Raw genomic sequence first — 229,483 nt, 5'->3', positions numbered from 1 at the left:
ACGCGGCTGATCTGCAGCCCGGTCGAAAAGCCTTCGAGGTAGCGCTTCTGTTCGTCAGTAAAGTCGATGGAGAGCGTTTCAATTTTCATGCGGGACGAAGCTCCTGCGGGCCACAGCGTGGCTTCAACGGGGATAAGGATCGCGGACCGCACAGGCTCAGGTCAGCGCGTCGCGCCGGCTTGAATTCTGGAAGCGATCCGATCAGCCTCGTTGCTGCGGAAATCCATCTGAACTGGCCGGCGGGCATCAGCGAACGCCGGTTGACTAGAGACATTCAAGTCTCGTGCCAGACCGTCATCGACGGAAAAACGTCAAGAAATCAGGGGATTGAGGTCGAGATCGGGCCGAACCCGGCCGTTCGGTGCCAGCGTTTATGCACCGCACGCTCAATAATTAGACGGTGGGAACGTCAATGGCAGCTATCGGTGCGAGGGCCCTTGCGACGAAGGAACCCAGCCTGGACTCGTGGCCTTTCGGATTTGTCGCCTCGCCAAGAGGAAAGCTGGCAAGCCAGCTTTCCTTGACCTCATCATGAGGTGCAACAGTGAGCGCGGGCCTACGCCGTTAGACCGCCTCGAACGCCGCCAGATCAGCGGCTCCGTCGTCCAGCACTTGCGTCTGCCGCAGCATGTCCTCGATGCCATCTATCGCGCGCCCCACATCGACCGTCGACGTGTCGATCCGCAACTCGACCGTCTCCGGCGCCTGATAGTCGTTGGCGATACCGGTGAAGCCCGGCAGGTCGCCGGCGCGGGCCTTGGCGTAATGCCCCTTGGGATCGCGCTGCTCGCAGATCTCCGCCGGAGTCGCGACATAGATCTCGCGAAATGCAGTATCGACCGCGCTGCGGGCCTCGGCGCGGTCGCCGCGCGAGGGTGAGACTGCCGCGACGATGGCGATATGACCGTTGCGGGCGAGATGGCCGGCCATCTCCGCCAGCCGCCGGACATTCTCGCTGCGATCGGCGGCGGAGAAGCCGAGGTCGCGATTGAGTCCGGCGCGCAGCGTGTCGCCGTCGAGCAGGATCGGCGAACCGCCTTTGGCGAACAGACGGTGCTCCAGCGCCCGCGCCAGCGTCGACTTGCCCGATCCCGGCAATCCCGTAAACCACACCACCGCGCCTTGATGGCGATAGCGCGCCGAACGTTCCTCAGGCTGTAGTGCCGACTGCACCGGCACGATGTCCGATGACACGACGCGTTGGGCAGCATCGATGGACAGCACGAGACCGCCACCGGCGATCCGGCCGCCGACCTCGATCACGAGACGTCCGGTGCGCGGATTGTCGACATAGCGATCGGCGGCGACCGGTTGCGACAGTGCGATCTCGATTTCACCGACGTGATTGCGGGCGATCTGCTTGGTTTCGACACTGGCCAGTTCGCCGGGATCGATCGCCTTCTCGATCGCGACTACACGGCCGCGCACTTCGCGCACGCCGAGCCGCACCAGGATCGACGATCCCGCTGTCAGCGGCTGATCGTGCAGCCAGAAGATCCGCGCCCGCAGTCGTCGTGTATCCGATGGCACCGCGCCAGCATGCGCGATCACGTCGCCGCGCTCGACGAACAGTTCGCGGTCGAGCGTGATACCGACGGATCGCCCTGCCCCGTGCTCGCCTTCCAGCGGCGTCGCCGACCAGCGCTCCACGCTCTTGATCTTCGCCCGCTTGCCGGCGGGCATGATCACCACGTCGTCGCCGACAGCCAGATGACCGGCCTCGATACGCCCGGCCACGATGCGCCGGTCGTCGAACTTGTAGATCGCCTGTACCGGTAGCCGCAGCGGCAATTCATCAAGCGCGAGTGCCGGCTTCAACGCATCGAGCGCCCCCACGACGGTCGGCCCGCGATACCAGCCGATACGGTCGGTATGGGTGGCCACGCCATCGCCATCCCGCGCCGAAATCGGAATCACCGCGGCGGGCGTGACGCCGAGTTCGATGAGATGCGCCGAAATTTCGTCGCTAATTGCCTGAAAGCGCAGAGCGCTGAAATCGACGCGGTCCATCTTGTTGACGACGACGGCAACTTGCTTCACGCCCAGCAGATGCAACAGATAGGCATGGCGCCGGGTCTGATCGCGAACGCCTTCCAGCGCATCGACAATCAGCACGGCACCATCGGCCTGCGATGCACCGGTGATCATGTTACGCAGAAACTCGGCGTGGCCGGGCGCGTCGATCAGAATGACGTCGCGCAATTTGGTGCGGAAGCGGATCTGCGTGGTATCGATGGTGATGCCCTGGTCACGCTCGGTCTGCAGCGCATCGAGCAGGAACGACCATTCGAACGGCATGCCACGCCGGGCGCTAACCGCCTTCAGCATCTCCAGCTTGCCATCCGGCAAGCCGCCGGTCTCATGCAGCAGGCGACCGACCAGCGTCGACTTGCCATGATCCACGTGGCCGACGATGACGATGCGCAGTTGCGGGCGCGTGGTGCCGTTGGGCATTCCGAGCGAGGTCGGATTGACGGGTTTGGTCATGGCATCACCTCTACAGATAGCCGGCGACGCGCAGTCGCTCGAAGGCGTCTTCGGTCTCGTGATCGAGTGCGCGGCCGGCGCGCTCGGGAATCGTGGTGCCATCGAGCTCGACCAGGATTTCGGCAATCGTGCTGGCGGTGGATGCGACGGGATTGGTGATGTCGGCATCGCCCAGCGAGCGATAGCGCTTGCCGTCCTTGGCCAGATACAGCGGGATGATCGGGATGTTTTCGCGCGCCGTGTAGGCCCAGATGTCGGCTTCGGTCCAATGCAGGATCGGATGAATGCGCAGATGCGCACCGGGCGGCGGCGATGCGTTGAACTGGTCCCAGAATTCCGGTGGCTGGTCGCGCACGTCCCATCCGCCCTCAACGCCACGCGGCGAGAACACGCGCTCCTTGGCACGGGTCGCCTCTTCGTCCCGCCGAATGCCGGCGATCAATCCGTCGAAACCATGCTTCGCCAGCGCAAGTTTGAGACCTTCGGTCTTGCGCGCTGCGGAGCGTGCCGCTGGCGGCAGTGTCGGATCGACACTATCGATCGACGGGCAATATTCCACGGTGAGGTCGAGTCCCCACTCCTTCGAATAGTGATCGCGGAAGGCGTACATCTCCGGAAACTTCTTGCCGGTATCGACATGCAGCGCGGGGAACGGTACGTGACCGAAGAACGCCTTGCGCGCCAGCCAGATCATCACATTGGAGTCCTTGCCGAGCGACCACAGCAAGGCCAGCTTCTTCAGCCGGGCGAAGCCCTCGCGCAGGATGTAGATGCTCTGCGCTTCCAGTTGATCGAGGTGGTCCATCGATACCACGTCCGATCGGACGCGTTCGAGATTGGTCGACGTCATACGCCTTCTCCAGGTCCTCAAAACCGCCGTGAGATTCGCCGTTGCTCACGAAGCGGATACGCTCGGAGAAAGTGCATCTCTGGAACTCGATTTATGGGGTCAAAAAATCTAAACTGCGCTTCTCAAATAGAAAGAATATTTTTCTATTAATAGGCGACAAACAACTGATATATAGAATCTTATTCCAGTCAAGCTGGATGTGTGAGGAGTTTGAGATGTTGTCGCCCGGAGCCGTCGCAAGTGCTGTCCAATACGATCAAGCGCTGCAATCAGCCTCGCCTGCCGAGGTGATTGCTGCGGCGCTTGATGTCGCGGGCCGCGATGGACTCGCGCTGGTATCGTCGTTTGGCACGGAGTCCGCGGCGTTGCTGAAGGTGATGGCCGATGTCGATCCCGCCATCCCCGTGCTGTTTCTCGACACCGGCTGGATGTTCGAGGAGACACTCGCCTATCGCGACCAATTGATCCTGACGCTGGGCCTGCGCGACGTGCGAACGATCCGCCCCGCAGCGGAAGCGCTTGCCGCTCACGACAGCGATGGGGATTTGTGGTCGTCCGATCCCGACACCTGCTGCCGGATCCGGAAGGTCGAGCCGCTGGCGCAGGCACTGACGCCGTTCAGCGCGTGGATCAACGGCCGCAAGCGATTTCAGGGCGCATCGCGCGCCGTCATTCCCGTCGTCGAGGACGATGGTTCAAAATTGAAATTCAATCCATTCGCCAATGTCACGCCGGACGAGATCGGGCTGATCTATGCGTCGGCGAAGCTGCCGCCGCATCCGCTCGTGGCCTCAGGCTTTGCGTCGGTCGGCTGCATGCCCTGCACGTCCCGCACCGCGCCTGGCGAGGACCCCCGCGCCGGCCGCTGGCGCGGCCGCGCCAAAACGGAATGCGGCATCCACACATCGGCGAACTGACGCCGCCGCTACGACTTCATATGCGCGATCTCGAACGCAGCGAGATGGGCAGCGATGTTGCTCGGATCGAATGGCGGTCCAGCGAAGGCGCCAACCGCATCGGGCACATCAGTCAGAGCGCTCCCGGTGATACCGAGCGCGGCATCGTAGAGGTCGGGGCGGAACACACCCTGTGCGATCTTCAGCGCCTCGGGGCTGATCGCGGCCTGTCCCCAGCGCACCATCTGGGCATAGAGCCAGGCGGCCTGAACCGGATCGGGACGCCCGGCTCCTTCGCGGCCGACCAGCAGATAGCGCCCGCTCTCGCGCATGGTGCCATCCGGTGAAATCTTCAGCCGGCCATCCAGCGTCCGCAGCAGCACCTCCGGCGAGACGCCGATATGTTGGGGCTTGGCGAGAATTGCCGCAGTCTCGTTGCGGTTCTCCGGCGCCTCGATGAAGGCAGCCGCGCTCACATGCGCCCGCGTGAGTGCCGCCACGGTGTCCGGGTTCTTCTCCGCCCAGTTCTGCCTCATCGCCAGCACCTTCTCGGCAGCGCGCAGCAGGATGTCGGAGACGAAATGCAGAATATGGCCGACGCCGAGATCGACCGCGACAGAATTCCAGGGCGCGCCGACACAGAACGCATCGACGTGACCGTTGGCGAGACTGTCGACCATGTAAGGCGGCGGCAGCACCACGAGACGGACGTCCTCATCGGGATCGACGCCGCCAGCCGCCATCCAGAAACGGAGCTGGTAATTATGCGTCGAGAACGGAAACGTCATGCCGAAGGTCAAGGGATCGGCGCCGGCACGGGCACGGGCGACGACCACGCGGCGCAGCGCCTGCGCGGTGGCCATCGGATCGGTCGGGTCACCGTCGAGTTCCGACATCAGCGCTGCATGCAGCGCCGGCGAGACGGTGATGGCATTGCCGTTGATGCCCAGATTAAACGACGCCACGATCGGCACTTTCACGTGCCCGAGCCCGAGGCTGGACGCGATGGCAACGGGCGCCAGCAGATGCGCCGCTTCGAACAGGCCGATATTCAGCTTATCGCGGACATTCGACCACGACACTTCCCGGACCAATTCGACATTCAGCCCCTCGGCTTTCGTGAACCCCTTGTCGACCGCGACAATCAGGGCGGCGGCGTCGGCCAGCGGAATGAAGCCGATGCGAAGCGGGTGGTCGATCATTTCAGCAACTCCGCTGCGGTGATGATCGACTGCGCGATCTCGCCGATTTTCTTCTTTTCACGCATCGCCGTGGATCGCAGCAATACGTAAGCCTCTTCTTCATTGAGGCCCTTGAGCTTCATCACGATGCCCTTGGCGCGGTCGATGATCTTGCGCTCCTCCAGCGCCGACTTGGTGCGCTCGAGCTCGTCCTGCAGTTTGGAGAAGGCGTTGAAACGGGAGATGCAGAGATCGAGGATCGGCTTGATCCGCTCCTTCTTCAGCCCGTCCACGATGTAAGAGGATACCCCCGCCTCGACCGACGCCCGTGCCGACTCGGCGTCGCTCTGGTCGACGAACATGGCGACTGGCCGGCGCACCGCGCGGGACACCTGGAACATTTGTTCCAGCACGTCGCGGCTGGGGTTTTCGAGGTCGATGACGATGACGTCAGGGTCCAGGGCGTAGATCCGGGCCAGCAGGTTATGCATCTCCCGGATATGCTGGACGTCCACATAGCCAGCCTCCCGCAGCCCTTCCTCCAGGATCGCGGCCCGGATCGGGCTTTCGTCGACAATGACAATTTTGGGCGACTGGTCGGCAGGCATCGGGCACTCACATGGATGCAGCATACCCATAGCACGCCCGCGCACGGCTTAAAGCCTTGTAATTATGGGCAAATGGGACTACCTGCTGCCTCTCAATCAGGCAGATCGAACATGCAACAGGCCGCCGCGCCGAAAATCTCCTTTGTCTCGCTGGGATGCCCGAAGGCCCTGGTGGATTCCGAGCGCATCATCACGCGCCTGCGGGCCGAAGGTTATGAACTCGCCCGCAAGCACGACGGCGCCGACATCGTCATCGTCAACACCTGCGGCTTCCTCGACAGCGCCAAGGCGGAGTCGCTGGGCGCCATCGGCGAAGCCATGGCGCAGAACGGCAAGGTCATCGTCACCGGCTGCATGGGCGCCGAGCCCGAGCAGATCGAGGCCGCCTATCCCAACCTGCTGTCGATCACCGGCCCGCAGCAATATGAGAGCGTGCTCGACGCCGTGCACCGCGCGCTGCCGCCGGTGCACAATCCCCATATCGATCTCGTCCCGCCGCAGGGCATCAAGCTGACGCCGCGGCACTACGCCTATCTGAAAATTTCCGAAGGCTGCAACAACCGCTGCACCTTCTGCATCATCCCGAAGCTGCGTGGCGATCTGGTCTCGCGTCCGGCCAACGAAGTGCTGTTAGAGGCTGAGAAGCTGGTGAAGGCCGGCGTCAAGGAATTGCTCGTCGTGTCCCAGGACACCTCGGCTTACGGCGTCGATATCAAATATGCCAGCAGCCCGTGGGAAGACCGCGAGGTCCGCGCCAAGTTCTATGATCTCGCCAAAGAGCTCGGCGAACTCGGCGCCTGGGTGCGGCTGCAATATGTTTACCCGTATCCGCATGTCGACGAAGTCATCGGGTTGATGAATGCCGGCAGCAATGTGCTGCCCTATCTCGACATTCCGTTCCAGCACGCGGCCCCGGAAGTATTGAAGGCGATGAAGCGCCCGGCCGCGCAGGACAAGACGCTCGCCCGCATCAAGAAGTGGCGCGAGGAATGTCCCGATCTGACATTGCGCTCGACCTTCATTGTCGGCTTCCCCGGCGAGACCGAAAGCGATTTCCAGTATCTCTTGGACTGGCTCGAAGAAGCGCAGATCGACCGCGTCGGCGCGTTCAAATACGAGTCCGTGGCAGGCGCGACCTCCAATGCCATCGCCAATGCAGTGCCCGAAGAGATCAAGCAGCAGCGCTGGAACGCGCTGATGGAGCGCCAGCAGAAGATCTCCGCGCGCCGCTTGAAGCGCAAGGTCGGCACCCGGCAGCAGATCATCATCGACGAGGTCGGCCCGACTGTATCAAAGGGCCGCTCGAAGGCGGACGCGCCTGACATCGACGGATCGGTCTATATCACCGCACGCCGGCCGCTGAAGGTCGGCGAGATCGTCACGGCGAAGATCGAACGCGCGGATGCGTATGATCTGCACGGGACGGTGGCTGGATTCTGAGAGAAGCGTAACTAAAACGCCGTCATGCCCGGGCTTGTCCCGGGCATCCACGCCTGTCTTTTCTCGCGGCCAAAACGTGAATGGCCGGGACATCTAGCGAAGCCACGCTTCGCGCTTTGCCCGGCCATGACGAACATTAGCAATGAGACTATGGCAGAGCCACCCGCCTCACACCTTCAAAATCACTGCACCCGTGGTCTTGCGTGCTTCCAGATCCACATGCGCCTTGGCCGCATCCTTCAGCGCATAGGCGTGATTGATCGGCACATGCAGCTTGCCGTCGATCACAGCGGAGAACAGCGTGTCGGCGCCTTCCAGCAATTCCGAGCGCTTGGCGACATAGTCGTTCAGCTTCGGGCGCGTCGCGAACAGCGAGCCGTGATTGTTGAGCTCGGCGATCGCGAATGGCGGCACCGGGCCTGACGCGTTGCCGAACGATACCCACATGCCACGCGGCTTCAGGCATGACAGCGACCCCGGATAGGTGGTCTTGCCCACACCGTCATAGACCACATCGCAGAGTTCGTTACGGCTGATCTGCTTCACGCGATCGACGAAGTTCTCTTCGTTGTAATAGATGACGTGATCGCAGCCATTGGCTAGCGCCAACTCGCCCTTCTCTTTCGAGCCGACGGTGCCGATCACATGCGCACCCATGGCCTTCGCCCACTGGCAGGCGAGCAGACCGATGCCGCCCGCTGCGGCATGGATCAGCACGCGGTGATGGGGCTCGACCTTGAAGGTCTTGTGCAGCAGATACCAGACCGTGAGCCCCTTGAGCATCAGCACGGCACCCTGCTCGTGAGTGATGCGATCGGGCAGCTTCACCAGCCGATCAGCGGCAAACACGCGCTCGGTCGCATAACTGCCGAGGGCCGAATAATAGGCGACGCGGTCGCCGGGATGAAAGCCGGTGACGCCTGGACCGACCTCGATCACTTCGCCGGAGGCTTCATTGCCGGCAATGAACGGCAGCTGCGGCGCCTTGTAGAGGCCGCTGCGGAAGTACGTATCGATAAAATTGACACCAATGGCATGCTGGCGGATGCGCACCTCGCCCGCGGCCGGTGCCGGGACCTGCACGTCTTCATAAGTGAGCACTTCGGGTCCACCGATCTCATGGACGCGGACGGCTTTAGTCATCGTTCAATCTCCCTGAATGACTTTGGTCTCAAGCGATAACCAACACCCGCGTGATGTCAACCTGTGCCCGGCTGGGCCCGCTTTCTGCGGTTGCGCTTCGCCAGCACGTTGAAGAACTCGACCGCCGCCGAGAACAGGATGGCGAAATAGATGTAGCCGCGCGGAATATGGAATTTGAATCCATCCGCCATCAGCGAGACGCCGATCAACACCAGGAAGGCCAGCGCCAGCATCTTGGTGGTCGGATATTGCGCCACGAAGCGTGCCACGGGTCCGGACGATACATACATCACCGCACAGGCGATGATGACGGCGGCAACCATGATCTCGATGTCCTGCGCCATGCCGATCGCGGTGATGATGGAGTCGAGCGAGAACACAAGATCGACGACGATAACCTGCAGGATCACCCAGGCAAAGGCGTTCGGCGCCGGCTTCTCATCGCCATGCCCTTCCCGCGCCTCGACCTCGGCATGAATCTCGTGCGTTGCCTTGGCGATCAGGAACAGACCGCCTCCGATCAGGATCAGATCACGCCAGGAGAATGCGAGGCCTCTCACCGTGATGACGGGTTCGGTCAGGCCGATCAGCCAGACGAGAACGCTCAGCAGGATGATGCGGAACACGAGCGCCAGCGCGAGACCGATCTGGCGTGCGCGGGTTGCCTGCGGCTCCGGTAGCCGCGACACCAGCACCGACAGGAAAATCACATTGTCGATACCAAGTACGATTTCGAGCGCGGTCAGCGTCAGGAGCGCGGCCCAGGCTTCAGGGCTGGAAAACAGTTCAATCATGATTTGGAGGGCCTCATGAGGCGGATGACAGCGTCACCGCAGACAATGTAAAAAGCGATCGCGCAGAGCGCGACCGTAATAGGCAAAGCAACAACGAAGTTCTGTATCAGCGTGATGACGGCCAGCACAGCCCATATCGCCATCAGCGACAGGTTCAACCGGCGCAGACGCGTCACGCGAACGGGATGCAGCACATGCACAGGCACAAAGGTCAGGACAATCAGCGCCAGCATCGCAAGGCTCGCCATGACGGGTGATGGTTGCAGCAGGAACAGATAGAACGCCGCCCCATTCCACAGTGCCGGAAAACCGCGAAAGTGGTTGTCGTCGGTCTTCATGCGCTTGTCAGCAAAATATAATGCGCTGGTGATGACGATCCCGGCACCGAGCAACACCGCTGTCCACGGCACCAACAGACCGGAGGCAGCGATCGCATAGGCCGGCACGAACACGTAAGTGAGGAAGTCGACCACGAAATCGAGCGCATCGCCCGACCAATCCGGCAACACGCGGCCGACGTCGAAGTGTCGGGCGATCGGGCCATCGAGCCCGTCAATGATCAGCGCCAAACCGAGCCAGCCGAACATCACAGCCCATTCGCCGCGCACGGCGCTCATCATGGCAATGAGTGCCACGCCGGCACCGAGCGCAGTGAAGATGTGAACCGAGAACGCCGCCGCGCGCGCGGATCGTGACGACGACGGGAATTGGTCCGGACTCGAAGCGGTCATATGCCGGGAATTGCTAGCAGGAATCCGACCGATTTGCACAGGCGCCGATGCGGCACTCGGCCGCCCGACACTGCGGGAACGATTCCGCGGCGCGTAACGGCTTGAAAATACCGGGCCAAAGGCCGATGGTCCGTCCATGACCGAGACCTCTGTTTCCACCTCCACCTATGATGTCGCCGTTGTCGGCGGCGGTCCTGCCGGCCTTGCTGCCGCCCTCGCGCTGGCCGAGACCGGCGCCCGTACCGCCCTCGTCGCCCGCCGCGTCCCCTACGGCGACAACCGCACCACCGCGCTCCTGGGCGGCTCCGTCGCGTTTCTGGAAAGCCTCGATGTCTGGCGCCGCTGCGCCGACAAGGCCGCCGCGCTGACGACCATGCGGTTGGTGGACGACACGGGCCGGCTGATCCGTGCGCCCGAAGTCAAATTCGTCTGCAGCGAGATCGGCCTTGAGACCTTCGGCTATAATATCGAGAACCGCGAATTGATGATCGCGCTCGAAGCGCGCGCCGCGGAATTGCCCAATCTCATTCGCATCGATGACGAGGCCGATACGGTCACGCCGGACGAGATGCAGGTTCAGGTCCGCACGCGGCAAGGCCAGGTCCTGGTGGCGCGGCTGATCGTCGGCGCCGATGGCCGCCAGTCCCTGTGCCGCGAGGCCGCGGGCATTTCAGTCAAGCGACGCGCGCTTGAGCAGACCGCGCTGACCTTCAACATCGCGCATAGCCGGCCGCACAAGAACATGTCGACGGAGTTTCACACCCCCGCCGGTCCCTGCGTGTTCGTACCCCTGCCCGGCAATCGCTCCAGCGTCGTCTGGGTCAACAAGCCCCGGGATGCCGAGCGCCTGATGGTATTGAGCGATGAGGCATTGTCGGACGCCGCCGAGAAACAATCGCATTCGATCCTCGGCCGGGTTCAGGTCGAGCCCGGCAGGCATGTGTTTCCATTGGCCATCGAGCAGCCCACACAGCTCGCGAAGAACCGCATCGTACTGGTCGGCGAAGCCGCCCATGTGGTGCCACCAATCGGTGCGCAGGGTCTGAATCTTGGCCTGCGCGATGCCGGCGATATCGCTGACGTCGTTCGCCATGCTGGCATGAATGGCGCGGATATCGGGGCAACGCCAGTGCTGGCGCGTTTCGAGAAGATCAGGCGGAGCGATATCTCCTCGCGTACCTTCGCTATCGATATGGCCAATCGCTCGCTGCTGAGCGATCTCCTACCGATGCAGGTGATCCGCGCGGCCGGCATGCATGCGATGGGCGCCATCGGCCCGCTCCGTCGGCTCGCGATGCGCGAGGGCCTGTCGCCATCGTGGCGGAAGACGACATATAGCAATTGACGGTTGGGAACAGGAGCTGACGACGGAGCATCTCAGCATCCGCCGCGCCATGGCACCCTGCTCGTCGCTATAGCATGTGGTCAACGCTGATCCAATCTCGCCATCTGGCGCAAAGCCGACTCGCACGAAGGCGTGCACATCGGTCGCAGCCGTGCTGCGGAAGCGCCAAGCCAGACGATTGACCAAGTACATTTGGCAGCAACCCGTCATGGCGCGAGCATGAACAATGTGCCCTTAAAACACGCGCGAATTGCTCGTCGCTAAGGCTACCCCCTCACCGGTTTAGATTTGCTAAAATCCGCAATAGATAATGCTGCGTTCCCACAGCGGCGTCAGCCTCTTAACGTTTCCGGCAAGACGAACATCGGTGCAGTTGTTCGAGAACTGGAGACGTATCGTGATGCTCGATGTGAACAAGGTGCGCGGCGGCAATGGATTGGATCCGATCCGGGCCGAGGTCGATGAGATTCTGGTGACCGTCGCTGACATGGCGCAGGAAGCGACTCAGAAGTTCTTTGACGCGTTTCATAAAAATCCAGATCCAGCGGCGCTGGCGACTTGGTTGGAAACTCGCGCATGGCGCGAGATTGACTACGTTTTTCTTCTGAACGAGCAGATCCGTCGTTACGGATTGGGGTTCGAACGTCGTCACATCACGCTGCTTGCCAAGCAGTCGTTTCAGGAGGCCGAGCACTACGAGGCTGTCGGTCGTGCGGTTGAATCGTTGGGGGGCACGGTACCCACATCGGTCCCGTCCGCGGCGGTCGCATGGAGCAATCACCTCTGGCAATGCATGGACCGCCATCACCTGGCGGGAATTGCCGCGTGGTATGCCTCGGAGACGTCAGCATCGGGAAGCTTCGAGCCCACCTTCGTTGGTGCGGAACGCCACGGCTATACCGAGGTGGTCAAGATCTACAAACAGATCGAGATCGACGAAAAATTCCATACCAGTCTCGGTCGTCAAATTCTGTCGACCTACGCAAAGACGGATGAGGATCGCGACGAAATCCTGAGCGCGATGCGCGGAATGCGCGATATTGCCTGGAAGTCATTCACGCCCGAGGTGGTTGCAGCGTCCATGGCCGCCCGGTCCAGGGCATCAGCATCTGCGACGCTTTGATGCCCGCGGACGCGCCAATGATGGTGACGCTCGCGGATGAACGATCCGGCAGCGCGCAGCCATTTCGGTTGCACGTGCTGAGCATCGATCGGGAGAGTGAAGGGACGCTCCTGGTCCGGTTGGGGGCCGTGGACCAGGCGCTGTTGCCGCACTGGACACCGGGCGCACATATAGACCTGATATTGCCTAATGGTCTGATGCGGCAATACTCGCTTTGTGGATGTCGCGACGACCGCCAAAGCTGGACAATCGTGGTCCAAAAAGAGCCTGTGGGGCGTGGCGGATCGGCCTATGTACACGAGCATCTCGTTGCGGGCGATGAACTCGTCGTTGCTGGCCCTCGCAACAATTTTCCACTTGTCGAAAGCGACGCCTATCTGTTCATCGCGGGCGGCATCGGCATCACGCCGATCTTGCCGATGATCGCCGAGGTCTCGCGGAAATGCCGGCGCTGGACGCTTGTCTACGGTGGTCGCTCATTGCGGTCGATGGCATTGCTGAACGCAATCGCGACTTATGAAGATGGCGAAATTCATCTTATTCCATTTGACGAATTGGGCCCCATCGACCTGGCAAAATTTTTGGGCCGGCCAGAGCCCGGAACGAAGGTCTATTGCTGCGGACCCGGCCAGCTGATCGATGCGGTTGAAAGCTTCTGTGCTAGTTGGCCGCCTGCAGCGCTACATCGTGAGCGTTTTGCGCCGAAGTACCTGGAAGCGTGCGCCGACAGCGGTGCATTCGAAGTGGAATTGGCGCGTTCCGGTCGGGTGGTGTGCGTATCTCCCGACCAGAGCCTGCTCGGCGCACTGGAAGATGCCGGCTATTGCATCACGAACTCCTGCCGGGCTGGCATATGCGGAACATGCCTGTTGACCGTTCTCGACGGGACGCCCGAACACCGCGATGACCTGCTCGACGACGCGCAGCGCGAAGCGGGCAAGATGATTCTTCCATGCGTCTCACGTTCGAAGACCCTGCGTCTGGTACTCGAACTGTAACACGCGTCTCTATCCACCGACTGCCAATCAACAGGAGACAGGTCAAATGAATGCCTTCGTCCGCGCAGCCCTGGCCGCCAGTCTTTTATTCGGATCCTCGCTATCTGCGCTCGCAGCGGACATCTTGATTGGCGTCAATTTGCCATTGACGGGGGCGTTTGCGGCGTCCGGCACCTATGTGATGAACGGCGCAAAAATTGCGGTTGAGGAAATCAATGCATCTGGCGGCGTGTTGGGAATGCCGCTCAAGCTGATCATCGAAGATAATAAGAGCAACCCGACAGAAGCGGCCGGTGTCGCTGAAAAGCTGATTACGCGTGACAAGGTGCCCGTAATGCTGGGAGCATGGGGGTCCAGCTTGACGCTTGCCGCCATGCCCGTGATCATGGACTACAAGGTGCCTATGCTGGTGGAAACGTCGGGCGCCAATAAGATTACGGAAAGTGGCAATCCGTATATTTTCAGGATTTCGGCGCCCGCCGCGCTGGAAGCGCGCGGTTTCCAGAAACATCTCGATCATTTCAAGATCAAGAAGGCTGATTTCTTGATCATCAACAACGATTGGGGACGCAGCACGGCAGCGGACTTCACCAAGATGTTCAAGGAGAACGGAATCCAGGTCGGCTTGACCGAACTGATGGATCAGACAGCACAGGATCTGAGTGCGCAACTCTCGAAGATCAAAAGTTCCGATGCGGAAACCCTGATCGTCACAACAGCGGTCGATCAATTGACACTCGTCCTGAAGCAGATCAAGGCGCTTAATCTGGATCGGCAGGTAATCACCACCGGCGGCTCCCAAAATCCAGACCAGTTAATCGCCCAGGCAGGTGTCGCCGCGAATAACTCGACGCATCTGCTGTTCTTCACGCCCTGGGTTCCCGATGCGACGGCATTTCCGGAACGATCGAAGACGTTCATCGACGCTTGGGCGCGCAAGGGGTTTCCGCCTGCAGGCCTGACCGAAAGCTTCCGCGGCTATGACGGCATCAACGTCATTGCAGCCGCAATTCGCAAGTCCGGCGTGGCCGAGCCTGCCGCCATCCGCGACGCGATGTGGGCAATCGACGTGCCCGCTCTCAACGGCCCCGTCCGTTTTGCCAAATCCGGGCCAGCCGGCAGTGAGAGCGGCCAGAGCAATCCGGCGATCTACTTTGTCAAGATCGTCGATGGTAAGGTGGTGATGGCGCCTTGAACCGGGACTGGGTGGGCATCTGGTCCTGCCCCGCCTGGGCAACGTTAGAAAAGCTAAACCACAATCTGGAACTATGATAAGGAGATTCAAGGCCGAGGTCGGCGTCGAGATTGTCCATGGAACGTCTGCCGCCGATTCGCTCCCTGATTGTTTTCGAAGCGGTCGGTCGCCTCCTGAGCATGAAAGCCGCCGCCACCGAGCTGGCCGTTTCTCCCGGTGCGATCAGTCAACAGATCAAGCTGTTGGAGGGCGCGCTGGGGTTGCGGTTGATTTCCCGCAAGGCGACGGGACTGAAGCTCACCGACTTCGGACGGTCTTATCACGTCGCTATCTCCAGCGGGCTGCACGGCCTGCGGAGCGCGCATGGTGATGCACTGGCCGCGCACCGTTCGAGCGGTCTGGTGGTGAGCGCGCTACCCTTGTTCGCAAGCAAGTGGTTGACGCCACGGTTGTTCGAACTGCAGCAGATGCGCTCGCAGATCAGCATCCATCTGGAAGTCGCAATCACGGAGTCGGCCGTCGACGCGGGGCACGTGGACTTCCGGATTTCCTATCTTGATAAGGTCCGGCACTTCGATAACGCCGTTCCCCTGTTCACTGACAGTCTTGTCCCGGTCTGTAGCCCGTCATTGTTGCAATCGGGTCTGCGACTGGAACATCCAGCGGATTTGCTGGCTTACCGTTTGCTGAGCATCGACTGGAAGCCTATTTTCGAGCCGCCACCGACTTGGCAAGGGTGGTTCGGTCAAGCTGGTGTGAGTTGCGGACAACTCGATGACGCGTTCGTTTTTTCGCTATCCAGCCTGGCAATCGAAGCGGCTATCGACGGACGGGGCATCGCGCTGGCGCAGCAGTCGATGATTTTGGAAGACGTGAAGGCTGGCCGCCTCGTCACGCCATTTCATCACCGACTGACATTGCCATCGCCTTACGCATTGGCCTGGCAGAATGCCGTCTTCGATAGGCCGGGAGCCCGTGACTTTCACCGCTGGCTGGTCGGGCTCGCGCGTCAAGTGAAATAGGGATTGGCGCAAAGCACACAGACGGGCTGCGCTAACATCAACCAGTTTCAGCTCAAGGAAACGCGATCTGGCCGGTCTTCAGGAAATACATCACCGACGTCAGCGTCAGCACGGACACGAACGTGCCGAGCAGCACCGCGACAGAAGCCGGTTCGATCCAGCTATCGTACTGCCGCGCGATCACGAACACGTTCAGCGCCGGCGGCAAGGAAGCGAGCAGCACGGCCGTCGCGGCCCATACCGGCGGGAACGGCCCGAGCAGCAACATCAGGCCGAACACGATTAGCGGATGGATGAGCAGCTTGATGAAGATCAGGCCAGGCACCTCCCACGGCACGCGCCCCAGCGGCCGCAAGGCAACCGTCACACCGAGCGCGAATAGTGCAACGGGCGCAGCAGAATTCTGCAGGAACAGCAACATGCCGTCGACCGCGACCGGCATCTGGATGTGAAACGCCGCGACGAAGGCGCCGAGATAGGCTGCGACGATCAGCGGATGCAGCACGATGTGCTTGACGACGATGCCGATGGTCGGCAGCAGCGGGCGCTTGTCGCCTGAGGTCAGTGCCATCATCAGCGGCGCGATCGAGAACAGGAAGATGCTGTCGAAACAGAACACTAGTGCGGTTGGCACGGCCGCTTTCGGCCCGAGCACCGCCAGCGCGAGCCCCGGTCCCATATAGCCGATATTGCCGTAGCCGCCGGCGAGCCCGGCCATCCCGGCCTCGCGCATGGTCAGCCGGCCCAGGAATTTACCGGTGCCGACCGACAGGAAGAACGCCGTCGCGGTCGCCAACGTCGTCCCGATCACGAAGGGCAGATTGTTGAGTTCCTCGAACGGCGTCTTCGCCATGATCCGGAAGAACAGCGCCGGCAGCGATACATAAAGGAGGAAGAAATTCATCCAGGCGAGGCCCGTTTCGGGCAGGTTCTTCACCTTGCCGCAGGCGAAGCCGATGAAGATCAGCCCGAAATACGGCAGTGCAAGATTGAGGACGTCCATCATGTCGAGCGTGTTTTTCTTGGTTCTTGGCCCGGCGGGCGGGATAGCGGGGAGCGGCTTCCGGCTGTCTTAATTCCGTCGTTTGCCTCTAGCATCGGCCACAATCCTGGTCTATTCGACCAGAATGATTAAAGCGCGGACCGCCAAATTCCAGATTGGACAGATCGTCCGCCACCGGATCTTTTCGTTCCGGGGGGTGGTGTTCGACATCGATCCGGAATTCAACAACACCGAAGAATGGTGGCTGTCGATCCCCGAAGACGTCCGTCCGAACAAGGACCAGCCATTTTACCACCTGCTGGCCGAGAATTCTGAGTCGGAATACGTCGCTTATGTCTCCGAGCAGAACCTGCTTCCCGATGAATCCGGCGAGCCGATCCGGCACTCCCAGGTCGCCGAGATCTTCATCAAGGACAAGTCCGGCAGCTACCGGCCACGCAATCCGTCGCTGAATTAGCCCGCTTAACGTTTCACGCCTCTCCCTCGTCCGTTATTGCGAGGAGCACTTGCGACGAAGCAATCCAGCTTTTGGCTTGCTGAATTGCTTCGCTGCGCTCGCAATGACGTGGATGGGTCAACACCTCAACCCAACAAAAAAGGCGCTCATTTCTGAGCGCCTTTTCGTTTGTCTGTTGAACCAGCTTACTTCGCGGCCGGATTGGCCGGGGCCGCCGGTGCTGCACCAGCTGCCGGCTGCTGGGCTTCGAGCTTGGCGCGGGCTTCCGCTGCGCGCTTCTGCAGCTCTTCCTGCAGCTTCTTCTGGGTTTCTTCGAACACCTTCGGATCGGTCGGCGGACCGTCATAGGCCTTGGCGAATTCGGCCAGCGGCAGCGGCAGCGTCAGCGGTGCGCCGTTGGAGTTGATCGCCTGCACGATCAGGTTCTGGCCCTTCTTCAGATTGGCCAGGAGCTCCGGAGTGACTTCGTAATCCGACATACAGCCATTGGCGAAGCAGATCACATAGGGGCTCTGCGCCGGGGCATTGCTGTCCACGATCACGCGGGTGCCGTGCACGAGCTGCATGCCGAGCGGCAGCGTCACGCGCAGGATCTTCTTCGGTTCGCCTTCCGGCTCGATGATGACGGCGGCGATGACGGGCTGGCCCGACTCGATGCGGCCGTCCTTGCCGGTGAAGCAGACCTGCTTCGCGTTGGCGTCCTGGCCCTTGAGGCAGAACTTGGTCCAGGGCGCGTAGATCAGCTGAACCTGCTGATCGGCCGGCGGCGCGCCTGCGGCCGGCGCCTGGGCGGCGGGAGCAGCCGGAGCAGCAGCCTTCGGTGCAGCTTTCGGCGCGGCCTTGGGCGCAGGCGCAGCAGCCTTCGGCGCCGCGGCCGGCGGCGCAGCAGGCGCAGGAGCCTGCGCATACGCAACCGGAGCGATCATCGTGGCGGTCAAGGCCGTCGCCGCCAGAAGCGCGAAGCCCCGCCCGCGCGGCAGAACCGACGCAGCCAAGAGACGGAAATTCATTTCGGAAAACCCTTTCTGAACGGAGGCGCTCATATCCCGGAGGCGGCGCTGACAGTCACCCGTTGGCGGGTGTCTCGGTGCCAATTAAGGCCGTTACGTGACAGGCCGCGCCGTCCTCGTCAATTGTCCGCTTTCAATACAGCGGCCGACGAAAAGATCAATGGCGCCAGCCCTATTTGATGCATGGCACAGGTTCGGGGTGGGCAGCCATGGTAAAGTTCCTCTGTGAAATCAACCGAATCAAATCGCACAGATGCACAGGGTCTCTCGACCCTGTCTAAGGTGATCGCGGCGCTGGCCTGCTGGGCAGCTCTAGCCGCCCCAGTGGCCGATTCCGCACAGGCCGATCCCAGCCACGCGATCGCCATGCACGGCGCCCCGGCCCTGCCACCCGAGTTCAGGCAGATGCCCTATGCCAATCCCGACGCGCCGAAAGGCGGCCGCATGGTGCAGGGCGTTCTCGGCACCTTCGACAGCCTCAATCCCTTCATCGTCCGGGGCATCGCGGTGCCGCAGATGCGCGGCTATGTCATCGAAAGCCTGATGGCCCGCGGCCAGGATGAGGCCTTCACGCTTTACGGCCTGCTCGCCGAGAGCGTCGAGACTGATGACGCGAGAAGCTTCGTCACTTTCCGGATCAATCCCCAGGCCAGATTCTCCGATGGCAAGCCCGTCCTAGCTGCAGACGTGCTGTTCTCCTGGCAATTGCTGCGCGACAAGGGCCGGCCCAATCACCGGCAGTATTATTCCAAAGTGGCCAAGGCCGAAGCGCTGGATGAGCGCACGGTGCGCTTCGACTTCGGCGGCCAGGCGGATCGCGAATTGCCGCTGATCCTCGGCCTGATGCCGGTGCTGCCGAAACACGCCGTCAATCCCGACACGTTCGAGGAAACCTCGATGGCGCCGCCGCTGGGCTCCGGGCCCTATACGGTGACGGGTGTGAAGCCCGGTGCGGCGGTGACCCTCACCCAAAATCCCGCCTATTGGGGCCGCGATCTGCCGATCAATCGCGGGCTGTGGAATTTCGACGAGATCCGCCTCGATTACTATCGCGAGGCCAATACCCATTTCGAAGCCTTCAAGCGCGGCCTCTACGACTTCCGCGTCGAGAACGAACCGCTGCGCTGGCACGACGGCTACACATTCCCTGCCGCCTCGTCCGGCGAGGTGATCCGCGACAGCATCAAGACCGGCCTGCCGAAGCCGTCGGAATTTCTGGTGTTCAACACGCGGCGGCCAATGTTCGCGGATATTCGCGTACGTCAGGCGCTGACGCTGCTGTTCGATTTCGAATGGATCAACCGCACCTATTTCTTCGGCCTCTATGCCCGCTCGGCCGGCTTCTTCGCGGGCTCGGATCTCTCCGCCTATATGCGCGCCGCGGATGATCGCGAACGGACACTGCTGCAGCCCTACGCCTCAAATATAGCCGCCAACATTCTCGATGGCAGCTACCGCCTGCCGGTCAGCGATGGCTCGGGCCGTGACCGTCCCGCGCTGCGCACTGCGCTGGCACTGCTGAAGGATGCGGGCTACGTGCTCGATAACAACGTGCTGCGGCGGCAATCGGACAAAGCGCCCCTCGCCTTCGAGATCCTCGTCACCACCCGCGATCAGGAACGCATCGCGCTGGCCTATGCACGCGATCTCAAGCGCGCCGGCATCATTGCCAATATCCGCTCCATCGATGCCGTGCAGTTCGACCAGCGCCGCATCAATTTCGAATTCGACATGATCCAGAACCGCTGGGACCAGTCGCTGTCGCCGGGCAACGAGCAGTCGTTCTACTGGGGCTCGGAAGCCGCCGACAATCCCGGCACCCGCAACTATATGGGCGCGAAGAATCCCGCGGTCGACGCCATGATCTCCGCCATGCTGGAGGCCCGCGACCACGGTCCCTTCGTCGATGCCGTCCGCGCCATGGACCGCGCGCTGATCGCCGGTTTCTACGCTATCCCGCTCTACTATGTCGGCGAGCAATGGATTGCGCGATGGAATCGGATAGAACGACCTTCGACCATCGCTCTCTCAGGCTATTTGCCGGAGACCTGGTGGGCCAGAACGCTGCCAGCTTCGCCGCCGAACCGGAAGTGACACCGTGACATCACCCACGCCGAATGCCTCGCCCACCCTCGACGGTCTGTTTCGCCGCATCCTCAGCCGGCAGCCGCAGGCGCTGGCGCTGGTCGATCCCGCCGACAAGATGCGCGTCACCGCAACGGAACCGCAACGGCTGACCTTTGCGGATGCCGACCGCGCGATCTCGGCGCTGACGGCGCATTTCATGGAGGCCGGCCTCCCCGCCAATTCGGTCATCGCCGTCCAATTGCCGAACACCGTCGAATTCGTGCTAACCGTGCTGGCTGCGCATCGCGCCGGCCTCGTCGTCGCGCTGCTTCCACAGCTCTGGCGCCAGGCCGACCTGACCATGGCCCTGAATCGCTGCAGCGCGCGGGCGCTGGTGACGTCGAGCAAGATCGATGGCGTCAGCCATGCCGACCTGATCATGAACGCTGCGGCTGAAGCCTTCTCGATCCGCTATGTCGGCGGCTTCGGCAGCGACCTGCCGGAAGGCATGACCCCGCTCGACGCCGTGCTATCCGGCGAGTTCGTGGAGCCCGCACCCGTCGCGCAGGATGCCCGCCGCGCGGCTATCGTCTCCTTCGATGTCACGTCCGATGGCTTCCGCGCGGTGCCGCGCACCCATCTCAACCTGATCTCCGGCGGCCTTGCTGTGTTCCTGGAAAGCGGGATGCCACAGGGCGCCACGATCATGTCGGCGATGGTGCCATCGTCTTTCGCCAGCATCGCCTCGTCGCTGGTGACCTGGCTGCTGTCTGGCGGCGTGCTCGCTTTGCATCATCCGTTCGACAATGCGGTGCTGGAACGTAGCATCGCTGCCAATGCCTGCGACGTGCTGGTGGCGCCCGCGCCGCTGGCGCAGCGCCTCGCCGAAGGCGGATTGCTGGATCGTTCGCCCGTGCTGCGCTACGTGCTCGGCCTCTGGCGCGCGCCTGAACAGGTCGCGGCTTCGCCTGCATGGCCGGGCTCGCAGGCATCGTTCACCGACGTCTATCTGTTCGGCGAAGCCGGTCTGTTCGGCGCCATTCGCGGCGACGACGGCTTGCCCGTCGCCATTATGCCCGGCCCGCACGGCGCGCCGCGCGCCCAGCAAGGCTCCTCCATTGCCGGCGATATCACGCTGACGCCCAGGGGCACGCTGGGCCTCCGCGGCCCGATGGTACCGGTGCTGGCCTATACGGCCCAGGCCGACGCCAGCAACGCGCTGATCCCCGCCCAGCCGCTCGATTATGTCGATACCGGCTATATGGCCCGGCTCGACCGCGCGACGGGCGCGATCAACATCACTGCGCCACCCTCGGGCATCATGGCCGTCGGCGGCTATCGCTTCCTGGCGCAGGACCTCAACGAATGGGCCAAGCGGCTCGGCGAGAACGCGATGCTGACCGCGCTGCCCGATCGGCTCAGCGGCTACCGCCTCGCCGGCCGCGCCAGCAATAACGGCCGCGCCCGCGACGCTCTGACGGAACTCGGCCTCAATCCGCTGATGGTCGAAGCCTTCCGCGACCGCGCCGCGACCGACTGAGTCAGCAAACGCGGTCCTGAAAATGCGAGCGATCTCATTGACTCTGCATTAAGGACGTCGGGCTAGCCTGCCGCGATCAGTTTCGCGTCAGAGGTAGCAGTCAAGCATGTCCGACCAGGCCACGATCGTCGCCGTCTCCAACCAGCAGCCGGCCGCGTTTGCGACAGCCCTGGCGGAGAGCAACATCTTCCCGGTGGTCGATGCGACATGGGCCGAGGCGCTGGATGCGGTGGCCCGGGTACAGCCGGCCGCCGTCGTGGTGTCGGCTTCCGCTGACGACATGCCGACCTTCCAGGCGTTGGCGAAGCGCCTCGGCGCCAAGCAGCCTTATGTGCCGCTGATCGCGATCGATCCCGCCACGGACTTGCCGGGCCATGCGATCCCGCTCACGCAGACCGACGGCAATTTCGACCGGCTCAGCGCGCGGCTACGCAACGCGCTGCGTGTGCGCACGCTGCACGCCACGGTCATGCGACGCCTGACCGCCGAAAACCTGCATCGCATGTCCCTGCAGTCGGACCCGCTGGACGATGCGACGGTGATGCTGGTCGGCCGCGGCGGTGGTTATGCCGCGCTGTCGGTTGCGCTCGGCGAACGCGTCGGCGTGGTCGGCGCGCTCAGCATCGAGGCTGCCGCCAAGCATCTCAATGCGCGCGACCTCGACGGCATCGTCATCGGCGAAGGCTTCAGCACACGCGTCGTTGACGCGTTTCTCACTGTCCTCACCGAGGACGCACGCTTCCGCAATCTGCCCGTTGTCGTCACCGTGCCCGGCCTGACGCCGAGCTACGATCTTGCCAATCTCGAAATGGTCGCCGGAGACGCCGACACCGTCGCGGCCACGGCGCTGCCGCTGCTGCGCCAACACGCCTTCGAGGCGCGTCTCGGCCGCACCTTGAAATCGATCGAATCCGACGGGCTGCTCGATCCTGCCACCGGCCTGCTGACGACAGCAGCCTTCGAACGCGATATCGCAACCGCCGTCTATCACACGCAAACCCGCGGCGGCGGATTGTCGATGGCCCGGTTCTCATTCGACAATATCCCGTTGCGCGCGCAGCGCGATGCTGCACGGATCATCAGCCGGCTGATGCGGCGGATGGACTTCGGCACGCTGCAGAGTGACGGCTCCATCGTGGTCGCCTTCGCCGAAACCGACCAGCGCAACGCCCATATGATCGCCAGGCGCCTCTCCAGCGTGATGAAGCACACCATGCACGGACCCAAGCGCGATGCGCGCAACGATCCCCACGTCACGGTGATCACGATGGAGCCAACGGATACCGCGAAGTCGCTGCTGGCGCGCCTGCATGGCGAGGACGCGCAGCGCGCAGCGTCATAAGTTCCAGAAATAAAATCAGGAACGAAGTATCGAACGTCGCATTGTAGGTGCATCTGCAATGGAGACAACGATAATGAAAAAGCTTGCACTGATCACCGCTTCCCTCGCCCTTCTCGCCACGCCGGTTCTGGCGCAGTCGACAGTCACGACGGGCGCTGCACCCGCCGAGGCAAAATTCTCGACCGTTTCCAAGGAGGAGATGTTCTCGTCCAAGCTCAAGGGCCTGAACATCACCAACCAGAAGGATGAGACGATCGGCGAGATCAGCGATCTCGCAATCAAGAACAATCAGGTCGACGCGCTGATCCTGTCGGTCGGCGGCTTCCTGGGCATGGGCGAACACTACGTCGCAGTCTCGCCGGCTTCGGTGAAGGTGAGCCTGAACAAGGACAACAAGTGGGTGGCGTCGATGAACACCACCAAGGAGGCCCTGAAGGCCGCTCCGGAATTCAAGTATCCGAAGTAAGCGTCGCTTAGTTCAACGAACGGCCGTCGGCAGCAATGCCGTCGGCTGTCTTGTTTTGCGGCATGCTCTGTCCTCATCCTGAGGAGCCGCACTTTGGCGGTGTCTCGAAGGATGCGTGTTCGGCGCTGACTTCGCAGCCATCCTTCGAGACGCAGCGCCATCGGCGCTGCTCCTCAGGATGAGGACGGAGCGAAAGCGCCTACGCCGCCTTCTTGCTCTCCGCGAGCCCCGCCAGCGCGCGCAGGATTTCTGTTGCGCCTTCGAGACGTTCTTCCGGTGTTCCCCAATCCTGCAGGAACACCACCTTCATGTCCGGGCGCACCTTCGCGGCCTGGCCATACTGCTTGATGAAGAATACCAGCCTGTCCGGCTGCGCGAACGAGTTGTCGCGGAACGAGATGACAACGCCCTTCGGACCGGCATCGACCTTCTCGACATTGGCGCGGCGGCAATACGCCTTGATGGCCGCGATCTTGAACAGATAGCGCACCTCATCCGGCAGCACGCCGAAACGGTCGCGCAGTTCGGCCGCGAAGGCTGCAATCTCATCGTCGGTTTCGAGATCGGCCAGCCGGCGATACAGCGACAGGCGGACCGCAAGATCGGCGACGAAATCGTCGGGGATCATCACCGGCATGCCGAGCGTTATAGTCGGCGACCACCTGTCGGCGATCGGCTCGGAGATACCTGACTTGAGCGCGAGGATCGCCTCTTCCAGCATCGACTGGTAGAGCTCGAAGCCGACTTCCTTGATATGGCCGGACTGTTCTTCGCCCAGGAGATTGCCGGCGCCGCGGATATCCAGATCGTGCGAGGCGAGCTGGAAGCCGGCGCCGAGGTTCTCCAGCGACTGCAGCACCTTCAAACGGCGTTCCGCCTGCCCGGTGATCTTGTGCGTCGACGGCAGCGTGAACAGCGCATAGGCGCGCAGCTTGGAGCGGCCGACACGGCCACGGAGCTGATAGAGCTGCGCGAGACCAAACATGTCGGCGCGGTGGATGATCAGCGTGTTGGCGTTCGGAATATCGAGACCCGACTCTACGATCGTCGTGGACAGCAGGATATCGTATTTGCCGTCATAGAACGCCGACATGATGTCCTCGATGACCGTCGGTGCCATCTGGCCATGGGCCACGGCGACCTTCATCTCCGGCACATGCTTGTCGAGGAAGTCCTTCACCTCGGCGAGGTCGTCGATCCGCGGCACCACATAGAATGCCTGCCCGCCGCGATAGCGCTCACGCAGCAGCGCCTCGCGGATCATCAAGGGATCATGCGGCGCCACGAAAGTGCGCACGGCGAGACGATCGACCGGTGCCGAAGCGATGATCGACAGATCGCGCACGCCGGTGAGTGCGAGTTGCAGCGTGCGCGGGATCGGCGTCGCGGACAGCGTCAGCACATGGACATTGGCGCGGAGCTGCTTCAGCCGCTCCTTATGCGTCACGCCAAAGTGCTGCTCCTCGTCGACCACGACGAGACCGAGGTCCTTGAACTTGATCGACTTGCCGAGCAGCGCATGCGTGCCGACGACGATGTCGATAGAGCCGTCCGCAAGGCCCTTCTTGGTCGCCGTCAGTTCTTTCGGCGCTACCAGCCGCGAGGCCTGCGCGACATTCACCGGAAAGCCCTTGAAGCGCTCGGTGAAGTTCTTCGCGTGCTGGCGCGCCAGGAGCGTGGTCGGCACCACGACGGCGACCTGCTTGCCTTCCATGGCGACGGCAAAGGTGGCGCGCATGGCCACTTCCGTTTTGCCGAAGCCGACATCGCCGCAGATCAGGCGATCCATCGGCTTGCCATGTTCGAGATCATGCAGCGCGGCGTTGATCGCGGTCTGCTGGTCCTCGGTTTCCTCATAGGGGAAGCGCGCGCAGAATTCGTCATACTGCTCGCGCGGGACGACGATCCGCTCGGTCTCACGCAGATGCCGCTCGGCGGCGATCTTGATGAGTTCGCCGGCAATTTCCTGGATGCGGTTCTTGAGCTTGGCCTTGCGCGCCTGCCAGCCGGAGCCGCCGAGCTTGTCGAGCTCGACATTGGCCGCGTCGGAGCCATAGCGCGACAGCAGCTCGATATTCTCGACGGGGAGAAACAGCTTGGTCTCGTTGGCATAGCGCAATTCGAGGCAATCATGCGGTGCGCCGCCGACCTGCAGCGTCTGCAGCCCGACGAAACGGCCGATACCGTGCTCCACGTGAACGACGATGTCGCCGGCGGCAAGGCTCGTCACTTCCGAGATGAAGTTGTCGAGCTTGCGACTCGCCTTGCGCGGCCGCACTAGACGGTCGCCGAGGATGTCCTGTTCGCTGATGACGGCGATCTGGTCGGTCTCGAAACCGGATTCCATGCCGACCACAGCCAGCATGGTCTCATTGCGCGGCGTCGCCTGCACCGCGCGCCAGGAATTCACCATCTGCTGGTTGAGCAGCTTGTGGTCCTTCAGCATGCTGGCCATGCGGTCGCGCGAGCCTTCGCTCCACAGCGCGACAACGACCTTCTTGCGCTCCGCCTGCAGCGCCTGGATATGGGCGACCACACGCTCGAACACGTTCACATTGGCGTCGGCCCGCTCCGGCGCGAAATTGCGGCCTGCCCGTGCGCCCGCGTCGACCACGCCCGGCGTGCCGTCCGGCACGGCAAACGGCGACAACCGCGCCATTGCGAGATCTTCCAGCCGCTTGTGCCATTCGCTGTCGGTCAGATAGAGCCGGTCCGGCGGCAGCGGCTTGTAGATCGCGCCGCCGCCGGGGATGCCCATGGCTTCGCGGCGCGCCTCGTAATAATCGCCGATCTGCTTGAAGCGTTCGGTCGCTGCATCTTCGCCCTGCGGCTCGATGGCAACCGGCGTGCCCGGCAGATAATCGAACAGCGTGTCCATCCGGTCCTGGAACAGCGGCAGCCAGTGCTCCATGCCGGGATGACGGCGGCCTTCGCTGACCGCTTCATAGAGCTGGTCGTCGCGTTCCGGCGCGCCGAACTGCGCGACATAGCCCATGCGGAAGCGGCGGATGGTTTCGGTGATGAGCTGGAATTCAGACACCGGCACCAGATCCAGCGCGCGCATATCCATCAGCGTGCGTTGCGTCTCGGCATCGAAGGCCCGGATCGATTCCAGACTGTCGCCGAAGAAGTCGAACCGCACGGGCTGGTCGAGGCCCGCCGGAAACAGATCGAGGATGCCGCCGCGCACGGCATATTCGCCGGGCTCCCGCACCGTACCGGAGCGGGTGTAGCCGTTGTGTTCGAGCCAGGCGACGATGGAGTCCATCGGCACCACATGGCCGGGCGCGACCGACAGCGCCTGCGCCGCCACGATCTCGCGGGCCGGCACGCGCTGGACCACGGCGTTGACCGTGGTCAGCACGATCATCGGCTTGTCGCTTCCGGTGAGGCGCGACAGCCGCGCCAGCGTGGTCATGCGATGCGCGAGAATGCCGCCATGGGGCGAGACGCGGTCGTAAGGCTGGCAGTCCCAGGCCGGGAATTGCAGCACCGGCAAATCCGGCGCGAAGAATTCCAGCGCGCGCGCGAGCTGCTGCATCCGCGGCCCGTCACGGCAGATCACGGTGAGGCTCACCGCCGGCGGCTTCGGCTTGGCCGCAACGGCGCGTGCCAGATCGGCAACGATCAGGCCTTCAGCACCCTCGGCGACATTGGCAAAGGTCAGCGCACGGCCGGGCGCAAGCTGCGCGGCCGGCGAGGCAACGGGGGATTTCATAGAGGCTTGTCCAGATTCCGGAACAGCTTGATGCGCTCGAACAGCGGCGTGCGGTACTGCTCGTCCAGTTGGGTATCGCCGACGAAGGCCGGATAAAGCTCGGGGTCTTCGAGGCCGATCAGGTCTTCGAGCTGCTTGAGTTCGAGGTCCGCCAGAATGCCGATCTCGGCATCCGCAAAGCGGCCCAGAATGAGATCCATCTCGCGCGTGCCGCGGTGCCAACAGCGGAACAGCAGCCGCTTGCGGCGGTCATCCAGGCCGTTGCTCGATCGTGTCGTTCCCGTCATCTGTCCATCCCGCCCAAAGCCCGCAAACGCAGAAAGCCCGGACGTGCCGGGCAGGCTCATATAGCCTCCGCTTCCGCCCCTGTCAGCACCTCATAACGCATTGCTTTCGCCTTGAAATGCATCCAAGTCTCGCAAATACCGTAGCTCTCTCGCCGTGCTGGCCACCTGAGTCGTCCTGATGCGCCCTGAAGTGCTCAATCCCCTGTTCGTCCCGGTCACCAGCATGTCGGGCATCGGGCCGAAGCAGGACAAGCTGCTGCGCTTCCTGCTGGACCGCGCCGAGACGCCGCGCATCGTCGATCTCTTGCTGCATCTCCCCGTCAGCGTGATCGACCGCCGCGACAGGCCGAAGATCAACGAGGCCGAGATCGGCGCCATGGTGACCCTCGAAGTCATTGTCGATCGCCATCGCGAACCGCCGCCCGGCCGCTCCCGCGCGCCGCATCTGGTCTATGCCCACGACGACACCGGCACGGTGATCCTGACCTATTTCCGGACGTATCCGGGCCAGATCGAAAAGCTGCTGCCGGTTGGCGAGAAACGTTATGTGTCCGGCACGACGCAGCTGTTCGACGGCATGCTGCAGATCACCCATCCCGACCGCGTGGTCGACGAGGAGGGCTTCGCCAAACTCACGGGCATCGACGCGGTCTATCCGCTGACGCAGGGCCTCGCCATCACCTCGCTGCGCAAGGCCATCGCGCAGGCGCTGACCAAACTGCCGGCGCTGCCGGAATGGATCAGCCCGGAAGTGATCCGGCGCTGCAAGTTCCCGTCACTGGCGGAGGCGTTGCAGCGTGTCCATGTGCCGGTCGAGATCACGGATGTCCTGCCGCAAGGCCCGTTCTGGTCGCGTCTCGCTTTCGATGAACTGCTCGCCGGCCAACTCGCGCTGGCGCTGGTGCGCGCGCAACTCCGTCGTCCTGCCGGCGATCGCAATGCTGGCGATGGCCACATCCGCCGCAAGATCATCGACGCCCTGCCCTATGCGCTGACGCAATCGCAGCAGCAGGCGACCGCGGCCATTGCCGATGATCTCACCAAGCCGCTGCGCATGCTGCGGCTGCTGCAAGGCGATGTCGGCTCGGGCAAGACGGTGGTGGCGCTGCTTGCCGCTGCAGCCGCCGCCGAGGTCGGCAAGCAGACAGCCTTGATGGCGCCGACGGAAATTCTCGCGCGCCAGCACATCAAGACCATCACGCCGCTGGCCGAACGCGCAGGCCTGCGCGTCGCCATCCTCACCGGCCGCGAGAAAGGCCGCGAACGCAAGGATATCCTGGCGCGGCTTGCCGCCGGCGAGATCGACTTCATCGTCGGCACGCATGCGCTCATTCAGGACGATGTGGAATTCAAGGCGCTCGCACTGGCTGTCGTCGACGAGCAGCACCGCTTCGGCGTTCGCGAACGTCTCACGCTGACCAACAAGGGCAGCGCGGTCGATGTGTTGGTGCTGTCGGCGACGCCGATCCCGCGCACGCTGGTGCTGACTTACTTTGGCGACATGGACATCTCAGAACTTCGCGAAAAGCCTGCGGGCCGCCAGCCGATCGAGACCCGCACTATGTCGGCGAGCCGGCTGCAGGAAGTCATCGACGGCATCGGCCGCGCGGTGGACAACGGCAAGCTGATCTACTGGATCGTGCCGCTGGTCGAAGAGTCCGAGATGGACGGCCCGAAACTCACCAATGCGGAAGAGCGCTTCGAGAGCCTGCAGCAGCGGTTCGGCGACAAGGTTGGCATCGTACATGGCCGGATGAAGGGGGCGGAGAAGGATGCGGCGATGGCACGCTTCGCTGCCGGCGAGACCCAGATACTGGTCGCCACGACCGTCGTCGAAGTCGGCGTCGACGTGCCCGCCGCTACCATCATGGTAATCGAGAATGCCGAGCGTTTCGGCCTCGCGCAACTCCATCAGCTCCGCGGCCGTATCGGGCGCGGCTCGGAGGCATCGACATGTCTCCTGCTCTATCGCGAACCGCTTGGCGAGATCGCCACCAAGCGCCTCAAGGTCATCAAGGATTCGACCGACGGATTCCGGATCGCCGAGGAAGACCTCAAGCTGCGCGGCGAAGGTGATGTGCTCGGCACACGGCAATCAGGCATGCCCGGCTTCCGCATCGCGCGGTCCGAAGTCCATGCACAGCTCATCACGCAAGCCCGCGACGAGGCGCTGCGGATTCTGCAGGACAATCCGAAACTCACGGGCGAGCGCGGCGAAGCGCTGCGCTGCCTGCTGTATCTGTACGAGCGCGACGAGGCCATCCCGCTGATCGGTGCGGGATAGCCGCGCTTTCTTGTCATTCCGGGGCGCAACGGACCGCGAAGCGGGCCGGCGCGAACCCGGAATCCCGGAGTGTTTAGCTCTACGGAGACTCCAACGTTGAGATTCCGGGCCCGGTCCCGTCGCCTGCGGCGCCGATCCCGCTCCGGAATGACGAGTTTGTGGCGAAGAAACACCTTCAAATATTTTTTCCTATCTCCCGTTGACAAGATCCCTATATGGATTATATTCTCCAACGTCCTGCCCCACCGAGAGGGGCGATCGCGATCGTCACGTTCGCGGGGTGGGATGCGGTGGACGCCGGAGATGCGGCGTCACGCGGTTCACGGGTAACGTCTGTCTTCGGGCAGGACGGATCTGCGCCAGCACTGCCACTGGCAAGGAGACGGCCGACCTTCGGATGGAAAGACCCCTGGACAGTGTGACGGACGACCAAGTCAAAACGCGTTCGGCCCAGTCGCTTGAGGCTCCCTTCCCATCGCCTTGGGACTTTAATTCGCGATCGGAGCGTTCGTCGAGGCAAAGTGCAAGCAACCGAAAAAACACCGCAGGCGGAACGTCGGGCATTTGCCTGACGCCTCCGAAAGTCCTGATGCACTCCAGATTGCGGAAGACCGCATCGCATCAGGCCCAAGGGTGCATCGGGCACCCGGCGTTCCGCACGCCCTCTCAAGGGAGGGTAGGAATGCAAGCGACGACGGCGCCCCCGCGCCGCAAACAACGGAGGCGATGACGCATGTCTGAAGAACAGTGGCTGTTTGACATTCGAAGAAGCTGAGACGCGCAGGCGGCCGCGATATCCCTCCCCCAAGCAGCGAAGCTGCGCAGTGGGGAGGGTCGGCCGATAGGCCGGGGTGGGGTCTCTCCCCATGCGAGGACAGCGTTCGTGGCACCACCCCACCCGTCTCGACCGCTCCGCGGTCGATCCACCCTCCCCACTGCGCGGCTTCGCCGCTTGAGGGAGGGAAAGAAAGCTCTACGACCTAATCCACCTGTGCTGGCTGCTTCGCTGGCGGAGCATTCGCGATACCCGCCGCCGTTGCCATCTGCGCCAATGCTGCGATCTTCTTCTGCGAATCGGAGCCCGGCTGGACGACGCCCGCTGACATGATCAGCGTGGCGGCATCCTCGGCGGACATGTCGATGTCGATGATCTTGCTCTTCGGCACATAGAAGAAGAATCCTGTCGTCGGATTCGGCGCGCAAGGCAGGAACACCGAGATGTGCTCCTCCTGCCCCGGCAGGCTCTTCGCGACTTCGGTGCTTGGCGGCTGCGAGATCAGCACGATCGACCACATGCCCGGCGACGGGAATTCGACGAGGCCGACTTTACGGAAACTCGATCCCGAACCCGAGAACAATGTCTCGAACACCTGCTTCAGCCCGCGATAGATCGCGCGCACCACCGGCATGCGACCAAGCAGGTTCTCGCCGAGATCGACCAGGGAGCGGCCGATCAGGTTGGCGGTGAGGAAACCCAGCAGGGTCAGCGCCACGAAAGCGACGATCAGGCCGGAGCCCGGAATACCGTAAGGCAGATACTGTTCGGGCCGATAGGCCTCCGGTACCAGCGGCCGCACGATCGCATCGACCCAGGTGACGAACCACCAGGTCAGGTAAAAGGTAATCGCGACCGGACCCGCGACGATCAGGCCGGTGAGGAAATAGTTGCGAATCCGGGCCATGAAGCCGCGCGGCGCCTCGGGCGGCGGGTCGCCAACGGGCGGGGTCAACGGCAAATCGGGGCGTTCCATCAGCGTTTCAAATCCATCTGGCGCGGCGCGCGAAACCGCGCCGTCAGTCCTTATGGGTATCCTAGCAGGATTTCGCCAGTGCGGGGGAAGCCACTTGGCGGCGCCAGGCGGCCAAACCGGCCGCCTGCGACAATCTTGCCGCCTCGCCGGCCTATTCCACCGTGACCGACTTCGCCAGATTACGCGGCTGGTCGACGTCAGTGCCCATCACCACGGCGGTGTGATAGGCGAGCAACTGCACCGGCACGGCGTAGACCAGCGGCGTGAAGGCTGCGTCCATATCCGGCATCACGATGGTCACCATGGAGTCCACGGTGGCCTCCTCGGCGCCCTTGGCGTCGGTCATCAGAATGATGTTGCCACCGCGCGCTGCGACCTCCTGCATGTTCGACACGGTCTTGTCGAACACCCGGTCATAAGGCGCGATAACGACCACCGGCATGGTCTCGTCGATCAGCGCGATCGGGCCGTGTTTGAGTTCGCCGGCCGCATAGCCCTCGGCGTGGATGTAGGAGATTTCCTTCAGCTTCAGCGCGCCCTCCAGCGCCAGCGGATAGCTGGTGCCGCGGCCGAGATAAAGCACGTCCTTCGACTTGGCGATGTCGCGCGCCAGCTTCTCGATCGCAGCTTCGTGCGTCAGCGCGTCGGTCATCAGACGGGGGACCTTGACGAGACCGTGAACCAGTTTGGCTTCGTCGGCGTCGGACAGCTCGCCGCGGGCCTTGCCGGCTGCGATCGCAAGCGTCGCCAGCGCCATCAACTGGCAGGTGAAAGCCTTGGTAGAAGCCACGCCGATTTCCGGACCAGCCAGCGTCGGCATCACGGTCTCGCTCTCGCGCGCGATCGTCGAGGTCGTGACATTGACGACAGCGAGCGTGTGCATGCCCTGCTCTTTGGCGTAACGCAGTGCTGCCAGCGTATCGGCCGTCTCGCCGGACTGTGAGATGAAGATCGCCAGATCGCCCTTGCGTACCGGGGCTTCGCGATAGCGGAATTCAGATGCCACATCGACTTCGACCGGAACGCGCGCAAAGCGTTCGAACCAGTATTTAGCGATAAAACCCGCATAGCTCGCAGTGCCGCAGGCGGTGATCGAAATGCGCTGGATGTCCTTGAAGTCGAACGGCAGCATCATCGGCAGCGCAACGCGCTCGTTCGCCAGATCGACATAACGCGCCAGCGTGTGACCGACGACTTCCGGCTGCTCGTGAATTTCCTTGGCCATGAAGTGGCGATAGTTGGCCTTATCGACCATGAAGGCCGACGCTCCGGATTTCAGCACGTCGCGCTTCACGACCTTGCCGGATTCATCGTGGATCTCGCAGCCCTTGCGGGTCAGCACCACCCAGTCGCCGTCTTCGAGATAGCTGATGTCGTCGGTGAACGGCGCCAGCGCAATTGCGTCGGAGCCAAGATACATCTCGCCGTCACCATAGCCGACTGCAAGCGGCGAGCCCTTGCGGGCGCCGATCATCAGGTTGTCGTGATCCTTGAACACGAAAGCCAATGCGAACGCGCCCTTGAGCCTTGGCAGCGCCTGCTTCACGGCATCGACCGGCGATGCACCCTTCTGCAGATAGGAACTGACGAGATGCGCGACGACTTCGGTGTCGGTCTCGCTCGCGAACTTGGCGCCGCCCTTTTCGAGCTCGAGGCGCAATTCGCGGAAATTCTCGATGATGCCGTTATGCACGACCGCGACGCCTTCAGCGGCGTGCGGATGCGCGTTGGCTTCGGTCGGCTTGCCATGGGTCGCCCAGCGCGTGTGACCGATGCCGATATGACCTGCCAGCGGCGACTTGCCGAGCTTGGCTTCGAGATTCTTCAGCTTGCCTTCGGCGCGGCGGCGATCGATATGCGCGCCTTCCAGCGTGGCAACGCCAGCGGAATCGTAGCCGCGATATTCGAGGCGCTTCAGCGAGTCCACGATCTGGTCAGCAACCGGACCGCGTCCCAAAATTCCGACGATGCCGCACATGCGGTGTATCTCTCCAAGTGGTATCAAATTGCCCAGAAATACTGGAACTCTCTTAGCGAGAATCGCAAATCGACTGTTACTCAATAATTATTGCCGATTGAGACAAGTTACCGCGGTTGTAGGGGCATTTTGCGCGACGCGTTTAACAAACCATCAACGTGTTTGCGGAAGCATCTACGCCTGACCGGAGTAGACGTCCATGTGGGAGGAGCGAGACCCCAGAGCCCCCCGATCGATCGCCGGATCACGGCTGCGACATGTCGAGATGTCGCAGAGCAAACTGGCGCATTGGCCGCCGCCGCAGCGTGATATTGCGGTGAAACCGCATGTCGCTGAGCCCCATACGCCGCAGGAAGAAATTGTCGCCAAGCGCCCGATACGCCGTGGTTGGCACCTGAAGACCCCAGTGACCTGACGTCATCGCGAACACCGCGCGCTCACTTCGGCTTCTTGTTCGCCACGTTCTTGTCGCGGAAGCGCTTGCCCCAGCCTTCCTTCATCGACACTTCGTTGCGCTCTACCGCAAGCGCATCGTCCGGCACGTCGCGGGTGATCACTGAGCCCGAACCGATGTAAGCGCCGGCACCGATCTTCACCGGTGCGACCAGCGACGAATTCGAACCGACAAAGGCACCGGCACCGATGATCGTCTTGCTCTTGTTGAAGCCATCGTAATTGCAGGTGATGGTGCCCGCGCCAATATTGGCGCCGGCGCCGATATGCGTATCGCCGACATAGGTCAGGTGGTTGACCTTCACGCCCGCTTCCAGAATGGCCGCCTTGGCTTCAACGAAGTTGCCAATGCGCGCGCCCTCGCCGACCGACGTTCCCGGCCGGATGCGTGCGTAAGGACCGATCGAGGCCTTCTTGCCGATCGCCGCCTGCACGATGTGCGAGAAGGCGTGAATGACAGCGCCGTCAGCGATACTGACGCCGGGCCCGATCACCACATACTGCTCGATGGTGACGTCGTTGCCGAACATCGTATCGGCCGCGAGATGCACGGTCTCCGGCGCGACGATGGTCACGCCCGCGTCGAGCGCGGCCTTGCGCAGCCTTGCCTGCATGATCGCTTCGGCTTCCGCGAGCTGCGCCTTGGTGTTGATGCCACGGACTTCATCCTCACTGGTCTCGATCACACTCGCCCGCAAGCCCATGCTGCGCACGATCTCCACGGCATCGGTGAGATAGTATTCGCCCTTGCTGTTGGACGTGCCGATCTGCTCGATGATTGTGAGCGCGGTCTTGCCGGCGAATGCCATCACGCCGGCATTGCAGAGATCCACCTCGCGTTCGGTCGGTGTGGCATCCGCATGTTCACGGATCGCGACGAGCTGATCGCCTTCGACCAGGAGCCGGCCATAACCGGTCGGATCGGCCGCACGAAAGCCGAGCACGGTCAGCGCAGCACCTGCCTTCAAGGGCGCACGCAAACGCTCGAACGTCTCGGCTGAAATCAGCGGCGTGTCGCCGAAGGCGATCAGCAGATCGTCCGCGCCTTTTGCAATGGCGTCCTTTGCCGCCAGCACGGCATGGGCAGTGCCAAGACGCTCGTGCTGAACGAATGTTGCGGCATCGGGCCGCACCCGCCTGGCCTCATCCGCCACGTCCTGACGATCGGGACCGACAACGACGGCCAGTGCAGAGCCTGCGCCATGAGGCGACGCCGCGAGCACATGGCCCAGCAGCGACTGGCTGGCGACCTGATGCAGCACTTTCGGCGTCGAGGACCGCATCCGCGTTCCCTCGCCGGCCGCGAGCACGATGGTGAGGCTGGTTCTGCCCGTCATCCGAATCCCCGTTGTGGCGGCGCTCATGCGCCGCGGCCGTCTTAAATGGTTTTGGGCCAATCTGGAAACCGGTTTGGCGCGCCGTGTGGCCCGACAACCTCAGGTTCCCGCCGGTTTCCTGATAATGTTGAACTGTGATTCGCAGGGGCGATGGGGCGACGCAGACGTCGAATGGCGGATAAGCACGACAAGTGGGCCGATACTCTCTCAGCCGAGCATAGCGGTTGGCTGACCGGATTTCTGGCTGAGGAAGACAAGGTCGACCGCCGCATGATGTGGCGGCTGGGCTCCTGGGGCGTTGCCGCCGTGGGTGCGGTGGTGGTTGCCATTCTGGCCAGCCAGTCGCAGGTCCAGTTGCGCCGCGATCAGGTCGCCACATCCGATACCTTCGCGCGGCAGGCCCAGCAGATCCAGCTCGTCACCAAAGAGACCCAGGCCGAGGCCCGGCGCCTGACGCTGGCCATCGAGACGCTGAACAGCGATCGCGACCGGCTCTATGCCCGCGTCACCTCGGTCGAACAGGGACTGGATTCAGTCACCGGTTCGATCAAGCGCCAGACCATTCCAACGCCGGCAGCCGCCACAACCACGCCAGCACCGCAGCCATCTGCCACCGCATCCGTCGTTGCCCCGCCGGCAGCCACCGAGCCAAAGCCGGTGGCAGAGCTTCCGAGCATTCCGTCGACGCCGGTCATCGGTCCCGTGGCTGTCATCGCGCCGCCTGCCGAAACGACAGCCGCCAAACCGGCGCAAGCAGCGGCTTCATCGACAATCAATCCACCAGCCTCTGCGCCGCTCGTTGCATGGAAATCGATGACGGCACCGCCCGACGCTGCGGCCGCCAAATTGAGCGAACCGGCGCCGACCATCGAAGCTCCTCCGGCCGCTCCGGAGACAACGGCATCGGTCCAACCGGCCGCGCCCGAGCCCGCCCCCGTAGCCGTCGAAGCCGTGGCGACGCCGGTCGCGCGCACGGAGTTCGGCGTTGATATCGGCGGCGCCAATTCGGTGGACGGCCTGCGCGCGATCTGGCGCGGCATGTCCAAGTCACGCGCGCTGAACGGACTGCGCCCAATCATGATGGTGAAGGAACGCCCGACCGGACTCGGCATGCAACTGCGCCTTGTCGCCGGTCCACTCAGCGATGCTGCAGCCGCCGCGAAGATCTGCGCCGCGCTGACCGAAAGCAGCCGGCTCTGCGAGACGTCGATCTTCGATGGTCAGCGCCTTGCTATGAAGGCCGAGACGGCGCCCGCGGAAGCTGCGCCTGCACCAGCCAGACCGGCGCCACGCAGGCGCGCCGCGCCGAAGCCACAGGAGCGCACCGAACAAGCGCCGCCGCCCAAACCCGTTGAAGAAGTTGCGCCGCCCAAGCCGCAATCGTCGCTGACCTCGTTCCTGGGGCTGCGTTAAGGATCAAAAGATCAGATTTTCAATCTCTTGGCGTGCGCGGCTAAAGTGTTATCTAGGTCCGACCTCTCACCGCGACCGCATGCCGGGTTGTTCCGCACCGCGTTTTGAACCATGGTTTCCGCATGAAAAAAGATCCGTTCAAGCTCACCGCCCGTCAGGTGCAATGGCTTCTCATCGTCGGCTTCCTGTCCGTCGGCTACGCCATCTATCTGCGCTATCTCGCCATCGAATTGTCGACGACGGCGCTCGCCTGCGACGCCGGCCTGCAGAGCACCCTGTGCAAGAGCCGGCTGGTGATGACCTATCTGTTCAAGAATTCGGTGTTCGGCATCGCCGCGATCGTCATTGCGACGCTGAATCTGCTGCGGCCATCGATCGTGCTCATCACTGTCGCACTGATCGCAGCCGGTTTCGGGATCGTGCTCTATAACGTCGCCCTGTCGGGCATCGCGATCGGCCTGCTTATTCTGGGCTTTGCGCGGCCCGCGCCCGCCACAGCGTGATGCCGAACAGCAGATAGATCGCGCAGGTCCACAGCGACTGCCAGTTATCCGGCCCTTCGTTGAAGCCGATATACACGGCCGACAGTACGAGCACTCCGGCAAACACCGACTCGGCGATCGGCCGTACGCCTTCCTGCGGACGGTTGACGGCCATCAGTCCCGCAAACGGCACCACCGCCATGGTTAGCGCGGCGAACGGAAAGTCGCGGTAACGCGGATCGAACACGAAACCGAGTGCGGTCTCGGCGCCGATCAGCGCCGCCACAGCCAGGGTCAGTCCGAGCAGCACCGTCGACACCGAGCGGGTCAGGAACCGGCTCGGTCCGACCAGTTGGAGAAAAGTCGGCAGCGAGCGGCCGGACATCGTCGCATAGGCGCACAGCAGCGGCGACGCGACACCGGCGGCCAGCAGCGCGCTCCACTGGATCCAGCGGCCGACGCCATAGCTTTCATAGATCAGCTTGTCTGCAGCAACGCCCAGCAGGATGCCGGCCACCGTGGCCGATACGGCAACGGTCACCCAGGCCGACAGACGCGGCGACCATGGCCGTCGACGAAGCGTCAACATGCCCGTCACGAAAACCAGGAAGCTCAGGCCCATGCCGAGCCCCATCTGCAGCTTCCACGACGGATAATTGGTAATCGGAACGCCCGGTGGATACTTCAATTCGCGCGGCTGATCGTAGATCAGGCCCCAATAGCCGCCGACTGTACCTTCAAGGTCGCGCTTCCACGGCTGGTCATAGGCTTCGATCAGATTGACACGGAATCCCTCGCGCTTGGCCAGATCGAGGATTTCGGACACGACCCGTGCCTGGTTGGTGCGCGACGGCAACGCGCCATCGCGCATCCGCCCGGCGCTCGGCCAACCTGTTTCGCCGATCAGGATTTCCTTGGATGGAAACGCCACGGCGAGACGCTTGCGGATCGAGTCCACATGGGCGGCGGCGCTCTTCGCGCGAATTGGGAAGTCCTCCCAATAGGGCAGGATGTGGATCGTGACGAAATCCACCGCGTCATAGATCTCGCGATTCTTCAGCCAGAACTCCCAGACATCGGCATAGGTCACGGGGATCTTGCCGACCTGCGCCTTCACCGAGCGGATATTGCCGACGAGATCGGCCGCCGTCATCTCGCCGCGCAACAGCACCTCGTTGCCGACGACCACGCTGGTGATCACATTCGGAAAGCGCTTGGTGAGGTCCACGACGCCGGCGATCTGCGCCAGGTTCTTGAGCCGGTTGCTCCCGAGCCACACGCCCTGAATGACCTTCAGTCCGACCTTGCCGGCCAGTTCCGGCACCTGATCAAGGCCGTTATCGATGGAATAGGTCCGCACGCATTTGGTGATCCCGGCCAGTTGCGCCATGTCGGCGGCAATCTGGCTCGCCGGAATAACGGCGGTCGAGTTCAACGGCGTCTGCTCACCACGGAACGGCGCATAGGAGACGCATTCCAATTTGGCGGCGGGATCGATCGGCGCGCGCACCAGCGTGACCGGCGTGGCGAGCCACCACCAAACCGCTGCGATCGTACCAAGGGAAAGGATGAGAAGCGCCAGCGGCGTGCGGGTGGAAATTGGTTCCGTCCTCCAAAGTCGTCCGTCGATTAGCCGGTCGTCGCCAATCTGCCAAGTGCATCATGCCGGCAATCACGGACTTGTCGGCCCGACCCGCCACGAAAATCAGACAAACTTCCGGCGTTGCTGGACAAAATCAAAAATGTCCGTCATGGGATTCAGCCGTGGTCGCCGCCGTATTGGGGGCCCAATTGAACGGCATCTGGCGAGGGCGTCAGAACTGCCTGGCAGCCAACTTATCGGGGACTTTATGCGTCGACTGGTGTTCGGGTTCCAATCTGCGGTTCTGCGTTGTCTCGCCGTTCCAGGCCTTGCTCTGCTGCTGGGTGTTGGCTGCGCGTTGGCCCAGAGCGGCCCAGTTCGCGCACAGGATCAGAAGCCTGCGGCAAATGCGCCCGTGACGCCTGCCGACGTTGCCCGTGAGAGCCAGAAGAAATCCGACGAATTCGTCGAGGCGACCCAGGCGATCAATGGTCCTGCCGGCAATCCCGAATGCGTCTGGCTTGGCCGCCGCGTCGTGGTGCTGATGTGGCGCGACGATCTCGACACCGCGTTCCGTCACCTCGATCTCTACGACCGATTCGGCTGTCCCGGCGGTCATGTGCAGGCAACGTTCCGCTGCCTGGTCAAATTCGGCCCGCTGATCGATCCGAAAATTGCGGACAGTCTCAACAGCCGCGTCCACGGCTGCTGGATCAATCCGAACGCGCAGCCGCAGCCTGCCGCGCTGAGCCAGCCGGCAACGCCTGCGCCTGCCGGTGGCGGCGCAGCGCCGGCGGCCGCTCCGCAGCCGGACGCCAAACCGCCTGCTGAAACGCCGAAGTAATGTGGCGCGCTCTGTTCAGGCGGCATTCAGCTGGCGGCGCCTAATCGCATTTGAATAATGGTGCCGCCCTCAAAAGGCCACGGCAGCGTATGAGTTGTTAATTCGTGTGGCGGATATAGTCTCCGTTACCGTTGTACTGGTCGGACCTCGGGGACGGGTCCGCTTCCCGGCCACGCTCGCCCCGTTATGGTTCAGTTGCGATGCGCGCTGTCGTCGCCGTTTTATTGTTCGTGACCGCCGTTCATGCCGCCCTATGGGGCGTATTGCGCGAGAAGCAGGAAGCTCCCGATTTCAAGGGCATGATTCCCAGCCTCTCCTATGCGCCGTTCGAGGGTACAGCGCATCCCGACGTGGACAACATTCCGACCGTCGAGAAGATTCGCGCCGACCTCAAGAAGCTGTCGACCATCACCCGTGCCATCCGTCTGTATTCGTCGACCGGCGGCGTGGAAATGGTACCCGCCATCGCCAACGAGTTCGGCCTCAAGGTCACCGTCGGCGCCTGGATCGACAAGAACGCGGATCGCAACGAGCGTGAAATTGCCTCCGCCGTTGAGCTTGCGAAGAAGAACCCGAATGTCATCGGTATCGTCGTCGGCAACGAAACGCTGTATCGCGATGAACTCAAGCTCGAGGACCTCGTCGAATATATCCGCCGGGTAAAGCGCCAGGTCACGGTTCCCGTCACGACCGGTGAAATCTGGAACATCTGGCGCGACAATCCGCAGCTCGCCTCGTCGGTGGACTTCATCGCCGCGCACATCCTGCCCTATTGGGAAAACTTCACCGACACCCAGGCCGTCGACCAGGCCGTTCATCTCTACGGCGTGCTGCGCGAGACCTTTCCCGGCAAGCGTATCGTGATCGCCGAATTCGGCTGGCCGAGCGAAGGCTACAATCTGCGCAGGGCCGTGCCCGGCTCTTTCAAGCAGGCCGTCGTGCTGCGCAACTTCGTGACCCGCGCTGAAGCGATCGGCATGGACTACAACATCGTCGAAGCCATCGATCAGCCCTGGAAATTCTTCGAAGGCGGCGTCGGCCCCTATTGGGGCGTTCTCAACGCCTCGCGGGAACCGAAATTCCCATGGACCGGTCCGGTCGTGGATCCGGACCACTGGAAGAACGCCAGTATTGCGCTTCTGGTTGGCATCCTGCTGTCGCTGCCGATCCTGCAGATCGTTGGCGCGACAGCGATGCAGGCTCTCGTGCTCTCGGCCGCAGCCAATGCCGTTGGCGCCTGGGCGGCAACCATCTTCGCTTATCAGCAGACCCACTATTTCGTCTGGGGATCGGCCTTCGCCCTCACACTCGGCTGCATCCTGCTGATCCCGCTGCTCCTCATCGCACTGGCGCGCATTGAGGAGATTGCGGCCATCGCCTTCGGCCGGAAGCCATTGCGGCTGCTGACAGCCGAACGCAGCGAAAAGCTGCGTGCCGCTGCAGACGCCGAGCAGAACTACCCGAAGGTCTCGATCCACATTCCGGCCTATCGCGAACAGCCCGACATGCTGAAGCTGACATTGGATGCGGTTGCCCGGCTCGACTATCCGAATTTCGAATGCGTGGTGATCATCAACAACACGCCGGATCCGGCCTATTGGCAGCCGATCCAGGATCATTGCCGCATGCTCGGCGAGCGGTTCATCTTCATCAATGCGGAGAAGGTCGAAGGCTTCAAGGCCGGCGCGCTGCGCATCGCCATGGACCGCACCGCGGCGGATGCCGAGGTGATCGGCATCATCGACGCCGACTATGTGGTGGAGCCGAACTGGCTGAAGGATCTCGTCCCAGCCTTCAACGATCCGCGCGTCGGCCTCGTGCAGGCGCCGCAGGACCACCGCGACGGCGACCGTTCATTGATGCACTACATCATGAACGGCGAATATGCCGGGTTCTTCGACATCGGCATGGTCCAGCGCAACGAGGCCAATGCGATCATCGTCCATGGCACCATGTGCCTCATTCGTCGCTCCGCGATGGACATGGCGGGCGGCTGGGCCGGCGACACCATCTGCGAGGACTCGGATCTCGGCCTCGCCATCATGCAGCATGGCTGGCTGACGCATTACACGAAGGAACGTTACGGCTACGGCGTGCTGCCGGACACCTATGAGGCGTTCAAGAAACAGCGTCATCGCTGGGCCTATGGCGGCTTCCAGATCATCAAGAAGCACTGGCGCCGTTTCATGCCCGGCGCGAGCCGCATGACCCAGGACCAGAAGCGCGAATTCGGCATGGGCTGGCTAAACTGGCTCGGCGCCGAAAGCCTCGGCGTCGTGGTGGCGATCCTCAACATCATCTGGGTGCCGATCATCGCCTTCGCCGATATCGCCATCCCCGACAAGATCCTGACGCTGCCGATCATCGCGTCATTCGTGGTGTCGCTGGCGCACTTCATCGTCTTGTACCGGCTGCGCGTGAAGATCGGCCTGTGGCAGATGCTGGGCGCGATGATCGCCGCCATGTCGGTGCAGTGGACCGTGTCGCGCGCCGTCGCCGATGGCCTGATCAAGGATCACCTGCCCTTCACCGTGACCTCCAAGGGCGGCAAGTCGACCATGTCGATCGAATTCCAGGCGTTCTGGGAAGCGGTGATCGGTGTGCTTCTGTTGATCAGCTGCGGCGTGCTGGTGTTTTCCAACAACTCCAAGCAGGTCACCGAGATCTACATCTTCGCTGGCGTGCTGGTGCTGCAGAGCCTGCCGTTCCTGTCGGCGGTGATGATTGCCATCCTGGAGAATTCACGCGCCAATGACTTCCAGTGGTGGCGCAACACGACGGTCCGCACGGCCGAGCTGATCGGCCTTCGCCCGGTGGCGATGCCGCCGATCGACGTGTCCCGTCCCGAGGCCCAGCGCGAAGCAAGCTGAACCGCGCCAATGGGGCGCGGTTCATGTCCATAACATCAAGCCCTGCCCTTGACCCCGGCGGACCCGCCTTTTACACAGCCGGTCACGCGATACGCTGCATTGCGGGCGCCATCGCGGCCGTGGCTGATCGGCCTCACCGCGCCCCGCAAGGGTCGGTTTCCTCCGTTTAGCTTCGTCAATACGGCACTTTAGGGCGGGTAGCTCAGTGGTAGAGCATTCGACTTTTAATCGACTGGTCGAGGGTTCGATCCCCTCCCCGCCCACCATCACCGCGATGAGCCACGCCGGAACTTCCGGTTTTCACACCATCCTCAGCCTCTGAACACCGGACAATCGAACATGCGGATTACCCTCGTCGGCTCCAAACACTTCGGCGTCACGACCCTCGATATGCTGAAGACCCACAACGTCGAGATCGCGTCCGTGGTGGTTGCAGATGCCGAGGACCGTCTCGCCGCAGCCGCCAAGGCTGTCGGCATCCCGGTAACAGTCCAGGCCAATCCGAAGCTCGTCGTGGCCTCCGAGATCGCCGAGGGCACCGAGCTGATCATTACGGCGCACAGCCACGCCCGCATCGGCAAGGATGCGCTCGCCGCAGCCAGCCTTGGCGGCATTGGCTACCATCCGTCACTGTTGCCCCGTCACCGTGGCATCGCTGCCGTGGAATGGACCATCAAGGAAGGCGATCCGATCGCCGGCGGCACCATCTATCACCTTGCCGATGTCATGGACGGTGGCGCCATCGCCGCGCAGGAATGGTGCTTCGTGAAAAAAGGCGAAACCGCTCGCGAACTTTGGGAGCGCGCGTTGGCGCCGCTGGGCCTCAAGCTGCTCGGCGAGGTCGTGGACTTCGCGACTGTCCACAAGCGTTTGCCCGCAACCTACCAGGACGAGCAATTCGCGACCAATGCGCCAAAACTGGCCTAGAAGCCTCCAAAACTGGTTAAAAAGGCGCCGGAACCCGCCCGAATCAACCAAATCTGTCAATAAAGGGAACCAATTTGCCCGTCGCGGCTTGCATCCCGTGAGTTGTTTTGGGTCTATGCGGCAACGCAGCAAATTTTGGACACATTACCCCCCAATAAGGTGGCCATCACAACATCGAGGATTTGATTCAATGCGTTTTGACCGCATCCGTTCCGCCTTGTCCGTTTCGCTGATTGCCAGCGCAGCGTTGATTTCGGCTCCTTCGTTCGCAGCCGACAATGCCTATGACGGGCTCTGGAATGTGACCATCGTTACCAAGACCGGCAGCTGCGAGCCGACGGCTCGCTATCCGTTGACCGTCACCGAAGGCCGCATCACTGCGCCCGGCGCCGACGTCAACGGCAAGGTTGGCCGCGAAGGCACCGTACGCGTATCGATCGGACCTGCTTTCGCCAACGGCCAGCTGTCCGGCAACACCGGATCGGGCAAGTGGAACGGCGCCTCGGGCGGCGTCCCCTGCAGCGGTCGGTGGGAAGCTTCGCGTCAGTAATCCCCAACCAGGAATGCTCCTCATGATGCCTACCTCGACCTCTCCGCGTTCGCTCGTTCGGACGGCGGTGCTCTGCGCCACGCTCGGTCTGACGTCTGCGTCGGCATATGCCCAGTCAGCGCCGTTCGCCGGTATGGCCGGAGTATGGTCGGGTAACGGGACGATCTCGCTCGAGGACGGCTCCAAGGAGCGCATTCGCTGCAAGGCGACCTATGCCGTGAGCGGCGACGGCGCGGGACTGAACCAGTCCCTGCTCTGCGCCAGCGACAGCTACAAGTTCGAACTGAAGAGCGACGTGAAGTCCAGAGGCGGCGAGCTGTCTGGCAGCTGGGCTGAGACGACCCGCGGCGTGACAGGGTCGCTTGAGGGTCGGGCAACCGCCGGCAAGTTCAATGTTGACGTTTCATCGCCAGCCTTCAGCGCGAAGCTGATCCTGACGACGACCGGTAACAAGCAGCAGGTCTCGATCACCTCCGAAGGCCAGTTCAGGGGCGCCAGCATTTCGCTCAGCCGCAGCTGATCGTTCCGCACGTTTGGAATTAGAACCCCGGTTGTTTCAAACAGCCGGGGTTTTGTTTTGCCTGTATGTCCTCTGACTGAGAGCGTCCGCACGATCTCTCGCAACGCAGCCCCACCGGATTCGTCCGTTGCAAAGCCGGGCGATGTCGCCGATAGAGCCTGTCCGTAAAGCTACACCGCTGCGTGAATCGTTGCAGCGCAAGAAACTGGTTCTCAGGGATTATGGATCGCCCCCCGTCGAAGGCCCGCGCCGCGCTGTGGATGTCCGGCTGGCTGCTTCTGATGCTGTTCGTCGCCATCGGCGGTCGCGAGACGCTGCGCGAACTCAATGTCTTCCAGGTGATGGAGATCCGCTCCGTCTTCGGCTTCGTCATGCTGTTGCCGATCCTGTATTTCAACGGCGGCTTTCGCGCCATGAAGACCACACGGCCGCTGGCGCATGTGTCGCGCAACCTCGTGCATTACGGCGCGCAGCTCGGCTGGTTCTACGCACTCACGCTCATTCCCCTGAGCCAGCTCGTCTCCATCGAGTTCACCATGCCGATCTGGATCGCGATCATGGCGGCGTTCTTTCTCGGCGAGCGCATGACGCTCTGGAAGATCGTCGCCATCGTGCTCGGCCTGATCGGCGTGATCGTCATCGTTCGCCCGACCACGGGCGTCGTCAATCCCGGCCAGCTGATCGCGCTGGCCGCCGCGTTTGGCTTCGGCATATCGATCACATTGATCAAGTCACTGACGCGCACGGACAGCGCGCTGAAGATCATCTTCTGGATGATCGTGGTGCAGTCGGTGGCCGGCGTTTTCCCCGCGCTATACTCCTGGCAGTGGCCATCGGCCTATGTCTGGGGCTGGCTTTTCGTGGTCGCCTTCTGCGGCACGTTTTCCCACTTCTGCATGGCGCGCGCGATGCTCTATGCCGATGCGACGGTGGTCGTGCCGATGGACTTTCTGCGCGTACCACTCAGTGCCACCATCGGATGGTTACTATACTCTGAACGGCTCGACATGTTCACACTGCTCGGCGCAGCTCTCATTCTCGCCGGCAACACGCTGAACCTGCTCAGTACCGATCGACCGCCGGTGCGTGCGGCGGCCTGACGCATCGGGTTCCCCTTTTTCGATTTTATTCTCCGAGTGCGTGTCTCGACATTTTGGCGCACGCCCGCAATTGGTACTTTTCCCAATGTGTCTAGGGTCGAATGACCGGATTCGTGGGGGAGATCGTATCGTGCGCCATTTCGCTTTTGCCCTGTCTGCGCTGTCCATCCTGTTCAGCGCGGATGCAGCGCTTGCCGACAAGCGCGTCGCTTTCGTCGTTGGCAATGGCAGCTACAAGAATGTCGATCCGTTGCCGAACCCGCCGATCGACGCGAAGGCCATGGCCAGCGCGCTACGCAATGTCGGCTTCGACGTCATCGAAGGATCGAACCTGACGCGCGACGGCATGACCGACAAGCTGCTCGACTTCGGCCGCAAGGCGCAGGGCGCCGATGTCGCGGTGTTCTTCTATGCCGGCCACGGTATCTCGGTGAACAACATCAACTACCTTTTGCCGATCGATGCCAATCTGAAGTCGGAGATGGACGTCAAGCTCGGCGCAGCGATCAATGTCGAGACCACCCTCGACCAGACCATGGGCGATGCCAAGGTGAAGCTGGTATTCCTCGATGCCTGCCGCGACAATCCGTTTGCCGCCAAGATCCGCTCCAGCGGATCTGCCACGCGCAGCGTCGCGGTGTCGTCCGGTCTTGCGGAGATGAAATCCGGCGAAGGCACGCTGATCGCATTCGCCACCAGCCCCGGCCAGACCGCCCTCGACGGCAAGAGCGGAAGCAACAGCCCGTTCACCCGCGCACTGCTCAACAACATCACCACGCCCGGCGCCGAGATCCAGCAGGCGATGACGAAAGTGCGCGCACAGGTGCAGGACGAAACCAACAAAGGCCAGCTGCCTTGGGGCCACACCAATCTGATCGGCGCAGTCTATCTCAATCCAGACGTTCAGGCGCAGGTCGCCGTTGCCGCGGCCAGCCCCACCGCCACCATGCCCGCGGCTGCCACCGCCGGCTCCGATGTCGAGCTCGAGTTCTGGCGCTCGATCAAGGACTCGAACCGGCCGGAGGAACTGAACGCCTACATCTCGATGTACCCGAACGGCCAGTTCAAGCCGCTCGCCCTCGCCCGTATCGCCGCGCTACAGGAAGCCGCCACCGCGCCGCGTACCGCTGCGCCGGGCGTCGACAAGGCCGTGTTTACCGAGGAAGCCAACCAGCTCACCGAGGACAAGATCGGTCTCGACAAGATGAAGCGGCGCGACGTGCAGCGCCGCCTCAATGGCCTTGGCTTCGACACCCAGGCGACCGGCAGCTTCGATGCCGGGACCCGTGGCGTGATCACGCGGTGGCAGGCGGCACGCGGTTACCCGACGTCGGGCTATCTCAACAAGGTCCAGCATGCCGCACTGCTCACCGAGGTCGTCGCGCTGAAGGAGGAACCGGCACCCGCACCGAAGCCGGTGCGCCGCCAGGTACAACAGCAGACCTATGAGGAAGCGCCCGTGGTCCGGCGCCAAGCTGCGCCCGCCCCGGCCCCGGCCATCGATCCCGCCGGTCCCGGCCGGTTCATCGGCGGCGTCGTCGGTGGCTTCCTGAACCGCTAAGCCAGCTACCTGGAGCGGCAGCTTACTTGCCTGCCGCCTTGCGCAGCGCGTCGTTCATGCGGTCCTGCCAGCCCGGTCCGTCCTGCTGGAAATATTCCAGCACATCCTGATCGATCCGCAGCGACACCAGTTCGCGCACGCCGGGAACGGCTGCCTTGGCGACCGGTGCCTCGACCGGTTTGGTGGTCGTCTTCTTGAACGCCGCCTCCGCCTCGGTGCGGGCATCCTGGAGCGTGCGCGGGCGTCGCGGGGGCTGTGCCATCTCGGTCAGATTCCTTCAAACGTTGCCGTCGAGAGATAGCGCCCGCTGAGCGGCTGCACAATCGCTTCCGCGGTGTCGCCAAAGATGCGTCCGCACAAGGGCGCGATATGGCGGCTACTCGCCTCTGCTGCACGACCGGCAATGTCAGCAAATTTTACAAATGTCATTCATCGTAACAGGCGCGTTCTCCGTGACGCACGTGGCATTGCACAAAGGTGACCGCGCTGCGGCACAAACATGCGCTGACTTAAAAAACTTCAAAGCAACGCATTTGTGTTGCGACACGGTCAAACAAATCGGATTAGGATCGTGTCATGTCCGATGAGACGACGAAGGAGGTCACGATGTCAGCATCAGCTGAAGTCCGTACGACCAAAACGTCCCATCCCGCGCCGCGTGGCAGCGATCTTCCGACCTGCCCCGTTTGTGCCGACTCGATGATTGCTGCCGAGGCGTCGGCCTTTCTCACCGATGACGTCGTCAGCTATCTCTGGACCTGCGATACATGCGGCTATGGTTTTGTGACCAAGCATGCCTTTCGCCGGACGGTCTGCAACTAGCGCTGTTCGCGCGGACCCGCGTGAACCGATCTTGGATTGCTCCGCGATCCGAGGAAGCCACCGATTGTGACTATCACATTCACCGTGCCTCTGCTTGCCCGCCGAGGGCTGCTTTCCACGCGGATGGCACAACCAAAACGCCCAGTAAGGCGAACGCAGCCAGTTTCGCCCATGCGTCGTTGACGCTCCAACAAAAGCAGCCGCTCGCGCCGAAGTTAGCCAGCATATCGTCACGACCGGCGTCTACGTCGGCGCAGCATCGGCACGCGTCAAGGTCAGCAATCTGCGCAACGATTTCTGCACCGTCACGCGTACACCAAGTAACGACCACGCCGCAGTCACACCTTCGCCATTTCTGATGTTCCCAAGCCGTGCTAACCAGCTGTCGGGTCTACAGCGGAGAAGCCGTCTCTCGGGTCGAGGGGATACCCGCACTGGAGTCGGTCATGACCGGTCAAATTCCCTTCTTCGTGCCTAAGCGCACGATCGCTGCAAGTGAGGTCGCGGGCATCGCGGGCTTGCTTTTTGTTACAAAGGATTTCCTCATTTCGGCTGGAGCAGCGCTCGAGACAGCGCGCCACGGCGAGCTGAGCTATATGGACAATCACAAGTATCTTGAGGCCTTGAGGCAGACGAATGCGGGCGCTTGTCTCGTCTCCCCGCGCTTCAGCGCATCCGTTCCAAAGGAGACCTACTCTTTTGTGACACCTCAGCCATATTTGATTTACTCGAGAATCCTCGCCTTGCTCTATCCAGGGGCGGCTATCCCGGGGTCACTTTTCGAGACCGTCGGCATTTCTCCGAACGCCACGATTCATGCTTCGGCCATCATCGATTGCGGGGTTACCATCGATCCCGGCGCAGTGATCGGTCCCCGGGCCAAGATCGGTGAACGCACTTATATCGGGTCAAACGTCGTGATCGGTCCAGACGTCACCATCGGGAGCCATAGCTCGGTCGGCGCCGGCGCTATCATTGCGCACGCAACCGTCGGCAATCACGTCATTGTCCATCCAGGCGTATCGATCGGGCAGGACGGCTTCGGATTCGTGCCCGACAAAGGCGGACATATAAAAATTCTCCAGGTCGGAGGCGTCATTATTGAGGACTGCGTCGAAATAGGCGCAAACACGGCCATCGATCGCGGGTCGACCCGCAACACGTTTATCGGCGAAGGCACGAAGCTCGATAACCTCGTACAAGTCGCCCACAACGTGACGATTGGCAGGCACTGCCTTATCGCCGCACAAGTCGGAATTGCCGGGTCCGCAACTCTCGGGAGTTTTGTTGCAATAGGCGGCCAGACTGGAATTGCTCCTCATCTGACGATCGGCGACGGCGCACAGATAGCCGGTGCAAGCGGCGTCACGCGCGACGTGCCCGCAGGAGAGCGGTGGGCAGGATTCCCGGCCCGGCCCAGCCGCAGGTTTTTCCGGCAATACAAGGCCATGGAAATGCTTGCGGCCGGTGACCGCGAGACAAACGATTGATGAACCTGCAAACCACCGGACCTGGCTGCCGGCCGAGGCACGGATGATCGACTGGCCGGTGAAGTCGGAACCGGTGAAGGCGACCTAGTTGACCTCCGGTTACCGCGGCGGAATGTCGCCGCGTGCCCAGCCCTCGCGCGTATGCGCCCGAAACTCTTCGAACGTTCCGGCCTCGATGGCTGCGCGGATGCCCTGCATCAGGCTCTGGTAATAGGCGATGTTGATTTCCGACAGCAGCATCGCGCCGAGGGTCTCACCTGATCGCACCAGATGATGCAGATAGGCGCGCGAATAGTCTCGCGCGGCCGGCCAGGTGCTCTCTTCGTCCAGCGGCCGCGGATCGTCCTGATGCCGCGCATTGCGCATATTGATCTGGCCGTGGCGTGTGAAGGCCATGCCGTGGCGGCCGTTACGGGTCGGCATCACGCAGTCGAACATGTCGACGCCGCGCGCCACTGCTTCCAGCATATCATCCGGCGTGCCGACGCCCATCAGATAGCGCGGCCGATCCGAGGGGAGGATCGGAACCACTTCCTCGATCATCGCCAGCATCACCGCCTGCGGTTCGCCCACGGCAAGACCGCCGATCGCATAGCCATGAAAGCCGATATCGATCAGCCGCTGCGCGCTGGCGCGGCGCAGTTCCGGCACATCTCCGCCCTGTGCGATGCCGAACAGCATATAGCCTTCAGGCGCCGTCTCGAAGGCGCGCTTGCAGCGTTCGGCCCAGCGCAGCGACAGCTGCATGGCGCGGTCGATGTCGGCGTGTTCGGCGGGCAGCCGCACGCATTCGTCGAGCTGCATCGCGATGTCCGAATTCAGCAGCCGCTGGATCTCGATGGCCCGTTCCGGGGTCAGTTCGAACTTCGCACCGTCGATATGTGAGCGGAACGTGACGCCCTGCTCCGTCACCTTGCGGAGCTGCGCCAGCGACATCACCTGGAAACCGCCGGAGTCGGTCAGCATCGGACCGTTCCAGGTGGTGAATTTCTGCAGGCCACCGAACGACGCGACGCGTTCTGCGCCGGGGCGCAGCATCAAATGGTAGGTATTGCCCAGCACGATATCTGCACCGGCATCGCGCACGTCGCGCCAGTGCAGGCTCTTCATCGCACCGAGCGTGCCGACCGGCATGAAGGCCGGTGTGCGCACCACACCATGCGGCGTTGTCAGCTGGCCCCTGCGTGCCGTGCCGTCAGTGCGCAGCAGTTCAAAATGATTGGCGACGGTCATTGATTGCGTGTGTCCCGAAACACCAGACTGGCGTCGCCGTATGAATAGAAACGATAGCCGGTCGCAATGGCATGGGCATAGGCCTGCTTCATCGTATCCATGCCGGCAAAGGCAGAGACCAGCATGAACAGCGTCGAACGCGGCAGATGGAAATTCGTGAGCATGATATCGACGGCGCGGAAACGATAGCCGGGCGTGATGAAGATCGCAGTCTCGTCGGCGAATGGATGAATAACGCCGTCCTCGGACGTCGCGCTTTCCAGCAGACGCATTGAGGTCGTGCCAACGGCAACCACGCGTCCGCCGGCCGCATGCGCTGCGTTCAACGCATCCGCCGTTGCGCGCGAGATCGTACCCCACTCGGAATGCATCTTGTGCTCGGCGGTGTCGTCGACCTTCACCGGCAGGAACGTCCCTGCTCCGACATGCAGCGTGATGCGATGCAGGCCGACGCCCCGCGCCTTCAGAGCGGCTTCCAGTGCCGGCGTGAAATGCAGTCCCGCCGTCGGTGCGGCGACGGCGCCGTCATTGGCGGCGAACATGGTTTGATAATCGGCCGTGTCACGCTCGTCCGGAGCGCGTTTTCCGGCGATGTAAGGCGGCAGCGGCGGCGCGCCGAGTTCGGCAATCGCCTGATCCAGCGCCGGGCCGTGAAACGAGAAAGAGAAGATGATTTCGCCGGCATCGCCCTTGTGCTCGACTTGCGCGTCGAGATGACCGAGCAGGCAGACACGGCCTTCATTGCCGAAGCGCACCGTGTCGCCTTCGGTCAGCTTCTTGGCGGGCCGCACCAGCGCCTGCCAGCGCGAACCGTCGAGCCGCTTGATCAGCGTGGCGTCAATCTTCGGTTCGGTGTCACGGCCGATGCGGCGGCCGCTGAGCTGCGCCGAGATCACCCTGGTGTCGTTGACGACTAGCTGATCGCCGGGCTTCAGCCAGGTCGGCAGATCCGATACGACATGATCCTGCACGCCGATACCCGGCTGAACGACAAGCAACCGCGCAGCATCCCGCGGGCTGGCGGGCCGCAACGCGATGTTCTCAGGCGGAAGTTCGAAGTCGAAGATATCGGTACGCATGGGCTATAGTTATTCCCACTCCGTCATGGCCGGGCTTGTCCCGGCCATCCACGTCTTGGTGTTGATGCCTATAAAACGTGGATGCCCGGGACAACTAGCGAAGTTCGCTTCGCGCTGCCCGGGCATGACGAACGTGAGGGAGGAGCTTAACTTAGGCAGCCGCGTCGGCGGCCATATGTGCCTTGACGATCTTGTCCGGGTTCTGCACCGGCTCGCCGCGCTTGATCTTGTCGACGTTCTCCATGCCTTCGGTGACCTTGCCCCAGACAGTGTACTGCTTGTTGAGGAACGACGCGTCGTCGAAGCAGATGAAGAACTGGCTGTCGCCGGAATCCGGGCTGGCCGCGCGGGCCATCGACAGCGTGCCACGCACATGCGGCTCGTTATTGAATTCGGCCTTCAGCTTCTTGCCCGAACCGCCGGTGCCGGTGCCCTGCGGACAGCCGGTCTGCGCCATGAAGCCGTCAATGACACGGTGGAAGACGATACCGTCGTAGAAGCCTTCGCGCACGAGCTCCTTGATACGGGCGACATGGCCCGGTGCCAGATCCGGGCGCATCTCGATGGTGACGGGACCCTGGGTGGTTTCAAGGATCAAAGTATTCTCGGTAACAGCCATGCTCGTCTCTCTACTGGTTTGGGTTGGTTTCGGCGGTCGTCAAACCGCACTCGGAAGGGGCGTCCAGCGACCGCGTCGCCCAGGCCCCCGGTAAATGGCATCGGCGTGCAATGTTGCAATGTCTCCATCACAGCCGTTCGGTAAGCGACGCTGTCGGCCTCGGAGGCATCCGGCGTCTCGAAGGTAATTCGCGGCCTTCCGAGAAGTTCACCGGATCGTTTGAAGCTGAACAGCACCGTGATCTCCATGCCCGGATGGCCGCGCGGCAAGGCAGGCGGATGCCAGCACGCTTTCAGCCTTCCGAACATGCCCTCCAGCGTGCTCACGGCTTCAGACTGAGCCGATGCCGGATGCGCCTGAAGAACGCCAGACAGTAATAATGCCGCAAGCAGAGCAATGCCCCTGCATCGCGGCATCATGATGCTCACTTGATGTCAGAAGCGACCTGAACCTTGACCATCTTGTCAGGGTCGGTCACGGCACCACTGGCCGAGCCGGGAGGCGCCTTCTTGAGCTTGTCGACGACGTCCATGCCGGCGACGACGTCGCCAACCACGGTGTATTTGCCGTTCAGGGATGAGCCTTCAGCGAACATGATGAAGAACTGCGAATTGGCCGAATCCGGATCGCCGGCACGTGCCATGCCAACAACGCCGCGCTTGTACGGCACCTGCGAGAATTCGGCCTTCAGGTTCGGATACTTCGATCCGCCGGTACCGTTGAAGTTCTTGCCATCACCGGTCTGCGCCATGAAGCCGTCCATCACGCGGTGGAACGGTACGTTGTTGTAGTAGCCTTCGCGGGCGAGCAGCTTGATGCGCTCGGCGTGCTGCGGGGCGATATCGGTGCGCAGCTTGATGATGATCCGGCCTTTGGTCGTGTCGATCACGACCGAATTGGCCTTGTCGAGGCCAGCCGGAAGCGCTGCCGGAGCCTGCGCGAAAGCGGGAGCCGCGAACATCAGCGCGGCAGCAAGTGCGACTATACGGATCATGGAAACTCCGGATCAGAGAAAGCCGGTCAGCCGGCGTTTGATTAAGCGGCGAATTTGGACTTGAGGCTCTTGGCAACCGCGTCCGGGACGAAAGCCGAAACGTCGCCGCCCATGGCGGCGATTTGCCGGACCAGTGTGGCGGTGATCGGGCGGACACTCACCGAGGCCGGAAGAAATACCGTCTGCACATCCGGCGCCATGGTCTCGTTCATGCCGACGATCTGCATCTCGTAATCCAGATCGGTGCCGTCGCGCAGCCCGCGGATCATGATGGTCGCACCGATCTGCTGCGCCAGTGTGGTGGTGAGATTGTCATAGGTCGTGCAGTCGAATTCGCAGCCGGCGGCTGAGGCCAGCGGTCCGAACACCTGTTTCACCATCTCCAGCCGCTCGTCCGTCGAGAACAGCGGCTTCTTGCCAGGGTGGACGCCGATCGCGACCACGAGCTTGTCGCACAGGCCAACGGCATGGCGGACCACATCGAGATGGCCATTGGTGACGGGATCGAATGAACCGGGATAAAGCGCGATACGGGGCATTCCCCCTCCTACCCCGCCCCCGTTCGAGCCGCAAGCCGACTTGGTTCCGCCCGCTGGGGCCGAATGGCCGATGTTTATTTTCGGACAGGGCTCGAACCGGATGCCGGGTCAGCGCGTCTACTGGGTACGCAGCAACGATATTGAAAACATTGGGCTTTCGAGCCTCATGTGTCGTCATGCGCGTACGGACGAAACACAAACCGGGCCGGATGAAACCACTTTGCCTGGACACGACAACTTCCTGAAACCGGGCCTGATTAATCAGGCAAGCACAGGAAGCGACAAACAAACCGGGCCAAAACGGCCCGAATGACAGGGGACCGTCATGATCAAGACTCTCTCAGCAGTTGCCGTCGCAGCTTTCATCGCAGCCGCCCTCACCGTTCTGCCGGGCTTTGCCCCGAAGGTCGAGGCGTCGGTGCCGGTGGCCCTCGCCAAGGCCGACCGCCTGGACATCCACACGGTAGGTCGCAACTGCTCCGAGCAGGCCTGGCCGAACTTCGAGGCCTCCTGCCTGCGTAACGCAGCCAGCAAGACGATCACTGTCCGCGAAGTCCGCCTCGTGACCACCGAGCGTCGCTAAGCGGCAAAGGATACCGCACCCCGGTCAGAACCGGGGTGTACTGATACTTAATCCGGGCCATCGAACTACACTCCCCCAACGCGCGCGATGCATAGTTCAGTGAAATTCTCGCGACAGCTACTTCAACTAATTTCATAGCAATTCGCGACGCAACGTCGCAGACTGCCGGTCAAGCGCAATTGTCAAGCGCGAGTCCCGTGAGGGCTGCCAGTGACCGCCATCCCAGCCGCATCGCCAGGACACTCTGGCGGACTTCCTCTCACGGCAACGATCGGCGCGCTCGGCGTCGTCTATGGCGATATCGGCACCAGCCCCCTTTACGCATTGAAGGAAGCCGTGAAGGCAGCGGCCCATGGCGGGCCTCTCACGTCCGAAGCAACGCTCGGCGTAGTGTCGCTGATCCTCTGGGCGTTGATCCTCATTATCTCCCTGAAATACGCACTTCTAATTCTGCGCGCCGACAATCGCGGCGAAGGCGGTATCGTCGCCCTGCTGGCACTGCTCCACGCGCGTAACGCAGAACCGGGTACATGGCGCATACATCTGCTGGTCGTCGGCCTCGTTGGTGCCGCCCTGCTCTATGGCGATGGCGCCATCACGCCGGCGATCTCGGTACTATCAGCCATTGAAGGCCTCAAGGTCGATGCACCGTCGCTGGCGCCGGCCGTGGTGCCGCTCACCGTCATCATTCTGATCGGGCTGTTTCTGATGCAGAGCAAGGGCACCGGTTTCATCGGCGGCATCTTCGGGCCAGTGATGCTGGGCTGGTTTGCCGTGCTGGCGCTGCTCGGCATCCATGGCATCGTGCAATCGCCCGGCGTGCTCGCTGCCGTCAGTCCGCTCTATGCCTTCGAATTCCTGATCCACCAGGACTTCCACATCAGCTTTGCCATTCTCGGCGCCGCCTTCCTAGCCGTGACCGGCGGCGAAGCGATGTATGCCGATATGGGCCATTTCGGCCGGATGCCGATCCGGCTCGCCTGGTTTGCCATAGCCCTGCCTGCGCTGGTGCTGAACTATTTCGGCCAGGCGGGACTGCTGATCGCCGACCCCACTGCCATCAACAACCCGTTCTATCAACTGGCGCCGGACTGGCTGCACTACCCGCTGGTGGCTTTTGCCACCGTCGCGACGGTGATCGCCTCGCAAGCTATCATCTCCGGTGTGTTCTCGCTGACGCAGCAATCGATCCAGCTCGGCTTCCTGCCGCGGATGCAGATCCGGCACACCACCAGCCACGCCATGGGCCAGATCTATGTGCCGCTGGTGAACTGGCTGCTGGCCGCGGCGACGCTGGCCGCCGTGCTCAGCTTCGGCACGTCGGACGCGCTGGCAGGCGCCTATGGCATCGCCGTATCGCTGCTGATGGCGATCACCACGCTGCTTGCGGCATTGGTCGCGCTGCAATGGGGCTATCCGCCGCTTCTCGTCGTGTCGGTGAACGGCTTTTTCTTCATCATCGATTGCATCTTCTTCGCCGCCAATTCCACGAAGCTGTTCGAAGGCGGCTGGTTTCCGCTATTCTTGGCGGCGGCTGTGGCGTTCCTGATGCTGACATGGCGCAGCGGTGTCAAACTCGTCGAAAGCGCCCGCGCCAAACTGCGTCAGCCCGAAGAAGACCTGATCGAGACGGCCGTCAGTCGCTGCCATGCGCGCCTCAATGGCACTGCGGTGTTCCTGGCATCCATGCCGAACGGTGTGCCGCTCGCACTGACGCAATTCGTCAAGCACAACCACGTCCTACATGAGCGCGTCATTCTGGTGACTGTGCTGATCTCCGAAGTGCCGCGCGTCCCGGATGCCGATCGCGCCGAGATTATCGAAGTCATCGAAGGGATCACGCGCGTCATCCTGCATTACGGCTTCATGCAGTATCCAACGATTTCGGACGGGCTCGGTCTGGCCTCCGAACAGGGCAAGCTGCCCGGCATCGACCTCGCCGAGATCACCTATTACATCGGCCGGGAGACCATCATTCCCAGCGACAAGGTCGCCGGGATGGCGGTGTGGCGCGAAACCGTATTCGCGTTCCTCCAGCGCAACGCCGAGCGCTCCGCGGCGTTCTTCGGCGTGCCGACCAAGCAGGTCGTCGAATTCGGCACCGAGATCGAGATTTAAGCCTCGCGCGACTTAAGCCTCGGCCGGCCGCGACTGCTCGCAGCAGGCTTGGCCGAACGTCGAGGCCTCCCTGCCTGCGCTCTAGCGATCCACGCCCGCAAGGCGCGGAGCCTCTGCGAAACACGCGATGAGCATTTCGGTAAGAACCCGCACCTTCCGTGCGGGTTGCTGACTTGGCGGGCGGATGACATAGACACCTGCCGGTGGCGGCGGATGGCGGGTCATGACCGGAACAAGCGCGCCGGAGGCGACATCGTCATGGGTGATGCCATCGGGCAGCCAGGCGATGCCGAGTCCTGCCAATGCTGCGGCACGGAGAGCCGTGCCGTTGTCGGCTTTGAAGCGCCCTTGCGGACGCACCGTGATTGTCTTGTCGCCGTCCATGAATTGCCAGGCTTCCGTACCCTGCATGAGAGCCTGATGCGCAACGAGTTCGTCCGGCGTCTCAGGGGAACCATGCGCTTCGATATAGTCTGGGCTGGCGACCAGTTTTCCATAGATAGGCCCGACGTGTCGCGCGATCAGGTTGGAGTCCGGAAGATAGCCAACCCGGATCGCGCAATCGAAACCTTCGGCGATGAGATCAACGAAGCGATCACTGTAGACGCTATGGATGTGGAGCTGCGGGTGCCGTCGCGCCATGTCCGCAAGCACGGGAGCTAAGTGCGTTGGGCCGAAAGTAAGCGGCACGGCAATGCGCAAGCGGCCGCAAAGCTCGCCATCAGGCAGGAGCAACTCCCTGGCCGCGTCGATCTCGGCGCAAGCTCGCGCTGCATGGTCGCGAAACGCGACTCCCGCTTCGGTGAGCGCAGCGCCGCGCGTGGTTCGTGCGAGAAGCTGCACGCCAAGTTCCGCTTCAATGCGAGCAAGCTGCCGACTGACGATCGACTTGGAGACGCTGAGCCGACGCGCAGCGGGCGAAACGCCCCCGGCATCGGCAACTTCCACGAATGTCCTGAGCGCTTCGATATCCAATTCGGCGTTCCCCATTCCGCAACACAGCTTGCCACGGAAGGGCACTACCTCATCAAGCCCAAGAACGGCAATACCCCGTCGAGACAGCGCCGCCGTTGGCGCATGTCCCATCAAGAAGACCAATCTCACTCACAACGGCACCAAAGGATATATTCATGACCTTTCGTAATGGCCTTGCGTCGCTCCTTCGTCCCGAAGACTCGGTCCTCATTCTGATCGACCACCAGCCCTACCAGCTCGCCAACGTGAACAGCCATGAACCGCAGATGGTGATCAACAACACGGCGGGCCTGGCGAAGGCCGCCAAGGCGTTCGGCGTTCCCACCATCCTGACCTCGGTGCTCGCCGAGCGTGGCGGTCTCTTATTCCCTCAGATCACCGACGTGTTCCCCGGCCAGGAGGTGATCGACCGGACCTTCATCAACACCTGGGAAGACCCGAAGGCGGTGGACGCCGTCAAGGCAACGGGCCGCAAGCAATTGATCATCGCGGGCCTGTGGACTGAGATCTGCGTCGCGATGCCGACGATCCAGGCCCTTGGCGAGGGCTGGGACGTAACGGTCGTCACCGATGCCTCGGGCGCCGTTTCGGTCGAGGCCCATCAGGTCGCCATCCAGCGCATGATCGCGGCCGGCGCCAACATGATGACCTGGCTGGCGGTGGCCGCCGAATGGCAGCGCGACTGGGCCCGGAGCGACAGCGCCGCCAAGTTGACGGAAGTGATCGTGCAGCATGCCGGCGGTAGCGGCATTGCCTTCCTGTGGGAGCAGCAGCTGCTCAACACGCCGGTGCCGAAGACCGCGGGCTGATGTAAGCTGGGGATGACGAGACGCCTGGATTTTGCCAAGCCTCGTCATTCCCGTTCGACCGGGTATCCGGAAGAGCGCCTTATTCAGCCGGCTCGTAGGATGATTGATCGCAGGCGCATAGGGCCGAAAAGCCCCTGTCGACCGAGCAAGCGCGAGGTGTTGGGTTCTCGCTTCGCTCAACCCATCCCGCACATCGCATACATAAAAGAAAAACCCGCGGTTGACCGCGGGTTTTTTATCAACGTGCCAGCCGCTGCGGAGAGCCTCAGCCCTCCGCCACCGGCGCACCGTTGCCGTTCTCGCCCTCTTCGCCCTCGCCCGCCTCGCCGATATGCTCGACCGACACGACGTGCTCGTCGTCAGCCGTGTTGAACACGATGACGCCCTGGGTCGAACGGCCGGCGATGCGGATACCTTCCACCGGGCAACGGATCAACTGTCCCTTGTCGGTGACCAGCATGATCTGGTCGCTGTCCTCGACCGGGAACGACGCGATCAGTTTGCCATTACGGTTGTTGACCGACATCGCGACGATACCCTTGCCGCCGCGTCCGGTGGTGCGGTACTCGAACGACGAGGTCCGCTTGCCGTAGCCATTCTCGCTGATGGTCAGTACGAACTGCTCGGACGCCGACATCTCGACATAGCGCTGCTCGCCGAGTTCGATGGCTCCCGTCGCCTCTTCGGTCTCCACGGCAGCCGCCGCTTCGTCCGCGACATCGGCACGCTCCTCGGCGCCGCCGCGACGCACCGCATTGGCACGGCGCAGATAGGCCGCGCGCTCATCCGAATTCGCCTCGAGGTGGCGCAGGATGGTGAGCGAGATGAGCTTGTCGCCGTCCGCCAGAGAGATACCGCGAACGCCCATGGAGCTGCGGCCCTGGAACACACGGACGTCAGTCACCGGGAAACGGATGCACTGGCCGCCGGCAGCGGTCAGCAGCACGTCATCATGTTCGGTGGCGATCTGCACATCGACGATCGCTTCGCCCTCATCGAGCTTCATCGCGATGATGCCGGATCGCCTGACATCGACGAAGTCAGAGAGCTTGTTGCGGCGGACGTTGCCGCCGGTGGTCGCGAACATCACGTCGAGATCGTTCCACGTCGCCTCGTCCTCAGGCAGCGGCATGATCGTGGTGATGCGTTCGCCCTGCTCCAGCGGCAGGATGTTGATCATCGCCTTGCCGCGGCCGTTTGGCGGCGCGATCGGCAGACGCCAGACCTTTTCCTTGTAGACCTGGCCACGCGACGAGAAGAACAGCACCGGCGTATGGGTCGAGGCCACGAACAGACGCGAGACGAAATCCTCGTCGCGCGTCGCCATGCCGGAGCGGCCCTTGCCGCCGCGGCGCTGCGCCCGATAGGTCGAAAGCGGCACGCGCTTGACGTAGCCATGATGCGACACCGTCACCACCATGTCTTCACGCTGGATCAGGTCCTCGTCTTCGACCTCGCCTTCCTGTTCCATGATGACGGTCTTGCGCGGCGTCGCGAATTCCGCCTTCACCGCGCCGAGCTCGTCCTTGATGATGCCCTGAACGCGCGCGCGCGAACGCAGGATCTCCAGATAGTCCGCAATCTCGACGGCGAGCTTGTCCAGCTCGTCGGAGATTTCTTCGCGGCCCAGAGCTGTCAAGCGAGCCAGTCGCAGATCGAGAATGGCCTTGGCCTGTTCGAAGGACAGCCGCGCGGTACCGTCTTCCTCGAGGCGATGGCGCGGATCGTCGATCAGCATCATCATCGTCGCCACGTCCTGCGCGGGCCAATGACGCTCCATCAGGATGTCACGTGCGGTGGCCGGATCCGGCGAGGTCCGGATCACACGAATGACCTCGTCGATATTCGCCACTGCAATGGCCAGGCCGACGAGGATATGCGCGCGATCGCGCGCCTTGTTGAGCAGGAACTTGGTACGGCGCGTGACGACCTGTTCGCGGAACGCAACGAAGATCGTCAGCAGATCCTTCAGGTTCATCAGCAACGGCCGGCCGGTGTCGAGCGCCACCATGTTGGCGCCGAAATTGGTCTGCAGCGGCGTGAATTTGTAGAGCTGGTTCAGCACCACCTCCGGCACCGCGTCCCGCTTCAATTCGACGACGACGCGAAAACCGTCACGGTCGGATTCGTCTCTGAGATCGGAGATGCCTTCGATCTTCTTGTCGCGCACCAGTTCGGCGATGCGCTCGACCATGGTGGCCTTGTTCACCTGGTACGGGATTTCAGAGACGATGATCGCTTCGCGGTCCTTGCGCGTCGGCTCGATCGAGACCTTGCCGCGCATCACGATGGAACCGCGGCCGGTGTGATAGGCCGTACGAATCCCGGCGCGGCCGAGAATGATGCCACCGGTCGGGAAATCCGGACCCGGGATGATCTTGTTCAGATCGTCAATGGTGAGTGACGGATCATCGATCAGCGCGACGCAGGCGTCGATGACTTCGCCGAGATTGTGCGGCGGGATGTTGGTGGCCATGCCGACGGCAATGCCGCCGCCGCCATTCACCAGCAGATTGGGAAACTTCGCCGGCAGCACACGCGGCTCACGGAACGAGCCGTCGTAGTTGTCCTGATAGTCGACCGTATCCTTGTCGAGATCGTCCAGCAGCGACTGCGCGATCTTGGTCAGGCGCGATTCCGTGTATCGCATCGCGGCGGCCTGATCGCCATCGACCGAACCGAAATTGCCCTGACCGTCGATCAGCGGCACGCGCATCGAAAAGTCCTGCGCCATGCGGACCATGGCGTCATAGACCGACTGGTCGCCGTGCGGATGATACTTACCGATGACGTCGCCGACGGTTCGCGCCGACTTGCGATATGGCTTGTTCCATTCGAAGCCGTTCTCGTACATCGCGTAGAGAATGCGCCGATGCACAGGCTTCAAGCCGTCGCGCGCATCCGGCAGCGCACGCGCCACGATCACGCTCATGGCGTAATCGAGATACGAACGCTTCATCTCATCGAGGATGGATACGGGACGAATATCCGAGGGGGCCGGTGGCTCCCCAGGCTTCTGGTCTTCAGTGTCGGACAAGGATGATTTCCGGTCAGGTTTTGCTGGGAATCATATAGCGCATCGCGCGGCTTCAAGCCACCCCGTAGACAACGCCCGCGGCTCTATTTTCCTGCTGATTTTTCAAATGCTTACGGGAGCTGCACAGGGCTTGTGAAGTGGCCCCGAATAAGCCAGCCCGAACCCGCCGAATCTTGCGAAAACCATGCGGCCGTCTTGCAGCAATCTAGCGCCCGAACACCACGGTGTGCATGACCCGGCCCGGCACAAGGGTGAACACGCCGGCGATCACCAGGGCGCCGGCGAAGATCGAAATCATGGTGATGGCATGCGCCCTGACGCGGTGCCGGCGTGCGGCGACCACTCCGACCACCAGCATCACCGGCGCGATGATCGACAGCAGGTGGATCGGGCTCCAGTCTCGCCAGAGCCGGTAGCTATGGCCATGGATCCCAAACGAGCTGATCGCAACGGTGGCGAGCAGGATCACCCAGATCCAGCCGAGCGTCTTGTGCGGTAGCGTGCCCTTGGGCGCGATCAATTGAACGACACCGAGCAGGAATGCGACCATGGCCGCAAAAGCATGCAGCGGGATTGGAGCGGCGGCATCAAGCAGCGGCTGCAGCGACATGGTGGCCCTCGTGTTCAGGAGGCAGCATCAGCTCACCATCGCAGAAATCTTTCCATTGTAAAGATCATATTGCCGCCTCGTTGCCACAGCTAACCGCACCCTCAAAAAGCAAAACGCGCTGCAAGCAATCAGCTCACAGCGCGCGATGCAGAAGTTCAGGACGTCCTGACAGCAGATCAGAAGGGTTATATGTGGTTATGGACGTGATGCGTGAGGCGGTCGAGGAGCGCGCCGGTGACCGAGGCTGGATTCCGGGATATCTCCAGGTCGCGCCTGGCGGACGGCTGCACCTTGTTTCGTGCGCGCCTCACGGGCTGATCGTGGCTGAATGGTTGGTTTCGGACGCAAGGCTCTCCGAGACAGGGGACCGCGCTAGTCGAGGCGACCCAAAGTATCCATGCCTCGCTCCGGGCGGACCGGGGCTCGACCACGCAATGATTCAAATCGTGAGCGAGCGTCAGATGCTGCCACCAGGCCCCCGTGCGAAATGTTGAGATCCATCAAGTTCATAGTTGCCAGCTAATCCAGTGGTTTGGCTGTTATCGCCTTGGTCACCCAGGGCGGCCTCATTGATATGCTCTCCCAGGACTCGCGTGATGACCTTATCGAAATTGAGCGGGTCGGCACCGTTGACTTGTATCAAGGACCATCCGTCCCGGCGCAAGCACTCGCCGATCTCCCTTGAGATATTGGCCTGCTTCAAGCCCCTGTCCACGCCGAGTTCGAACAGGAGGACTTCGATGAGCGGCTGGTGCGCATGCCGATCCGTAAGACGGCGGCGCAACGTTTCCTGCGGCGCATCGAGCTGGACAAGCAGGTCCGGTCGCGGCAGGAACGCTAGGCAGTCACGAACCACGTCAATGCTTGGAGTTCGCGCCAGCAAAACCAGCGCACACAATGCCTGGATCAGGCCTTCTTCAAAAATGAAGTAACCTTCCGATTCCTGCGCTTTACGCCAAGATTCGCACAGTAGAGCGATGTCGACCTTCATGCGCCATGACCACGTGCGGCTTCGTAGCGGGATTGATGCTAGAAGCCGCGCCGCGACACCGTCCTTCGGCAGGGTCGATAGCAAGACAGGACCGGAGGTGGCAATCTTTCTGCCAATACGCCCAATGCCATGGCGCGTCTCCGGGCCGTCATCCTGGGCCGACGCATATTCAATCAGGCGATAACCGTTCACTGTCTTCAGGTTGATGCCTTCTTGCGCCAGCCCCCGGCAGAGGCCGCGAAGAAGTGTGGTCTTGCCTGCACCAGGCGGCCCAAATAACTCGATGATCATGGTGGAATGCCCAGCGCCTCGGAACAAGCTGTCATTTACCTGCAGGTCAGAGCTTAGCCGGATTACAAACCACACCAACGTTCATTTGAATGACTGTTCGGATCCGCGGACTGCCGCCCGTCGACTAGTCGGATCACGCCTGCCGCTCCGTTCCGGCATCGTGCGAATGCATGAAGACGTCGTCCCGACATCGAGGTTAGCGTCGGCGGACTCGAGGGACATATCCTTATGCTCAACGGAGACACGTTCAGCTATCGCGCGAGCCACCAGTCGGTTGATGTCGTTGCCGACTACGTCAGCACCTTCGAGGTGGGCCATTGCGCGGCATTGTGGCGGGACGTCGAACAGCCCTTGCTCGAAAGCATTCTGCGCCGGCTCGGAGGGCCACAGCGAACAAGCCTCGACTTCGCCTGCGGAACCGGACGCATTGCGAAGGTCGCCGCTCGGTTGTTCGGCTCGGTTGTCGGGGTCGATGTGTCAGAAGCGATGCTTTCGGCAGCTTCGGTGCCAGACAACGTGACGCTGCTATGCGTCGACGTCACCAAGGTTCCTCTCGAACAGACATTTGACGTTGCCACCGCATTTCGGTTCTTCTTGAATGCAGAAGACACGCTTAGGCGCGACGCATTGCGGGCGATCTATCGGCATCTTCGCAACGACGGCGTATTGGTGTGCAATATCCAGCTCAATGCAACGTCACCCATCGGGTCGTTCAGTCGTGTCCTGAACTGGGCATATCCGAGCAGACCTCGACACACCCTGACTTTGTATCAATTTTCAAGCCTGCTGTCGGATGAGGGATTTGAGGTCGTGGAGAGCACGTATTACGGCTATCTCCCGCGACCGGGCCGGTTGTTTCCACATCTCTGCGAGGCGCTGATCGAGCCATTCGAAAAGGCGTGCCGGAGGCTCAAGGTGCCGGGATTATTGGCGGAGAGTTTTATTGTCGCGGCGCGAAAGCGGGAACGCCTGTTTCCTCAGGTGCAGGACCCTCGGCGAATCGTGCAGGCACCAACAACCTCTTGAGGTTCGGGAGCATGATCATCGAGTTCTTTGGCCCGGCAGCCGCAGGAAAGACCACCTTCGCCCACGCGCTGTGCAAGCGGCTCAACGAGCGCGGCCATCATGCGAATGTTGTGCTCAGCTAGCCCAAGGGTCCGGCAGCCCGCTCTCCCTATCCAAGAGAAGCCCAAACCTCTCGCCGCCCTCCATTACAACGGGCTTTACGCGAAATCGGCTGGCAATGCGTTGATTTATCAAACGAAAGCCCCCCTTGTTTACACAAGCGGGCCCCACGGCATCTGATTCGAGTCTCGTCGGCAATCCGGAAGCTGAAAAACGCTAAGTCATTGAAGAAGCGACGAAAGCGTTTTTTAGTTTACACACAGCTCCAACCAACAGTCACTCTGGTAATGCGGAGCAATTTTTGTAAAGGAGTGAAGATATCTCGCCTTAACAAGGCCTTCGTGAGCCGACATCGGCTTCGCGAGGGCATTTTGTAAACTAACGGGTAAAAATGAGCCCGAAATTGCCCGTATGTTTACAACCGCGGGCTTTGGCGGTCGCGGACTGAGCACGGAGTGGCAGGTATATTCAGCTCAATTGAGCCGGCCTCACTAGATGGCAAGCCCCGATGGGGAATATTCTTCTCATCGCTATATTAAACACCGAGAAGAATCTTTCAAATTGCCGGTTTTGGAGGGTTTTCTTTCAATTACTGAGTGACAACCAGCCCGGGGTGGTCACTATGAAGACGGCTTTCCGGGAAGCTTCATTCAAACATGGAGCTAAAGCATGACTGCCGAGATGGCCCGGAAATTTTGGGCTCAACACCTCGCGGAGATTCAGCGGTTCGCCGTCACGAATGACCGCGCGGGGTACGACCAGTTGCTTCAGCGCTTCTTGCTGAAGCAACGCTAAGCGTAAGGTAGCGGGTGCGACGGCGCCCGCTACTACTTTCATGTCGCGACAGGGTTGTGCCCGACTGATAGAACATCCCCAACTAGGGGTGACATGGCAAAAATCAGCAAGCTTGAGGCGAGCGGACGACAACTCGACGCCGCGATTCGCATGTTCTTTGCGAACGAAGATATTTTGGCGGTGCATACGGTGTCACGGGCGGCTTTTCGTGTGCTGTACGACATCACGTCCGAGGGTGATGCCAAGGTCGCGCTCAAAGCCTACCTCGATAAGCGCGGTGAAGTCGAATTCAACAAAGTCACGAATTTTCTAAAGCACGCCGATAGAGACCCGGACGCCGAGATAGACGACGGCTTCGACGTCTACACGGAAGCCGCCATCGGTATGGCGGCGGGCTTGTACTATCAGCACGCCAAGAAGCTCACAGTTGAGATGAGGGCTTTCAATATCTGGGCACGGATGATGAGGCCGAAGTTTTTCGACATCACTCCTGAACTTGCTAAGGCTGCCGACGAATGGCGGGCCGAGAGCAAAATAGACCCCGATAAAATCGAGGGCCAAAAAGCAGCCAGAGATTTCGGCGCCTTACTCGTGAATTGGATGAAAACCCGGAAGGAGTGACCGCCCCCATCGCCAGGGCTCTGCTAGCCAAGCCCGGGCCTGGCGCCTTCGTCCCCCGCCTCTGTCCGGCCTAGCCTAGACACGGGGCTGTAAAAATCAGACCCGATATTGCTCAAGGTCATTTCCGAGAGCAGCGGCCCATGCCGGTTTACTTCCCGTCCCCGACCAGGTGTTGGCACCCTTCTGGTACTTAACCCTGCTGGCGGCCCTTAAAACCGTTTTGCCGTTATGGCTGACAGTCTGTCGGCCTCGGCCTTAAGCTCGTCCTCACTTCCGCTTTGATGCCGACCGGGATTTGGAAATCGGTCGGTCACCCTTTGCTTTCTTCTGCCCAAATCCGCGGGGCAGCCGGAAGCCAGCACCAAAGGTCTGATCTTCGCCTAAAAACGTGACCCCGTACGTTTGGACAAGCGCAAATTGGACAGCCTCAATTGTAGCAAGTGTTGCCCTGGGTTTGTTGGCTTCCAACGCCGCGAGGGAACGCACGCTGACGTCCGCCGCTGCCGCCAGGTCATTCTGGGTGATGTCCAGCGTCTGTCTGGCCGCCTTCAAAAGCTTGGGATGAGCGTACATCCCGGTACTTTCGAAGTAGGCATTCGCTTGTCAACAATTACAGATTATGTGCATCAGTTTGCCGGTTACATGTATTTAATTGCATCGAATCCCTTGCCGTGGCTACTGTCGCTTCCGGCACTTCCGCCTGACAAAGGATTCGTCGATGTCGATGTTTATCTTGCAAGGGTCCAAGGGGGGCGCGGGGCGCACCGTGTCCAGTGTCGTCCTAGCGACAGGTCTCGCCGCCATCGGCCTTCGACCGCTGCATCTGCAGGTGACAATGTCAGGAATTCAGCCGGTCATCGCATTCGCTAAGGGTGTCCCGTTCTCGACTGCGGCCCTTGCGGAGCACGCCGCGACGACGGAGGCGATCCGGCATACGATAGCAGCGCATCCGGAATGTTCGACGGTCGTCATCGATATGGTCAAAAGGACTATTTGGGATACGGTCTTCGACATCCCAACATCCGTGGTGCTGTTTCCCATGAGGCCCGCGGCTGTCGAGGTCGAAGTGGCGGTTCGAGACTACCGAGACCTTCAGACGCATCAGGGATCGGCCTCCGATCCACACTTCCGCCTTCATCGCCGAGCTGCGCGCCCGCCGTATAACGTGCGACGTCCAATTGCTTCCCTTGACCGTGGCTGGCTTCTACCGGTCGCTTGGCCCGAGGACATGGATGATCATGCTGTCGCGGCCAAAGTGGAGCGGTTTGATGGTTCCATGCGAGCTGGCCTGCCCGGTCCGTCAATTTTGAAGCGAGGGATCCCCGATATTTCGAGAGAGCACCTCGACGATCTCATAAACACATCACGGTACGTTTGCAGCCGAACTGTCGAGGCAACGGCAGTAGCCGTTGCACGATCGGTTTCAGAACTTCGCATCTGATCACCGATCGCCGCACCTGGACCAGTTCGTCTTGCATTATTTCTGGAAAAGATATGTTCGAAATTGGAAACGGACGTCCTGCAGACCTTCTCGCGCTGGCGTCGGAGGTCGATCGCCTTCAGCGGCTGGCAACAGACCTGATGCTTTTCACTGATGGGCACCTTAACATCGGCGACCATGCTCCCGTTCTCGACAACTGGATGCGGACTTCTCGCAGTGCAGCCTGCCTCACCGGAACGGTTTGGGATCACCCTACACTGCCTGGCGCCGGACGGCCGATCGTCACGAGCGATCTTTGCCTGCTGGTGGAGGATATGGGGGTGGCTCGCACGATGTCACGCTGGTACCGACTGGGGCGTCCCTATGGCAGTAAGCATTCCTCCTGAACTTCAGCGTGCGGAGATATGCGCTCGCCACTGAGCTCTTTGGCTCCGAGAGTATCGATGGGGCGAAACCCAAACCGCGAATTTTCAGCCCACGGCTCCTGGTCGTCCACTGACCTGAGCCCCTGAACTTCCGCCAAAAATGGTTAGAATCCGTCACCTGAAGGGAGACGGAGATGAAGCAGTCGAGGTTCACGGAAGAGCGGATCATCGCGATCCTGCGGGAGCACGAGGCAGGCTCGACGACCGGGGACGTTTGTCGCAAGCACGGGATCAGCAGCGCGACGTTCTACAAATGGAAGGCGAAGTATGGCGGGCTCGATGTGTCCGAGGCCCGCCGCCTGAAGGTTCTGACCGATGAGAATGCCAAGCTAAAGAAGCTGCTGGCCGAAGCGATGCTCGACAACGCCATGTTGAAGGATCTCAATTCAAAAAAATGGTGACGCCCGTCGCGAAGCGACAAGCTGTGGCTTACCTTTGTTCAAGTTTTGAGGTCAGCCAGCGGCGGGCGTGTGCGGTCATCGGAACGGATCGAACCTCGGTACGCTATCGCAGCGTACGGCCCGACGATGTCGTCATTCGCGCGAGGTTGCGCGAACTGGCCAATATCAGACGGCGGTTCGGCTACCGTCGCCTGCTCCTGCTGTTGCGCATCGATGGCGTTTCGATCGATCACAAGAAGCTGCGGCGTCTGTACGCCGAGGAGCGGCTTCAGGTTCGACGGCGTGGTGGTCGCAAGAAAGCGCTGGGAACAAGGGCTCCGATGACATTGCCCCACGGCCCCAACCATCGCTGGTCGCTCGACTTTGTCAGCGACACGCTGACCGACAGCCGGCGCTTCCGCATGCTGGCCGTGGTGGACGACTTTACCCGCGAGTGCATCGCATTGGTTGCCGATACGTCGCTCTCGGGCACAAGGGTCGGCCGAGAGCTCGATGCGGTGATCGCCCGGCGTGGTCCCCCGCTAACGATCGTCAGCGATAACGGTACCGAATTTACCAGCATGGCCATCTTGCGATGGTCACAGCAGACCAGCATCGAATGGCACTACATCGCACCAGCCAAGCCTCAGCAGAACGCATTCGTAGAAAGCTTCAATGGGCGCCTGCGCGACGAACTCCTGAACGAGACGTTGTTCTCGTCCCTCAACCATGCCCGCGAAGTCCTTGCTGAATGGCAGGACGACTACAACACCATCCGCCCTCACAGCGCGATCGGCAATCTTCCACCGGCTGCCTACGCCAAGCTCCACGCGTCCGACATGCAACGGGACGGACCGCATGAGCTGATATGGGGCTCCGCGCCCCGTCCCGTTGCATCACCGAGCCACACAGGCTCAAATGATCAAAGGATTCTTCCCGTCGCTGGATGAAGCTTGGGGCTCAGGTCACCACCTGGGTGAGCATGACGCAATTCATCCCGGCGGGACGGACGCGTGAAGATGCCGCCCTTGAAATGACTCTTCGGACTTTCGCTGGGATCGGACTGCAAGCTGCGCTTCCGGAGATCTGCCTCTACCAAATGGGAGAGGTTCGCGTTGGAGGCCAAAGCCCACTCGATCTCTCTCATGTGCGGCCCATCGCGCGCGGAATGGGAGCACAGCATCTTGGCGGTTCCGCAGAAGCGGTACTCGATCATGTTCCAGACGATGATAGGTCCCGTTGTTCTGGGAGCGATCTAGCGCTTACGATAGCCGCCTATTGCCGCACAGATGCCGTCAACGGACATGATCAGACACACGCAATAACGGACCGGGATAGTGACGCCGCCTATTCCGGTGACTTCGCATTACGGCGGCGCGCGGTCTGGCTTCCGCGGACCTCACGAATGAGCAGGCGCGTTTCCCGAAGGATCTTCGGAAGCGCTGCTACGAAGGCGATGAGGAAGGCGAAGAAATATGCCCAAGGGTCGAAATTCAGCATCGGAGGCATCTGCAATACCACGCGGAGAAGAGATAGGGTCGCGGTCTGCTTTCGCAGTTTGCCGCAGCTCGGCCGGAAAAACCGGTCCCTTTGTCTCTGAAGTACCGGCCTTTGCCAGTACCCGTATTGAAAGCATCGCTACCGATAGGCCTTCAACACTAACGCCTCGACGCGTGGAGGACTCACTTATGATCTGCGAGTCTTGCGCACTGAAGTTAGCAAGCGCTGACGATTTTGCAAGCGCACGATCACGACCGCTCACTTGTGCAAAATGGTCAGGATAGTCACTCCCGTCTGCACTAGGAACTTCCAGTTCCGGCTCGTGAAACGGTAGATGCGCAGCTTCCAATTGGTTTTCCGTAACATCAAGCAAGCCTCGTTCGTTGCGAGAAACGACATCTCGCGCGGTTGACAGGGTGCCTGGGGAGAGCGAAGACTTTCGCTGTGTGGAGGGAGAGTCCAGATGCTCTCCGCCAGGCTATATCGGGCGGCGTTTGTCAGAACGTCGCCCGATATTTTTTATAGTGTGCCGCGGTGGTCCGACACGCCGATCCCAGGATTATACCCGGAAAAGTATCGCAGGCTCCATGTGGGCAATTCGGCCCCCGTTATTCACACCTACCTAAATCAATGACTTAGGCTGTGAATTAGCGTGGATAACCTCAGGCTCGCAGATTTTGGCCTGTGAACAACGGTCCGCGCGCCAGATCTTTGGTGTCCACTCGTAGTTCTCCCGTGGCCCGAAACGACATCGCGCACCCATGCTGGCGTTTTTGTTAGTTAGGAAGGAGCGGAGCTAAGCAAATCACTTTCCGCCAATGACTTAGGCTTACAGCTGAAAGGAATTCTCGCAACGGAATCATTTTCTGTCGCCCCGTAAGAGCCTCGCTTGGGCAATCCAGCGCGCGCCGTGATTTTTTTGGTGATGTGACAACATTCTGATTCAACACACTGAATTGAAAAGTGACAGTGCCGTTGCAAATTCGCTTAGGCGAAAAAAGAAATCCATAATTCATTTACGAAACATGCTTCCAAACCCCTGTTTTCAGGCAGCTATTTATCGCTATGCGGATAAGTGATTAGAGCCGCGCGGTTTTTTCTGTGCGTTGAGTCAGGGGTAACCCGAGCCCGTGGACTCGCAGCTGTGACATGGCGCCGTTGCTTTTTCAGAATCGCGGGAGGTTAAGCCACAACGCGAATTGACGGAGAACGAGTCGGCCTCTGCCGCGTCGCTGTGACGGAGATTCCACATGCCTTACGCGCTTTTTGAAGACGTTACGAAGCTCAGCCAGGAATTCCCGACCGAGGAGGATGCTTGGAAGCACGCCGACGATGCCAGGCTTGTGGATCTGGTCGACGATGTGTCCGGATGTTGTACTGGTGGGGCCAAATCTCGCCATGAAGATCTGAGGCAACGAAAATTCTCATGCCGCCCTTGTATCTGACGCAGTACGCGTGTGGAACGTTGGGGCTCCTTGAACTCATTCACCGAGCGTCGGTTTGCCCTGTTTGCGGGTTATGCCCGCACCTCTCTCGCCTCGTGGCTTTTTAGAACCCGCCCTTTTGTCCTTCTCAGCGGCCTTTCGAGCCTTGCTGGATTCTTTGACCGTTTTCGTATCCAAGCCGCGCAAGGTTAGGTCGATCCCCACGACCGCCAGATCCTCGACATTGGGGTATTGGCTCGAAATCACGGACCAATGCTGTCGAAGTGCTATGAGCAGGGCCTCGAAACTCTCGGCCTTGCCGCCGCTAGGTAGATCCCAGCGTTTCCTTGTACCAATGTAAACGAGGAGAAAAATCCCCCTGCTGGACCTGGTATCGCGCAAATAGTCACCGCCGAGTTGCACCTCCATGCGCTCGAATAGATGCGGACCCGTCCAATTGTCAGCGACCTTAAGCTCGACAGGCACTGGGGCGTCGAACGTCGCGCCTCGAAACCGCAGATCGGGGCGCTTGGCGTCAGCCAACTCTTCCTCGGGAGGGATGCTATACCGGCCGCCGGCTTTGCCACGCAGCCAGCCCCCGATAAACCTGCGAAATTCAGTCTCTTGATCGGTGCTCTGCAGGATCGAAGCGATGCTCTCGTCCCCGTGCTCGAGATCGTGTCTGAGATCCTCGAGCCTCTCGACCCCAAAATACCAAAGTTCCCGGTGATTAGCCGGTGTCGCCACCCTAGCGTCGTTGAACTCCTTGACCTGGCTTGGCTTCCAGGGAGCGAAATCGGCATCGAGGGTCGCTTTAGTCTTGGCATGAAAGCCCATCCAAGGTCGAGATCTCGTTGCAGGATGCGCTTGCTCCATCTCGATCAGTGCGAGATAGGCCTCCTTGCCCGGGGTCTCGCGGATGAAGCCGAAGAGTGCGTTGCGAGCGTCCTGTGCATCGTCACGGAGCCCTGGCGAATACACGCCCTTCCCCGCACGGTTGATGTCATCTTCCTCGCAAATGTACTTCGCCATAAGCAAGTACAGCGTCTTCATGTGCTCGACGGTGCGATAGGCGAGCCGTGCGCGGCCCTCAGATTGCCGCCCCCCCAGCAACGATACGACGAAGCGCAGAGCAAGGTTGGTCTGCTCAACGTGATCCTTCAGCGCCGCAAGACGGGCAGCAAGCGCCGGGATTGCCGCGTCTGGGTCAACGCCGACCCAAGTAGCGTACCAGATCGGGTTGAAAACTGGATCATATTTCGTACTCGTCTTTCGGGCTGCGATCTTGCTCAGCTCCATGTCGGATACCGAGGAGCCCTGAACGATTGACAGTAGGTACCGGAGGTTCCGCGAACTGACCCGTTTGCCCCTGAGCGCGGGCAACAGAGCTGTGGCAATTTGATCGCGTGCCCACTCGCCATGCCACGCCATATTATAGAGGACGTAATGGCTTTCGCTCTCGCTGGTCTCATTCGCCAGCTCGTGCCAAATCTCCTTCATCAGGACCGCGCCGACCTGCTCCGGAAATTCTGCATAGAGTTCGGGCAGCCAGGTCGGAAACCCGTTCATCTCCGCAATCGCGTACCGCGTCGCCTTCTCAGCATCGGCGGAGCTCAGGCGCTGAAGCCATTCATGCTCCTCGCGCGCCTCGATCGCGAGACCGGTCAGCCCGAAGATCACCGCGGAAGACGTCTGATTGGTCGACGCGCCCATCGATTGGGTCCAAGGCTGATATTCGCGCCAGAACCGCACCGCAGCGTCGCGAAACGCGCTGGCTACCGGCTCGCCATATGTCTCGATCAGCGATCGCCAATTGCCCTCGGTCCAGTGGTTGCTGTTGTCGTTAGCCGACGATCGCATCCGCTCATGCAGGTAATGCTGATCGCGGGTGTAGATGCCCGGCTTGCCCGGATTGCGGATCTGATTGACACGCTCGGTCAAGAGCGTCTTGTCTCGTTCAAGCTGCTTCTCTCGCGCTGCCGATATCCGTGCGTCCCGTCGTTTCCACTGCGCCTCCTGCCTACGATATTTCGCCAGCTCACCGGCGGGAGGATGCAATAGCAACTCCAACTTTCCGCGAAGGAGCTCTTCCTTGGCGACGAGATGTTTCAGCCGCTCACGCCACTCTCGAGGACGCCCGCCGACGACAAACAGGCGAAATGCAAGCGTGAGCGCGACGAGCCGATCGTCAGGCAGCGGCCGGTTGGCGATGTCGTCCGCGACGATATCGAAGCTCGTCGGATCGAATGCCCAGTAGCTGCCGAAGATCGACACATGCCAATAGTCGACGAGGCGCTCATTATTCTCGCGCTCCCGCCACGCGCGCTCCTGCGCAACGGAATGCCAAAACACGGCATAGTTAAGGTCCAGCCACCCCCGCACCAGGTCCGGAAGTTCCTTTCGGATCTCCTCAAAATCGTGGCGTCCATAATCGTTCGCGATCGGGAGCAGCAATAGCACCGTCAGGGTCGCCGGCGACAACGTCGCAGGATCACGAGCTTCGATCAGGCGCATCGCTACGCGCGCCGCAGTCGAGGCCACCCAACCGTATTGCTGGGATATCTCGCAATGTCGACGCTCGATCACCGGCTCGCGTTGGAGCAGGCCGACCAGCCCCTCCATAAGCGGCGCGAGCAGTGTAAGCGGCAGCTCGTTGACGTAGCGCGCGAGAGGGTCGTTCAGCGGGTCGACCTGATGCGGGTCCTTAGTTGCCGAGCCTTCAAGGGCCGCTAAGAGCCAGGCGATCGCCTCCATTGTATGAGGCAGCTCGGCCAGCAGTGCGCCGAGCCAGTCGCGGGACAGCGACGGTCCCTCCTCAACGAAGCACCGGCGCACTTCCGCGGCGTCGGTCGGTGTGCCCACGGTGAGAACCGCCCGGATAGCCGCGATGCGGGTATATTTGGCGCGCGAGGTGAGTGCGAAGTGCTTGGCCTTGTCGGCAAGCGCCTCGATGGCGCCCTGAAAGACCATGCGGAGCAGGAACCAGGTGATATCGTGTGCTTCCGCATATTGGTCGAGAAGCGCACCGATATCGTGGGCGAGGTCAGGGTTGGCGAAGCGCTGCACCGCCTCGTACTCCGTGACACTACGGCCATGCGCAGGCAGGGCAAGCTGTTCACACGTTTGGCGCAGGATACGGCGCCTCGTCTCGAGTGGCAGCTTACTGGGATCGCCGCCCTCGAACAGGACTTCCGGCGCCAAGTCTACGACCTTATCGAGAATCCTACGATCAAGCACTGCGAGCCAAGGCAGCACCGGCCGCAACGTCGGCACTATCACCTCGATGCCGTATTGCTTGCGGAAGAACAGGCCCTCGATTTTCTCGCGCGATCCTTCGTCAACAAGCAGTGTATGAAGCCACTCGGCCGTCAGGTACTCACGGACAGAACGGTGATGGAACCGCACCGTCCCGTAGATTCCGGGATCAAAGATAGGCCGGCTGAGCAACGTCGTGCAGTCCTGATCGTTCCAGTTCGTAAGGACGTCCTTGATCGGAAGGCCCTTCGCATTCTGATGCCCGTCGGGAACGCGGATCGCGGATTCCTGGCATAGGGTTGTCGCCGCCGCGACCAGTCGGGCACCTTCGCGAACTCTGTTTACTGAGATGGGCCGCGCATCAGCGCGGTCTTGGTCGCGCTCCTCCAATCGCTTGACGATGCTACTCGTCATTAGATCGAGCCGTGAGCCAATCCGCTGGTGATCGTTCCAGAATTCGATCATCTCGGAGAGATCGAGGGGCCGCGTGGTAAACGACCATGCCTCTGCACGATCGACAGCCTTTCTGAAGGCCTTTAGATCCGTGACGCCTTTGGCGTCGGCGAAAGTGTCGATCTGGATTCCGTGCAGATCTGCCAGCGTTACGATCCGGAACGGCCCCTTTTTGCTGGACCCTTTGCTGTTCCGCTCCGGGGTAATGACATATTCCTCTTGGAATTCTGGCTGGTCTTCCGTAGCCGTGGCCGGCGCATCCCAGCGTAAATTGTTCCTGCACAGCAGGAGGTCTGTCGTCGGGCGCCACGCCTCCGTGCGGCCCGTGACAACGATGTGCGCGCGCGGTAAAACGCGCTCGATTCTCTTACCGATCTTGCGGATGGCACGCTCGAAATCTTTCGGATCGCGCAAACGCGCCTCGTCAACGGAATCGAGAAACAACCAACCGGGCTCGCCTGACACGATCCACGCTTCGAATTCCTCAAGACCACCTTCTTCGAAGCTGTTCCCGAAATCCTCGACGACGTGCTCGATCCGCAGGAAGAAAGCCGGCTTGCCGTCCCGCCGCTGGCGCCGGCACACGTGGCGTATTTCCTCGGTCTTGCCTGACCCTGCCTCCGCTAAGATGATGACCCGTGGCTCGGCCAGAAGATCGGCCCAGCGGGTCGGTATATCGCGCCCCCAAAGGCGCACCATCTTCGCCTCGTCGCCCTCATCATCGGAGATGGCGAGGTCGCGAAAGGTGCGATCTAGGTCAATGAAATTGTCGAGATCTCCAGACATCGCCTGATTGTATCGTCGTTGCTGCGGTCAGTCGCTCAATAGCTCACCCGTAAATTGCGCGATACCTTTATCATCGGAAAGGTCTCCTCTCCCGGGCTCCTCCATGACGCGCACAATCTCCCTCGGCAGTCTCTGGACTGGTGGAGAGCCACAGTCGGGCCAATCTCGCTTGACGGAGGATTCGCGAGGCACGCTATTTCGTGCCTACGCTACCGGTTCAATCTCCCAGAATTACTGGAAGTGATCGCGCAGTTCGAAAGCACGGGCAATCCGGTTGGGCGAACTTATTAGCGGTGGCGATTCAACTACAATCCATTCAATATCTATCAACCGGCCTCCAGCGCCGTCGGCCTCTTTCAGACCACCGATCCAGCCTATTCCGAAGTTGCGAGATATTGCATCCGTGGGAAAGCAGTCGCAGAGCCGCCGCAGCCCGACGGACGGCGACGGCGGCACGAAACAATGCCTGACAATTAAGGCAGCCACTGGTAGCTGTTCGGGAGGCCCGGGCCGCAGAAAGAGCCATAGTCGAGACCAAGTAGTGGAGTCTTAGGCTAAAGACTCCTTGCCTACGTCCTAAGGTTGCGGAATCCTGCACCAGAGCTGGGGAGCTTTGGGGATGGTCAAGGATTTCATCGCTTTAGATGTCGAAACCGCAAACGCTGACTTTGCGAGCATATGCGCGATAGGCTTGGTACACTTCAAAGACGGAGACGTGTTCAAACGGCTCACGATACTTGTGGACCCGCAAGATGATTTTGACCCACTGAATGTCGGAATCCACGGTATCAGTGCGGCTGACGTGGCGGGCAAGCCGACTATGGCCGAGGTATTCCCGATCATCAGCGCCGCGCTTCAAGATGTGATCGTCGTTCATCACAGTCACTTCGACAAAACCGCCCTCGCCCGCGCAGCCGCAAAATACGGCTCTGGAGGCCTGCCCTGCATTTGGCTCGACACCCTGCGTGTTGCGCGACGCGCGTGGCCCCAGTTCGACGACGGTGGAGGCTACGGGCTGGCGAGGTTGGCGGGGGAGTTTGCGATAAATTTCACACATCACGATGCGGCGGATGACGCTATGGCGGCCGGCATGCTGATGCTGCATGCGATCAACGACACTGGCTTTCAGTTGGAGAATTGGCTCGATCGCGTCGAATTGACCCTTTCTGGAGAAGTGCCAGGGCGATATGCGCGAGACGGAGATCCATCAGGGCCTCTCGCTGGCGAGACGGTTTGCTTTACCGGAAGGCTGGTCGTGCCGAGAAATGCCGCCGCGAAGGCGGCCAGTGCGGTCGGTTGCAATGTCTCGGATGGCGTCAATAAGAATACGACAATTCTGGTTGTGGGGGATCAGGATCTGAAACGTACCAAGGGACAAGAGAAGAGCACAAAACACCGCAAAGCCGAGGACCTCATCGCCAAGGGCTCATCCATCAGGATTGTCGGCGAAAGCGACTTCATGGACATGGTTGGCCTCGAGCCCCCCGACTGAAGAAGACGATGGGGCGCCTCCGCCGACGCCCGCACCTTATCTGACAATCTCAATGAACCCGGAAGCCGCACGGATCGAAATGCTAGTTGAATCCGTCAGGCACCTAAAGCGAATGGGGGAATACGAGAAGGCCCTCGTTATCCTGCATACTGAGATGGACAAGCAGGAGTTCGAAATTTCAAAATGGGGCGACGCTGCACCTTGGTATTACGAGCACGCCGCAATCATTTTTCGGAAGATCGGGCAGCCCGAGCGCGAAATTGAGGTTCTTGAGAGATATGCGGCGCTGCCGAAATCTAGCCCAACGATCGGCGACTATCTGACAGAAAGACTGAAAAAGGCCAGGACGCGCGCCGCCAAGTGATAGGCCTTGCCCTCGACCGTCAGTGGCGGTTGGGCCCCGCAGCCCAAGCAACTTCCGGAAACCCCATTTCTGTTGCTCAGGCGGCCATGCCGTCGATGCCCTCTGGCGAGGTCAGAAGAACGATTGGGCAGCCCTCCTCGACCCGCATGACTGGGCGCCCACACGATCTTTGGCGTTCAGGATGAGGAGATCGGCTGAGGGACCGTCGCCTTGGCTGTTGCAGCTCCCTTTCGCTGCCGTGACAGGAAAAGAAGGGCGAGAAGCGCGGCGATGCTGAGCCCGGATGAAACGATCAAAACGCCCCCACCCATGATGCCGATCAATACGCCGAAGCCGAGTGGCGCCATCGCCTGACAAATTCGGGACGGCGCGCCCAAAAGACCGAGACGATATCCGTAATTCTCAGACCCGAAGACCGATAGGGGAAGAGTGCCGCGCGCGATTGTCAGGATGCCGTTGCCTGCTCCATGCAGCAGCGCAAATGCCGCGGCCGCGCCTCCCCCGAACAAGGCGATGACGCCCGCGCCGATCGGATGCGTGAGGCACGCCAGGCTCGTTGAGAACAGGGGATGGTAGCGGTTCAACAGCCCTGCCTCGACGATGCGTGCCGCCACTTGGGCTGGGCCGATCATCATGCCCGCGAAGACGGCCTGGGCAGGTGTTGAACCGAAACTCTCCACGATCCGCGGAAGATGAGCCGCCATCGCCGACGTTACGGTCCATGCTGCAGCGAACGCGAAAGAGAGCAGCACCATCATCCTGTCCATCGGGATGTGCGGCTTTGCAACGGGGCCTGCGCTTCGGACGACAATCTCCGTCTTCGGAAGGAAGAACAGGTTAAGGGACAATCCGATGACGATATGTGCCGCCGCCCACGCATAGCATGTGCCGCGCCAACCGATCGTATCGACGCCCAGTGAACTCAGTGGCCATCCGATCGTGCTGGCGAAGCCCGCCAGAAGCGTGATGCCGGTGATCGGACGCCTTGCCTGATCGCCAAATATTCGACCGAGCGCACCGAATGCCGCGTCGTATAGACCCAGCCCCATGCCGATGCCGAGCAAAAGCCAAGCAAGACTCAGCATCCACAACGAAGACGTCAGCCCAAGCAGAGCAAGGCCCCCGGCGAACAGTAGGTTCGATGCACACAGAACCTGACGGCCGCCAACGCGGTCTATCTGACGGCCGACGCGCGGACCAAGCAGTCCGGAGATCACCAATGACGCCGAGAATGCGGCGAAGAACCAATTGGTCGAAATGCCGAGGTCTCGCGAAATCGGATCCGCGAGTATTGCCGGAAGATAGTAGCTGGACGCCCATGCCAGCGTCTGCGTCGTTCCGAGAGCGAGAATGATGGGAAGTTGACGCTGTGTCATGCCTGCCTGCGCATTCAGATAGCGGCTTGATTTGAAGTTTTAGCCTGCGACCACATTAGGGCGAGCGGGCCGAGCACGATGCTTGCGGCTAGGACCCCGAAGGCAGGAAGCCAAGCGGGAGCTGCAAACGGTCCACCGAAGGCGTCGAGTGTCGCGCCGACGCACCAGGCTCCGAGAGCGCTGAAGCCGAATCCGACCGTCGAATGGACGGCCATTGTTGCACCACGGTTCTCGGGATTGGCCGACATCGCCATGCCAGCAGTCAGCGCGCCAGAGTCGGCGGGGACGGTGATCGCATAGAGCAAAATCAGCGGCAGCAGTAGCCAGGGAGAACCGTCCGCGCAAATACCTATCAGGAGCGCAACTGCGGCCGATGCGAACATGATGGTCGTTAGGGCGCGACAGCGACCGATGCGCAAGGCGACTTCGTTGCCCAAGATGCTGGACGGCATCGCCAATATCGAGAATGCGAAGCTGATGGCGATCGGGGTGAGCAGCGTATCGCCTCCCCCCTTTGCCGCAACGAACGTCCAGAAAGCAACGAGCCACGTCCTGATGCCATAAAGCTCGAAGCAATGGGCGCCGTAGCCAAGTATGAAACCCATGGCAGACCTGTTCCGGAAGACGGGTCCGAAATTCAGTAAACGTCCTTTGCTGGGCGTGGGAGCCATCGGCTTCAGGAGCAGACAGACAAACATCATCGCCAACGGACCGGCCGCCGTAACGTAAAACGCCGCTCGCCAGCCGAAGCTTTCAGCCACCAACTGCGAGACCAGAAAGGAAAGCCCAACGCCGAGCGAGAAGCTCGACGTGTAGAACGTCACAGCGCGGGACGAGTCGCCCGGATCCAGTCTGTCGGTCAGTGCTTTGAGGCCCGGCATGTAGGCACCCGCAAAGCCGATGCCTGCCAACGCCCAAAGCGCGGCACCCGACCACAGTCCCTCCGCGAACAATCCGAACATCAGCGTCGCGAAGGCACTTAATGCCGAACCGGCAATCAGAACGATGCGCGCATCGATCCTGTCCGTCAGCGTAGCCAGGAACGGCACCGCGAGCATGTAGCCCGCGGCATAGCTGCCCGCCAACAATCCGGCGTTCGCCCCCGTCAATCGCCACTCGGGAATCAAGAACTGCGCAAGGATGGAAGGCACCACGACGTGCGGCAGCAAACTTCCGAGCTGCCCCAGGCACATTGCGATGATGGCGGGACGCCCGCGCAAGTTTCCGAGACGGATCACTCCCTGCGATCCACAAACAATGGGCGCGTCCCGCGCGGCAGGCCGTGAACGCGCCCGATAACGATCATGAACATCCGCACCCCGATTTGCCGTCCTGCTTCGCCACGGCATCGGCGACGCAGCAAGCATTGTCTACTGTCGGTGCGGGCCCGCCGCAACACGTGGTGACGTCTGCCGACGAACGTGAACACACGCCGGTTTCCGGAAGGACCAGTTCGACCCGTCCAGCGGCGTCATGGTCCCCCGCGATCTGCGCCGCGATCGAACGCACCTGTTCGTAGCCTGTAATCATCAGAAACGTCGGCGCGCGTCCGTAGCTTTTGATGCCGGCAAAATAGAACCCAGGTTCGTCTTGCGCCAACTCACGTGCGCCATGAGGACGAACGGTGCCACAGCTATGTTCGTTCGGATCGATCAGTGGCGCCAGGGCGATCGGACATTCGATGGCGGGGTCGAGTTGGATGCGCAACTCGCGGACAAAAGCCAAGTCGGGACGGAAGCCTGTGGCCACGATGAGCTCATCGGCGATAATCTTGCGTCCGCAGCACGCCGATCCGGCTGCGATCCGGAGACGCCCGTTTTCCGACGTCAGGTGGGTCGTCTGGAAGGCTGGCTCGACCTTGATGTCACCTGCCGCGACCAAAGCCGCAAACGCGGCTCCCAACTCTCCACGGGCTGCAAGCTTATCGTTGGCGCCGCCACCAAAAGCCTTGGCGGGGTCGGTACCACGCAAGAGCCAGATAACCTCTGTGCCTGGCTCCTGGGCTTTCAGACACGCGAGGTCCGTCAGGGTGCCGATCGCGGAATGGCCCGCCCCGAGAACAGCAACCGTCTTGCCAGCATATCGGGGGCGGTCCGCTCCGAGCACGTCGGGCATCGCATACGCGATCTTGCCGGCGGCCTCCTTCTCGCCGATGGCAGTGAGACCGTTGGCACCCGCCGGGTTCGGTGAGGCCCACGTTCCGGAAGCGTCGATCACGGCATCGGCCCGGGCGACCCGCTCTCCCAGCCCTTCCGGATATCCGGAGTTCTGATAGTGGATTTCAAAAGGTGCGGACTCGCGGCCCTTGGTCTTGAGCCTGTCGAAGCCTTGGCGGCTGATATCGGTGACTTTGCTCGATGTCAGAATGTGAGACTTCAAGGGCGTCTTCGTCGCCAAGGGCTCAAGGTACCGCTCAACCAGTTCGGATCCCGTCGGATACTGATCGGAAGCCGGCGAATTCCACCCGGTTGCCTCAAGCAGACGTCCTGCAGCGCGATCGACGTTGTACTCCCACGGCGAGAACAATTGCACGTGGCCCCATTGCCGGATCGCATGACCCACCTCCACGCCTGCTTCGAACACGATAGGCGTCATGCCTCGTTCCAGTACGTGAGCGGCAGCGGCAAGCCCTACCGGACCTGCTCCGATGACCGCGACAGTCTTTGGTTCAGTCATTCATTCCTCCCATAATACCAGAATTATCGAATTAAAGGTCTTTGATAGATCAAGCGGCGTCTTTTGCGTCCTTGCATTCGACGGCGTCGGCGCAGCACTCGGCAACGAGAAAATCCACCAAGCCGCGCATCACGTCGTAGTTTGCATGACAAACGAGCGTCGTCGCCTCCCGGACCTGGGTGATCAGCCCGGCAGCCACCAGCGTCTTGATGTGATGCGACAGCGTCGAAGGTGCTACCTTCAGCTTGTCTTGAAGGCGACCAACCGGCAAACCGACCTCGCCCGCTCTGACCAGAGTACGATAGATCTTCAGCCTGGTTGGATTGCCAAGGGCTTCAAGGCGGGCCGCTGCATCGTCTATTTTCATTTCAATAGGCTGCGCCTTTCCCGAGCCGTCGTCAACTATTATTCTAGAATTATAGAAATATCGTGAGCGCCTCCACTTCCCAGCGACGTCCCAGGGTAGCCCTGCTCTTCGAGCTAGAAAGCCACTACCCGCCGCCTCCTTCGTTTCAATGCCCACGTCATGATTAAAAACATCGCCTCGCTTCACGAATAACTGAGGCGGGTTGACAGGCCGCCTATACTTCCATAAATCTCGATATATGAAAACACTTGAAGCGATCGAAGCGTTAGGCGCCCTGGCGCAGGAAACACGGCTCGAGGCATTTCGTCTCTTGGTGAAGAACGAGCCAGATGGCGTTGCCGCAGGGGAACTGGCCCGAGACATCGGTGTTCCGCAGAATACGATGTCGACACACCTGGCGATCCTCACGCGCGCCGGTCTCGTCACCGGCGAGCGCCACAGTCGTTCGATCATCTACCGCGCCAATCTCGCGACCTTCCAGGCTTTGACCCTGTTCATGATTCAGGACTGCTGCGGCGGCAGTCCTGAGCTCTGTGCTCCGCTCCTCGAAAGCCTGACGCCTTGCTGCCCGCCCAAGTCCAAAAAGAGGAAGGAGACATCCCGTGTCTGACCGGATTTACAACGTATTGTTTCTCTGCACCGGCAACTCCGCCCGCTCGATCCTGGCCGAGTCGATCCTGCGCAAGGACGGCGACGGCCGCTTCCGTTCTTTCTCGGCCGGCAGCGCACCGAAAGGTCAGGTTAATCCGTTCGCACTTCGTGTGCTGGAAAGTCTCGACTACCCGACCGACGGTATGCGGTCGAAAAGCTGGACTGAATTTGCGGCGCCCGACGCGCCAGTAATGGATTTCGTTTTCACAGTCTGTGACAGCGCCGCTGGCGAGTCCTGTCCGATCTGGCCCGGGCAACCGATGACGGCCCATTGGGGCATCGAGGACCCCTCAGACGTAGAGGGGCCTGACCTTACGAAGCACACAGCATTCCTCACCGCCTTTCGGTACCTGAAAAACCGGATTGCAGCCTTCACGGCCCTCCCTATCGACAGCATCGACCAACTCTCTCTAGGGACGAAGCTCCGTGAGATTGGACGCAGTGATGGCGCTACCTCCAACCGTCCGGATGTGGCCTGATCGATGAGCATATTCGAACGCTACCTGACCCTTTGGGTCGCGCTTTGCATCCTGGTCGGCGTTGGGCTGGGCCACGTGATGCCTGGTGCGTTTGGCACCATCGCAGGCGCTGAAGTCGCGAAGGTCAATCTGCCTGTCGCCGTCCTGATCTGGTTGATGATCATCCCAATGCTGCTGAAGATCGATTTCGGCGCCCTGGGCAAGATCACCGAACACATGCGCGGGGTCGGTATCACGCTCTTTATCAATTGGGCGGTCAAACCGTTCTCGATGGCGTTACTGGGAACGTTCTTTATCGGCCACGTCTTCGCGCCATTGCTGCCCAACGATCAGGTTTCATCCTACATCGCCGGTCTCATCTTGCTCGCCGCAGCCCCCTGCACCGCTATGGTGTTCGTATGGTCCAATCTCGTCGGCGGCGAACCTCATTACACGCTCGGCCAGGTCGCCCTCAACGATGTGCTCATGATTTTCCTTTTCGCGCCTCTCGTTGGCCTACTTCTCGGCGTGGCGTCAATCACCGTCCCATGGGCCACGCTGTTGTTATCCGTCGCCCTCTACATCATCGTGCCAGTCATCATCGCACAGGTCTGGCGACGTGCACTTCTGGGGGCCGGACTTCCAACCTTTGAACGGACCCTGAATCGCCTGCAGCCGCTATCGCTCGTTGCCCTGCTCGCGACGCTGGTGCTGTTGTTCGGCTTCCAGGGTGAGCAAATCATCGCGCAGCCGACGGTAATTGCTATTCTTGCGGTGCCGATCCTCGTTCAGGTCTACTTCAATGCCGGTCTTGCCTACTGGCTCAGCCGCCGTTTCGGCGTGGCTTGGTGCGTGGCGGCCCCGGCAGCACTGATCGGTGCCAGCAACTTCTTCGAGTTGGCGGTGGCAGCAGCGATCAGCCTTTTCGGCCTGAATTCCGGAGCCGCGCTGGCGACGGTTGTCGGCGTGCTCGTCGAGGTCCCGGTCATGCTTTCCGTCGTCAAGATCGTTCAGGCGTCCCGAGGCTGGTATGAATCCGGCTCGCATCAACCAACTCCGAAAAGCGTGGAGATCCAGTCGTGACTGTCGTCATCTATCACAACCCCGACTGCGGCACGTCCCGCAATACGTTGGCTATGATCCGCCAGAGCGGTGAAGGCCCCGAGGTGATCGAGTATCTCAAGACACCACCGTCGCGAGATCGGCTGAAGGAATTGGTCGAAGCAATGGGCATCCCCGTCCGATCTCTGCTGCGCGAGAAAGGAACGCCATACGGCGAACTCGCCCTGGCCGATCCGAAATGGACCGATGACGAACTGATCGATTTCATGCTGGCCCATCCTATCCTGATCAACCGGCCCATCGTGGTGACCGACAAGGGTGTGAAGCTTTGCCGCCCGTCGGAGGCCGTTCTCGATATTCTGCCGAACCCGCACATCGGCCGCTTCGTCAAGGAAGACGGCGAGATTATCGATGCTGGCTGATCTTCCGAATATCGACCCAGCGGCTTTACGGCTTCTGGACGCGACGCTTCTGCAGCGGGGCCCGGCCATCGAGCATCGGCCGCGCATCCTGCTGCTCTACGGCTCGCTGCGCGAGCGGTCGTTCAGCCGGTTTGCGATCGAGGAAACAGCCCGCTTGCTGAACGCTTTCGGCGCGGAGCCTCGCATCTTCAACCCCACGGGCCTGCCGCTTCCAGACGATGCGCCGGCGACCCATCCGAAGGTCGAGGAATTGCGTGAACTCTCCGCCTGGTCAGAAGGTCAGGTGTGGTGCAGTCCGGAACGCCACGGCGCCATGACCGGCATCATGAAGGCGCAGATCGATTGGATCCCACTGGCACTTGGTGCCATTCGTCCGACGCAGGGCAAGTCGCTGGCGGTCATGCAGGTCAGCGGCGGCTCGCAGTCGTTCAACGCAGTCAATCAGCTTCGCGTGCTCGGCCGATGGATGCGAATGATCACGGTTCCGAACCAATCATCGGTCGCGAAAGCATATGAGCAGTTCGATGACGCCGGACGGATGAAACCATCGCCCTACTATGATCGCATCGTCGATGTTGCAGAAGAACTGGTAAAGTTTACTCTACTTACACGCAATGTTTCCAGCTACCTGACCGACCGTTACAGTGAGCGGAAGGAGACAGCGGAAAAGTTGTCCGCACGCCTGGACCTCTCGAAGGCCACGTAACTTCAACACCGTTTAAGACTATTCGATTAGTGCGCTTATTGTTCGATTGACGCGCAACGGGACCTCATCTGCGAAAGGAGGCGAATCTCCTTCTCCCTCGATGCACTAAGCCCGAATCAATCGTTATCCCTTGACCGACGGCAGTCTAATAATTCGTAGATGCTTACCTCTGCTGCGAAGCCTTTGGGCTTCACCACGTCCACATGGCGGAAGAGGTAGAAAGCCTCCGTTCGCTGTTTAATCTCACTGCTGACGAGAACAGATGTCCCATAGTTCTTGTTGAGGGCCTCAAGACGAGCAGCCAGATTCACGGTGGCGCCGAGCGCCGTATAACTCATTCGGTCGGGCGATCCGATATTTCCGACAACGGCCTCCCCCACATGCAAGCCAAAGCGAGTGCGGTAGGCTGGCCATCCCTCGCGTTCAAATTCTGCGTTCAGCCTCGCATTCGCTTCGATGCAGGCGAGCACCGCTGCGCACGCGTCCTGGACATGATTGTCATCCTGCACAGGCGCATTCCAGATGCCCATCACGGCATCGCCGATGAATTTATCGACAATGCCATTGTGCGCCATGATGGCCTCCGACATTGCTGCGAAGTAGCGCGAGGTGAAGGTCATGACATCGGTCGGGTCTCTGTCCTCGGTCATTCCCGTGAAATTCTCCACGTCGGTAAATAGAACGGTTACCTCTCGCCGCGCTCCGCCCAACGTCATGGCGCTTCCAGTTTCGACAAGATGCTGGACGAGGAGTTTGGGGACAAAGTGCGAGAATGTCTGGACAAGCGTGCGCATCGTGAAGACCGAACGGCTCAATTCGTCAATTTCGCGAATGGGCGAATGCCATTTCGCCGTGTCGGTGAACTGAAAACGTTGGATGGCATCTGTCTCGCGCGCGAGCGCCCGCAACGATCGCGACAGCATGGAGCCCAGCCCAAACGCGATCGGAAGCACCGCCAGCACCAGACCGACAGCAGCAAGAAACAAGGCGCGTCGCTCCGACTCGATCTTGGCGTAGAACTCGTCGATGGGAGCAAACAGCCCCAACCGCAGGTTTGCGGACCCGGACATCTCGATTGGACGGAACGCCGCCGCATATGTTCGTCCATCGCTGTCGTGAAAGAACTGCTGCGCTACCCCGGTTCGCTTCCATGCTTCGATGGCAGACGAGACGCCTTCCTTGTCAAGATCCCCAAGACGCGGCAGCTCGCTCAACCGTCCGCCTCCCGTATGAGACATGAATTGTGACATATCGGGATGGACCAGCACGCGGCCGGCATCGTCGAACAGGAATGCCAGCCCGGACTTGCCGAGCTGCTGTTTGCGCAGCATGGTCTCGGCTTCGCTCAGCAGGATATCGCCCGCGACCACGCCCTTGAAGCCTTCCGCTATAGGCATCCGCACCGTGTAGCCGATCTCGCCCGTAGCGAAGAACAAATACGGCTCCGTCAGCAGGCTGGGATTCGGACCGAATGCGTCATTGAACCACGGACGATTGCGCGGATCGTAATCGATCGGTCCCGGGCGCTGACCGACAGGGACCAACGCGTCGGAAAGAAAAGTGATGGTGGATGTCAGGCCATCGTTTCCGCTCTTCGCGATGATAAGAAGCCGGAAGGTGGCATCGTGCGGCGCAGCCAGTCGGTCCCTTGCCGCCTCACCTCCCCGATCAATGAAGTCCATCTCTAGGAAGGTTCCGTTGTCGTAACCCATATAGAGATTGTAGAGCTGCTTATTGTTGCGCAGCATCGACGCGAGCACGATGTGTAATCGCGGATTGTCCTGAATGGCAGCGGACTGCACCGAGGTCAGCCCCTGCAGGATATCGAGACTGTCCCGTACCGTCTTAAGCTGGCCATTGACACGGTCGGCCGCAAGTTCGGCGACACTGTCCATGAATGAGCTCGCCGCAGACCGCGTGATCAATGTGACGCGGCTGAAGGCGAGATAGACCAGCGCCAGACCGACGAACAACACAATTCCGACGAACAGCACGATGATAGACGTCCGAAATCCGACACGAAAGCGCGTCGGATTGGCTGCTGACATCGTGGCCTCCCGACCTGTGCGCTTGATACGTGGTTGATTAGAGCGGATTGGCGTCAATTGTGATCGCGGTCATCGGAAGACGCTGCGCGGCAACAGACTAAGCGCCGTTGCGAAAGCGCCAGTAAGGCATGCTCCCATGATCTCACCTTCTAAGGAAAAATCGCCTTCCAATCCCGTTTCATATCCACGACCTGCCACCCTTTCGCGGTGGCCTCGTCCAGCGCCTTGTCCAGCTTTCCGATCTTCGATTGCCGGTCGTAGGCGTACTCGCGCTCGGCATCGGTATGTCGCACCAATCCCATGAATCGCGCGCCTGCGCCTGCCGCTGTCCATTGCAGCATCTGCAGATCGCCATCGGAATTGCCGAATGCGAAGATCGGACGGCGGCCGATTATCATGTTGATGCCGACGGGTTTCCCCGGTCCATCGTCGATGAACTGCACCTTCGCCGTCTTCAGCAGCGATGGCTTACCCGTGACGTCGAGCTGATATTTCGTGACGCCGGTTGAGCCGACTACCTGCTCGGGCGGAATGCCGTAAGCCTTTTCGGCCCATACCCGCATGAACTCGACGCCGCCGCCCGACACGATGAACGTCTTGAAGCCATTGGCGCGAAGGTAGGCCAGAAGTTCGACCATCGGCTGATAGATCAGCTCGTTATACGGCCGGTTGAAACGCGGATGTTTTGCAGACGCAAGCCAATCGGCAACGGACGTTGCGAAGTCATCGGTGGTCATGCCGCTATGTGCCGTAGCCACCAGCGTAAGCAGGCCTTTCTTGCCCTGCTCCGCCAGTGCCTTCCTGTCGCCGGAGAGGAACGCCTTGAACGGCTGCTGCTGCTTCCATTCGGGGTGCTGCGCCGCCATGGCCTTGACGCGGTCGAGGGCAAAGGCGGCCTGGAAATAAATCGGCTGCTCACACCACAGCGTGCCGTCATTGTCGAACACGGCGATGCGCTCGGTAGGCGTCACGAAATCCGCGCCGCCTGGGGTGGTCACACGCGCTACAAAATCAACGATGGAATTTTTTATTCCACCGTTGTTCCAGGATGGCAACGCATCTGACTGGGCATACGCTGACGATGCGCAGATCCAGAATACGGCAGATGAAATGAGGTGAATGATACGACGCATCGCTGACCTTCAAATGCTATACGTGGATTATTTTGAGGCTTCGTTCTTGAGCAGAACGTCGATGGCCTCGATGATCTTCAACTGTGGATGAGCACGACAGTAGAGGATGAGATAGTGTTCGCCGGATTTCGCCCGCGTAATGTGAGCGAAATGCTTCTTGGCAAGGCCATTGTACCAGCCGCTATACCATGCGGCGAGCGTGTCCGCGTCTTCCTGATAGGTATTGATGAGTTGGGCGCATGTCAGCGCCTGGACATCAATGAAGCCGTTGCCGTCCTGATAGCTGGTCAGCGGGACTTGCGCATAGGCCGGGCTGGACATCACGATCAGCGCACCAAGGATAAGCGCCTTGCACGGAAATTTCTTGTTGTTCATGGATTGCCTCCCAATCTCCAAGGGCGGCGTTTATTCGCCGCCCTCTCTTCCTGTTTCGACAAAGCGCTCAAGCTAGTTCCCGCCCCGGACCTTTGCGGCAGCCGCCATCACGCGCTTCATCATCGCATTGACATCGACATCGATCGGGGACTGCCGCTGCGGGAAGTCCTTGAACGTTGCAAGGTGCTGTTCGACCAGGGCCGCAATCGGCAGAACGGTCCAGAGCTTGTTCACCGCGTAATTTGGATAGTTCGGCGCCTGCATGTGCTGCTCGAATGGGTCCGATCGAAGATTGACCGGCTGCGGCACCGTGGGTGCGGCCGAATGCCCGGCGAACCAGTCGTCCTTGGTCTCGAAGTGGACCTTCCAGTTCTTGTAACGGATGGCGTAGAGACTGGTCTCTCCGTAGTAGACGAACTGGTCGCGCGCCGACTCCTTGGCTTCCCCGGTCAGATAAGGCAGTTGGTTGAAACCATCGAGATGAACCTTGAAGGTCTTTTCCCCAGCCGCGTAGCCCGCTTTACACTTCGCAACCACATCCGGTTCACCTGCTGCGGCGAGGACCGTCGGGAGCACGTCTTCATGCGACGTGATGCCGTTGAAGACCCGGCCAGGCTGGATCTTGCCGGGCCATCGGATCAGGAACGGAACTCTAAAGCCACCTTCCCAGCCGAGTCCCTTTTCACCCCGGAACGGCGATGTGCCACCGTCCGGCCAGGTGAACTTCTCAGCGCCATTGTCGGTCGTGAAAATCACCAGCGTGTTGTCGGCGATGCCGAGATCATCGAGCTTTTTCAGCAGACCGCCGACGACGTAATCAAGCTCCTGCATGCCGTCCGAATACAGCCCGAGCCCGGTCTTGCCGTCCCATCGCTTGGAGAGACGTGTCCAGACATGCATGCGCGTCGTATTGTGCCAGAGAAAAAACGGCTTCCCTGCCTTGCTGGCGCGATCCATGAAGTCCGTCGAACGCCCAAGCAGGTCATCTTCGACAGTCGTCATGCGCTCTCGTGTCAGAGGTCCGGTATCCTTGATGGTCTGCTTGCCGACCCGGCCAAAGCGCCGGTCCTCGGTCGGATCGTCCCGGTCGGTGGCCTTGCATTCGAGAACGCCGCGGGGACCGAACGTCTCCTTGAATTTCTCGTTTCCCTTCGGATAGTCGTCCTGCTCAGGCTCCTCCTCCGCGTTGAGATGATAGAGGTTGCCATAGAACTCATCGAAGCCATGCACAGTCGGCAGATGTTCGTTGCGGTCGCCAAGGTGGTTCTTGCCGGTCTGGCACGTCATGTAGCCCAAGGGTTTGAGCAGATCGGCGATGGTAGGATCTTCAGCCTGTAGTCCCTGCTTGGCGCCCGGCATGCCAACAGTGGTCATGCCGGTGCGCATGGGAATCTGCCCGGTGATGAATGCCGCGCGTCCGGCCGTGCAACTCGCCTGACCGTAATGATCTGTATGCAGCGCGCCTTCTGAGGCGATGCGATCGATGTTGGGGGTCGCCCCGCCCATCATTCCGCGGTTATAGGCCCCCACATCGAACCACCCGATATCATCTGCCAGGATCAGCAGGATGTTCGGTCGACGTGCCGAACTGGCGATTGGGGCCGCTTTCTGCGCCTGAGCCAGTGCGGCAGATGTAAGCGTTACAGCCGCGACAATCGCTGAACTACCCAGCAACAGGTTTCTGCGGTTGAGCGCGTGATCTTCCGTGTCTCGCGATAAGGCTTCGTTGGGCTGTTCCGTTCGGACGTCGCTGGCCATTCAAGTCTCCATCTTTCAAAGAAAACGTACGTCTGCTGCTAGTTTCGGATGATGCATCTAAAGCCGACGTGACTTGCCGAGGTATCGATCGGCTCGGCGTGCCGCGCTGCGGGACGATAACGGCGGCAGTAATTCGGCGCGCAAAGGTGCGATCCGCCCTTCAGCACCTTGCGTGGAATACGGATGTCCGGCTGGTGCGGGTCGTAGCTGGCGTCCTCATGTCCGCCGCGCGGGTTTCGCGGAATGCAGCAGGTCTTCGGCGCATCGGCTTCATGCCTGGGCGTGTACCAGTCGCTGGTCCACTCCCACACATTGCCGATCATGTCGTGCAGGCCGAAGCCGTTCGGCGGAAACGCCTTCACCGGAGATGTGCGTTCGTAGCCATCATCAGCGCGGTTCTGCGTTGGAAAATCGCCTTGCCACGTGTTGGCAAGATGTTGCCCGGCGGGTGTGAACTCGTCGCCCCATGCAAATTCAGCGTGGTCGAGGCCGCCGCGTGCGGCAAACTCCCATTCCGCTTCGGTCGGCAACTCCTTCCCGGCCCATGCCGCATAGGCCATCGCGTCCGCAAATGAGACATGGACAACGGGATGGTTGTCCAGGACATTGATGTTGCTTCCGGAACCATACGGATGACGCCAGTCTGCGCCTTTGAGGAAGCACCACCATTGGCTCCAGTCGCGCAGATCGACTGCGCCGCGCGGCGGCATGAAGGTCAACGACCCGGCATACAGCATGTGCGGCAGCGCGCCGGGATAATCCTTGGAATCGGGAACGATCTCCGCCGTCGTGACATAGCCAGTCGCTTTCACAAAAGCCTTGAACTGACGATTCGTGACAGGCGTTGCATCTATCGAGAACGCGCTCACGCTGACCCTATGAGCGGGCGCCTCTTCCGGATAATGGCGGTTCGATCCCATCAAGAACGTGCCGCCGGAAATCCTCACCATGTCGCGGCTGCGTACGCCATCGACAACAGACCCGTCAGCAGTCTCGTCCAATAACGATGCTACATCCATGGCATTCCCACCGACTTGCTTGCGGCATTAACGCGGGCAAACGTCCCAAAATCCCTGTTGCCTGCTCGCGTCGGTGTAGTACCAGCAGTAGCCCGGCGCCGGCGGAGCCCCGGCCCACGCGACCGCAGTTGCCGCGGTGACAAAACCCAGCGCAGCGCCCGCAGCAATCGCACCGCCCGGTGCCCAACGATACCAGGTCGGGCGCACCCACGCCCCCGGCCGTACCACGCCGGGCCGAACGACCGCACCGCGACGCACCACGGTCCTGCTTGCCACGCCGCCGCGCGGCCCGACGACTGTTGTGCGTCGCGCGGCAGCGCCGCGTCGCACAACGACAATGGGAACGATTGCGCTCTCCCTATCGTGTCGCAGCACGGTGGTCGATGTCGGGACGACCCCTATCGCCGACCCATCAGAGATATTTATGGCAAGCGCGGACATAACGACCGTCACGGCGAGTAGAAGGCGACCGGCACGGCTTCTTTTGGTAGATGCAAGTGATACGCAGTTCATTGGCACCCCTTATGTGTACTGGCGCGAGCCATCAGGCAGGCGCATCTGCGTCAGCGTTTCTTCCCTATTAACAACATGATGCGAGATGCCGGAGCAGCTCCTCCTCGATTATGTGCTGGTGAGTGTAGAGAAGCTCTGCAATTTTGTGATGTCCACTTTGTGCCAAACTCAACTTCTGCAGGACGCAGGCTTAAGATATTTTGTCGCAGGCCCTACAAACTGTCCGATCAATATCGATAAAATTTCGCGATCACGACGCTCTTTTGCAACAGTCGATAGCCGGATCACGCCCGCAGATGAATTGTCGTGACGAACAAATTTTTCCGCGTATGTTGATTTCGTCTCGATTTGTAGTTCGCTTGTCGGTGGGGTTCTGCGATGCGCGCTCGGTTTTTTGCTGCTGCCATTTCCTCGGTGGTGTCGTTCTCATACTTGTCGCCAGTGATGGCAGCCGAAGGCGGCGTCGGTGTTTTTCTGCTGGGGTCGCATGCCACCGGCGCGGGCATAACGCCGCCACCCGGCGTCTTCTTCCAGAATGATTTCTATTATTACGATGGGAAGCTCGGCGGCGGCCGCACTTTGCCGACGGGCGGTCTCCTCGTTGCAAATGTTTCAGCTCAAAGCTGGATCGAATTGCCGACGACCCTCTGGGTCACGCCGGCCAAAATTCTCGGCGGCGATCTTGCCTTCTCGCTGACGGTGCCCGTTGGCGAACCGCGCGTGAATGCAAGTCTCCTCGTGAACTCTCCACGATTCGGTCCGATTGGCTTGAATGTCACGGACTCGCAGGCCAATCTGAGCGACTTCTTCCTGCAGTCCTTCGTTGGATGGCACGCTGGGAATTTCCACTGGCAGCTCGGTGTCGGCGGCGTCATCCCGTCCGGGACCTATGTCGCCGGGCAGCTATCAAATGCGTCACTTAACAGACCTGCATTGGATGTGTTCGGCACGCTCACCTGGCTCGATCCGGCCATCGGTTGGGATTTGTCTGCGGCGATGGGCGTGACATTCAACCAGACCAATACGGCCACGGATTACAAGAGTGGCGATGAATTTCATCTCGAATGGGCCGCAACGAAATACATCACCAAAGAATTTACGCTCGGCCTAGTTGGTTACTACTACCAACAGCTCACCGCTGACTCCGGCACGGGAGCCCGTCTAGGCGGCTACGAAGGGCGGGTCGTGGCGCTGGGGGGATCGATCGGCTACACATTCGAAATCGGAAAGCTGCCGGTCTCGACGCGGCTCAAGGTCTACCGCGAGTTCGACGCAGTCAATCGCATGGAAGGTACGGCCGGATATTTCACGGTGTCGGTTCCTGTCGCGATCGATACGAACGCCATGACTCTTGCTCAGGGACGTACCATCAAGGCCAAGTTCTAAGGCCGTCGAAAGCTGGGCACCCGCTGGAGGCCCTTCAGGTGATTTCCGAACGGAATGGGGGGTCGATGGGCATAACGGTCAAGACGCTGCAGCTTACAAACTTTGAAGAGCTCTCCTCGACGGTCAAGGGAGCCAGCAGTGAGGTGATCCAGCTCGATCCGGGTCGTGTCAGCGGCTTCATTTCAAATCTCTCGATCGACGGCCTGCCGGTCAATGTCGGCTCGTTCTCGGTCGGCGTGAGAACACGGGGAGTCCTCAGTCCGGATCGGACCACGATCGGAATGCTGACATCGACAGATGGGCGTGTCGTACACTGGTCCCGCGACATGGCCGTGGGCGACGTCTTGGTCACTCCTCCGGGCGTCGAATATGGAGGACGATACTTTGGAGGAGCGTCCATCCTGACCATATCGCTGTCCGACAGCGACATACGCTCCTTTTTCACGCAAGAGCCTCGCATTTGCGATCTAGAATCCTGGAAGAAGATCCACCTGCGCGGCGTCCCGGACTCAAGTTTCGTTCCGCGTCTTCTGGACATCTTGCGACAGGCGATGGCCATGCATTCGATTCTGACGGACGACGCTATCGCGTTTTGGCGCCGCGCGATTATCGAGATGATGACACTTCCTGTCGTCCAGAACGTTCCGGCGGAAGCGCTTGGTCCTCTGGCGTCGGCGCTCAAAATCGTGCGTGAGGTGGAAGACTATGTCGATCGAAACAGCCTAAAGCCAATCCATATTTCGGAAGTCTGTAATAGGCTGAAGGTTTCTAGACGGAGTCTCCACAGAGCGTTCCATGAAACATTCGGCATGGGACCCGTCACTTTTTTACGGCGCAAGAGATTGTGTTCGGTACATACCGCTTTGCTGGAAGCAGACTCACGCATGGCGACAATTGCCGATGTTGCCATGCAGTACGGCTTCATAAATCTTGGACGCTTCGCGGGCGACTACCGCGACCTATTCGGAGAATATCCGTCACATACGCTTAGTGGAGGTTTGCGGAAGACAAGATCGATCCGGTATCCCGACCCATCTCATGTCAATATGGTCCGCCGCGCGACCGCCTAAGCGATACCGTGAAAGGCTAGAAAGGAAGCCTTTAGCCACCCACATCACCTAGTTTCGGGATGTAGCGAAGCTCGTTCTGCGTCACACGTAGCGACGCCTTGGCGCGGCGCCTTGCTGTCGAAGCCTCAACTACCACTGCTCGACGAGCCGGTGGCCTCGCTCGATGAGCATCCGAAATGGACCGATGACGAGCTGATCGAGTTCATGCTGGCCTATCCCATCCTGATCAACCGGCCGATCGTGGTGACCGACAAGGGCGTGAAGCTCTGCCGTCCATCGGAGGCTGTTCTCAATATAAAGCCGAACCCGCATATCGGCCGTTTCGTTAAGGAAGACCGTGAGGTTATCGATGCTGGATGATCTGCCGAACATCGACCCCGATGCCTTCCTTCTTCCGGATGCGACCGTCCTGCAGCATGGCCCACTCCTCGGTCACCGGCCCCGTATCCTGTTGCTTTACGGTTCGTTGCGCGAGCGGTCGTTCAGCCGGTTTGCGATCGAGGAAGCAGCCCGCCTGCTGAACGCTTTCGGCGCGGAGACACGCATTTTCAATCCCACAGGCCTGCCCCTTCCGGACGACGCGCCGGCGACGCATCCGAAGGTCGAGGAATTGCGTGAACTGTGCGCCTGGTCGGAAGGTCAGGTGTGGTGCAGTCCGGAACGCCACGGCGCCATGACCGCGTCATGAAGGCCCAAATCGACTGGATTCCGCTCTCCATTGGCGCGGTTCGTCCGACGCAGGGCAAGACGCTGGCAGTGATGCAGGTCAGCGGCGGTTCGCAATCGTTTAATGCCGTCAATCAGCTCCGCGTCCTTGGGCGTTGGATGCGGATGGTCACCATCCCTAATCAAAGTTCGGTTGCGAAAGCCTACGACCAATTCGACGACAATGGCCGGATGGAGCCGTCTCCGTATTACGATCGCATCGTGGATGTCGCCGAGGAGTTAGTGAAGTTCACACTGCTCACTCGGGACATCTCGGCGCATCTAACAGACCGCTACAGCGAAAGGAAGGAAGCCGCGATTGACTTAGCAAACCGGCTCAAACTGGAACAAGCCCTCTAAGATTGGGCAAGATCCGGAAGTCCCTTCTCGATCGGATCCGAAATGACGCCACCCGCCCCTGATATCGGTTGGCCGCCTTCGAACATCAACGAGAAGCTGACAGCGAGGCAGCCCCGTTCGGCCAAAATTGCTCGTTATTAGCCATCGTTGGCTCCTTTGCGGTGACCGATGTGGTGAATGCGCTGGCAATGCCCGCGCCGATCAGCGTTCGGCGAAGCGCCTCAGCGCTCGATCAACGAAGTCGTTAAACCAGGACTTCGGCAATTCCTAATATTTCTCGCCCGCGATCCAAGCTGGCGACGTTCGCCTTCCATTTTGAAGCCACTGGCGGTTTGCCTCCACATACGGAAGACGAACACGTAAGAGTTGACCTTTACCCGTTCGCCGCAGCACGACCGGTATCGCGTCCTGCCCCCAGACGTAGTTCAAACTCAGCTTGTCCATGTTCGTTCACAGCCCCTTTGTGTTGAACATAAACCAAATTCTCAGTCTTCATATCGCTCCTCAGTACTTCGAAGAAGCGCGTCCGCCTCTCGAAGCTCCAAGGATAGGATATTCATGTCAGGTTGGATCGAGAAAGCCTTTGACTGGTCGTACCAACGCCACTGAAACCGTAGAGTCTTTCCTCCCTCGCTCCTTTCCCAAACATGTAATTGAGAAGGCTTTCCATCTCCACGCTCAAGCAACCCATGACGCTCTGCTTCCGCAGAGGCAGTTGAAGCCGAACAGTCCCTAGCGGCATGTTTCATCGCCTCTGCGATCGCTCCAAATGCGCTCTCTAATTCCGTGAACATCGCCCCTCCTTTAACCCCCTGTGCAATGTGGGCACTCGGGATCGGCGTCTATCGAAAAATCCCTGCCGTTGCTCTATGCTTCCTGATTCTGGGGGGTCAATGTATCTCAAGAATATAAAGCTCAACAGCTTTCGCTCTTTCGACCAAGGAGAGATCGAACTCCAAAAAGACTTGACGGTCTTCGTGGGTGAAAACAATGGAGGCAAAAGCAACGCGATCGACGCAGTTCGCCTGCTTACAACGCCTCTCGGTGGACGACGTGAAATTTATTGCGAGTCCACAGACATTCGCTTTCAGAGCGCGACCACCTACTTCGGGTTGGAGGGGTGCTACGCAGAGCTTTCAACGGGGCAGCAAGGGCGCTTCATTTCGGCCGCCACAGACGCCTCGTTGACCCAGGCGCGTTTCGGCCTGCGTTTCGATGGCGCTCGATCGGGCGTCAAGCCGGTGCTCTGGGCCGGCAAGGAGGGAAACTCGGCCGAACCAGGCTGCCATGAGATGGTCCGGCATGTTTACCTGCCGCCGCTCCGTGACGCGAAGCGCTCTCTGGCGTCCGGCAATCCTACGCGGATCATGGCGCTCCTAAATCACTTCCTTGAGGGGACGACGCCCGCACAGCTCGCGAAAGAACTCGGGCGCACCCACTCGCATGATGTCCTCGTCAAAGTAGACGGTGCAGTCGAGAAGGGTCTATCAGCCCTGACGTCGGGGGTTCGCCGACAAACAGCTTCTCTTGGATTCGCTACAGACGAAGCCTTGGTGGATATTGCCCGCGACCTGAGATTCAAGCTCGCCGACCACGGCGTCGACCCCGAAGACCTCAGGTATTCCGGACACGGATACGCAAATCTTCTGTTCATGGCGATCATCGCTGTAGAGCTTGAGAAGGTCCGATCAGCCGACCTCACGTTATTCCTCGTCGAGGAGCCAGAGGCGCATCTTCATCCGCAGCTTCAGGCGGCCGTCCTCGCTTTCTTGAGAGACCAGGCCGAGCAATCGCGCAAAGACGCGCCCGCCGATCACGCTCCATCTGGTGAACTCCAGGTCATCGTCGCGACACATTCCCCGAACCTTTCGGCGTGGGTCAACAGTGACCGACTGGTCGTGTTCAAGTCCGTCGTGGCGAGCACCGAGCAGGCGCCTGCTGGCGAACCAACCATCGAGCCGACCGTCGCCGACGCGGCGGTCATCGGAAGTGGGCTGAGCACCGACCGCACCGATGCCGAAGTGACGGGCACCGATGCGCTTACCGCCACCATGACGGCGGCGGCGCTTCGCAGGTCCACCCGCTGCATTCCCCTATCGTTGATGCCGCTTGATGCGCTGGAGCGCCGCAAGGTCGATCGCTACCTCGATGTCACCAAGGCGGCGCTTCTCTTCGGCGGACGAGTTTTGCTGGTCGAAGGAATCGCAGAAGCCCTTCTCCTCCCCGCCATCGCAAAACATCACACGCTGAAGGAGTATCCCGATCAACTCCGTCTGTTCAGATCAACTGTGTTTGTCCCCATCGATGGCGTCGATTTCAGCCCGTACGCGACGCTGCTGCTGACGTCGGTCAATGGGGCTCGCATAGCGGACCGCGTCGTCATCTTGACGGACGGAGACAAAGGTACGGGCGACAGCGACGATGACGATGACGATGACGAGGAGCTGCCGAGCGACACCGCGGAGGAGGTCCTCGCTGGCCCCGCTTCGGAGCAAGACACGGCCGTGGTGTCCGTCGGAGATGACGCGGCGGACGCCGAGGAGCGGCCTATTCCGGGCGAGATGCGCAAGGCTGCATTGATGAGCCTGGCGAGCTCGCTCGGCGCGAGCGAGCATCTTGCGGCGGTCACGAGCATCTACTCGCTGGAGACCGAACTGCTGGAGGCGGGCAATTCCGCCATCCTTCGCAAGGCGTACCTGACGCTTCACCCAAGATCGAAAAAGAAGTGGGACAACGCGGTTGCGCTCAGCGGTGATGAACGCGCTAAGAAAATCCACCAGATATTCAAGAAGACCCGCAAGGGCGATTTCGCTCAGATTCTCGCTCGTCTGATCGAGGATGGCGACGCATTCGTAGTCCCAGCCTACATCGCGAAGGCCATTGAGGAGGTCGTCGTCCATTGACCGCCTCCTCGTATGCGCCGACCCGAGAGCAGCAGAATGTTATCGACCACGTCGGCACGGCGTTCGTAACGGCCTGCCCTGGCGCGGGTAAGACCAGGACGATGGTCGAGCGCGCCCGTCAGTTGTTGGTTCATCCCGACGATCGACGCGGCGTCGCGTTCCTGTCGTTCACAAACGCGGCGGTCGATGAGCTGGAGGCACGCCTCCGCGCCTTCGGCGTGCTCCCGGCGCCGTTGTTTCCGAGTTTCATCGGAACGTTCGATCGATTTCTGTGGCAGTTTTTGATCGCTCCGTTCGGCATTCCCGATTGCGATCAGTTGCCGAAGCTTGTCCCCGACAAGAGCAATTGGGAGGTGCGGCCGCCCTACAACGGCGCGCAAGCACTCCGACTGCGTTGCTTTGACCGAGCGACGGGCAAGGTTATCCCCGCGCTCGCGAAGGACGAGGGTTTCGACGTCGACAAGCGCCAGATCACAGCGCATGAGACCAGCGCACTCTCCACGATCAGACGTGCGCGAAGCCAGGGCCAAATCGACTTCGAAGATGTCCGCGTCTGTGTCCGCGAAAGGCTGTCTGACGTGGCCTTCGCCAAGCGGGTCGGCGCCGCGCTCGCTGCCCGATTTCGGGAGATCATTGTCGACGAAGCCCAGGACTGTAACCCTGCCGATCTCGCGATTGTCGATTGGCTGCGGGAATCCGGGATCAAGGTGAAGGTCATCTGCGACCCCCACCAGTCGATCTACGAATTCCGGGGCGGCGTGACCGACGAACTTCAACGATTCGCCGCGACGTTCGACGCAACAGATCGCTTGCCGATGAGCGGCAATTTCAGATCCAGCCCGGCAATATGTGCGGCGATTGTGACGCTTCGACCGCCGTCGTCGCGCTCGGATCCGGACAAACCGTTGGGTCCGCATCGCGCCGACACGACGCCGGTCCATATCTTGTCGTACGGCGGAAGCGCAATCTCCGCGACCATCGGCTCATCCTTCCGAGGTCTCGTCGAGGGACTGAGCATCCCCTTACATCTCGCGCCGGTTCTGGCGTCCACGCGGGCCAGTGCTTCAAAAGCCATCGGTCAGCCGACAACCGAGCCGACCGCCCACATGACGCTCCTTCTGGCGGAAGCGGCCATGAACTATCATTTCGCGTTTGCCGTTGGAAATCGTCGCGACGCGCTCGTCAACCTGCACCGCATCGTCCTGCTGGTTCAAGGCCGCATCAGTGCGTTGGGAGGCTACCATGGCTACTTGTTGAGCGAAGGTCTTGAGGACGGCCGATGGCGTCCAGAGATCATCGCGCTCGCCAATGGCCTCCGCTTCGACCAAGCCGAGACCGTTGATCAATGGCTGGCCAGAGCGCGCAGCCTTCTCGTCGCCGGTCTCGTCGTAAACTCCACGATCAACCAGCGCCTCAAAGGGCACGCAGATCTGACGACGGCGCTCGCACGCGCCCCGACAAGTTCTTCGCCGGCCCGTACGATCCACTCCGTAAAGGGGCAAGAATTTCCCGGAGTGTGCGTTGTGATGACGACGAAGACCGCTGGCGCGATCATCGGCCTCCTCGAAGGCCAAACCTCAACGGGCGCTGACGAAGAGGCCCGCAAGATCTACGTTGGAGCCTCGCGAGCGGAACGCCTGCTCGCGATTGCTGTCCCGAAAAGCCGGGCCGCACGGCTCCAAACACTTCTCGCCAATGGTGGGTGTGAGGTCCGTCTCCATCAAATCTGATAGGCTCGGTGGAGTTACCGACCTCGGGCATCCCGGCGACGGGGCGCAGTTGAAAGTGGAGACGCGGATTGCCCGATTGGCGCCGCCAGCATTGGGCTTGCTCGGCTCGTGCCCAGTTGGAATTTCTGCGCAGCATCGACGAGTTCGAGTGTCCCCGATCGACCGAACGAAATTTCTAGACGTCGCTTACTCAGATCGAAAGTGAACGTCACGCCGTCTCTGTCGTACGTCGCTCGTTTGGTCCGATCGTCGTCGTGGAGCTCACCACCTTGGCTTTCCTGGATGTCTTCAAGCTTTTCAACCAGTGCGTCGAACGTGTCGTCCATCCGCTCGAACTCTATCACCAAGCGGTCGAACTCGATGCCGAATATTTTGTCGATCGCGGCGCGATGCGCGTCCCAGCCATCGCGCAGCTCCAGTCGACGCCGGATGATATACTCTGCGGGGTCGTCAGGGTTCTGGCCCGTCTCGATCGAATAACGGAAGGCTGCCGTATCCAGGTCACCGCCGCCGTCATCTTCGGCCTTCTGGACGTCCTTCCGCCGTGCGTTGGGCGCCTTGCGCGCAGACTGGTAGAGCTCCTGTAACTCTTCCGCGACGCGCTCGCTAAGCAGACGCTGGCACCACGATTCCGCTGAGTCGCTTACTTCGGTCGGCACGGTGTGCTTTTTGGTTCGCGTAAACCCAGGGAGCCGACGGATCTCTCCCGTTTCCGTGCCTTCCAGAAACTCGCTGTTGTTGCGCAGCGAGATGCCTGCCAATGCCGCGGCGGCCGGCACGGTGGGCGGTTTCGGAATGTGGCGACTCTGGAAGCTGTTGCTTCCCGAGAGAATCGCTTGAGGCGTTTGAGTACCTCGCGCCAGCATCTGGCGCGTGACGAACCCGGAAACTTCCTTTTGAAGATAATCGCGCAATCCGCGTCCGAGAAATAATTCTGTCGTCCGGGCCCGAAGAGGCGCATCGCCGCTGAATTTTAATGCTTCGCAGAGAACTAAGGGGACGATCTGTCTTCCAATCGCCAGACTTAAACTCGATACCGCCGCACATTGTCGCTTCTGCCTCTATCAATAGGCGGAATACTCTCGTTCAACTGAGCAGACGACAGCTTCCCGTGCACTCGAGCATTGTAGAGCCAAGTGGCAAACTTCTCGCGATACCTGTGACGCTCATCCTTGAGCGATTTAACCTCTTGCTCGAGACTTTCGATCACTCCCCGCATTAACGCGAACTCAGGCGAAACCTCGCTTCCTAACGCTGTGCGCTTCGACTTCGACTTCGACCTGAGCCTACTCTTTGCCTGTCGAAACGCTGCGGCGATCGCGTCTTGCTTATGCAGTCCTTGCCGTGAGAACGAACGCCCAATCAGAATATCAACCCGGCGCAACAAAAAATCCCAACTCAACTCATCTTTCCAAGTAATCAACACACCTACAATCCTGTCGATCTCACTATCCGAGAGCCTTGGTTTAGCCAACGTAGTCACCATCTAGCCGTTGTGTGATTCTGCGCCTGAGTTCGACCCGTTCGATGCACTCTAATCTACCGACACTTTCGCTCTCTCGCGCAAGGTCATTGCAATCTCGCTGTCGCGATTCGCGCCTGGAAGGCTTATGACTGCACCATCCCGCACCGCCTCGTCTCGATGAACAGACAAGATGCGGTGTAGCCGATCGAACTTCCTCTGATGCACTGCAAACCAGCGGTCCGCCTGTGATACGGGACCATCCATCGCCCGCTTAGCATCCTCCAATTGGCGGCCGGTAGTCTCAAGCTGCTTCCGGATGTTCTCCATCTGAGCGGGATCACCCTTGATGAGCACACTCTCCGAACAATCGAAGCAATCCCCGTGTGCCCCACAGGGTTGCAGAGTGTAATCATGCACACAAATGCCATAGTCCGTAGTGTGGGCGGCTCCTATCTGGGCATTCAGGAACTGCTCGCGAGAGACAGGTGGGTTCACGCCGACCTCATCATCGACTTCGAACATCGGTCCATAAGCCTGCCCGCCTTCGATGGCTAGCCGGATCTGCGACAACCTCTCGTCCGGGGTGACGTGGTCATATGCTTTGTTCTGCGAAATCTCGCGACCACTCCACTTGGCGATGTCAAGTTCACTCAGGCCGCGCAACTGTGCGACCGTATTAATCCAGTGACGAAATGACTTGGTCGTTATCTGAATCTCATCGCCGTTGCGCTCACGGAACTGCCATCTCGTAAACACACTGGGCTTTCGCCCCTCGAGGCCAGAAAGCCAGCGCTCGAACGTCTGCACAGTCGCTTTCTCAATAAGACAAGAAAACGTTGGCTTCTGTGTGCTTGGCTCGTTACGACGATATATTGCGAGGGACCCAGAATAGGTTTGCCCGTCCTTGCCATTTAGAAACGGATATCCAGACGGCATGGACGTCAGCAGATTCTCAGCGAGAGACGGAAGAAAAACACACTTGTTGATTTCATCAAATTCAATGCCACGGCGACGAACGATGACAGGGAGTTGCTTCAGGTCGGCTCCGACGAAAATCAACTGAAGTTCCTTCAACGAGAGCCATTTTCCGCGGGACCGTTCTAACTCTGGAGGTAGCCACACCTTAATCGGCGACTTTTCGTACCATTTTGCAACCACTCGCGCGCCCGCCGACAGATTACGCAGTCGAGCAATCGCCTCGCGAGCCACGGGTACCATCTGGGTAGGCACCCACTTTACCTGCGGGTCATTCCTCTTTCCTGGTTTGAAACGGATGCCATAAGGCTCGCCTGCGGAATACCGCTTCGGCACCTCACAATCGACGCCCAACTCCAATACTTCATGAGCTCTGACCGGAACGCACACGCAGATCGCCGCTATCGCTGAGTAGAATTGGTCCGCGAATGTATCGGCGTTGCGAAAGATATGACCTAATGCATGAAATGCCTCTGGAGTCGGCAATATCTTATCGCGCCGCTCCTTTGCTTCTCTCCCGAGCGCATCACGATGATCCTCGGGCTTCTTGATGCCATGCTTCCAATAGAACGGGGCATTGAGGAACTCACGTCTTACGCAGAAATCGTGAATCTGCTGAACGTATACTGCGAGTTGATAGTACCGCGCACGACCTACTTTACCTTCAGTGACCGCCAAGGCCGAATTTAAGACCTGTGCGCTGAGGTTCTCAATCTCAGGCCTTAGTCCCAAGGAGCAAAATCCTGCCTCTATCAGTCTCAAGCTGACCAGACGCTTCTTCGTACTTTCGAAGCCTACCGGTGACGCGGAATGCTGATAGCGAATGTAGGCCTTAGCAAATTCTTTATAGCCTACTTCCATCGGCTCGACGTCTGCAGTATGCCGATTTCCGATCCTCGAGCCAGCATTGTGGAATGAGAGCGCATGCTTGACCGGATTCTGCCCTTTTATAACGAAATCATTGTGCACCATCCATAAATCATCTTGCCAGCGCTCACTGGCGACAAGTGCAGAGAGTCTGTCGCGCGCCAGCACGATGAAGTCGGCGACGCGCTGAGCCGGCCGCATCGCCCCTGAAATGAATACTACATGCGAACTCATTCCTGCGGCTCCTCAAGAATTCCACGTGCAACGATACAATACTGGACGACCTGCGCCGCCGCTAAGATAGTTCGGTCGCGAATTGCAAAGATCCTCGGTGAATAATCTTCTTCGACCATGCGCTGTCGATCCGCAATGAGTGAGTTCATGAATTCCTCATGAGGCCCATCGACCCAAGGCTGGAACCTGCGGCACGTGTAACAAGCGTAAGGCACCGACAGCTCGCACGGTCCAGACTGACCGCACGTGCCGAGGGCCACATTGTCTTGGAGAGTCCGGTCATAGATACGGCTCGAACGGTTGTCGCCGCCGCGAGCTTCATTCTCGCCATTCACCAAGGTGCCGGAGAAGGCTTGGGCTACCGGGGCCATTTCCATGGCCAGGGCGCGATCAAGGCGGACGACAATCTTTGGTCCCGCTTCAAAATACGGAGCCACACTCTGAACGTTCGAGTGATCGAGCAATTCGGCCACGGTGTACTTATCCTTGCCGTCATCGACCGCACGTTGTCCGATGGTTGACCGAAATCGCCGCGAATTTGTTTTCAAACGAGATATCCGTCCAACAACGCTGTCCATGATATAGCTTATCCGCTCGACTGACGTGTGGTGATCAACGCTATCCCTCTCTCGTCTGCTAGCAAAAAACAGCGGCCAGCTTTCACGCTCCAAATCCAGACCGCTGTACACCATGTTATTATGTTCAATCACCTCCTCGAGCAACTGCCCGATCGCCTTGCTACAATGTCTTACCTTGAACGACTCTCGAATCTCCTCCCCCATTTGTTTCGCTCGAGGAATTCTCAGCGCGTAGTTCTTTCCATCGTCACTAGTAACAACGATCAAATCTGACGCCTTAAGAGCAGCAATTTGACATGGTCTTGACCCGTAAGCGATCAACAACCAGCCAACAGCATATTGGTACAGAGTGATCTTTCCACGCTCATAATTCTCATTCAAAGACGACTGAATGTGGAGCAGCTCGACGTCATCAAATGCACCGGTATGAGGATCTCTCGTTCGAATTTCCGTTCCGCTAACATTCCGACGAAGTCGCGCATCATCGAGATACTCTTTTGCCTGATGCGACGTGATGCTGAGACCCATCTCATGCAGATCGACAAACATGCGTCGTACATATCCGAGCTTCCATTCAGTCTGCTCGCAAAGCGTGGCGCGGTAGTTGAGAACATCCTCGAGCGATACCTCTGAGCAAATGGCCGCTTTTCCGTGCAATTGGGACAAATACAGATTCAGAAAATGGGAGAACATGTTCACCGTGTAGCCGAACGAACTCCTCTCCGCGACACGAAGCATGCCAAACTTTACGCAGTGCTTCATCCGCGGGCCAAGATTTGTAAAGCGATCGAAGCGAAGCGTTCTAGGTTGATACACCATCGACCACAGTACCCACTGGTCAGCCTGCGGGCTAAACTGAACATTATCCCTAGATCGCGCCGAAACCGGCAATGTCAGCGCTTCAGCGTGGGCGCGATTGTTAAGAGAACGGTCCATTGTGACTCCTAAACGGTAAGATAAGCTTCGACTGCATTTCGTTAAGCGTCTCGTTCGCTCGACGTATGGTGGTTCGCCTCAGATAAATCCTTGCGGTTTCTTCCGATCGCCACCCCATCAAATACATGCGGAATTTTATTTCCATCTCTGGATCGACGTTCTTTTGCGTGGCCAGCACGGAAAACTCATCATTCCAAGTATGCCGCAAGAGATGCGGAGCAAGCTCAATCGGGAGCCCAGGAACACGCGTACGGAGTGCCTCCATGATTTTATTAACATTCGACAGAGACATCGGAGCCCCATCGCGGTGATTAACGATCAGGAATGGATGCCGCGACGATCCAACCATCACATTCCGATCTTCCAACACCAACTTGAACACAAGTTCGGCCAACTCCGGCCTAACGCTAAGTTTTCTCGGTAGTGTCTTTGTCGCGGGTTTATATGCCCTCGGATCGTCTGGATCGTCGGGCCGACGATGTAATTCTATCGTGGAGGAAGCATTTATTGCACAATCGCCAACTTTAATGCCGAGGAGTTCTCCTCGCCTCATTCCTAGTTCGAGTAGCAACCGAACAATCAGGTAGTTTCGATACTGCACCTCGGGACGAAACGGATTATCAGGATGGTTAGGCACGATGACCTGCCGCAGCCGCTCAGAATCTTCGCTGCTCAGCCCTTGCGGCGGATTCAAGTTGCTCTTGGAATGCCTGCTGGCTCCTCGCTTATGCCCCCTCAGCAGCGAGAGGCATAGATCCCGGCTTTCAGCGTATCGATCTCGCCGCACCGGCCACGCCGCCAACGACAACAACACTTCAGCGCTTATGAATTCAACAAATGAGATGATAGTCGATAGCCGTTTACCTTTCTCGCCCGATCGCACGAATCTTTTGGACTGACGCCCCTTTGTTAGGTCCGAGACACTCTGGCCTAATGGTATCTGAGCAGCTACCGAGGAAACCGGGCGGCCACACGCGTCCACGAGATCAATAAGTTCCTGCAAGGTGAAAAAGCGCCCTTCACGGATTCGCTCCACAACACCGATACGACGCGCGTCGCCCCAAACATACAGGTGTGCAAGGAACCTTAGCTCGTTCGAAAGTGTGTTGGGTTGAAGTCCCGAAGCGCGTCGAGACGCAATGATCCAGTACGACGGATCTTCAAGCGGCAGCCCGTCGGCGAGGCTCACGAGGAACGGCATGTTCTCGCCGGATCGAAATTTCGACCATCTCACCGCATATGGATTTGCACTCATAGATGACATTGCCCCGCGCGTCAGCCGACGTGCGCGAGCATGCCGTCAGCCCATTCGCCGGTCAATTCACCTCACCGAACCCGCATGACACACAACACGCTTCGTGTTCAGGATCGAACTACACGTCCGGCGCAGAGCTACTACTGCAAGAGCCGTTCACCAATCCTTGGGCGATCATAACTAGTAAGGACTCAAACTCCTCACACCAAAAACACAGAAGGACTCGATCCTATAGCTGTACGGCTGGTACACACCGTATAAGACGGGCGCTTGTCGAAAAGCACCGTTGAGAATCCACATCGCCTGCTTCCATCTGACGCAGGACACCATCACTTTGCAAATCCGTCGGCGCTGCGGCAGGCCGCCATCTTTCTCTATTCGATGGAAACTCGAGTATTCATCAACGATGCAGAAACCCGACTGGCCGATGAATCGTTGCGAACAACTCTGCATACCTTTTGATCAAGCACCGCAGTCCGAGAACGAGACTTTGATCCCCGCAATCAGAGTCACGATCGCACTCGCGACACATAATCACCGCGCGCATCGCCTTCACATCGTTGAAACTACCGCAGACAATTGAGGTGAGCCTTACGGTCCTATCTACTTGGCCCGCTAACGTCTCACGAGCGTTCACAAATCGAGCCCGGCTCTCACTGCCTGCGCGCACCAGCAGGTTTGACCGTCGGGTCCTCGTGGACCAGCCACCGAAACATCGCCAACTTCGGCCTCGTTAGCCCACGCCCAGAATTGAAAACGCAACGAGGTCGATTGAATCCCTACGTCGCAACACCGTAGCGCCAATACAGCACTGTAGTCTGAACACCCCAGACGCAATCAACTTCGCTACGAGTTCTAACGCGCCAATGCAGTCGCCGCTCCAGAACACGGCGAACACGTGATCTAAACTGACCTTCGAGTATTGAGCCAGCGGCATCGAGTAACGATCGGGCCTGCTTGCTTGCTATTTGGGGAGCCGCTGCGCAGGCCCGCTCTCCATCAAGGCCTGCGATCTCCACACCCGGTTGAAGTTTACGAACGACATACTCCACCCTAACTGCGGAAACGCACCGCAGCTCTGATCAAATTTGTAAAGGTGCTTTCACTGGCTTTTCAACGACTTCAAAGCGGAAAATTTACATTCCTAGCTTCGCTATACCCTAGAACGGGATGTCGTCATCCATGTCGCTGCCGCGGCCACCACCGCCGGCCGGTGCGGCCACGCGGCGCTGCGGCGGAGCGCTCGACTGGCCGCCGCCGAAGCTGTCGCCCATGTCATCGCCGCCGTAACCGCCGCCACCACCCGCGCCACCGCCCTTGCCGTCAAGCATGGTCAGCGTCGAGTTGAAGCCCTGCAGCACGATCTCGGTGGAGTATTTCTCGACACCCTGCGGATCAGTCCATTTGCGGGTCTGCAGCGCGCCTTCGATATAAACCTTGGCGCCCTTCTTCAGATACTGCTCGGCGACCTTGGCGAGACCTTCGCTGAAGATCACGACACGATGCCACTCGGTCTTTTCCTTGCGCTCGCCGGTGCCCTTGTCGCGCCAGGTATCCGAGGTCGCGACGGTCAGGTTGACGACCGGGTTGCCGTTCTGCATCCGGCGGACTTCTGGATCCTTGCCGAGATTGCCGACCAAAATCACCTTGTTGACGGTACCCGCCATGCCACTCTCCTACTCTCGAATCTGAATTGCTGATTGGGCGCCGGCGCAGGCCCTGGCCCGCGCGCAAACGCCGCTGATGATGGGACCCTATACGGTCCGCGCTCCCGCGCAGGCCCCCGCGACCGGGTTATCCACGATCTCTTATATGATCGTCCTCCCATATAGCATGTTCCATTTTTGTTCTCAAGGACACCCCTTGGCGAATTGTTGGGCGACGACGAAGTGCCGAGTCGTCGCTGTCGCGTCTGAGTCGAGCAATAGTGGAACCCGAAGGGAACCGCGCCCGGTCAAAATTCATATACCTTTCATTAACTTAGAAACGGCCAAACATCGAAGACGAGTGTGCTATTTGGGTGACGGACTTTTTGGCAGACTTGCGTATATTTCGATCACTGAATTGCATTTGGCGCTTGCGCCGGGACACGAGGCTTCGCCGACGCGAAGCAATTTTGGGGAGAATTCACATGAAGAAGTTTCTTTTGGGCACCGTTGCTCTGATCGCTCTGGGCGCTTCGGTTCCGGCAATGGCCGCTGACCTGGCCGCTCGTCCCTACACCAAGGCTCCGGCCTATGTTCCCGCCCCGATCTACAACTGGACCGGTTTCTACATCGGCGGTCACGTCGGCGGCGCGTTCAACGGTTCGAACGGCTTCGGCGGCACCTCCGACAATTCGGACGGCCGTTTCCTCGGCGGCGTGCAGATCGGTTACGACTACCAGTTCGCTCCGAACTGGGTGTTCGGCATCGAAGGTCAGTACAGCTGGGTTGGTTCGAACAACACCAACGTCGCTTTCGTTCCGGCTGGCGTCACCTACAACCTGAACCAGAAGGGCCTCGCCTCGGTCACCGGTCGCATCGGTTACACCTGGGGTCCGGCACTGCTCTACGTGAAGGGCGGCTACGCTTACTCCGACTACAGCGAATCGCTGGTCACGACCGTTGGCGCCGTTCCGGTGGCTTTCGCAGCTGGCACCAAGCATGACGGTTACACCGTCGGCGCCGGCCTCGAATACCTGTTCACCCAGAACTGGTCGGGCAAGGTTGAGTACCAGTACTACGACTTCGGCAAGACCACCTTCGCTGCTCCGTCGCCGGTTGGCATCATCGGCCTGTCGTCCCGCAACGACGAGCACACCGTCAAGGCTGGCCTGAACTACCGCTTCAACTGGGGTGGCCCGGTCGTCGCGAAGTACTGAGCTTCGCGCCTGATTTCAGGCTCTTGATTACGGAAAGGCCGGCGGAAACGCCGGCCTTTTCGTTTGGCTGGAAGCCCGGATTCCGGAGAGATTAAGAGCTAACCCATCGCCTTCGGTTGAATACTACCCACGACTGTAGCGCGCGAATTTTCACGCAACTATTGCGTTTGTTTTTCTCCGTTGCAAGGAAGGCACAGCCTGATTGCCTGAATCGCGCTAGGGTTGAAACACTCACAAGGGGAGCATGCCATGAAGAAAATTCTGCTCGCATCCGCCGCCCTCGCTGTTCTCGGCTCGGCAACGTCCGCTTCTGCGGCCGATCTCGCAGCACGGCCCTATACCAAGGCGCCTCCGATGATCGCCGTCGTCTATGACTGGACCGGTTTCTATATCGGCGGCAACGGCGGTTGGGGAACGAGCCGCAAATGCTGGGACACGACCCAGGTTCTCGGTGCCGCACTGGCCTTCAGCGAGGGATGCCATGACGCAAGCGGCGGCACGGCTGGCGGTCAGATCGGCTATCGCTGGCAGAGCACCGCTTGGGTGTTCGGTCTGGAAGCACAGGGCAACTGGGCAGACTTCAAGGGCTCGAATGTCAGCCAGCTCGTACTCGGTACGACCGGCAACCGGTCCAAGATCGAAGCCTTCGGCCTGTTCACTGGCCAGATCGGTTACGCCTGGAACAACACCCTTCTTTACGTGAAGGGCGGCGCTGCCGTGACGAGCGACAAGTATCAGGGCTACACCGTGGGAACCAATGTCGTATTCGATAACGCTAAGGAAACCCGCTGGGGCGGTACGGTTGGCGTTGGCCTGGAATATGGCTTCACGCCAAACTGGTCCTTCGCGGTCGAATACGACCATCTGTTCATGGAGACCAGCAGCAACAGCTTCACCGCTGTGACACTTCCTGTGACCTCGCGCATCGATCGCATCAGCCAGGACGTCGACGTCGTCACCGCCCGCATCAACTACAAGTGGGGCGGCCCTGTCATCGCCAAGTACTGAGACGAGTACTGAGAACTGCGACCGCCTTCCCTCATTCCGACAAACTTAGCCCGGCCTCGCGCCGGGCTTTTTGCTGGCGCCTCGCTCAGACCTGACGCGCTTCCGATTGGCAGTCCATTGGCATGAGCCCGATACCGGAAGACCTTTCCTGCGCAGGCCGTTCGATTTGCAGCCTTGCCTCGCAACCCCTCCGCCAACAAACCGTTGATCGTTGCTGTGGAGCACTGGAAATCCGTCCTCGTTCTTCCTATGTTCCGATGACAATCAATCGGCGTTGATCCCGGCCCGGCCGGCGGTGCGCGCCCGGATGAGCGCGCCTCGCGCGCTGGGGAATTGCCTGTTATGGACGAGATCATCAAGGCGAAGCGGCAGCAGGCCGCCGCGAACATGCGCAGCATCACCATCCGCGGCGCCCGCGAGCACAATCTCAAGAATGTCGACCTGACGATCCCGCGCGACAAGCTGGTGGTGTTCACCGGCCTGTCCGGCTCCGGCAAGTCGTCCCTCGCCTTCGATACGATCTATGCCGAAGGCCAGCGCCGCTACGTGGAGTCGCTGTCGGCTTACGCCCGGCAATTCCTCGAGATGATGCAGAAGCCGGATGTCGACCAGATCGACGGCCTGTCGCCGGCCATCTCCATCGAGCAGAAGACCACCTCGAAGAACCCACGCTCGACCGTCGGCACCGTCACCGAGATCTACGATTACATGCGCTTGCTGTGGGCGCGCGTCGGCATTCCCTATTCGCCGGCGACCGGCCTGCCGATCGAAAGCCAGACCGTGTCGATGATGGTCGACCGCGTGCTGGCGCTGCCGGAAGGCACGCGGTTGTATCTGCTGGCGCCGGTGGTGCGCGGCCGCAAGGGCGAGTATCGCAAGGAACTGGCCGAATATCTCAAGAAGGGTTTTCAGCGCGTCAAGATCGACGGCACCTTCCATGAACTCGCCGAAGCGCCCGTACTCGACAAGAAGTTTCCGCATGACATCGACGTCGTCGTCGATCGCATCGTTGTCAGGCCGGATATCGGCCAGCGCCTCGCGGAAAGTTTCGAGACCGCACTGAAGCTCGCCGAAGGTCTTGCGGTCATCGAATATGCCGACGCGCCTGCCGCTCCCGCGGACGACAAGAAATCCGACAAGAAGGTCGCGAAGATTCACGACAAGACAGGTGCCGAGCGCATCCTGTTTTCCGAGAAGTTCGCCTGCCCGGTCTCCGGCTTCACTATCCCCGAGATCGAACCGCGCCTGTTCTCTTTCAACAACCCCTATGGCGCCTGTCCGAAATGCGGTGGCCTCGGTGTCGAGCAGACCATCGATGCTGATCTGGTCATTCCCGACAAGGAGCTGACACTGCGCAAGGGCGCCATCGCGCCCTGGGCTAAGTCGTCGTCTCCCTATTACGTGCAGACGCTGACGGCACTCGGCAAGTTCTACAAGTTCACGCTCGACACCAAATGGAAGGACCTGCCGAAGAAGACGCAGAACGCCATCCTGCACGGCTCCGGCGATGACGAGATCAAGTTCTCCTATGAAGACGGCGTGCGCTCCTACGACACCAAAAAGCCGTTCGAGGGCGTCGTCACCAATATCGACCGCCGCTTCCGCGAGACCGAAAGCGAATGGGCGCGCGAAGAACTCGGCAAGTATTTTTCCGACGTGCCCTGCGATGCCTGCGAGGGTTATCGGCTGAAGCCCGAAGCGCTCAGTGTGAAGATCGGCGGCAAGCATATCGGCAACATCTCGGAAATGTCGGTGCGCAAGGCCGGCGACTGGTTTGAGACCGTGCCGGATCTGCTCAACAAGCAGCAGAACGAGATCGCCGTCCGCATCCTCAAGGAGATCCGCGAGCGCCTCTCCTTCCTGCTCGATGTCGGTCTCAACTATCTCACGCTGGCGCGCTCATCCGGCACGCTGTCGGGCGGCGAGAGCCAGCGTATTCGCCTGGCGTCCCAGATCGGCTCGGGCCTGACCGGCGTGCTCTATGTGCTCGACGAGCCCTCGATCGGTCTGCATCAGCGCGACAATGCGCGGCTGCTCGACACGCTGCGGCGGCTGCGCGATCTCGGCAATACCGTGATCGTGGTCGAGCATGACGAGGACGCGGTGATCGCCGCCGATTACGTGGTCGATGTCGGCCCCGGCGCCGGCACCCATGGCGGCAATATCGTCGCCCAGGGCACGCCCCAGGAGGTGATGAAGAATCCGAAGTCGCTGACCGGCAAATATCTCACCGGCGAAATGTCGGTGCCGGTGCCGGAGCGTCGTCCGCCGAACCATCGCCGCACCATCAAGGTCATCAATGCGCGCGGCAACAATCTGAAGAACGTCTCGGCGGAAGTGCCGCTCGGCTTGTTCACCGCCATCACCGGTGTCTCCGGCGGCGGCAAGTCGACGCTCTTGATCGACACGCTCTACAAGGCCATCGCGCGCAAACTCAATGGCGCCAGCGAAGGCGCCGCGCCGCATGACCGCATCGAGGGTCTGGAACATATCGACAAGATCATCGATATCGACCAGTCGCCGATCGGCCGCACCCCGCGCTCCAATCCCGCGACCTATACCGGTGCCTTCACGCCGATCCGCGAATGGTTCGCCGGCTTGCCAGAATCCAAGGCGCGCGGCTATGAGCCGGGCCGGTTCTCGTTCAACGTCAAGGGCGGCCGCTGCGAGGCCTGCCAGGGCGACGGCGTCATCAAGATCGAGATGCACTTCCTGCCCGACGTCTATGTCACCTGCGACACCTGCAAGGGCAAGCGCTACAATCGCGAAACGCTTGAAGTCCTGTTCAAGGGCAAGTCGATTGCCGACGTGCTCGACATGACGGTGGAAGAAGCCGCCGACTTCTTCAAGGCAGTGCCACGCGTGCGCGAGACTTTTAAAACCCTGCACCGCGTTGGATTGGATTACATCCATGTCGGCCAGCAGGCGACGACGCTATCCGGCGGCGAAGCGCAGCGCGTGAAGCTCGCCAAGGAGCTGAGCAAGCGCGCGACCGGTCGCACACTTTACATTCTCGACGAGCCGACTACGGGACTCCACTTCCACGACGTCGCCAAACTGCTGGAAGTGCTGCATGAGCTGGTGGCGCAGGGCAACACGGTGGTGGTGATCGAGCACAATCTCGAAGTCATCAAGACCGCCGACTGGGTCATCGACCTCGGCCCCGAAGGCGGCGACGGCGGCGGCGAGATTGTCGCCTGGGGCCCGCCGGAAGATATCGTCAAGGCACCGCGCAGCTATACGGGGAAGTTTTTGAAACCGGTGCTGGAGAAGGCGGGGAAGCCGAAGAAGCGGAAGCAGGCGAGCGAGGCGGCGGAGTAGAAGAGTGCGTTTACGCGCGTCCGCAGGACGTGAATGGCCGGGACACGCCCGGCCATGACGTAATGTAAGTCATCTGCTTTAAAGTGTAGAGCATTCCATCATGGATGCCTCAGACCGGCTCGATGCTGCACTGAAGAGGATTGGTGTCCGGGTTGAGGCTGTACGTAAAGTATGTATTGCCGGGATAGATGCCGAGCCTGTGGTCCGGCATATCCATGGGGACTAGAAGACCATCGTCCTTCAACTGCCATCTAACAGCTGATGCCCGATACCTGGCTTGAACGGGGAGCCCAGACGGCAATGCTCCTCCGCCCCTGACCCAAGACAACCATGACCACGCGGCCCAATCGCCGAACCATGTTTTGAGATAGCCGTTCTTCTGATTGGGGTCCCAATCATGTAACTGCCATTGGGTCGCCTGGGATTTGTCCTGTACGAGCGGCATGCCGCCTCCGGACGGCCATTGCGAGCCACCATAAAAATGGACGAAGCCAGAGCCACCCGACCAACTGGCCTTAATGAGAACGGCGTCATCAACGATAGGGCTTGGACTCAATGTCGGTGCCACGGTCGCGCTGGCGAATGATCCGGGCAAGGCTAGACCTGCTGGAATGTCGTCCATACTGTACTCCCCAAATTGCTGGATGGAAACGAGCCGTCCGAGACCGTTTCACAATCACAACTACAAGGCGAGTCTTTGTTGATGATCAAAGACGCACTGTGCTCAAACGCAGCAAGCGTAGGTCGCGCGAACGAGTAGATTTTTTTGCGTTTCAATCACACTTTCACAAGATGTGGCTACGCGTGACAGACGCTTCGCGAATACAAACATGAACGCACAAGAAATGAGGATCGATTGGCATTCACCGCAGATCAGTCATTTCCAGGACCCTAATGTATCATTGCAATAGAGGTAGCGCTGCTCCTCACCTCAGCCCCGTCCCGTGACACCTCTGGCACTTCACCACCTTCTCGCCCTTCTTCAGCAGGCCCTTGCCTTCGCAATTCTTGCACTTCTGCTTCTTCTTGGTGTTGGGGCCTTTCTGGTTCGGTCTATCGTCTGCCATGAGGGCCTCCTGCGGGTGATATGAAACGGCAATGACGGACTTAGCACGCTTGCGTGCGGCTCGTGCATCGTTTCGCCGCGCGGATGCGGGTTGAAAACCGGGTCTGATGGGATCATCCTTGCGACGGGTCGCATATCGGCCACGACTCAGACGAGAACCAGCCCGTGACCGCCACTGCCAAACATCCAGCCGAGACCGAGACCCCGGCCACCTCCCCGCCTGCCAGCCATGCCCTATAAGCTCGCCATCTTCGATTTCGACGGGACCCTGTCCGACAGCTTTTCGTGGTTCCTCAGCGTCATCAATTCCGTCGCCGACAAGCACAAGTTTCAGCGCGTCGAACGCGACCGCACCGACGAGTTGCGGAGCGTCGGCGCCGGTGAGCTGATCCGGCTGCTCGGTGTCGCCAAATGGCGGATCCCGTTGATTGCGCGCGACATGCGCAAGCGCAAGGCGCAGCAGATCGACCGCATTTCGCTGTTCCCCGGCGTCGACCGCATGTTCTGTGAATTGAAGGCGCGTGGCATGACGATTGCGATCGTCAGCTCCGACAGCGAGGACAATGTCCGACACGTGCTCGGCGATCTCGATCAGCACGTCGCCTATTTCGCCTGCGGCGCCGGCCTGTTCGGCAAGACGGCGAAATTCCAGCGCATCCTTGAGCTCACCGGCATCTCTGTCGATGACACGATCAGCATCGGCGACGAGATCCGCGATATCGACGCTGCACGCGAGGCCGGAATCGATTTCGGTGCGGTGACGTGGGGCTATACCAGCGGAGCGGCCCTGAAAGCGCGCACGCCGAATTATGTGTTTTCCCGGATCGACGAAGTCATCGCGACGCTGGCTGTGCCAGGACGCTAACGGCCGGCCACAGACAGACGAAACCCGCCGGCCTCACGACAAGACCGGCGGGCCTGATCGCTTGTTGTCACTGCCCGTGCTGGGCCATTTCCCCATCGCTCAAATCCCAGTCTTGCCACAACTGCAGTGCTGCCAGCAGCACCACGAGACCGCCGAGGCAGGTATGGATGAATCTGAGCATGCCGTCGCCGGAATAACCAAAGAAAAGTGGCGAGGCGATCAGCCACAGACCGAGAATGATCGCGGCCACCTCCTCCCAGCGTTGCAGCGCGACATACTCAAGCTGTGCAAGGCCAAATACCAGGACGCCAACCGCCACCGTGTTAATGATTATGGCGCTGGGGGTCCCCCCGGTATATTGATGACCGTTCTGCGTAGGAAACCAGGGCGAGAGCGCAATCAGAACGCCAAGCGCCATGCCAAACCAGTCTTCCCACGTGCGATGCGTACCGAGAAACCGAGAGTCTGACATCGTGACCTCCTCCAAAAGAGGCATACGTCAGCGGCCGTTGGCATGACACTCCAACTGTCAAACGACCGATCCGGCCGCTTCGGGGCGTATGTCTACAATTGACGTAGGAACCCGCTTTGCCTTTGCAAGGCCACGCCAAAGCCATTTTTCACAGCGCGCAGAACGGCAAAGAGCCCCGCGCGACGACACGGATTTCCCCTATCAGATGAAGCATGCGGCGGCTGCATTGCACCCGTTTAGAAATGACTGTTACCTTCTCCCGGACACCTGTGGATGGAATGAGAATGAGCAACGCGGTTTATAACAATACTTCGCTTCACCGTTTCGAACTTGCCGTCGACGGCCATATCGCTTTTTCCGAATATACCCGGACGTCCGATACCATCACCTTCGTCCACACCGTCGTGCCGCAGGAATTGGGCGGCAGAGGTATCGGCTCACAGCTTGCCCGCGGCGCGCTCGATGCCGTCCGCGCACAGGGATTGAAGGTCGTGGCGCAGTGCCCCTTCATCGCGGCATATATCGCGAAGCATGCGGACTATCAGGATTTGCTGAAAGACGCGGCATGACCGGCGTTCGCGACAACAAGGCGCTCAATCGCTTCGAGCTGGATGTCGGCGACTCCGTCGCCTTTGCGAATTATCGCCGTGCCGGCGATCGCGTCATCATCACGCATACCGAGACGCCGCCTGCCCTGCGCGGCCGCGGCATCGCGTCAGAACTGGTCAAGGGCGCGCTCGGATTGATCCGTGCGGATGGGCTGAAGGTCGTGGCGGGTTGTTCGTTCGTGGTGGATTATCTGCGCCAGCATCCGGACTATGCGGACCTGGTCGGCTAGCCACACACACGTCTTTCCGGGGCGCGAGCGCGACTTGGCGATCGCGAACCCGGAATCTGGAAATGTTTTGAGTTCTCATTGCATCGGGATTCCGGGTCTGCGCTTTAGTCGGCTCTGCCGACTTGCGCGCATCCCGGAATGACAAGTGTGTGGCAAAACCTCAAACGACCTTGATCGACATGTCCGGCAAGCCCTGGATCTTGCAAAGCAGCACGTCGCCTTTCACGACCGGGCCAACATTCTCCGGTGTGCCGGAATAGATGATGTCGCCGGCCTTCAGCTCGAAGGCGTCCGAGAGTTTCGATATCTGCTCGGCGACACTCCAGATCATCTTGTCGAGGTCGGAGGTCTGTTTCACGGTGCCATTGACCGCGAGCGAGATCGGACCCTTCGTCATGTGTCCGGTCTTGGCGACCGGATGGATCGGGCCGATGACTGCGGCGTGGTCAAAACTCTTGCCGATCTCCCATGGCTTCTTCTCGTCGCCCATGGCGCGCTGCAGATCGCGGCGCGTCATGTCGAGTCCGACAGCATAGCCATAGACATGGTCGAGCGCCTTATCGACGGGGATATTGGTGCCGCCGGATTTCAGCGCGGCGACGAGTTCGACCTCGTAATGATAGTTCTTGGTGAGCGACGGATACGGGTGATCGGCGACCTCGCCGATCTTGACGTTCTGGATCGCATCGGTCGGCTTCTGGAAGAAGAACGGCGGCTCGCGCGTCGGGTCCGATCCCATCTCGCGGGAATGCGCCGCGTAGTTGCGACCGATACAATAGATGCGGCGCACCGGAAACACGTCGGTCTCACCGACGATGGGGATCGTCACCGTCGCGACCGAGAATATGCCCTTGGGACCGGCCTGCGCCTGCGCGGCCTCGCCCGCCAATGCGCTGCCAGCCAGGGCAACGGCACCGGTGGTCAGAATCGTTCTGCGGTTGATGGGGTCCATGGCGTTTCTCCTCGTATGTTTTGTTGTTTTCTGGTCTTGTATTTATGCGTGCTGGTATACCACAGCAAAAAGGCCCGCGCGAGCGCGGGCCTTCAGCTCCGTCACAAACGGAAAGCTTAGTGCTTGATGTCGGCCGGCAGCTTGCCGCCATTGGCAGCGAGCTTGGTCATCATCTGCTTGTGCAGCCAGATGTTCATGCTGGCGGAATCGCTGGTGTCGCCGGTGTAACCGAGCTCCTTGGCGAGATCCTTGCGAGCCGACAGGCTGGAGTCGATGTCGAGCGCCTTCATCAGGTCGACGATCGAGGTCTTCCATTCCAGCTTTTCGCCCTTGGCCGCCACGGCCTTGTCGAGGATCGCGGCAACGTCAACACTGTCCATCGGCGCGGCGCCTGCGGGAGCCGAACCGCCGGCGGCCGGCGCGGCATCAGGGGATGCTGCACTGGCGCTGGTGCCGAAAATCGCGCCCATGATCTTTCCGAAAATGCTCATATGTCGCTCCCAATAGCTTTCGTGACAGATTGAAGAATTCGTGCCGTGTTTGGTTCCGGCAGCACCAGCCGGTTCATACTTGTATCCGCCCACCACTCGCTTGCCAATGCGACGCGATGGACTGCGGGGAAGAGTCGTTCCAAGCCAACTGCCCAAACCAACCGTCCAAGCCAGTTGGCAAAGTCATCGACAGACAGTTTGACGTCGGTAGCAAGGTCCGACTGAATTGAGGCGAAAGCCCGGCCGCTGCATTGCAGCGCTGTGAATGTCGGACGACATTTTCACCGAAGCGTGAGCCACGGCGTCAGGTGCTGACCACGCCGCAGGGCTGGCAGCTCATCATCGTCAATGGCGCAGCGACGAGTAATGTGGACCCGATAGTCTGATCTCGCCCAATGATGCCTCTCGCAGAATTGCGCGAGAGGCCGTCATGCTGTTCTGATATCACTGCGCAAGCCTTGTTTTGGCCGCGGTTCACCGGAAGGCTTATCGCGCAATATCGTCGCGACATTATTCACGATCGAATGAGAGCCTTGAGACCATGCGCGCCCTGCTTTGTACGTTTCTGCTTGGTACAGTCCTGATCTCGCCGCTAGCGCCGGCCCTTGCTGCGCCTTCCTGCGGCACCGGGAGTTTCGATGGCTGGCTCGCCGCCTTCAAGACGGAAGCCGTCGGCAAGGGCATTTCGCAGAAGACCGTCGATGCGGCACTGACCGGCGTCACCCTCGACAACAGCGTGCTATCGCGCGACCGCGGCCAGCAGGTCTTCAAGCAAAGCTTCGAGGAATTTTCCGGGCGCATGGTGCCACCAAGGCTGCGTCGCGGCAGCGACATGCTGAAGCGTTACGGCTCGGTGCTCGGGCGCATTGAACAGCAATATGGCGTGCCCGGTCCGGTGCTGGTGGCGATCTGGGGATTGGAGACCGACTATGGCGTGAACGTCGGCAAATTCCCTACCATCCGCGCCATCGCGTCGCTCGCATATGATTGTCGACGCGCCGAGATGTTTCGCGGTGAATTGCTCGATGCCCTGCGCATTGTCGACCGCGGCGACCTCGCGCCTGCCGAGATGCATGGCGCTTGGGCTGGCGAAATCGGCCAGACGCAATTCATGCCATCGTCCTACCTGAAATTCGCGGTCGACTTCGACGGCAATGGCCATCGCGACCTGCTGCGCAGCGCGCCCGACGTGCTGGCCTCAACGGCAAACTATCTCGCCAGTTATGGCTGGAAGCGCGATCAGGATTTTGCGCCGGGGACTGCGAACTTCGCGGTCATTCAGCAGTGGAACAAGAGCGAGGTCTATTCGAAGACCATCGCCACTTTCGCCAGCCAGCTTGCCAAAGAGCCGTAGGCCTGCAGGCAATGATGGAAGGGCCGTCCGCTCCTCAGCAAGCGGCCCCTCCCGTGATCTCTTACTTCGTCATGCCGACATGCATGGCCTTGGTCAGATGGACCGCACACGCGCGCATCTTGTTGTCGAGCAACGCGGTCTGCGCATCCGTCATTTCCTTGAACGCAACCCACTTCGCATCGCCGTCCGGCATCGCTTCGACGGCGGTTTCGGTTTTCAGCAGGTTGCTGCCGCTGCAGCCTTCCATACGCGCAGCCGAAGCCGGCACCGTAGCGAACACAACAGCAGCCATGGCGGCCGCTCCCAGTAATCTTGTGATCATCTTGTTTGTCCTTCGCAACAGAACCGACGCCATTGCCGGATTCTGTAGAAGGAATTGATACGTCCCGCTGCGATCCAGGAAATAACAGCCGCAGTGAATTGAATGTGAGCCGGTTGTGATCGCCACCAAGAACACTCAACTTTTTGGCGCTTCAGACATCACGAGCAACAAACTTACACAAATGTAATTCGCGCGCGTTTACTGACGTCGCAGCATCGGCCTTTTGATGTGCCTCCGGAGGCCAACAGCAACCGCGTTTCGCGCAGGACCTCGAGTTGCATATGTATTTGCCTTCACGCATGCAGTTTAGAGAAAAGTCGCCCCGCAAGCCTCGCGTAAGGATGACTTTATGTTCATTCTTAACACTCGCATGCGAATCACGCATAGCGACGCCAGGCAGGAACTTACGAGGAACCGCCGAGCACGCTGGCTGATTGAGGTCAGAAAGGCTCTATCGCGCCGGTTCAGCCTCTGGTATCCGGCTGAGCTTTGGAACACCTCCAAACGCATGATTTAACTAACTAATTAACAGCTATAATCATCGCTAAAGGTGCCTCAATACGCACTGTGCCCGCAAAATCACCTCCCAGCGCCAAGAGGTTAATCATTCCTTGCGCGAGCTATGCAATCCCTGACTAGCTGCATCGCAACATCTCGACTGCTGCACTGCGATATTGTCACCTATATTCACTTCAACAGCGAAGCACCTCGCAAGAGATGAATCGCTTAACGAAGGAGAACTCAAATGCTGCTTTCATTCATCCGCATGATCCAGGCGTTCCGCGACTATCAGCGCAACGTTGCCGAACTCTCCCAGCTCAGCGATCGCGAGCTTTCCGACATCGGTCTCGACCGTTCGGACATTCCGCGTGTTGCTTCTGGCGCCTATAACGGCTGATCCGTCAGGACGTTCTATCTGTCCTGCCTGACGTTTCACGGATTGCGCCCGCCTCGCGCGGGCGCAATCGTGGTTCCCTGAAGACACCGTCTTCGGAGCCAGACGCCTTCGAACCAAAGCGTCTTCAAAGCTTTGGCTAACCGGCCGAATTTCCGCGAAGCGAATTCCACTTCGCGCCGAAACGCGCTACATGCGGGGCCATGACAACAGCCCCAAACCCAGACGACCGCGTCCATGTGATCGGCGCGGGCCTCGCCGGCTCGGAAGCCGCCTGGCAGGTCGCCAATGCCGGCATTCCCGTGATCTTGCACGAGATGCGGCCGCACCAGATGACCGACGCCCATCGTACCGATGGCCTCGCCGAGCTGGTCTGCTCCAATTCCTTCCGTTCTGACGATGCACTCAACAACGCTGTCGGGCTGCTGCATGCCGAAATGCGCAAGCTGGGCTCGCTGATCATGCGCTGCGCTGATGCCAACCAGGTGCCCGCCGGTGGCGCGCTGGCCGTCGACCGCGACGGCTTCTCCGATGCCGTGACCAAGGCGCTGAACGATCACCCGCTCATCACCATCGACCGCGCCGAAGTCGCCGGCCTGCCGCCTTCCGACTGGCACAACGTCATCGTCGCGACGGGGCCTCTGACCTCGGCGGCGCTCGCGGACGGCATTTGTGGGCTGACCGACGAGAACGCGCTGGCCTTCTTCGATGCCATCGCACCGATCGTGCACAAAGACTCCATCGACATGGAGATCGCCTGGTTCCAGTCGCGCTACGACAAGGTCGGGCCCGGCGGCACCGGCGCCGACTACATCAACTGCCCGATGACCCATGAGCAATATGATGCCTTCATCGATGCGCTGCTGGCGGGCGAAAAGACCGACTTCAAGGAATGGGAAACCAACACGCCCTATTTTGACGGCTGCCTGCCTATCGAAGTGATGGCCGAGCGCGGCCGCGAGACGCTGCGTCACGGCCCGATGAAGCCTGTGGGCCTTACCAACCCACGCGCCCCCCTCGTGAAGCCCTATGCCATCGTGCAGCTGCGCCAGGACAACAAGCTCGGCACGCTCTACAACATCGTCGGCTTCCAGACGAAGCTGAAATACGGCCCGCAGCAGCAGGCGCTGCGCATGATCCCCGGCCTGCAGAATGCCGAATTCGCACGGCTTGGCGGCCTCCATCGCAACACCTTCCTGAATTCGCCAAAGCTGCTCGACGAGCAACTCCGCCTGAAGGCGCAACCGCGCCTGCGTTTCGCCGGCCAGATGACCGGCTGCGAAGGCTATGTGGAGTCCGCCAGCGTCGGCCTGATCGCCGGCCTCTATGCCGCGGCCGATGCCAAGCGCCAGTCGCTGGCGCCCCCGCCCGTGACGACGGCGCTGGGCTCTTTGCTCGGCCATATTACCGGTGGCCATATCGAAACCGTCGACGCAGGTCCGCGCTCTTTCCAGCCGATGAACATCAATTTCGGCCTGTTCCCGCCGCTGGCTCAGGCGCCTACAAAGAAGCCCGACGGCTCGCGGCTGCGCGGCAATGAGAAGACCGTTGCCAAGAAGCAGGCGATGAGCGTGCGGGCGCTGGCCGACATGGATGACTGGATTGCCGCCAGCCTGCCCGTTGCAGCCGCGGCATGACGCCGGCGATTTGAATTTCAGGATTGTTCGATGAGTTTGCCGCCACAGGACGCCGCTGCGCTGTCCAAGACCTGGACCGAAGGCGTGTTGCTGAAACGCGACGTGTTCTCGACCGTCGAGCGCGGCCGCTATCGCACGTCATCGGGCGAAGTCGATGCGGTGCTGCGGCGGCTCGACCAGGTGCCGTGGTGGTCATATCTGCTGGCGCTGCATCTGTTCACGCGGGAACGTCGCGCACTGACGCTGGCGCGCGATCTGCGCGTCGGGCCTGAATTGCTCTGGGCCGGCGACCGCGCGCTGGTGCGCGGCTTCATCGACGGCGTCGCACTGCATCTCGCCAAGCCGCATCACGATGCGCGCTATTTCAAATCCGCGAAGCTGGCGCTGCGCAAGCTGCATCGCATGGGCGTGTGCCATAACGATCTCGCCAAGGAACAGAACTGGCTGCGCGGCAGCGATGGCCTCGCCTACGTCACCGACTTCCAGCTCGCGGTCTGTTTCAAGTCTCGCAGCCAGCTGTTTCGTATCGCCGCCTATGAAGATCTGCGTCACCTCCTGAAGCACAAGCGCACTTACGCGCCAGAACTGCTGACGCCGAAGGAAAAGGCGATCCTGTCGAAGAAGTCGCTGCCGGCGCGGATCTGGCTGATGACCGGCAAGAAGGTCTATCGCGCCATCACACGCGGCATCTTCAACTTCACCGACCGCGAGGGCGGCGGCAAGCGTCTGGTCAACGACGCGCCCCCTCTGCTCGAGATCATCAAACAGAACCCGGCGGTGCGCGACGCGTCGATCGTCGCCTTTGCCGACCGGCGCACCGGCGTCGGCCTCTATGCATTCGTGGAAGCCGATGATGTCGCGCTGGAAGCGAAGCTGCAGGGTGAACTGGCTGCCGCAAAGGGGGCAAAGCCGCCTGAGCATCTGCAGGTCGTCGCAGCCCTGCCCCGCGACGCCTCCGGCCGCATTCGTACCGAAGTGCTGCAGCTCGTCGCCATGAACCAGGTCGATCTGCTGGAGCCGCTGATGACCAGCGACGCCGATCGCGCGTTCCTGAAGGGCATTCTGGAGTCGCGGAAGAACCTGCGCGACCGTTTCAATTTCGAGACGACAGACCAGAAGCTGACGTCACACTGAGCGCGAGGCGCGCCACAGCGTCCAGAGGGTCCGCAAGCGCGATCTGAGGTGGAGTTCGAACGGATCGTGATCCGCTCGGGCCATTTGCGCCAGATCGTGCATCACCAGCGCCATGGGCAGGAACGCTGTACGCGCAGCCGGCGACACATCGGCGAGCATTCCCTGCGCCGTCGCGAGTTGCTCCTGTGCGCCTGATATCAGCCGATCCAGCGTTGCACGGATGCCTGGCGTCATCTTGCCGGCAAACATCTGATCGGCGCTGCTGCCGTTCTGCAGAAGCATGTCCTGGGGAACGAACAATTGCCGCCGCATCGTGTCATAGGGGAGACGCGCAATGATCCGCGCGACGCCTTGGGCAAGCCCGGCATGCTCGGCGACATGTGCGCTGGCCTCCGAATCGTCGCCGAGAATCTTTGCCGATGAGAACAACAGTGTCCCGAGCGTATCGCGAAAGTGGCTCTCCAGCAGCGCGAGATCCGGCATCGGATCGTTGTAGAGATCGAAGATGTGCACATCGATCAGCTTGGACAGCCTGTCGACGGAAAGATCATGCGCGCGGATCGCTAGCAATAATTCGGCAGCAACGGGGTTCTGTTCGACATCGCCATGACCTGCGCCGGCCAGCATGTCGGTCCACCATTGCAACCGGATCTCGCCAGGCAACGGTTGTTTCACGAGCTCGCGGACGCGGGTAATTTCCGTATTGAACGCATAGAGCGCCAGCAGCGAACGGCGCTTGTCGGCAGGCACGAACAAGGTCGCCGCGTAGCGGTCGAAGTCGTGGCTGCGCACCAACTCCGCGCAGAAAGCCGCGGAGCTCTGATCAGCACCACTCATGGCACCGCGATCAGCGCGGCGGCAACGCGGCGGCGCTCGCCCATCATCACGTTATAGGTGCGGATCGCCGGCCCGGTCTGCATCGCGTCGATCACTACATGCAGATTGCGCAAGGCGTTGCGAAGATCGTTCGGGACGATCCAGACCTCGTTGCCGGTGCCGATGATCAGCGTGTCGATGCCTGCCGCGCCTTCGAACACGCGCCGCAGCGAATGGCGGTCGATGTCACTGGCCTTGGTTACCGACCACGCCCAGACCGCATCGGGCAGGCACAGCAGCGAGCCCTGATGCGACATGGTGTCGAAGTGGAAGCCACCCTTGCCGTAGGCTTCGATGGCGGCCGAGCGCGGAAGGTGCGGCGCTTCGGGATCGACCGGCATCTCAGGGCTTCGGCTTCGCGGCCGGCTTGTCGGCGTCTTCGCGGTGTTCGCCGACGCCGAGATAGATCAGCAGCGGCGCGGCGATGAAGATCGAGGTGTAGGTGCCGACCAGCACGACGCCGAAGATCATGACGGCGGTGAAGGAGTGGATCGCCTGGCCGCCAAACGCGTAGAGCGCCAGCAGCGCCAGCGTCACGGTGACGTGGGTGATGATCGAACGCGACAGCGTCGAATTGATCGACTCGTTCAGCAGCTCCGGCATCGGCATCTTCTTGTAGCGACGCAGAATCTCGCGAATACGATCGTAGATGACCACGGTGTCATTCAGCGAATAACCGAGAATGGTCAGCAGCGCCGCAATACTGGTGAGATCGAAGTCGACCTGCGTGATCGACATGAAGCCGATGGTCAGCACGATATCGTGGACGTTGGCGATCATGGCGCCCAAGGCGAACTGCCATTCGAAGCGGAACCAGAGATAGATCAGGATGCCCATGATCGCGACGATCAGGCCGAGCATGCCGTAAGCCAGCAATTCGCCGGAGACGCGCGGACCCACCACTTCGACGCGGCGATATTCGACGCTGTCACCGAGGGCTGCACGAACCTTCTGAACGGCGGCCTGCTGCGCGGCATCGCCACCCGGCTGTTCGGCCAGACGGATCAGCACGTCGGCCGCACCGCCGAACTGCTGCAGCTGCACGTCGCCGAGTTGCAGGGCGGCGAGCGTCGAGCGCATCGCGCTGATATCGGCCGTACCGGATTTGGCCTGGACTTCGAGCAGCGTGCCACCCTTGAAGTCGATGCCGAAATTCAGTCCGTGCGTGAAGAACAGCACGATAGCGAGGATCGACAGCAGCGCCGAGATCGGGAACGAGATGCGGCGGAAGCGCGTGAAATCGAACTTCGTATCGTCGGGGACGATGCGGAGCGACGGCAACAGATCGAAGATCGCCACGATCGACAGAATGACGATCAGCGCGCCCAGACCTGCCAGAACCATTTGTGTCGTTGTCAAAATCTGCTCCGTAAACTCAAATCGGCACGCTGGTCGGCCGCTTCCACCTGACCCAGCCGGCGACGATCAGACGGGTCACGGTGAAGGCCGTGAAAACCGTTGTGATGATGCCAATGCCAAAGGTCACGGCGAAGCCGCGGACCGGTCCGGTGCCGATGTAAAACAGCACCGCAGCGGCGATGAAGGTCGTGATGTTGGAATCCAGAATGGTCGCCAGCGCGCGCTTGAAGCCGGCATCGATCGCCGAAATGGCGGTGCGGCCGGCGCGCAATTCCTCGCGGATGCGCTCATAGATCAGCACGTTGGAGTCCACGGCGATGCCGACTGTCAGCACGATGCCGGCGATACCGGGCAGCGTCAGCGTGGCGTTGAGCAGCGACAGGATGCCGAAGATCATCAGCACGTTGATGGTCACCGCGATGTTGGCGAACAGGCCGAACAGGCGGTAGGTCAGCAGCATGAAGACGATGACGAGGATCGAGCCGACATAGGCCGCAAGCTCGCCCTTGGCGATCGAGTCGGCGCCGAGGCCGGGGCCAACGGTACGCTCCTCGATAATGCTGAGCGGCGCAGGCAGCGCGCCGGCACGCAGCAGGATCGCGAGATCATTGGCGCCCTGCACCGTGAAGCTACCGGAGATCTGGCCGGAGCCGCCTGTGATTGGCTCACGAATGACCGGGGCAGACACCACTTCGTTATCGAGCACGATAGCGAAGGGCAGATTGACGTTCTTCACCGTGGCATCGGCGAACTTGCGGGCGCCAGACGTGTTGAAACGGAACGAGACGATCGGCTCGTTGGTGCGCTGATCGAAGCCCGGCTGCGCATCGGTCAGGTCAGCGCCCGAGACCAGCACTTCCTTCTTCACGAGATACGGCGTCTTCGGAGACTGCGAGCTCATCAAGAGTTCGGAGTCCGGCGGCACCCTGCCTTGTGCCTGCTCGGCCGGGAGCGAGGTGTCGACCATGCGGAAGTCGAGCTTCGCGGTCTTGCCCAGCAATTCCTTGAGGCGGGTCGGGTCCTGTAGGCCCGGCACCTGCACCAGGATGCGATCGAGGCCCTGACGCTGGATCAGCGGTTCGACGGTGCCGAGTTCGTTGACGCGGCGCTCGACGATCTGGATCGACTGCTCGACCGACTGGCGGATGCGGTCATTGATCGCTGCCGGCGGCACCGAAAGACGGATCAGGCCGTTGCCTGCGTCCGAGACTTCCAGGCTGCGCTGGCCGCTCTGGCCCATGAGGCCGCCGAGCGGCTGCGACAGTTCGCGCAGCTTGCTGAGCGCGGTCTGATACTCGGTATCCTTGGTGATGCGGACTTCGACATTGTCGCCACGAACGCCAAGGCCGGTATAGACGATCTTGGCATCACGCAGCGTGCGGCGGACGTCGTCGCGCACCTGATCGAGCTTGTCCTTCTTGACCGAATTGGCATCGACTTCGAGCAGGATGTGCGACCCGCCCTGCAAGTCTAGGCCCAGCACCAGATGGCGCTGCGCCCATTTCGGCCAGGTTTTCACGGTGGCTTCGGGGAAGAAATTCGGAACCGCGCACAGGCAGACCACGAGCGCCGTCAGAATGACCGCCAGCGCCTTCCACCGCGTGAAATACAACATCGAGATGATCCGTCAGATTCTTGAAATGGCGACGCGCAAACGCATCAACTCGCGGCCGCGTCGTCCTTGGCATCAGCCTTGTCCGCCTTCTCCTTGGCGGGCTCACCCTTGGTGCGCACGCCCGAGATCATCGTGCGGAGCTGACGTACGCGAACGCCTTCGGCGAGTTCGAATTCGACCTGCTCGTCGTCGACCACCTTGGTGACCTTGCCGACCAAACCGCCCGAGGTGACGATGGTGTCGCCGCGGCGGATGTTCTTCACCATCTCGGCGTGGTCCTTCACCTTCTTCTGCTGCGGACGCAGAATCAGGAAATACATGATCACGAAGATCAGCGCGAAAGGCAGCAGCGACATCAGCATGCTGTTGGTGTCGCCGCCGGCTGCAGCCTGGGCAAACGCAGGGGTAATGAACATCGGAAGTCCTCGTGAACGCTGGGGAATAACCGGCGACGCGTCGGCGTTCGGCCGGTTTGGGTAAATTCGCGCGGACTATAGCGGCCGGCGTCCCAATTGCAACGCCGGTAAACCCTCTGATTTGTCTGCGATTTGTACCGCTTGCGGATGTGTTCCGGGCTCGATATGGGTGCGCGCCGAGGAAAGTCAAAAATGTCAAAAAAGCCCAATAAAACAAGCCGCCGCCCAGCCAAAAAGGCTCCCGCGACCCGCACGTCCAAGACCGTCCGCACGACCGCGGCAAAACGTCCGCGACCAGCCGCCGCCCCCAAGATCGATGAGCGGATCGCGCTCGCCCTCGAAGCAATTGCCGCGGGTATGGCTGCCACGGCGCCGAAGCGCTCCAATGCCGATTCTCTGGCCAGCGCCGAGGCCTTCATCTGGCATCCCGACGGCCGCCTGGCTCCCGTACCGAAGGTCAGCCGGGTCGATATTGGCCTGCTGCAGGGCATCAATCAGCAGGTCGACACCCTGATCGAGAACACCCGGCGTTTCGCCAACGGCCTGCCGGCCAACAACGCGCTGCTCTGGGGCGCGCGCGGCATGGGCAAGTCATCACTCGTCAAGGCCGCGCATGCCTCGGTCAATGCCAGCAAGTCCGTCGCCGGCCGCCTCAAGCTGGTCGAGATCCATCGCGAGGACATCGAGAGCCTGCCGGCGCTGATGGAACAGATCCGCGCCTCGGATTTCTATTTCATCGTGTTCTGCGATGATCTGTCTTTCGACGGCAACGATGCGTCCTACAAGTCGCTTAAGGCTGTACTCGAAGGCGGCATCGAAGGCCGGCCGGACAACGTGATCCTCTATGCGACCTCGAACCGCCGCCATCTTCTGGCGCGCGAGATGATCGAGAACGAACGCTCGACCGCGATCAATCCCGGCGAAGCCGTCGAGGAGAAAGTGTCGCTGTCGGATCGTTTCGGCCTCTGGCTCGGCTTCCACAAATGCAGCCAGGACGAATATCTCGACATGGTGCGCGGCTATTGCAGCCACTACGGCATCAAGACCGACGCCGCCGAGCTGGAACGCGACGCGCTGGAATGGTCGACCACCCGCGGCTCGCGATCAGGTCGCGTGGCTTGGCAGTTCGTGCAGGAGCTCGCCGGCCGTCTCGGCGTGAAGCTGACCACAAAGTAAAGGCGAATGCCGCCCCGTCATGACAACGGGGCGGCATTCGACTCGCTCTAGGCGAGGCTTCGCAACTCACGTGCCGCCGCGACCATATTCACGAGCGCAGGCCGCACCTCCTCCCATTTGCGGGTCTTCAGCCCGCAATCGGGATTGATCCAGAGCTGGGAGTCCGCCAGCCGCTGCCGTGCAAGCTTGAGCAGATCGACCATATCGCGCGTTTCAGGCACCCGCGGCGAGTGGATGTCGTAAACGCCCGGACCTATCTCGTTCGGGTACTTGTAGGTCCTGAATGCATCGAGCAGTTCCATCTTCGACCGTGACGTTTCGATGGAGATCACGTCGGCGTCCATGGCACCGATCGCGTCGATGATGTCGTTGAACTCCGAATAGCACATGTGCGTATGGATCTGTGTGTCATCCCGCACGCCTGACGAACAGATGCGGAAGCTCTCCACGGCCCAATCGAGATAGGACTTCCATTCCGATTTGCGCAGCGGAAGCCCTTCGCGGAGTGCCGCTTCGTCGATCTGGATCATACCGGCCCCCGCCTTTTCAAGATCGGCCACCTCATCGCGTATCGCGAGCGCGATCTGGCGACACGCAACTTCGCGGGGAATGTCGTCACGCACGAATGACCAGTTCAGAATCGTGACGGGCCCTGTCAGCATCGCCTTCATCGGCCGCTCGGTGAGCGACTGCGAGTACTGCCACCATTCGACGGTCATGGGATGCGGCCGGGACACGTCGCCGAACAGCACCGGTGGCCGCACGCAGCGGGAGCCATAGGACTGGACCCAGCCGTATTTGGTGAAGGCGAAGCCGGCGAGCTGTTCGCCAAAATACTGCACCATGTCGTTGCGCTCGAACTCGCCATGCACCAGCACGTCGAGACCGATGTTCTCCTGCCAGCGCACTGCCCTCGCCGTCTGGTTCTGCAGGAACGTCTTGTAGGCGGCATCGCTGAGCGTGCCCCTGACATGGGCCCCGCGAGCGTTTCTCACTTCCGCGGTCTGCGGAAACGAGCCGATGGTCGTGGTCGGAAATGCCGGCAGCTTGAAGCGCCGATGCTGCTCGCTCGCGCGCGTGGCAAAATCGCTGCTGCGACGACGCATAGTCGCATCAACAGAAGCGACGCGTTTGGTGACAGCAAGATCGTGGATCTTCGACGATGCGACCCGCGCGGCTGCCGCCGCATCCGACGCAGCGAGCTTTGCGGCGACATCCGCGCGACTACCAGCCAAGGCGGATCCGAGCGCCGCCAGTTCCTCCATTTTCTGGACTGAAAAGGCCAGCCAGCTTTTGACGTCCGGATCGAGCTCGGTCTCAAGGCCGAGATCGATCGGCACATGCAGCAGTGAGCAGGACGGCGCCAGCTCGACGCGATCCCGCCCCAGCAGATCGACCATGGGTTCCAACCCATCGAGGAGACTGGACAGATCGGACCGCCATATATTACGTCCATCGATCACGCCGAGCGAGAGGACCATGTCTTTGGGCGCCTTCGCAGCGACTTCATCGAACTGATCCTGCGCGCGGACCAGATCGAGATGAAGCCCGGCGACAGGGAGCGACAGGGCCAGATCGAGGTTGTCGCCAAGTTCGCCAAAGTAGGTGTTCAGCATGATCCTGAGCTGCGGGACCGCTTCGGCAAAAGCCGCATAAGTCTTTTGCAGCGCCTCCCGGGCCGGCGCGTCGAGATCGAGCACCAGACACGGCTCATCCAGTTGCACCCATTCGGCGCCTCTGTCGGCCAATTCCCCGAGCACCTCGACATAGACGGGCAGCAATCGATCGAGCAGCATCACCAGATCGAATGACGCATCCGCGCTCTTGGCCAGCTTCAGATAGGTTACAGGCCCGACCAGCACTGGTCGTGTCTGATAGCCGAGCGATCTCGCCTCCTCGTACTCCTTGATCGGTTTGCGCGACGCGAGACTGAACGTCTGATCCTGCGCCAGTTCAGGCACCATGAAGTGGTAGTTGGTATCAAACCATTTGGTCATCTCCTGTGCTGGTACGCCTTGCGACTTATCATGCGCATGAGAGCCGTGAGTGCAGGCCTCGTCATGCGCATCGCCTTGTGATCCACGCGCCATGGCAAAATAGGTCGCGAAGGAAACGTCTCCTCCCTTCCAGCCATAGACTTTGGGGATGGCGCCGACCATGACGCTGGTATCGAGCACCTGATCGTAGAAGGAGAAGTCGTTCGACGGCATGACCGTGATCCCGAGCGACTTCTGACGCGCCCAGTTTGCGGCACGCAACCCGACGCCGACATCGATCAGCGCATTCTCGTCGACTGCACCGGACCAATAGCTTTCCAGCGCCATCTTGAGCTCACGCCGCGGACCGATCCGTGGCGTTCCCAACGTAGCAACAGGAAGCAAGGACGTAGATTTGGCAGAAGACTTGGAAGAAGAAGACTTTGACACAGTAGACATGGCTTAACCCCAATGATTGGGGGCAAAAGGCCAAAGTGACACGTCTGGATTCCACGACGGCAGTCGCGGAATCGCAACCGCACCACCGGGACACCCCGCCCGAGGACGTTTATGTTGTCGAGGCAGGTCTCCTGGCTCGCGGGTCAATGCTGCTGTCCGGCCTTCCCAAAACCTTTGCAGGTCTCAGTGACTTTAATGGACAGCGGCTCACCGCTTACAGTTGCGGGGGCAGCTCCGGCCTTGGCTTAACGCCTCACCGGCTTCCCTCTTAGCTTCGGGCAAACCTTCCCGAAGAACCACGACATGTCCACATATGGGCAACATCGCGCGGCAGTCAACCGAGCTTGCGCGCGCAAGCTGCCCACTCGCAGCAGCGCGTTGAAGACTCCGGAGCTGGAGTGGGCCGTAGCCCCGAGATCAAACGCATCAAGCCCGGCACGAGGCCGGGCTTGCTTAAATGCGAACTACACTTCGTGGATTGCGCTTACGCCCCGTTGAGGAACTGCAGCGGATCGACCGGCGACGAGCCCTTGCGGATCTCGAAGTGAAGCTGCGGCGAAGTAACCTCACCGGACTGGCCGGACTTGCCGATCACCTGACCGCGCTTAATGGTCTCGCCACGCTTCACCATCAGCTCACTCGCATGGGCATATGCGGTGACGTAGCCGTTGGAGTGACGAACGAGGACCAGATTGCCGTAACCCTTCAGCTCGTTGCCGGAATAGGCAACGACGCCATCTTCGGCAGCCTTGATCGGCGTGCCTTCCGGCACGGCGACGTTGATGCCGTCGTTGGACTTACCATTGGTCTTGGCGCCATAGCCTGTGACCACGCGGCCGCGCACCGGCCAACGGAACGTCGGCAAAGCGCCGGTTGCGTCAGCGGCTTTAGTCGGCGATTCCGGCGCGGTTTCTTCAGGCGTCGTCGTGGCACTTGCCAGACGGGCCTTCTGTGCGGGCTCGGCAGAAGCAACACGGGCCACGGCAGCGGACGTGACCGCGCCAACCGGAGCGGCCGTCACGGCTGCGACGGGCGCAGCAAGCGGCGCGGCCGCGGGAGCCGCAGAAGCCGTACGCGCGCCCGGTATCGTAATCTTGGAGCCGAGCTTCAACTGGGCAGTCGGCGCCAGACCATTGGCGCGTGCGAGTTCGGCCACCGGCACGTTGTTCCGGCGCGAGATGCTCATCAGCGTATCGCCGCGATTGACAAAATGCGTGGTCGACGCGCCGACAGCAGGTTTGTTCGGAGCAGCGGCAACGGCCGGAGTTGCCGCAGCGCCCTGGCGCGGAATGATCAGCGACTGGCCGGGCGACAGCGCGCGGGGACCCTTGTAGCCATTGGCCTGCAGGATCGCAGCCGACGAGACGTTGTAGCGTTTCGCCAGACCATCGAGCGTATCGCTGGTGCCGACGATGATCGAGGTGCCGCCATCACGGGCAAGGCCGTTGGTCGCTGCAACCGAGCGCGGTGCCGTGGAGCCGGTGGTTTCGATCGGCGCACGTGCGGGCGGCGGCGTATACATACCGTTGCCGCCCCCGCTGACGGGAGCAGCCGATGCAACCGGACGGGCTGTCGGATAGGACTGCGGCGCCGAGATCGGCGGCGGCAAAGGCTGGGATTGATACTGCGGCTGCGGATTATAGGCCGGACGCTGATACTGCGGCAGTTCCTGGCGCTCGACCGGCGCACGTGGTGCCCGCTGCGGCACAGAGCCGGTGGTTTCGCCCTGCCAGCCAAAGCCACGGGACTGCCCCGAGTCAAAACTTGGATTCTGAGATAGGCGTGTCTGCATGTCGGCGCTGCAGCCCGCAAAACCGATAGACATCAGCGCCAGCACCGCGACCTGCGGAGCGCGACGCGAGTAAAGCAACTCGACAACGCTGGACATTGGTTACTCACTCATACGCAACAAACAACTGAATTGAGTAAACACCGTCTCCGTTACCAAGCCTTTAACCTTGCGACCAACACGTGACAGTCGTTCACGAACTTTTTTCAGAGTTCGCGCGCGATGCCCGGCAGCGCTGGCACAAAACGCACGTCCACCAGCTCCTTTCGCTCCAATCCATCCCCGGTTTTGCGGATCCGGACTAGGGTCTGGACGCCATTGTGAGGACCAACCGGCGCAATCAGAATACCGTCCTCCTCAAGTCGGTCGGTCAGCGCCGCGGGCACCTCCTCCACAGCGGCGGTCACGACGATCCGGTCAAACGATCCCAAATTGGCAGCCGGATTGAGGCCATCGCCGAGCATGACCTCGATATTGTGGAGGCCAAGTGCCTCCAACCGGGTCCGGGCGGCATCGGCCAGCGTGCGATAGCGCTCAATGCTGAGCACGTCGCGGACGAGCTTTGACAGGATCGCGGCCTGGTAGCCCGATCCCGTGCCGACCTCGAGCACACGGTGACCAGCATTCAATTGCAGCTGTTCGGTCATATAGGCTACCACGAAGGGCTGGCTGATGGTCTGACCGCAGGCAATGGCCAAGGCCGTATCCCGCCAGGCATGGGCGCGATCGTTCGGCTCGACGAAGCGATCACGCGGAATATCCTCCATTGCGCGCAGCACCAGCCGATCGCTGATCCCACGGCGCCGCAGACCAAGCTGAAAGGTCATCTGTTCAGGCGGCTGTCCGACGGTAATCATGGAAATGCCTCACGCAGCACAGGTTAGAAACACTCTCGATCTAGCAAAGATAGATTGATGTATTTCTGCGATCGGAACCGGGATAGCCTAACGACAACTTTTATTGTTCCGCGCGCGGAACCAGCAACATACCAGCCTGTTATGGGCGGGGCGCTGAAATCCTGATCTTGCTCTATCTGGTACCGAACACGCGACATGCGTCTTTGGGTCACGAAAATGGCAATGCGTCGAGATTGCGTTCAACCCGGGAATTTGCGATTTTGTTCAGAGGATTGGGGCAAGGAAACCGGCCATGACTGCAACGAACCCGCCGGGCGGCTCCGTCTTCCTGGTCGAAGACGAGGTCATGATCCGCATGATGGTCGCCGATATGCTCGAGGAACTCGGCTACAGCGTGGCCGCCGAAGCCGGTGACATCAACGAAGCGATCAAGCTGGCTGGTACTGCCAAGTTCGACATCGCGATCCTCGACGTCAACGTCAACGGCAAAGTGATTTCGCCGGTCGCCGAGGTGATTGCATCGCGCAACCGCCCGTTCATCTTCGCGACTGGCTACGGCGCGCAAGGCCTGCCGGAAGAATTTCGTGACCGCCCCACGCTGCAGAAGCCGTTCCAGATGGAAACGCTGGCGCAGGTGCTGTCCACGACGCTCAAGGGGGTCGCGGTCTAAGCGAGCCCCTCGCTTCTCGAAACCTCAGCCCAGCGCTTTGGTCAGCGCTTCGGAGAATACATCATCCGTGCGATCGAGACGCAGCGGCGTGACCGAGACATAGCGCGCAGCAAGGGCGGCAAGATCGGTGCCCTCCAGCGGGGCTTCCGCGGCGACGATGCGCTCGAAACCGATCCAGAAATACGGATTGTTGCGGCCATCGCGCCGCTCATCGACGCGCAAAAAGCCCTGATTGCGCTTGCCCTGCCGGGTGACAACGACACCTTTCACGTCGTCGGCCGCGCAGGCCGGGAAGTTGACGTTGATGACGGTGTTCTTCGGCACGCTCGCCTTGATGACCTTGCGCAGCACGTCCGGCCCATATTTCAACGCGGTCTCCCATTGCGGGTTGTGACGCGTTTCCATCGAGAATTCCTGGCTCAACGCCACCGACGGAATGCCGAGAATGGTGCCCTCGAGCGCACCTGCGATGGTACCGGAATAGACCACGTCCTCGGCGACGTTGCGGCCCTTGTTGACGCCGGACAATACGAGATCTGGCTGCTTGTCTTTCAGGATATGGCGCGCGCCCATGATGACGCAGTCGGTCGGCGTGCCGCGCACGGCATAGTGCCGCGGGCCGACTTCGCGCAGCCGCAACGGATCGTTCAGCGACAATGAATGCGACACACCAGACTGATCGAGCTCGGGCGCCACCACCCAGACATCATCCGACAATTCCTTGGCAATCTGCTCGATGATCTTCAGGCCGGGGGCGTGAATGCCGTCGTCATTGGTGCAGAGAATGCGCATTCGTGAGGTGCCTTTTCGATCGGGAGGGCCGCTGGCCGGCTCCGGTTTTGCCAGCATGTGCCCGCTTTTGCCACCCCCATTTTGGGCGCTACTCGTGCGCTGCTGAGGCTGTCTCGAAGGCGATTTTTCCCGCAAGCCGGAACATTTCGGCGTCGCCGCGATTTCTTATCTAGGTAGGTGAGTGCCAGTTGCGTCTGAAGCATGCGCGCTCGACCCGGATGGCCTTGGTCGCAGCGCCCCACAGGGCGACGGAGATGGCGAAACAGCTCGAACGGGTGTTGATCATCGGATTGCCGGCGATCGCGGTTGTCGCCCTGACGGGGTGGCTGCTGCTTCCCAGATTGGCCGAGACCAAGCCCGATCTCGCCCTCAATACGGCGGTGATGGCAACAATGCCTGACGAGCTGAGTGAGGAGGACTTTGCCAAACCCACTCCTTCACAACTCGTCAGCGTCCCCGACGCCGCGGAGCTCAACCGTCTCAGCCTTTCCCGCCAATCGTTTCGCCGCGGTGGCCTCGGTTCCAGGGCGCTGATGACCTTCACCGTGCGCAACGCCAACGACTATCCGGTCAAGGACCTCGAAATCGCTTGCGCCTTCCGCAGCAGGGATGGGCGTTATGTGACGGAGCGTCGCCGCGTCATCGCGGAGACCGTCAGCACGAAAAGCCGCAAGGCGTTTCCGATGACGCATATGGGCTTTGTCAACATAAAAGCCGAGAAAGCCAAATGTGCGCTGGTGACGGCCAGCCGCGCGTGAGCGGCTGGCGCGCGACGACGCCTAGCCGGCCTGGACGACTTTAAGCCCGCCCATATAAGGCTGCAGCACATCCGGCACGGCAATCGAGCCATCTTCCTGCTGATAGTTTTCCATCACGGCGATCAGCGCGCGACCGACGGCGGTGCCCGAACCATTCAGAGTGTGCACGAAGCGCGGTTTGCCATCCGGCCCGCGCGAGCGCGCATCCATGCGACGCGCTTGGAAATCGCCGCAGACCGAACAGGACGAAATCTCGCGGTAAGCACCGCCGTCGCCCTGGCCCGGCATCCAGACCTCGATGTCGTAGGTCTTCTGCGCAGCAAAACCCATGTCGCCAGTACACAGCGTCATCACGCGGTAATGCAGGCCAAGCCGGCGCAGCACTTCCTCGGCGCAGGACAGCATGCGCTCATGCTCGTTCTTGCTTTCCTCAGGCGTGGTGATCGAAACCAATTCGACCTTGGTAAACTGGTGCTGGCGGATCATGCCACGCGTATCGCGGCCGGCAGCACCAGCCTCGGCGCGGAAGCACGGCGTCAGCGCCGTCATACGCAGCGGCAGCTCTTTTTCGTCAAGGATGGATTCACGGACGAGATTCGTCAGCGGGACTTCGGCGGTCGGGATCAGCCAGTAACCCTGCCCTTCACTACCGATCGCACCGGCAGCGAACTGATCATCGCGAAACTTCGGAAGCTGCGCAGTGCCAAACATCGCATCGTCGCGAACCAAGAGCGGTGGGTTCACTTCCGTGTAGCCATGCTCATTCGTATGCAGATCGAGCATGAACTGCCCGATGGCACGCTCCAGCCGTGCAAGGCCTTTCTTGAGCACGACGAAGCGTGCGCCCGAGAGTTTGGCCGCGGCCTCGAAATCCATGAAGCCCATGGCTTCGCCGATATCGTAATGAGCTTTCGGCGTGAACGCGTAGTTGCGCCTGGCGCCGAAGTGATGACGCTCAACATTGCCGTGTTCGTCGACACCCTCAGGCACTTCGTCGAGTGGCAGATTCGGGATTTCGGCAAGCGCGACGCTGAGCTTATCCTGGGCGTCCTTCACCGCGGCTTCCATCGCCGGCATCGTCGTCTTGAGTTCGGTGACCTCAGCCATCAGCGCATTGGCGCGCACCTCGTCCTTGGTCTTCTTGGCCTCGCCGATTTCCTTCGAGGCTGCATTGCGCCGGGCTTGCGCCTGCTCGGACGCAAGGATCGCGGTCCGGCGCGCTTCATCGATCGCCAGCAGCGATACCGACAGCGGCGCCAGTCCCCGCCGCTTCAGCGCAGCGTCGAAAGCTTCGGGATTGTCGCGGATCGATTTAATGTCGTGCATGAAGGGATTCCTGAGCGAAAGCGGCTCTGAGTACCCCGAATAGCTGACATTTGGAACATGAAATGGGCCAGCGGCCCGTTAATGCATGCGCTGGAGAGCCGCCAATATACCGATGCCAACCGCGACGATGCCGCCAAGACGTAACGTCATCTGCAGTGAAGATTTCTCGATAGCAGCCTGCAAATCATTCCGTGTGGCAAGCAATCTAGACTCTAGATCCAACTTCACTCCAAGCAGGTCAGATTTCGTCACTAGCTCGGTCATGATGAAATCCCGTGCCGCTTCAGCATGTGCCTCGGCCTGCTTATCCGCGATCCCCGCTTCGCGGAGACGCTTCGAATAGCCGAGTGTATCAAATGCAAAGGCCACAATCACCTCCCCAGCACAAGACAAGACACAACCCAAAGTAGATTGCTAAGGTTGTGATTGCAAGGAGGCGACGCCCCTACTCCGCCGGCGTCACGTCCGTGCCGGTCCCCGCCGCAGCCTTGGCAGCAGCGGCCTTGGCGGCATTCTTCTCGACCATGCTGACCGCGATAATCGAACCTTCGTAGAGAATCAGCAGCGGGATCGCGAGGGAGGCCTGGCTGATCACATCGGGCGGCGTCAGCACGGCCGCGATAACGAAAGCGATGACGATGAAGTAGCGGCGCTTTTCGCGTAGCTGCTTCGACGTGAGGATGCCGATGCGGCCAAGCAGTGTCAGGATGACGGGGAGCTGGAAGGCGATTCCGAAGGCGAAGATCAGCGACATCATCAGTGAGAGATATTCGCCTACCTTGGGCAGCAGCGCGATCTGCGCGGTATCGGAGCTTCCGGTCTGCTGCATGCCCAGCGAGAACCGGATCAGCATCGGCAGCACGAGGAAATAGACCAGCAGCGAGCCCAGCGCGAAGAAGAACGGCGTCGCGATCAGGTAAGGCAGAAACGCGCCCTTCTCGTGCTTGTAGAGGCCGGGCGCCACGAACATGTAGATCTGCGCGGCAATTACCGGAAACGAGATGAAGCCGGCGCCAAACATCGCCAACTTGAGTTGGGTCAGAAAGTACTCCAGCAACGCGGTGTAGATGAACTTCGAATTCTCTGGGCCGGCGACCCAGACGAACGGCCAGACCAGGACGTTATAGATCTGCTTGGCGAAGAAGAAGCAGAAGATGAAGGCCACGGCAAATGCGAGCAGTGCCTTGATCAGCCGCGACCGCAGCTCGATCAGGTGATCCATCAAGGGAGCCTTGGAGGCTTCGATATCTTCGGCACTCATGACGCTTTGGCGTCCTTCAGAACGTCGGGACTGGCCGCGTCGGGCGCTGTTGCGCCATCATTGGCGGCAGCGGGAGTCTCGACCGGCGACGGCTGCACTTCCCGGGTAATGGCCAGTGGTTCGTTCACTGCAGCAGTTTCCTGCGCATGCGTCTCGGCCTCAACGAAGGTCTCGGGTGTAGGCGGCTCGGGCGTGGTGGGCACGGCCGGAGGCGTGTCGAGATTGTCAGCCTTGTCGATGGCCATGGCGTCACTGACGTCCTTGGTCAGCGAGGTCATGATGTTGTTGGTGGTGAAGCCGGAAGCGACATCCTTCACGTCGTCGAAGGCCTTTTTGACGTCGGCCATTTCGGCTTCGCGCATCGCCTCGTTGAACTGGCCCTGGAATTCCGAGGCCATCTTGCGGGCCTTGCCCATCCACTGCCCGACCATGCGCAGCACGCCGGGCAGTTCTTTCGGGCCGATGGCAATCAGCGCGACGACCGCGATGACGACCAGTTCACTCCACCCGATATCGAACATGAAAAAATCCGCTCACGCGGGGCTGGATGTGCCCGCGTCTCCTTCAATGGCCGCCGCGATCCCCAAGGACAATCCCTTCGGAACCTCAGACAACCTTGCTGCCGACGTCCGTACGGTTGGCGGTCGGCGCCGGCGGGGTCTGGTCGATGGTGCGGACCGGCTCGGTCGGCTTGTCTGCCGGCTTGTCGTCGTCCGCCATGCCCTTCTTGAAGGCCTTGATACCCTGCGCAACGTCGCCCATCAGGTCGGAAATCTTGCCGCGCCCGAACAACAGCAGGACCACTCCGATCACGACGATCCAGTGCCAAATGCTGAGTGAACCCATCCTGCTAACCCTCCAAACACGCGGCCAGTCGCCCGGCCTGATCTGACCGGAACGTAGGCTGCGGGGGTGTCAAAAACAAGGACTTAACCCTCGTGGAATCGCGGATGTCGCGGCGCAATGCCGCGAGCGTTAATGCCGCGATCAGTGCTTGCGGTCGTCGTCCCGGTCGGTTGCGTCCGGCTCAGCGTCATCCGGCTCATCTTCGTCCTGATCGTCCTCGTCGAGCTCGTCGTCTTCCGCGTCGTCGGAATCGTCTTCATCGTCGTCGAGTTCGGCCGTTTCGGGCTCAGCGGTCTCGTCTTCATCCGACTCGGGCTCTGCGACTTCAGCCGCTTCGGCCTCGCCTTGCTCGGGCTCGATCACGTCGAGATTACGCGCTTCAAGTTCCGCGACCTCGGCCGCTTCGCTCTCTGGCTCCACAACATCTGCCGTTTCAGTGAATTCGGCCTTGGCCTCGGCAAATGCCTGGGCCTCACCAGCGTATCCGACAGTCCCGGCTTCGGGCTCCTTGAGCTGCAGTTCGGGGAATTCCGGATCGGGTGCCGACAGCGCCAGTTCCAGTTCGCCGCCCTCCAGCGGATCCTCGTCCTCGCGGAGCGTCGGATCGTCGGACGGATTGGGCACGCTGAAGCCGGACGGCAGCCGCGAATCCAGCAGACCCGTGCCCTTTAGTTCCTCAAGACCCGGCAGATCGCCGAGTGCCTCAAGACTGAACTGCGACAGGAAGCTCTCGGTGGTACCGAAGGTCAGCGGACGGCCCGGCGTCTTGCGACGGCCGCGCGGCTTGATCCAGCCGGTTTCCAACAGCACGTCGAGCGTGCCCTTGGAGGTGATGACGCCGCGAATATCTTCGATTTCGGCGCGGGTCACCGGCTGGTGATAGGCAACGATGGCGAGCACTTCGATCGCCGCACGCGACAGCTTGCGGGTTTCGGTGGTCTCGCGGGTCATCAGCCAGGACAGGTCACCGGCGGTGCGGAACGTCCATTTGTTGGCGACACGGACCAGATTGACGCCACGCATGGCGTAATCGGCCTGCAACTGCGCCAGTGCCGCCTTGATATCGACGCCATCCGGCATGCGCTTGGCCAGCGCGGATTGGTCGAGCGGCTCGGTGGATGCGAACAACAGCGCTTCGAGCAGGCGCAATTCTTCTGGGCGCGCCTCCGACTGGACCTCGGTCTGTCCCTCGGACTGCACGATCTGATCCTCGACATCGTCGATGCGTTTCTCGGCGAGGCTTGCCATGTCTGGATCTCCTTCTTCCACTTACTCGGCCGGAACTTCCGGCTCCACCTGCACAGGCTGGGCGATGTGCTTGCGGAAATACAAAGGCGCGAATGCTTCTTTCTGGCTGAGGTCGAGCGTGCCCTCACGGACCAGCTCAAGCGCAGCTGCAAAACTCGAGGCCATCACCGTCGCGCGCTGCGCGGGGTCGGCGACGTAAGCAAGCAGATATTCGTCGAGGCGGCTCCAGTCCTCTGCCATGCCGACCAACCGTTCCAGCGAGGCGCGCGCTTCGCTCAGCGACCAGACGGTGCGCTTGGCGAGATGGACGCGCGTCAGCACGCGTGCCTGGCGCTGTGTCGCATAGGCCGACAGCAGATCGTAAAGCGTCGCCGTGAAGCGCGGATGCTTCACCTCTGCGATCGACTCGGGAACGCCGCGCGGAAAGATGTCGCGGTTGAGCTGCGGCCGGGTCATCAGCCTGTTCGAGGCTTCGCGGATGGCTTCGAGGCGGCGCAGCCGGTTGGCCAGCGCGGTCGCCATATCCTCGGCGCTCGGGCCTTCGCCCGGCACCGTCGTATCCGGCAGCAGCAGGCGCGACTTCAGGAATGCCAGCCACGCCGCCATCACCAGATAGTCGGCAGCGAGTTCCAGACGGATCTTCCGCGCGGCTTCAATGAACAGCAGATACTGGTCGGCCAGCGCGAGGATCGAAATCTTGTGCAGGTCGACCTTCTGTTGCCGCGCAAGCGCGAGCAGCAGATCGAGCGGGCCTTCGTAACCTTCGACGTCGACGACCAGCGACGGCTCGTCGTCGGGTACGACCTCGGCCGGCAATCCGGTTTCAAACGACAAAATCTCAGCGCTCATGCACTTGCTCCTGCTCGAGCGATCAACGCGTCCAGTTCCGCGCGGCCAGCGGCGCGGTCGAACGGCTGCGGCTGACCGCGGGCGGCGACCGCCGCCTTGGCGCGCTCAAGCGCCTTCCCAGCCAGAACCGGGGTCTCGCTGACGACGTCGCGCATCTCGTCCAGCTTGCCGTTGCAATGCAGGACCATGTCGCACCCGGCGCTGACGATCGCCCGCGTGCGTTCCGCGATCGATCCCGCCAAAGCATTCATGGACACGTCATCACTCATCAACAAACCCTGGAACCCGATACTGCCGCGAATCACCTGTTCGATGATTGTCGCAGAAGTCGTGGCCGGTTGGATGGCGTCTAGCGCGCTAAACACAACATGTGCAGTCATCGCCATCGGCAGATCAGCCAGCGGACGAAATGCTTCGAAATCAGAAGCTTCGAGCTCACTTCTAGCGTTATCCACGATCGGTAATTTGAAATGGGTATCGGCGGTCGCCCGACCATGGCCGGGAATGTGTTTGAGCACCGGTAGAATGCCACCTTGCGACAGACCTTCGGTCACGGCGCGCGCAATAATCGCGACCTTGCCGGGCTCGGTGCCATAGGCGCGATTGCCGATCACGGCATCAGCGCCTTCCACGGGGACGTCAGCCAGCGGCAGGCAGTCCACGGTGATGCCGAGGTCCACAAGGTCACTCGCAATAAGCCGTGAGCTGAGCCAGGCCGCCCTGAGACCTGCTTCCGGCTCGGCATCGTAGAGAGCGCTGAACACGGCACCGGGCGGATAGACCGGCCAATGCGGCGGTCCCAGACGCTGCACACGCCCGCCTTCTTGGTCGATCAGGACCGGCGCATCGAGATCACCGGTCGCGCCGCGTAAATCTTCTACAATTCGAGCGACTTGGGCGGGATTATCGACATTGCGCTTGAAGAGAATGAAGCCCCACGGCCGTTCCGCGCGCAGAAATGCGCGCTCTTCAGCGGTTAGCTCCAGCCCAGATACACCGGTGATGAATGCGCGTGTGCTCATGGGGCCGATTAGCCCCCATCAACGCCCAGGGTCAAGGAAACGGCCGTTAATTCCTTTGGACGACGCACTGTCCGCCGGCAGATTTCAGGTTCCCGCAGACCTGCGAGGCTTCTTCCTGCGAGCCGAACGGTCCGACCATGGCCCGATAATAGGTCCCCTTGTCGCCAAGGTCGGCCTTCTTGATCAACGGCGCACGCGATCCCAGCACCGAGGGGAACTTGGTCTGCAGGGCACGGAACGACGCCTGCGCATCGCCCTCTGACCGCTGGGACGATACCTGGACCACATAGCCGCCGCTGGAGGCGACTGGGGCCGCCTGCTGGGTCGGGTTGGTCGAAGCCATACGTGAGGGCGCCGGAGGAGCGGCTGCAGCCGGAGGCGTGGCCTGCGGCGACAGCGACATCGGGGCATTGGCCGATGCGTTGGCATTGGCATTGGTCGCGCGCGGTGCCGCAGCGGGCGCGGCTGCAGGAACCGCGGCCGGAGCGGCGATGCGGGCCGGCGCCTGACGCGCGGCCGGTGTGGCCCCGGCGTCGGACTGGTCACCCTTGACGGCAAAAGTACGGATCTTGCGAGGCTCATCGCCCTGCATCGCGCCATTGCCCACCATCGGCTTGTTGGATGGCGAGACGCTGGCTGTCGATGGCGGGTTGGCGTTCTGGTTCAGCGGCGGGAATACCACGCGCGGACCCGCCTTGGTGGCGTCCTGCACGTTGACGGGCTGCTCTTCGCGCGACACCAGCCGCTCGGGGGCTGTGCCGCCGAGACGATCCTGGATCGGCTTGCCGTCGGCCGCGGCTGTCGCCGACGGCGGGACGATCTTGTTCGGACCGGGCTCGGCCTTGATCACCGGCGGTTCGCCGGTGCGCGCCGATCCCATAAATGTACGATAGGCGAAGGCAGCACCGGTACCCACTACGGCCAGCGCCAGCACGATGGCGACGGTCGCCATGCCACCGCGGCGCTTCGGCGCCTCTTCCTGCTCGGCATAGCCGTCCTGATAGGCGTAGGGATCGTCCTGATACTGATCGTCGTGCGGATGCTGGGCGTTTGCACCATCGGCGTGGCCATACAACGCATCGTCGTAACGATTGGGGTCATGCGGCGCATGAGGCTGGTCGTACTGGCCCTGATAGTCCTGCGCCTGATGATCCGTATGCGCGGCAAATGCCGGCGCCTGATGATAATCGGCCTCCGGCTGCAGATGCTGCGGCTCCTGATGCTGAGCGCCGTAACGCTGCACCGGATGAAGATTCTCGAACTCCTGCTGCTGCGGCTCATGGGCTGCCGCGCGCTGCATCCACGGCGGCGGGCCGGGCTGCGCGGGTTCTTCCTCATATTCCGGCTCGTCCTGATAGGCCGGTTCAGCCTGGCGCGGCGCGGGCGCCGGGCGGCTGTTGCTCGCGAACGGGTCGGTTTGCCCGATCAGCCGCGCGAGTTCGGCGAGCGGATCGCCCTCGCCCTTCGTCCGCGATTGAGCGTCGCGGCCGTAATCGTCATCCGCTGGGAAAGGTCGGTTCTGGTATCGATTAGCCATTGTGATGTCGCATCCCCTTCGGGAAAGCCGCCAACCCGCTTTTCAAACGAAACAGCTGCTATCAAGAACCACCCACAGATCCCCATGTGAGCGGCCGTCCCCTGTCTACCGCATCTCGTCCGGTGCGGTGACGCCGAGAACGGCGAGGCCCGAAGCCAAGACTGAGACGACGCTCTGGACGAGTGCCAATCGCGCTTTAGTAAGTTCTGCATCATTAGTGATAATGAAGCGTAAATGAGGCATATCGCGTCCGCGCGTCCAGAGCGCATGAAATTCGCTGGCGAGATCATACAGATAGAAAGCGATGCGGTGCGGCTCGTGCGCCGTGGCCGCAGATTCTATCATCCGTGGGTACAATGCTAACTGCCGCATCAGGCCCAGCTCGGCGATATCGTCGAGCCGCTCCATCACCGCGTCTTTTAGATAGGCAATGCGCGCCTCGGTTTCCAGAGGCAGGTCGGCCAGCATCTCCCGCGCATTGCGGAAGATCGAATGGCCGCGGGCATGCCCGTACTGGACATAGAAAACCGGATTGTCCTTGGACTGCTCGATCACCTTGGCGAGGTCAAAATCCAGCACCGCGTCGTTCTTCCGGAACAGCATCATGAAGCGCACGGCGTCGGAGCCGACCTCGTCGACCACTTCGCGCAGGGTGACGAAATCGCCGGAGCGCTTCGACATCTTCACCGGCTCGCCATTGCGCAACAGCTTCACAAGCTGCACGATCTTGACGTCGAGTTCGGCCTTCCCTGCCGTTACCGCCTTGATCGCCGCCTGCACACGCTTGATGTAGCCGCCGTGATCGGCGCCCCAGACGTCGACCATGTTGAGGAAGCCGCGGTCGAACTTGGTCTTGTGATAGGCGATATCGGACGCAAAATACGTGTAGCCGCCGTCCGACTTCAGAAGCGGGCGATCGACGTCGTCACCATAGGCGGTGGCGCGGAACAGGGTCTGCTCGCGGTCTTCGTAGTCGTCGATCGGTTTCCCCTTCGGCGGCGGCAGCCGGCCGATATAGACGTCACCCTTGCCGCGCAGGAATTCGATCGTTGCGCCGACCATGTCGGTACCGCCATCGATCAGCGAACGCTCGGAGAAGAACACTTCGTGGGAGATGTTCAGTGCGGCGAGATCGCCCTTGATCATCTCCATCATCATGGAAATGGCCTTGGCGCGCGTGATCGGCAGCCACTTGTCCTCGGGCATCTGGTTCAGCGCAGCGCCGTACTCAGCCACGAGCGCCTGCCCCACCGGCACCAGATAGTCGCCGGGATACAAGCCTTCCGGAATATCGCCGATGGCTTCGCCGAGCGCCTCGCGGTAACGCAAATGCGCGGAGCGCGCGAGTACGTCGACCTGCGCACCGGCGTCGTTGATGTAGTATTCGCGGGTAACGTCATAACCGGCGCAATCGAGCAGACTCGCCAGCGCATCGCCGAATACGGCGCCGCGGCAATGGCCAACATGCATCGGTCCCGTCGGATTGGCCGACACGTATTCGACATTGACCTTCTCACCGGCTCCGACGGCACTCCGGCCATACGAGGCACCGTCGCGCAGCACCGCGCGCAGCGCATCGGCCCAGGCCGACGACTTCAGCGTGAGATTGATGAAGCCGGGTCCGGCGACATCCACCGACGTCACCAGATCGTCATCGCGCAGCTTCGCAGCGATAGCGTCAGCCAGATCACGCGGCTTGGCTTTCGCCTCTTTCGCCAGCACCATCGCGGCATTGCTCGCCATGTCGCCATGGGATGCATCCTTGGTCGGCTCGACGACGACGCGCGACAGATCGATGCCTGCGGGCAGCACGCCTTCACTGACGAGAGCGTTGCAGATCGCATGAACACGCGCGAGCACGTTGGCGAACAGATGCGGGGTCGGAGTGGATGTGGCCATGATCGTACAGGAACCGGAACTTGCGCCGGGACTGTTGCCGGCTGGATTGCATCAAGGATGGATAGCGGTTTCGTATGCGTTCCGCTGCACTTGTTTGATTTCAAACAGATACAGACTTCTGAAAATCGCAGATTTCGCAGCCCCAAAAGGCACTTACGGGGATCGCCTAACGCAATTCGGGGGTCGAGTCAAAGAGCCGGATATGCTCGGTGATGGCAAAACGATCGGTCATCCCGGCAATGAAATTGCCGATCCGGCGCGCCTGTTCGCCCTCCGATTCCGGCTCAGCGCCTTCAGGGGGCAGCCATTCAGGCGGCAGATCCTCGGGCGCGCGCTGATAGCGTGCGAACAGGTCGGTAACCAGACATTCCGCCTCGACCATCACCCGCATGACACGCTCATGGCGATACATGTGCTGCCAGAGGAAGGCCTTGATCCCGGCCTCGGCTTCTGCCGCGTCGGCACGAAACGCGACAAGCTTGCGCCCGCAGCGGCGAATGTCCTCAGCGGATTGCGGCAACACCGCGCCTAGCCGTTGCTCAGTCTCACCGACGACCGCACCGATCAGATAGGAAATCAGCTCGCGCACCAGTTCGGCACCGCGCCGGCTCTCGTCGAGACCGGGATAGCGCGTGTCGATCTTGGCGATCATGTCTTGCGTGAGCGGCATCGCCTTGAGGTCATCGACGGTGAACAGCCCGGCGCGCAATCCATCGTCGATGTCGTGAGCGTCATAGGCGATATCATCTGCAATCGCCGCAACCTGAGCTTCCAGCGAAGCGAAGCTCGACAGCTCCAGATCAAAGGTGCGGTCATATTCGGTGATCCCGAACGGCACGCCATGGGTGGCATAACGTCCCACAGGGGCGCCTAACGCGTCCGTTAGCGGCCCGTTGTGCTTAACGATGCCTTCGAGGGTTTCCCAGGTCAGATTGAGGCCATCGAACTCGGGATACCGATGCTCCAGCGACGTGACGAGGCGCAGGGTCTGGGCGTTGTGATCGAAGCCGCCATGGGCCTCGAGACAGGCGTCCAGCGCCCGCTCGCCGGCATGGCCGAACGGTGGATGGCCGATGTCATGGGCCAGCGCCAAGGTCTCGGTCAGGTCCTCGTCGAGGCCCAGTTGCCGGGCCACGGCGCGGGCGATCTGCGCCACTTCCAACGTGTGGGTGAGACGGGTGCGGTAATGATCGCCCTCGTGGAACACAAAGACCTGGGTCTTGTGCTTGAGGCGCCGAAACGCGGTCGAATGGATGACCCGGTCGCAATCCCGGCGAAACGCGCTGCGGGTCCGGCTCGGAGCCTCGGAAAACAGCCGTCCGCGGCTGCGATCGGGGTCGCAGGCATAGGGTGCGCGGGGAGCAGCCATTCCGACCGACACGGCGTGTTTATCCTTGATCCAATTGATTCCTGAGCCTGCCGCACTTAACTATGGGGAGCGGCAGATTCAAATGGTTCGAATCTTGCCCGGAGAGCCAGATATGACCGACACTGCAGTCACCGAGGCCCCGCTCACCGTCAGCGCGCGTGCTGCGCGCCGGATCGGCGAGATCCTCAAGACCGAAGGCACCGGCGCCATGCTCCGCGTGTCGGTCGAAGGCGGCGGCTGCTCCGGCTTCCAGTACAAGTTCGACGTCGAGCGCGCTAAGGCGGACGACGACATCCTGATCGAACGTGACAGCGCCGTGGTGCTGGTCGACCCCTCCTCAGCACCGTTCCTGGCCGGCTCCGAACTCGACTTCGTCGATGACCTGATCGGCGCCTCGTTCCGCGTCGTCAATCCGAACGCGACGGCGTCCTGCGGCTGCGGGACCAGCTTCTCGATCTGACCTCTATTCGGCTCTTTTAGATCGGTCTATTTCTCGGCGAACAGCGCCCGCGCATTGCCGTGCGCGATCTGTTTAGCGACCGCCGGCGGCAGTTGCGCCAGCCATGCGCGATAGCCATCCATAATGTCGCCATAGCTCGCCCAGCGTTCCGGCACCCAGGTGTCGGAGCCCAGCAGGAAGCGATCGGGGTAGCGCTCGAACAGCACGCGCCATTGCGGCGTCAGTTTGCCTGATCCGTCCACGATGCCGCTGCGGTAAGACAATTCACCCCACAGTTTCGGGTATTTTATCAGCATCGCTGCGACACGGTCCGGCGCGAGGCTGAAGCCGGTATGTGCCCAGATAATCTGCGCACGCGGATTGTGCCGCATCAGAATCTCGACCGCTTCGTCGTCGGCATGGGCGTGCAAATAGAGATTGTTGGCGACGGCAAAGTCGACGGTCTTCTTGACCATCTCGGTATCGGCCGCCTTGCCGGTCAGATGGAATTCGCCGACACCGCGATAGTAGCCGCGCTTGAACTCCTCCTGCACGAGATCGAAGATTACGGGATCGTTGAACCAGCTGCCGATATCGGCGCGCACGCGATACGGCCGGATGAACGGCACGACCTGCAGATCGCCTGCCTTGCCACTGGCCTTACCGTCCATCAGCACATGGGTGCCGGTGTTCGGGCGGCTGGTGGCGAGAATCCCGGTGACGCGGTTCTTCCTGAAAACCTCCAGCACTTCGTCGGGCTGGTAATACGGCTTCGGCTCCCAGTTGTAATGCATATGGGCGTCGAAGATTTCGATCCGATCGTCGGCACGGACCGGCGCGACAACGAAAGCGGCCAGCAAAGCGGCCGCAGTGAGTGTTCTCACCGGCATCGAAGACACCCTATTCCGCAGCCACGACGCGCGGACGATCGTCGTGGTCTTCTTCCTCGAGCTGCGGCTGCAGCTTGCGCTTCAGCTTGCGGTCGATGCGGTCGAGATAGATGTAGATGACCGGCGTGATGAACAGCGTCAGCAATTGCGAGACACACAGACCGCCGACCACCGCTACGCCAAGTGGCTGACGCAATTCGGCGCCGGCACCGGCACCGAGCGCGATCGGCAGCGTGCCGAAGATGGCCGCGAAAGTGGTCATCATGATCGGGCGGAAACGCAGCAGCGCGGCTTCGCGGATCGCATGTTCGGCCGAGAGGCCGACGCGACGACGCTCGAGTGCGAAGTCGACCATCATGATGGCGTTCTTCTTGACGATGCCGACCAGCATGACGATGCCGATCATGGCGATGACCGACATCTCCATCTTGAACAGCATCAAGGTCAGGATCGCGCCGATGCCCGCCGACGGGAGGCCGGAGATGATCGTGATCGGATGGATGAAGCTCTCATAGAGGATGCCGAGGATCACGAAGGCCGCGAACACGGCGGCGAGGATCAGTACGCCCTGCCCGCGCAACGAATCCTGGAACACCTGCGCCGTGCCAGAGAAGCCCGTGGCGATGGTCACCGGCAGTTTGGAATCCGCCTCGATTTGCGTGATCTGGTCGACCGCATAACCCAGCGAATAGCCGGGCACCAGATTGAACGAGATCGTCACAGCCGGCTGCTGACCCTGATGGTTGATCTGCAGCGGCCCAACCGTCGGTACCAGACGCGCGACCGCACTCAGCGGAATGGTCTGGTTGTTCGATGTCTTCATATAGAGCTTGGAGAGATCGCTCGGATCGATCCGGAACTGCGGCTGTGCTTCCAGAATGATCTGATAGTCGTTGGTCGGCATATAGATGGTGCCGACCTGACGCGAGCCGAACGCATTATAGAGCTGGTTACGAACCTGATCGACGGTGACGCCGTAGACCGCCGCCTTTTCGCGGTCGATATCGACCGTCATTTGCGGGTTCTTGATGTATAGGTCGGTGGTCACGTCGAGCAGGCCCGGCACCTTGGCGATGCGGTCGCGCATCTCCGGCGATACGCGATACAGCGTGTCGGTGTCGCTGCCCTGAAGCACGTATTGATACTGGCTCTTCGACGGTCGGCCGCCGATGTTCAGATTCTGGATGCTCTGGAAGAAGGCCTGCAAGCCAGGAACGGCCAACGACTTCTGGCGCAGCCGCGTCATCACCACCTGCGCGGGATCACGATCCTGGCGCGGTTTCAGCGCAACGAACAGACGACCGTAATTCGCCGTCGCATTCGGACCGCCGGAGCCCACGGTGCTGTTGATGTATTCGACGGCAGGATCGGATTTCAGCAGATCAGCAAGCGCCTGCTGCCGCGCACTCATCGCTTCGAAGGACGTATCGGTTGCGGCTTCGGTCGTACCGGTCAGGAACCCGGTATCCTCCTGCGGGAAGAAGCCCTTTGGTACGATGTTGTAGAGATAGACGGTGCCGCCGAGGGTCGCGAGTGTCACCACCAGCATGATGCCCTTGTGTGCCAGTACGCGATCGAGCGCCCATTCGTAACCGCGCAGCCAGGCCGCAAATATGCGCTCGAAACCGCGCAGGATGAAATTTTCCTTGTGCTCGGGATTGTGCGCCTTGAGCACGCGCGCGCAGAGCATAGGCGTCAGCGTCAGCGACACGAAACCGGAGACGATGATCGCCACCGCGATCGTCACCGCGAATTCACGGAACACGCGGCCGACAATGCCGCCCATCAGCAGCACGGGAATGAACACCGCGATCAGCGAGAAGGTGATCGAGACGATGGTGAAACCGATTTCGCGCGCGCCCTTCAGGGCCGCATCGAACGGCTTCATGCCGAGTTCGATGTGCCGGACGATATTCTCCAGCATGACGATGGCGTCGTCGACAACGAAGCCGACGGACAGTGTCAACGCCAGCAGCGTCATGTTGTTGATGGAGTAGTCCAGCATGTACATCGCGGCGCATGTGCCGAAGATCGAGATCGGCACCGCCAGTGCGGGGATCAAGGTCGCGGAGGCTGAGCGCAGGAACAGGAAGATCACGAAGATCACCAGCACAACGGCGATCAGCAATGTCTCCTCGACGTCGGCGACGGCTTCGCGGACCGAGATCGAGCGGTCCATCATCATATTGACTTCGACCGATGGCGGCAATTGCGCGCGCAGCGACGGCAACTTGGCGCGGACGCCGTCGACCACAGCGACCGTGTTGGCGTCGGGTTGCTTCTGGATCGCCAGCACGATGGCGCGCTCACCATTCAACCATGTCGCGACCTTGTCGTTTTCGACGGCGTCATAGATCTTGGCGACTTCGTTCAGCTTGACCGGCGAGCCGTTGCGCCAGGCAACAACGACCTGGCCGTAGTCGGCGGCCTTGGACATCTGTCCGGATGCCTGCAGCGAGATATCCTGCTTCGGTCCGTTCAGAGTTCCGACCGGCGTCGAGGAGTTCGCGCGTGACACCGCCGTACGGATATCTTCAAGCGACAATCCACGAGCCGCCGCAGCTTCAGGATCGGCCTGGACGCGAATGGCGAATTTCTGCGTGCCATAGATCAGCACCTGCGCCACGCCGGGAATCTGCGACAGCGCCTGCCCGATGGTGATATCGCCAAATTCATTGACGGCCGAGAGCGGCAGCGTCGATGAACTCAGCGCAATGAACAGCACCGGGAAATCGCCGGGGTTCACCTTGCGGAAACTCGGCGGGATCGTCATTTCGATCGGCAACCGGCGCTGTGCGATCGTCAGCGCAGTCTGCACGTCCAGCGCCGCCGCATCGATATTGCGGTTGAGATCGAACTGAATGATGATCTGGGTCGTTCCCTGCGACGAGCTCGACGACATCGAAGAGATACCAGCGATGGTCGAGAGCTGACGCTCGATGATGCCGGCGACCGAGGCCGCCATCGTGTCGGCGCTGGCGCCTGGCAGGGTCGCCGTCACCGCGATGGTAGGAAAGTCCACTTTCGGAAGCGCCGACACCGGCAGCAGCCGGAAACCGAAAATGCCAAACGCGATGATCGTCGCCGTGATGAGCGTGGTCATCACAGGGCGACGGATGCAGAGCTCCGAGAGGGTCATGTTTTATGCCCCGGCCTTGCGAGCCCGGGCTTCGACCCGTGTGCCTTGTGTCAGCAAGAGCTGGCCGTCGACGACGACGTCCTCATCCCCTTTTAAACCCGACGAGATCACCGAAATCCCCTGGAAGGTCCGATCGACTTCGACAGGCTGAACACGGGCGACGCCGTCCTTCACCATGAAGACGAAGTTCCCGGTCTGGCTGCGCTGCACGGCCACGGTGGGCACAACTACGCCGTCCTCGGTGCGCACGATCAACTTGGTCTGTACCAGAATGCCCGGCCACAGGGTTTCGTTCGGATTGCTCATGATGCCGCGCACAGTGACCATGCCGGTGGTGGAATCCACAGTGTTTTCCACCATCGCCACCTTGCCGGTTTCAGAACGGCCGCTGTTCGGGATGGTCGCAATGACCGAGGTCGATCCCGCCGCCATCGCTTCGCGCAGATCGCCAAGCACACGCTGCGGAATGGCGAAGGAGACATAGACCGGAGCCATCTGATTAATGGTGGCGAGCGGCGCCGTATCGGCCGGGCGCACGAAATTGCCGACCTTCACATTGGCTGCACTGATCCGGCCGGAGAACGGCGCGCGAATGATGGTGTAGCTCTTCTGGACCTTGAGATTATCGAGCGCCGACTGATCGGCCCGGATGGTTCCGGCCAGGATGTCGGATTGGGTCTTGGCATTATCGACGCTCACCTGGGTGGTCGCGCCCTTCCCGATCAGATCGGTAAAGCGCCGCACGTCGCGTTCCGCACCGGCCAGTTGGGCCTGATCGCGGGCCAGCGTGCCTTCGGCCTGCTCGATCTGGGCATCAATCTGCCGCGAATCGAGGGTGAACAGCAGATCGCCTTCCTTGACCTTGGCGCCGTCTTCAAAATGCACCGAGGTGATGGTGGTTTCCACCCGCGACTTGAGCGCGACACTCGAAATCGGCGTTACTGTACCGATCGAATCGACATCGACCGGAACCGGTTTGCGTTCCGCCTTGGCAATCTCGACCGCAACGATCCGTGCGCGCTGCGGGGCCTGTGCATTAGTGTTGCCACCGGTCCACGAGGAGCGCGTCGTGTAGGCCGCAACCGCGGCAGCGCCGACGAGAACGAGTAGAGCGATCGATGTGCGTTTCTTCATATGGTCCATGTCACCTGGTACAGAAGATCGGGTCGCCCCCGTTTCCCGCCCATGGCAGCTTTAAAGACAGCGTCTGTGCGCTTTAGGCTTAAAGCTTATCATGTTGGCGGGGATGATGGTATGCCACGTTGACGTATTTTTGCCATTGTTGTTACCGGAATCCCATCAGATGAGAATTGCCACCTGGAATGTGAATTCTGTCCGCCAGCGGCTGGACCATCTGGTGACGTGGCTGCGCGACTGTTCCCCGGACATCGTCTGCCTGCAGGAGATCAAATGCCTCGATGAGGCGTTTCCGCGCGAGCCCATCGAGGCGCTCGGCTACAATGTCGTCACCCACGGCCAGAAGACGTTCAACGGCGTCGCCCTGCTCTCGAAATATCCGCTGGAGGAAGCCACGCCCCGGCTGGCGGGCGACGACGAGGATCTTCATGCCCGCTTCATCGAAGGCGTGGTGTCGCTGAAATCCGGGGTGGTCCGGGTGGCCTGCCTGTATCTGCCGAACGGCAATCCAGTCGACACCGAGAAGTATCCCTACAAGCTGAAATGGATGTCCCGGCTACAGGAGTTCACCCGACTACGGCTGAAGACCGAGGAGCCGTTGATTCTCGCCGGCGACTTCAACGTCATCCCGGCGGCAGCAGACGCCTATAATCCGGCGGCCTGGATCAACGACGCGCTGTTCAAGCCGGAGACCCGCGCGAGCTTCCAGACCCTGCTCGGCTTGGGCATGACCGACGCCCTGCGCGCCGTCACCGATGAGCCCGGCCAGTACACGTTCTGGGACTATCAGGCCGGCGCCTGGCAGAAGAACTGGGGCATCCGCATCGATCATCTGCTGCTGTCACCACAGGCCAGCGACAAGCTCATCGATGTCGGCATCGACAAGTATGTGCGCGCCTGGGAGAAGCCGAGCGATCACGTGCCGGTGTGGGTCGACCTGGATCTGGAGGCGGCGTAAAGGCCCGTCGCCAAGCGCTCCCCAAACACAAACCGTCATCGCCCGGCTTGACCGGGCGATCCAGCAAACGCCCGGGGCAATGTTCCGAGGCGGCGCCTGACGCGAGCACTCGTTGATAATAATGAAGGCTGGCGATTACTGGGTCACCCGGTCAAGCCGGGTGACGACAGTCGAGTGTGAGGTAATCGCGCTCGGAAACGGTCGCTTAGTCCGGGACAACCTCAGTCCCGTTTGCCGGACACCCAGTGTTCAAGCATCTGCAGCGCCATCGCACGGTCGTCTTCGGAGGCCTTGGCGATGGCCTTGTTGTAGCTGTCGCGGATCCAGGTGTCGTCCGGGCCGGCATTGTCCCGGGCCAGCGTCAGCCACATCAGGCCGCGCGCCATCTGCCGTGGCAGCGATTCACCGTTGAACAGCATCTGGCCGAGCAACGCCTGCGCCTGGTGCTGGCCCTTCTGCGCAGCAAGGCCCAGCCAGCGGGCACCGTATTTGGTGTCGCGCGGGGTACCGATGCCCTTCAGGTACAGCCGGGCCAGATCGTATTGCGCGTCGGCATTGCCGAAATAGGACGCAGCGTAGGAGAACATCTCGCGCGCGCGTTCGGTGTCGGCCTTGATCTTCGAATTCGGAATGCCGTCGAGGTAATAGCGACCGAGCGCCACGAAGGCGTTGGCGACGATGGTGGCCTGCGGCGCGGACGGCGAGTCCTCGGCATGGGCATTGGCGATACGGCTGAAATATTCGAAGGCACGCAGGTCGTCCTGTGCCACACCGTTGCCATCGGCATACATCCGGCCGAGCTTCCACTGGGCAATCGGATGACCGCCTTCAGCGGCATATTGGAGTGCGGTCAGTGAGGTGTCGGGCTTGGCAGCCTTCTTCAAGACCGGCGCAGCACCGGGAATGGTCGTTACAACCGGCAGGGCCGCGTCGCTGCTGCCAACGGGCGCACCATCAAAGGCAAAGGCCGGCGCGGCCACTGACGCGGCACCCAAAGCAAACGCTACAAAAATGGTACGCTCAACTATCCGCATAACAGTATTTCTCGTGGGCCCGGCCGGTTTGGGTCACGGCGCAACCAATGGCCGATCCAACCTGCGGGGCATATGTCCACAGCGTCCCTGACATATGGTTAGTCGCGCGACGCTTCCGTTTGGTCGGGTGCGCGGCCAATTCTTTGTCGGTCAATTTTACGTTAAGGCAGCCCTCACCGGTTTCGCACCCGATGGTGCTACCGCCCATCGATTCGAAGGTGTCAGGAGCCAGAGTCCCCTTCGATCCAACAAGGTCACCAATAACGGCGATCAGCTTGTCGGCAGAACGAATGACGTCCTGATGGGAATTCCGCGTCACGGGCTTCATTTTCTCCGCGATCATCTGCCCCGTCGCAGTGAGGCACGCTCCCTGCGACCGGCTGTGATCGAGCAATGTCGTCTTCAGCAACAGTATGTCGGCAACTTCCAATATGTCTTTGGCGACATAACGGCTCACCCGCTTCAAATCGGTGCCATATGGTGTCTTTTTGAAGATTTCGACAGCACGAGATTCTTCCGCGCGCAGCACTTGGCCGGCAACGGGCTGTTCGCCTTGTGACATAGCCAGACTCATCGCGGACGGGAGCGCGCCACGCGACGCCTGCTCCCGGCCCTCCGTCATAAGACGGCTAGGCAAACGCGACTTGATGTTCGTCTTGGCGTCCATCGCGAACCTGGTTTCTCAGGCCGCTTCGGCGATCCGGGACAATCCCACTGACATCCCGCCGATCAACAAAGCGCTCCAGCCTTCTGGCTGGTGAGAAATGATTTCACGAAGGCGTGTGGCCAAATAGCGGCGGTTACAATACCCACAGCACGACAGGGTTAAATCTTGGGGGACTGTGGCAACCAAGCAACATTTGTGGCGCACCGGCAACCCTTTTGAGCGAGGCTAAAATCGCTGCCCCGTTACCGGAAAGTCGGCGCAAGGCCGACCTTTCCATTCGTTGCCGATCTCAACGTCCGGCGGGCGCGGAGGTGGCACCACCGTAGACCAGCCCGGGATAAACACCGCGGATGAGCACGGGATCACGGCCCCAGCCCGGGTAATAGGCGAAGGCATCGCGTGAGGCGCCATAGGTTGTGACGGCCTGCGGTTGAGCATACCGGTGTGCAGAGCGCCGCTCTGACGCAGTGGCGGCACCGGACATTATCAGAGCAATGAGGGCCGAAGCCGCGGCAGTGGTGATCGTTGTTTTCATGAAAAGCTCCCTGAATTAAGCGTCACTCGGAAATGACAGCACTTTGCGCCTTGGACGCATTCGCGTCTGACCTTGGCGGCAGATAACGTCGGGAGACCGGAACGTAAGCCCGCCGCAACTTCACGATGCGGCGATCAAAATTATCGATCGGAAATGCTTCCGACTACGTATTCAGCACGCGCCCATAGGCGTCGAGCACGGCTTCCTTCATCGTCTCCGAGATGGTCGGATGCGGGAAGATGGTGTGGAAGAGTTCCTCTTCCGTGGTCTCCAGATTCATAGCGACCACAAAGCCCTGGATCATCTCGACGACCTCAGCGCCGACCATATGGGCGCCGAGCAGCTGGCCAGTCTTCTTGTCGAAGATCACCTTCACCATGCCCTGGTCCTCGCCCTGGGCGATCGCCTTGCCATTGGCGACGAAGGGGAAGCGGCCGACGCGGATGTCCCTGCCGGCTTCCTTGGCCTTGGCTTCGGTGAGACCGACCGAGGCCACCTGCGGATGGCAATAGGTGCAGCCCGGGATCAGCGACTTGTCCATTGCATGCGGGTTCATCCCCTTGATCGCCTCGACGCAGATCACGCCCTCATGCTCTGCCTTGTGGGCCAGCATCGGCGGGCCGGCGACGTCGCCGATGGCATAGACGCCGGGCACGTTGGTCTTGCCGTATTTGTCGATCACGATGCAGCCGCGCTCGGTCTTCACGCCGAGCTTCTCGAGGCCAAAGCCTTCGATATTGCCGACCACGCCGACCGCCGAGATGACGCGATCGACGATGAGTTGCTGGGTAGCCCCCTTGCCGTCCTCGATGGTCACGGTGACCGAATCCGACTTCTTGTCGAGCTTGGTCACCTTCGCGCCGGACATGATCTTGATGCCCTGCTTCTCGAACTGCTTGCGGGCGAAACCGGCGATCTCAGCGTCTTCCACCGGCAGGATCTGTGGCAGCACCTCGACCACAGTCACGTCGGCGCCCATGGTCTTGTAGAACGACGCGAATTCGATGCCGATGGCGCCAGAGCCAACCACCAGCAGCGACTTCGGCATCTTGTCCGGGTTCATCGCCTCGAAATAGGTCCAGACCAGCTTGTTGTCGGGCTCGAGGCCCGGCAGCACGCGCGGCCGGGCGCCGGTGGCGACGATGATATGCTTGGCGGTGTAACTACCTGCCCCGAGCGCGCCCTTGGGCGCTGTGGCTTCCGTCTTCTTGACAGTGAACTTGCCCGGCGCATCCAGGGTCGCTTCACCCCAGATGATCGAGATCTTGTTCTTGTTCATCAGATATTCGACGCCGCCGCTGAGGCGCTTCACGACGCCGCGCGAGCGCGCGATCACGGCCTTGATGTCGAACGTCACGTTGTCCGCCGACAGGCCATAATCCTTGGCATGCTGCATGTAGTGATAGATTTCCGCCGAGCGCAGCAGCGCCTTGGTCGGGATACAGCCCCAGTTATTGCAGATGCCGCCGAGATAGGCCTTCTCGACGATCGCTGTCTTGAAGCCGAGCTGCGCGGCCCGAATGGCCGTCACATAGCCGCCGGGACCGGAGCCGATGACGACGACGTCGAAGGATGTATCAGCCATGGGTCACTCCACTCGCCAATCGGCGCTGTCTTGAAATCAGAAATTTTCGGATGCCGAATTCGATCAATCCCAGCGCCGCAAGGATGCCCAGCGCGCAATAGACCAAAAACTGTCCCAGGCTGCGCGCCAGTTGTTCACCTGAATGAAACGCGTTGTCGATGATCCCATATCCAACCGGATTCAGCGCAGCGACGGCGGCGGTCAATAGCGAGATCCAGGGCCATGATGTTTTGACTTTCATGAGCCACCGAACCTGAGCCTTACACCACCATCATCACGGGATTTTCGATCAGCTTCTTGAATGCCGTGATCAGTTCGGCGCCGAGCGCGCCATCGATGGCGCGGTGATCGCAGGAAAGTGTCACGCTCATGATGGTTGCAGCGACGATCTGGCCATTGCGCACGACGGCCCGTTCCTCGCCCGTGCCAACCGCGAGGATCGACGACTGCGGCGGATTGATCACCGCCGTGAAGTCCTTGATGCCGAACATGCCGAGATTGGACACCGATGACGCACCGCCCTGGTATTCGTTGGGCTTGAGCTTCTTGGCCTTGGCGCGCGCGGCCAATTCCTTCATCTCGTTGGAGATTGCCGAAATCGACTTGATCTCGGCCTGGCGGATGATCGGCGTGATCAGGCCAAACGGCAGGGCCACTGCGACGCCGATGTCGGAATGCTTATGACGGAGCATCGCTGCTTCCGTCCACGACACGTTCGCTTCCGGAATCTTCTGCAGCGCGATGGCCATCGCCTTGATGACGAAATCGTTGACCGAGAGCTTGTAGAGCGGCTTGCCGTCCTTGTCCTTGCCGGCGGCAGCGTTGATCTCCTCGCGCGCGGCGGAGAGCTTGCCGAGATCGCAATCGACGGTGAGATAGAAGGTCGGCATCGAGTTGGTCGCAGCGGTGAGACGCTGCGCAATCGTGCGGCGCATCGAGTCATGCGGCACGCTCTCGTAACCACCCTGCTCGTACAGCCCGAGAATCTGTTGATCGGACATTGCAGGCGCACCGATCGCTCCAGTTGCACCTGCGGGAGCGCCGGCAGCCGCGGCTGATGCCTTCAGGCCGCCACCAGACTTCGCCTTCTCGACGTCTGCGGCCACAACGCGACCATGCGGACCCGATCCGTTGATACGACCGAGTTCGATGCCGGCGTCCTTGGCGAGACGACGCGCCAGCGGCGACGAGAACACGCGCGCGCCATTGCTTTGTGCCGCGGTCGGCTGCGGAGCCGGCGCGGCGGCCGGAGCCGGTGCTTTCGCTGCCGAAGCAGCAGCCGGCGCAGGTGCAGCGGCGGCAGGCTTGGGTGCGGGAGCCGCGGCAGCGGGTGCAGGCTTCGGCTTGTCGGCCCCTGCCCCCGAACCTGCAGCCTTTACGTCCTCGCCGTCGGCGGCGAGCACCGCGATCACCGCGTTCACAGCAACATCCTGCGTACCTTCCGCCACCAGGATCTTGGCGATGGTGCCTTCGTCGACGGCTTCGACTTCCATCGTCGCCTTGTCGGTCTCGATCTCCGCGATCACGTCGCCGGACTTGACCTTGTCGCCCTCTTTCTTGAGCCACTTGGCAAGGTTGCCCTTTTCCATGGTGGGCGACAGCGCAGGCATCAGAATGTTGATTGGCATTGTCAGTGACCTTGTTGCGACCGCGGCGTGGTGTTGCCCATGTCAGTCGGACGCGCGATTTCAGCTTCGAACATTTCGACGATGCGGTTCAGCGCCTCGTCCTCGGAATAATTGGCCTCACGCGCATAGGCGCGTGCGGCATGGCGCGCGATGTCGACCAGCAGGAGCCCCCACATGTCGGGCTCCTCGAAGGCACGCATGAAGGCGATGGACAGCCCGCCATCCAGCACGAATGCGCGCAACACCTCGGTGGCGTCCTCGCGGTCCATGACATCTGGCGGCAGTGGCTGTTCCTTCGGACCTGGCATGGTTCACCGATAGCAAACGGCTTTGGCCGCAGCCACGACGTCAGCCACCGACGGCAGCGCGAGCTTTTCAAGATTGGCGGCGTAAGGCATCGGCACGTCCTTCCCCGACACGCGGGCCACCGGCGCATCGAGATAGTCGAACGCGTGCTCCATGATCCGTGCGGCGATTTCGGCGCCCACACCCGACTGTTGCCAGCCTTCTTCCACCGTCACGGCGCGCGAGGTTTTCTTCACGGACTCGATGATGGTGTCGGTGTCGAGCGGACGCAGCGTGCGCAGGTCGATGACCTCCGCCTGGATGCCTTCCTTGGCGAGTTCTTCGGCGGCCTTCAGCGCATAGGTCATGCCGTTCGACCACGAGATCAGCGTCACATCCTTGCCGGCACGGGCGACCTTGGCCTTGCCGATCGGCACGATGTAGTCGTCGAGCTTCGGCACCTCGCCGGAATGCCCGTAGAGCATTTCGTTTTCGAGGAAGATCACGGGGTTCGGATCTCGGATCGCGGATTTGAGCAGGCCCTTGTAGTCGGCGGCGCTATAGGGCGCGACAACCTTGAGGCCCGGGATCTGCGAGTACCAGGCCGAATAGTCCTGGCTGTGCTGGGCGCCGACGCGCGCCGCAGCGCCGTTCGGGCCGCGAAACACGATCTGACAGGTCATCTGGCCGCCGGACATGTAGAGCGTCTTGGCAGCGGAGTTGATGATCTGGTCGATCGCCTGCATGGCGAAGTTGAAGGTCATGAATTCGACGATCGGCTTCAGGCCGGACATCGCCGCGCCGACGCCGACACCGGCGAAGCCGTGCTCGGTGATCGGCGTATCGATGACACGGCGTGCGCCGAATTCCTGCAGCAGGTTCTGGGTCACCTTGTAGGCGCCCTGATATTCGGCGACTTCCTCGCCCATGATGAAGACGTCTTCATCCCTGCGCATTTCCTCGGCCATCGCGTCGCGCAGCGCTTCGCGGATGGTCATGGTCACCATCTCGGTGCCTTCAGGAATTTCGGGATCGGGCTGGATCAAAGCCGTCGGAGCTGCTGGCGCTGTAGCCTCTTCCTGCGGAGCCGGAGCGGATTTGGCTTCCGCGGCAGGCGGCGCGGATTCTGCGGCCTTCTCCTGCTTCGCGGGGGCCGGTGCGCTCGCCGCGGCAGATGCGTCTTCGCCATCGGCGAGGATGGTCGCGATCGGCGTGTTGACCGCGACGTCGTTGGTCCCTTCCGGGATCAGGATCTTGCCGAGCGTCCCTTCATCGGTCGCTTCGACTTCCATCGTCGCCTTGTCTGTCTCGATTTCGGCAATCACATCGCCGGACTTGATCGTGTCGCCTTCCTTCTTGAGCCATTTGGAGAGGTTGCCTTTCTCCATGGTCGGGGACAGCGCGGGCATCAGAACTTGAATGGCCATTATAACTCCAGATCGGTCTTTAAGCCGCGCGCTTAGCGGTACACATCGGTGTAAAGTTCGGATGCATCGGGCTCAGGGTCCTGCTGCGCGAAATCCGCCGATGCGTTGACGATGTCACGCACCTCGGCGTCGATCGCCTTGAGGTCCTGCTCGGTCACGTCAGCGGCCAGCAGACGGTTGCGCACCTGCTCGATCGGGTCTTGATCGTGGCGAACTTTGTCTACTTCCTCGCGGGTCCGGTACTTGGCCGGATCGGACATCGAGTGGCCGCGATAGCGATAGGTCTGCATTTCCAGAATGAACGGACCCTTGCCGGCGCGGCACCAGGCGACCGCACGGTCACCGGCGGCCTTCACGGCGCGGACGTCCATGCCGTCGACCTGCTCGCCCGGAATGTTGAAGGAGATGCCGCGCTTGGAGAAGTCGGTCTGAGCCGAGGAGCGCGTCACCGAGGTACCCATGGCGTAGCGGTTGTTCTCGATGATGTAGATCACCGGGAGCTTCCACAGCTCCGCCATGTTAAAGCTCTCATAGACTTGGCCCTGGTTCGACGCGCCGTCGCCGAAGTAAGCGAGGCTGACGAGATCATTGCCGCGATAACGGTTGGCAAAAGCGAGACCCGTTCCGAGCGACACCTGCGCACCGACGATGCCATGGCCGCCATAGAAATTCTTCTCGCGGCTGAACATGTGCATGGAGCCACCCTTGCCCTTGGAGTAGCCGCCCTTGCGCCCCGTGAGCTCGGCCATGACGCCCTTGGCGTCCATGCCACAGGCCAGCATGTGACCGTGGTCGCGATAGCCGGTGATGACCTGATCGCCATCCTTCAATGCCATCTGCATGCCGACGACGATGGCTTCCTGACCGATATAGAGATGGCAGAAACCGCCGATCGCGCCCATGCCATAGAGCTGGCCAGCCTTCTCCTCGAAACGCCGGATCAGCAGCATGTCGCGAAGCGCGTGCATCTCCTGATCGCGGGTGAAATCTGGCGGCGATGACGGGGTTGCGCCATTGCTCGTTGCCTGCCCTGCGGGAGCGACGCTTTTCTTCGGTGCGGCCATGAAAATTCCGGATGCGAGAGTGAATGGCCCTTCCTACTCCAAGTGCTTGCGGCTTGAAAGGGATTGCGTCGCGCGGAATGCCACACGGTTGTTTCGCACTGCAGCGAAAGCGCGAAACTTTCGAAATCGAATTGGATCGGTTTTGTAATTTGAGGAATGAAAGCGCGTGTCGTGGTCACGTTGCCGTCACGATGAGCAGGCGCGAGCAATCCATAGCTTTGATGCAAAGCTGTGTTGCTTCATGCGAGGACGACTCGCCGCCGAAGAGAGAATCTTAGTTTGGCTTGATGACCTTCACGAGGTCGCGCGGATGCGCGTAGTCGAGCTGGTAGCGCGCGCGCTCGTCGAGCATGTCGGGATCGAGTCCACCAGATCGCAGCAACGCCACGCGCTGCTCGGCCTTGGTGCGTTCCTTCTTCAATTGTACCAGTTCGGAGGTCAGCGCGACGATCTCCTGGTCGAGCTCCTGGCGGGCGTTGAGGCCATATTTGCCGGTATAGGCATTGACCCCGAAATAGCTGATCATCATCGCCGCCAGTGCATAGAGCACGAGCCCGGTGAGGATCGATTTGAGGCGGGTATGCTTGACCATTCCCGAAAATGCGACGGCCCGGTTAAGGCGAACCTAACAACCGGGCCGCAACCTGAATTTGCGCGGGTTATTTCTTCAGCTTGTCGACCCAGGCGGCGAAGGCGTCGATATAGGCCTGCAGCACCGGCCGGATCGATTCCTTGACGATCTCGCCCTGTTCGCTGAACGCGTCGCCGACGGCATTCAGATAGATTTCAGGCTGTTGCATGATGGGACCGACAATCCCCGGCAGGGTTTGGCGCAAGCTAAGGGCAGCACCCAGGCCACCGATCGGACCGGGCGAGCTAACCACGATGCCGGTGGGCTTGCCGAGGAACGAGCTCTTGCCATAGGGCCGCGAACCGACGTCGATGGCGTTTTTCAGAACACCCGAAACGGAGCGGTTATATTCCGGAGAGACGAACAGTACCGCATCCGAGGCCTGGATCGCTTCGCGGAACTTGACCCAGTCGGCCGGCGGCGCGGCTTCCAGGTCCTGATTGAAGAATGACAGCTCGTTCAGCGTGATGACGTTCAGCTTGAGCGAAGGCGGCGCCAGCTGGGCGAGTGCATTCGCAACCTTGAGCGAGAATGACTGTTTGCGGAGGCTGCCGACAATGACGGCAACGCTGTAGGTGGCCATGAGATATCCCCTGAATAACTGCTTCCAAAAAGCGCGGAGCGCATCTGGAACCTGTCACCTATCCCGGTAAAAGATGCAAGTGCATGGATTGTATTTGACGGCCGTAATCGTGCCGAACCGGCACGTCCGCCTCGCCCGCCCAAACACATCTTCGTTATGCTGATATCGCTCAAATGGATGACGCCCGGAGCGCCGCTGTAATCGAACCTTCGGAGAGTGCTGCGCGACAAACCACGTAAGGCAAACCACGCACGCCAGTCCCGACTGATCTGCGACGTCTGGCCAGGCTGTTCAAATTCGACCGTCGCAATTTGCGGGGCTTCCGATGCGCAACCTCGGTCTTGTGGCTTCCGTAGTCTTCGCCTTGAGCTTGCTCAGTCAGTCGGCCTTAGCCGCCGACAAGCGCGTCGCACTGGTGATCGGCAATTCGGCCTACCAGAACGTCGTCAAGCTCGCCAATCCCGCCAACGATGCTGCAGCGATGACCGAGACCTTGAAGACCGCGAATTTCGACATTGTCGAAGCCCGACGGGATCTGAAGGCGACCGAGATGCGCCGGGCCTTGCGCGATTTCGCGGACAAGGCGCGCGATGCGGACGTTGCTCTGGTCTATTTCGCCGGCCACGGCATCGAGGTCGATGGCACCAATTACCTGATTCCGGTCGACGCGCTGCTGGAGCGCGACACCGACGTCTATGACGAGGCATTCTCGCTGGAGCGCATCCTCGTCACCATCGAGCCAGCCAGGAAGCTGCGGCTGGTGATCCTCGATGCCTGCCGCGACAATCCCTTCGTCAAGAACATGAAGCGCACCACGGCATCCCGGGCGATCACCCGCGGCCTCGCCAAGGTGGAGCCGGCCAGCCCCAACACGCTGATCGCCTATTCGGCCAAGGCCGGCTCGACGGCACTGGACGGCGACAGCAAGAACAGCCCCTTCACGGCCGCGCTGGTCCGCCACATCGCGACGCCTGGCCTCGACCTCCGCAAGGCCTTCGGCTTCATCCGCGACGACGTCATGAAGAACACCAGCAACCGCCAGGAACCGTATGTCTACGGTTCGCTCGGCGGCGACGACGTGCCGCTGGTCCCGGTGGCTGCCCTCGCCACGTCGCCCGCCGTCAGTGTCCAGGCCGAAACCCGCCGTGACTACGAGCTGGCTTTGCAGCTTGCGACCAGAGACGGCTGGAACGCGTTCCTGACCCAGCACCCCGACGGCTTCTATGCGTCGCTGGCCAAATCCCAACTAGCGAAGCTCGCAGCCGAGGACGCCCATACCGCTGCTGCGGAGAAAGCCCGCCTCGCCGTTGAAGAGAAAGCCCGTCTGGCTGCCGAAGGCGCCAGGAAGGCCGAACAGACCAAGGCAGCGGCCGATGCCAAGACCGCCGAGGATGCCCGGATCGCTGCCGAGAAACTCAAGACCGCCGAGCAGGAACGCGCCGCCGCCGGCGAGCGCGCCCGCGCGGCAGCGGAAGCCAGGGTCGATGCCGGCAAGCTGGACACGCCTGCCGCCGGACCACAGTTGGCGACACTCCCCGCCCCCACGGCCGATGTGTCCCAAACACCCGCGCCAGCCGATCTGCCACGTCAGGTCCAGGTCGAGCTTCAGCGCGTGGGCTGCCTGCAGGGATCAGTCGACAACACATGGACTGCTGCTTCCCGCAAGTCGATCGAGCGCTTCAATCGCTACGCGTCGACCAGGTTCGATGCCAAGGCGGCCAGCACCGATGCGCTCGAGGCGATCAAGGCCAAGTCTGCACGGGTCTGCCCGCTGGTCTGTGCGCATGGTTCAGAGGCGGACGGCGACCGCTGCGTGAAAATCGTATGCCGCGCCGGCACGTTCCTGAATGACGACAATGAATGTGAGAAGAAGCGCAACCGCAACGAGGCCAAACGCAACGCGCCGCGCCGCGAGCGCGATGAGCTTGATCGCCCGCAAATTCAGGCCCGCTCGCCGCGCGCACAGCCGTCCGGCCAGATCGTCTGCGACAATGCCGGCTGCCGTCCGGTGCGTCCCGGCTGCCGCTTGGTGTCGCGCGACATGCGCATCGGCCTCACCAATGTCGAGGTGTGCAACTGACGACGTGCTTGCCTGATAGGATCGCAAGCGACATTCTAACGATCCAAGTTTGCAAGCCGGAGCCATCATCGTGACCATCGAATTTCTCATCACCTCGCTGATCGTGGTGGCGTCGCCGGGCACTGGCGCCCTTTACACACTGGCAACTGGTTTCTCGCGCGGAGGCCGCAGCAGCGTCGTCGCCGCGTTCGGTTGCATGCTCGGCATCGTGCCGCATATGGCCGCTGCTATCCTCGGCCTCGCCGCGCTCTTACACACCAGCGCGCTGGCGTTTCAGGTGTTCAAATATGTCGGCGTCGCCTACCTGCTCTATATGGCCTGGAAGACGCTGCAGGAGCATGGCGCGCTGAAGGTGGAAGCCGACAACAGCGCGCAGTCCACGCTGCAGGTGATAACCACAGCGATCCTGATCAACATCCTCAATCCGAAACTGTCGATCTTCTTCCTCGCCTTCCTGCCCCAGTTCATCAGTGCTGACGAAGCGCATCCGCTGTCGCAGATGCTGCTGCTTAGCGCGGTATTCATGCTGATGACTTTCGTGGTGTTTGCGCTCTACGGCCTGTTCGCTGCGTCGATCCGCAACCACGTCATCACACGGCCACGAGTGCTGACCTGGATGCGACGCACGTTTGCCGGCGCGTTTGCCGCGCTCGGTGCCAAGCTGGCTTTCGCGGATCGCTGACGCCCCTACTCCAGCCGTTCGACATTGCGCAGCGTCGGAAACAGCCGCATCCACAGCAGCGCGATGGCAACAGTACCGAGGCCACCGATCAGGGCGGCGGGCACAGTGCCGAACAATGCGGCGGTGACGCCGCTCTCGAACTGGCCGAGCTGGTTTGAGGTATTAATGAACAGGTAGTTCACCGCGCCGACCCGGCCGCGCATGTCATCCGGGGTCGCGAGCTGCACCAGCGAAAACCGGATCACCACGCTCACCGTATCCGCCGCGCCGAGCACCGCGAGCGCGGCGACCGACAACCACAGCCATTGCGACACCGCGAACACCGCAGTCGCAAGGCCGAAGATGATAACGGCCTGGAACATCCTCATACCCACCCGGCGATTGATCGAGTAGCGCGTGAGCACGATGGTCGTCAGCAGCGCGCCGACGGCCGGCGCCGCGCGCATGAGGCCGAGACCCCACGGACCGGTCTGCAAGATATCACGCGCGTAGATTGGAAGCAGCGCAGTTGCGCCGCCGAGCAGCACCGCGAACAGATCGAGCGAAATGGTGCCGAGGATGGCGGGATTGCTGCGTACGAAGCCCACGCCGGCGAACAATGTCCGCAGCGACGGCGGATCCTTCACCGCCACCTCGCGCGCCAGTTTGATGGCGCTGTTGAGCGCGCCGCCGATCAGCCAAAATGCCGCCATCAGCACATAGGGCGTCGACGGCGACAGCGCGTACGCGATGCCGCCGAGCGCGGGGCCGCAAATCATCGCCACCTGAAACACGCCGGTCGAGAGCGCGGTCGCCTTCTGCAAATGGCCTTCGGGCACGACGCCCGGCAACAGCGCCGAACCGGCCGGCGCCTCGAACGCGGTCGCCGCGCCGATCACCACCAGCGCCACGAAAATCTGCGGCACCGTAATCCAGCCGGCATAAGTACCCCAGGCGAGCAGGATCGCCGTCAGCCCCTGCAGCATCTGGCAGATCTGCACCACGCGGCGGCGATCATAGCGGTCGGCGATATGGCCGGCGACGAAGACCAGCGCCAGCATCGGCACGAATTGCGCGAGGCCGACCATGCCAAGCTGAAATGCGCTGCCGGTCAAATCATAGATCTGCCAGCCGACCGCGACAGCGGCAATCTGCGACGCGAAGCGCGAGAAGCTGCGCGACACCATGTAGTACAGATACGGCGGATGGCGCAGCAAGAGCCGCGCGCCATCCGTGACGACGCCGGCAGACTGATCGGCAAGTGTCATCCCGGCATGTTCGGATTGATCAGATACTTCTCGCCGGTGGCGCGCTTCGCATAGGCCCGGAGATTGTCGAGCTGCAACACGCCTTCGAGCGAAATCACCTTGGTGTAGTGGCTGGCGAAGGTAGTCTTGAGTTCGGCGACCACGCGGGCGCGGAGCCTGGCGGCATCGGCGGCACCGATCTTCTGCAGGAACGGAAACAGCAGCCAGCCGCCCATGCCCCAGGCCATCCCGGCGGGGACGAATTCGATCGGGCGCAGATCCAGCCGGCCATAGACGTAGACCTGCTTGTGGGTCGTCGAGCCATAGCGGCTATAGACCTTCATCGCCTTGACGGCGGCGACTTCCATCGCCTGCAGGATCTGGCCCTGCAGCTTGCCGCCACCGGTGGCGTCGAAGGCCAGCGTGGCATTGGTGGCAATCAATGCGGCAGTCAGATCTTCCATGAAGGCCGGCGACGTCGAGTTGCAGACATATTTCGCGCCGATGCCCCGCAGCAGTTTCTCCTGCTCCTCGCTGCGGACGATATTGACGAGATCGATGCCGTCCTTCTGGCAGATCTTGTTGAGCATCTGACCGAGATTGGACGCGGCGGCCGTATGCACCAGCGCCGTATGCCCTTCCCGCTTCATGGTCTCGACCATGCCGAGCGAGGTCAGCGGGTTGACGAAGCAGGATGCGCCCTCGGTGGCCGTCGTGCCCTCGGGCAGCGGCAGGCATTCCCTGGCCTTGATGACGCGATACTGCGCATACATCGCGCCGCCGATCATCGCGACGGTCTTGCCGAGCAGCGCTTGCGCGGCATCGGACGATCCGGCCTTCACCACCGTGCCGGCGCCCTCATTGCCGACCGCCATCGACTCGTCGAGACGGCCGCCCATCGCCTTCATATTGGCCTGCGGGACGGTTGCTGTGACGATCGAGGACACGCCAGAGCCGGAGGCTTTCGCGCTGGCCGGATCGGCGGCGCCGAGAAGGAGACCGAGATCCGACGGATTGATCGGCGCAGCCTCGATGCGCACCACGACTTCGTCGGGGCCCGGCGCCGGGATGGACACCTGCTGCAACGAGATTTCCAGTTCTCCGCTGCTTTTGATGAGCGAGCGCAGTTCAAGTCCGGATTTGATGTCAGTCATGGTCGGTCCCCTCAATCTGTCCGGCGGTCTGGTGCCGCGTCAGTAGATGCCCGGAATGATACGCTTGGTTTCACGCATATAGGCCCGGTAGTCGTCGCCGAATGCCTCGATCAGCATCCGCTCTTCATAGTCGATGCGGGTGAAGAACAGGATCGCGATCGCGACCAGCCCGCCCAGCGCGGCCATGGCATTCGGCAGCAGGAATGCCTGCGCCAGTGCCCACAACCAGAACGAGGCATACATCGGATGGCGGATGCTGCGATAGACGCCGGCACGCACGATCTGGTGAGCCTCGCGGATTTCCAGACTGGCCGACCACTGCCGGCCGAGATCCTTGTGTGAGCGGCGAAACAGCCAGAGCGACAGCACATAGAGTGCGCCGCCGACCACGACCGCCACATAATTCAGCTGATAGTTCAGCGCGGCCGGCCAGCCGGTCACCAGCCAGATCAGCGGTACCACGAATAGGCCGATGGTTGCGATCGCCAGCAGGATGCGTTCACGGCTCCAGCCGACCGCACGCAGCGTCGCCGTGCGGCGGGCTTTGCGCGCATAGGGGTAGCGAATGATGAACCAGGCGATCAGACCGATCGCCCAGACATATGTTCCAAGAAGTGACGCGGTCATTGTCGTCCGATCAGGCCATCATGCGGCATTCACGGATGCCCCGGCTTGCGATTGAGAGGATGTGATCTTGGACAGTGGCATGTCTAGCAGCGCGCCATCCGCACCGAAGCGTTTGAGGCCGCCTTCGCCCGCGGTGATCTCGTCAAACGGCAGAGGACCGCAGATCACCATGCAATAGTCGTAGGGCGCGCGGCACTGGTTGCCCATCACCATCTGATAGTGAATGCGCATGAAGTTGAGGCGATAGCGCTTGAACTGTTCCATGCCCATCATGGCATGCATCTGGACGCGCCGGATGTTCGGCCTGCCCTCGTCGCGATCGCGACTGCGGCGTTTCAAGGTCACCGGATCGAAGCGGTAGAAACTGATGACGTCGTCGCGGGCGTGATATTCGGTCCAGCGGATCGCCGGCGTGTCGGCGACGAGACGCGTTGCTGCGCGTACGCTCTTGCCGGCGGGATGCAGCGAGAATTTCGGGATGGTCGCGCTCACCGTCATCACGCAGATGGTCGGGCCATGTTTCGTCAGATCCGGGTCGAGCGCGAGTGCGCGGGCCACCGCCTCCATCACCAATGCCGCACCAAGGCAATGCCCGACGATGACGATCTCGTCGACATCGGCCTTCTGCGCGCGGGCCACGATCACCCCCGCGAATTCATCGACGCGCGCCGTCATCTTCGGCCGCTGGCCATGAACATATTGCCGCGAGAAGATCCAGTCGTCGAACACATGATTGATCGGCTTCCGCCAGCCGTAATGATGCAACAGCGCCGTGAAGACGGCAGCAGCAACAATTGCGCCAGCGATCCATGCGGCGGCACCATTCATGCCAAGCAGCCAGGTCAGCCCATAGCCCACCGCTGCGCCAGATGCAGCAAAGCCCGCGATCCACAGATAGGAGAACAGGAAGAAGCCGGCATATTTCCAGCTCGCATAGAAGAAGCGGAACAGGGTTCCCGTCACCAGCCAATCACCCAGCGTAACAAAGGCGGCGCCCAATCGCGACAGCATGCTTCGGGTGTGATCCTGCAGGATCAGGTCATCCCAGCGCAGCATCTCGTAGGTGGTTTCCGTCTTCCAGTTCGGCCCGGAGGTCTCGGCCCGCCAGGAGGCGCTCACTTCCGTAGCGTCAAGCACGCCAGAGGCTTTCGCAGACACGCTCCACGTCTTCTCGAAACTCGACAGCGAACGGCGGAACCGCTCGAGCTGCGTGTCCGGCAGAATCGGGTCGTAGCCGCCAATGTGAAAGACATGTCGCCGCGCGATCATCGTCCGTTCGCTCCCGAGTGCATCACGCACCGTTCTGATCCGGTGCATAGCAAATTCGCCTGCGCCGACAAACCTGCCCGTGCTCAAAACGGAAGCGTCAGGCAGGATTTTGTCGCCCTCAGGTCACACAGCCGCTCTTTCGCAACCCCCTTCATCACAATTCCGGGAATCGAGGCAGGACTGTGATTGACGGCAGGGTCTTATGTCTGAACATGTCGCGGGTTTTTTCGAAGAAAGAAAGCACTATGTCGATTGCTCTCAAGGGCTTCAAACGGCCGTCGTGGACCTCTCCAGCGGCCGTTTTGCTGATTCTGTCGTCGCTCTTTGTGGCCTCACTCGCGAGTTCCGGGGATGCCGATGCGGCGCCCGGCCGTCGCCCCGGCCATGTCTATCTCTATCGTGGCCTCATGAACGTGTTCTCGCTCGGCATGGATCAGATCGCCTACAAGCTCGAAGCCGCCGGCGTCGCCTCCTCGGTCAGCAATCACACGCTGTGGAGCGGCCAGGCAGACGACATGATCGCCCGGTACAAGGCCGGTAACCGCGAACCGATCATCCTGATGGGCCACTCGGCCGGTGCCGACGTGACCATCTCGATTGCCCGCAAGCTCGCACAGTACAACATCCCGGTGGCGCTGATCGTGAACTTCGATCCGGTGGCGCCCGATGCCGTCCCCAACAATGTGAAGCAGATCGTGAACTATTACGTACCTGCCGGCTGGGGGCGCGCGGTGTCTGCGGATCCCCGCTTCAAGGGCAAGCTTGCCAACGTCAACGAGAACGCCACCACCAACCACTTCTCGATCGACAAGGACGACAGCCTGCAGCGTCAGGCCATTGCCCGTGTCATGGCCGTGACCGGCGGCGGTATTCGCCGCAAGCCGGCGGCGCCGAAGCCTGCGCAGGTCTCGGCTGCTCCGCAATAATACGCGGCAAATATCGAAACGCACTCAGCCGAGGTGATCGTCACCTCGGCTGAATTGTTTTGGCCGTCCGGTATCCTCAGACGATCAGCACGTCATGATGCGATGGAGGCGTCGCCGGCACGAGCACGGCATCATGAGCGCCGAGCGCGTCGTCCAGCGCCGGCGCGGCCACGACGGGATGGCTGGACGCCGTCAGGACCTGAGCAAGAGCGACTTCCGCAGCGCCCTCGCCCTGCGCAATATTCTGCACCTCCGTGTGCGCGGACGTCGTGTGGCCGGACGTCGGGCTGAAAGCAAAGTTCTCGTTGCCAGTGCTGCTTGCAAGTGCTTGGCCGAGCGTATCGACGGCAATACTGGCATTTGCGAATTTCAGAAATTCCGTGTTGGTGAGATAGTCAGTGCCGTCGCGGCCGGCGACGCTGTCAGTGACGATCGTCTGAACGCCACTGCGATTGATGCTGTAGTCGGCCACATTGCCGGAGAATACCGCAGTGTCGGTGCCGTTGCCGCCATTGATGATGTCGTTGCCGGTCCCGCCAGCAATGTAGTCATCGCCATCTCCGCCGCGGACGACATCGTTGTCGCTCGAGGCGCCGAAGAACCAGTCCTGATGCTTGGTCGTGTCGAATTGGATGCTGCGGACATAGAGATCGAACGAGCCGGGTGAACTGGCATTGGTGCCGTCGGGCGGCACCAGATCGACGCCGTTGATGGCGATGTCCTTGAAATGCAGCGCGCGCCCGGGCTCGGAATTCGCAAGGTTGATCGCGACACTGGAGATGCTGGCGGGATTGTCGAAAGTGACCGTGTAGGTCTGGTAGCCCGACGGATCGCTCGCGGGCGTGAATTCAAGCACGCCCGAAACCGGCTGGCCATTGACCAGAACCTGCGCCTGCGCGCCGATTCCGTTCACGACGGAGCCATAACCCGTCAGAGTGATGGTGGTCGTGGCGAGCTTTCCCGCAGTATCGGGCCCGGCGACAATCGTGTCATTCCCGGCGCCGCCATAGATCTCGTCGTGTCCGAGCCCACCGAAGATGACGTCGTTGCCGCCTCCGAGATCGATGGTATCGCCGATCGACGAGCCCGTGACGGTGATACCCGGCGTTACTCCTGTCCCATGGAAATACTGCGCCACCACATCCTGCGCCGGCTTGTCCATGACCGAATAGCCGGTCTCGGAGTAGAAGTTGTTGAGGTCCCACTGCCAGAACTCGACGCCTTTCAGCCAGCTGCCGCCATGCGCGCTCCAGACCTGAAAGAACGCATTATAGGCGTCTGCCTGCTCGGCGAGATCCGCGGGTGCCTTCGATGATCCGCCGCCCGGATTGATCGCGGTGCCGTCGATGCTGCGATAGCCGACCTCGGTCATCAGTACCGGCTTGCCGTAATCCATCGACAGCGAATGAAAGAAATCGACGGGCGATTGATAGCCGAACGCTTTGGCGTAATACGGATTATACGGCACCTCATTCCAAGCGTGCACGAGATCGTCCACCGTCGGCGTCGTGCTGGCCGTCAAGGGTGGATAGGCGTTGATCCCGATCGTATCGACCTGGTCCCAGAAGCTGACCTTGGATGCCTCGTCGGTCGCCGCCGCGTAGGTGACTTCGCCATGATAGACACCGCGCACCGCTCCGATGATATCGGTCCAATAGCTGCGATAGGCTTCGCCTGAGAGGCTGCTCATCTCGTTGCCAATGGCGAAACTGGCGACATTGCCCTGCTCTGCAATTTCGGCCAGATGCACGATCTCGGCCTTGTACGACGCAAAGAACGCATCGACATCCGACGGCGCCAGACTGTGCGAGATCGTGCCGTCGAGACCTGTGATGCCGGGCTTGAAGACAACATCCAGCCCGGCGGCATGGGCCTTCTGAAAGCCAGCCAGCAGGCTCGCATCGCTTTCGGTCTTGTCCGGCACGGCGAGCACGTCATTGCCCGTACGGCTGTCGGTCCATATCCGCGTCGTCAGCGCGATCGAATTCGATCCCAGAGACGCCATGGCCTGAAACGCCTGATCGGCCGACGCACTGGAGAACTGTCCATTCCACTCCGACAGTGCACCGAAACCTTGGACCTTAAAGATGTTGGGCATTCGCGCTCTCCATCGGCATTGTCTGGAGAAGGCTGAACCCGCAACGTGATACCTTCGCGACCGCAATGGGGTATCATGATGACGTCTACAAATTGAACCTCGTTGTAGGCTTACACGGTCAGGGTCCTTCAATGAAAAACGCCGCCCGCTATTTCAGCGAACGGCGTTGATCGCGTAGTTTCTTGCTCGGCCGAAAGCCGCGCTTGCGCTTTACGCGAGAGCTTTCAGTGCGGCCTTGCCGGCATATTTAGCCTGGGTGCCGAGCTGCTGCTCGATGCGCAGCAACTGATTGTATTTGGCGGTACGATCCGCGCGTGCCAGCGAGCCGGTCTTGATCTGTCCGCAATTGGTGGCGACGGCGAGATCGGCAATCGTGGAATCTTCAGTCTCACCCGAACGGTGCGACATCACCGCGGTATAGCCAGCCTTGTAGGCCATCTCGACGGCGCACAACGTTTCGGTCAGCGAGCCGATCTGGTTGACCTTGATCAGGATCGAATTGGCGCGGCCATTCTTGATGCCGTCGGCAAGACGCGTGACATTGGTGACGAACAGATCATCGCCGACCAGCTGGCACTTCGAACCGATCAGGTCGGTGAGCTGCTTCCAGCCGTCCATATCGTCTTCCGACATGCCGTCCTCGATGGAGACGATCGGATAGTTGGCGACGAGCTGGGCGAGATACTTGGCCTGCTCGGAGATGTTGCGGGTCTTGTTCTCGCCGCCATAGACGTAAGCGCCGTCCTTGAAGAATTCGGTGGCGGCGCAATCCATCGCCAGCATCACGTCCTTGCCGGCGCTGTAGCCAGCCTTGGTGATGGCGGCCATCACAAAGTCCAGCGCCGCTTCGGCCGAACCGATATTGGGTGCGAAGCCGCCTTCGTCACCGACATTGGTGTTGTGGCCGGCCTTCTTCAGCTCGCCCTTCAGCGTGTGGAAGATCTCGGCGCCGCAGCGCAGGCCTTCGGCGAAGGTCGACGCGCCCACCGGCATGATCATGAATTCCTGGAAGTCGATCGGATTGTCGGCATGCATGCCGCCATTGATGATGTTCATCATCGGCACCGGCAGCGTGCGGGCCGAGGTCCCGCCGACATAGCGATACAGCGGCATATCGAAGGATTCCGCAGCCGCTTTGGCGGCGGCCAGCGAGACGCCGAGGATCGCATTGGCGCCGAGGCGCGACTTGTTCGGGGTGCCGTCGAGCTCGATCATGATCTCGTCGAGCTGGACCTGGTTCTCCACGTCCATGCCGCCGATGGCGTCGAAGATCTCGCCATTGACGGCATCGACCGCTTTCTGCACGCCCTTGCCGAGATAGCGGGACTTGTCGCCGTCGCGCAGCTCGACCGCCTCATGGGCGCCGGTGGAGGCACCCGACGGAACCGCGGCGCGGCCCATCGACCCGTCTTCGAGGACGACGTCGACTTCAACCGTAGGATTGCCGCGGCTATCGAGAATTTCGCGGCCGATGATGTCGACGATGGCGGTCATGAATGCCCTCTTTGTGCTGGGGGTGGGTCGTTGGCGCCGCTTCTACAGCAAGCCTCCCGGCGGGAAAACCCCGCCTGACGTGACGACTGGCCCGGGATTGGCTATGAACCGCCATAACGGAGATATTTATGTCAAAAACACCCCGCAAATCCCCGAAATTGCCTGACGACTTGCAGCTCGGCCGCGCCGTGGAATGGCCGACCTCCCCGGAGCAGGCCAAACTCGACCGGGTGCCGAACCCGCAGAAGGACACCAATTACGTGGTGCGCTTCACGGCGCCGGAATTCACCTCGCTGTGCCCGATCACCGGCCAGCCGGATTTCGCCCATCTGATGATCGACTATGTGCCCGGCCAATGGCTGGTCGAGTCGAAGTCGCTCAAGTTGTACCTGGCCTCATTCCGCAATCACGGCGCCTTCCATGAGGATTGCACCGTGGAGATCGGCAAGCGCGTCGCCTCCGCCATCAAGCCGAAATGGCTGCGTATCGGCGGCTACTGGTATCCGCGCGGCGGCATCCCCATCGACGTGTTCTGGCAGACCGGAACGCTGCCCAAGGGCGTCTGGGTCCCCGAGCAAGGCGTCGCTCCGTATCGCGGGCGGGGATGAGCGGGGCGGGCGTTTCAGCTCACCCCAATCCAGCGACGGGCTGTTGCGATCGAGCTGCCTGCACGATCAATGGTAGCCTACAGCCGGATGCATCCCAAGCCCACCGGCCGTTCTCCACTCGGCCTCGCGTCATGCAGTGCGTCGCGGTCGCACCTCTTCGCAATCACTCTGCCCTCAAGAAATACTCCGTTGGTGTTTTTCCGCCACGACCGCTCGCATATCTTTCATGCGGCGAGTCTGACATTCTCTGATTGTCGGCAATCTGCATCTCATCGTCGCCGCGCGTCCCGACGACCAGATAAATATGATCTGCTCCGGGAGGCGTCGGATCGAGGTCGAAGGTAACGCCAACATCGCCGGCTCTTTGATTTCCAACTGAGATTTTCGACCAACCGCGTTGCGCAAGCTTGCGTGCCAGACTCCCGGCGCCCAGTGTCATCGCGATATCGATTCCGGACTGACGAAGCAATGCACTCAAATGCGCGGCACAGCCGTTGTGAGGATACTCTCTCAGATTCCTCGCGGCCTCTAACCTTGCGGCCTTCAGCCCCTCTGCCGTACTTCCTTGTCGTATCAATTGCGGTATGCGCACCGCATCTGATACTATCTCCGTAAAGCTAGCAACAAGACTGCGCGATTCTTCGCGCAGCACACCCGATGCATCGGCGTTCAGGGTTTCGAAATCTGTCCCGCCTTCCCGCGCGGTAGCCGGGCGCTCCACTACACCGTGCTGCAAACGAATTTCTCCGGTATCAACGAGAACACGGAGAATGACCATCGCACCACACTGCCCGCTAACAGCGTCGGCAGACCACTTTCCGTCGGCTACATACTTTCCGCGTGAGTACTGATTGCTGAAACTCCACAGGTATGGCGATTTGACTTCCGGATGATGACTTCGATAGCCCCAACCATTGAAGCTCTCCAGAAGATAGGCAATGCGCTCGATGGACCAGTCCGCGTTGCCTGTGATCCCGTCATAGTTCAAAGCATCGACTGCGCTATCCACCCAATCAAACGGCGGCGAGCCATTTCTCGGTCGTCCAGCGGGGACGTGAACAGTGCGCGCATCAAGCGGGTCACCGTTGTGCAGGTGTCCGCGAAAATTGAGGCTTGCCTCGAGGCTATGAATGACAGCGACCACATACCAAGGAACTCGGCTGAGGTCCTCAACCTGACGGTAACGCTCCTTATTCGCCACGATCCGGCGCGCGATAGCGGCCGCCGATCCCAATCGCTCTTTGCGAATGGCCATCTCGGCCCACAGCGTAGAGTATTCCTCACAAACGTCCTCGAAGCGGATCGCTCGACGCGCGGTCAAAATTGGCGTGCTCAACGACAGCGTATCGTAGTCGATCGTTGTGAAAACGAAATGCTCGGCAAACTCAGCTGAAAGCCGATGTTCTTCGGCATCGAGATCGACGATCTCTAGGTAAGCACTGTCTTCCGCTAAGGCTTGTGCGGCATTATCTACACGCGCACGTCTTCCTCCACCAGTCGGCCCCATCACCACCATTCTGACCCTCCTGCTTTGGAAATCACTAAATTATCTTAGATTGTTTTTCTTATATACACATCTTTTAATTGATACGCCCCCATAGCGCGCAGCATCCTCGAAAGAGGTAACGAGATGCTACAAACTCCGCGTTCTCGGCTATCTTTGAAAGATCACTGCAGCATTTCTACCGGCCGCGCAGCACACAAGGCCTGCTCCGTATCAAATGGCTCAGTGCCTGAAGCAAATAAAGCGTCGCGCCGTATCGCAGGCGGGGCTAAGCTTTCGCATCGGCCGGTTTTGTCGGCTTAAGCAGCTTCGCGGCCGCAAATCCAAGCGCGAAGACAATGGCGGCTGACGTCAACAGTGTCGGCATCTTGCCGGCATGGGCGAGGCCGAAGCCATAGGCGATCGGGCCGACGGACTGGCCCATGAAGAAGCAGAAGGCGTGCAGCGACATGGCGCTGGCGCGGGCTTCCTGTGACAGCTCAGTGGAGAATATCTGCAACGAGCCGTGCAGCATGTAGAAGCCCCAGCCCATCAGCAGCAGGCTCAGCGCCTGGATCTGCCAATTGGGGCTGAAGGCAGTGGCGGCGAGCTGGATCGCGATCACGATGCCGCCATAGATCATCATGCCGTTGATGCCGAGCCGCGCCAGCATGCGCGACACGGTCGCCGTGTAGAACAGGCCGCCGACGGCAAAGCAGGCGATCACGAGGCCGGCGATCGAGAGGCTTGTGACGCCGCGGTCGAACAGGAATGACGAGATATAGGGAAACAGGCCGAGGATGCAGCAGCCTTCGATGAACACCGCGCTGTAGACGATCAGCGTGTTCGGGTTGCGGAAAATGACCTTGTAGCCTTGGGCAAGCTTGCCGAAGTCGGCTTTCACAGTCGGCTTGATGATCGCAGCGCCCTTGAAGCCGTACGCCACAGCGACGGAAGCGACGATCGCAAGACCGCCGAGGATGACCAGCACGCCGCGCCAGCCGAAGAAATCACCGATCACGCCGGACGCCGTCGAGCCTAGCAGATTGCCGGTCATGGCGCCGGCCATCACGCGGCTCAGCGCGACCTGACGCAGCTTCGGCCCGACCAGATCGCTGGTCAGGCTGAGCGTCACCGGAAACACCCCGCCTGCCCCGATGCCGGCCAGCACGCGCGTCGCCAGCAGCAGCGGATAGTCGGTGGTGATCGCGCCGAGAATATTGGCGATGCCGAGCAGAACCAGACAGACGATCATCAGGCGCGGCTTGCCGAACAGGTCGGCGGCAGCACCGAGCGCCGGCTGCACAATGGCGAAGGTAAAGGCCAGTGCGGATGCCAGACCGGCGGCAATTGCCACCGTGATGGACAAATCGTCGGCGACATGCGGCAGCACCGGGTCCAGCGCGCGCATGGACAGCGCGGCGGCGAAGGACGCCAGTGCGATGATGTTGAGGACCGGAGGCATCAGTACGCTGCCAGCGCCGCGAACCGGGATTGCATGTTACGCTTTCGCCGCCGTCTCTTTGGCCAGCGCATCGAACGCCATCAGGTTCTTCACCAGCGCTTCGAAGTCACGCAACGGCACCATGTTCGGTCCGTCGGACGGCGCGTTGTCCGGATCGGGATGGGTCTCGATAAAGACACCGGCCACACCGACCGCAACAGCCGCACGCGCCAGCACCGGCACGAATTCGCGCTCGCCACCCGACGACGTGCCCTTGCCGCCCGGCTGCTGCACCGAATGGGTGGCGTCGAAGATCACCGGCGCGCCGGTGGTCCGCGCCAGGATCGGCAGCGCCCGCATGTCGGACACCAGCGTATTGTAACCGAACGACGCGCCGCGCTCGGTGACCAGCACCTTGTCATTGCCCGTCGAGGTCAGCTTGCTGACGACATTGGCCATGTCCCAGGGCGCGAGAAACTGGCCCTTCTTCACATTGACCACCTTGCCGGTCGCGGCCGCGGCCAGGAGCAGATCGGTCTGCCGGCACAGGAAGGCCGGGATCTGCAGCACGTCCACCGCCTCGGCGGCACGGGCACATTGATCGTTCTCGTGTACGTCTGTCAGTACCGGCAAACCGAGCGTCTCGCGGATCTCGGCAAAGATGGGCAGCGCATCGTCGAGGCCGATGCCGCGCGCCGCGGAGGCGCTGGTGCGGTTGGCCTTGTCGAACGAGGTCTTGAAGACGAGACCGATCTTGAGCCGGTTCGCGATCTCCTTCAGCGCATGGGCCACTTCGAGCGCATGCGCGCGGCTTTCCAGCTGGCATGGCCCGGCGATCACCGAAATCGGCAGAGCATTGCCGAAGCGGACGGTGCCGAGTGCGACAACGGGTGCGGCTGTGGAGGATGCGGTCAAAATGGTCTCCTTATTCTGGCGACCATGACCGCAGGACCGGGCGGGATGCAAGCCGGATCAGGCCCATCCCGCCGGTCGGAATATCAGGGTTGCGGCGGAAGCCGCCTCCAACCCGACCACGGCGGCCTCAGCACCGGGCGAACCGGCCTGCCCCCGGGACCAGGCTTACTTCAGCGCCGAGAAGGCCGTCGGCGCCAGCAGCTGGCTGACGATATTGCCGACGATCTGGCCGTCCTCTTCGGACTTGGCGCGCGCCGACATCCATTCCGGGTCGGACATGAAGGCGGTCCACACCTTCTCGCGCTCGGCGAGCGATTCCCATTTGAGGATGTAGGTCAGTTCCTGATTGGATTCGCCGATCACCGTGGTGAAGAAACCGGACTGCCGGATGCCGTGCTTCTCCCAGAGCTTCAATGTGATAGATTCAAATCGCTTGATCAGCGCCGGCAAACGTCCCGGCAAACAGCGATAGACGCGTAATTCATAGATCATCGGCTTTGGTTCCTTCCCTTTTTGTCAGCCTTTAAAGACTCTAACGCATGGCTTGTTGCGGCATCGTCCCTTGCCTGCGCAACGTCAGGCTTACATCATGCCGCCTGTGACGCAACCGACTTGGATCCACGATGCAAAAGCCCCTTTTGTCGCTAATCGCCCTGATGGCACTGACCGTGTCTGCCGCCGCTCAACAGCCCGGCAAGATCACGTCGGGCGCCACCGGCGTGATGGTCGATGGCAAGCCGGCGGCACGTGTCGGTGACACCACCACCGACGGCAAGATCATCGAGGGGGCGAAGGGCGTCTACATCAACGGCAAGCCTGCAGCCGTCGTCGGCGGCAGCACCGAATGTGGCGGCAAGACCATCTCGGGCAGCACTGGCGTGTTCATCAACGGCAAGCCGATGGCCCGAGCCGGCGACAGCACGTCGGGCTGCAAGTAAGATCTGCCGGAGATGTCTTTGTCATCCCGGGCGCAATGGGCCGCCGGCGTTGCCGCTCGGCTTGCTATCGCCATCGCCAGTGGCCTCATCCTGTTGCCGGCTTTCACCCCCGTCGCCCAAGCCCAGAACAGCCGCGCACCCAGCGAGCGTGAACTCACGGCAAAGATCCAGGATGCGTTCAACGCGCTGCGCACAGGCAACGACGGCAGCGGCCGCGACCGGCTGAAAAATGCGCTCCGCGAGGTCACGCAGAGCAACTATCACAGCCTCACAATCACGGCCTATCTCAATGCCGCCAGTTCGTTCGAGCGGCGGCGCGACAACGCGACCGCGTCGGATCTTTTTGCCGAAGCGGCCAAGACCCGTGCCGCGCGCGACGGCGGCCGCGATGCGGTTACATTCTGGTTCGAATATGCGCGCTTCCTCGAACGCAGCAATCAATACGATCTCGGCATCCCCGTGGCGACCGAAGCTCGCAAGCGCATGCGCGCGGAATACGGCCCGAACTCAGCGCAGGACATTGCCGGGGGCGACATCCTCGCGACGCTACTGACCAATAACGGCGCGGTCGCATCCGGCCTCAACCTGTCCGAAGAGACTTACCTCAACGCGCGAAAGGCACTCGGCGACCGCGAACCGCTGACCTGGCGCACCGAGAATAACTATGCCGAAGCGCTGCGCATGGTCGGGCATCCCGATGTCGCCGCCGCGATCGACGAGCCGCTGCTCCGCAAGCGCATCGCGCATTACGGTTATGGCAGCATCCAGGCGCTGGTGAGCGCCAGCAATCTCGCGCTCAACCATCTGGCCATGGGCAACGAAGCCGAAACACTACGCACGCTCGACTTGCAAAAGCGCTGCGCGACCGAACTCGCCGATCCCCGCTCTGAACATGTCCAGCAGGCCAATGTCTGGATCGCCTATACCAAAGCCTATTTCCATCCCGACCAGGAGATGAGCCGCCCTGATCTGGAAGCCATGGCCAAGGTCAAGGACTGGAACGGCGCACCGGATCTCCTGCGCATCAAGGCGGCGCAACTCGCCGCCGATCAGTATGAGATGCGTGGCGACACCGACCGCGCGCTGGCGCTGCGGATCGATGCCTATCACCGTTCGCAGACGACCATTGCGCGTCAGCATCCGATCACGTTCGACGCCTTGCTCGGTGTCGCGATGACTCGAATGAAGCGCGGCGACAGGGACACGCTGGCAACCTTCAAGGACGTCGAGCAGCAGGCGTTCCGCTGGATGCTGCGTGAGGTCGGCACTGCCGGCAACCGTTACGTCGCCGAGACCATGCGCAAACTGGCCGATGATATCCTGTATGAGTTCGGCCGCTACGCGCTGGTCGAACCAGCCGCGGCTGGCGCCTATGCCGACGCGGTGTCGCGCTGGAAGACAATGGAAGATGGCGAACGCACCATGCTGCGCCTGACGGCCGACCGGCTGCCTGACGACGCCACCAAGGCACTGGCACAGACCGTGCTGCGACTGTCTGGCCAGCAGCAGGAATTGCTGTCGTCGGGCAAGATCGATGACGACGCACGCGACGTACTCAGGCAGTTGCAGGACGCGCGGCAGGCGCTTGCGGCAAAGATGGGTGGCAAGGCGCCAACCGATCTCAAGCTCCCATCCATCGAGGAAAGGCTCGAACGATCAGACGCGCTGGTCGACTTCTTCGTCAGCGGTCGCCGCAACCGCGTTAATCCGATCGCGCCAAAACCGGAGATGCGGCTGCAGGCCGTGATCCGCCGCCACGACACCGCGCCAGCACTGTTCGATCTCGGCCCGCTCGACAGCTTCCTCGCAGTCGATGCGACGTCGCCGGATCATGCAAAGCTCTTCCGTCGCCTCCATGACACGCTGCTCGGACCGCTGAAGCCGCAGCTCGCCGACGTGAGACGACTGTTTCTTGTCCCCGATGCCGAACTCTACAGCCTGCCCTTCGCGATGCTGCAGGATGCCGGCGGCCGCTATCTCGACGAGATTTACGACACCCGGATCATGACGCGCGCCGACGCGCTGTTCTTTGCGAACAACGACAACAGGCTTGCATCGGGCGACAAGGCGCTGTTGGTCGGCGGGCTCGACTATGCCGGCGCCGCCAATGAGCTACCCTCGACGAAGACCGAAGTTGATACGGTCAGCGCCGATCTGAAGAAGCGCAACCTTGTCGTTACCATCCTCTCGGGCAGCGACAGCGGCGAAGCGACGATCCGCGCCGACGCCAAAGGCGCGTCCCTGATCCATCTCGCCACCCACGGCTTCTACAAGACCGCCTCCAACCGCACCGACGCGCTCTGGCGCAGCGGCCTCGTTGCCTCGCGCCCCAATCTCAGCCGCCCGCCGCAGCGCGACGACAATGACGGCGTACTTTATGCGCACGAGCTGATGAACTGGGATTTGTCGTCGGCCAACCTTGTCGTGCTGTCCGCCTGCCAAACCGCGCTCGGCGATCCCAGCCGGATTGGCAGCGTGCGCGGCTTGCCCACCGCCCTTGCCATCGCCGGCGCCCGGCGTTCGCTGCTGACATTGTGGGAGGTCGCAGACGAAGGCACCGCCAACTTCATGGCGCGGTTCTATCAGGTGCTGGCCGACGAGAAACTCGATTACGCCAGCGCCCTCCGGAAGGTCCGCATCGAAGCGATCCAGGGCAAGATCACGGCCGCTAAAGACCCGTCGGTCTGGGCGGCGTTTGTATTTTTCGAGAGCTGAAACCTGTGGCTGAGCGGTAGGGTGAAGCGTAATCCGCTCTACGCGATCCCATCCGAATTACGCTTGCCTGAAGCCAGTCAGGAAGGAATCGAGGCAATCCTGGATCGCATCGATGCCGTATCCGCCCTCCTGAACGATGAGCGTCGGCAGACCCAGCGATTGCATCTTGGTGCCGACGCTCCCGAAGTCCTTTGCGTCAAGCTTCAGGATGCCGATCGGATCATCGCGATGGGCATCAAAGCCGAGCGCCACGACAAGGGCATCGGCGCCAAATGCGCGAACGCGTTCGATCGCGGTGTCGAGGGCTGCATTCATCTCCGCGCCACCGGCACCGGGCGGTAAGGGCAGATTGAGATCAAAGCCCTCGCCGGCACCATGGCCGGTCTCGCTTGCATAGCCCGTATAGAACGGCACGAAATTCGTGGGGTCGCCGTGGATCGAGATCGTCAGCACATCTGGACGATTATAGAAAATCTGCTGCGTGCCATCGCCGTGATGAACATCGACATCGATGATCGCCACCTTTCCAAAGCGACTGCGCAATCGCTGCGCGGCAATCGCGCTGTTATTCAGGTAGCAGAAGCCGGTGCCGCGATCGGCGCGCGCGTGATGGCCCGACGGCCGGCACAGCGCATAGGCGGCGCGGTCGCCGCCGACGATAGCGTCTGCGCCAGCGACCGCTGTTTCCGACGAGCGCAGGATGGAACGCCAGCTCTCGGGGCCCATCGGCACCGACAGATCGCCGAGATACCAGCCCACCTGAGCGATAAATCCGGTTGCCGGGCAATCCCGCCGTGCAGCCTCTTCCGGGCGTCCGCTCCAATACGGGAAATATTGCGGCCACACTTCCGGTCCGTGGTCAGGCAGTTGCGCCCAATTATCCCACGCGGTTTCCAAGAAGCGTACGTAAGCCGGCGTATGCACCGTCAGCGCGGGCGCAGTGCCGTACTCCGCCGGCTTTTCAGGCGTGATCTCGTGCCGCGCCAAAGCGCCGATCAGTCGTTCGGTGCGAACCGGCGAATCCTTGATGGGCACGAAGCGGCCGTAACGCATGAATTGCTGCGGCGAATGAATTGCCTGATCCGGGTGATAGAAAGCGCGCATGGATCATCCCTCTGTCCGTTCGGCCGGTCAGAAGACCGACGCCTCAGGGATCATTCGCATGATTGGTTTCTGCCGATCAATCGGCAGTCTGCGCAGCCCTTATGAGCGCAGCGACATGGGCAACTCGGTCGTAGGGCGGATTGATGAAGCGTGATCCGCCATCCTTCCGTCCCACACACGCCGACGGCGGATTACAGATTCGCCAAATCCGCTCCTCCGGTCTCACACCAGCCGGCTCTGCGCCGCCGCAGCCTTGATGAAGGACGCAAACAGCGGGTGCGGTTCGAACGGGCGCGACTTCAGCTCGGGATGATACTGCACGCCGATGAACCACGGATGGTTCTCGTATTCGACGATCTCCGGCAGCACGCCATCCGGCGACAGGCCGGAGAACTTCAACCCATGCTTTTCGAGACGGTCTTTGTAGGCCGTGTTGACCTCGTAGCGATGGCGATGGCGCTCGGAGATTTCGGTGGCGCCGCCATAGACGTCCGAGACCTTGCTGCCCTTGGTCAGCGTCGCCGGATAGGCGCCGAGCCGCATGGTGCCACCGAGATCGCCGGCATTGTGGCGCTTCTCGAGTTCGTTGCCGCGCAGCCATTCGGTCATCAGACCGACCACCGGCTCCTTGGTCTCACCGAACTCCGTGGAGTTGGCGTCCTTGATGCCGCCAAGGTTTCGCGCGGCTTCGATGACCGCCATTTGCATGCCGAAGCAAATTCCGAAGTAAGGCACGTTACGCTCGCGCGCGAACTGCGCCGCGCGGATCTTGCCTTCGGCGCCGCGCTGGCCGAAGCCGCCGGGCACGAGAATGCCGTTGACGTGTTCGAGGAACGGCGCCGGATCTTCGTTCTCGAAGACTTCGCTTTCGATCCAGTCGAGATTGACCTTCACCTTGTTGGCGATACCGCCATGGGACAGCGCTTCGGTCAGCGACTTATAGGCGTCCTTCATGCCGGTATATTTGCCGACGATCGCGATGGTCACCGCGCCTTCCGGATGGCGGATACGCTCGTTGATGGTGTTCCAGGTCTTCAGCTCGGGCAGCGCCTTCGGCGTCATGCCGAAGGCCGCCAGCACTTCGTCGTCGAGGCCGGCGACGTGATAGGCTTCCGGCACCGCATAAATGTTGTCGACGTCACGGGCTTCGATCACGGCGCTTTCGCGGACGTTACAGAACAGCCCCAGTTTACGGCGCTCTTCCTTGGGAATATCTCGATCGCAGCGGCACAGCAGAATGTCGGGCTGGATACCGATCGAGCGCAGCTCCTTGACGGAGTGCTGGGTCGGCTTGGTCTTCAGCTCGCCGGCGCTCGGGATGTAAGGAAGCAACGTCAGATGCACGAACACGGTGTCGCCGCGCGGCAGATCATTGCGCAACTGGCGGATCGCTTCGAAGAACGGCAGGCCCTCGATGTCGCCGACAGTGCCGCCGATCTCGACCAGCACGAAGTCGTAGCCGTCATTGTCCGACAGGACGAAGTCCTTGATGGCGTTGGTAACGTGCGGGATCACCTGGATCGTGGCGCCGAGATAGTCGCCGCGACGTTCCTTGGTGAGGATGTCCTGGTAGATTCGCCCGGTGGTGATGTTGTCCTGCTTGGTGGCAGGCCGTCCGGTGAAACGCTCGTAATGGCCGAGATCGAGATCGGTCTCGGCGCCATCATCGGTCACGAACACTTCACCGTGCTGATACGGCGACATCGTCCCGGGATCGAGGTTGAGATAGGGGTCGAGCTTGCGAAGCCGGACCTTGTAGCCACGCGCCTGCAACAGCGCGCCTAACGCCGCTGAAGCCAGACCTTTACCGAGCGAGGAAACCACGCCGCCGGTGATGAAAATGTACCGCGCCATGGGACTTAACCTTTAAGGCTCCGAAACCGATTCGCCAAAACGAATCGCAGCCGTCAGCCGAGAATCGGTGAGGCTGTGGGTGACTTGAAAAACGAAATGATTGCAGCCCCTTGATGGGATCTGCTGATGCAGGACGGTAGTCCCCGTCCTGCATGGCGCCTCTGCTTTATTGCGAGCGTGGCGGTGCCGGGGCTGCAGGAGCCTGCTGCTCGTCGGATTTCTTCAGCGTATCCAGGAGACCGCCCGAGGTCGGCGGAGCCAGCGGCGAGCCCGGCTGCGAGACCGGCGCGGTGTTGCCCGGCAGGATCGAGGTCGGCTTGCGCTCATAGGTCGCGAGCCACGACAGGAACAGGCTGGTCAGGAAGAAGCCCACCGCAAGAACGCCGGTGGTGCGTGTCAGAAGGTTCGCCGTGCCGCGGCTGGACATGAAGCCGCCACCGCCGCCGCCACCGACGCCCAAGCCGCCGCCTTCGGATTTCTGCAGCAGCACCGTCCCGATCAGGGCCGCGACGATCATGAGGTGGATAACGATAATGACGCTTTGCATCGTGTCCTTCCATCGCAAGCACGCAGCGCCGATCGCCGGCTGCAGTCATGGCTTGCGGGGTTTGAATCCAGCGGTGTCTACACGATCGACCGGGGGATTGTCACCCCCGCGCCGACCGGTCTGGACCGCAAATTCCAGCATTCCGTGAGAGTTAGGGACAGCCCGCCGCGATCGCAAGGAAATCGGCCGCCTTCAGGCTGGCGCCGCCCACCAGCGCACCGTTCACATGAGGAACCGCCATCAACTCCCTGGCGTTGGATGGCTTGACCGAACCGCCATAGAGAATCCGGATCGAGGCCCCCTCGTTCTTAAAGCGTTCAGTCAAACGATCCCGGATAAACTTATGAACTTGCTCAACATCCTGGGCTGTCGGCGTCAATCCTGTGCCGATCGCCCAGACCGGTTCATAGGCCACGATCAGGTTGCCCGAGGTGGCATCATCCGGCAGCGAGCCTTTCAGCTGGATGCCGCAGACGTCGAGGGTCTTGCCGGCATCACGTTCGGCCTGGGTCTCGCCGATACAGACGATCGCCGTGAGCCCGGCGCGCCAGACGGCCAGCGCCTTTTCGCGAACCACGGCATCGGTCTCGCCATGATCGGCGCGACGTTCGGAATGTCCAATAATAACAGCGGTCGCGCCGGCATCAGCCAGCATTTCGGGCGCGATATCGCCGGTATGCGCGCCTGAGACGTTCTTGTGACAATCCTGCGCCCCGACTGAGACGACGTGGCGGCCCTCCTGCCCGAAGCTCGATGCCTTCGACGCGAAACTCGCCAGCAGCGTGACCGGGGGACAGACCAGCAGGTCGACCTTGTCCAGCACATCCGGCGCGCCGCGCAGCATCGCTTCAAACTCGGTCATCGACGCCTTGAGGCCGTTCATTTTCCAGTTGCCGGCGATCAGCGGCCGAACGGCATCAGTCATGAGGATATCCTGTCATTTGAAAGAGGTTATCTGAGCTAACAGAGGCGATCCGTCAGCTCAAGCCGACGTGGTGCCGCGCAGCCCACGTTCGCGCTTGATCTCTTCGGCAGTAAGGTCGGGTGCCGAGGGATCGAACTTGCTCCAGCCCGAGGACGCGAGGTCGCTGCGGCGCTTGGCGATATCGACCGAGGATGGGTGCAGCAACGCCTCGAGGCGGTCCTTGTCGGCCGCCTCGACCTTGGCACTGACGAGGCTACCGCCGCGGCGGATACTCTCGGCATAGACCTCGGCATCGTTCACGGCGACTCCGGCTTCGGCCAGCATCCCGATCACGCCACCAGCGGCGCCCGCGGCCACGGCGCCCGCTGCGGCCGCTGCCAGCCATCCGGCAGCCACGACCGGTCCGAGTCCGGGAATCGCCAGCAGGCCGAGGCCAGCCAATAATCCGCCGACCCCGCCAAAACCGGCACCGATCGCGGCGCCCTTGCCGGCGCCCGCGGCATAGTCGGGCGCGTACCATTTGTCGGCATTGTTGGCGATGATGCTGATGTCGTCCTCGGCCACGCCGGCCTCACGAAGGTTGATAACGGCCTTCTGCGCGTCGGCGTAATCGTCGAACAACCGGGAGATCGTCACCTTGCTCATCGCGCTATCCCCACCGTCATTCCGGATTCGCCGAGACGTTGCCCTTGTAGTCGACGCTGACATGGACCTTCTTGGATCCGCTCATCGCAGTGCCGCGCCAGATCCCCTGGCTGTCGTTCACCAGCGGCGACACGTCGACATAACCTTGTGACTCCAACGACTTGCGAGCCTGACCTTCGGTGAAACTATTGGCGCCGGGAAGTGGCGGCGTTTCTGTTTTCGGCTGCGAATTCGTCGACTTCGTCACCGTGGGATTCTGCATCGCCGGATTTGGCTGCGCGCCTGCCGGCGTCAGCGCCATCCAGATGCCGCAGGCGGCAACTCCCGATCGCCAACCGATGCGCATGATGTCTCCCGGCAGGCCTGAACGCCCGCTCAACAAAGCAGCAGCGGGCCGGAAAGTTCCATAGGCCGCTAATGCCTCGCGGTAGCGCCGGAAACCGCTTCAATCCGCCCCGCCCCAGCCGGTTGCGACCGGGCTTTTGCCACTTTATGATGCGCCTCCTATTTGGCGACGCCCTCCGGCCCCATGGGCTGCTGGTGCGAGCCGATTCCCCTCCTGACAGATAAGAAGACCCTATGCTTCGAGGAATGCGCAAAGCCTCATCCAACTGGATTGGCAAGACGATTATGGCCGTCGTGATGGGCGTGCTGATTGTCAGCTTCGGCATCTGGGGTATCGCCGACGCGTTCAAGGGCTATGGGCAATCCAAGCTCGCCACCATCGGCTCGACCGAGATCACGACCGAGCAGTTCCGCCAGCTCTATAACGACAAGCTGCAGCAGATTGGCCGCCAGTTCGGCCGCCCGCTGACCTCGGATCAGGCCCGTGCTTTCGGGCTCGACCGCCAGGTTCTGCAGCAGGTCGTCGCCGAAGCCGCCCTCGACGAGGACGCGCGTCGCAAGGGCCTCGGTGTCGGCGACGCCGAGGTGATGCGGCAGATCATTGCGGATCCGAACTTCCAGAGCCCGACCGGCGGCTTCGATGCGCCGCGCTTCCAGCAGTTGATCCGATCGCTGGGCTTCACCGAACAGCGCTACATCGCCGAACAGCGCAAGGTCTCTCTGCGCCGCCAGATCGCCGGCACGGTCACGTCAGGCGTCGAGCCGCCGAAAACGATGATCGAGGCACTGAGCCGCTATCAGAACGAGACCCGCACCATCGACTACGTGAAGCTCGATGCTGCGCAGGCCGGGACCATTGAGGCGCCCTCGCCCGAAGCCCTCGCCGCCTATTTCGACGAGCGCAAGACCCAGTTCCGCGCCCCCGAATATCGCAAGATTGCCTTCCTCGCCTTGACGCCCGACGAGATGGCGAAGTGGTCGACGGTGTCGGACGACGACGCCAGGAAAGTGTTCGAGGAGCGCAAGGACAAGCTCTCCACGCCGGAGCAGCGCCAGATCTCGCAGATCGTCTTCCCGAACGCGGCGGACGCTGAAGCCGGCCGCGCCAAGCTGAACGATACGTTCAAGTTCGAGGACCTCGCCAAGGAACGCGGCCTGTCCGCCTCCGACATCGATCTCGGCATGGTTGCCAAAGCGGGCATCATCGATCCCTCCGTCGCCAATGCCGCCTTCTCGCTGGCACCCGACGGTATCAGCCAGCCGATCACCGGACGGTTCGGCGTAACGCTGGTTAAGGTCGGCAAGGTTCAGGCCGGCACGACGCCGAGCTATGACAGCGTTGCCGCCAACCTGAAGCGCGATATCGCCATCGAGCGCGCCCGCGCCGTCGTGTCCGACATGCATAACAAGATCGAGGACGAACGCGGTGGCGGAGCCAATGTCGTCGATACCGCCAAAAAGCTCGGCCTCACCGCCGTCACCATCGAGGCCGTCGATCGCTCCGGCCGTACGCCGGACGGCCAGCCCGTTGCCGGCCTACCCACGGGTGTGGACGTCGTGACCCAGGCCTTCAACAGCGATGTCGGTGTCGACAACGACGCATTGCAGGCCGGCGGCGGTTACATCTGGTACGACGTGCTCGGCGTCACGCCGGCGCGCGACCGTACGCTCGACGAAGTGAAGCCGCAGGTCGAGGCACGCTGGCGCGAAGAGCAGATCACCACCCGCCTGCGCGACAAGGCTGTCGACATGGCGAAGAAGCTCGAAAGCGGCGCCAAGCTCGCCGACGAAGCCGCCGCAGCCGGACTCAAGGTCGTGACCTCCGCGCCATTCAAGCGCGACGCGAGCGACCCTGCCCTGTCGGCCGGCGTGATCCAGTCCGTATTCCGCGGCGTCAAGGATTCGGCCGGACAGGCGCAGGGTGCCACGCCGTCGGAATGGATCGTCTACCGGATCACCGATGTCACCGCGCCTGCGGTTGATATGGCCTCCGAAGACGCCAAGAAGCTCAAGGAGACGCTGCAGCGCGGGCTGACCGACGAACAGGTCGCGCAGTATGTCACCAGGCTCGAGACGCAGATCGGCACCAAGATCAACGCGGAAGCCGTTGCAATCGCCACTGGTGCCGCGAACAGCAACACCAATTAGGAAACCCACGTCGTCATTGCGGGCGCAGCGAAGCCATCCAGAAGCAACAAGCAAAGGCTGGATGGCTTCGTCGCAGATGTCGCCTGCAATGACATGTGCATCACTCTGAAAGCATCCGATGGACAATCTCAGGGCAATCATTGCCAAGGTCGCGACCGGCGCCTCCCTCTCGCGTGAGGAAGCCTCGGCGGCCTTCGACAGCATGATGTCGGGCGAAGCCACGCCTTCGCAAATGGGCGGCCTGTTGATGGCGCTGCGCGTGCGCGGCGAGACCGTGGACGAGATCACCGGCGCGGTTGAGGTGATGCGCGCCAAGATGCTGCGGGTCGACGCACCGGCCGGCGCTGTCGACGTGGTCGGTACCGGCGGCGATGGCTCCGGCTCCGTGAATGTCTCGACCTGCGCCTCGTTCATCGTCGCCGGCTGCGGTGTGCCGGTGGCCAAGCACGGCAATCGTGCGCTGTCGTCGCGCTCCGGCGCGGCCGACGTGCTGGCGGCCCTCGGCGTCAGGATCGATCTCACGCCCGACGACGTCAGCCGCTGCCTTAGAGAGACAGGCATCGGCTTCATGTTCGCGCCGGCGCATCATCCGGCCATGAAGAATGTCGGCCCGACCCGCGTCGAACTTGCCACCCGCACGATTTTCAATCTGCTGGGACCGCTTTCCAATCCGGCGGGAGTCACCCGGCAGATGGTCGGCGTGTTCTCGCGGCAATGGGTGCTGCCGCTGGCACAGGTGCTGAAGAATCTCGGCTCCGAATCCGCCTGGGTGGTGCACGGCTCCGACGGCCTCGATGAGATCACCCTCACCGGCCCGACCTTTGTGGCAGCGCTGGAGAACGGCAATATCCGCAGCTTCGAGATTTCGCCCGAGGACGCGGGCCTGCCGCGCACCGGTCCGGATTCCCTGAAGGGCGGCGACGCCCAGGAGAACGCCGCCTCACTGCAGGCCGTGCTCGATGGCAAGCCGAGCGCCTTCCGTGACGTCGCGCTGCTCAATGCAGCCGCGGCCCTGATCGTGGCCGGCAAGGTCAAGGACGTGAAGGAAGGCGTGGCACTCGGTCAGAAGTCGCTCGACAGCGGCGCGGCGCTGGAGAAGCTGAAGCGACTGGTCGCCGTCTCCAACGCCAACCTGTGAGACGACCATGTCCGACATCCTGACCAAGATCGAAGCTTACAAGCGCGAGGAAATCGCGGCGGCGAAACGCGCCCATCCGCTCGCATCCATCGAAGCGCTGGCCAAGGCTGCGCCCGCACCGCGCGGCTTCATGACCGCGATCCACAGGAAGCTCGACAAGAACGAGTTTGCGCTGATTGCCGAAATCAAGAAGGCGTCGCCGTCCAAGGGACTCATTCGCGAGGACTTCGACCCGCCGACGCTGGCCAGAGCCTATGAGGCCGGCGGCGCCGCGTGTCTCTCGGTCCTGACCGATACGCCGTCCTTTGAAGGGCATCTCGACTTCATGGTCGCGGCGCGCGCCGCGACCAAACTGCCGGTGCTGCGCAAGGACTTCATGTTCGACACCTATCAGGTGGTCGAGGCCCGCGCCCATGGCGCCGATTGCATCCTGATCATCATGGCTGCACTCGACGATGCGCAGGCGCGTGACATCGAAGACGCCGCCATCGACCAGGGCATGGATGTGCTGATCGAAATCCACGACCAGCCGGAGCTGGAACGCGCGCTGAACCTGCGCTCGCCGATGATCGGCATCAACAACCGCAACCTGCGCACCTTCGAGACCACGCTGACCGCCAGCGAAACGCTGGCGCCGATGATCCCCAAGGATCGTCTCAAGGTCGGCGAAAGCGGCATCTTCACGCCAGACGACCTCGCACGCCTCGAGTGCGTCGGCATCTCCACCTTCCTGGTCGGCGAAAGCCTGATGCGGCAGGCGGACGTGACGGCTGCAACGCAGACGCTACTCAAGCGCGCGAACGGAACGCATTGATCATGGCCGGCAAGACGAAAAAATCGAAGCAGGCCCCGGCCCTCACCCACATCGATTCCTCGGGCGAAGCCCGCATGGTCGATGTGTCGGAGAAACCGGCGACCGAACGCATCGCGGTGGCCGAAGGTCTGGTGGTCATGAGCAAGGCGACGCTCGACATGATCGTCTCCGGCAATGCCAAAAAGGGCGACGTGCTCGGCACGGCGCGTATCGCCGGCATCATGGCGGCAAAGCGCACATCGGATCTGATCCCGCTGTGCCATCCGCTGGCGCTATCCAAAGTCACGCTGGACATCACGCCCGACAAGAAACTGCCGGGCTGCCGCGTACGTGCGTCGGTCAAGGTCACGGGCCCCACGGGCGTCGAGATGGAAGCGCTGACGGCCGTCTCCGTCGCATGCCTGACAATCTACGACATGATCAAGGCCGTCGAGCGCGGTGTCCGCATCGAGGGCATCCACCTCGTCGAGAAAAAGGGTGGCAAGTCCGGGCACTATCTGGTCACGGACAACGCCGCGAATTGAATACTCCGCGGTCGCCCGGCGTCAGCCGCAGACATACACGCGCCGCCATCGCCAACCGTGATAAGTCCGCACCCGTATAACGTCATAGCAGTTGTCGTAATACGGATAGCCCGCATAGGCGTAGGACGAACCGAATCCGATCACAAACGGGGCGAAATTCCGGAAGTGGCGATTATGGTGGCCGAAGTGATGGAAGCCTCGATTGGACATTCCGGCGAAGCGTGCTCCGCCGGGCATGGCGGCGAAACGAGTTGCACCGAACCCGCCGCCGCGCAGGCCGCCCATGGCCATACCGCCGCCGCGGAAGCCACCTCCGTGGAAGGCACCTCCGTGAAAACCGCCACCACCGTGGAAACCACCCCCGTGCCCGCCACCACCGCCGTGGCCGCCCCCGCCGCGCGCCGAAGCATCCATCGGCACGGACGTCATGCCGATGGCCGCAATTGTGGCAAGTCCGATCAACATTTTCCTGAGCATGGCACACTCCCGTCGCAGGTGTGGGCCCCCATCCTCAGAACACCGGTTGCCGCAAATAATTCCCGATGATCGCCAGCGACATCGAACAAGTGGCCGTCACTTGATCATCGGACAACCGCCCTCGGCCATCGACCGCAATGCTGCGACAGCACGCTTCGACGAAATCGCGAACTGTTCGAGATCGCGCAGGCGCTCATCGAGCTGCTGTCGCCGCGCAACCATCTTTGCGGCCAGCACGACGCGCAATTTCTCATGAAGGTCCCAGAGCGCGTCATCACTGCGAAATCGCGATCCTGCGCCGTCATCGATCTTGTTTACGAACAATAACCGGGACCGCGCGCGACATGGGGGGTGTTTGGCGGCGGTCCCGGGCCAGATCAAGCGACCAACCGGACGGATGAGACATCCAGGCTGGTGCTCGTGGCGGGATCAGCACTACCAAGCAGGACAAGGCCAAGTGTGAATGCGCACTACTTAGTTACGCGCGCGCGTTGTAAGTTTTGCGGTAACCTGAATAGGGGCGGATTTCAGCGATCGCTGTCATCACGGTGCTCGCGCACGAGACGCTGCCGGCTGCGCTGCGGCTTCATCTCACTGACGATCCACGGCCCGATCTGCGCATCGAGATGACGCTCATATCGTTTGACCAGCAACCACGCAGCAGGTGGCAGCAGCAAGGCCATCAATCCAACCATAATCGACATTCCAAATCCTTTAAATCAAAGGGTTTCGATGTCATTAGGTACGTGGAATAGCCTTTTAGGTTTGAAATTGCCCGCATGTATTTTCTGCGGAGCAGCAAGTTACCTACCGATCCGCCAATTCCCGCAACTGGCCCCACATCGATACCGGGAACGACTGATGTTGCCGGTATCGATGCGCGACAGGCTACTTGATCATCGGACAACCACCCTCGGCCATCGGCCGGAACGCCTTTTCGGCAGGGATGGTCGAGAGCAGCTTGTAATAGTCATACGGCCCCTTCGACTCTGCCGGCTTCTTGATCTCGAACAGGTAGATCGGGTGAATGACACGGCCATCGGCGCGGATTGTGACCTCACCGAACAGCTTGTCCTTGCCCTTGAAGGTCTTCATCTGCGGTACGACGACACTGGCATCGTCGCTGCCCTTGGCGGCCACGGCATTGAGATAGGCCAGCGTGGAGGCATAGACACCCGCCTGATTGGCGCTCGGCATCTTGCCGTTCATGCCCGGCCGCGCCGCAAAGCGTTTGCCAAAGGCGCGGGTGTCGTCATCCATGTCCCAGTAGAAGGATTCCGTCAGCAACAGGCCCTGCGCGGTCTTCAGGCCCATGCCGTGAACGTCGTTGATGAAGATCAGGAATGCGACCAGCTTCTGCGGGCCATCCTGCATGCCAAACTCACCAGCTTGCTTGACCGCATTGATAGCATCCGCGCCGGCATTAGCCAGGCCGATCACCTTGGCCTTGGAGCTCTGCGCCTGCAGCAATAGCGAGGCGAAATCGGAGGTGCCGAGCGGGTGCTTCGATGACCCCAGCACCTTGCCGCCGTTCTTCGTGATGTAATTGGTGGCTTCGGCCTCGATGCCCTGCCCCAGCGCGTAATTCACCGTGAGAAAGTACCAGTCGTCACCGCCCCGCTGCATCATCGCCGCTGCGGTGGTGTTGCCGGTGGCCCATGCGTCATTGACCCACTGGATGGTGTTCGGCGAACAGTCCTTGCCGGTCAGGTCCGAGGTCGCTGTCGACGAGGCCAGGAACGTCATCCTGGTGTTGCGGGCGATATTGTTGATGGCGAGACCCACCGATGAATTCGGCACGTCGACGATGGCATCGACCTTCTCGACATCAAGCCATTTGCGCGCGATGGCGGAGCCGACATCCGCCTTGTTCTGATGGTCGGCATAGACGATCTCGACCTTGATGTTCTTGCCGCCGCCGTTGAAATCCTCGGCCGCCATCCGCGCGGCTTCCACCGAGCCCATGCCGTTGGTATCCTGAAACACGCCGGAAATATCGTTGAGCACGCCGACCCGCACCACATCGTCGGACACCTGCGCCTGCACTGCCGTCGCCATCACGCAGGATGCCGCAGCAGCCAAAACTGTCTTGAAGCCCTTCATTGTCGTCTCTCCCCTCTACCTTGATTGCGCGGGTCCGGACGTTGCCGGTCGCGGTCTTGCTTGCGAGTTATACCTGTCGCTCCGGCAGCCGGAGCACGAGGCCATCGAGCGCCTCGGTGATCTTGATCTGGCACGACAGCCGGCTGTTCGGCAGCCGCTCGCTGGCGACACCTTCCAGCAACTCATCCTCGTCGGCACCGACTGCGCCAACTTTGCCCAGCCAGTTGTCGTCGACATAGACGTGGCAGGTGGCGCAGACCGCGCCGCCGCCGCATTCGCCCGTAATGCCGTCGATGCCATGCAGCAGCGCCGTATACATGGCGCTATCGCCATCATTGGCGCGGACTGTCTCGGCACGGGTGTCGTGATGAATGAACGTAATGCTCGGCATAGGATCCTCAGGCAGGCGTGAAGGTAACCGGCAGGCTCTCCAGCCCGCGCAGCGTGTTGTTGTAGCGGCGCTTGACCTCGCCGGTGATCTCGATCGATGCGACCTTGCGCGCCAATGCGGACAGCATCACCTCACCCTCCAAACGTGCCACGAGCTGGCCGACGCACATGTGGATGCCGGAGCCGAATCCGACATGGCCGGACGTCTTGCGGGTGATGTCGTAGCGTTCGGGATCGGCCCACCGGCGCGGATCGCGGTTGGCGGCGGCCAGGAACATCAGCACCTTCTCGCCCTCACCGACACGACAACCACTGATCTCGACGTCGCGCGTCGTGGTGCGGAAGAAGGTCTGCACGGGGCTTTCGTAACGCACGGCCTCCTCGAAAGCATTGCGCGCCAGCGACAGGTCGTTGCGCAGCCGCGCGAATTCTTGCGGGTAGCGCGCCAGGCAATAAACGGCAGCGCCGATACCGTTCACCGTCGTGTCCAGCCCTGCTGACAGCAATGAGCGCACCAGCAGCGGCGCCTCGTCGGCGGTGATATCGCCGGTGTCGACCCGCGCATGGATGCAGGCGCCGAAACCGCCGGGCGCGAGATTGTCGCGCTGGCATTGCGCGGCGACATAGGCCTGATGCGGCGCCGAGCGTTCGATCGCGTCCTGGCGCAGCTGGTTCGGCGGACCGAAGGCATTGAAGACAAGACCGGCATAAGGCAGCAGGTTTTCGCGGCCCTCCTTCTGCAGTCCCATCGCATCGGGGAACACCGAGAGTGGATAGGCTTCGGCAAGATCCGCGACCGCGTCGAAACTGCGCCGCTCCAGCAGTTCGTCAACCTTGGCATCGGCGGCCGCGGCAAAGCCATCGCGCAGTTGCTTCATTACCGCGGGCGACAGGACCTTGTTGAGTACCGCGCGCGTGCGCGTATGCGCCGGCGGGTCGGCTTCGAGGATGAGGCTCTGCGGGCGCCACGGCTTCTCCCTGGCAAAGTCGCTGAGGCCCACGCCGCGGCTCGAGCAGAACGTCGCGGGATCGTTCAGGACTGCATGAACTTCGGCATAGCGCGCGACCGCGTAGACGTTCCATTTGTCGAGATACACCACGGGCCCGGCTTCACGCAGCACCTCGTGGGTGGGGTGAGGATCGGCGAAGAAGTCCATGGCGAAGGGATCGACGTCGAGGTGGACGACGGGCTGAGACGATGCGTCGTTCGGCAGGGCTCCGCCAAAGGACAGCACCGGCGGGGTGTGGGGCGATGCCGTCGTGACCGTGGCAACCATGTGAATCTCCCATATTTTCTTGTTGGCAATTGCGGCTGCGTGTCTCTATTCCTCAGGACCACGTGATCTCGTCGATTTCGACGACGTCATGCTGGCAGGCAGGATCGTGGTGCATGAGCAAGAATGGATCGGGGAAAACGGTTCGAAAGCCCGCCAAGGCGAAAGCGACAAAGGTCAATGTCAGGACTGTCGCCGCGAGAGCGCCCGCTTCCAAAGGCGGGCAGTTGCTCGATCTCGAGCGCTATGTGCCGGCCTTCATCACCTTCATTGCGAACAAGCTGTCGCGCAACGCGACCGCGCTCTATCAGAAGCGCTTTGGCGTGAATGTCACCGAGTGGCGCATCATGTCGCTGCTGGCCATCGAGCCCGGCATTCCCGCCTCGCGCATCTGCCACGTCATCGGCTTCGACAAGGGACCGGTCAGCCGCACGCTTGCCATGCTGGAAGAGCGCGGCCTGGTCGCCATCAACGCCGACCCGGACGACGCACGCACCCATTCGATTACGCTGACCACGAAGGGTCGCACGACCCATGACGCCGTCATCGTGACCGCGCTGGAACGCGAGCGAAAGCTGCTGTCCTGTCTGGATGAAAGCGAACGCGAAGTGCTGATCGACTTGCTGCGACGCATTCACGGCAATCTCGGCGCGGTAACCGGCTAGACCACCACGCGTTACTCGCGCGTCATCAATCGCCGTCCCGCACAAGCGGTCCACCATCGTTTCTCTCCCTGCAGGGCCCGGCAGTTGACTGCTCTAAGTAGCGCCCTCTTTGGAAAGGCTCTCACGAATTAGTTGCCTAGGCAACAGAAATATCGGGGCGGTTTGTCACGCGGAGGCAAGGATTTTCTGCCACCATCCGCTAACCTGCGCCGCACATGTTCAATCGTTGAGCCAAAAGATACAGATGACGATGTCGCTTACGCCAAATTCCGCAGACGCCCTGCTGTTTGATCTCGGCCGCGTCGTGCTGGATATCGATTTCACGCGCGTGCTGAAGGTCTGGTCGGACTACGCGCAGTGTACACCGGACGACATCGTGAGCCGGTTTGCGCGCGGCGACGTCTATATGCGACACGAGCGCGGCGAGATTTCCGACGACGCATTCTTTGCGCATCTGCACGACACGCTCGGTATCGATCTGACGCCGGCACAATTTCTCGAAGGCTGGAATGCGATCTTCGTCGGGGAGATGCCGGGCATCGCCGAACTCCTCGCGCATGCCTCGAAGCGCTGGCCGCTCTACGCGTTCTCAAACACCAATGTCGCGCATGTCACGCATTTCTCGGAACACCATGCCGATCTGCTCAGTCACTTCCGCACGGTGTTTCTGTCGTCCTCGATCGGGCTTCGCAAGCCCGATGCAAAATCCTATGAGCACGTCATCGCGGAAATCGGCATCCCCGCCGACCGCATCGTGTTCTTCGACGATCTTGCCGATAATATCGAAGCCGCTCGCGCTTGCGGATTGCAGGCCGTCCACGTCACCTCGCCGACATCGGTCGCCGAGGCGCTCAAGGCACTCGGGCTTTAGGTCCGCGAGATGCGCTGGAAGGCGATGCTGGTGAGGACGCCGAGCAGTGCCCAGAACAGCAGGCTGGTCAGGACCGCTGCAACGACGAAACTGTGCGACAGCGTTTCGGGGACATCCGTATGGCCAGCCGGCGCCAGCGGTGCGCCGATCAGGTGCGGCAGGACGATCAGGCCAAGGCCGAGAATGGCGGCCCATGACGCCTTGCGGAAGACCAGCAGGGCGAGCCCCGCCGCAGTGGCGCAGGCAGTGCCGATCCACCAGGTCTGGCGCAGTGTGAGGTCGGCGACAGGCATTCCAGGCAGCTCCGGCGGCAGGCCGAGGCCGGGCGCCGCCGTGAAGACGACGAAACCGCCGAGACCCCAGAACAGCCCTTCCCGCCAGCTCACGGCCCGGCCACGCAGCGCGAAGATGCCGGCCAGTAGCAACGCGAAGCCGATGGCCGTCAGGATATTGGCGCCGGTGGTGAAGGCATTGCGTTGCAAGCCCTCGGTGGGCTCCCATTCGGCCTCATGGCTATGGGCGGCGGCGCCATGGTCGTGCGTATGGGCGGGCTGCGCGGCAGCCGTCGGCGCAACAGCAGCCGGAGCTTCCGCCTTGCGCTCATAAACTTCGCTTTTCTGGATCAGGGGAATGGTCCCGACCATCTGGGCGCCGGTGATGGCAGCGCCAGTGATCACGCCAGCCAGCGCTGCCGAGAAAACGATCGACCTGAAGACGGACATGTCTCAGTGGCAGGGGAATGCGTTGGCGTGGCGCGTGTCGTGGGCCGCATTATGGACCGCGCTGATATGCGAGAAACCGACCACCCCGACGATAAACAGACCGAGCGCCATGGCCAGAACGGCCTGCACGACGACATTAACGTCAGTGGTGACGGCGGAGATCTGGGCGGTCTGGGTCTGTTGCATCGGAATCCTCGCGAAATAGAGGGCCAATTTAGCCGAGTTGCTCCGGCGGCGCGACCGTTAATTTTACATCGCGCGGGCGAGATCGCGGCTGGTCAGATGAAAGTTCGCATCTGCCGCTACCGACGCACGCACGAGCTTGGCGCTAGCCGCCGCCTGGAACACCGCTCTGTGGTCTTGAAAATAGGCCGCGCAGTCCTCCGGCGACGGGTAGCGCCGGAGCAGCGTCCGGAACGCATGACGGTGCACCATGCATAGCCCGCGATGGCCGGACGGCCGGAACGCCAGCGCATCGACATCTGCCCGCCAGACAGGCGCTTCATCGGCGGTTGCGGCGTGGTTGTCGGTCATGATCGCCGATGTCTACCGTGTTTCCCTGCCCTGCCAAAGCGCCAGTGGTTTTGCGTCCGCTCCCGCTCTCCGCTATGACGGGCGCCCACACTGCCGGAGATCCCCGCGATGGCCCTGATGCCGGTTACCGATGCCATGGCCGCGATTCTCGCAGGCGCCGATGCGCTGCCTGAGGAGATGGTGCCGCTGGAAGACGCGTTCCACCGCGTGCTCGCCCGCGACATCGCTTCGCTGCGCACGCAGCCACCGGAGCCCATGTCAGCGATGGACGGCTATGCCGTGCGCGCCGCCGATGCGACACTGGGCGCCAAGCTCCGCGTCATCGGCGAGATCGCCGCAGGCAAGCCGTTCGACCGCCCGCTGCAGACCGGCGAAGCCCTGCGAATCTTCACCGGCGGCGTGCTGCCCGCTGGCGCCGACGCCGTGGTGATCCAGGAAGACACAACGCGCGAAGGTGACGTCGTCGGGATCAACGAAGCTGCGATTTCCGGCAAGCATATCCGCCCGGCCGGCGTCGATTTCAATGAAGGCGATGTGCTGCTGCGCGCCGGCACCCGCCTCACCGACCGCGATCTGGCGCTTGCCGCCGGGATGAACCATCCGTCACTGCCCGTGCGGCGACGGCCGGTCGTTGCCGTGCTCGCCACCGGCGACGAACTGGTCATGCCCGGTGCGGTCCCCGGCCCCGGCCAGATCGTGCTCTCCAATGGCTTCGCGCTGCGTGCGCTGGCCCGCGCTGAAGGCGCCGAGGTGGTCGATCTCGGCATCGCCGTCGACACGTTGGAGGCGACCACATCGGCCATTCAGCGCGCGATCGATCTGAAGGCCGACGTGCTGATCACCACCGGCGGCGCGTCGGTCGGCGACCACGACCTCGTGCAGCAATCCCTGATCAATGCCGGCGTCGAGATGGCGTTCTGGCGCATCGCCATGCGGCCCGGCAAGCCGATGATGCACGGACGCCGCCAGGGCATGCGCGTGATCGGCCTGCCCGGCAATCCCGTCTCGTCCTATGTCTGCGGCTTCCTGTTCATGGTGCCGCTGCTGCGCGCGCTGTCCGGCCGAAACGAGGTCGCTCACGCGCTCGAACCCGCGGTGCTCGGCCGCGACCTCGCCGCCAACGACCAGCGCGAGGACTATCTGCGCACGCGTCTGGAAACCCGCGCCGACGGCACCGTGGTGGCGACGCCGGTGATGAAACAGGACTCGTCGCTGCTAGGAAATCTGGCTGTTGCCGAAGGACTTCTGATCCGCAAGCCATTCGCTCCCGCCGCCGCCGCTGGTGATTCCTGCGCGATCATGCGACTGCCTGTTTAAAGGCCGAGATGCGCGATGGGATGCCGGGCCACCGGAACTTCCGCCGCGCGGCATGTTCTCTGAGCTTTTTTCTGACTGAGATACCTTAACGCGGCTTCAGTCACTGAATTGTCACGTAACGCAGCGAGACATCGCTGCGAAACAAGATCGGTGCACAAATGGACTATTTCAAACGCTTCAATTTCCTGTTTGCGATGCCAACATTCGACGCCGACGATCTCGAGGGCATTCGGCTCAATCAGATCGTCGATGAGATCGAGCGTTCCGGCTTCGAGGTCGTCAAGGCACGCAAGCTCGAAGACGCCACGATCGCAGTCCAGACCGACGCGGCCATCGGCTGCATGGTGGTCGACTGGGGCAAGAAGGGCCTCGAAGGCAAGACCGCGGCGCTGATCAACCTGATGCGCAAACGGGGCCTCGACTTTCCGATCATCCTGCTGATCCGCCGCAAGCGGTTTGAAGACGTCCCGGTCGAGGTGCTCGATTTCATCGACGGCTATGTCTTCCTGTCCGAGGAAACCCCGCCGTTCATCGCCAAGAACCTGATCAGCCGGTTGAAGCAATATGCCGAGACACTGAAGACGCCGTTCTTCGGCGCTTTGGTCGACTATGCCGAGGAAGGCAACCAGCTCTGGACCTGCCCGGGCCACAATGGCGGCGTGTTCTACAGCCGCAGCCCGATCGGCCGCGTGTTCATGGAACATCTCGGCGAAGCCGTGTTTCGCGACGACCTCGACAATTCGGTGCTCGATCTCGGCGATCTGCTGACCCATGAGGGCCCTGCTTTGCAGGCGCAGAAGGAAGCCGCGCAGATCTTCGGGGCGGAGAAAACCTATTTCGTGCTCAACGGCACCTCGACCTCCAACAAGGTCGCGCTATCGGCTCTGGTCACCGATGGTGACCTCGTGCTGTTCGACCGCAACAACCACAAGGCGGCCTTGCACGGCGCATTGATGATTTCAGGCGGTGTGCCGATCTATGTGCCAACGACGCGCAATCCCTGGGGCCTGATCGGCCCGATGAACTGGGACGCGCTCGACGAGGACGCGCTGCGCGAGCGCATCCGTATCAATCCGTTGGTCACGGATCCCGAGGCCTGGAAGCGTCCACGCCCGTTCCGCGTCGCCGTGGTCGAACAGTGCACCTATGACGGCACCATCTACAGCGCCGAGATGATCATCGCGCGCATCGGCCATCTCTGCGATTACATCCTGTTCGACGAAGCCTGGGCGGGCTTCATGAAATTCCACCCGCTCTATGCCGGTCGCTTCGCCATGGGGCTCAAGGAGCTTGGTCCGGATTCCCCGGGTATCATCGCGACGCAGTCGACCCATAAGCAGCTCGCGAGCTTCTCGCAGGCGTCGCAGATCCACATGAAGGATCGCCACATCCGCGGGCAGAAGCGCCGCGTCGAGCACCGGCGCTTCAACGAAAGCTTCATGCAGCACGCCTCGACCTCGCCATTCTATCCACTGTTCGCATCATTGGATGTCGGCGCGCAGATGATGAAGGGCCGCTCGGGCGAAGTGTTGTGGGACGATACGATCCGCCTCGGCATCGAACTGCGCAAGAAGATGCGCGCGGTGCGCCGCGAGTTCGAGGAGAAGGAAACCCGCGCCGAGCGTCGCTGGTTCTTCGAGCCCTTCGTGCCCGAGCGCGTCGCTATTCCCGACGCATCCAGCGAAGGCGCCGTTCACAATGTGCCGTGGGAAAGCGTCGGCACGGATCAACTCGCCACCAATCCGTCCTATTGGCAGCTCGCGCCTGACGCCGCCTGGCATGGCTTCCCCGGCATGGAAGCCGGTTTCACCATGACCGATCCCAACAAGCTGACGGTGCTGACACCCGGCTTCGACCGCACCACCGGCGGCTATGCGGAACACGGCATCCCTGCTCCGGTGGTGGCGCAGTTCCTGCGCGAGAATCGCATCGTGCCGGAGAAAAACGACCTTAACTCGCTGCTCTTCCTGCTGACGCCCGGCGTGGAGGCGAGCAAGGCCGGCACGCTGATATCGGGCCTCGTCGCCTTCAAGAAATTTCATGACGACAACGCGCTGCTGGAAGACGTCATCCCGGAATTCGCCAGGCGCAGGCCCGCGCGTTATGCGGGCATACGCCTGCGGGACCTGTGCGGCGACATGCACCGGTTCTTTCGCGAGGCCAATGTGAGCGAACTTCAGACCAGGCAGTTCTCCGCCGATCACTTGCCGGAGATCGCCATGTCGCCCCACGATGCCGCGCGCTGCCTGGTGCGCAACGACGTCGATTACCTCCCGATCGATGAGATCTTCGGGCGCGTCGCGACGACGCCGTTCGTGGTCTATCCGCCCGGCATCGCCACGATCGTCCCCGGAGAACGGCTCACCGAACGGTCAAAGCCGATGATCGATTATCTCAGGATGTTCGAGACCTGCTTCAACACCTTCCCGGGCTTCGACGTCGAAATCCAGGGCATCTACCGCAAGGTCGACGCCAATGGCCGGATCCGACTTTACACTTACGTGGTCTCCGAATAGGGAGCACGTAAGGAGCCTGATTTGCCAACGGAACTCGAACAGCCGGTCGTCATCCGACCATCACGCGACACCGACGTCGATGCCATGCTCGCGATCTATCGCCGGCACATCCGGCAAGGCGTCGAGGAAGGCGTCAGCGACGCCGACACGCCGCAGCCCGACGATCTCAGAGACCGGCGTAAGAACCTGCGCAGCAAACGGTTCCCGCACCTCGTCGCCACGCAAGGCGGCGAGGTCGTCGGCTATGCCTATGTGGTGCTGTTCCGCAAGCGACCGGCCTATCGCTACACGGTCAAGCATTCGATCTATATCCACCACGGACATGTCGGCCGAGGCATCGGCCGGCTGCTCATGCGCGAATTGATCGACGTCTGCGCGGCGGCCGGCTTCCGGCAGATCATCGGCTATATCGATGCCGACAACACGGCCTCGCTCGGCTTGCACGAGAGCTTTGGCTTTGCCCGCGTCGGCTTGCTGCCCGGCGTCGCTTATCGCTCGGGCCGCTGGGCCGACACGATCATGGTTCAGCGCTCGCTGGCGACCGGCTCCACGACTCCGCCGCCGCCCATTGGGCGCATGACGTCCGCGTAGCCCAAGCCCGCGGAAGCATTTTCCATGTCCGTCGAGGATCGACGACTGGTGAGGAACAGCCTCCTCAAACCTCCCTCAACGTGCATTCTGTTGACGGCAAATTAAGCATTGCAGAACACATATGGAACATATAGTGTTCGTTCATGATTTGTTTCGAGATTCTGTGGCTTTGAGTAGTTTGAGAGTGCCCGAACTCGCGCAACCGATCTTCGAACGATCGTCTCTGGATTGAGAATCACCGTTCGGAGACCCTTTGAAACGCACGCGGCGGCCGACACCGTCAACTGAGGATGGCTTCAGATGCTCACGCGCAAACAATACGAACTCCTGCGATTCATCGATCAACGGCTGAAGGAAGCCGGCGTCCCGCCCTCCTTCGACGAGATGAAGGATGCGCTCGACCTGCGCTCCAAGTCTGGCATTCACCGTCTGATCACGGCGCTGGAAGAACGCGGCTTCATCCGCCGCCTGCCCAACCGCGCCCGCGCCATCGAAGTCATCAAGCTGCCAGAGCTCGGCGCGCCGGTCACCGGCGGCACCGGGCGCCGCGGCTTCACGCCCAGCGTCATCGAAGGCACGCTTGGCAAGGTGCGTTCGGCCGCCAGCATCGCCAGCAACAGCGGCGACGATGACAATGGCCGCACGGTTGCTATCCCGGTCATGGGCCGGATCGCGGCAGGTACGCCGATCGAGGCGCTGCAGACCCGCAGCCACACCATCAGCATGCCCGCGGACATGCTCGGCTCCGGCGAACATTACGCGCTCGAAGTGCGCGGCGATTCCATGCAGGACGCCGGCATTCTCGATGGCGATACCGTGCTGATCCAGCGCAACGAGAGCGCCGACACCGGCGACATCGTGGTGGCCCTGATTGACGACGAGGAAGCCACGCTGAAGCGCTTCCGCCGCCGCGGCGCGTCGATCGCGCTGGAGCCAGCGAATGACGCTTACGAAGTCCGCATCCTGCCGCCTAACCGGGTGCGCATTCAGGGCAAGCTGATTGGCCTGTATCGCCGCTACTGAGGCTGTCGCCTCGACGGATTACTGATCTTCGGCTTGAAGATCGGTTTCCGCAGGCGTCGCATCCACCGGCCGGTTTTGCGGTGGACGACCGGTCTGGATCAGATCGTGCTCGGGCTCATCGGGAATTGCGCGCGACCACGGACGGTCCAGGCCCCGTGACCGCACGGCATCGATGGTAAAGCCGTTCGCAGTTCGCTGCAGGTTCACCGCACCATTACGTTGCAGGCGATCCTGATCGATCACCAGCGCACGACAATCCTTTGGCGGTTGTTTCGTCGTGATGATGAGTGTCGCTTTCTCGCAATCATCTGTGAATGCATCCGGCTGTAAAACCAGCGCCACCAAAGCGCCATCGGCCAGCGCCGCGATGCACCCGTCGCGGTCGCAGGACACACCGTGGCTGACGGAGGCATCGGTCGGCAGACGCGCATCGGCATCGCCGGCGAGCCACTCTTTCAGCAAAAATGTATCCTTGGCGCTGCGCATCATATGCAGGTGCCCGTCCCTGCCCCGTACCGCGACGCTGCGACCGTCCCCCGAGATCAACACATCCGGCTGCTTCGCCATCAGGGCCCATACAATCGAGATTGCAAGCACGGCAGCCCCCGCGAAGCGCAACGGCGTGCGCAGCAATCCCAGCACGATGATGCCGATACTGGCTGATATCAGCGGTCCGGTCCCGAAGGCCGGCATCCTCCCGATGGCACCCGGCAAGGCTGCCACCCATTGCGTGACCACGATCATCCACTGGATGCCGACATCCATCAGCCGCCAGAACACACCGTCAAAGCCGAACGGCATGGCCACCAAACCGAGAATGCCCGCCGGCATCACCAGTGCCGAGACCACCGGCATCGCCAGGAGATTGGCGACGACGCCATAAGGCGTGACGCGATGGAAATGAAATGCGGCATAGGGCGTGGTGGCAAGACCCGCGACCAGTGAGGCCAGTACGAGCATCGCGATCTCGCGTCCGCCCCATAGCGCCACGCGCGCGGTCGCGGAATGATCGGGCGAGGCAAACAGCGCGGGCATGCCTATCTGCACCAATGCGACCAGCCCCAGCGTCGCCGCGAATGACATCTGAAAACTCGGATGCACCAGCGCTTCCGGCGCGACGATCAGCACGACCATTGCCGCCACCGCCAGCGTGCGAAACGTCACCGCCCGGCGATCGACCATGACTGCAATCAACACAACGGCCGTCATGAAAAAGGATCTCTGTGTCGCGACTTCGGCACCTGACAGCAGCAAATAGAACAGTGCTGCGAATAACGCCGCAGCCGCTGCGACTTTCTTGATCGGGAATGTCACCGTCAGGACAGGGATCAGTGCCAGCAGTGCGCGTATCGCAAAGAACACCACGCCGGCGACAACGGCCATGTGATAGCCAGAGATCGACAACACATGACCGAGGCCGGAGATGAACATCGCATCATTGACGTCAGCCGAAATCGCATCGCGGCGGCCCGTGAGCAACGCCGTGGCAATGGCGCGGCTATCGCCCGAGAGTACGGTGCGGATCCGCGCGTCGATGGCGTCGCGCAGACCCTGTATGGTCGCTGAATAGCGTAGCGCCACACCCGGCTGTATCGGCGGATCGACCGCCTTAATGCCGCCCATCACGAAGCCTGATGCGCCGATCCCCTGGAAATACAGATCGCGGCCAAAGTCGTAACTCCCTGGCCGGAGCGGCGACAGCGGCGGCTGCAGCCTTGCCTTCAATTCGACGAAGCTGCCGACGACAGGCGCCATGCCCTTCTTCACCGACAGCCGCACACGGGTCAGCTTCGGTGCGGCGCGCGGGCTGTCCATCGTGGCAACGCGCAGCACGAAGCGATCCGTGCGCTCCCGTTCCTCGTGGGTTTCGACGAAGCCGGTCAGCGCGACGGAATAGAGCGGCTTTGCCAGAACCTCATGAGCCACACGCGCGGTTTTCATGGCAGCCATCGCGAAGCCCGCCGCGATGGCCGCAATGAGCAAGATCAAGGGAAACCATCGCTGCCGCCGCAGCAAAAACGCAGCCACGCAAAGAAGGCCTGCCGTCGCAGCGGCAACCCAGGCCACCGGCTCATGCTCAGCGGCAAAATACAGCGCGATGCCGGTGCCGAAAGCGATCGGCACCCAGGGCAGCAAGCGACCGGGACCAGCTTCGGCCCGCACCCACGTCCAGAGCGTCTCGAAGCCCGACGTCGACGACGTCGCTGACGGGACAGCGACGCCTGCCTTGGCCGGCGGCGGCCATGTGGTCGCTGTACCCGCCCGGCCCCGCCGCTGTTGCTGATCTCCGCCCCGCGCCATCGAACGCCCGCACGCCACGCTTGTCCTTCCGAATGCTATCGGAAGGGCAAGCGGCGACTAGCGGAACGGATGCAGAATACGAAAACTAATCTCTAGGGTTGCTCAGGCGAGCTTGGCGTAGCTGTCGCGCAGACCGACGGTGCGGTTGAAGATCAGCTTGCCCGGCGCTGAATCCTTGTCGCGACAGAAGTAACCCTGGCGCTCGAACTGCACGACATCGCTTGTGTTATCGCTCGCCAGCGCCGGCTCCAGCATGGCGCCGGTCAGCGTCTCCAGCGAGTCCGGATTGAGCTGCGATGCGAACTCGGTCGCATTGGGCTGCGGATCGGCGAACAGCTGATTGTAGACGCGTACTTCCGCCTGCACGGCATCTGCGGCGCTCACCCAATGGATCGTCGCCTTGACCTTGCGGCCGTCCGGCGCATTGCCGCCCCGGGTTTCCGGATCATAGGTGCAGCGCAGTTCGACCACCTCGCCAGCGGCATTCTTGATGACGTCCTTGCAGGTGATGAAGTAGCCATAACGCAAGCGGACCTCGCGGCCTGGCGCCATGCGGAAGAACTTCTTCGGCGGCTCTTCCATGAAGTCGTCATGCTCGATGTAAAGCTCGCGGCCGAATGAAATCTGCCGGTTGCCGAGCGACGCATCATCGGGATGGTTGATGGCTTCGAGCTGCTCGGTCTGTCCTTCCGGGTAGTTCTCGATCACCACCTTCAGCGGCTTCAGCACAGCCATGCGGCGCTGTGCCGTGCGGTTCAGTGTCTCGCGCACGGCGAAGTCGAACATCGAGATATCGACAGTCGAGTTGGCCTTGGCGACGCCGATGCGCTTGACGAATTCGCGCAGCGCTTCGGCAGGAATGCCGCGGCGCTGCAGGCCTGCGAGCGTCGGCATCCGTGGATCGTCCCAGCCGGTGACATGGCCGCCGCGGACGAGTTCAGTCAGCACGCGCTTCGACAGCAGCGTGTAGGTCATGTTGAGGCGCGCGAATTCATACTGATGCGGCCGCGACGGCACCGGCAGGTTTTCCAGGCACCAGTCATAGAGCGGCCGGTGATCCTCGAATTCGAGCGTACAGATCGAATGCGTCACGTGTTCGATGGCATCCGACTGGCCGTGCGCGAAGTCGTAGCTCGGATAGATGCTCCAAGCGGTGCCCGTGCGCGGATGATGCGCATGCAGGATGCGATAGATCACGGGATCGCGCAGGTTGATGTTGCCCGACGACATGTCGATCTTGGCGCGCAGCACGCGGGCGCCGTTCGGGAATTCGCCGGCGCGCATCCGGGCGAACAGATCGAGGTTCTCGTCGACCGAACGATCGCGGAACGGGCTGTTCTTGCCGGGCTCTGTCAGGGTGCCACGTTTAAAGCGGATTTCTTCCTGCGACTGGTCATCGACATAGGCCTTGCCGGCGCGGATCAGATGTACCGCCCAGTCATAGAGCTGCTCGAAATAGTCCGAGGCGTAATGCAGGTTGCCCTCGCCCCAGTCGAAGCCGAGCCAGCGCACATCGCGCTGGATGGCGTCGATATATTCCTGCTCTTCCTTGGTCGGATTGGTGTCGTCGAAGCGCAGGTTGCAGTGGCCGCCGAATTCCTCAGCTACGCCGAAATTCAGGCAGATCGACTTGGCATGGCCGAGATGCAGGTAGCCGTTGGGCTCCGGCGGAAAGCGCGTCACCACGCTCTTGTGCTTACCGGATTGCAGGTCCGCCGCAACGATGTCGCGGATGAAGTCACGGCCTGCGTCGGATACCGATTCGTCTGTCATTTGCTGCCTTTCAAGCTGCGCCCTATGTGCCAAATCCGGAAGGCCGCGCCAAGGCCGGATCAGGGGCCGGGTCCCGCGAAAGGGCCTTTTCCGATGCGGTTCCGACCCCAAATCCGCGTTTATTCGCCGTGAGACAGCGCCCTGTCGTTGTGATAAACGCCCGCCAACACTCACACCGAACTCGATCGAACCCGCTGATATGACCGCTCCCGTCGTTACCCGTTTCGCCCCCTCGCCGACCGGCTTCCTCCATATCGGCGGTGGACGCACCGCGCTGTTCAACTGGCTCTATGCCAAGAAGACCGGCGGCAAGATGCTGCTGCGGATCGAGGATACGGATCGCGAGCGTTCAACGGATGCCGCGATCGACGCCATTATCGACGGGTTGAAGTGGCTGGGCATCGAGTGGGACGGCGACACCGTCTTCCAGTTTGCCCGTGCCGGCCGGCACCGCGAAGTCGCCGAACAGCTGCTGGCTGAGGGCAAGGCGTATTACTGCTATGCCAGCGCCGAGGAACTGCAACAGATGCGCGAGACCGCCCGCGCCGAGGGCAAGTCCAAGCTCTATAACGGGCTCTGGCGCGACCGTGATCCGTCGGATCCGCGCCCCGACGTCAAACCGACGATCCGCCTGAAGGCGCCACTCACCGGCGAGACCGTGATCGAGGATCAGGTACAGGGCCGTGTGGTCTGGCAGAACGAAAATCTCGACGACCTCGTGCTGCTGCGCGGCGACGGCAATCCGACCTATATGCTGGCCGTGGTGGTCGACGACCATGACATGGGCGTGACCCATGTCATCCGCGGTGACGATCATCTGATCAACGCCGCCCGCCAGAAGCAGATCTACGACGCGCTCGGCTGGACCGTGCCCAGCATGTCGCATATTCCGCTGATCCACGGACCCGATGGTTCGAAACTCTCGAAGCGCCACGGTGCGCTCGGCGTCGAGGCCTATCGCGCGCTGGGTTATGTGCCGGCCGCCCTGCGGAATTACCTGGTGCGGCTCGGCTGGAGCCATGGCGATCAGGAAATCTTCTCGACCCAGGAGATGATCGACGCCTTCGACCTGTCGGGGATCGGCCGTTCCGCCGCGCGCTTCGATTTCGCCAAGCTCGAAAATCTCAACGGTCACTACATCCGTCACACCGACGATCAATCCCTCGTGACCATGTTCGAGGACGTGCTGAATTACGTGCCCGGCGGCGCCGAACTGAAGGCGAAGCTCAACGACACCACGCGCGCCCAGCTGTTGCGCGCCATGCCCGGCCTGAAGGAACGCGCCAAGACGCTGATCGAACTGATCGACGGCGCCAATTTCATCTTTGCCGATCGCCCACTGGCGATGGAGCCGAAGGCGCAGGCCGCGCTGACTCCGGAAACCCGTGTGCTGATCGGCAAGTTGCGCACGGCACTGGAAGCCGTCACCGACTGGACCGCAGCAAATGCCGAAGCCGCCACCCGCGCCTTTGCCGAGGAAGCTGGCATCAAGCTTGGCGGGGTTGCGCAACCGCTTCGCGTGGCGCTGACCGGCAAGACCACGTCGCCCGGCATTTTCGATGTTCTGGCGGTATTGGGACGGCAGGAATGCCTGGATCGGCTCGCCGATCAGGCACCTATTTAGCATAGCTGTAGGCTGCTTTTGCCCGCCTTGCAGCGCACACAGCAATACGCTACGCATTCTGGCGAATGCTCTGGAATTCCCGGCTAGCCTCCCCATTTCTCCTGAAATGTCGGTGGCTTGCCGGCCCCTCAACGATCTCATCGGGGACCACGCGATGGACGCAAAAACCAATACCAAATCCGCAACGCTGACAGTCGACGGCAAGAGCTTCGAACTGCCGATCCACAGCGGGACCGTCGGCCCTGATGTCATCGACATCGGCAAGCTCTACGCCCAGTCCGGGATGTTCACCTACGATCCCGGCTTCACCTCGACGGGCAGCTGCCAGTCCAAGATCACCTATATCGATGGCGATGCCGGTATCCTCGAGTACCGCGGCTACCCCATCGAGCAGCTCGCCGAGAAGGGGGACTTCCTCGAGACCTGCTATCTGCTGCTGTACGGGGAACTCCCGACCAAGGCGCAGAAGGCAAAGTTCGACGCATTGGTCACGAACCACACCATGGTTCACGACCAGATGAGCCGCTTTTTCCAGGGCTTCCGCCGCGACGCGCATCCGATGGCCGTGATGGTCGCGTCGGTTGGTGCCCTCGCCGCTTTCTACCACGACTCAACTGATATCAACGATCCGAAGCAGCGCGACATCGCGTCGATCCGCATGATCGCCAAGATCCCGACGCTCGCGGCGATGGCCTACAAGTACACGATCGGTCAGCCCTTCGTGTATCCGACCAACTCGCTCGACTTCGCAGCGAACTTCATGAAGATGTGCTTCGCCGTGCCGTGCGAGGAGTACAAGGTCAATCCGGTGCTCGCCAAGGCGCTGGACAAGATCTTCACGCTGCATGCTGACCACGAGCAGAACGCATCGACCTCAACGGTCCGCATCGCCGGCTCGTCGGGCGCCAATCCGTTCGCCTGCATCGCCGCCGGCATCGCCTGCCTGTGGGGACCGGCGCATGGCGGCGCCAACGAAGCCGCATTGCAGATGCTCGCCGAGATCGGCACCGTCGACAAGATTCCGGAATTCATCGCCAAGGTGAAGGACAAGAACTCCAGCGTCCGCCTGATGGGCTTCGGTCACCGCGTCTACAAGAACTACGATCCGCGTGCCAAGCTGATGCAGCAGGCATGCCACGAAGTTCTCAAGGAAACCGGTCACGGTGGCGACGAGATGCTCGCCGTTGCCATGGAGCTCGAGAAGATCGCGCTGTCGGACCAGTACTTCATCGACCGCAAGCTATATCCGAATGTCGATTTCTATTCGGGCATCACGCTGAAGGCGATGGGCTTCCCGACCTCGATGTTCACCGTGCTGTTCGCCGTTGCCCGCACCGTTGGCTGGATCAGCCAGTGGAGCGAGATGATCGGCGATCCGCAGCAGAAGATCGGACGTCCGCGCCAGCTCTACACGGGTGCTGCCCGCCGCGACTACGTGGATATCGCCAAGCGCGCCTAAGACCTTGTTTCGCAGAGTGCGAAAATCAAAACGGCGGATCGCAAGATCCGCCGTTTTCTTGTTCAAGCTACCCCTGATCCTCGCGCATCGTCGCGAGCACGACGTCGGCAGCGGCGTCACTCGGCGACATCCGTCCAACGCCCATGATGCCATCCAGTCGTGCCAAGGCTTCGATCTGACGCTGCCGCATCGGTGTATGTGCCAGCACCTCCTGCAACGACGCCGCGAGCTTTTCCGGCGTACAGTCTTCCTGGATGAACTCCGGAATGACGTTTTCGCCGATCACCAGATTGGCGAGGATGACCGACGACGATGTGATGCGGCGGCGGATGATCCAAGCCTCGACGCTGCCGGCCTTGTAGGCGGTGACCATCGGCACGCCCGACAATGCAAGCTCCAACGTCACCGTCCCCGACTTGGCAAAGGCCGCATGCGCGATGCGGAACGCGGCGCGCTTCTCTGTTTCGCCCACGACGATCCGCGGCTGCACCGGCCACGCCTTGAGCGCTTCGGCGATGACCTCGACGAGATGCGGCATGGTCGGCAGGATCAGTTCGAATTGCGTGCCCTGCTTTTGCAGCAGATCGAGCGTCGCGCCGAACGTTGCCATGTGATGACGGATCTCGCTGCGACGGCTACCCGGCAGCACCAGCAGCACCGGCGGCTTCGTTTCACGACGCGCCTGCTCTTCCGCATTGGGACGCAGCGCATCGATCTGCTCGATCAGGGGATGACCGACATAGGTGCATGGCGGTCCGCCGAGCCGCTGATGGGCCTCCGGCTCGAACGGCAGCAGCGCCAGCACATGGTTGACATAAGCACGCATCGCCTTCGCGCGCCCCGGCCGCCACGCCCACACCGTTGGCGACACATAGTTGACGACGGGAATGGAGGGATCGCGCTGGCGCACACGCTTGGCGACGCGATGGGTGAAGTCCGGGCTGTCGATGATGACCAGCACGTCGGGTCTGGCCCGCAAGACGTCCTCGGTCGCGCGCGTGATGAGCTTCAGGATCGACGGCAACTTCCGTAGGACGGCGGCAAGGCCGATGATGGAAAGCTCTTCGATAGGGAACAGTGACTGCAGACCTTCACGTGCCATCGACGAACCACCAACGCCTTCGAAGCGCACATCGTCGCCGAGCCGCTGGCGTAGCACCTTCATCAGCGCGGAGCCGAGACGGTCGCCGGATTCTTCGGTGGCGATGAGATAGATCGTCTTCGTCACGTCGGAAGTCCCGTTACGAAAAGACCTGCGGCATCGGCAGCGACAATCATCTGCTGCGGTTCGGCGACGATCGTATTGCCTGCGACGATGGCGATGCCGGCGAGCTTCGCAGCGGCAGCACGCTCGATGGTCCGCGGTCCCAATGTCGGCAGATCGAAACGCAGATCCTGACCGCTCTTCGGCGCCTTCACCAGTACACCCCGCCCTGCCTTGGCGCGAATACGTCCCTGCTCACGCAAGAGCGCCACGCGGGCCAGCAATCCATCGGTGCCTTCGATATCCTCGATCCCCACCACATGGCCGTCGATCACCACGGTCGCCTGGCCGATATCGAACGGGCTCAAGGCGCGCAAGACGTCGCGCCCACGCGCGATATCGGCTTCAGCATCTTGATCCGGTACGGCACGCGTCACGCTGCCTTCCGGCATCAGCACATCGGACGCGACGTCCTTGATCCCCAGCAGACGAAAACCTTCATCCTCGAACAGGCGGCTGATACTCGTCAGCAAATGATCGTCACCGCCGCGAAACGCGCGAAACACTTTCGGCATCACGCGAAGCGTTGCCCAGTCCAGCCTGATCTCGGAGATTGCCGGCCGTACCAGCGTGCCGATGAACGTGAGATCCCGGCAATTTTCGCTGCGCATCAGCTTCAGCAAACGGCCGAACTGGCCGATGGGAATCCAGTGGTGCTGAAATCGCGCCACCAGCGCCGGATCGCAGAACCCCTTCAGCGCGAACACGACAGGCTTGATGCCACGCGCCTGCAGCGAGTCCGCGACAGCGAAGGGCAACGAGCCGCCGCCGGCGATGATGCCGAACGGCGAGCCTATCGGCGGATGTGATTGCGGGTGCTGTATTTGAGCCTGGTCAGTCATGCTTCGCCCCGCGATACTCGAATTCAGGAACTGCTCTTGCTATCCTCGGGCAGGCACAGCGCGCGGTGCTTGGCGCCGGCGATGAATGTCAGGATTTCTGCAATCGCCTGATCGTCATTTGCCAAGGGCTGCACGCGCTCAAGCCGCTCGGCGAAGACGCCCGCGCCATGGAACAGCTTTTGATAGAACGAGCGCACGGCGGCGACGCGCTCCTTGGTGAACTTGCGGCGCTTCATGCCGATAATGTTGAGGCCTTCCAGCGCTGCATATTGGCCATTCACGAGCCCGAACGGGATGATGTCGCCGCGCACGCCGCAGATGCCGCCGACCATGACCTGCGAGCCAATGCGGGTGAACTGGTGCACGGCCGACAGCCCGCCCATGAAAACGAAATCGCCGATCTCGCAATGGCCGCCAAGCGTCGCCGAAGTCGCGAAGATCACGTCGTTGCCGACATGGCAGTCATGGCCGACATGGGCGCAATTCATGAAGTAGCCGCGATCGCCCACCGACGTGATGCCACCGCCGGCGACAGTACCGGCATTCATGGTCACGGACTCGCGGATGGTACAGCCATTGCCGATGGTCAGCCGGGTCAGTTCGCCTTTGTAGCTGAGCGACTGCGGAGGCGTGCCTAATGAGGCGAACGGATAGATCGTGCAATTCTCGCCGATGGTCGTCTGCGCCGTCACGTTGACATGCGACAGCAGCTTCGTGCCTGCACCGATCGTGACATGCGGTCCGATGATGCAGAAGGGTCCGATTTCGGCGCCCTCGCCAATGACAGCACCGTCCTCGATCCGCGCCGTCGGGTCGATCTTGCTCATCGAAACAGTCCAATCCCAGCCATCAAGCTGCCTACAAATATCTAGGTTTTTCCGTTGGTTAACGTGGGTTCCCGAGCCTGTCCAGTGACGTCTGATTGCGATCTGTTACGACACGTCTCATACCATGACTTACAAACGCATGATGCCATCGAGGTCTTCGATGGCATCATGCGCGTTCAGGTAGGTGCCAATCAGTCTGTCAGCATTGCACCGACATCGGCCTCGGCGACGACCTTGCCATTTACCTTGGCGTCGCCATGGAACCACCACATCGCCTTTTTCCGGCCGATCAGGTGCAGATGATATTCGATCGTATCGCCAGGCATCACCGGCTTACGAAACTTGCACTTGTCGATGGTGAGGAAATACACCGCACGCGGCTTCTCGGTGCCTTCGACGGACGAGATGCCGATCACGCCCGCGGTCTGAGCCATACCTTCGATCATCAGCACGCCAGGATAGACCGGGCGGTCCGGGAAATGTCCCAGGAAAGCTGGCTCGTTGATGGTAACGTTCTTGATGCCGATGCCGCTGAAGTCCTTGCGGATGTTGACGACACGATCGATCAGAAGAAACGGATAGCGATGCGGAAGGGTCTTGAGGATGGTGTTGATGTCGACCGTCTCGATGATGATCGGCGATGCGCCATCGCTTGGTAAATCCTGGCTCATTCCCGCCCCTCGTCTTTCGTATCCTGCGTCGTCGCATCCGTTCCCGGCATGCTCTCGCGGGCGAGTTTCTCAACCGCGAGGATCTCGCGGAACCATTGCTTGGTCGGCCGGGCAAAGATGCCACCCCACCGCGCGCGCGGCGGAATGCTGTCTTTCACTCCGGCCATTGCCGCGACCTGCGCGCCATCGCCAATCGTAATGTGATTGTTGAGGCCCACCATGGCGCCCAGCGCGACGTTGTCGCCGATGGTCAGGCTGCCTGCAAGGCCACATTTCGCAGCGATCACACAGTGCCGTCCAATTGTCACATTGTGGCCGATCTGGACCTGATTGTCGATTTTGGTCCCCTCGCCAATCACGGTATCGCGCAGGCTGCCGCGGTCGATGGTGGTGCCGGCGCCGATCTCGACGTCGTTCTGGATCAGGACACGGCCGGTCTGCGGCACCTTGATGTGCTTGTCCCGGCCGAACACGAAGCCAAAGCCGTCCTGGCCGAACTTGCAGCCGGGATGAACGAGTACGTTGTTGCCGATCAGTGTGAACTGCAGCGTGCTGCCAGCGCCGATATTGCAGTCGCGGCCGATCTTGACCCCGGCGGCGATCACCGCGCCAGAGCCGATGATGGTGCCGGAACCGATCTCCACATCCGGGCCGATCACGGCCAGCGGATCCACCGTAACGTCATCCTCGAGCTGAGCAGAGGGATGGATGACGGCGGATGCGGCGATGCCAGTAATGTCAAAGCCGGAGACCGGACGCAGCGTGTCCGCGTGCAGTTCGCGCGCCAATTCCACGAAGGCCGCAAATGGCCGCTTGGCGCGCAGCACCGTTACGTGAGCCGGAATATCGCCCTTGAAGCTCTCGCTCACCAGGCACGCACCGGCCTTGGTGTGGGTGAGCTGGTCGATGTAGCGGAGATTTTCGAAGAAGGTCAGGTGATGGGGGCCGGCCTCATCGAGCGAGGCTACGCCAGTCACGACTTGGTCGGCCCGCGTCGGGTCGACCAGTCGCGCCTTCGTTGACGCGGCTATTTCAGCCAGCGTCAACGACGGCGATTGCTTGAAGAACGTCGGCAGAACCATTCCACCCGTCGCGGTCCGGCCGGAGATCAAACTCAGAACGAAGTTCCGCCGCCGAACTTGAACTGCTGCACGCGATCATAGGCGCCCTTGGTGATCGGCACTGCGTAATCGAAGCGCAGCGGACCAAACGGCGACTGCCAGATCAGGCCAACACCGACCGACGACCGGACGACATTGCCATCGTCATAGGTCATGCCGGCGCAGTTACCGACCGAAGTCCGGCTCGCAGGCACACAGCCGGCGGCATTGATTTCGCCAGTCTGAGCCCAGCTGGTCGGTCCCTTATAATCCCAGAGACCGCCGGCATCGGCATAAACCGCGCCCTTGATGCCAACTTCCTTCGGCAGGAACCAGAATGGCATCTGCAATTCCGCCGAAGCGCCCCAATACTTGGTGCCGCCGAGCGCGTCACCGTAGGATCCCAGCGCGACGTAGCTGATGTCACGCGGACCGATGCCGTTCTGCGCGAAACCACGCACCAGGTTCGGACCCATCTGGAAGTGATCCAGCATGCGGATATCTTCGCCGACCTTGTTCAGCATACCGCCCTGGACACGCAGCAAACCAACGATGTCGGCCACCAGCGGAGTGTAGTACTTCGCGTCAATCGTGGTCTTCAGGTAGGTCACGTCGCCGCCGACGCCAGCGTAGTCCTGCTTGAACTCCAGGAACAGACCGTCGGTCGGGTTCTTGTTGTTGTCGAGGGTGTTGTAGTTCAGCGTGTAGCCGAGCGCCGAGGTCAGCGTCTTGCCGCTGGCCAGTTCGCGGCGAACTGGCAGAGACGACTCACCATCGGCGTAACAGCCCCATGTGTTGGCGTCGGCGGGATTAACCGAGCCGGGGAACAGCGAATTCAAATAGCCAGGCGTGTTGGTCGCAGTCGGGCTGCCTGGCAGATTGTTACAGTTGCTCAACGTCGCCGGGAGCGAAATCTGCTGCTGATAGACGGAGTAGCGCAGCTGCAGCGCGAGATCTTCACGCAGCTGGAAACCGAGGCGCGGGCTGAAGCCGAGCGTCTTGGTGTTGTATGAGATGTAGCTGTTGGACAACTGCTCGCGCTGATAAAAATCGAGGCCGAGCGCCACGCGGTAGTCGAGCAGGTAAGGCTCAACGAAGGACAGCGAGTAGCCACGGGCATACTGGCCGTACTGAACCGATGCCTTCGCAAACAGACCGCGACCGAGGAAGTTACGTTCCGAGACGCTGACTTCGCCGAGCGCACCGTCGGTGGTCGAGTAGCCGCCCGAGACCGAGAAGTCGCCGGTGGATTTCTCTTCCAGATCGACCACCAGGATCACGCGATCGCTGGATGAGCCGGGCTCTGTCGTCACCTTCACGCTCTTGAAGAAGTCGAGGTTCTTCAGGCGGCGTTCGGCACGATCAACCAGCGCGCGGTTATAGGCGTCGCCTTCAGCGAGATCGAATTCGCGGCGGATGACATAGTCACGGGTACGCGTATTGCCGCGCACATTGATGCGCTCGATATAGACGCGCGGGCCCTCTTCCACCGTGAAGCCGATGGTGACGGTGTGAGATTCGAAATTGCGATCGCCACGCGGACGCACGACGGCAAAGGCGTAGCCGCGGCGGGACATTTCGATCTGCATTTCCTCGACCGACTTCTCCAGCGCTTCCGCGTTGTAGAGCGAGCCGACGCCGACGCGCGAGAAGCTGCGCAGCGAGTTGGGATCGAACTGCGGGATGGTGGACGAGAAGTCGACCGACGACACGCGGTACTGCTGGCCTTCTTCGATCTTGAAGGTGACCAGGAAGCCCTTCTGGTTCGGATCGTATTCGGTGAGCGCGGCGACGACCTGAACGTCGGCGAAGCCGTTCTTCAGGTAATAGCGGCGGATCAGGTCGCGATCGGCTTCGATACGGTCCGGATCATAGATATCGCCCGAAGCCAGGAAGCTCAGGAGATTCGATTCACGGGTCTTGATGACGTCCTTGAGGCGGTAGGACGAGTAATAGTTGTTGCCGATGAACTGGATCGACTTCACGCCGGTCTTCGCACCTTCGTTGATCGTGAAGATCAGGTCGACGCGGTTGTTCGGCTGCTCGATGAATTCCGGAACGACGCTGACGTCATAACGGCCAGAGCGACGATAGATTTCGGAGATGCGCTGCGCGTCTGCCTGCACCATCGGGCGCGACAGCGTCCCGCGCGGCTTCGACTGCACTTCGGCGTTCAGCTGGTCGTCCTTGACCTTCTTGTTACCTTCGAAGGCGATACGGCCAATGACCGGGTTTTCGACGACGCTGACGACCAGACGGCCACCGGCCTGATTGATCTTCACATCCTGGAACAGGCCGGTCTCGATGAGCGACTTGAGGCCGTCATCGATGGTGCCCTGATCCAGCCGGCCACTCGGGCCGGGACGGAAATAGGAACGGATGGTCTCCACATCCACGCGACGATTGCCTTCAACAACAATCGAAGCGGCGGTCTGAGCCACGGCAGTCGAAGAAACGAGCGCAGCAGTCGCTGTAACGGCGACCGGCATGGCGACCAAGATCGAAGCAGCAAGAAGGCCGCCCCGGAAACCCCGCAAACCAAAAATCATGCGCAAAGCGCCCTTATCATTCCATCGCCAGCCCGCACCCCTACGGTCTGACAGAATCCCTTTAGTGGCCCAGCTTGTAGCCAATTTTACCTGACTGGCAAACGACCTTTCGCGCTGCAATTCTAATTTCATTCCAAGACGTTGCCCATCGGCCACGTTACCCCCAGCCTCGATCATGACGAAGCCAAGTGAAGAATGTCGTTATAGGTCGCAAATACCATCAACATCAGCACTAAACCGAGGCCAATGCGGAAGCCCATCTCCTGCGCGCGCTCCGACAGCGGACGCCCACGAACGGCTTCGACGGCATAGAACAAAAGATGACCGCCATCGAGAAGTGGCACCGGAAACAGGTTGAGAAGGCCGATCGAGATCGACAGAACCGCCGCCAGGTGAATCAGGGCGGTCAGGCCGATTGTCGCCACCTGCCCCGAGATCTGGGCGATTCGCATTGGACCACCGATCTGGTCGGCCGCCTCGCGTCCGGTGAATACACCGCCGATATAGGCGATGGTGCGGTCCACGACGAACCAGGTTTCCTTGACGCCCAGCACGAAAGCGGTCGCCGGATTGACCCGCTCGGTGGTCGCTTCGCCAACCGCTGTCGCGCGGGTAATGCCGAGGACGCCGAGACGATGGACGTTACCGAAGCTGTCTTTGACTTCGCGAAGTTCTGGCGTGCCCTTCAGCTCAACCGTGGCTTCGCCGCGCTTGACGCTGAAGGCCAGCTGCTCGCCAGCCTTGGTGCCGACGATGCGCTGCATGTCAGAGAAGCTGCCAATGACCTTGCCATCGATGGCCTTGATGATGTCGCCCGACTGGAACCCAGCCTTCTCGGCCGCGCTGCCCGCCTGAATGCTGTCGACCTTGGCGGTCGTGCTCGGCTTGCCAAAGAACGTGAACAGGCAGGTGAAAATGACGATCGCGAGGATGAAGTTGGCGATCGGACCAGCAGCCACGATGGCCGCACGCTGGCCAACCCGCTTGTGATGGAAGCTGCCCTTGCGCTCATCCGCCGTCATGCCTTCCAGCGCGGCGCTTGAGGGGGTCGAGGCTTCGCTCTCGTCGCCGAAGAACTTCACGTAGCCGCCAAGCGGAATCGCGGAAATCTTCCAGCGCGTGCCATGGCGATCGTTGAAGCCGGCGAGTTCAGGACCGAAGCCGAGCGAGAACGTTAGGACCTTAACGCCGTTCCAGCGGGCGACCAGGAAGTGGCCGAGTTCGTGGAAGAACACCACGATCGTCAGGACAAACAGAAAGGGGATGATATATCCTATAAAGCCGTGACTTAACGTATTGAAACTATGTTGGAAAAACTCAAGCATCCCGATCCCCTAACGCGAGGCCAAAGGCCCCGTCCCCAATGCTCTAGGATGCCTTTGCGGCAATTTGAGGCAAGAGGGTGGCAGCCATTTTTCTCGCTTTATGGTCAACAGCGATGGCGTCATCCGCCGACGACAACGGCGCCAAATTCCCTGCCCGCACCCATTCATTCATGGTGGCTTCGACCAGCCGTGCAATGGCGCCAAAGCGGATCTTCTGGGCGGTGAAGGCAGCCACGGCGATCTCGTTGGCCGCGTTGTAGACGGTGGTCGCACCGCTGCCGGTGCGCAGCGCGTCATAGGCCAGCTTCAGGCCAGGGAAGCGCGTGTAATCCGGTGCCTCGAAGGTCAGCGACCCGATCTTGGCAAGGTCGAGCGGCGCCGCCCGGCCCGGGATACGGTCCGGCCAACCCAGGCAATGCGCGATCGGCGTGCGCATGTCGGGCGAACCCAGCTGCGCCATGACAGAATAATCGCGGAACTCAACCATGCCGTGAATGATCGACTGCGGATGTACCAATACGTCGATCTCGTCCGGCGCCAGCGCGAACAGATAGGACGCCTCGATCACTTCGAGGCCCTTGTTCATCATCGATGCGGAATCGATGGTAATCTTCTGCCCCATCGACCAGTTTGGATGTTTCAGCGCCTGCGCCAGCGTTGCCTGCTCGATATCGGCAGCAGCCCAGGTGCGGAACGGTCCGCCCGAGGCGGTGATGATGACGCGGGTCAGTTCCTCGCGGCTGCCGGAAGCCAGCGCCTGAAACAGCGCATTGTGTTCACTGTCCGCCGGCAGGATGCAAGCGCCGGCCTTGGCGGCGCGATCCATGAAGAAATCGCCGGCGCAAACAAGGCATTCCTTGTTGGCCAGTGCAACCGTTGCACCGCGGTCGACGGCGGCGAGCGCGGGCTTCAACCCGGCGGCACCTGATACGGCGGCCATCAGCCAGTCGGCCGGACGCTCTGCGGCCTCGACGATGGCGCTATCCCCTGCCCCGCTGGCGATGCCGGTGCCGGCGAGTGCCGCGCGGAGTTCGTCCAGCTTGGATTCATCAGCGACGGCCACAAAGCGCGCGTTGAATTCCTTGGCCAGCTTGACCACGCCTTCGACGTTGCCGTTAGCCGTCAAAGCCTCCACCTGGTACCGCTCGGGCGAGGCTCGTAGCAGATCCATGGTGCTGTCACCGATCGAACCGGTCGCACCGAGGACAGTGATGCTGCGCAGACTGGACGCGGCGGGCTTGTTATTTCGCAGGGGAACAGCGCTCATCAAATCACCAAACCATAAGACCGCGGCCGACGCCATCTGCGCCGCCGCGTAAAAGACCGATCACCGCGGCAGCAACCACCGCGAATACATAGCCGTCGAGGCGATCCAGCAGACCGCCATGGCCAGGAATGATCTGGCCGGAATCCTTGACGCCGAATTTGCGCTTCACTGCGGACTCGAAGAGATCACCAAGTTGCGACAGCACCGTGAGCACGGTTGCGATCATGAGCAGCGGCAGCAGGCTGCCCAAACCATTCATGGCAAAACCGGCAGCCACAGCGAGGCTGAGAACAAAACCGCCGATAGCGCCGGCCCATGTCTTCTTCGGACTGACGCGCGGCCACAGTTTCGGGCCGCCGATGCCGCGCCCGGCGAAATAGCCGCCGATATCGGTCATCCAGACCACCAACAGAATGAACATCAGGGCCGAGAAGCCCCAGACGGGATCGAGGCGCACGACAATGGACGCCGCAAACGCAGCCAAGGCATAGACGACGCCGAGCCCGATCCAGCCGACATGATTGCCGACAATGGCCCGCCATTCCAGGAAGAGACCAACCGACACCAGCGTCACGAGGCCGAACCACAGCCAGCCCCCGGTATAGGCAGCGAAAATCGCGACGGGGATCAGTACAAGCGCGGCCAGGATGCGCATCAAGAGATTGCGCAGCCCCCGGTCATCCGCCTGCTTCGGCGTACTGTCGTCCTGGGTCACGCCGGTCACGAACCGGTTTTCGCGGCGAGACCGCCGAAGCGCCGCTCGCGGCGGGCATATTCGGCAATGGCGCTTTCCAGCGCGGCCTTGTCGAAATCCGGCCAGTGGATCGGCACGAATACGAACTCGCTGTAGGCAGCCTGCCACATCAGGAAGTTCGATAGCCGCTGTTCACCCGACGTGCGAATGATCAGATCGGGATCCGGAATATCAGGCGCGTCGAGATACTGGCCGAGCGTATCGACATTGATGCTTTCGGGCGTCCGCTTGCCCTCGGCGACCTCGCGCGCAAGGCGCTGCGCTGCCGTGGCGATCTCGTGCCGCGAGCCGTAGTTGAAGGCGACCACGAGATTGAGCTGGGTGTTGCCCCGCGTCAGGTCCTCGGCCTCTTTCAGCAATGACGCGATATCGGAATCGAGGCCCTGGCGCTCTCCGATCACGCGGACCCGCACGCCGTCGCGATGCAGCGTGGCAAGGTCGTTGCGGATAAAGCGACGCAGCAGGCCGAACAGATCGCTGATCTCGGATGCGGGCCGCGACCAGTTCTCGGAGCTGAACGAGAAGATTGTCAGATATTGGATGCCGAGTTCGTTGGATGCCCGCACCACACGGCGAAGTGCCTCGACGCCGCGGCGATGGCCCTCGGCGCGCGGAAGCCCCCTCGCTGCAGCCCAGCGCCCATTGCCGTCCATGATGATCGCGACATGCAAAGGCGTGGATCGGTCCGATCCATCATTTGCGGGCGCGGCGGCATTCGACATCGATTAAAATCCCCAGCCTATGGTCCGGCACATATGTGACCAATTTGCGGACCATACGCTTTTCAACAGCTTAAAAGCGGCTTCTGACGCTTAAACCGTCATGATTTCCTTTTCCTTAGCCGCCAGCAACTGATCGATTTCAGCGATTATGCTGTCCGTGACCTTCTGCACTTCGGTATCGTGGCGCTTCTGGTCGTCCTCGGAAATCTCGTGAGCCTTCTCGAGCTTCTTGATGATGTCGAGACCGTCGCGGCGGACGTGGCGCACAGCGACCTTGGCTGCCTCGGCATATTTATGCGCGACCTTCACGAGTTCCTTGCGGCGCTCGGTGTTCAGTTCGGGAATGCGTAGCCGCAGAATCTGGCCTTCGGTTGCCGGGCTAAGGCCGAGATTGGAATCGACAATCGCCTTTTCCACAGCTTTGACCATCGACTTGTCCCAAACCTGCACCGACAGCAGACGCGGCTCGGGAACGCTGACGGTCGCAACCTGGTTCAGCGGCATGTGGCTGCCATAGGCTTCCACCTGGACCGGCTCCAGCATCGAGGCTGCCGCACGTCCGGTGCGCAAGCCGCCAAGCTCATGCTTCAGCGACTGGGTCGAGCCCTGCATACGGCGCTTGAGGTCGTTGATGTCGAATGGGGCCATGGTGGCCATGCAGCTCTCCCTTGTATCCTGCTGGTGCGAAGCGGGTATGGCGCTCCGAACCCGTCTAAAATCAGCCCGCGACGATGGTGCCGCGGCCAGTACCAGTCAAAATGGCGCCGATCGAACCCGGTTCGGCGATCGAGAACACGATGATAGGCAGCGAGGTCTCGCGGGCAAGCGCGAAAGCCGTCGCATCCATGACTTTGTAGTTCCCCTCCACCGCCTGCGAATGGCTGAGACGCTCGAAGCGCGTCGCGTTCGGATCCTTCTTTGGATCGGCGCTGTAGACGCCGTCCACATTGGTCGCCTTCAGCACGGCCGATGCGCCGATCTCGGCAGCGCGCAACACTGCGGTCGTGTCGGTGGTGAAGAACGGATTGCCGGTACCGCCGGCCAGCAGCACGATGCGGCCCTCGGACAGGTATTTGTGTGCGGCAGCACGTGTGAAGAGTTCGCAGACCTGCGGCATCACCATCGCCGACAGCGTACGGGCCGGCACGGCGTGGCGCTCGATCGCAGCTTCCAGTGCCAGGCAGTTCATGACGGTAGCGAGCATGCCCATGCTGTCGCCGGTCGGGCGCGACACACCACGCGAGGAGACTTCGACGCCGCGAAAGATATTGCCGCCGCCGACGACGACCGCGACTTCGACACCAAGTTTCTGGGCTGCAATGAGATCGACGGCGATGCGGTCGATAGTCGGCTGATCGATACCGAATGACTGGCCTCCGGCGAAAGACTCACCCGAGACCTTGATCACGACGCGACGATAGAGCGGCTCACCCATGATGCGATCGCTTCCTTTCGAGGCGGCAGCTCCCGGCGTAGATCGCCGGGAGGTCTTCCAATTCGTCTTACTTCTGGCCGCTGGCGGCGGCAACTTCGGCAGCGAAGTCCGAAGTCTGCTTCTCGATGCCTTCGCCGAGCGCGTAGCGCACGAAGCCAGTGAGCTTGATCGGCGCGCCGACCTTGCCTTCGGCTTCCTTGACGGCCTGCGCCACCGACTTGCCGGTGTCGTGGATGAAAGCCTGATCCAGCAGGCAGACTTCCTTGTAATAGGTCTTCAGGCCGTTCTCGACGATCTTCTCGATCATCGCGTCCGGCTTGCCCTGCTGGCGATACTTGTCCGCCATCACTTCCTTTTCGCGAGCAACGACGGCCGGATCGAGGCCGGCGGAGTCCAGCGCCTGCGGGTTGGCAGCAGCGACATGCATCGCGATCTGTTTGCCGAGAGCCGCGAGCTCGTCAGCCTTGCCGGTGGATTCCAGCGCGACGATGATGCCCATCTTGCCGAGACCTTCGATCACGGCGTTATGCACGTAGCTCGACACGACGCCGGCCGAGACTTCCAGCGTCGCAGCGCGGCGCAGGGTCATGTTTTCGCCGATGGTGGCGATGGCTTCCGTGATCGCGGTCTCGACAGTGACGTCGCCAATCTTGTGCGCCTTGATGGCTTCGACGTCGGAGCCGACCTTGAGCGCGACCTGGGCGATCATCTTGACCAGGCCCTGGAACTGATCGTTGCGCGCGACGAAGTCGGTCTCGGAATTGACTTCGACCACGACGCCCTTGTTGCCGGCAGTGAGGACGCCGATCAGGCCTTCAGCCGCAACGCGGTCGGCTTTCTTGGCGGCCTTGGACAGGCCCTTCGCGCGCAGCCAGTCGATTGACGCCTGCATGTCGCCGTCATTGGCAGCCAGTGCGTTCTTGCAATCCATCATGCCGACGCCGGTGGTTTCGCGGAGGTCCTTGACCATCGCTGCAGTAATCGTTGCCATCGTTGAACCCTTTGCCTGTCAGGGCGCCTGCGAGCCAGCCGGTGCTGGTCAGTCGCGTTACGCCGCAGGAACTATCATCGAGAGAAGTGTAGAGATGGAAAGTGCGGCCGGGATGACGGCCGCACAATAGTTTCTTGGCTGTCGCATCGGCATGATTTTGTCCGGAACCGGGACACCGGTTCCGGGATCACGCCTGCGCGTTACTCGGCTTCCGCCGTCAGACCCTTGGCCTGGGCGACCCAGCCGTCGGCACGGGCCGGAAGACCAACTTCTTCGCCAATCTTGTGGGCGGTGTCGTGATCGAGTTCGGCCAGCTGCCAGTAGTGGAAGATGCCGAGGTCGTTGAACTTCTTCTCGATCGCACCGGACACGCCGGTGAGCTTCTTGAGATCGTCGGCGGTGCCACGCGGACCGGCCAGGCCCTGGAAGCCAGCTTCCGGAGCCGGAATGGCTTCAGCCACCGGAGCAGCCGATGCGCCGATATCGAAGCCCGAGTCGCCCTGGGCACGTGAGATGCCGTCGATGACAGCGCGCGCGATCAGGTCGCAATACAGCGACAACGCACGGCCGGCGTCGTCGTTGCCCGGGACCACATAGGTGATGCCCTTCGGATCCGAGTTGGTGTCGACAATCGCCGCGACAGGAATACCCAGACGCTGGGCTTCCTGGATCGCGATGTCTTCCTTGTTGGTGTCGATCACGAAGATCAGGTCGGGCAGACCGCCCATGTCCTTGATGCCGCCCAGCGAGCGATCGAGCTTGTCGCGCTCGCGCTGCAGCGTCAGACGCTCCTTCTTGGTGTAGGCCGACGCGTCGCCGGAGTTCAGCACTTCGTCGAGGTGACGAAGACGCTTGATCGAACCGGAGATGGTCTTCCAGTTGGTCAGGGTGCCGCCAAGCCAGCGCGAATTGACGAAGTACATCGCCGAGCGCTTCGCAGCTTCAGCAACGACGTCCTGCGCCTGGCGCTTGGTGCCGACGAACAGGATGCGGCCACCCTTGGCGACGGTGTCGCTCACAGCCTTCAGCGCGGTGTGCAGCAACGGCACGGTCTGCGCGAGATCGATGATGTGGATGTTGTTGCGTGCGCCGAAGATGTAATTCGCCATCTTCGGATTCCAGCGGTGCGACTGGTGGCCAAAGTGGACACCAGCTTCGAGCAGTTGACGCATAGAAAATTCGGGTAGTGCCATAGTATCAATTCTCCGGTTGTTTCCTCCGGAAGCGTGTGAGCAAACGAGCGTTCGGGCAGAGGATTCTGCCGTGCAGCCCGGATGCCACCGGACGGCGATTAAGCCATGCTTCCGTGTGAGATGGGCCGGCTTATAGCCGGATTCCCGGGATAAGCAAGGAAATCCGGTGGCTTCAGCCGGTTTACCGCGCGGGTCGCCAGCTCAAAGCGTTTCGACCATTTCCACCCCGGAAACCGCCTTGATGGCGCCGGCGATCTGCGGGGACACCTGGAACCGGCCTTCGAGCTTGAATTCGACCTCAGTTTGCAGGTCGAGGCGCAGGATCAGCGAGACGTCGCCTCCACCGGCGGCATTGCTCGGCTGCGGTTGGAGGCGTTTTACCAGCGAATCCAGTGCCTTGGTGTCCTTCATGGTCACCCTGAGCCCCTTCTGGGTCTTGGCAGCGGCGGCATCCAAAGGCTCCGCGTGGAGAACCCGGGCCCGAACGTCCTCGCCCTGGAGTTCGGCACCGAGTTGCAGCAGCACCGCGGTACCCGGTTCCAGCACGTCGCGGTATTGGGCAAGCCCTTCGGAGAACAGCACCGCCTCGAAATGGCCGGTCGGGTCGGACAGACCCATGATGCCCATCTTGTTGCCGGTCTTGGTGCGCCGCTCCATACGGGACACGACGGTAGCCGCCACCCTGCCCGCCGTAGCGCCGGTTTTGACCGCGCGGCAGAACTCGGCCCAGCTCTGCACCCGCAGTCGCTTCAGGGCGGTCGCATAGTCATCGAGCGGATGGCCGGACAGGAAGAAGCCAATAGCGTCGTATTCCTTGCGCAGCTTCTCCGCCGCCAGCCAGTTGTCGATCTGCGGCAGCATGATGGTCGGCGCATCGGCCGCGCCGCCAAACATGTTTCCCTGACCGATTGTCGTATCCACGTGGGCGCTCTGGCAGGCGGCCAAAATAGCATCCGCGCCGCCATGCACGCGGGCACGATGTGGATCGAGCGTATCGAAAGCGCCGGCCGCAGCGAGTGTTTCGATGATGCGCTTGTTGACGGCGCGTGGGCTCACGCGCGACGCAAAGTCGGCAAGCGACGTGAACAAACCATTCTTGTTGCGCTCGGCGACGATCAGCTCGACGGCGCCAGCGCCGACGCCTTTCAACGCGGCCAGCGCATAATAGATCGTGTTGTCGCTGACCTCGAAGGTGACGCCCGAACGATTGATGTTCGGCGCCTCGACCTTGATACCGAGCCGCTGC

The 229,483-nt window shown here is 61.3% G+C and carries 208 protein-coding genes, 1 tRNA gene, 2 pseudogenes and 1 riboswitch (2 of these 212 only partly in view); of the genes and pseudogenes, 84 read left to right on the top strand and 127 right to left on the bottom strand.

Annotated elements, in window-relative coordinates; translation table 11 throughout:
• From AB7828_RS05265 to cysD, 3 genes are all read right to left on the bottom strand, one after another.
• Positions 1-89, bottom strand: the 5' end (the start) of a protein-coding gene (locus tag AB7828_RS05265; protein ID WP_441229581.1) for a NirA family protein. It extends 1,699 nt beyond the left edge of the window; the window shows 89 of its 1,788 coding nt (coding positions 1-89); the start codon lies at positions 87-89; the stop codon falls past the left edge of the window.
• A gap of 475 nt (positions 90-564) precedes the next feature.
• Positions 565-2,487 carry an adenylyl-sulfate kinase gene (cysC, locus tag AB7828_RS05260; protein WP_441229580.1) on the bottom strand — a complete coding sequence of 641 codons (1,923 nt, stop codon included), beginning with the start codon at positions 2,485-2,487 and terminating at the stop codon, positions 565-567.
• 10 nt (positions 2,488-2,497) lie between these two features.
• The gene (cysD, locus tag AB7828_RS05255; RefSeq protein WP_068731681.1) at positions 2,498-3,337 is read right to left on the bottom strand and encodes a sulfate adenylyltransferase subunit CysD; all 840 of its coding nucleotides are present in this window, start codon (positions 3,335-3,337) and stop codon (positions 2,498-2,500) included.
• A 215-nt stretch (positions 3,338-3,552) separates the two neighbouring features.
• Between cysD and AB7828_RS05250 the strand changes: the two genes are divergently transcribed.
• A complete protein-coding gene (locus AB7828_RS05250) occupies positions 3,553-4,254 on the top strand; it encodes a phosphoadenylyl-sulfate reductase (RefSeq protein ID WP_441229579.1) in 702 nt (233 codons plus the stop codon).
• An 8-nt stretch (positions 4,255-4,262) separates the two neighbouring features.
• Here the strand turns inward: AB7828_RS05250 and AB7828_RS05245 are convergent, their stop codons facing one another.
• Both AB7828_RS05245 and AB7828_RS05240 read right to left on the bottom strand, forming a co-directional pair.
• On the bottom strand, positions 4,263-5,432 hold the full coding sequence (locus AB7828_RS05245) for a CmpA/NrtA family ABC transporter substrate-binding protein (RefSeq protein WP_441232198.1): 1,170 nt from the start codon (positions 5,430-5,432) through the stop codon (positions 4,263-4,265).
• Positions 5,432-6,022, bottom strand: coding sequence for an ANTAR domain-containing response regulator (locus tag AB7828_RS05240; RefSeq protein ID WP_089264382.1), 591 nt, complete (start codon positions 6,020-6,022; stop codon positions 5,432-5,434). The genes AB7828_RS05245 and AB7828_RS05240 overlap by 1 nt, the downstream gene beginning before the upstream one ends.
• A 111-nt stretch (positions 6,023-6,133) precedes the next feature.
• Between AB7828_RS05240 and rimO the strand changes: the two genes are divergently transcribed.
• Complete coding sequence (gene rimO / locus AB7828_RS05235) at positions 6,134-7,462, top strand: 30S ribosomal protein S12 methylthiotransferase RimO (protein WP_441229578.1); 1,329 nt, start codon at positions 6,134-6,136, stop codon at positions 7,460-7,462.
• A 168-nt stretch (positions 7,463-7,630) separates the two neighbouring features.
• On the opposite strand, the gene AB7828_RS05230 is transcribed toward rimO, so the two are convergent.
• The 3 genes from AB7828_RS05230 to pcsA are packed head-to-tail and all read right to left on the bottom strand — an operon-like array spanning position 7,631 to position 10,130.
• Positions 7,631-8,605, bottom strand: coding sequence for a quinone oxidoreductase family protein (locus tag AB7828_RS05230; protein WP_068731670.1), 975 nt, complete (start codon positions 8,603-8,605; stop codon positions 7,631-7,633).
• A 56-nt stretch (positions 8,606-8,661) separates the two neighbouring features.
• The gene (locus AB7828_RS05225; RefSeq protein WP_439063838.1) at positions 8,662-9,399 is read right to left on the bottom strand and encodes a TerC family protein; all 738 of its coding nucleotides are present in this window, start codon (positions 9,397-9,399) and stop codon (positions 8,662-8,664) included.
• A complete protein-coding gene (pcsA, locus tag AB7828_RS05220; RefSeq protein ID WP_439063837.1) occupies positions 9,396-10,130 on the bottom strand; it encodes a phosphatidylcholine synthase in 735 nt (244 codons plus the stop codon). The genes AB7828_RS05225 and pcsA overlap by 4 nt, the downstream gene beginning before the upstream one ends.
• A 136-nt stretch (positions 10,131-10,266) precedes the next feature.
• On the opposite strand from pcsA, the gene AB7828_RS05215 reads away from it, so the two are divergent.
• The 5 genes from AB7828_RS05215 (at position 10,267) to AB7828_RS05195 (ending at position 15,813) form a co-directional block, all read left to right on the top strand.
• Positions 10,267-11,475, top strand: a complete 1,209-nt coding sequence (locus AB7828_RS05215; protein ID WP_309948931.1) for a UbiH/UbiF family hydroxylase — start codon at positions 10,267-10,269, stop codon at positions 11,473-11,475.
• Positions 11,476-11,875: 400 nt separating this feature from the next.
• Complete coding sequence (locus AB7828_RS05210; protein WP_309949062.1) at positions 11,876-12,598, top strand: hypothetical protein; 723 nt, start codon at positions 11,876-11,878, stop codon at positions 12,596-12,598.
• A gap of 17 nt (positions 12,599-12,615) precedes the next feature.
• Positions 12,616-13,596: a PDR/VanB family oxidoreductase gene (locus tag AB7828_RS05205; protein ID WP_309948930.1), complete on the top strand. Its 981-nt coding sequence runs from the start codon at positions 12,616-12,618 to the stop codon at positions 13,594-13,596.
• 46 nt (positions 13,597-13,642) lie between these two features.
• Positions 13,643-14,791: an ABC transporter substrate-binding protein gene (locus AB7828_RS05200; RefSeq protein WP_441229577.1), complete on the top strand. Its 1,149-nt coding sequence runs from the start codon at positions 13,643-13,645 to the stop codon at positions 14,789-14,791.
• A 116-nt stretch (positions 14,792-14,907) separates the two neighbouring features.
• Positions 14,908-15,813: a LysR substrate-binding domain-containing protein gene (locus AB7828_RS05195; protein ID WP_309948926.1), complete on the top strand. Its 906-nt coding sequence runs from the start codon at positions 14,908-14,910 to the stop codon at positions 15,811-15,813.
• 52 nt (positions 15,814-15,865) lie between these two features.
• Here AB7828_RS05195 and AB7828_RS05190 read toward each other — a convergent pair whose 3' ends face one another.
• Positions 15,866-16,819, bottom strand: coding sequence for an AEC family transporter (locus AB7828_RS05190; protein ID WP_441229576.1), 954 nt, complete (start codon positions 16,817-16,819; stop codon positions 15,866-15,868).
• 121 nt (positions 16,820-16,940) lie between these two features.
• Here AB7828_RS05190 and hspQ point away from each other — a divergent pair, with 121 nt between their 5' ends.
• Positions 16,941-17,273: a heat shock protein HspQ gene (hspQ, locus tag AB7828_RS05185; RefSeq protein ID WP_089264388.1), complete on the top strand. Its 333-nt coding sequence runs from the start codon at positions 16,941-16,943 to the stop codon at positions 17,271-17,273.
• A gap of 185 nt (positions 17,274-17,458) precedes the next feature.
• Here the strand turns inward: hspQ and AB7828_RS05180 are convergent, their stop codons facing one another.
• Positions 17,459-18,283 carry an invasion associated locus B family protein gene (locus AB7828_RS05180; RefSeq protein ID WP_439063834.1) on the bottom strand — a complete coding sequence of 275 codons (825 nt, stop codon included), beginning with the start codon at positions 18,281-18,283 and terminating at the stop codon, positions 17,459-17,461.
• A gap of 225 nt (positions 18,284-18,508) precedes the next feature.
• On the opposite strand from AB7828_RS05180, the gene AB7828_RS05175 reads away from it, so the two are divergent.
• The 4 genes from AB7828_RS05175 (at position 18,509) to AB7828_RS05160 (ending at position 23,698) form a co-directional block, all read left to right on the top strand.
• Complete coding sequence (locus AB7828_RS05175; RefSeq protein ID WP_441229575.1) at positions 18,509-20,377, top strand: extracellular solute-binding protein; 1,869 nt, start codon at positions 18,509-18,511, stop codon at positions 20,375-20,377.
• 4 nt (positions 20,378-20,381) lie between these two features.
• Positions 20,382-21,890, top strand: coding sequence for an AMP-binding protein (locus tag AB7828_RS05170; RefSeq protein ID WP_441229574.1), 1,509 nt, complete (start codon positions 20,382-20,384; stop codon positions 21,888-21,890).
• 106 nt (positions 21,891-21,996) lie between these two features.
• Positions 21,997-23,232, top strand: coding sequence for a GGDEF domain-containing protein (locus AB7828_RS05165; protein WP_441229573.1), 1,236 nt, complete (start codon positions 21,997-21,999; stop codon positions 23,230-23,232).
• Positions 23,233-23,305: 73 nt separating this feature from the next.
• The gene (locus AB7828_RS05160) at positions 23,306-23,698 is read left to right on the top strand and encodes a PRC-barrel domain-containing protein (RefSeq protein WP_093758623.1); all 393 of its coding nucleotides are present in this window, start codon (positions 23,306-23,308) and stop codon (positions 23,696-23,698) included.
• A gap of 199 nt (positions 23,699-23,897) precedes the next feature.
• Here the strand turns inward: AB7828_RS05160 and mfd are convergent, their stop codons facing one another.
• Both mfd and AB7828_RS05150 read right to left on the bottom strand, forming a co-directional pair.
• Positions 23,898-27,416 (bottom strand): transcription-repair coupling factor, encoded by a 3,519-nt coding sequence (gene mfd, locus AB7828_RS05155; RefSeq protein WP_441229572.1) that lies wholly within the window; start codon positions 27,414-27,416, stop codon positions 23,898-23,900.
• Positions 27,413-27,703: an FAD assembly factor SdhE gene (locus AB7828_RS05150; RefSeq protein ID WP_089264393.1), complete on the bottom strand. Its 291-nt coding sequence runs from the start codon at positions 27,701-27,703 to the stop codon at positions 27,413-27,415. The genes mfd and AB7828_RS05150 overlap by 4 nt, the downstream gene beginning before the upstream one ends.
• A 178-nt stretch (positions 27,704-27,881) precedes the next feature.
• Here AB7828_RS05150 and recG point away from each other — a divergent pair, with 178 nt between their 5' ends.
• Positions 27,882-29,987, top strand: coding sequence for an ATP-dependent DNA helicase RecG (recG, locus tag AB7828_RS05145; RefSeq protein ID WP_441229571.1), 2,106 nt, complete (start codon positions 27,882-27,884; stop codon positions 29,985-29,987).
• Between the two features lie 980 nt (positions 29,988-30,967).
• On the opposite strand, the gene AB7828_RS05140 is transcribed toward recG, so the two are convergent.
• From AB7828_RS05140 to glmU, 4 genes are all read right to left on the bottom strand, one after another.
• Entirely contained in the window at positions 30,968-31,741 is a 774-nt protein-coding gene (locus tag AB7828_RS05140; protein WP_374725664.1) for a DUF502 domain-containing protein, read from the bottom strand.
• 148 nt (positions 31,742-31,889) lie between these two features.
• The gene (gene glmS / locus AB7828_RS05135) at positions 31,890-33,716 is read right to left on the bottom strand and encodes a glutamine--fructose-6-phosphate transaminase (isomerizing) (protein WP_441229570.1); all 1,827 of its coding nucleotides are present in this window, start codon (positions 33,714-33,716) and stop codon (positions 31,890-31,892) included.
• 244 nt (positions 33,717-33,960) lie between these two features.
• Complete coding sequence (locus AB7828_RS05130; protein WP_441229569.1) at positions 33,961-34,137, bottom strand: hypothetical protein; 177 nt, start codon at positions 34,135-34,137, stop codon at positions 33,961-33,963.
• Between the two features lie 16 nt (positions 34,138-34,153).
• Positions 34,154-35,506, bottom strand: a complete 1,353-nt coding sequence (gene glmU / locus AB7828_RS05125) for a bifunctional UDP-N-acetylglucosamine diphosphorylase/glucosamine-1-phosphate N-acetyltransferase GlmU (RefSeq protein WP_441229568.1) — start codon at positions 35,504-35,506, stop codon at positions 34,154-34,156.
• A gap of 171 nt (positions 35,507-35,677) precedes the next feature.
• Between glmU and AB7828_RS05120 the strand changes: the two genes are divergently transcribed.
• Both AB7828_RS05120 and AB7828_RS05115 read left to right on the top strand, forming a co-directional pair.
• Complete coding sequence (locus AB7828_RS05120; RefSeq protein WP_441229567.1) at positions 35,678-36,919, top strand: hypothetical protein; 1,242 nt, start codon at positions 35,678-35,680, stop codon at positions 36,917-36,919.
• Between the two features lie 122 nt (positions 36,920-37,041).
• Positions 37,042-37,422, top strand: coding sequence for a hypothetical protein (locus tag AB7828_RS05115; RefSeq protein ID WP_068730752.1), 381 nt, complete (start codon positions 37,042-37,044; stop codon positions 37,420-37,422).
• Here AB7828_RS05115 and AB7828_RS05110 read toward each other — a convergent pair.
• Positions 37,382-39,031 (bottom strand): glycoside hydrolase family 17 protein, encoded by a 1,650-nt coding sequence (locus tag AB7828_RS05110; RefSeq protein WP_441232197.1) that lies wholly within the window; start codon positions 39,029-39,031, stop codon positions 37,382-37,384. The genes AB7828_RS05115 and AB7828_RS05110 overlap by 41 nt on opposite strands.
• A gap of 220 nt (positions 39,032-39,251) precedes the next feature.
• Between AB7828_RS05110 and AB7828_RS05105 the strand changes: the two genes are divergently transcribed.
• The 8 genes from AB7828_RS05105 to AB7828_RS05070 all read left to right on the top strand — a co-directional run bounded on the left by AB7828_RS05105 (position 39,252) and on the right by AB7828_RS05070 (position 47,355).
• A complete protein-coding gene (locus AB7828_RS05105; RefSeq protein ID WP_309943919.1) occupies positions 39,252-39,827 on the top strand; it encodes a beta-1-3, beta-1-6-glucan biosynthesis protein in 576 nt (191 codons plus the stop codon).
• Between the two features lie 200 nt (positions 39,828-40,027).
• Positions 40,028-42,697, top strand: a complete 2,670-nt coding sequence (locus tag AB7828_RS05100; protein WP_441229566.1) for a glycosyltransferase — start codon at positions 40,028-40,030, stop codon at positions 42,695-42,697.
• Positions 42,698-42,888: 191 nt separating this feature from the next.
• Positions 42,889-42,963: transfer RNA gene (locus AB7828_RS05095), tRNA-Lys, on the top strand.
• A gap of 73 nt (positions 42,964-43,036) precedes the next feature.
• Positions 43,037-43,624, top strand: a complete 588-nt coding sequence (locus tag AB7828_RS05090; protein WP_439071676.1) for a formyltransferase family protein — start codon at positions 43,037-43,039, stop codon at positions 43,622-43,624.
• A 190-nt stretch (positions 43,625-43,814) separates the two neighbouring features.
• Complete coding sequence (locus AB7828_RS05085; protein WP_068730757.1) at positions 43,815-44,174, top strand: hypothetical protein; 360 nt, start codon at positions 43,815-43,817, stop codon at positions 44,172-44,174.
• Positions 44,175-44,196: 22 nt separating this feature from the next.
• Positions 44,197-44,694 (top strand): hypothetical protein, encoded by a 498-nt coding sequence (locus tag AB7828_RS05080; protein ID WP_349768808.1) that lies wholly within the window; start codon positions 44,197-44,199, stop codon positions 44,692-44,694.
• Between the two features lie 221 nt (positions 44,695-44,915).
• Positions 44,916-45,794, top strand: a complete 879-nt coding sequence (locus tag AB7828_RS05075) for a DMT family transporter (RefSeq protein ID WP_231080736.1) — start codon at positions 44,916-44,918, stop codon at positions 45,792-45,794.
• Between the two features lie 130 nt (positions 45,795-45,924).
• A complete protein-coding gene (locus AB7828_RS05070; protein ID WP_244628508.1) occupies positions 45,925-47,355 on the top strand; it encodes a caspase family protein in 1,431 nt (476 codons plus the stop codon).
• Positions 47,356-47,377: 22 nt separating this feature from the next.
• Here the strand turns inward: AB7828_RS05070 and AB7828_RS05065 are convergent, their stop codons facing one another.
• A complete protein-coding gene (locus tag AB7828_RS05065) occupies positions 47,378-47,617 on the bottom strand; it encodes a BrnA antitoxin family protein (protein ID WP_068730761.1) in 240 nt (79 codons plus the stop codon).
• Between the two features lie 344 nt (positions 47,618-47,961).
• Between AB7828_RS05065 and AB7828_RS05060 the strand changes: the two genes are divergently transcribed.
• Together AB7828_RS05060 and lpxD (AB7828_RS05055) are read left to right on the top strand one after the other, a co-directional pair.
• Positions 47,962-48,177 (top strand): hypothetical protein, encoded by a 216-nt coding sequence (locus tag AB7828_RS05060; RefSeq protein ID WP_068730943.1) that lies wholly within the window; start codon positions 47,962-47,964, stop codon positions 48,175-48,177.
• Positions 48,178-48,623: 446 nt separating this feature from the next.
• Positions 48,624-49,667, top strand: a complete 1,044-nt coding sequence (gene lpxD, locus AB7828_RS05055; protein ID WP_441229565.1) for a UDP-3-O-(3-hydroxymyristoyl)glucosamine N-acyltransferase — start codon at positions 48,624-48,626, stop codon at positions 49,665-49,667.
• A gap of 99 nt (positions 49,668-49,766) precedes the next feature.
• Here lpxD (AB7828_RS05055) and tgt read toward each other — a convergent pair whose 3' ends face one another.
• From tgt to coaD, 6 genes are all read right to left on the bottom strand, one after another.
• The gene (tgt, locus tag AB7828_RS05050) at positions 49,767-50,900 is read right to left on the bottom strand and encodes a tRNA guanosine(34) transglycosylase Tgt (RefSeq protein ID WP_441229564.1); all 1,134 of its coding nucleotides are present in this window, start codon (positions 50,898-50,900) and stop codon (positions 49,767-49,769) included.
• Positions 50,897-51,979, bottom strand: coding sequence for a tRNA preQ1(34) S-adenosylmethionine ribosyltransferase-isomerase QueA (gene queA, locus AB7828_RS05045; RefSeq protein ID WP_441229563.1), 1,083 nt, complete (start codon positions 51,977-51,979; stop codon positions 50,897-50,899). The genes tgt and queA overlap by 4 nt, the downstream gene beginning before the upstream one ends.
• Positions 51,980-52,130: 151 nt before the next feature.
• A complete protein-coding gene (locus tag AB7828_RS05040; protein WP_089264447.1) occupies positions 52,131-52,598 on the bottom strand; it encodes a peptidylprolyl isomerase in 468 nt (155 codons plus the stop codon).
• Positions 52,574-53,017 (bottom strand): hypothetical protein, encoded by a 444-nt coding sequence (locus AB7828_RS05035; RefSeq protein WP_309946204.1) that lies wholly within the window; start codon positions 53,015-53,017, stop codon positions 52,574-52,576. The genes AB7828_RS05040 and AB7828_RS05035 overlap by 25 nt, the downstream gene beginning before the upstream one ends.
• Before the next feature lie 5 nt (positions 53,018-53,022).
• Positions 53,023-53,592 carry a peptidylprolyl isomerase gene (locus AB7828_RS05030; RefSeq protein WP_089264448.1) on the bottom strand — a complete coding sequence of 190 codons (570 nt, stop codon included), beginning with the start codon at positions 53,590-53,592 and terminating at the stop codon, positions 53,023-53,025.
• Between the two features lie 41 nt (positions 53,593-53,633).
• Positions 53,634-54,131, bottom strand: coding sequence for a pantetheine-phosphate adenylyltransferase (gene coaD / locus AB7828_RS05025; protein WP_089264449.1), 498 nt, complete (start codon positions 54,129-54,131; stop codon positions 53,634-53,636).
• A gap of 70 nt (positions 54,132-54,201) precedes the next feature.
• On the opposite strand from coaD, the gene AB7828_RS05020 reads away from it, so the two are divergent.
• The 3 genes from AB7828_RS05020 to AB7828_RS05010 all read left to right on the top strand — a co-directional run bounded on the left by AB7828_RS05020 (position 54,202) and on the right by AB7828_RS05010 (position 56,832).
• A complete protein-coding gene (locus tag AB7828_RS05020) occupies positions 54,202-54,444 on the top strand; it encodes a hypothetical protein (protein ID WP_184516379.1) in 243 nt (80 codons plus the stop codon).
• A 12-nt stretch (positions 54,445-54,456) separates the two neighbouring features.
• Positions 54,457-54,714 (top strand): hypothetical protein, encoded by a 258-nt coding sequence (locus tag AB7828_RS05015; protein ID WP_089264450.1) that lies wholly within the window; start codon positions 54,457-54,459, stop codon positions 54,712-54,714.
• A gap of 210 nt (positions 54,715-54,924) precedes the next feature.
• A complete protein-coding gene (locus AB7828_RS05010) occupies positions 54,925-56,832 on the top strand; it encodes a potassium transporter Kup (RefSeq protein WP_089264451.1) in 1,908 nt (635 codons plus the stop codon).
• A gap of 81 nt (positions 56,833-56,913) precedes the next feature.
• On the opposite strand, the gene AB7828_RS05005 is transcribed toward AB7828_RS05010, so the two are convergent.
• Entirely contained in the window at positions 56,914-57,807 is an 894-nt protein-coding gene (locus AB7828_RS05005) for a LysR family transcriptional regulator (protein WP_441229562.1), read from the bottom strand.
• 155 nt (positions 57,808-57,962) lie between these two features.
• Here AB7828_RS05005 and AB7828_RS05000 point away from each other — a divergent pair, with 155 nt between their 5' ends.
• Positions 57,963-58,616: a hydrolase gene (locus AB7828_RS05000; protein WP_441229561.1), complete on the top strand. Its 654-nt coding sequence runs from the start codon at positions 57,963-57,965 to the stop codon at positions 58,614-58,616.
• 265 nt (positions 58,617-58,881) lie between these two features.
• Here AB7828_RS05000 and gyrA read toward each other — a convergent pair whose 3' ends face one another.
• The 3 genes from gyrA to AB7828_RS04985 form a co-directional block, all read right to left on the bottom strand.
• Entirely contained in the window at positions 58,882-61,653 is a 2,772-nt protein-coding gene (gyrA, locus tag AB7828_RS04995) for a DNA gyrase subunit A (RefSeq protein WP_441229560.1), read from the bottom strand.
• Positions 61,654-61,858: 205 nt separating this feature from the next.
• Positions 61,859-62,263 carry a DUF2306 domain-containing protein gene (locus AB7828_RS04990; protein ID WP_441229559.1) on the bottom strand — a complete coding sequence of 135 codons (405 nt, stop codon included), beginning with the start codon at positions 62,261-62,263 and terminating at the stop codon, positions 61,859-61,861.
• 457 nt (positions 62,264-62,720) lie between these two features.
• On the bottom strand, positions 62,721-63,545 hold the full coding sequence (locus AB7828_RS04985) for an AAA family ATPase (protein ID WP_441229558.1): 825 nt from the start codon (positions 63,543-63,545) through the stop codon (positions 62,721-62,723).
• A 228-nt stretch (positions 63,546-63,773) separates the two neighbouring features.
• Between AB7828_RS04985 and AB7828_RS04980 the strand changes: the two genes are divergently transcribed.
• The 3 genes from AB7828_RS04980 to AB7828_RS04970 all read left to right on the top strand — a co-directional run bounded on the left by AB7828_RS04980 (position 63,774) and on the right by AB7828_RS04970 (position 66,086).
• Positions 63,774-64,571, top strand: a complete 798-nt coding sequence (locus AB7828_RS04980) for a class I SAM-dependent methyltransferase (RefSeq protein ID WP_089264455.1) — start codon at positions 63,774-63,776, stop codon at positions 64,569-64,571.
• Between the two features lie 768 nt (positions 64,572-65,339).
• Positions 65,340-65,465, top strand: coding sequence for a hypothetical protein (locus AB7828_RS04975; protein WP_441229557.1), 126 nt, complete (start codon positions 65,340-65,342; stop codon positions 65,463-65,465).
• A 93-nt stretch (positions 65,466-65,558) separates the two neighbouring features.
• Positions 65,559-66,086, top strand: a complete 528-nt coding sequence (locus AB7828_RS04970; RefSeq protein WP_441229556.1) for a hypothetical protein — start codon at positions 65,559-65,561, stop codon at positions 66,084-66,086.
• Between the two features lie 267 nt (positions 66,087-66,353).
• On the opposite strand, the gene AB7828_RS04965 is transcribed toward AB7828_RS04970, so the two are convergent.
• Positions 66,354-66,659: a helix-turn-helix transcriptional regulator gene (locus AB7828_RS04965; protein WP_441229555.1), complete on the bottom strand. Its 306-nt coding sequence runs from the start codon at positions 66,657-66,659 to the stop codon at positions 66,354-66,356.
• A gap of 145 nt (positions 66,660-66,804) precedes the next feature.
• Between AB7828_RS04965 and AB7828_RS04960 the strand changes: the two genes are divergently transcribed.
• The 3 genes from AB7828_RS04960 (at position 66,805) to AB7828_RS04950 (ending at position 69,282) form a co-directional block, all read left to right on the top strand.
• Complete coding sequence (locus AB7828_RS04960) at positions 66,805-67,527, top strand: hypothetical protein (RefSeq protein ID WP_441229554.1); 723 nt, start codon at positions 66,805-66,807, stop codon at positions 67,525-67,527.
• A 53-nt stretch (positions 67,528-67,580) separates the two neighbouring features.
• Positions 67,581-67,913 (top strand): DUF6634 family protein, encoded by a 333-nt coding sequence (locus tag AB7828_RS04955; RefSeq protein WP_441229553.1) that lies wholly within the window; start codon positions 67,581-67,583, stop codon positions 67,911-67,913.
• Between the two features lie 173 nt (positions 67,914-68,086).
• Positions 68,087-69,282, top strand: a protein-coding gene (locus AB7828_RS04950) for an IS3 family transposase (protein ID WP_441229552.1) whose coding sequence is annotated in 2 segments (ribosomal slippage) — positions 68,087-68,336 and positions 68,336-69,282 — 1,197 coding nt in all. Because the reading frame shifts where the segments join, the coding sequence is not laid out codon by codon here.
• 397 nt (positions 69,283-69,679) lie between these two features.
• On the opposite strand, the gene AB7828_RS04945 is transcribed toward AB7828_RS04950, so the two are convergent.
• Complete coding sequence (locus AB7828_RS04945) at positions 69,680-69,832, bottom strand: hypothetical protein (RefSeq protein WP_441229551.1); 153 nt, start codon at positions 69,830-69,832, stop codon at positions 69,680-69,682.
• Positions 69,833-71,082: 1,250 nt separating this feature from the next.
• Between AB7828_RS04945 and AB7828_RS04940 the strand changes: the two genes are divergently transcribed.
• Entirely contained in the window at positions 71,083-71,277 is a 195-nt protein-coding gene (locus AB7828_RS04940) for a hypothetical protein (protein ID WP_441229550.1), read from the top strand.
• A 36-nt stretch (positions 71,278-71,313) separates the two neighbouring features.
• Here the strand turns inward: AB7828_RS04940 and AB7828_RS04935 are convergent, their stop codons facing one another.
• Positions 71,314-75,750 carry a hypothetical protein gene (locus AB7828_RS04935; RefSeq protein ID WP_441229549.1) on the bottom strand — a complete coding sequence of 1,479 codons (4,437 nt, stop codon included), beginning with the start codon at positions 75,748-75,750 and terminating at the stop codon, positions 71,314-71,316.
• 619 nt (positions 75,751-76,369) lie between these two features.
• On the opposite strand from AB7828_RS04935, the gene AB7828_RS04930 reads away from it, so the two are divergent.
• Complete coding sequence (locus AB7828_RS04930) at positions 76,370-77,242, top strand: exonuclease domain-containing protein (protein WP_441229548.1); 873 nt, start codon at positions 76,370-76,372, stop codon at positions 77,240-77,242.
• Between the two features lie 52 nt (positions 77,243-77,294).
• Positions 77,295-77,606 carry a hypothetical protein gene (locus tag AB7828_RS04925; RefSeq protein WP_441229547.1) on the top strand — a complete coding sequence of 104 codons (312 nt, stop codon included), beginning with the start codon at positions 77,295-77,297 and terminating at the stop codon, positions 77,604-77,606.
• Positions 77,607-77,782: 176 nt separating this feature from the next.
• On the opposite strand, the gene AB7828_RS04920 is transcribed toward AB7828_RS04925, so the two are convergent.
• From AB7828_RS04920 to AB7828_RS04905, 4 genes are all read right to left on the bottom strand, one after another.
• Entirely contained in the window at positions 77,783-78,982 is a 1,200-nt protein-coding gene (locus AB7828_RS04920) for an MFS transporter (RefSeq protein ID WP_441229546.1), read from the bottom strand.
• A gap of 14 nt (positions 78,983-78,996) precedes the next feature.
• Complete coding sequence (locus AB7828_RS04915) at positions 78,997-80,175, bottom strand: MFS transporter (RefSeq protein WP_441232196.1); 1,179 nt, start codon at positions 80,173-80,175, stop codon at positions 78,997-78,999.
• A 109-nt stretch (positions 80,176-80,284) separates the two neighbouring features.
• Positions 80,285-81,658, bottom strand: a complete 1,374-nt coding sequence (locus tag AB7828_RS04910; protein WP_441229545.1) for an NAD(P)-binding domain-containing protein — start codon at positions 81,656-81,658, stop codon at positions 80,285-80,287.
• A 49-nt stretch (positions 81,659-81,707) separates the two neighbouring features.
• Positions 81,708-82,025, bottom strand: coding sequence for an ArsR/SmtB family transcription factor (locus tag AB7828_RS04905; RefSeq protein ID WP_441229544.1), 318 nt, complete (start codon positions 82,023-82,025; stop codon positions 81,708-81,710).
• 238 nt (positions 82,026-82,263) lie between these two features.
• Between AB7828_RS04905 and AB7828_RS04900 the strand changes: the two genes are divergently transcribed.
• From AB7828_RS04900 to arsH (AB7828_RS04880), 5 genes are read left to right on the top strand one after another with little or no spacing between them, the layout of a single operon-like run.
• Positions 82,264-82,635 carry an ArsR/SmtB family transcription factor gene (locus AB7828_RS04900; protein ID WP_441229543.1) on the top strand — a complete coding sequence of 124 codons (372 nt, stop codon included), beginning with the start codon at positions 82,264-82,266 and terminating at the stop codon, positions 82,633-82,635.
• Positions 82,628-83,155, top strand: a complete 528-nt coding sequence (locus AB7828_RS04895; protein ID WP_441229542.1) for an arsenate reductase ArsC — start codon at positions 82,628-82,630, stop codon at positions 83,153-83,155. The genes AB7828_RS04900 and AB7828_RS04895 overlap by 8 nt, the downstream gene beginning before the upstream one ends.
• 3 nt (positions 83,156-83,158) lie before the next feature.
• Positions 83,159-84,217 carry an ACR3 family arsenite efflux transporter gene (gene arsB, locus AB7828_RS04890; RefSeq protein WP_441229541.1) on the top strand — a complete coding sequence of 353 codons (1,059 nt, stop codon included), beginning with the start codon at positions 83,159-83,161 and terminating at the stop codon, positions 84,215-84,217.
• Positions 84,214-84,618: an arsenate reductase (glutaredoxin) gene (gene arsC / locus AB7828_RS04885; protein WP_441229540.1), complete on the top strand. Its 405-nt coding sequence runs from the start codon at positions 84,214-84,216 to the stop codon at positions 84,616-84,618. The genes arsB and arsC overlap by 4 nt, the downstream gene beginning before the upstream one ends.
• Entirely contained in the window at positions 84,608-85,324 is a 717-nt protein-coding gene (gene arsH / locus AB7828_RS04880) for an arsenical resistance protein ArsH (RefSeq protein ID WP_441229539.1), read from the top strand. The genes arsC and arsH (AB7828_RS04880) overlap by 11 nt, the downstream gene beginning before the upstream one ends.
• A 116-nt stretch (positions 85,325-85,440) precedes the next feature.
• Here arsH (AB7828_RS04880) and AB7828_RS04875 read toward each other — a convergent pair whose 3' ends face one another.
• The 5 genes from AB7828_RS04875 to AB7828_RS04855 all read right to left on the bottom strand — a co-directional run bounded on the left by AB7828_RS04875 (position 85,441) and on the right by AB7828_RS04855 (position 91,588).
• Positions 85,441-87,372, bottom strand: a complete 1,932-nt coding sequence (locus AB7828_RS04875) for an adenylate/guanylate cyclase domain-containing protein (RefSeq protein WP_441229538.1) — start codon at positions 87,370-87,372, stop codon at positions 85,441-85,443.
• Positions 87,373-87,521: 149 nt separating this feature from the next.
• Positions 87,522-88,505 (bottom strand): HAD family hydrolase, encoded by a 984-nt coding sequence (locus AB7828_RS04870; protein ID WP_441229537.1) that lies wholly within the window; start codon positions 88,503-88,505, stop codon positions 87,522-87,524.
• A gap of 27 nt (positions 88,506-88,532) precedes the next feature.
• Positions 88,533-88,880, bottom strand: coding sequence for an HdeA/HdeB family chaperone (locus tag AB7828_RS04865; RefSeq protein ID WP_441229536.1), 348 nt, complete (start codon positions 88,878-88,880; stop codon positions 88,533-88,535).
• Positions 88,881-88,952: 72 nt separating this feature from the next.
• Positions 88,953-90,638 (bottom strand): arylsulfatase, encoded by a 1,686-nt coding sequence (locus tag AB7828_RS04860; protein ID WP_441229535.1) that lies wholly within the window; start codon positions 90,636-90,638, stop codon positions 88,953-88,955.
• A gap of 38 nt (positions 90,639-90,676) precedes the next feature.
• Positions 90,677-91,588: a formylglycine-generating enzyme family protein gene (locus AB7828_RS04855; RefSeq protein WP_441232195.1), complete on the bottom strand. Its 912-nt coding sequence runs from the start codon at positions 91,586-91,588 to the stop codon at positions 90,677-90,679.
• Positions 91,589-92,548: 960 nt separating this feature from the next.
• Here AB7828_RS04855 and AB7828_RS04850 point away from each other — a divergent pair.
• The 6 genes and pseudogenes from AB7828_RS04850 (at position 92,549) to AB7828_RS04825 (ending at position 100,324) form a co-directional block, all read left to right on the top strand.
• On the top strand, positions 92,549-93,556 hold the full coding sequence (locus AB7828_RS04850; protein WP_441229534.1) for a SphA family protein: 1,008 nt from the start codon (positions 92,549-92,551) through the stop codon (positions 93,554-93,556).
• 65 nt (positions 93,557-93,621) lie between these two features.
• The gene (locus tag AB7828_RS04845; protein ID WP_441229533.1) at positions 93,622-94,626 is read left to right on the top strand and encodes a helix-turn-helix domain-containing protein; all 1,005 of its coding nucleotides are present in this window, start codon (positions 93,622-93,624) and stop codon (positions 94,624-94,626) included.
• A gap of 171 nt (positions 94,627-94,797) precedes the next feature.
• Positions 94,798-94,986: pseudogene (locus tag AB7828_RS04840) on the top strand (ArsC/Spx/MgsR family protein); the annotation flags it as partial.
• Positions 94,976-95,691, top strand: a pseudogene (arsH, locus tag AB7828_RS04835) (arsenical resistance protein ArsH). The pseudogenes AB7828_RS04840 and arsH (AB7828_RS04835), both read left to right, overlap by 11 nt.
• 893 nt (positions 95,692-96,584) lie before the next feature.
• Positions 96,585-98,594: an ATP-dependent nuclease gene (locus AB7828_RS04830; protein WP_441229532.1), complete on the top strand. Its 2,010-nt coding sequence runs from the start codon at positions 96,585-96,587 to the stop codon at positions 98,592-98,594.
• Positions 98,591-100,324, top strand: a complete 1,734-nt coding sequence (locus AB7828_RS04825; protein WP_441229531.1) for a UvrD-helicase domain-containing protein — start codon at positions 98,591-98,593, stop codon at positions 100,322-100,324. The genes AB7828_RS04830 and AB7828_RS04825 overlap by 4 nt, the downstream gene beginning before the upstream one ends.
• Before the next feature lie 14 nt (positions 100,325-100,338).
• Here the strand turns inward: AB7828_RS04825 and AB7828_RS04820 are convergent, their stop codons facing one another.
• The 4 genes from AB7828_RS04820 to AB7828_RS04805 form a co-directional block, all read right to left on the bottom strand.
• Positions 100,339-101,238: a hypothetical protein gene (locus AB7828_RS04820; RefSeq protein ID WP_441229530.1), complete on the bottom strand. Its 900-nt coding sequence runs from the start codon at positions 101,236-101,238 to the stop codon at positions 100,339-100,341.
• A gap of 620 nt (positions 101,239-101,858) precedes the next feature.
• Positions 101,859-103,865: a hypothetical protein gene (locus AB7828_RS04815; protein ID WP_441229529.1), complete on the bottom strand. Its 2,007-nt coding sequence runs from the start codon at positions 103,863-103,865 to the stop codon at positions 101,859-101,861.
• Positions 103,862-105,379: a site-specific integrase gene (locus AB7828_RS04810; RefSeq protein ID WP_441229528.1), complete on the bottom strand. Its 1,518-nt coding sequence runs from the start codon at positions 105,377-105,379 to the stop codon at positions 103,862-103,864. Before AB7828_RS04810 ends, AB7828_RS04815 begins: the two co-directional genes overlap by 4 nt.
• The gene (locus tag AB7828_RS04805; protein ID WP_441229527.1) at positions 105,363-106,580 is read right to left on the bottom strand and encodes a tyrosine-type recombinase/integrase; all 1,218 of its coding nucleotides are present in this window, start codon (positions 106,578-106,580) and stop codon (positions 105,363-105,365) included. Before AB7828_RS04805 ends, AB7828_RS04810 begins: the two co-directional genes overlap by 17 nt.
• Positions 106,581-106,904: 324 nt before the next feature.
• On the opposite strand from AB7828_RS04805, the gene AB7828_RS04800 reads away from it, so the two are divergent.
• Complete coding sequence (locus AB7828_RS04800; RefSeq protein ID WP_441229526.1) at positions 106,905-107,096, top strand: hypothetical protein; 192 nt, start codon at positions 106,905-106,907, stop codon at positions 107,094-107,096.
• Positions 107,097-107,794: 698 nt separating this feature from the next.
• Here the strand turns inward: AB7828_RS04800 and AB7828_RS04795 are convergent.
• On the bottom strand, positions 107,795-108,301 hold the full coding sequence (locus AB7828_RS04795; RefSeq protein ID WP_441229525.1) for a single-stranded DNA-binding protein: 507 nt from the start codon (positions 108,299-108,301) through the stop codon (positions 107,795-107,797).
• 464 nt (positions 108,302-108,765) lie between these two features.
• Between AB7828_RS04795 and AB7828_RS04790 the strand changes: the two genes are divergently transcribed.
• From AB7828_RS04790 to uvrA, 3 genes are all read left to right on the top strand, one after another.
• On the top strand, positions 108,766-109,497 hold the full coding sequence (locus AB7828_RS04790; RefSeq protein WP_439063815.1) for an outer membrane protein: 732 nt from the start codon (positions 108,766-108,768) through the stop codon (positions 109,495-109,497).
• 249 nt (positions 109,498-109,746) lie between these two features.
• Entirely contained in the window at positions 109,747-110,505 is a 759-nt protein-coding gene (locus AB7828_RS04785) for an outer membrane protein (RefSeq protein WP_439063814.1), read from the top strand.
• Positions 110,506-110,847: 342 nt separating this feature from the next.
• Positions 110,848-113,826 carry an excinuclease ABC subunit UvrA gene (gene uvrA / locus AB7828_RS04780; RefSeq protein ID WP_441229524.1) on the top strand — a complete coding sequence of 993 codons (2,979 nt, stop codon included), beginning with the start codon at positions 110,848-110,850 and terminating at the stop codon, positions 113,824-113,826.
• Positions 113,827-113,935: 109 nt separating this feature from the next.
• Here uvrA and AB7828_RS04775 read toward each other — a convergent pair whose 3' ends face one another.
• Both AB7828_RS04775 and AB7828_RS04770 read right to left on the bottom strand, forming a co-directional pair.
• Positions 113,936-114,448, bottom strand: a complete 513-nt coding sequence (locus AB7828_RS04775; RefSeq protein ID WP_175367025.1) for a hypothetical protein — start codon at positions 114,446-114,448, stop codon at positions 113,936-113,938.
• Positions 114,449-114,752: 304 nt separating this feature from the next.
• On the bottom strand, positions 114,753-114,893 hold the full coding sequence (locus tag AB7828_RS04770) for a hypothetical protein (RefSeq protein ID WP_165826921.1): 141 nt from the start codon (positions 114,891-114,893) through the stop codon (positions 114,753-114,755).
• A 228-nt stretch (positions 114,894-115,121) separates the two neighbouring features.
• Here AB7828_RS04770 and AB7828_RS04765 point away from each other — a divergent pair, with 228 nt between their 5' ends.
• Entirely contained in the window at positions 115,122-115,757 is a 636-nt protein-coding gene (locus tag AB7828_RS04765) for an HAD-IA family hydrolase (protein WP_441229523.1), read from the top strand.
• Positions 115,758-115,824: 67 nt separating this feature from the next.
• On the opposite strand, the gene AB7828_RS04760 is transcribed toward AB7828_RS04765, so the two are convergent.
• Positions 115,825-116,229, bottom strand: coding sequence for an SPW repeat domain-containing protein (locus AB7828_RS04760; RefSeq protein ID WP_089264717.1), 405 nt, complete (start codon positions 116,227-116,229; stop codon positions 115,825-115,827).
• 284 nt (positions 116,230-116,513) lie between these two features.
• Between AB7828_RS04760 and AB7828_RS04755 the strand changes: the two genes are divergently transcribed.
• Complete coding sequence (locus tag AB7828_RS04755; protein WP_120289883.1) at positions 116,514-116,798, top strand: GNAT family N-acetyltransferase; 285 nt, start codon at positions 116,514-116,516, stop codon at positions 116,796-116,798.
• Positions 116,795-117,067 (top strand): GNAT family N-acetyltransferase, encoded by a 273-nt coding sequence (locus AB7828_RS04750; RefSeq protein WP_093758689.1) that lies wholly within the window; start codon positions 116,795-116,797, stop codon positions 117,065-117,067. The genes AB7828_RS04755 and AB7828_RS04750 overlap by 4 nt, the downstream gene beginning before the upstream one ends.
• Positions 117,068-117,227: 160 nt before the next feature.
• On the opposite strand, the gene AB7828_RS04745 is transcribed toward AB7828_RS04750, so the two are convergent.
• Positions 117,228-118,019 (bottom strand): fumarylacetoacetate hydrolase family protein, encoded by a 792-nt coding sequence (locus tag AB7828_RS04745; RefSeq protein ID WP_441229522.1) that lies wholly within the window; start codon positions 118,017-118,019, stop codon positions 117,228-117,230.
• Positions 118,020-118,135: 116 nt separating this feature from the next.
• Entirely contained in the window at positions 118,136-118,510 is a 375-nt protein-coding gene (locus AB7828_RS04740; RefSeq protein WP_089264465.1) for a DUF3597 domain-containing protein, read from the bottom strand.
• A 541-nt stretch (positions 118,511-119,051) separates the two neighbouring features.
• Here AB7828_RS04740 and AB7828_RS04735 point away from each other — a divergent pair.
• Complete coding sequence (locus AB7828_RS04735; protein ID WP_184516344.1) at positions 119,052-119,864, top strand: lytic murein transglycosylase; 813 nt, start codon at positions 119,052-119,054, stop codon at positions 119,862-119,864.
• A 61-nt stretch (positions 119,865-119,925) separates the two neighbouring features.
• On the opposite strand, the gene AB7828_RS04730 is transcribed toward AB7828_RS04735, so the two are convergent.
• On the bottom strand, positions 119,926-120,156 hold the full coding sequence (locus AB7828_RS04730) for a hypothetical protein (RefSeq protein WP_286144210.1): 231 nt from the start codon (positions 120,154-120,156) through the stop codon (positions 119,926-119,928).
• 775 nt (positions 120,157-120,931) lie between these two features.
• On the opposite strand from AB7828_RS04730, the gene AB7828_RS04725 reads away from it, so the two are divergent.
• The 3 genes from AB7828_RS04725 to AB7828_RS04715 all read left to right on the top strand — a co-directional run bounded on the left by AB7828_RS04725 (position 120,932) and on the right by AB7828_RS04715 (position 123,852).
• Positions 120,932-121,084 (top strand): DUF1127 domain-containing protein, encoded by a 153-nt coding sequence (locus AB7828_RS04725; protein WP_081421766.1) that lies wholly within the window; start codon positions 120,932-120,934, stop codon positions 121,082-121,084.
• Between the two features lie 200 nt (positions 121,085-121,284).
• Entirely contained in the window at positions 121,285-122,718 is a 1,434-nt protein-coding gene (gene trmFO, locus AB7828_RS04720; protein ID WP_441229521.1) for a methylenetetrahydrofolate--tRNA-(uracil(54)-C(5))-methyltransferase (FADH(2)-oxidizing) TrmFO, read from the top strand.
• Positions 122,719-122,748: 30 nt separating this feature from the next.
• On the top strand, positions 122,749-123,852 hold the full coding sequence (locus AB7828_RS04715; protein WP_441229520.1) for a serine/threonine protein kinase: 1,104 nt from the start codon (positions 122,749-122,751) through the stop codon (positions 123,850-123,852).
• On the opposite strand, the gene AB7828_RS04710 is transcribed toward AB7828_RS04715, so the two are convergent.
• Genes AB7828_RS04710 through yajC form a run of 5 tightly spaced genes read right to left on the bottom strand, consistent with a single transcriptional unit; the run spans position 123,844 to position 128,118 of the window.
• Positions 123,844-124,689, bottom strand: a complete 846-nt coding sequence (locus AB7828_RS04710) for a phytoene/squalene synthase family protein (protein WP_441229519.1) — start codon at positions 124,687-124,689, stop codon at positions 123,844-123,846. The genes AB7828_RS04715 and AB7828_RS04710 overlap by 9 nt on opposite strands.
• The gene (locus AB7828_RS04705; protein WP_441229518.1) at positions 124,686-125,069 is read right to left on the bottom strand and encodes an Mth938-like domain-containing protein; all 384 of its coding nucleotides are present in this window, start codon (positions 125,067-125,069) and stop codon (positions 124,686-124,688) included. Before AB7828_RS04705 ends, AB7828_RS04710 begins: the two co-directional genes overlap by 4 nt.
• Before the next feature lies 1 nt (position 125,070).
• Positions 125,071-126,072, bottom strand: a complete 1,002-nt coding sequence (secF, locus tag AB7828_RS04700) for a protein translocase subunit SecF (protein WP_170849718.1) — start codon at positions 126,070-126,072, stop codon at positions 125,071-125,073.
• A 31-nt stretch (positions 126,073-126,103) separates the two neighbouring features.
• Positions 126,104-127,702 carry a protein translocase subunit SecD gene (gene secD / locus AB7828_RS04695; RefSeq protein ID WP_231080757.1) on the bottom strand — a complete coding sequence of 533 codons (1,599 nt, stop codon included), beginning with the start codon at positions 127,700-127,702 and terminating at the stop codon, positions 126,104-126,106.
• 44 nt (positions 127,703-127,746) lie between these two features.
• Complete coding sequence (gene yajC, locus AB7828_RS04690; protein ID WP_093758697.1) at positions 127,747-128,118, bottom strand: preprotein translocase subunit YajC; 372 nt, start codon at positions 128,116-128,118, stop codon at positions 127,747-127,749.
• 192 nt (positions 128,119-128,310) lie between these two features.
• Between yajC and AB7828_RS04685 the strand changes: the two genes are divergently transcribed.
• Positions 128,311-129,294: an ATP-binding protein gene (locus AB7828_RS04685; RefSeq protein WP_441229517.1), complete on the top strand. Its 984-nt coding sequence runs from the start codon at positions 128,311-128,313 to the stop codon at positions 129,292-129,294.
• A 47-nt stretch (positions 129,295-129,341) separates the two neighbouring features.
• Here the strand turns inward: AB7828_RS04685 and metE are convergent, their stop codons facing one another.
• The 3 genes from metE to AB7828_RS04670 all read right to left on the bottom strand — a co-directional run bounded on the left by metE (position 129,342) and on the right by AB7828_RS04670 (position 134,375).
• Positions 129,342-131,729, bottom strand: a complete 2,388-nt coding sequence (metE, locus tag AB7828_RS04680; RefSeq protein WP_441229516.1) for a 5-methyltetrahydropteroyltriglutamate--homocysteine S-methyltransferase — start codon at positions 131,727-131,729, stop codon at positions 129,342-129,344.
• A gap of 104 nt (positions 131,730-131,833) precedes the next feature.
• A riboswitch (cobalamin riboswitch) is annotated at positions 131,834-132,045 on the bottom strand.
• A gap of 168 nt (positions 132,046-132,213) precedes the next feature.
• On the bottom strand, positions 132,214-133,617 hold the full coding sequence (locus AB7828_RS04675) for a M23 family metallopeptidase (protein ID WP_184516322.1): 1,404 nt from the start codon (positions 133,615-133,617) through the stop codon (positions 132,214-132,216).
• A gap of 107 nt (positions 133,618-133,724) precedes the next feature.
• Entirely contained in the window at positions 133,725-134,375 is a 651-nt protein-coding gene (locus AB7828_RS04670) for a protein-L-isoaspartate(D-aspartate) O-methyltransferase (RefSeq protein ID WP_441229515.1), read from the bottom strand.
• Positions 134,376-134,667: 292 nt separating this feature from the next.
• Here AB7828_RS04670 and AB7828_RS04665 point away from each other — a divergent pair, with 292 nt between their 5' ends.
• Positions 134,668-135,045 carry a response regulator gene (locus AB7828_RS04665; RefSeq protein WP_089264477.1) on the top strand — a complete coding sequence of 126 codons (378 nt, stop codon included), beginning with the start codon at positions 134,668-134,670 and terminating at the stop codon, positions 135,043-135,045.
• Between the two features lie 24 nt (positions 135,046-135,069).
• Here the strand turns inward: AB7828_RS04665 and surE are convergent, their stop codons facing one another.
• Entirely contained in the window at positions 135,070-135,837 is a 768-nt protein-coding gene (surE, locus tag AB7828_RS04660) for a 5'/3'-nucleotidase SurE (protein WP_441229514.1), read from the bottom strand.
• Positions 135,838-136,127: 290 nt separating this feature from the next.
• Here surE and AB7828_RS04655 point away from each other — a divergent pair, with 290 nt between their 5' ends.
• Positions 136,128-136,595 (top strand): hypothetical protein, encoded by a 468-nt coding sequence (locus AB7828_RS04655; RefSeq protein ID WP_441229513.1) that lies wholly within the window; start codon positions 136,128-136,130, stop codon positions 136,593-136,595.
• A 21-nt stretch (positions 136,596-136,616) separates the two neighbouring features.
• Here the strand turns inward: AB7828_RS04655 and serS are convergent, their stop codons facing one another.
• The 11 genes from serS to AB7828_RS04600 form a co-directional block, all read right to left on the bottom strand.
• A complete protein-coding gene (gene serS / locus AB7828_RS04650; RefSeq protein WP_441229512.1) occupies positions 136,617-137,921 on the bottom strand; it encodes a serine--tRNA ligase in 1,305 nt (434 codons plus the stop codon).
• Between the two features lie 78 nt (positions 137,922-137,999).
• On the bottom strand, positions 138,000-138,290 hold the full coding sequence (locus AB7828_RS04645) for a hypothetical protein (protein WP_089264720.1): 291 nt from the start codon (positions 138,288-138,290) through the stop codon (positions 138,000-138,002).
• 76 nt (positions 138,291-138,366) lie between these two features.
• Complete coding sequence (tatC, locus tag AB7828_RS04640; RefSeq protein WP_089264481.1) at positions 138,367-139,182, bottom strand: twin-arginine translocase subunit TatC; 816 nt, start codon at positions 139,180-139,182, stop codon at positions 138,367-138,369.
• Positions 139,179-139,703, bottom strand: coding sequence for a Sec-independent protein translocase protein TatB (gene tatB, locus AB7828_RS04635; RefSeq protein WP_441229511.1), 525 nt, complete (start codon positions 139,701-139,703; stop codon positions 139,179-139,181). The genes tatC and tatB overlap by 4 nt, the downstream gene beginning before the upstream one ends.
• 85 nt (positions 139,704-139,788) lie before the next feature.
• Positions 139,789-140,028 (bottom strand): twin-arginine translocase TatA/TatE family subunit, encoded by a 240-nt coding sequence (locus AB7828_RS04630; protein WP_068730798.1) that lies wholly within the window; start codon positions 140,026-140,028, stop codon positions 139,789-139,791.
• 141 nt (positions 140,029-140,169) lie between these two features.
• Positions 140,170-141,276: an SMC-Scp complex subunit ScpB gene (gene scpB, locus AB7828_RS04625; protein ID WP_441229510.1), complete on the bottom strand. Its 1,107-nt coding sequence runs from the start codon at positions 141,274-141,276 to the stop codon at positions 140,170-140,172.
• A 21-nt stretch (positions 141,277-141,297) separates the two neighbouring features.
• Complete coding sequence (locus AB7828_RS04620; protein ID WP_093758709.1) at positions 141,298-142,125, bottom strand: segregation and condensation protein A; 828 nt, start codon at positions 142,123-142,125, stop codon at positions 141,298-141,300.
• Positions 142,122-143,147, bottom strand: coding sequence for a beta-N-acetylhexosaminidase (gene nagZ, locus AB7828_RS04615; RefSeq protein ID WP_441229509.1), 1,026 nt, complete (start codon positions 143,145-143,147; stop codon positions 142,122-142,124). Before nagZ ends, AB7828_RS04620 begins: the two co-directional genes overlap by 4 nt.
• Before the next feature lie 46 nt (positions 143,148-143,193).
• Positions 143,194-144,684, bottom strand: a complete 1,491-nt coding sequence (locus tag AB7828_RS04610; protein WP_441229508.1) for an SPOR domain-containing protein — start codon at positions 144,682-144,684, stop codon at positions 143,194-143,196.
• Positions 144,685-144,789: 105 nt separating this feature from the next.
• Positions 144,790-146,583 carry an arginine--tRNA ligase gene (gene argS / locus AB7828_RS04605; RefSeq protein ID WP_441229507.1) on the bottom strand — a complete coding sequence of 598 codons (1,794 nt, stop codon included), beginning with the start codon at positions 146,581-146,583 and terminating at the stop codon, positions 144,790-144,792.
• Between the two features lie 166 nt (positions 146,584-146,749).
• Complete coding sequence (locus AB7828_RS04600) at positions 146,750-147,964, bottom strand: deoxyguanosinetriphosphate triphosphohydrolase (RefSeq protein WP_441229506.1); 1,215 nt, start codon at positions 147,962-147,964, stop codon at positions 146,750-146,752.
• 100 nt (positions 147,965-148,064) lie between these two features.
• On the opposite strand from AB7828_RS04600, the gene erpA reads away from it, so the two are divergent.
• On the top strand, positions 148,065-148,412 hold the full coding sequence (gene erpA, locus AB7828_RS04595; RefSeq protein WP_092142522.1) for an iron-sulfur cluster insertion protein ErpA: 348 nt from the start codon (positions 148,065-148,067) through the stop codon (positions 148,410-148,412).
• A gap of 26 nt (positions 148,413-148,438) precedes the next feature.
• On the opposite strand, the gene AB7828_RS04590 is transcribed toward erpA, so the two are convergent.
• From AB7828_RS04590 to AB7828_RS04580, 3 genes are read right to left on the bottom strand one after another with little or no spacing between them, the layout of a single operon-like run.
• Entirely contained in the window at positions 148,439-149,281 is an 843-nt protein-coding gene (locus AB7828_RS04590) for an amidohydrolase family protein (RefSeq protein WP_439077066.1), read from the bottom strand.
• A 10-nt stretch (positions 149,282-149,291) separates the two neighbouring features.
• A complete protein-coding gene (locus AB7828_RS04585) occupies positions 149,292-152,420 on the bottom strand; it encodes an efflux RND transporter permease subunit (protein WP_231080773.1) in 3,129 nt (1,042 codons plus the stop codon).
• Between the two features lie 3 nt (positions 152,421-152,423).
• Entirely contained in the window at positions 152,424-153,554 is a 1,131-nt protein-coding gene (locus AB7828_RS04580; protein WP_089264722.1) for an efflux RND transporter periplasmic adaptor subunit, read from the bottom strand.
• A gap of 169 nt (positions 153,555-153,723) precedes the next feature.
• Between AB7828_RS04580 and xth the strand changes: the two genes are divergently transcribed.
• Positions 153,724-154,515, top strand: a complete 792-nt coding sequence (xth, locus tag AB7828_RS04575) for an exodeoxyribonuclease III (protein WP_120289926.1) — start codon at positions 153,724-153,726, stop codon at positions 154,513-154,515.
• Between the two features lie 221 nt (positions 154,516-154,736).
• Here xth and AB7828_RS04570 read toward each other — a convergent pair whose 3' ends face one another.
• The 11 genes from AB7828_RS04570 to AB7828_RS04520 form a co-directional block, all read right to left on the bottom strand.
• Positions 154,737-155,549, bottom strand: coding sequence for a tetratricopeptide repeat protein (locus tag AB7828_RS04570; protein WP_441229505.1), 813 nt, complete (start codon positions 155,547-155,549; stop codon positions 154,737-154,739).
• Positions 155,536-156,216, bottom strand: coding sequence for a hypothetical protein (locus AB7828_RS04565; protein ID WP_441229504.1), 681 nt, complete (start codon positions 156,214-156,216; stop codon positions 155,536-155,538). The genes AB7828_RS04570 and AB7828_RS04565 overlap by 14 nt, the downstream gene beginning before the upstream one ends.
• 289 nt (positions 156,217-156,505) lie before the next feature.
• Positions 156,506-156,751 (bottom strand): hypothetical protein, encoded by a 246-nt coding sequence (locus tag AB7828_RS04560; protein ID WP_175367050.1) that lies wholly within the window; start codon positions 156,749-156,751, stop codon positions 156,506-156,508.
• Between the two features lie 163 nt (positions 156,752-156,914).
• On the bottom strand, positions 156,915-158,336 hold the full coding sequence (gene lpdA / locus AB7828_RS04555; protein ID WP_441229503.1) for a dihydrolipoyl dehydrogenase: 1,422 nt from the start codon (positions 158,334-158,336) through the stop codon (positions 156,915-156,917).
• Positions 158,329-158,541: a hypothetical protein gene (locus AB7828_RS04550; protein ID WP_441229502.1), complete on the bottom strand. Its 213-nt coding sequence runs from the start codon at positions 158,539-158,541 to the stop codon at positions 158,329-158,331. Before AB7828_RS04550 ends, lpdA begins: the two co-directional genes overlap by 8 nt.
• 55 nt (positions 158,542-158,596) lie before the next feature.
• Positions 158,597-159,964, bottom strand: a complete 1,368-nt coding sequence (locus AB7828_RS04545; RefSeq protein WP_439061511.1) for a pyruvate dehydrogenase complex dihydrolipoamide acetyltransferase — start codon at positions 159,962-159,964, stop codon at positions 158,597-158,599.
• A 2-nt stretch (positions 159,965-159,966) separates the two neighbouring features.
• Positions 159,967-160,272: a DUF5076 domain-containing protein gene (locus tag AB7828_RS04540; RefSeq protein ID WP_175367054.1), complete on the bottom strand. Its 306-nt coding sequence runs from the start codon at positions 160,270-160,272 to the stop codon at positions 159,967-159,969.
• 3 nt (positions 160,273-160,275) lie between these two features.
• Entirely contained in the window at positions 160,276-161,676 is a 1,401-nt protein-coding gene (locus tag AB7828_RS04535) for a pyruvate dehydrogenase complex E1 component subunit beta (RefSeq protein ID WP_441229501.1), read from the bottom strand.
• 32 nt (positions 161,677-161,708) lie between these two features.
• A complete protein-coding gene (gene pdhA, locus AB7828_RS04530; protein ID WP_068730816.1) occupies positions 161,709-162,740 on the bottom strand; it encodes a pyruvate dehydrogenase (acetyl-transferring) E1 component subunit alpha in 1,032 nt (343 codons plus the stop codon).
• Positions 162,741-163,014: 274 nt separating this feature from the next.
• On the bottom strand, positions 163,015-163,332 hold the full coding sequence (locus tag AB7828_RS04525) for an FtsB family cell division protein (RefSeq protein WP_068730817.1): 318 nt from the start codon (positions 163,330-163,332) through the stop codon (positions 163,015-163,017).
• 67 nt (positions 163,333-163,399) lie between these two features.
• Positions 163,400-163,954, bottom strand: coding sequence for an NADPH-dependent FMN reductase (locus AB7828_RS04520; RefSeq protein WP_089264500.1), 555 nt, complete (start codon positions 163,952-163,954; stop codon positions 163,400-163,402).
• A gap of 325 nt (positions 163,955-164,279) precedes the next feature.
• Here AB7828_RS04520 and AB7828_RS04515 point away from each other — a divergent pair, with 325 nt between their 5' ends.
• Both AB7828_RS04515 and AB7828_RS04510 read left to right on the top strand, forming a co-directional pair.
• Positions 164,280-166,034: a caspase family protein gene (locus AB7828_RS04515; RefSeq protein WP_441229500.1), complete on the top strand. Its 1,755-nt coding sequence runs from the start codon at positions 164,280-164,282 to the stop codon at positions 166,032-166,034.
• A gap of 70 nt (positions 166,035-166,104) precedes the next feature.
• The gene (locus AB7828_RS04510) at positions 166,105-166,716 is read left to right on the top strand and encodes a LysE family translocator (RefSeq protein WP_441229499.1); all 612 of its coding nucleotides are present in this window, start codon (positions 166,105-166,107) and stop codon (positions 166,714-166,716) included.
• A gap of 5 nt (positions 166,717-166,721) precedes the next feature.
• Here AB7828_RS04510 and AB7828_RS04505 read toward each other — a convergent pair whose 3' ends face one another.
• The 4 genes from AB7828_RS04505 to AB7828_RS04490 are packed head-to-tail and all read right to left on the bottom strand — an operon-like array spanning position 166,722 to position 171,022.
• Positions 166,722-167,963: an MFS transporter gene (locus AB7828_RS04505; RefSeq protein ID WP_441229498.1), complete on the bottom strand. Its 1,242-nt coding sequence runs from the start codon at positions 167,961-167,963 to the stop codon at positions 166,722-166,724.
• Positions 167,960-169,096 carry a zinc-binding dehydrogenase gene (locus AB7828_RS04500; RefSeq protein ID WP_441229497.1) on the bottom strand — a complete coding sequence of 379 codons (1,137 nt, stop codon included), beginning with the start codon at positions 169,094-169,096 and terminating at the stop codon, positions 167,960-167,962. Before AB7828_RS04500 ends, AB7828_RS04505 begins: the two co-directional genes overlap by 4 nt.
• Before the next feature lie 39 nt (positions 169,097-169,135).
• The gene (locus tag AB7828_RS04495) at positions 169,136-169,723 is read right to left on the bottom strand and encodes a protein-S-isoprenylcysteine O-methyltransferase (protein WP_231080783.1); all 588 of its coding nucleotides are present in this window, start codon (positions 169,721-169,723) and stop codon (positions 169,136-169,138) included.
• 18 nt (positions 169,724-169,741) lie between these two features.
• A complete protein-coding gene (locus AB7828_RS04490) occupies positions 169,742-171,022 on the bottom strand; it encodes a hypothetical protein (protein WP_441229496.1) in 1,281 nt (426 codons plus the stop codon).
• A gap of 215 nt (positions 171,023-171,237) precedes the next feature.
• On the opposite strand from AB7828_RS04490, the gene AB7828_RS04485 reads away from it, so the two are divergent.
• Positions 171,238-171,918, top strand: a complete 681-nt coding sequence (locus AB7828_RS04485; RefSeq protein WP_089264505.1) for a hypothetical protein — start codon at positions 171,238-171,240, stop codon at positions 171,916-171,918.
• A 76-nt stretch (positions 171,919-171,994) separates the two neighbouring features.
• Here AB7828_RS04485 and AB7828_RS04480 read toward each other — a convergent pair whose 3' ends face one another.
• Together AB7828_RS04480 and eno are read right to left on the bottom strand one after the other, a co-directional pair.
• Entirely contained in the window at positions 171,995-174,016 is a 2,022-nt protein-coding gene (locus tag AB7828_RS04480) for a glycoside hydrolase family 113 (protein ID WP_441229495.1), read from the bottom strand.
• A 210-nt stretch (positions 174,017-174,226) separates the two neighbouring features.
• Positions 174,227-175,510: a phosphopyruvate hydratase gene (eno, locus tag AB7828_RS04475; protein WP_441229494.1), complete on the bottom strand. Its 1,284-nt coding sequence runs from the start codon at positions 175,508-175,510 to the stop codon at positions 174,227-174,229.
• 128 nt (positions 175,511-175,638) lie between these two features.
• On the opposite strand from eno, the gene queF reads away from it, so the two are divergent.
• Entirely contained in the window at positions 175,639-176,118 is a 480-nt protein-coding gene (queF, locus tag AB7828_RS04470) for a preQ(1) synthase (RefSeq protein WP_089264508.1), read from the top strand.
• A 163-nt stretch (positions 176,119-176,281) separates the two neighbouring features.
• On the opposite strand, the gene AB7828_RS04465 is transcribed toward queF, so the two are convergent.
• From AB7828_RS04465 to AB7828_RS04450, 4 genes are all read right to left on the bottom strand, one after another.
• Complete coding sequence (locus tag AB7828_RS04465) at positions 176,282-177,634, bottom strand: hypothetical protein (protein ID WP_120289948.1); 1,353 nt, start codon at positions 177,632-177,634, stop codon at positions 176,282-176,284.
• 256 nt (positions 177,635-177,890) lie between these two features.
• Positions 177,891-179,066 (bottom strand): MFS transporter, encoded by a 1,176-nt coding sequence (locus tag AB7828_RS04460; protein WP_120289950.1) that lies wholly within the window; start codon positions 179,064-179,066, stop codon positions 177,891-177,893.
• A 36-nt stretch (positions 179,067-179,102) separates the two neighbouring features.
• A complete protein-coding gene (gene kdsA / locus AB7828_RS04455; protein ID WP_120289952.1) occupies positions 179,103-179,960 on the bottom strand; it encodes a 3-deoxy-8-phosphooctulonate synthase in 858 nt (285 codons plus the stop codon).
• A 165-nt stretch (positions 179,961-180,125) separates the two neighbouring features.
• Positions 180,126-180,452, bottom strand: coding sequence for an NIPSNAP family protein (locus AB7828_RS04450; protein WP_120289954.1), 327 nt, complete (start codon positions 180,450-180,452; stop codon positions 180,126-180,128).
• A gap of 131 nt (positions 180,453-180,583) precedes the next feature.
• Between AB7828_RS04450 and AB7828_RS04445 the strand changes: the two genes are divergently transcribed.
• Both AB7828_RS04445 and AB7828_RS04440 read left to right on the top strand, forming a co-directional pair.
• On the top strand, positions 180,584-180,898 hold the full coding sequence (locus tag AB7828_RS04445; RefSeq protein WP_120289956.1) for a PAAR domain-containing protein: 315 nt from the start codon (positions 180,584-180,586) through the stop codon (positions 180,896-180,898).
• 12 nt (positions 180,899-180,910) lie between these two features.
• Positions 180,911-183,613, top strand: a complete 2,703-nt coding sequence (locus tag AB7828_RS04440; RefSeq protein ID WP_441229493.1) for a CHAT domain-containing protein — start codon at positions 180,911-180,913, stop codon at positions 183,611-183,613.
• Positions 183,614-183,670: 57 nt separating this feature from the next.
• Here the strand turns inward: AB7828_RS04440 and AB7828_RS04435 are convergent, their stop codons facing one another.
• Entirely contained in the window at positions 183,671-184,717 is a 1,047-nt protein-coding gene (locus AB7828_RS04435) for a histone deacetylase family protein (protein WP_184516245.1), read from the bottom strand.
• On the opposite strand from AB7828_RS04435, the gene AB7828_RS04430 reads away from it, so the two are divergent.
• Positions 184,716-184,871 carry a hypothetical protein gene (locus tag AB7828_RS04430; protein WP_158596801.1) on the top strand — a complete coding sequence of 52 codons (156 nt, stop codon included), beginning with the start codon at positions 184,716-184,718 and terminating at the stop codon, positions 184,869-184,871. The genes AB7828_RS04435 and AB7828_RS04430 overlap by 2 nt on opposite strands.
• 68 nt (positions 184,872-184,939) lie before the next feature.
• Here the strand turns inward: AB7828_RS04430 and AB7828_RS04425 are convergent, their stop codons facing one another.
• The 5 genes from AB7828_RS04425 to AB7828_RS04405 all read right to left on the bottom strand — a co-directional run bounded on the left by AB7828_RS04425 (position 184,940) and on the right by AB7828_RS04405 (position 189,034).
• Positions 184,940-186,571: a CTP synthase gene (locus AB7828_RS04425; RefSeq protein WP_068730833.1), complete on the bottom strand. Its 1,632-nt coding sequence runs from the start codon at positions 186,569-186,571 to the stop codon at positions 184,940-184,942.
• 166 nt (positions 186,572-186,737) lie between these two features.
• Positions 186,738-187,118: a preprotein translocase subunit SecG gene (gene secG / locus AB7828_RS04420; RefSeq protein WP_068730834.1), complete on the bottom strand. Its 381-nt coding sequence runs from the start codon at positions 187,116-187,118 to the stop codon at positions 186,738-186,740.
• Between the two features lie 151 nt (positions 187,119-187,269).
• A complete protein-coding gene (gene tpiA, locus AB7828_RS04415) occupies positions 187,270-188,043 on the bottom strand; it encodes a triose-phosphate isomerase (RefSeq protein ID WP_441229492.1) in 774 nt (257 codons plus the stop codon).
• Positions 188,044-188,100: 57 nt separating this feature from the next.
• On the bottom strand, positions 188,101-188,688 hold the full coding sequence (locus tag AB7828_RS04410; RefSeq protein WP_441229491.1) for a general stress protein: 588 nt from the start codon (positions 188,686-188,688) through the stop codon (positions 188,101-188,103).
• 16 nt (positions 188,689-188,704) lie between these two features.
• Positions 188,705-189,034 carry a hypothetical protein gene (locus tag AB7828_RS04405; protein WP_441229490.1) on the bottom strand — a complete coding sequence of 110 codons (330 nt, stop codon included), beginning with the start codon at positions 189,032-189,034 and terminating at the stop codon, positions 188,705-188,707.
• A gap of 233 nt (positions 189,035-189,267) precedes the next feature.
• On the opposite strand from AB7828_RS04405, the gene AB7828_RS04400 reads away from it, so the two are divergent.
• From AB7828_RS04400 to moaC, 4 genes are all read left to right on the top strand, one after another.
• Positions 189,268-191,181 (top strand): peptidylprolyl isomerase, encoded by a 1,914-nt coding sequence (locus AB7828_RS04400; protein ID WP_089264519.1) that lies wholly within the window; start codon positions 189,268-189,270, stop codon positions 191,179-191,181.
• Between the two features lie 118 nt (positions 191,182-191,299).
• Positions 191,300-192,319: an anthranilate phosphoribosyltransferase gene (gene trpD, locus AB7828_RS04395; RefSeq protein WP_120289973.1), complete on the top strand. Its 1,020-nt coding sequence runs from the start codon at positions 191,300-191,302 to the stop codon at positions 192,317-192,319.
• Between the two features lie 7 nt (positions 192,320-192,326).
• The gene (gene trpC / locus AB7828_RS04390) at positions 192,327-193,133 is read left to right on the top strand and encodes an indole-3-glycerol phosphate synthase TrpC (RefSeq protein ID WP_441229489.1); all 807 of its coding nucleotides are present in this window, start codon (positions 192,327-192,329) and stop codon (positions 193,131-193,133) included.
• Positions 193,134-193,135: 2 nt separating this feature from the next.
• Entirely contained in the window at positions 193,136-193,657 is a 522-nt protein-coding gene (gene moaC / locus AB7828_RS04385; protein ID WP_441229488.1) for a cyclic pyranopterin monophosphate synthase MoaC, read from the top strand.
• Positions 193,658-193,678: 21 nt separating this feature from the next.
• On the opposite strand, the gene AB7828_RS04380 is transcribed toward moaC, so the two are convergent.
• From AB7828_RS04380 to AB7828_RS04355, 6 genes are all read right to left on the bottom strand, one after another.
• Positions 193,679-194,134 carry a hypothetical protein gene (locus tag AB7828_RS04380; protein ID WP_441229487.1) on the bottom strand — a complete coding sequence of 152 codons (456 nt, stop codon included), beginning with the start codon at positions 194,132-194,134 and terminating at the stop codon, positions 193,679-193,681.
• A gap of 96 nt (positions 194,135-194,230) precedes the next feature.
• A complete protein-coding gene (locus AB7828_RS04375; RefSeq protein WP_184516217.1) occupies positions 194,231-194,458 on the bottom strand; it encodes a hypothetical protein in 228 nt (75 codons plus the stop codon).
• Positions 194,459-194,661: 203 nt separating this feature from the next.
• Entirely contained in the window at positions 194,662-194,838 is a 177-nt protein-coding gene (locus tag AB7828_RS04370) for a hypothetical protein (protein WP_439071537.1), read from the bottom strand.
• Positions 194,839-195,022: 184 nt separating this feature from the next.
• Positions 195,023-196,237 (bottom strand): ABC transporter substrate-binding protein, encoded by a 1,215-nt coding sequence (locus tag AB7828_RS04365; RefSeq protein ID WP_441229486.1) that lies wholly within the window; start codon positions 196,235-196,237, stop codon positions 195,023-195,025.
• A 67-nt stretch (positions 196,238-196,304) separates the two neighbouring features.
• Positions 196,305-196,628 (bottom strand): 2Fe-2S iron-sulfur cluster-binding protein, encoded by a 324-nt coding sequence (locus tag AB7828_RS04360; RefSeq protein ID WP_231080802.1) that lies wholly within the window; start codon positions 196,626-196,628, stop codon positions 196,305-196,307.
• A gap of 7 nt (positions 196,629-196,635) precedes the next feature.
• The gene (locus AB7828_RS04355; protein WP_441232194.1) at positions 196,636-197,784 is read right to left on the bottom strand and encodes a cytochrome P450; all 1,149 of its coding nucleotides are present in this window, start codon (positions 197,782-197,784) and stop codon (positions 196,636-196,638) included.
• 233 nt (positions 197,785-198,017) lie between these two features.
• Here AB7828_RS04355 and AB7828_RS04350 point away from each other — a divergent pair, with 233 nt between their 5' ends.
• Both AB7828_RS04350 and AB7828_RS04345 read left to right on the top strand, forming a co-directional pair.
• Positions 198,018-198,566 (top strand): MarR family winged helix-turn-helix transcriptional regulator, encoded by a 549-nt coding sequence (locus tag AB7828_RS04350; RefSeq protein ID WP_439063775.1) that lies wholly within the window; start codon positions 198,018-198,020, stop codon positions 198,564-198,566.
• A 244-nt stretch (positions 198,567-198,810) separates the two neighbouring features.
• On the top strand, positions 198,811-199,437 hold the full coding sequence (locus AB7828_RS04345) for an HAD-IA family hydrolase (RefSeq protein ID WP_439063774.1): 627 nt from the start codon (positions 198,811-198,813) through the stop codon (positions 199,435-199,437).
• Here AB7828_RS04345 and AB7828_RS04340 read toward each other — a convergent pair.
• The 3 genes from AB7828_RS04340 to AB7828_RS04330 all read right to left on the bottom strand — a co-directional run bounded on the left by AB7828_RS04340 (position 199,434) and on the right by AB7828_RS04330 (position 200,693).
• A complete protein-coding gene (locus AB7828_RS04340; RefSeq protein WP_441229485.1) occupies positions 199,434-200,159 on the bottom strand; it encodes a CbtA family protein in 726 nt (241 codons plus the stop codon). The two genes, AB7828_RS04345 and AB7828_RS04340, sit on opposite strands and share 4 nt — an antisense overlap.
• Positions 200,160-200,162: 3 nt before the next feature.
• Positions 200,163-200,345: a CbtB domain-containing protein gene (locus AB7828_RS04335; RefSeq protein ID WP_089264725.1), complete on the bottom strand. Its 183-nt coding sequence runs from the start codon at positions 200,343-200,345 to the stop codon at positions 200,163-200,165.
• A gap of 63 nt (positions 200,346-200,408) precedes the next feature.
• On the bottom strand, positions 200,409-200,693 hold the full coding sequence (locus AB7828_RS04330; RefSeq protein WP_439058230.1) for a hypothetical protein: 285 nt from the start codon (positions 200,691-200,693) through the stop codon (positions 200,409-200,411).
• Between the two features lie 108 nt (positions 200,694-200,801).
• On the opposite strand from AB7828_RS04330, the gene AB7828_RS04325 reads away from it, so the two are divergent.
• The 4 genes from AB7828_RS04325 to lexA all read left to right on the top strand — a co-directional run bounded on the left by AB7828_RS04325 (position 200,802) and on the right by lexA (position 206,140).
• Entirely contained in the window at positions 200,802-202,010 is a 1,209-nt protein-coding gene (locus tag AB7828_RS04325; RefSeq protein ID WP_441229484.1) for a molybdopterin molybdotransferase MoeA, read from the top strand.
• A 158-nt stretch (positions 202,011-202,168) separates the two neighbouring features.
• A complete protein-coding gene (locus AB7828_RS04320) occupies positions 202,169-204,526 on the top strand; it encodes an Orn/Lys/Arg decarboxylase N-terminal domain-containing protein (protein WP_441229483.1) in 2,358 nt (785 codons plus the stop codon).
• Between the two features lie 21 nt (positions 204,527-204,547).
• The gene (locus tag AB7828_RS04315) at positions 204,548-205,117 is read left to right on the top strand and encodes a GNAT family N-acetyltransferase (RefSeq protein WP_276509735.1); all 570 of its coding nucleotides are present in this window, start codon (positions 204,548-204,550) and stop codon (positions 205,115-205,117) included.
• 300 nt (positions 205,118-205,417) lie between these two features.
• On the top strand, positions 205,418-206,140 hold the full coding sequence (gene lexA, locus AB7828_RS04310; protein WP_068730850.1) for a transcriptional repressor LexA: 723 nt from the start codon (positions 205,418-205,420) through the stop codon (positions 206,138-206,140).
• An 18-nt stretch (positions 206,141-206,158) separates the two neighbouring features.
• On the opposite strand, the gene AB7828_RS04305 is transcribed toward lexA, so the two are convergent.
• Together AB7828_RS04305 and AB7828_RS04300 are read right to left on the bottom strand one after the other, a co-directional pair.
• Positions 206,159-208,441 (bottom strand): ComEC/Rec2 family competence protein, encoded by a 2,283-nt coding sequence (locus tag AB7828_RS04305; protein ID WP_441229482.1) that lies wholly within the window; start codon positions 208,439-208,441, stop codon positions 206,159-206,161.
• Between the two features lie 102 nt (positions 208,442-208,543).
• On the bottom strand, positions 208,544-210,214 hold the full coding sequence (locus AB7828_RS04300; protein ID WP_441229481.1) for a glutamine--tRNA ligase/YqeY domain fusion protein: 1,671 nt from the start codon (positions 210,212-210,214) through the stop codon (positions 208,544-208,546).
• 199 nt (positions 210,215-210,413) lie between these two features.
• Here AB7828_RS04300 and gltX point away from each other — a divergent pair, with 199 nt between their 5' ends.
• Both gltX and gltA read left to right on the top strand, forming a co-directional pair.
• Complete coding sequence (gltX, locus tag AB7828_RS04295; RefSeq protein ID WP_441229480.1) at positions 210,414-211,838, top strand: glutamate--tRNA ligase; 1,425 nt, start codon at positions 210,414-210,416, stop codon at positions 211,836-211,838.
• Between the two features lie 154 nt (positions 211,839-211,992).
• A complete protein-coding gene (gene gltA, locus AB7828_RS04290) occupies positions 211,993-213,297 on the top strand; it encodes a citrate synthase (RefSeq protein WP_089264726.1) in 1,305 nt (434 codons plus the stop codon).
• Between the two features lie 67 nt (positions 213,298-213,364).
• Here the strand turns inward: gltA and lpxB are convergent, their stop codons facing one another.
• From lpxB to dnaE, 15 genes are all read right to left on the bottom strand, one after another.
• Positions 213,365-214,525, bottom strand: coding sequence for a lipid-A-disaccharide synthase (gene lpxB, locus AB7828_RS04285; protein WP_441229479.1), 1,161 nt, complete (start codon positions 214,523-214,525; stop codon positions 213,365-213,367).
• A complete protein-coding gene (locus tag AB7828_RS04280) occupies positions 214,522-215,403 on the bottom strand; it encodes an LpxI family protein (protein WP_441229478.1) in 882 nt (293 codons plus the stop codon). Before AB7828_RS04280 ends, lpxB begins: the two co-directional genes overlap by 4 nt.
• 23 nt (positions 215,404-215,426) lie before the next feature.
• Positions 215,427-216,230: an acyl-ACP--UDP-N-acetylglucosamine O-acyltransferase gene (gene lpxA, locus AB7828_RS04275; protein ID WP_441229477.1), complete on the bottom strand. Its 804-nt coding sequence runs from the start codon at positions 216,228-216,230 to the stop codon at positions 215,427-215,429.
• Between the two features lie 191 nt (positions 216,231-216,421).
• A complete protein-coding gene (gene fabZ, locus AB7828_RS04270; RefSeq protein ID WP_068730861.1) occupies positions 216,422-216,901 on the bottom strand; it encodes a 3-hydroxyacyl-ACP dehydratase FabZ in 480 nt (159 codons plus the stop codon).
• Positions 216,898-217,983, bottom strand: coding sequence for a UDP-3-O-(3-hydroxymyristoyl)glucosamine N-acyltransferase (lpxD, locus tag AB7828_RS04265; protein ID WP_089264543.1), 1,086 nt, complete (start codon positions 217,981-217,983; stop codon positions 216,898-216,900). The genes fabZ and lpxD (AB7828_RS04265) overlap by 4 nt, the downstream gene beginning before the upstream one ends.
• A gap of 32 nt (positions 217,984-218,015) precedes the next feature.
• Positions 218,016-220,550 (bottom strand): outer membrane protein assembly factor BamA, encoded by a 2,535-nt coding sequence (bamA, locus tag AB7828_RS04260; RefSeq protein WP_089264544.1) that lies wholly within the window; start codon positions 220,548-220,550, stop codon positions 218,016-218,018.
• Positions 220,551-220,723: 173 nt separating this feature from the next.
• Positions 220,724-221,875 (bottom strand): RIP metalloprotease RseP, encoded by a 1,152-nt coding sequence (gene rseP / locus AB7828_RS04255; RefSeq protein ID WP_089264545.1) that lies wholly within the window; start codon positions 221,873-221,875, stop codon positions 220,724-220,726.
• A gap of 43 nt (positions 221,876-221,918) precedes the next feature.
• The gene (gene dxr / locus AB7828_RS04250; RefSeq protein WP_309944069.1) at positions 221,919-223,142 is read right to left on the bottom strand and encodes a 1-deoxy-D-xylulose-5-phosphate reductoisomerase; all 1,224 of its coding nucleotides are present in this window, start codon (positions 223,140-223,142) and stop codon (positions 221,919-221,921) included.
• A gap of 4 nt (positions 223,143-223,146) precedes the next feature.
• Positions 223,147-223,857, bottom strand: a complete 711-nt coding sequence (locus AB7828_RS04245) for a phosphatidate cytidylyltransferase (protein WP_441232193.1) — start codon at positions 223,855-223,857, stop codon at positions 223,147-223,149.
• A gap of 5 nt (positions 223,858-223,862) precedes the next feature.
• Complete coding sequence (locus AB7828_RS04240; RefSeq protein ID WP_068730865.1) at positions 223,863-224,618, bottom strand: isoprenyl transferase; 756 nt, start codon at positions 224,616-224,618, stop codon at positions 223,863-223,865.
• Between the two features lie 90 nt (positions 224,619-224,708).
• Positions 224,709-225,266, bottom strand: coding sequence for a ribosome recycling factor (gene frr, locus AB7828_RS04235; protein ID WP_374725665.1), 558 nt, complete (start codon positions 225,264-225,266; stop codon positions 224,709-224,711).
• 70 nt (positions 225,267-225,336) lie between these two features.
• Positions 225,337-226,053, bottom strand: coding sequence for a UMP kinase (pyrH, locus tag AB7828_RS04230; protein WP_068730867.1), 717 nt, complete (start codon positions 226,051-226,053; stop codon positions 225,337-225,339).
• A gap of 67 nt (positions 226,054-226,120) precedes the next feature.
• Positions 226,121-227,044, bottom strand: coding sequence for a translation elongation factor Ts (gene tsf / locus AB7828_RS04225; protein WP_441229476.1), 924 nt, complete (start codon positions 227,042-227,044; stop codon positions 226,121-226,123).
• 200 nt (positions 227,045-227,244) lie between these two features.
• Positions 227,245-228,237: a 30S ribosomal protein S2 gene (locus tag AB7828_RS04220; RefSeq protein ID WP_068730869.1), complete on the bottom strand. Its 993-nt coding sequence runs from the start codon at positions 228,235-228,237 to the stop codon at positions 227,245-227,247.
• A gap of 201 nt (positions 228,238-228,438) precedes the next feature.
• Positions 228,439-229,483, bottom strand: the 3' end of a protein-coding gene (dnaE, locus tag AB7828_RS04215) for a DNA polymerase III subunit alpha (protein WP_441229475.1). Its footprint extends 2,438 nt past the window's final position; the window shows 1,045 of its 3,483 coding nt (coding positions 2,439-3,483); the start codon falls outside the window, past its right edge; it ends in the stop codon at positions 228,439-228,441.

The sequence above is a fragment of the Tardiphaga sp. 215_C5_N2_1 genome, assembly GCF_052076055.1.
In the GTDB taxonomy this organism is placed as follows: Bacteria; Pseudomonadota; Alphaproteobacteria; order Rhizobiales; family Xanthobacteraceae; genus Tardiphaga; species Tardiphaga robiniae.
The sequence above is the reverse complement of the archived record's forward strand: the minus strand, read 5'-3'. Positions and strand labels throughout refer to the sequence as shown.

Excerpts from the sequence above, each read along its gene's own strand:
- AB7828_RS05180 (WP_439063834.1), bottom strand. The coding sequence starts at position 18,283 with ATGAATTTCCGTCTCTTGGCTGCGTCGGTTCTGCCGCGCGGGCGGGGC.
- yajC (WP_093758697.1), bottom strand. The coding sequence starts at position 128,118 with ATGTTCATTACCCCTGCGTTTGCCCAGGCTGCAGCCGGCGGCGACACC.
- AB7828_RS05015 (WP_089264450.1), top strand. The coding sequence starts at position 54,457 with ATGATCAAGACTCTCTCAGCAGTTGCCGTCGCAGCTTTCATCGCAGCC.
- dxr (WP_309944069.1), bottom strand. The coding sequence starts at position 223,142 with ATGAGCGCTGTTCCCCTGCGAAATAACAAGCCCGCCGCGTCCAGTCTG.
- lpxD (WP_089264543.1), bottom strand. The coding sequence starts at position 217,983 with ATGGTTCTGCCGACGTTCTTCAAGCAATCGCCGTCGTTGACGCTGGCT.
- AB7828_RS05250 (WP_441229579.1), top strand. The coding sequence starts at position 3,553 with ATGTTGTCGCCCGGAGCCGTCGCAAGTGCTGTCCAATACGATCAAGCG.
- AB7828_RS04370 (WP_439071537.1), bottom strand. The coding sequence starts at position 194,838 with ATGTCGATTATGGTTGGATTGATGGCCTTGCTGCTGCCACCTGCTGCG.
- AB7828_RS04870 (WP_441229537.1), bottom strand. The coding sequence starts at position 88,505 with ATGCGTCGTATCATTCACCTCATTTCATCTGCCGTATTCTGGATCTGC.
- cysD (WP_068731681.1), bottom strand. The coding sequence starts at position 3,337 with ATGACGTCGACCAATCTCGAACGCGTCCGATCGGACGTGGTATCGATG.
- AB7828_RS04755 (WP_120289883.1), top strand. The coding sequence starts at position 116,514 with ATGAGCAACGCGGTTTATAACAATACTTCGCTTCACCGTTTCGAACTT.
- tatB (WP_441229511.1), bottom strand. The coding sequence starts at position 139,703 with ATGTTCGATATCGGGTGGAGTGAACTGGTCGTCATCGCGGTCGTCGCG.
- AB7828_RS05105 (WP_309943919.1), top strand. The coding sequence starts at position 39,252 with ATGCGTCGACTGGTGTTCGGGTTCCAATCTGCGGTTCTGCGTTGTCTC.
- hspQ (WP_089264388.1), top strand. The coding sequence starts at position 16,941 with ATGATTAAAGCGCGGACCGCCAAATTCCAGATTGGACAGATCGTCCGC.
- AB7828_RS05020 (WP_184516379.1), top strand. The coding sequence starts at position 54,202 with ATGTTTATTTTCGGACAGGGCTCGAACCGGATGCCGGGTCAGCGCGTC.
- glmS (WP_441229570.1), bottom strand. The coding sequence starts at position 33,716 with ATGTGCGGCATCGTCGGAATTTTGGGACGCGGTCCGGTTGCTGACCAG.
- AB7828_RS04500 (WP_441229497.1), bottom strand. The coding sequence starts at position 169,096 with ATGACTGACATCAAATCCGGACTTGAACTGCGCTCGCTCATCAAAAGC.
- AB7828_RS04445 (WP_120289956.1), top strand. The coding sequence starts at position 180,584 with ATGCAAAAGCCCCTTTTGTCGCTAATCGCCCTGATGGCACTGACCGTG.
- AB7828_RS04990 (WP_441229559.1), bottom strand. The coding sequence starts at position 62,263 with ATGTCGCTGCAGCCGCTGCTTGATGCCGCCGCTCCAATCCCGCTGCAT.
- AB7828_RS04480 (WP_441229495.1), bottom strand. The coding sequence starts at position 174,016 with ATGCCCAACATCTTTAAGGTCCAAGGTTTCGGTGCACTGTCGGAGTGG.
- AB7828_RS05100 (WP_441229566.1), top strand. The coding sequence starts at position 40,028 with ATGCGCGCTGTCGTCGCCGTTTTATTGTTCGTGACCGCCGTTCATGCC.
- AB7828_RS04715 (WP_441229520.1), top strand. The coding sequence starts at position 122,749 with ATGAGTTTGCCGCCACAGGACGCCGCTGCGCTGTCCAAGACCTGGACC.
- AB7828_RS04590 (WP_439077066.1), bottom strand. The coding sequence starts at position 149,281 with ATGCCGGTGAGAACACTCACTGCGGCCGCTTTGCTGGCCGCTTTCGTT.
- AB7828_RS04905 (WP_441229544.1), bottom strand. The coding sequence starts at position 82,025 with ATGAAAATAGACGATGCAGCGGCCCGCCTTGAAGCCCTTGGCAATCCA.
- cysC (WP_441229580.1), bottom strand. The coding sequence starts at position 2,487 with ATGACCAAACCCGTCAATCCGACCTCGCTCGGAATGCCCAACGGCACC.
- AB7828_RS04785 (WP_439063814.1), top strand. The coding sequence starts at position 109,747 with ATGAAGAAAATTCTGCTCGCATCCGCCGCCCTCGCTGTTCTCGGCTCG.
- AB7828_RS04325 (WP_441229484.1), top strand. The coding sequence starts at position 200,802 with ATGGCCCTGATGCCGGTTACCGATGCCATGGCCGCGATTCTCGCAGGC.
- argS (WP_441229507.1), bottom strand. The coding sequence starts at position 146,583 with ATGGCCACATCCACTCCGACCCCGCATCTGTTCGCCAACGTGCTCGCG.
- trmFO (WP_441229521.1), top strand. The coding sequence starts at position 121,285 with ATGACAACAGCCCCAAACCCAGACGACCGCGTCCATGTGATCGGCGCG.
- AB7828_RS04955 (WP_441229553.1), top strand. The coding sequence starts at position 67,581 with ATGTTCGAAATTGGAAACGGACGTCCTGCAGACCTTCTCGCGCTGGCG.
- AB7828_RS04365 (WP_441229486.1), bottom strand. The coding sequence starts at position 196,237 with ATGAAGGGCTTCAAGACAGTTTTGGCTGCTGCGGCATCCTGCGTGATG.
- AB7828_RS05130 (WP_441229569.1), bottom strand. The coding sequence starts at position 34,137 with ATGACGTCAGGTCACTGGGGTCTTCAGGTGCCAACCACGGCGTATCGG.
- bamA (WP_089264544.1), bottom strand. The coding sequence starts at position 220,550 with ATGATTTTTGGTTTGCGGGGTTTCCGGGGCGGCCTTCTTGCTGCTTCG.
- AB7828_RS04545 (WP_439061511.1), bottom strand. The coding sequence starts at position 159,964 with ATGCCAATCAACATTCTGATGCCTGCGCTGTCGCCCACCATGGAAAAG.
- AB7828_RS04345 (WP_439063774.1), top strand. The coding sequence starts at position 198,811 with ATGACGATGTCGCTTACGCCAAATTCCGCAGACGCCCTGCTGTTTGAT.
- AB7828_RS04240 (WP_068730865.1), bottom strand. The coding sequence starts at position 224,618 with ATGTCGAATGCCGCCGCGCCCGCAAATGATGGATCGGACCGATCCACG.
- AB7828_RS04450 (WP_120289954.1), bottom strand. The coding sequence starts at position 180,452 with ATGATCTATGAATTACGCGTCTATCGCTGTTTGCCGGGACGTTTGCCG.
- AB7828_RS04750 (WP_093758689.1), top strand. The coding sequence starts at position 116,795 with ATGACCGGCGTTCGCGACAACAAGGCGCTCAATCGCTTCGAGCTGGAT.
- AB7828_RS04775 (WP_175367025.1), bottom strand. The coding sequence starts at position 114,448 with ATGGACGACATTCCAGCAGGTCTAGCCTTGCCCGGATCATTCGCCAGC.
- AB7828_RS05075 (WP_231080736.1), top strand. The coding sequence starts at position 44,916 with ATGGATCGCCCCCCGTCGAAGGCCCGCGCCGCGCTGTGGATGTCCGGC.
- secF (WP_170849718.1), bottom strand. The coding sequence starts at position 126,072 with ATGGTTCTGGCAGGTCTGGGCGCGCTGATCGTCATTCTGTCGATCGTG.
- AB7828_RS04705 (WP_441229518.1), bottom strand. The coding sequence starts at position 125,069 with ATGCCGGTCGATCCCGAAGCGCCGCACCTTCCGCGCTCGGCCGCCATC.
- AB7828_RS04280 (WP_441229478.1), bottom strand. The coding sequence starts at position 215,403 with ATGACTGACCAGGCTCAAATACAGCACCCGCAATCACATCCGCCGATA.
- AB7828_RS04560 (WP_175367050.1), bottom strand. The coding sequence starts at position 156,751 with ATGAAAACAACGATCACCACTGCCGCGGCTTCGGCCCTCATTGCTCTG.
- lpdA (WP_441229503.1), bottom strand. The coding sequence starts at position 158,336 with ATGGCTGATACATCCTTCGACGTCGTCGTCATCGGCTCCGGTCCCGGC.
- AB7828_RS04220 (WP_068730869.1), bottom strand. The coding sequence starts at position 228,237 with ATGGCACTACCCGAATTTTCTATGCGTCAACTGCTCGAAGCTGGTGTC.
- AB7828_RS04540 (WP_175367054.1), bottom strand. The coding sequence starts at position 160,272 with ATGCCAGGTCCGAAGGAACAGCCACTGCCGCCAGATGTCATGGACCGC.
- AB7828_RS04830 (WP_441229532.1), top strand. The coding sequence starts at position 96,585 with ATGTATCTCAAGAATATAAAGCTCAACAGCTTTCGCTCTTTCGACCAA.
- AB7828_RS05160 (WP_093758623.1), top strand. The coding sequence starts at position 23,306 with ATGAAAAAGCTTGCACTGATCACCGCTTCCCTCGCCCTTCTCGCCACG.
- AB7828_RS04565 (WP_441229504.1), bottom strand. The coding sequence starts at position 156,216 with ATGGACGCCAAGACGAACATCAAGTCGCGTTTGCCTAGCCGTCTTATG.
- AB7828_RS04380 (WP_441229487.1), bottom strand. The coding sequence starts at position 194,134 with ATGCTCAGGAAAATGTTGATCGGACTTGCCACAATTGCGGCCATCGGC.
- coaD (WP_089264449.1), bottom strand. The coding sequence starts at position 54,131 with ATGCCCCGTATCGCGCTTTATCCCGGTTCATTCGATCCCGTCACCAAT.
- AB7828_RS05205 (WP_309948930.1), top strand. The coding sequence starts at position 12,616 with ATGATGGTGACGCTCGCGGATGAACGATCCGGCAGCGCGCAGCCATTT.
- AB7828_RS04495 (WP_231080783.1), bottom strand. The coding sequence starts at position 169,723 with ATGACCGCGTCACTTCTTGGAACATATGTCTGGGCGATCGGTCTGATC.
- AB7828_RS04915 (WP_441232196.1), bottom strand. The coding sequence starts at position 80,175 with ATGTGCCTGGGGCAGCTCGGAAGTTTGCTGCCGCACGTCGTGGTGCCT.
- xth (WP_120289926.1), top strand. The coding sequence starts at position 153,724 with ATGAGAATTGCCACCTGGAATGTGAATTCTGTCCGCCAGCGGCTGGAC.
- AB7828_RS04305 (WP_441229482.1), bottom strand. The coding sequence starts at position 208,441 with ATGGCGCGGGGCGGAGATCAGCAACAGCGGCGGGGCCGGGCGGGTACA.
- AB7828_RS05040 (WP_089264447.1), bottom strand. The coding sequence starts at position 52,598 with ATGGCTGTTACCGAGAATACTTTGATCCTTGAAACCACCCAGGGTCCC.
- tsf (WP_441229476.1), bottom strand. The coding sequence starts at position 227,044 with ATGGCAACGATTACTGCAGCGATGGTCAAGGACCTCCGCGAAACCACC.
- AB7828_RS05035 (WP_309946204.1), bottom strand. The coding sequence starts at position 53,017 with ATGATGCCGCGATGCAGGGGCATTGCTCTGCTTGCGGCATTATTACTG.
- fabZ (WP_068730861.1), bottom strand. The coding sequence starts at position 216,901 with ATGAGCCAGGATTTACCAAGCGATGGCGCATCGCCGATCATCATCGAG.
- moaC (WP_441229488.1), top strand. The coding sequence starts at position 193,136 with ATGGCCGGCAAGACGAAAAAATCGAAGCAGGCCCCGGCCCTCACCCAC.
- arsB (WP_441229541.1), top strand. The coding sequence starts at position 83,159 with ATGAGCATATTCGAACGCTACCTGACCCTTTGGGTCGCGCTTTGCATC.
- AB7828_RS04665 (WP_089264477.1), top strand. The coding sequence starts at position 134,668 with ATGACTGCAACGAACCCGCCGGGCGGCTCCGTCTTCCTGGTCGAAGAC.
- AB7828_RS04725 (WP_081421766.1), top strand. The coding sequence starts at position 120,932 with ATGCTGCTTTCATTCATCCGCATGATCCAGGCGTTCCGCGACTATCAG.
- AB7828_RS04860 (WP_441229535.1), bottom strand. The coding sequence starts at position 90,638 with ATGGCCAGCGACGTCCGAACGGAACAGCCCAACGAAGCCTTATCGCGA.
- erpA (WP_092142522.1), top strand. The coding sequence starts at position 148,065 with ATGACCGACACTGCAGTCACCGAGGCCCCGCTCACCGTCAGCGCGCGT.
- AB7828_RS04610 (WP_441229508.1), bottom strand. The coding sequence starts at position 144,684 with ATGGCTAATCGATACCAGAACCGACCTTTCCCAGCGGATGACGATTAC.
- AB7828_RS04875 (WP_441229538.1), bottom strand. The coding sequence starts at position 87,372 with ATGTCAGCAGCCAATCCGACGCGCTTTCGTGTCGGATTTCGGACGTCT.
- AB7828_RS04920 (WP_441229546.1), bottom strand. The coding sequence starts at position 78,982 with ATGACACAGCGTCAACTTCCCATCATTCTCGCTCTCGGAACGACGCAG.
- rseP (WP_089264545.1), bottom strand. The coding sequence starts at position 221,875 with ATGCTTGAGTTTTTCCAACATAGTTTCAATACGTTAAGTCACGGCTTT.
- AB7828_RS04525 (WP_068730817.1), bottom strand. The coding sequence starts at position 163,332 with ATGGTCAAGCATACCCGCCTCAAATCGATCCTCACCGGGCTCGTGCTC.
- lexA (WP_068730850.1), top strand. The coding sequence starts at position 205,418 with ATGCTCACGCGCAAACAATACGAACTCCTGCGATTCATCGATCAACGG.
- AB7828_RS05065 (WP_068730761.1), bottom strand. The coding sequence starts at position 47,617 with ATGGCACAGCCCCCGCGACGCCCGCGCACGCTCCAGGATGCCCGCACC.
- serS (WP_441229512.1), bottom strand. The coding sequence starts at position 137,921 with ATGCACGACATTAAATCGATCCGCGACAATCCCGAAGCTTTCGACGCT.
- AB7828_RS04930 (WP_441229548.1), top strand. The coding sequence starts at position 76,370 with ATGGTCAAGGATTTCATCGCTTTAGATGTCGAAACCGCAAACGCTGAC.
- AB7828_RS04405 (WP_441229490.1), bottom strand. The coding sequence starts at position 189,034 with ATGCGCATCGGTTGGCGATCGGGAGTTGCCGCCTGCGGCATCTGGATG.
- AB7828_RS04675 (WP_184516322.1), bottom strand. The coding sequence starts at position 133,617 with ATGTCCAGCGTTGTCGAGTTGCTTTACTCGCGTCGCGCTCCGCAGGTC.
- lpxA (WP_441229477.1), bottom strand. The coding sequence starts at position 216,230 with ATGAGCAAGATCGACCCGACGGCGCGGATCGAGGACGGTGCTGTCATT.
- gltX (WP_441229480.1), top strand. The coding sequence starts at position 210,414 with ATGACCGCTCCCGTCGTTACCCGTTTCGCCCCCTCGCCGACCGGCTTC.
- recG (WP_441229571.1), top strand. The coding sequence starts at position 27,882 with ATGCGCCCTGAAGTGCTCAATCCCCTGTTCGTCCCGGTCACCAGCATG.
- AB7828_RS04430 (WP_158596801.1), top strand. The coding sequence starts at position 184,716 with ATGGATCATCCCTCTGTCCGTTCGGCCGGTCAGAAGACCGACGCCTCA.
- AB7828_RS05190 (WP_441229576.1), bottom strand. The coding sequence starts at position 16,819 with ATGATGGACGTCCTCAATCTTGCACTGCCGTATTTCGGGCTGATCTTC.
- AB7828_RS05210 (WP_309949062.1), top strand. The coding sequence starts at position 11,876 with ATGCTCGATGTGAACAAGGTGCGCGGCGGCAATGGATTGGATCCGATC.
- AB7828_RS04710 (WP_441229519.1), bottom strand. The coding sequence starts at position 124,689 with ATGAGTGGTGCTGATCAGAGCTCCGCGGCTTTCTGCGCGGAGTTGGTG.
- AB7828_RS05225 (WP_439063838.1), bottom strand. The coding sequence starts at position 9,399 with ATGATTGAACTGTTTTCCAGCCCTGAAGCCTGGGCCGCGCTCCTGACG.
- AB7828_RS04580 (WP_089264722.1), bottom strand. The coding sequence starts at position 153,554 with ATGAAGAAACGCACATCGATCGCTCTACTCGTTCTCGTCGGCGCTGCC.
- AB7828_RS04760 (WP_089264717.1), bottom strand. The coding sequence starts at position 116,229 with ATGTCAGACTCTCGGTTTCTCGGTACGCATCGCACGTGGGAAGACTGG.
- AB7828_RS04745 (WP_441229522.1), bottom strand. The coding sequence starts at position 118,019 with ATGGACCCCATCAACCGCAGAACGATTCTGACCACCGGTGCCGTTGCC.
- tatC (WP_089264481.1), bottom strand. The coding sequence starts at position 139,182 with ATGAGTGCCGAAGATATCGAAGCCTCCAAGGCTCCCTTGATGGATCAC.
- AB7828_RS04585 (WP_231080773.1), bottom strand. The coding sequence starts at position 152,420 with ATGACCCTCTCGGAGCTCTGCATCCGTCGCCCTGTGATGACCACGCTC.
- trpC (WP_441229489.1), top strand. The coding sequence starts at position 192,327 with ATGTCCGACATCCTGACCAAGATCGAAGCTTACAAGCGCGAGGAAATC.
- AB7828_RS04865 (WP_441229536.1), bottom strand. The coding sequence starts at position 88,880 with ATGAACAACAAGAAATTTCCGTGCAAGGCGCTTATCCTTGGTGCGCTG.
- AB7828_RS05200 (WP_441229577.1), top strand. The coding sequence starts at position 13,643 with ATGAATGCCTTCGTCCGCGCAGCCCTGGCCGCCAGTCTTTTATTCGGA.
- AB7828_RS05215 (WP_309948931.1), top strand. The coding sequence starts at position 10,267 with ATGACCGAGACCTCTGTTTCCACCTCCACCTATGATGTCGCCGTTGTC.
- AB7828_RS05000 (WP_441229561.1), top strand. The coding sequence starts at position 57,963 with ATGACCTTTCGTAATGGCCTTGCGTCGCTCCTTCGTCCCGAAGACTCG.
- AB7828_RS05195 (WP_309948926.1), top strand. The coding sequence starts at position 14,908 with ATGGAACGTCTGCCGCCGATTCGCTCCCTGATTGTTTTCGAAGCGGTC.
- secG (WP_068730834.1), bottom strand. The coding sequence starts at position 187,118 with ATGCAAAGCGTCATTATCGTTATCCACCTCATGATCGTCGCGGCCCTG.
- AB7828_RS04630 (WP_068730798.1), bottom strand. The coding sequence starts at position 140,028 with ATGGGTTCACTCAGCATTTGGCACTGGATCGTCGTGATCGGAGTGGTC.
- AB7828_RS04765 (WP_441229523.1), top strand. The coding sequence starts at position 115,122 with ATGCCCTATAAGCTCGCCATCTTCGATTTCGACGGGACCCTGTCCGAC.
- rimO (WP_441229578.1), top strand. The coding sequence starts at position 6,134 with ATGCAACAGGCCGCCGCGCCGAAAATCTCCTTTGTCTCGCTGGGATGC.
- pdhA (WP_068730816.1), bottom strand. The coding sequence starts at position 162,740 with ATGGCCGCACCGAAGAAAAGCGTCGCTCCCGCAGGGCAGGCAACGAGC.
- AB7828_RS04740 (WP_089264465.1), bottom strand. The coding sequence starts at position 118,510 with ATGAGCATTTTCGGAAAGATCATGGGCGCGATTTTCGGCACCAGCGCC.
- scpB (WP_441229510.1), bottom strand. The coding sequence starts at position 141,276 with ATGGCAAGCCTCGCCGAGAAACGCATCGACGATGTCGAGGATCAGATC.
- AB7828_RS04735 (WP_184516344.1), top strand. The coding sequence starts at position 119,052 with ATGCGCGCCCTGCTTTGTACGTTTCTGCTTGGTACAGTCCTGATCTCG.
- AB7828_RS04340 (WP_441229485.1), bottom strand. The coding sequence starts at position 200,159 with ATGTCCGTCTTCAGGTCGATCGTTTTCTCGGCAGCGCTGGCTGGCGTG.
- AB7828_RS04300 (WP_441229481.1), bottom strand. The coding sequence starts at position 210,214 with ATGACAGACGAATCGGTATCCGACGCAGGCCGTGACTTCATCCGCGAC.
- AB7828_RS05165 (WP_441229573.1), top strand. The coding sequence starts at position 21,997 with ATGTCCGACCAGGCCACGATCGTCGCCGTCTCCAACCAGCAGCCGGCC.
- AB7828_RS04925 (WP_441229547.1), top strand. The coding sequence starts at position 77,295 with ATGAACCCGGAAGCCGCACGGATCGAAATGCTAGTTGAATCCGTCAGG.
- AB7828_RS04945 (WP_441229551.1), bottom strand. The coding sequence starts at position 69,832 with ATGCTGAATTTCGACCCTTGGGCATATTTCTTCGCCTTCCTCATCGCC.
- queA (WP_441229563.1), bottom strand. The coding sequence starts at position 51,979 with ATGCGTACCGATATCTTCGACTTCGAACTTCCGCCTGAGAACATCGCG.
- AB7828_RS04335 (WP_089264725.1), bottom strand. The coding sequence starts at position 200,345 with ATGCAACAGACCCAGACCGCCCAGATCTCCGCCGTCACCACTGACGTT.
- AB7828_RS05150 (WP_089264393.1), bottom strand. The coding sequence starts at position 27,703 with ATGACGGGAACGACACGATCGAGCAACGGCCTGGATGACCGCCGCAAG.
- tpiA (WP_441229492.1), bottom strand. The coding sequence starts at position 188,043 with ATGACTGATGCCGTTCGGCCGCTGATCGCCGGCAACTGGAAAATGAAC.
- AB7828_RS05060 (WP_068730943.1), top strand. The coding sequence starts at position 47,962 with ATGTCAGCATCAGCTGAAGTCCGTACGACCAAAACGTCCCATCCCGCG.
- pyrH (WP_068730867.1), bottom strand. The coding sequence starts at position 226,053 with ATGGGTGAGCCGCTCTATCGTCGCGTCGTGATCAAGGTCTCGGGTGAG.
- AB7828_RS04975 (WP_441229557.1), top strand. The coding sequence starts at position 65,340 with ATGACTGCCGAGATGGCCCGGAAATTTTGGGCTCAACACCTCGCGGAG.
- surE (WP_441229514.1), bottom strand. The coding sequence starts at position 135,837 with ATGCGCATTCTCTGCACCAATGACGACGGCATTCACGCCCCCGGCCTG.
- AB7828_RS04855 (WP_441232195.1), bottom strand. The coding sequence starts at position 91,588 with ATGGTGAGGATTTCCGGCGGCACGTTCTTGATGGGATCGAACCGCCAT.
- AB7828_RS04460 (WP_120289950.1), bottom strand. The coding sequence starts at position 179,066 with ATGCCTCCGGTCCTCAACATCATCGCACTGGCGTCCTTCGCCGCCGCG.
- AB7828_RS04805 (WP_441229527.1), bottom strand. The coding sequence starts at position 106,580 with ATGCCGTTCCTCGTGAGCCTCGCCGACGGGCTGCCGCTTGAAGATCCG.
- nagZ (WP_441229509.1), bottom strand. The coding sequence starts at position 143,147 with ATGAGCACACGCGCATTCATCACCGGTGTATCTGGGCTGGAGCTAACC.
- AB7828_RS04960 (WP_441229554.1), top strand. The coding sequence starts at position 66,805 with ATGTCGATGTTTATCTTGCAAGGGTCCAAGGGGGGCGCGGGGCGCACC.
- metE (WP_441229516.1), bottom strand. The coding sequence starts at position 131,729 with ATGTCTACTGTGTCAAAGTCTTCTTCTTCCAAGTCTTCTGCCAAATCT.
- frr (WP_374725665.1), bottom strand. The coding sequence starts at position 225,266 with ATGGCCCCATTCGACATCAACGACCTCAAGCGCCGTATGCAGGGCTCG.
- AB7828_RS04620 (WP_093758709.1), bottom strand. The coding sequence starts at position 142,125 with ATGAGCGCTGAGATTTTGTCGTTTGAAACCGGATTGCCGGCCGAGGTC.
- AB7828_RS04570 (WP_441229505.1), bottom strand. The coding sequence starts at position 155,549 with ATGCGGATAGTTGAGCGTACCATTTTTGTAGCGTTTGCTTTGGGTGCC.
- AB7828_RS04465 (WP_120289948.1), bottom strand. The coding sequence starts at position 177,634 with ATGGTGGTGATGGGGCCGACTGGTGGAGGAAGACGTGCGCGTGTAGAT.
- AB7828_RS04900 (WP_441229543.1), top strand. The coding sequence starts at position 82,264 with ATGAAAACACTTGAAGCGATCGAAGCGTTAGGCGCCCTGGCGCAGGAA.
- pcsA (WP_439063837.1), bottom strand. The coding sequence starts at position 10,130 with ATGACCGCTTCGAGTCCGGACCAATTCCCGTCGTCGTCACGATCCGCG.
- AB7828_RS04940 (WP_441229550.1), top strand. The coding sequence starts at position 71,083 with ATGCCTTACGCGCTTTTTGAAGACGTTACGAAGCTCAGCCAGGAATTC.
- secD (WP_231080757.1), bottom strand. The coding sequence starts at position 127,702 with ATGTTGTATTTCACGCGGTGGAAGGCGCTGGCGGTCATTCTGACGGCG.
- AB7828_RS04360 (WP_231080802.1), bottom strand. The coding sequence starts at position 196,628 with ATGCCGAGCATTACGTTCATTCATCACGACACCCGTGCCGAGACAGTC.
- AB7828_RS04515 (WP_441229500.1), top strand. The coding sequence starts at position 164,280 with ATGCGCAACCTCGGTCTTGTGGCTTCCGTAGTCTTCGCCTTGAGCTTG.
- gltA (WP_089264726.1), top strand. The coding sequence starts at position 211,993 with ATGGACGCAAAAACCAATACCAAATCCGCAACGCTGACAGTCGACGGC.
- AB7828_RS04910 (WP_441229545.1), bottom strand. The coding sequence starts at position 81,658 with ATGACTGAACCAAAGACTGTCGCGGTCATCGGAGCAGGTCCGGTAGGG.
- AB7828_RS04685 (WP_441229517.1), top strand. The coding sequence starts at position 128,311 with ATGTCAAAAAAGCCCAATAAAACAAGCCGCCGCCCAGCCAAAAAGGCT.
- AB7828_RS04425 (WP_068730833.1), bottom strand. The coding sequence starts at position 186,571 with ATGGCGCGGTACATTTTCATCACCGGCGGCGTGGTTTCCTCGCTCGGT.
- eno (WP_441229494.1), bottom strand. The coding sequence starts at position 175,510 with ATGACCGCCATCGTCGACATCATCGGCCGCGAAATTCTCGATAGCCGC.
- AB7828_RS04440 (WP_441229493.1), top strand. The coding sequence starts at position 180,911 with ATGTCTTTGTCATCCCGGGCGCAATGGGCCGCCGGCGTTGCCGCTCGG.
- AB7828_RS04535 (WP_441229501.1), bottom strand. The coding sequence starts at position 161,676 with ATGGCCATTCAAGTTCTGATGCCCGCGCTGTCCCCGACCATGGAGAAA.
- AB7828_RS04985 (WP_441229558.1), bottom strand. The coding sequence starts at position 63,545 with ATGATCATCGAGTTATTTGGGCCGCCTGGTGCAGGCAAGACCACACTT.
- AB7828_RS04485 (WP_089264505.1), top strand. The coding sequence starts at position 171,238 with ATGTCGATTGCTCTCAAGGGCTTCAAACGGCCGTCGTGGACCTCTCCA.
- AB7828_RS04330 (WP_439058230.1), bottom strand. The coding sequence starts at position 200,693 with ATGACCGACAACCACGCCGCAACCGCCGATGAAGCGCCTGTCTGGCGG.
- AB7828_RS04810 (WP_441229528.1), bottom strand. The coding sequence starts at position 105,379 with ATGGACCGTTCTCTTAACAATCGCGCCCACGCTGAAGCGCTGACATTG.
- AB7828_RS04350 (WP_439063775.1), top strand. The coding sequence starts at position 198,018 with ATGAGCAAGAATGGATCGGGGAAAACGGTTCGAAAGCCCGCCAAGGCG.
- AB7828_RS04770 (WP_165826921.1), bottom strand. The coding sequence starts at position 114,893 with ATGGCAGACGATAGACCGAACCAGAAAGGCCCCAACACCAAGAAGAAG.
- AB7828_RS05085 (WP_068730757.1), top strand. The coding sequence starts at position 43,815 with ATGCGTTTTGACCGCATCCGTTCCGCCTTGTCCGTTTCGCTGATTGCC.
- AB7828_RS04815 (WP_441229529.1), bottom strand. The coding sequence starts at position 103,865 with ATGAGTTCGCATGTAGTATTCATTTCAGGGGCGATGCGGCCGGCTCAG.
- mfd (WP_441229572.1), bottom strand. The coding sequence starts at position 27,416 with ATGAAATCCCCCGTTGCCTCGCCGGCCGCGCAGCTTGCGCCCGGCCGT.
- AB7828_RS04845 (WP_441229533.1), top strand. The coding sequence starts at position 93,622 with ATGGGCATAACGGTCAAGACGCTGCAGCTTACAAACTTTGAAGAGCTC.
- AB7828_RS04965 (WP_441229555.1), bottom strand. The coding sequence starts at position 66,659 with ATGTACGCTCATCCCAAGCTTTTGAAGGCGGCCAGACAGACGCTGGAC.
- AB7828_RS04730 (WP_286144210.1), bottom strand. The coding sequence starts at position 120,156 with ATGGCTGCTGTTGTGTTCGCTACGGTGCCGGCTTCGGCTGCGCGTATG.
- trpD (WP_120289973.1), top strand. The coding sequence starts at position 191,300 with ATGGACAATCTCAGGGCAATCATTGCCAAGGTCGCGACCGGCGCCTCC.
- lpxD (WP_441229565.1), top strand. The coding sequence starts at position 48,624 with ATGACCGGTCAAATTCCCTTCTTCGTGCCTAAGCGCACGATCGCTGCA.
- AB7828_RS05230 (WP_068731670.1), bottom strand. The coding sequence starts at position 8,605 with ATGACTAAAGCCGTCCGCGTCCATGAGATCGGTGGACCCGAAGTGCTC.
- AB7828_RS05080 (WP_349768808.1), top strand. The coding sequence starts at position 44,197 with ATGATGCCTACCTCGACCTCTCCGCGTTCGCTCGTTCGGACGGCGGTG.
- tgt (WP_441229564.1), bottom strand. The coding sequence starts at position 50,900 with ATGACCGTCGCCAATCATTTTGAACTGCTGCGCACTGACGGCACGGCA.
- AB7828_RS04935 (WP_441229549.1), bottom strand. The coding sequence starts at position 75,750 with ATGTCTGGAGATCTCGACAATTTCATTGACCTAGATCGCACCTTTCGC.
- AB7828_RS04505 (WP_441229498.1), bottom strand. The coding sequence starts at position 167,963 with ATGACACTTGCCGATCAGTCTGCCGGCGTCGTCACGGATGGCGCGCGG.
- glmU (WP_441229568.1), bottom strand. The coding sequence starts at position 35,506 with ATGACGGGCAGAACCAGCCTCACCATCGTGCTCGCGGCCGGCGAGGGA.
- AB7828_RS04410 (WP_441229491.1), bottom strand. The coding sequence starts at position 188,688 with ATGAGCAAGGTGACGATCTCCCGGTTGTTCGACGATTACGCCGACGCG.
- uvrA (WP_441229524.1), top strand. The coding sequence starts at position 110,848 with ATGGACGAGATCATCAAGGCGAAGCGGCAGCAGGCCGCCGCGAACATG.
- AB7828_RS05115 (WP_068730752.1), top strand. The coding sequence starts at position 37,042 with ATGAAAAAAGATCCGTTCAAGCTCACCGCCCGTCAGGTGCAATGGCTT.
- AB7828_RS04520 (WP_089264500.1), bottom strand. The coding sequence starts at position 163,954 with ATGGCCACCTACAGCGTTGCCGTCATTGTCGGCAGCCTCCGCAAACAG.
- AB7828_RS04355 (WP_441232194.1), bottom strand. The coding sequence starts at position 197,784 with ATGGACTTCTTCGCCGATCCTCACCCCACCCACGAGGTGCTGCGTGAA.
- AB7828_RS04980 (WP_089264455.1), top strand. The coding sequence starts at position 63,774 with ATGCTCAACGGAGACACGTTCAGCTATCGCGCGAGCCACCAGTCGGTT.
- AB7828_RS05240 (WP_089264382.1), bottom strand. The coding sequence starts at position 6,022 with ATGCCTGCCGACCAGTCGCCCAAAATTGTCATTGTCGACGAAAGCCCG.
- AB7828_RS04435 (WP_184516245.1), bottom strand. The coding sequence starts at position 184,717 with ATGCGCGCTTTCTATCACCCGGATCAGGCAATTCATTCGCCGCAGCAA.
- AB7828_RS04795 (WP_441229525.1), bottom strand. The coding sequence starts at position 108,301 with ATGGCGGGTACCGTCAACAAGGTGATTTTGGTCGGCAATCTCGGCAAG.
- AB7828_RS05030 (WP_089264448.1), bottom strand. The coding sequence starts at position 53,592 with ATGATCCGTATAGTCGCACTTGCTGCCGCGCTGATGTTCGCGGCTCCC.
- AB7828_RS05090 (WP_439071676.1), top strand. The coding sequence starts at position 43,037 with ATGCGGATTACCCTCGTCGGCTCCAAACACTTCGGCGTCACGACCCTC.
- AB7828_RS04970 (WP_441229556.1), top strand. The coding sequence starts at position 65,559 with ATGGCAAAAATCAGCAAGCTTGAGGCGAGCGGACGACAACTCGACGCC.
- arsH (WP_441229539.1), top strand. The coding sequence starts at position 84,608 with ATGCTGGCTGATCTTCCGAATATCGACCCAGCGGCTTTACGGCTTCTG.
- AB7828_RS05120 (WP_441229567.1), top strand. The coding sequence starts at position 35,678 with ATGGCGGATAAGCACGACAAGTGGGCCGATACTCTCTCAGCCGAGCAT.
- AB7828_RS04850 (WP_441229534.1), top strand. The coding sequence starts at position 92,549 with ATGCGCGCTCGGTTTTTTGCTGCTGCCATTTCCTCGGTGGTGTCGTTC.
- AB7828_RS04400 (WP_089264519.1), top strand. The coding sequence starts at position 189,268 with ATGCTTCGAGGAATGCGCAAAGCCTCATCCAACTGGATTGGCAAGACG.
- AB7828_RS04670 (WP_441229515.1), bottom strand. The coding sequence starts at position 134,375 with ATGATTACCGTCGGACAGCCGCCTGAACAGATGACCTTTCAGCTTGGT.
- AB7828_RS04320 (WP_441229483.1), top strand. The coding sequence starts at position 202,169 with ATGGACTATTTCAAACGCTTCAATTTCCTGTTTGCGATGCCAACATTC.
- queF (WP_089264508.1), top strand. The coding sequence starts at position 175,639 with ATGTCAAAAACACCCCGCAAATCCCCGAAATTGCCTGACGACTTGCAG.
- AB7828_RS04790 (WP_439063815.1), top strand. The coding sequence starts at position 108,766 with ATGAAGAAGTTTCTTTTGGGCACCGTTGCTCTGATCGCTCTGGGCGCT.